This window comes from Hoeflea marina (assembly GCF_003182275.1).
Taxonomy (GTDB): domain Bacteria; phylum Pseudomonadota; class Alphaproteobacteria; order Rhizobiales; family Rhizobiaceae; genus Hoeflea; species Hoeflea marina.
This window is the reverse complement of sequence record NZ_QGTR01000001.1, coordinates 681870-912118: the sequence shown is the minus strand read 5'-3', so window position 1 is coordinate 912118 and position 230249 is coordinate 681870. Positions and strand designations below refer to the sequence as shown.

General features: G+C 64.6%; 196 protein-coding genes and 2 tRNA genes (1 of these 198 only partly in view). 122 read left to right on the top strand and 76 right to left on the bottom strand.

What is annotated here, in order from left to right:
- The first annotated feature begins 54 nt into the window (after window positions 1-54).
- From DFR52_RS04070 to DFR52_RS04060, 3 genes are all read left to right on the top strand, one after another.
- Complete coding sequence (locus DFR52_RS04070) at window positions 55-10251, top strand: VCBS domain-containing protein (RefSeq protein WP_210205755.1); 10197 nt, start codon at window positions 55-57, stop codon at window positions 10249-10251.
- 43 nt (window positions 10252-10294) lie between these two features.
- Window positions 10295-11455, top strand: coding sequence for a type 1 periplasmic-binding domain-containing protein (locus DFR52_RS04065; RefSeq protein ID WP_110030601.1), 1161 nt, complete (start codon window positions 10295-10297; stop codon window positions 11453-11455).
- A 61-nt stretch (window positions 11456-11516) separates the two neighbouring features.
- Complete coding sequence (locus DFR52_RS04060; protein WP_245415179.1) at window positions 11517-11918, top strand: DUF1294 domain-containing protein; 402 nt, start codon at window positions 11517-11519, stop codon at window positions 11916-11918.
- Window positions 11919-11963: 45 nt separating this feature from the next.
- On the opposite strand, the gene DFR52_RS04055 is transcribed toward DFR52_RS04060, so the two are convergent.
- Window positions 11964-13022: an AI-2E family transporter gene (locus tag DFR52_RS04055; protein ID WP_110030600.1), complete on the bottom strand. Its 1059-nt coding sequence runs from the start codon at window positions 13020-13022 to the stop codon at window positions 11964-11966.
- Between the two features lie 304 nt (window positions 13023-13326).
- Between DFR52_RS04055 and DFR52_RS04050 the strand changes: the two genes are divergently transcribed.
- From DFR52_RS04050 to DFR52_RS04035, 4 genes are all read left to right on the top strand, one after another.
- Entirely contained in the window at window positions 13327-14094 is a 768-nt protein-coding gene (locus DFR52_RS04050) for an SDR family oxidoreductase (RefSeq protein ID WP_110030599.1), read from the top strand.
- A gap of 105 nt (window positions 14095-14199) precedes the next feature.
- Window positions 14200-14445: a DUF6429 family protein gene (locus tag DFR52_RS04045; RefSeq protein WP_110031119.1), complete on the top strand. Its 246-nt coding sequence runs from the start codon at window positions 14200-14202 to the stop codon at window positions 14443-14445.
- 977 nt (window positions 14446-15422) lie between these two features.
- On the top strand, window positions 15423-16223 hold the full coding sequence (locus tag DFR52_RS04040) for an ion transporter (RefSeq protein WP_110031118.1): 801 nt from the start codon (window positions 15423-15425) through the stop codon (window positions 16221-16223).
- A 232-nt stretch (window positions 16224-16455) separates the two neighbouring features.
- Window positions 16456-17508, top strand: coding sequence for a type I restriction endonuclease (locus DFR52_RS04035; protein WP_170132210.1), 1053 nt, complete (start codon window positions 16456-16458; stop codon window positions 17506-17508).
- 233 nt (window positions 17509-17741) lie between these two features.
- On the opposite strand, the gene DFR52_RS04030 is transcribed toward DFR52_RS04035, so the two are convergent.
- Together DFR52_RS04030 and DFR52_RS04025 are read right to left on the bottom strand one after the other, a co-directional pair.
- Window positions 17742-18146, bottom strand: coding sequence for a hypothetical protein (locus DFR52_RS04030; protein ID WP_110030598.1), 405 nt, complete (start codon window positions 18144-18146; stop codon window positions 17742-17744).
- A 111-nt stretch (window positions 18147-18257) separates the two neighbouring features.
- Window positions 18258-18333, bottom strand: a tRNA-Lys gene (locus DFR52_RS04025).
- 428 nt (window positions 18334-18761) lie between these two features.
- On the opposite strand from DFR52_RS04025, the gene DFR52_RS04020 reads away from it, so the two are divergent.
- On the top strand, window positions 18762-19562 hold the full coding sequence (locus tag DFR52_RS04020; protein ID WP_110030597.1) for a cytochrome c biogenesis CcdA family protein: 801 nt from the start codon (window positions 18762-18764) through the stop codon (window positions 19560-19562).
- Between the two features lie 133 nt (window positions 19563-19695).
- Here the strand turns inward: DFR52_RS04020 and DFR52_RS04015 are convergent, their stop codons facing one another.
- On the bottom strand, window positions 19696-20637 hold the full coding sequence (locus DFR52_RS04015) for a DMT family transporter (RefSeq protein ID WP_110030596.1): 942 nt from the start codon (window positions 20635-20637) through the stop codon (window positions 19696-19698).
- A gap of 191 nt (window positions 20638-20828) precedes the next feature.
- Here DFR52_RS04015 and glmU point away from each other — a divergent pair, with 191 nt between their 5' ends.
- The 3 genes from glmU (at window position 20829) to DFR52_RS04000 (ending at window position 24923) form a co-directional block, all read left to right on the top strand.
- Window positions 20829-22202, top strand: coding sequence for a bifunctional UDP-N-acetylglucosamine diphosphorylase/glucosamine-1-phosphate N-acetyltransferase GlmU (glmU, locus tag DFR52_RS04010; RefSeq protein WP_110030595.1), 1374 nt, complete (start codon window positions 20829-20831; stop codon window positions 22200-22202).
- Window positions 22203-22314: 112 nt separating this feature from the next.
- On the top strand, window positions 22315-24141 hold the full coding sequence (gene glmS / locus DFR52_RS04005) for a glutamine--fructose-6-phosphate transaminase (isomerizing) (RefSeq protein ID WP_110030594.1): 1827 nt from the start codon (window positions 22315-22317) through the stop codon (window positions 24139-24141).
- Between the two features lie 89 nt (window positions 24142-24230).
- Window positions 24231-24923, top strand: a complete 693-nt coding sequence (locus tag DFR52_RS04000; protein WP_110030593.1) for a DUF502 domain-containing protein — start codon at window positions 24231-24233, stop codon at window positions 24921-24923.
- 165 nt (window positions 24924-25088) lie between these two features.
- Here DFR52_RS04000 and recG read toward each other — a convergent pair whose 3' ends face one another.
- Window positions 25089-27206, bottom strand: a complete 2118-nt coding sequence (recG, locus tag DFR52_RS03995; RefSeq protein ID WP_110030592.1) for an ATP-dependent DNA helicase RecG — start codon at window positions 27204-27206, stop codon at window positions 25089-25091.
- An 89-nt stretch (window positions 27207-27295) separates the two neighbouring features.
- Between recG and DFR52_RS03990 the strand changes: the two genes are divergently transcribed.
- The 5 genes from DFR52_RS03990 to DFR52_RS03970 all read left to right on the top strand — a co-directional run bounded on the left by DFR52_RS03990 (window position 27296) and on the right by DFR52_RS03970 (window position 34045).
- Window positions 27296-27619, top strand: a complete 324-nt coding sequence (locus DFR52_RS03990; RefSeq protein ID WP_110030591.1) for an FAD assembly factor SdhE — start codon at window positions 27296-27298, stop codon at window positions 27617-27619.
- Window positions 27616-31125, top strand: a complete 3510-nt coding sequence (gene mfd, locus DFR52_RS03985; RefSeq protein ID WP_110030590.1) for a transcription-repair coupling factor — start codon at window positions 27616-27618, stop codon at window positions 31123-31125. The genes DFR52_RS03990 and mfd overlap by 4 nt, the downstream gene beginning before the upstream one ends.
- A 51-nt stretch (window positions 31126-31176) precedes the next feature.
- Window positions 31177-31530, top strand: coding sequence for an ADP-ribosylation/crystallin J1 (locus DFR52_RS03980; protein WP_110030589.1), 354 nt, complete (start codon window positions 31177-31179; stop codon window positions 31528-31530).
- A gap of 508 nt (window positions 31531-32038) precedes the next feature.
- Entirely contained in the window at window positions 32039-32710 is a 672-nt protein-coding gene (locus tag DFR52_RS03975) for a permease (RefSeq protein ID WP_245415215.1), read from the top strand.
- Window positions 32711-32926: 216 nt separating this feature from the next.
- A complete protein-coding gene (locus tag DFR52_RS03970; protein WP_110030587.1) occupies window positions 32927-34045 on the top strand; it encodes a metallophosphoesterase in 1119 nt (372 codons plus the stop codon).
- Window positions 34046-34312: 267 nt separating this feature from the next.
- Here the strand turns inward: DFR52_RS03970 and DFR52_RS03965 are convergent, their stop codons facing one another.
- A complete protein-coding gene (locus tag DFR52_RS03965; protein WP_110030586.1) occupies window positions 34313-35308 on the bottom strand; it encodes a LysR family transcriptional regulator in 996 nt (331 codons plus the stop codon).
- 190 nt (window positions 35309-35498) lie between these two features.
- Here DFR52_RS03965 and DFR52_RS03960 point away from each other — a divergent pair, with 190 nt between their 5' ends.
- On the top strand, window positions 35499-36797 hold the full coding sequence (locus DFR52_RS03960) for an MFS transporter (RefSeq protein ID WP_110031116.1): 1299 nt from the start codon (window positions 35499-35501) through the stop codon (window positions 36795-36797).
- 46 nt (window positions 36798-36843) lie between these two features.
- Here DFR52_RS03960 and DFR52_RS03955 read toward each other — a convergent pair whose 3' ends face one another.
- Window positions 36844-37533: a DsbA family oxidoreductase gene (locus tag DFR52_RS03955; protein ID WP_110030585.1), complete on the bottom strand. Its 690-nt coding sequence runs from the start codon at window positions 37531-37533 to the stop codon at window positions 36844-36846.
- A gap of 40 nt (window positions 37534-37573) precedes the next feature.
- Window positions 37574-39391: an extracellular solute-binding protein gene (locus tag DFR52_RS03950; RefSeq protein ID WP_110030584.1), complete on the bottom strand. Its 1818-nt coding sequence runs from the start codon at window positions 39389-39391 to the stop codon at window positions 37574-37576.
- A gap of 338 nt (window positions 39392-39729) precedes the next feature.
- Between DFR52_RS03950 and DFR52_RS03945 the strand changes: the two genes are divergently transcribed.
- Window positions 39730-40344 carry an invasion associated locus B family protein gene (locus tag DFR52_RS03945; RefSeq protein WP_110030583.1) on the top strand — a complete coding sequence of 205 codons (615 nt, stop codon included), beginning with the start codon at window positions 39730-39732 and terminating at the stop codon, window positions 40342-40344.
- 110 nt (window positions 40345-40454) lie between these two features.
- Here DFR52_RS03945 and hspQ read toward each other — a convergent pair whose 3' ends face one another.
- Window positions 40455-40784, bottom strand: coding sequence for a heat shock protein HspQ (hspQ, locus tag DFR52_RS03940; RefSeq protein WP_110030582.1), 330 nt, complete (start codon window positions 40782-40784; stop codon window positions 40455-40457).
- A 162-nt stretch (window positions 40785-40946) separates the two neighbouring features.
- Here hspQ and DFR52_RS03935 point away from each other — a divergent pair, with 162 nt between their 5' ends.
- On the top strand, window positions 40947-41912 hold the full coding sequence (locus DFR52_RS03935; RefSeq protein ID WP_110030581.1) for an AEC family transporter: 966 nt from the start codon (window positions 40947-40949) through the stop codon (window positions 41910-41912).
- Here DFR52_RS03935 and DFR52_RS03930 read toward each other — a convergent pair.
- Window positions 41862-43097, bottom strand: coding sequence for a UbiH/UbiF family hydroxylase (locus DFR52_RS03930; protein ID WP_110030580.1), 1236 nt, complete (start codon window positions 43095-43097; stop codon window positions 41862-41864). The genes DFR52_RS03935 and DFR52_RS03930 overlap by 51 nt on opposite strands.
- Window positions 43098-43244: 147 nt before the next feature.
- Between DFR52_RS03930 and DFR52_RS03925 the strand changes: the two genes are divergently transcribed.
- From DFR52_RS03925 to DFR52_RS03895, 7 genes are all read left to right on the top strand, one after another.
- Window positions 43245-44171, top strand: a complete 927-nt coding sequence (locus DFR52_RS03925; RefSeq protein ID WP_158284847.1) for a copper chaperone — start codon at window positions 43245-43247, stop codon at window positions 44169-44171.
- A 254-nt stretch (window positions 44172-44425) separates the two neighbouring features.
- Window positions 44426-45163, top strand: coding sequence for a phosphatidylcholine synthase (pcsA, locus tag DFR52_RS03920; protein WP_110030578.1), 738 nt, complete (start codon window positions 44426-44428; stop codon window positions 45161-45163).
- A gap of 42 nt (window positions 45164-45205) precedes the next feature.
- Entirely contained in the window at window positions 45206-46183 is a 978-nt protein-coding gene (locus tag DFR52_RS03915) for a quinone oxidoreductase family protein (protein ID WP_110030577.1), read from the top strand.
- A 275-nt stretch (window positions 46184-46458) separates the two neighbouring features.
- Window positions 46459-48018: an ABC transporter ATP-binding protein gene (locus tag DFR52_RS03910; protein WP_110030576.1), complete on the top strand. Its 1560-nt coding sequence runs from the start codon at window positions 46459-46461 to the stop codon at window positions 48016-48018.
- Window positions 48008-49102, top strand: coding sequence for an ABC transporter permease (locus DFR52_RS03905; RefSeq protein WP_110030575.1), 1095 nt, complete (start codon window positions 48008-48010; stop codon window positions 49100-49102). The genes DFR52_RS03910 and DFR52_RS03905 overlap by 11 nt, the downstream gene beginning before the upstream one ends.
- Entirely contained in the window at window positions 49102-50022 is a 921-nt protein-coding gene (locus tag DFR52_RS03900; protein WP_110030574.1) for an ABC transporter permease, read from the top strand. Before DFR52_RS03905 ends, DFR52_RS03900 begins: the two co-directional genes overlap by 1 nt.
- Before the next feature lie 179 nt (window positions 50023-50201).
- Window positions 50202-51272 carry a BMP family ABC transporter substrate-binding protein gene (locus DFR52_RS03895; RefSeq protein ID WP_110030573.1) on the top strand — a complete coding sequence of 357 codons (1071 nt, stop codon included), beginning with the start codon at window positions 50202-50204 and terminating at the stop codon, window positions 51270-51272.
- Between the two features lie 179 nt (window positions 51273-51451).
- Here the strand turns inward: DFR52_RS03895 and DFR52_RS03890 are convergent, their stop codons facing one another.
- The gene (locus DFR52_RS03890; RefSeq protein WP_110030572.1) at window positions 51452-52558 is read right to left on the bottom strand and encodes an acyltransferase family protein; all 1107 of its coding nucleotides are present in this window, start codon (window positions 52556-52558) and stop codon (window positions 51452-51454) included.
- A 93-nt stretch (window positions 52559-52651) separates the two neighbouring features.
- Window positions 52652-54040: an aspartate aminotransferase family protein gene (locus tag DFR52_RS03885; RefSeq protein WP_110030571.1), complete on the bottom strand. Its 1389-nt coding sequence runs from the start codon at window positions 54038-54040 to the stop codon at window positions 52652-52654.
- A gap of 150 nt (window positions 54041-54190) precedes the next feature.
- Between DFR52_RS03885 and DFR52_RS03880 the strand changes: the two genes are divergently transcribed.
- From DFR52_RS03880 to hemA, 3 genes are all read left to right on the top strand, one after another.
- Window positions 54191-55570: a glutamine synthetase family protein gene (locus tag DFR52_RS03880; protein ID WP_110030570.1), complete on the top strand. Its 1380-nt coding sequence runs from the start codon at window positions 54191-54193 to the stop codon at window positions 55568-55570.
- Between the two features lie 313 nt (window positions 55571-55883).
- The gene (locus tag DFR52_RS03875; protein WP_110030569.1) at window positions 55884-57374 is read left to right on the top strand and encodes a nucleotidyltransferase family protein; all 1491 of its coding nucleotides are present in this window, start codon (window positions 55884-55886) and stop codon (window positions 57372-57374) included.
- A gap of 196 nt (window positions 57375-57570) precedes the next feature.
- Entirely contained in the window at window positions 57571-58788 is a 1218-nt protein-coding gene (hemA, locus tag DFR52_RS03870) for a 5-aminolevulinate synthase (RefSeq protein WP_110030568.1), read from the top strand.
- An 81-nt stretch (window positions 58789-58869) separates the two neighbouring features.
- On the opposite strand, the gene DFR52_RS03865 is transcribed toward hemA, so the two are convergent.
- The gene (locus DFR52_RS03865) at window positions 58870-59958 is read right to left on the bottom strand and encodes a YeeE/YedE family protein (protein WP_110030567.1); all 1089 of its coding nucleotides are present in this window, start codon (window positions 59956-59958) and stop codon (window positions 58870-58872) included.
- A gap of 108 nt (window positions 59959-60066) precedes the next feature.
- Here DFR52_RS03865 and DFR52_RS03860 point away from each other — a divergent pair, with 108 nt between their 5' ends.
- The gene (locus DFR52_RS03860; protein WP_110030566.1) at window positions 60067-60993 is read left to right on the top strand and encodes an MBL fold metallo-hydrolase; all 927 of its coding nucleotides are present in this window, start codon (window positions 60067-60069) and stop codon (window positions 60991-60993) included.
- Between the two features lie 24 nt (window positions 60994-61017).
- On the opposite strand, the gene DFR52_RS03855 is transcribed toward DFR52_RS03860, so the two are convergent.
- The 3 genes from DFR52_RS03855 to DFR52_RS03845 all read right to left on the bottom strand — a co-directional run bounded on the left by DFR52_RS03855 (window position 61018) and on the right by DFR52_RS03845 (window position 63262).
- A complete protein-coding gene (locus DFR52_RS03855; RefSeq protein ID WP_110030565.1) occupies window positions 61018-62112 on the bottom strand; it encodes a YeeE/YedE family protein in 1095 nt (364 codons plus the stop codon).
- A gap of 224 nt (window positions 62113-62336) precedes the next feature.
- Entirely contained in the window at window positions 62337-62699 is a 363-nt protein-coding gene (locus tag DFR52_RS03850; protein WP_110030564.1) for an ArsR/SmtB family transcription factor, read from the bottom strand.
- 65 nt (window positions 62700-62764) lie between these two features.
- Window positions 62765-63262 carry a thioredoxin domain-containing protein gene (locus DFR52_RS03845; RefSeq protein WP_425351128.1) on the bottom strand — a complete coding sequence of 166 codons (498 nt, stop codon included), beginning with the start codon at window positions 63260-63262 and terminating at the stop codon, window positions 62765-62767.
- A 3-nt stretch (window positions 63263-63265) separates the two neighbouring features.
- Between DFR52_RS03845 and DFR52_RS03840 the strand changes: the two genes are divergently transcribed.
- The 12 genes from DFR52_RS03840 to DFR52_RS03785 all read left to right on the top strand — a co-directional run bounded on the left by DFR52_RS03840 (window position 63266) and on the right by DFR52_RS03785 (window position 79472).
- The gene (locus DFR52_RS03840; RefSeq protein ID WP_110030563.1) at window positions 63266-64000 is read left to right on the top strand and encodes a cytochrome c biogenesis CcdA family protein; all 735 of its coding nucleotides are present in this window, start codon (window positions 63266-63268) and stop codon (window positions 63998-64000) included.
- A gap of 13 nt (window positions 64001-64013) precedes the next feature.
- Window positions 64014-64598, top strand: a complete 585-nt coding sequence (locus tag DFR52_RS03835; RefSeq protein WP_110031114.1) for a thioredoxin family protein — start codon at window positions 64014-64016, stop codon at window positions 64596-64598.
- A gap of 154 nt (window positions 64599-64752) precedes the next feature.
- On the top strand, window positions 64753-65211 hold the full coding sequence (soxX, locus tag DFR52_RS03830; protein ID WP_110030562.1) for a sulfur oxidation c-type cytochrome SoxX: 459 nt from the start codon (window positions 64753-64755) through the stop codon (window positions 65209-65211).
- A gap of 23 nt (window positions 65212-65234) precedes the next feature.
- The gene (gene soxY / locus DFR52_RS03825; RefSeq protein ID WP_110030561.1) at window positions 65235-65690 is read left to right on the top strand and encodes a thiosulfate oxidation carrier protein SoxY; all 456 of its coding nucleotides are present in this window, start codon (window positions 65235-65237) and stop codon (window positions 65688-65690) included.
- A gap of 21 nt (window positions 65691-65711) precedes the next feature.
- Entirely contained in the window at window positions 65712-66038 is a 327-nt protein-coding gene (gene soxZ / locus DFR52_RS03820) for a thiosulfate oxidation carrier complex protein SoxZ (protein ID WP_110030560.1), read from the top strand.
- 92 nt (window positions 66039-66130) lie between these two features.
- Window positions 66131-66943 (top strand): sulfur oxidation c-type cytochrome SoxA, encoded by an 813-nt coding sequence (gene soxA, locus DFR52_RS03815; protein ID WP_245415214.1) that lies wholly within the window; start codon window positions 66131-66133, stop codon window positions 66941-66943.
- A gap of 111 nt (window positions 66944-67054) precedes the next feature.
- The gene (gene soxB / locus DFR52_RS03810; protein ID WP_110030559.1) at window positions 67055-68749 is read left to right on the top strand and encodes a thiosulfohydrolase SoxB; all 1695 of its coding nucleotides are present in this window, start codon (window positions 67055-67057) and stop codon (window positions 68747-68749) included.
- A gap of 64 nt (window positions 68750-68813) precedes the next feature.
- Complete coding sequence (gene soxC, locus DFR52_RS03805) at window positions 68814-70094, top strand: sulfite dehydrogenase (protein WP_110030558.1); 1281 nt, start codon at window positions 68814-68816, stop codon at window positions 70092-70094.
- On the top strand, window positions 70078-71199 hold the full coding sequence (locus DFR52_RS03800) for a c-type cytochrome (RefSeq protein WP_110030557.1): 1122 nt from the start codon (window positions 70078-70080) through the stop codon (window positions 71197-71199). The genes soxC and DFR52_RS03800 overlap by 17 nt, the downstream gene beginning before the upstream one ends.
- 405 nt (window positions 71200-71604) lie before the next feature.
- The gene (locus DFR52_RS03795; protein WP_110030556.1) at window positions 71605-77055 is read left to right on the top strand and encodes an alpha-2-macroglobulin family protein; all 5451 of its coding nucleotides are present in this window, start codon (window positions 71605-71607) and stop codon (window positions 77053-77055) included.
- Window positions 77055-79145: a penicillin-binding protein 1C gene (pbpC, locus tag DFR52_RS03790; RefSeq protein WP_110030555.1), complete on the top strand. Its 2091-nt coding sequence runs from the start codon at window positions 77055-77057 to the stop codon at window positions 79143-79145. Before DFR52_RS03795 ends, pbpC begins: the two co-directional genes overlap by 1 nt.
- A gap of 123 nt (window positions 79146-79268) precedes the next feature.
- Window positions 79269-79472, top strand: coding sequence for a hypothetical protein (locus DFR52_RS03785; RefSeq protein ID WP_110030554.1), 204 nt, complete (start codon window positions 79269-79271; stop codon window positions 79470-79472).
- A gap of 352 nt (window positions 79473-79824) precedes the next feature.
- Here the strand turns inward: DFR52_RS03785 and DFR52_RS03780 are convergent, their stop codons facing one another.
- Together DFR52_RS03780 and DFR52_RS24150 are read right to left on the bottom strand one after the other, a co-directional pair.
- Window positions 79825-88341, bottom strand: coding sequence for a glycoside hydrolase family 94 protein (locus DFR52_RS03780; RefSeq protein ID WP_110030553.1), 8517 nt, complete (start codon window positions 88339-88341; stop codon window positions 79825-79827).
- A gap of 228 nt (window positions 88342-88569) precedes the next feature.
- A complete protein-coding gene (locus DFR52_RS24150) occupies window positions 88570-88773 on the bottom strand; it encodes a hypothetical protein (protein ID WP_146215532.1) in 204 nt (67 codons plus the stop codon).
- Between the two features lie 176 nt (window positions 88774-88949).
- On the opposite strand from DFR52_RS24150, the gene DFR52_RS03770 reads away from it, so the two are divergent.
- The gene (locus tag DFR52_RS03770) at window positions 88950-90497 is read left to right on the top strand and encodes a sensor histidine kinase (protein ID WP_110030551.1); all 1548 of its coding nucleotides are present in this window, start codon (window positions 88950-88952) and stop codon (window positions 90495-90497) included.
- Between the two features lie 263 nt (window positions 90498-90760).
- Here the strand turns inward: DFR52_RS03770 and DFR52_RS03765 are convergent, their stop codons facing one another.
- Together DFR52_RS03765 and DFR52_RS03760 are read right to left on the bottom strand one after the other, a co-directional pair.
- The gene (locus DFR52_RS03765) at window positions 90761-90913 is read right to left on the bottom strand and encodes a DUF3309 family protein (protein ID WP_110030550.1); all 153 of its coding nucleotides are present in this window, start codon (window positions 90911-90913) and stop codon (window positions 90761-90763) included.
- 180 nt (window positions 90914-91093) lie between these two features.
- Window positions 91094-91456 (bottom strand): PRC-barrel domain-containing protein, encoded by a 363-nt coding sequence (locus DFR52_RS03760; RefSeq protein WP_110030549.1) that lies wholly within the window; start codon window positions 91454-91456, stop codon window positions 91094-91096.
- A gap of 48 nt (window positions 91457-91504) precedes the next feature.
- Between DFR52_RS03760 and DFR52_RS03755 the strand changes: the two genes are divergently transcribed.
- Window positions 91505-91849, top strand: a complete 345-nt coding sequence (locus DFR52_RS03755) for a hypothetical protein (protein ID WP_110030548.1) — start codon at window positions 91505-91507, stop codon at window positions 91847-91849.
- Window positions 91850-91882: 33 nt separating this feature from the next.
- Window positions 91883-92077: a DUF3008 family protein gene (locus DFR52_RS03750; RefSeq protein WP_110030547.1), complete on the top strand. Its 195-nt coding sequence runs from the start codon at window positions 91883-91885 to the stop codon at window positions 92075-92077.
- Here the strand turns inward: DFR52_RS03750 and DFR52_RS03745 are convergent.
- The 9 genes from DFR52_RS03745 to bcoG all read right to left on the bottom strand — a co-directional run bounded on the left by DFR52_RS03745 (window position 92066) and on the right by bcoG (window position 101352).
- Window positions 92066-92848 (bottom strand): hypothetical protein, encoded by a 783-nt coding sequence (locus DFR52_RS03745; RefSeq protein ID WP_210205753.1) that lies wholly within the window; start codon window positions 92846-92848, stop codon window positions 92066-92068. The genes DFR52_RS03750 and DFR52_RS03745 overlap by 12 nt on opposite strands.
- Window positions 92849-92943: 95 nt before the next feature.
- Window positions 92944-94335 carry a class II fumarate hydratase gene (fumC, locus tag DFR52_RS03740; protein WP_110030546.1) on the bottom strand — a complete coding sequence of 464 codons (1392 nt, stop codon included), beginning with the start codon at window positions 94333-94335 and terminating at the stop codon, window positions 92944-92946.
- Between the two features lie 43 nt (window positions 94336-94378).
- Window positions 94379-94534 (bottom strand): hypothetical protein, encoded by a 156-nt coding sequence (locus DFR52_RS24415; RefSeq protein WP_158284846.1) that lies wholly within the window; start codon window positions 94532-94534, stop codon window positions 94379-94381.
- Between the two features lie 112 nt (window positions 94535-94646).
- Window positions 94647-95429 carry a carnitinyl-CoA dehydratase gene (locus tag DFR52_RS03735; RefSeq protein WP_110030545.1) on the bottom strand — a complete coding sequence of 261 codons (783 nt, stop codon included), beginning with the start codon at window positions 95427-95429 and terminating at the stop codon, window positions 94647-94649.
- 8 nt (window positions 95430-95437) lie between these two features.
- Window positions 95438-97483 carry an acetate--CoA ligase family protein gene (locus DFR52_RS03730; protein WP_110030544.1) on the bottom strand — a complete coding sequence of 682 codons (2046 nt, stop codon included), beginning with the start codon at window positions 97481-97483 and terminating at the stop codon, window positions 95438-95440.
- A complete protein-coding gene (locus DFR52_RS03725; RefSeq protein ID WP_110030543.1) occupies window positions 97480-97767 on the bottom strand; it encodes an Rdx family protein in 288 nt (95 codons plus the stop codon). The genes DFR52_RS03730 and DFR52_RS03725 overlap by 4 nt, the downstream gene beginning before the upstream one ends.
- A gap of 33 nt (window positions 97768-97800) precedes the next feature.
- Window positions 97801-98964, bottom strand: a complete 1164-nt coding sequence (locus tag DFR52_RS03720) for an acyl-CoA dehydrogenase family protein (protein ID WP_110030542.1) — start codon at window positions 98962-98964, stop codon at window positions 97801-97803.
- A gap of 10 nt (window positions 98965-98974) precedes the next feature.
- Window positions 98975-100444 (bottom strand): carnitine 3-dehydrogenase, encoded by a 1470-nt coding sequence (locus DFR52_RS03715; RefSeq protein ID WP_110030541.1) that lies wholly within the window; start codon window positions 100442-100444, stop codon window positions 98975-98977.
- Window positions 100441-101352: a 3-dehydrocarnitine:acetyl-CoA trimethylamine transferase BcoG gene (gene bcoG, locus DFR52_RS03710; RefSeq protein WP_110030540.1), complete on the bottom strand. Its 912-nt coding sequence runs from the start codon at window positions 101350-101352 to the stop codon at window positions 100441-100443. The genes DFR52_RS03715 and bcoG overlap by 4 nt, the downstream gene beginning before the upstream one ends.
- Before the next feature lie 76 nt (window positions 101353-101428).
- On the opposite strand from bcoG, the gene DFR52_RS03705 reads away from it, so the two are divergent.
- Window positions 101429-102415 carry a GlxA family transcriptional regulator gene (locus tag DFR52_RS03705; RefSeq protein ID WP_110030539.1) on the top strand — a complete coding sequence of 329 codons (987 nt, stop codon included), beginning with the start codon at window positions 101429-101431 and terminating at the stop codon, window positions 102413-102415.
- Window positions 102416-102429: 14 nt separating this feature from the next.
- Here the strand turns inward: DFR52_RS03705 and DFR52_RS03700 are convergent, their stop codons facing one another.
- Genes DFR52_RS03700 through DFR52_RS03685 form a run of 4 tightly spaced genes read right to left on the bottom strand, consistent with a single transcriptional unit; the run spans window position 102430 to window position 107079 of the window.
- A complete protein-coding gene (locus DFR52_RS03700) occupies window positions 102430-102699 on the bottom strand; it encodes a hypothetical protein (RefSeq protein ID WP_110030538.1) in 270 nt (89 codons plus the stop codon).
- Window positions 102700-102702: 3 nt separating this feature from the next.
- A complete protein-coding gene (locus DFR52_RS03695; protein ID WP_110030537.1) occupies window positions 102703-103920 on the bottom strand; it encodes an aminomethyl transferase family protein in 1218 nt (405 codons plus the stop codon).
- Window positions 103917-105470, bottom strand: a complete 1554-nt coding sequence (locus DFR52_RS03690) for a phytoene desaturase family protein (protein ID WP_110030536.1) — start codon at window positions 105468-105470, stop codon at window positions 103917-103919. Before DFR52_RS03690 ends, DFR52_RS03695 begins: the two co-directional genes overlap by 4 nt.
- Complete coding sequence (locus DFR52_RS03685) at window positions 105460-107079, bottom strand: phytoene desaturase family protein (protein ID WP_110030535.1); 1620 nt, start codon at window positions 107077-107079, stop codon at window positions 105460-105462. Before DFR52_RS03685 ends, DFR52_RS03690 begins: the two co-directional genes overlap by 11 nt.
- Before the next feature lie 154 nt (window positions 107080-107233).
- On the opposite strand from DFR52_RS03685, the gene DFR52_RS03680 reads away from it, so the two are divergent.
- From DFR52_RS03680 to DFR52_RS03670, 3 genes are read left to right on the top strand one after another with little or no spacing between them, the layout of a single operon-like run.
- Window positions 107234-108040, top strand: coding sequence for a class I SAM-dependent methyltransferase (locus DFR52_RS03680; RefSeq protein ID WP_110030534.1), 807 nt, complete (start codon window positions 107234-107236; stop codon window positions 108038-108040).
- 29 nt (window positions 108041-108069) lie between these two features.
- Complete coding sequence (locus DFR52_RS03675; protein WP_110031112.1) at window positions 108070-108747, top strand: TetR family transcriptional regulator C-terminal domain-containing protein; 678 nt, start codon at window positions 108070-108072, stop codon at window positions 108745-108747.
- Window positions 108748-108762: 15 nt separating this feature from the next.
- Window positions 108763-109827 (top strand): ABC transporter substrate-binding protein, encoded by a 1065-nt coding sequence (locus DFR52_RS03670; RefSeq protein WP_110030533.1) that lies wholly within the window; start codon window positions 108763-108765, stop codon window positions 109825-109827.
- A gap of 99 nt (window positions 109828-109926) precedes the next feature.
- On the opposite strand, the gene DFR52_RS03665 is transcribed toward DFR52_RS03670, so the two are convergent.
- From DFR52_RS03665 to DFR52_RS03650, 4 genes are all read right to left on the bottom strand, one after another.
- Window positions 109927-110514, bottom strand: a complete 588-nt coding sequence (locus DFR52_RS03665) for a chloramphenicol phosphotransferase CPT family protein (RefSeq protein WP_110030532.1) — start codon at window positions 110512-110514, stop codon at window positions 109927-109929.
- A gap of 160 nt (window positions 110515-110674) precedes the next feature.
- Window positions 110675-111754, bottom strand: a complete 1080-nt coding sequence (locus DFR52_RS03660) for an ABC transporter ATP-binding protein (protein ID WP_110031111.1) — start codon at window positions 111752-111754, stop codon at window positions 110675-110677.
- An 11-nt stretch (window positions 111755-111765) separates the two neighbouring features.
- Window positions 111766-112581 carry an ABC transporter permease gene (locus DFR52_RS03655; protein WP_110030531.1) on the bottom strand — a complete coding sequence of 272 codons (816 nt, stop codon included), beginning with the start codon at window positions 112579-112581 and terminating at the stop codon, window positions 111766-111768.
- The gene (locus tag DFR52_RS03650) at window positions 112578-113477 is read right to left on the bottom strand and encodes an ABC transporter permease (RefSeq protein WP_110030530.1); all 900 of its coding nucleotides are present in this window, start codon (window positions 113475-113477) and stop codon (window positions 112578-112580) included. Before DFR52_RS03650 ends, DFR52_RS03655 begins: the two co-directional genes overlap by 4 nt.
- Window positions 113478-113708: 231 nt before the next feature.
- Between DFR52_RS03650 and DFR52_RS03645 the strand changes: the two genes are divergently transcribed.
- Complete coding sequence (locus DFR52_RS03645; RefSeq protein WP_110030529.1) at window positions 113709-115133, top strand: aminotransferase; 1425 nt, start codon at window positions 113709-113711, stop codon at window positions 115131-115133.
- Window positions 115134-115215: 82 nt separating this feature from the next.
- Here the strand turns inward: DFR52_RS03645 and DFR52_RS03640 are convergent, their stop codons facing one another.
- Complete coding sequence (locus DFR52_RS03640) at window positions 115216-116421, bottom strand: aromatic ring-hydroxylating oxygenase subunit alpha (protein WP_245415177.1); 1206 nt, start codon at window positions 116419-116421, stop codon at window positions 115216-115218.
- Window positions 116422-116760: 339 nt separating this feature from the next.
- Between DFR52_RS03640 and DFR52_RS03635 the strand changes: the two genes are divergently transcribed.
- Genes DFR52_RS03635 through DFR52_RS03620 form a run of 4 tightly spaced genes read left to right on the top strand, consistent with a single transcriptional unit; the run spans window position 116761 to window position 120052 of the window.
- A complete protein-coding gene (locus DFR52_RS03635; RefSeq protein WP_110030527.1) occupies window positions 116761-117876 on the top strand; it encodes a DUF3734 domain-containing protein in 1116 nt (371 codons plus the stop codon).
- 21 nt (window positions 117877-117897) lie between these two features.
- Window positions 117898-118641: an acetoacetate decarboxylase gene (locus DFR52_RS03630; protein WP_110030526.1), complete on the top strand. Its 744-nt coding sequence runs from the start codon at window positions 117898-117900 to the stop codon at window positions 118639-118641.
- A 5-nt stretch (window positions 118642-118646) separates the two neighbouring features.
- Window positions 118647-119264, top strand: coding sequence for a cytochrome b/b6 domain-containing protein (locus tag DFR52_RS03625; protein WP_110030525.1), 618 nt, complete (start codon window positions 118647-118649; stop codon window positions 119262-119264).
- A gap of 5 nt (window positions 119265-119269) precedes the next feature.
- Window positions 119270-120052 (top strand): 3-hydroxybutyrate dehydrogenase, encoded by a 783-nt coding sequence (locus tag DFR52_RS03620; RefSeq protein WP_110030524.1) that lies wholly within the window; start codon window positions 119270-119272, stop codon window positions 120050-120052.
- A gap of 78 nt (window positions 120053-120130) precedes the next feature.
- Here the strand turns inward: DFR52_RS03620 and DFR52_RS03615 are convergent, their stop codons facing one another.
- Entirely contained in the window at window positions 120131-122044 is a 1914-nt protein-coding gene (locus DFR52_RS03615) for a potassium transporter Kup (RefSeq protein ID WP_110030523.1), read from the bottom strand.
- Window positions 122045-122259: 215 nt separating this feature from the next.
- Here DFR52_RS03615 and DFR52_RS03610 point away from each other — a divergent pair, with 215 nt between their 5' ends.
- Window positions 122260-123495 carry a T6SS phospholipase effector Tle1-like catalytic domain-containing protein gene (locus DFR52_RS03610; RefSeq protein ID WP_110030522.1) on the top strand — a complete coding sequence of 412 codons (1236 nt, stop codon included), beginning with the start codon at window positions 122260-122262 and terminating at the stop codon, window positions 123493-123495.
- A gap of 208 nt (window positions 123496-123703) precedes the next feature.
- Here DFR52_RS03610 and DFR52_RS03605 read toward each other — a convergent pair whose 3' ends face one another.
- The 6 genes from DFR52_RS03605 to DFR52_RS03580 form a co-directional block, all read right to left on the bottom strand.
- Entirely contained in the window at window positions 123704-124603 is a 900-nt protein-coding gene (locus tag DFR52_RS03605; protein ID WP_146215531.1) for a hypothetical protein, read from the bottom strand.
- Entirely contained in the window at window positions 124581-125276 is a 696-nt protein-coding gene (locus tag DFR52_RS03600) for a hypothetical protein (protein WP_110030520.1), read from the bottom strand. Before DFR52_RS03600 ends, DFR52_RS03605 begins: the two co-directional genes overlap by 23 nt.
- 179 nt (window positions 125277-125455) lie before the next feature.
- A complete protein-coding gene (locus tag DFR52_RS03595; RefSeq protein ID WP_110030519.1) occupies window positions 125456-126319 on the bottom strand; it encodes an HTD2 family dehydratase in 864 nt (287 codons plus the stop codon).
- A gap of 16 nt (window positions 126320-126335) precedes the next feature.
- Window positions 126336-127496, bottom strand: a complete 1161-nt coding sequence (locus DFR52_RS03590) for an acyl-CoA dehydrogenase family protein (RefSeq protein WP_110030518.1) — start codon at window positions 127494-127496, stop codon at window positions 126336-126338.
- A gap of 98 nt (window positions 127497-127594) precedes the next feature.
- On the bottom strand, window positions 127595-128959 hold the full coding sequence (locus DFR52_RS03585; RefSeq protein WP_110030517.1) for an MmgE/PrpD family protein: 1365 nt from the start codon (window positions 128957-128959) through the stop codon (window positions 127595-127597).
- On the bottom strand, window positions 128959-129804 hold the full coding sequence (locus DFR52_RS03580; RefSeq protein ID WP_110030516.1) for an HpcH/HpaI aldolase/citrate lyase family protein: 846 nt from the start codon (window positions 129802-129804) through the stop codon (window positions 128959-128961). The genes DFR52_RS03585 and DFR52_RS03580 overlap by 1 nt, the downstream gene beginning before the upstream one ends.
- 264 nt (window positions 129805-130068) lie before the next feature.
- Between DFR52_RS03580 and DFR52_RS03575 the strand changes: the two genes are divergently transcribed.
- From DFR52_RS03575 to DFR52_RS03535, 9 genes are all read left to right on the top strand, one after another.
- Entirely contained in the window at window positions 130069-131208 is a 1140-nt protein-coding gene (locus DFR52_RS03575; protein ID WP_110030515.1) for a CaiB/BaiF CoA transferase family protein, read from the top strand.
- Between the two features lie 99 nt (window positions 131209-131307).
- Window positions 131308-132294 carry a LysR substrate-binding domain-containing protein gene (locus tag DFR52_RS03570; protein WP_245415176.1) on the top strand — a complete coding sequence of 329 codons (987 nt, stop codon included), beginning with the start codon at window positions 131308-131310 and terminating at the stop codon, window positions 132292-132294.
- A 360-nt stretch (window positions 132295-132654) separates the two neighbouring features.
- On the top strand, window positions 132655-133641 hold the full coding sequence (locus tag DFR52_RS03565; RefSeq protein WP_110030514.1) for an ABC transporter permease: 987 nt from the start codon (window positions 132655-132657) through the stop codon (window positions 133639-133641).
- Window positions 133642-133687: 46 nt separating this feature from the next.
- Window positions 133688-134716 (top strand): sugar ABC transporter substrate-binding protein, encoded by a 1029-nt coding sequence (locus DFR52_RS03560; protein WP_110030513.1) that lies wholly within the window; start codon window positions 133688-133690, stop codon window positions 134714-134716.
- A 98-nt stretch (window positions 134717-134814) separates the two neighbouring features.
- Window positions 134815-136938 (top strand): ABC transporter permease, encoded by a 2124-nt coding sequence (locus tag DFR52_RS03555; protein ID WP_110030512.1) that lies wholly within the window; start codon window positions 134815-134817, stop codon window positions 136936-136938.
- Entirely contained in the window at window positions 136935-138020 is a 1086-nt protein-coding gene (locus tag DFR52_RS03550) for an SMP-30/gluconolactonase/LRE family protein (RefSeq protein WP_110030511.1), read from the top strand. Before DFR52_RS03555 ends, DFR52_RS03550 begins: the two co-directional genes overlap by 4 nt.
- Window positions 138017-139513, top strand: coding sequence for a sugar ABC transporter ATP-binding protein (locus DFR52_RS03545; protein WP_110030510.1), 1497 nt, complete (start codon window positions 138017-138019; stop codon window positions 139511-139513). The genes DFR52_RS03550 and DFR52_RS03545 overlap by 4 nt, the downstream gene beginning before the upstream one ends.
- A 37-nt stretch (window positions 139514-139550) precedes the next feature.
- On the top strand, window positions 139551-140678 hold the full coding sequence (locus DFR52_RS03540) for a zinc-dependent alcohol dehydrogenase family protein (RefSeq protein WP_110030509.1): 1128 nt from the start codon (window positions 139551-139553) through the stop codon (window positions 140676-140678).
- A gap of 93 nt (window positions 140679-140771) precedes the next feature.
- Window positions 140772-142250: an aldehyde dehydrogenase gene (locus DFR52_RS03535; RefSeq protein WP_110031109.1), complete on the top strand. Its 1479-nt coding sequence runs from the start codon at window positions 140772-140774 to the stop codon at window positions 142248-142250.
- A gap of 36 nt (window positions 142251-142286) precedes the next feature.
- Here the strand turns inward: DFR52_RS03535 and DFR52_RS03530 are convergent, their stop codons facing one another.
- Window positions 142287-143186: a LysR family transcriptional regulator gene (locus DFR52_RS03530; protein WP_110030508.1), complete on the bottom strand. Its 900-nt coding sequence runs from the start codon at window positions 143184-143186 to the stop codon at window positions 142287-142289.
- Window positions 143187-143311: 125 nt separating this feature from the next.
- Here DFR52_RS03530 and DFR52_RS03525 point away from each other — a divergent pair, with 125 nt between their 5' ends.
- The 3 genes from DFR52_RS03525 to DFR52_RS03515 are packed head-to-tail and all read left to right on the top strand — an operon-like array spanning window position 143312 to window position 145680.
- Entirely contained in the window at window positions 143312-144244 is a 933-nt protein-coding gene (locus tag DFR52_RS03525) for a VOC family protein (protein ID WP_110031108.1), read from the top strand.
- A 49-nt stretch (window positions 144245-144293) separates the two neighbouring features.
- A complete protein-coding gene (locus DFR52_RS03520) occupies window positions 144294-144899 on the top strand; it encodes an alpha/beta hydrolase (protein WP_110030507.1) in 606 nt (201 codons plus the stop codon).
- 22 nt (window positions 144900-144921) lie between these two features.
- Entirely contained in the window at window positions 144922-145680 is a 759-nt protein-coding gene (locus DFR52_RS03515) for a pirin family protein (RefSeq protein WP_110030506.1), read from the top strand.
- A 65-nt stretch (window positions 145681-145745) separates the two neighbouring features.
- On the opposite strand, the gene DFR52_RS03510 is transcribed toward DFR52_RS03515, so the two are convergent.
- Entirely contained in the window at window positions 145746-146435 is a 690-nt protein-coding gene (locus tag DFR52_RS03510; RefSeq protein ID WP_110030505.1) for a GntR family transcriptional regulator, read from the bottom strand.
- On the bottom strand, window positions 146432-149416 hold the full coding sequence (locus DFR52_RS03505) for an FAD-binding and (Fe-S)-binding domain-containing protein (protein ID WP_110030504.1): 2985 nt from the start codon (window positions 149414-149416) through the stop codon (window positions 146432-146434). The genes DFR52_RS03510 and DFR52_RS03505 overlap by 4 nt, the downstream gene beginning before the upstream one ends.
- Window positions 149417-149528: 112 nt before the next feature.
- Here DFR52_RS03505 and DFR52_RS03500 point away from each other — a divergent pair, with 112 nt between their 5' ends.
- The 12 genes from DFR52_RS03500 (at window position 149529) to DFR52_RS03445 (ending at window position 161012) form a co-directional block, all read left to right on the top strand.
- Window positions 149529-150731 carry a pyridoxal-phosphate-dependent aminotransferase family protein gene (locus DFR52_RS03500; protein ID WP_110030503.1) on the top strand — a complete coding sequence of 401 codons (1203 nt, stop codon included), beginning with the start codon at window positions 149529-149531 and terminating at the stop codon, window positions 150729-150731.
- A gap of 61 nt (window positions 150732-150792) precedes the next feature.
- Window positions 150793-151764, top strand: a complete 972-nt coding sequence (locus DFR52_RS03495; RefSeq protein WP_110030502.1) for a TRAP transporter substrate-binding protein — start codon at window positions 150793-150795, stop codon at window positions 151762-151764.
- Window positions 151765-151874: 110 nt separating this feature from the next.
- Entirely contained in the window at window positions 151875-152402 is a 528-nt protein-coding gene (locus tag DFR52_RS03490) for a TRAP transporter small permease (protein ID WP_110030501.1), read from the top strand.
- A complete protein-coding gene (locus DFR52_RS03485; protein WP_110030500.1) occupies window positions 152402-153682 on the top strand; it encodes a TRAP transporter large permease in 1281 nt (426 codons plus the stop codon). Before DFR52_RS03490 ends, DFR52_RS03485 begins: the two co-directional genes overlap by 1 nt.
- 4 nt (window positions 153683-153686) lie before the next feature.
- A complete protein-coding gene (locus tag DFR52_RS03480) occupies window positions 153687-154469 on the top strand; it encodes an enoyl-CoA hydratase/isomerase family protein (RefSeq protein WP_110030499.1) in 783 nt (260 codons plus the stop codon).
- A 2-nt stretch (window positions 154470-154471) separates the two neighbouring features.
- Complete coding sequence (locus DFR52_RS03475) at window positions 154472-155695, top strand: CaiB/BaiF CoA transferase family protein (protein WP_110030498.1); 1224 nt, start codon at window positions 154472-154474, stop codon at window positions 155693-155695.
- Window positions 155696-155708: 13 nt separating this feature from the next.
- Entirely contained in the window at window positions 155709-156137 is a 429-nt protein-coding gene (locus DFR52_RS03470; RefSeq protein WP_110030497.1) for a GlcG/HbpS family heme-binding protein, read from the top strand.
- 292 nt (window positions 156138-156429) lie between these two features.
- Window positions 156430-156735, top strand: a complete 306-nt coding sequence (locus tag DFR52_RS03465) for an ETC complex I subunit (RefSeq protein WP_110030496.1) — start codon at window positions 156430-156432, stop codon at window positions 156733-156735.
- Window positions 156736-156782: 47 nt separating this feature from the next.
- Window positions 156783-156859: transfer RNA gene (locus DFR52_RS03460), tRNA-Arg, on the top strand.
- A gap of 374 nt (window positions 156860-157233) precedes the next feature.
- Window positions 157234-157926: a helix-turn-helix transcriptional regulator gene (locus DFR52_RS03455; protein WP_110030495.1), complete on the top strand. Its 693-nt coding sequence runs from the start codon at window positions 157234-157236 to the stop codon at window positions 157924-157926.
- A gap of 12 nt (window positions 157927-157938) precedes the next feature.
- The gene (locus DFR52_RS03450) at window positions 157939-158370 is read left to right on the top strand and encodes a response regulator (RefSeq protein WP_110030494.1); all 432 of its coding nucleotides are present in this window, start codon (window positions 157939-157941) and stop codon (window positions 158368-158370) included.
- A gap of 44 nt (window positions 158371-158414) precedes the next feature.
- Window positions 158415-161012 (top strand): PAS domain S-box protein, encoded by a 2598-nt coding sequence (locus DFR52_RS03445; RefSeq protein ID WP_110030493.1) that lies wholly within the window; start codon window positions 158415-158417, stop codon window positions 161010-161012.
- Between the two features lie 13 nt (window positions 161013-161025).
- Here DFR52_RS03445 and DFR52_RS03440 read toward each other — a convergent pair whose 3' ends face one another.
- Window positions 161026-162213, bottom strand: a complete 1188-nt coding sequence (locus DFR52_RS03440; protein ID WP_110030492.1) for a cystathionine beta-lyase — start codon at window positions 162211-162213, stop codon at window positions 161026-161028.
- A gap of 297 nt (window positions 162214-162510) precedes the next feature.
- On the opposite strand from DFR52_RS03440, the gene DFR52_RS03435 reads away from it, so the two are divergent.
- From DFR52_RS03435 to DFR52_RS03415, 5 genes are all read left to right on the top strand, one after another.
- Entirely contained in the window at window positions 162511-163533 is a 1023-nt protein-coding gene (locus tag DFR52_RS03435; protein WP_110030491.1) for an amino acid ABC transporter substrate-binding protein, read from the top strand.
- A gap of 127 nt (window positions 163534-163660) precedes the next feature.
- The gene (locus DFR52_RS03430) at window positions 163661-164863 is read left to right on the top strand and encodes an amino acid ABC transporter permease (protein WP_110030490.1); all 1203 of its coding nucleotides are present in this window, start codon (window positions 163661-163663) and stop codon (window positions 164861-164863) included.
- Between the two features lie 2 nt (window positions 164864-164865).
- Window positions 164866-165999 (top strand): amino acid ABC transporter permease, encoded by a 1134-nt coding sequence (locus DFR52_RS03425; RefSeq protein ID WP_110030489.1) that lies wholly within the window; start codon window positions 164866-164868, stop codon window positions 165997-165999.
- A 15-nt stretch (window positions 166000-166014) separates the two neighbouring features.
- Window positions 166015-166815, top strand: a complete 801-nt coding sequence (locus tag DFR52_RS03420) for an amino acid ABC transporter ATP-binding protein (RefSeq protein ID WP_110030488.1) — start codon at window positions 166015-166017, stop codon at window positions 166813-166815.
- A 35-nt stretch (window positions 166816-166850) separates the two neighbouring features.
- Window positions 166851-167585: a TIGR02117 family protein gene (locus tag DFR52_RS03415; RefSeq protein ID WP_110030487.1), complete on the top strand. Its 735-nt coding sequence runs from the start codon at window positions 166851-166853 to the stop codon at window positions 167583-167585.
- Here DFR52_RS03415 and DFR52_RS03410 read toward each other — a convergent pair.
- Window positions 167558-168742: an FAD-dependent monooxygenase gene (locus DFR52_RS03410; RefSeq protein WP_110030486.1), complete on the bottom strand. Its 1185-nt coding sequence runs from the start codon at window positions 168740-168742 to the stop codon at window positions 167558-167560. The two genes, DFR52_RS03415 and DFR52_RS03410, sit on opposite strands and share 28 nt — an antisense overlap.
- 72 nt (window positions 168743-168814) lie before the next feature.
- Entirely contained in the window at window positions 168815-169060 is a 246-nt protein-coding gene (locus DFR52_RS03405) for a zinc-finger domain-containing protein (RefSeq protein ID WP_110030485.1), read from the bottom strand.
- A 186-nt stretch (window positions 169061-169246) separates the two neighbouring features.
- Here DFR52_RS03405 and DFR52_RS03400 point away from each other — a divergent pair, with 186 nt between their 5' ends.
- Together DFR52_RS03400 and DFR52_RS03395 are read left to right on the top strand one after the other, a co-directional pair.
- Complete coding sequence (locus tag DFR52_RS03400; RefSeq protein WP_110030484.1) at window positions 169247-170041, top strand: alpha/beta fold hydrolase; 795 nt, start codon at window positions 169247-169249, stop codon at window positions 170039-170041.
- Entirely contained in the window at window positions 170038-170931 is an 894-nt protein-coding gene (locus DFR52_RS03395; RefSeq protein WP_110030483.1) for an alpha/beta fold hydrolase, read from the top strand. Before DFR52_RS03400 ends, DFR52_RS03395 begins: the two co-directional genes overlap by 4 nt.
- A 6-nt stretch (window positions 170932-170937) precedes the next feature.
- Here DFR52_RS03395 and DFR52_RS03390 read toward each other — a convergent pair whose 3' ends face one another.
- A complete protein-coding gene (locus DFR52_RS03390) occupies window positions 170938-171741 on the bottom strand; it encodes an enoyl-CoA hydratase-related protein (RefSeq protein WP_110030482.1) in 804 nt (267 codons plus the stop codon).
- Window positions 171742-171814: 73 nt separating this feature from the next.
- Between DFR52_RS03390 and cysE the strand changes: the two genes are divergently transcribed.
- Together cysE and DFR52_RS03380 are read left to right on the top strand one after the other, a co-directional pair.
- A complete protein-coding gene (cysE, locus tag DFR52_RS03385) occupies window positions 171815-172645 on the top strand; it encodes a serine O-acetyltransferase (RefSeq protein WP_110030481.1) in 831 nt (276 codons plus the stop codon).
- A 94-nt stretch (window positions 172646-172739) separates the two neighbouring features.
- Window positions 172740-172943 carry a DUF3126 family protein gene (locus DFR52_RS03380; protein ID WP_110031107.1) on the top strand — a complete coding sequence of 68 codons (204 nt, stop codon included), beginning with the start codon at window positions 172740-172742 and terminating at the stop codon, window positions 172941-172943.
- 69 nt (window positions 172944-173012) lie between these two features.
- Here the strand turns inward: DFR52_RS03380 and DFR52_RS03375 are convergent, their stop codons facing one another.
- The gene (locus DFR52_RS03375) at window positions 173013-173768 is read right to left on the bottom strand and encodes a hypothetical protein (RefSeq protein ID WP_146215530.1); all 756 of its coding nucleotides are present in this window, start codon (window positions 173766-173768) and stop codon (window positions 173013-173015) included.
- Between the two features lie 103 nt (window positions 173769-173871).
- Here DFR52_RS03375 and DFR52_RS03370 point away from each other — a divergent pair, with 103 nt between their 5' ends.
- Both DFR52_RS03370 and DFR52_RS03365 read left to right on the top strand, forming a co-directional pair.
- Window positions 173872-174201, top strand: a complete 330-nt coding sequence (locus DFR52_RS03370) for a DUF6949 family protein (RefSeq protein ID WP_110030479.1) — start codon at window positions 173872-173874, stop codon at window positions 174199-174201.
- 54 nt (window positions 174202-174255) lie between these two features.
- Complete coding sequence (locus tag DFR52_RS03365) at window positions 174256-174783, top strand: gamma carbonic anhydrase family protein (protein WP_110030478.1); 528 nt, start codon at window positions 174256-174258, stop codon at window positions 174781-174783.
- A 275-nt stretch (window positions 174784-175058) separates the two neighbouring features.
- On the opposite strand, the gene DFR52_RS03360 is transcribed toward DFR52_RS03365, so the two are convergent.
- The 3 genes from DFR52_RS03360 to DFR52_RS03350 all read right to left on the bottom strand — a co-directional run bounded on the left by DFR52_RS03360 (window position 175059) and on the right by DFR52_RS03350 (window position 177400).
- On the bottom strand, window positions 175059-175667 hold the full coding sequence (locus tag DFR52_RS03360) for a transglutaminase-like cysteine peptidase (protein WP_110030477.1): 609 nt from the start codon (window positions 175665-175667) through the stop codon (window positions 175059-175061).
- Window positions 175668-176076: 409 nt separating this feature from the next.
- Entirely contained in the window at window positions 176077-176685 is a 609-nt protein-coding gene (locus DFR52_RS03355; RefSeq protein ID WP_342587881.1) for a PilZ domain-containing protein, read from the bottom strand.
- An 88-nt stretch (window positions 176686-176773) separates the two neighbouring features.
- Window positions 176774-177400: a PAS domain-containing protein gene (locus DFR52_RS03350; protein WP_158284845.1), complete on the bottom strand. Its 627-nt coding sequence runs from the start codon at window positions 177398-177400 to the stop codon at window positions 176774-176776.
- Between the two features lie 421 nt (window positions 177401-177821).
- Between DFR52_RS03350 and DFR52_RS03345 the strand changes: the two genes are divergently transcribed.
- Window positions 177822-178484, top strand: a complete 663-nt coding sequence (locus DFR52_RS03345; protein WP_245415175.1) for a rhomboid family intramembrane serine protease — start codon at window positions 177822-177824, stop codon at window positions 178482-178484.
- Between the two features lie 123 nt (window positions 178485-178607).
- Window positions 178608-179036: a CBS domain-containing protein gene (locus DFR52_RS03340; protein WP_110030473.1), complete on the top strand. Its 429-nt coding sequence runs from the start codon at window positions 178608-178610 to the stop codon at window positions 179034-179036.
- Between the two features lie 69 nt (window positions 179037-179105).
- Here DFR52_RS03340 and DFR52_RS03335 read toward each other — a convergent pair whose 3' ends face one another.
- The 3 genes from DFR52_RS03335 to folE form a co-directional block, all read right to left on the bottom strand.
- Window positions 179106-180074 carry a patatin family protein gene (locus tag DFR52_RS03335; RefSeq protein WP_110030472.1) on the bottom strand — a complete coding sequence of 323 codons (969 nt, stop codon included), beginning with the start codon at window positions 180072-180074 and terminating at the stop codon, window positions 179106-179108.
- Between the two features lie 104 nt (window positions 180075-180178).
- Window positions 180179-180634, bottom strand: a complete 456-nt coding sequence (hisI, locus tag DFR52_RS03330; RefSeq protein WP_110030471.1) for a phosphoribosyl-AMP cyclohydrolase — start codon at window positions 180632-180634, stop codon at window positions 180179-180181.
- Window positions 180635-180665: 31 nt separating this feature from the next.
- Window positions 180666-181280, bottom strand: coding sequence for a GTP cyclohydrolase I FolE (gene folE, locus DFR52_RS03325; protein WP_110030470.1), 615 nt, complete (start codon window positions 181278-181280; stop codon window positions 180666-180668).
- Window positions 181281-181547: 267 nt separating this feature from the next.
- Between folE and DFR52_RS03320 the strand changes: the two genes are divergently transcribed.
- The 5 genes from DFR52_RS03320 (at window position 181548) to DFR52_RS03295 (ending at window position 186114) form a co-directional block, all read left to right on the top strand.
- Window positions 181548-181997, top strand: a complete 450-nt coding sequence (locus tag DFR52_RS03320) for an iron-sulfur cluster assembly scaffold protein (RefSeq protein WP_110030469.1) — start codon at window positions 181548-181550, stop codon at window positions 181995-181997.
- Between the two features lie 230 nt (window positions 181998-182227).
- Complete coding sequence (yidD, locus tag DFR52_RS03310; protein ID WP_245415174.1) at window positions 182228-182545, top strand: membrane protein insertion efficiency factor YidD; 318 nt, start codon at window positions 182228-182230, stop codon at window positions 182543-182545.
- 3 nt (window positions 182546-182548) lie between these two features.
- Window positions 182549-182965 (top strand): DUF2267 domain-containing protein, encoded by a 417-nt coding sequence (locus tag DFR52_RS03305; RefSeq protein WP_146215529.1) that lies wholly within the window; start codon window positions 182549-182551, stop codon window positions 182963-182965.
- A gap of 196 nt (window positions 182966-183161) precedes the next feature.
- On the top strand, window positions 183162-185159 hold the full coding sequence (gene thrS / locus DFR52_RS03300; protein WP_110030466.1) for a threonine--tRNA ligase: 1998 nt from the start codon (window positions 183162-183164) through the stop codon (window positions 185157-185159).
- 118 nt (window positions 185160-185277) lie between these two features.
- On the top strand, window positions 185278-186114 hold the full coding sequence (locus DFR52_RS03295) for a lysophospholipid acyltransferase family protein (protein WP_110030465.1): 837 nt from the start codon (window positions 185278-185280) through the stop codon (window positions 186112-186114).
- Window positions 186115-186129: 15 nt separating this feature from the next.
- Here the strand turns inward: DFR52_RS03295 and DFR52_RS03290 are convergent, their stop codons facing one another.
- The gene (locus tag DFR52_RS03290; RefSeq protein ID WP_245415173.1) at window positions 186130-187089 is read right to left on the bottom strand and encodes a hypothetical protein; all 960 of its coding nucleotides are present in this window, start codon (window positions 187087-187089) and stop codon (window positions 186130-186132) included.
- A gap of 184 nt (window positions 187090-187273) precedes the next feature.
- Between DFR52_RS03290 and DFR52_RS03285 the strand changes: the two genes are divergently transcribed.
- Together DFR52_RS03285 and DFR52_RS03280 are read left to right on the top strand one after the other, a co-directional pair.
- Window positions 187274-187855, top strand: coding sequence for a nitroreductase family protein (locus tag DFR52_RS03285; protein WP_110030464.1), 582 nt, complete (start codon window positions 187274-187276; stop codon window positions 187853-187855).
- Complete coding sequence (locus DFR52_RS03280) at window positions 187855-188466, top strand: flavin reductase family protein (protein ID WP_110030463.1); 612 nt, start codon at window positions 187855-187857, stop codon at window positions 188464-188466. Before DFR52_RS03285 ends, DFR52_RS03280 begins: the two co-directional genes overlap by 1 nt.
- Before the next feature lie 128 nt (window positions 188467-188594).
- On the opposite strand, the gene DFR52_RS03275 is transcribed toward DFR52_RS03280, so the two are convergent.
- Together DFR52_RS03275 and DFR52_RS03270 are read right to left on the bottom strand one after the other, a co-directional pair.
- Entirely contained in the window at window positions 188595-189491 is an 897-nt protein-coding gene (locus DFR52_RS03275) for an HpcH/HpaI aldolase/citrate lyase family protein (protein WP_110031105.1), read from the bottom strand.
- Complete coding sequence (locus tag DFR52_RS03270) at window positions 189491-189946, bottom strand: MaoC family dehydratase (protein WP_110030462.1); 456 nt, start codon at window positions 189944-189946, stop codon at window positions 189491-189493. Before DFR52_RS03270 ends, DFR52_RS03275 begins: the two co-directional genes overlap by 1 nt.
- A gap of 175 nt (window positions 189947-190121) precedes the next feature.
- Between DFR52_RS03270 and DFR52_RS03265 the strand changes: the two genes are divergently transcribed.
- The gene (locus DFR52_RS03265) at window positions 190122-191261 is read left to right on the top strand and encodes a DUF2336 domain-containing protein (protein WP_110030461.1); all 1140 of its coding nucleotides are present in this window, start codon (window positions 190122-190124) and stop codon (window positions 191259-191261) included.
- A gap of 37 nt (window positions 191262-191298) precedes the next feature.
- On the opposite strand, the gene DFR52_RS03260 is transcribed toward DFR52_RS03265, so the two are convergent.
- Both DFR52_RS03260 and parE read right to left on the bottom strand, forming a co-directional pair.
- The gene (locus DFR52_RS03260) at window positions 191299-191649 is read right to left on the bottom strand and encodes a DUF4189 domain-containing protein (protein WP_158284844.1); all 351 of its coding nucleotides are present in this window, start codon (window positions 191647-191649) and stop codon (window positions 191299-191301) included.
- 168 nt (window positions 191650-191817) lie between these two features.
- Complete coding sequence (gene parE, locus DFR52_RS03255) at window positions 191818-193911, bottom strand: DNA topoisomerase IV subunit B (RefSeq protein ID WP_110030459.1); 2094 nt, start codon at window positions 193909-193911, stop codon at window positions 191818-191820.
- Between the two features lie 126 nt (window positions 193912-194037).
- Here parE and DFR52_RS03250 point away from each other — a divergent pair, with 126 nt between their 5' ends.
- The 5 genes from DFR52_RS03250 (at window position 194038) to DFR52_RS03230 (ending at window position 200045) form a co-directional block, all read left to right on the top strand.
- Window positions 194038-194892: an alpha/beta fold hydrolase gene (locus DFR52_RS03250; protein ID WP_425351145.1), complete on the top strand. Its 855-nt coding sequence runs from the start codon at window positions 194038-194040 to the stop codon at window positions 194890-194892.
- Window positions 194893-195112: 220 nt separating this feature from the next.
- Window positions 195113-196552, top strand: coding sequence for a UbiA family prenyltransferase (locus tag DFR52_RS03245; RefSeq protein ID WP_110030458.1), 1440 nt, complete (start codon window positions 195113-195115; stop codon window positions 196550-196552).
- Window positions 196549-197952, top strand: coding sequence for an FAD-binding oxidoreductase (locus tag DFR52_RS03240; RefSeq protein WP_110030457.1), 1404 nt, complete (start codon window positions 196549-196551; stop codon window positions 197950-197952). Before DFR52_RS03245 ends, DFR52_RS03240 begins: the two co-directional genes overlap by 4 nt.
- Window positions 197953-198005: 53 nt before the next feature.
- A complete protein-coding gene (locus DFR52_RS03235; protein ID WP_110030456.1) occupies window positions 198006-198443 on the top strand; it encodes a DMT family transporter in 438 nt (145 codons plus the stop codon).
- A 156-nt stretch (window positions 198444-198599) separates the two neighbouring features.
- Entirely contained in the window at window positions 198600-200045 is a 1446-nt protein-coding gene (locus DFR52_RS03230; protein ID WP_245415212.1) for an aspartate aminotransferase family protein, read from the top strand.
- A gap of 155 nt (window positions 200046-200200) precedes the next feature.
- On the opposite strand, the gene DFR52_RS03225 is transcribed toward DFR52_RS03230, so the two are convergent.
- From DFR52_RS03225 to DFR52_RS03215, 3 genes are all read right to left on the bottom strand, one after another.
- Window positions 200201-201916: a hypothetical protein gene (locus tag DFR52_RS03225; protein ID WP_110030454.1), complete on the bottom strand. Its 1716-nt coding sequence runs from the start codon at window positions 201914-201916 to the stop codon at window positions 200201-200203.
- Window positions 201917-202121: 205 nt separating this feature from the next.
- On the bottom strand, window positions 202122-203531 hold the full coding sequence (glnA, locus tag DFR52_RS03220) for a type I glutamate--ammonia ligase (protein ID WP_110030453.1): 1410 nt from the start codon (window positions 203529-203531) through the stop codon (window positions 202122-202124).
- A 52-nt stretch (window positions 203532-203583) separates the two neighbouring features.
- Window positions 203584-203922: a P-II family nitrogen regulator gene (locus tag DFR52_RS03215; protein WP_110030452.1), complete on the bottom strand. Its 339-nt coding sequence runs from the start codon at window positions 203920-203922 to the stop codon at window positions 203584-203586.
- Between the two features lie 378 nt (window positions 203923-204300).
- Between DFR52_RS03215 and DFR52_RS03210 the strand changes: the two genes are divergently transcribed.
- A complete protein-coding gene (locus tag DFR52_RS03210) occupies window positions 204301-205797 on the top strand; it encodes an NAD(P)H-hydrate dehydratase (RefSeq protein WP_425351144.1) in 1497 nt (498 codons plus the stop codon).
- A 22-nt stretch (window positions 205798-205819) separates the two neighbouring features.
- Here the strand turns inward: DFR52_RS03210 and DFR52_RS03205 are convergent, their stop codons facing one another.
- On the bottom strand, window positions 205820-206320 hold the full coding sequence (locus DFR52_RS03205) for an Hsp20/alpha crystallin family protein (RefSeq protein WP_158284843.1): 501 nt from the start codon (window positions 206318-206320) through the stop codon (window positions 205820-205822).
- 161 nt (window positions 206321-206481) lie between these two features.
- On the bottom strand, window positions 206482-207315 hold the full coding sequence (locus tag DFR52_RS03200) for an AraC family transcriptional regulator (protein WP_110031102.1): 834 nt from the start codon (window positions 207313-207315) through the stop codon (window positions 206482-206484).
- A gap of 179 nt (window positions 207316-207494) precedes the next feature.
- On the opposite strand from DFR52_RS03200, the gene DFR52_RS03195 reads away from it, so the two are divergent.
- Window positions 207495-208718, top strand: a complete 1224-nt coding sequence (locus DFR52_RS03195; protein ID WP_110031101.1) for an MFS transporter — start codon at window positions 207495-207497, stop codon at window positions 208716-208718.
- Window positions 208719-208749: 31 nt separating this feature from the next.
- Here the strand turns inward: DFR52_RS03195 and DFR52_RS03190 are convergent, their stop codons facing one another.
- The 3 genes from DFR52_RS03190 to DFR52_RS03180 all read right to left on the bottom strand — a co-directional run bounded on the left by DFR52_RS03190 (window position 208750) and on the right by DFR52_RS03180 (window position 211376).
- Window positions 208750-209520, bottom strand: coding sequence for a glucose 1-dehydrogenase (locus DFR52_RS03190; RefSeq protein WP_110030450.1), 771 nt, complete (start codon window positions 209518-209520; stop codon window positions 208750-208752).
- Window positions 209521-209649: 129 nt separating this feature from the next.
- Window positions 209650-210555, bottom strand: a complete 906-nt coding sequence (locus tag DFR52_RS03185) for a PfkB family carbohydrate kinase (protein ID WP_110031100.1) — start codon at window positions 210553-210555, stop codon at window positions 209650-209652.
- 20 nt (window positions 210556-210575) lie between these two features.
- Window positions 210576-211376: a DUF72 domain-containing protein gene (locus DFR52_RS03180; protein WP_110030449.1), complete on the bottom strand. Its 801-nt coding sequence runs from the start codon at window positions 211374-211376 to the stop codon at window positions 210576-210578.
- 153 nt (window positions 211377-211529) lie between these two features.
- Here DFR52_RS03180 and DFR52_RS24410 point away from each other — a divergent pair, with 153 nt between their 5' ends.
- The 5 genes from DFR52_RS24410 (at window position 211530) to DFR52_RS03155 (ending at window position 215132) form a co-directional block, all read left to right on the top strand.
- Window positions 211530-211679 (top strand): hypothetical protein, encoded by a 150-nt coding sequence (locus DFR52_RS24410; RefSeq protein ID WP_158284842.1) that lies wholly within the window; start codon window positions 211530-211532, stop codon window positions 211677-211679.
- A 277-nt stretch (window positions 211680-211956) separates the two neighbouring features.
- A complete protein-coding gene (locus tag DFR52_RS03170; RefSeq protein ID WP_110030447.1) occupies window positions 211957-213117 on the top strand; it encodes a hypothetical protein in 1161 nt (386 codons plus the stop codon).
- A 1-nt stretch (window position 213118) separates the two neighbouring features.
- Window positions 213119-214075, top strand: a complete 957-nt coding sequence (locus tag DFR52_RS03165) for a hypothetical protein (RefSeq protein WP_110030446.1) — start codon at window positions 213119-213121, stop codon at window positions 214073-214075.
- Between the two features lie 94 nt (window positions 214076-214169).
- Complete coding sequence (locus DFR52_RS03160) at window positions 214170-214745, top strand: type II toxin-antitoxin system Phd/YefM family antitoxin (RefSeq protein WP_245415170.1); 576 nt, start codon at window positions 214170-214172, stop codon at window positions 214743-214745.
- 15 nt (window positions 214746-214760) lie between these two features.
- Window positions 214761-215132 carry a type II toxin-antitoxin system VapC family toxin gene (locus DFR52_RS03155; RefSeq protein ID WP_342587890.1) on the top strand — a complete coding sequence of 124 codons (372 nt, stop codon included), beginning with the start codon at window positions 214761-214763 and terminating at the stop codon, window positions 215130-215132.
- Window positions 215133-215147: 15 nt separating this feature from the next.
- Here DFR52_RS03155 and DFR52_RS03150 read toward each other — a convergent pair whose 3' ends face one another.
- Both DFR52_RS03150 and uvrA read right to left on the bottom strand, forming a co-directional pair.
- On the bottom strand, window positions 215148-215651 hold the full coding sequence (locus DFR52_RS03150; RefSeq protein WP_110030444.1) for a hypothetical protein: 504 nt from the start codon (window positions 215649-215651) through the stop codon (window positions 215148-215150).
- Window positions 215648-218569 carry an excinuclease ABC subunit UvrA gene (uvrA, locus tag DFR52_RS03145; protein ID WP_110030443.1) on the bottom strand — a complete coding sequence of 974 codons (2922 nt, stop codon included), beginning with the start codon at window positions 218567-218569 and terminating at the stop codon, window positions 215648-215650. Before uvrA ends, DFR52_RS03150 begins: the two co-directional genes overlap by 4 nt.
- 326 nt (window positions 218570-218895) lie before the next feature.
- On the opposite strand from uvrA, the gene DFR52_RS03140 reads away from it, so the two are divergent.
- The 3 genes from DFR52_RS03140 (at window position 218896) to DFR52_RS03130 (ending at window position 220400) form a co-directional block, all read left to right on the top strand.
- Entirely contained in the window at window positions 218896-219414 is a 519-nt protein-coding gene (locus tag DFR52_RS03140) for a single-stranded DNA-binding protein (RefSeq protein ID WP_110030442.1), read from the top strand.
- 101 nt (window positions 219415-219515) lie between these two features.
- Window positions 219516-219773, top strand: a complete 258-nt coding sequence (locus DFR52_RS03135) for a hypothetical protein (protein ID WP_110030441.1) — start codon at window positions 219516-219518, stop codon at window positions 219771-219773.
- A gap of 186 nt (window positions 219774-219959) precedes the next feature.
- Window positions 219960-220400 (top strand): VOC family protein, encoded by a 441-nt coding sequence (locus tag DFR52_RS03130; RefSeq protein ID WP_110030440.1) that lies wholly within the window; start codon window positions 219960-219962, stop codon window positions 220398-220400.
- Between the two features lie 368 nt (window positions 220401-220768).
- On the opposite strand, the gene DFR52_RS03125 is transcribed toward DFR52_RS03130, so the two are convergent.
- A complete protein-coding gene (locus tag DFR52_RS03125) occupies window positions 220769-221398 on the bottom strand; it encodes a MarC family protein (RefSeq protein ID WP_110030439.1) in 630 nt (209 codons plus the stop codon).
- 204 nt (window positions 221399-221602) lie between these two features.
- On the opposite strand from DFR52_RS03125, the gene gyrA reads away from it, so the two are divergent.
- The 4 genes from gyrA to DFR52_RS03105 all read left to right on the top strand — a co-directional run bounded on the left by gyrA (window position 221603) and on the right by DFR52_RS03105 (window position 228188).
- On the top strand, window positions 221603-224476 hold the full coding sequence (gene gyrA / locus DFR52_RS03120) for a DNA gyrase subunit A (RefSeq protein WP_110030438.1): 2874 nt from the start codon (window positions 221603-221605) through the stop codon (window positions 224474-224476).
- A 360-nt stretch (window positions 224477-224836) separates the two neighbouring features.
- Window positions 224837-226933: a putative bifunctional diguanylate cyclase/phosphodiesterase gene (locus DFR52_RS03115; protein ID WP_110030437.1), complete on the top strand. Its 2097-nt coding sequence runs from the start codon at window positions 224837-224839 to the stop codon at window positions 226931-226933.
- A 113-nt stretch (window positions 226934-227046) separates the two neighbouring features.
- Window positions 227047-227760, top strand: coding sequence for a helix-turn-helix transcriptional regulator (locus tag DFR52_RS03110; RefSeq protein ID WP_110030436.1), 714 nt, complete (start codon window positions 227047-227049; stop codon window positions 227758-227760).
- Window positions 227761-227816: 56 nt separating this feature from the next.
- Window positions 227817-228188: a VOC family protein gene (locus tag DFR52_RS03105; RefSeq protein ID WP_110030435.1), complete on the top strand. Its 372-nt coding sequence runs from the start codon at window positions 227817-227819 to the stop codon at window positions 228186-228188.
- Between the two features lie 98 nt (window positions 228189-228286).
- Here DFR52_RS03105 and DFR52_RS24940 read toward each other — a convergent pair whose 3' ends face one another.
- Window positions 228287-228415 carry a hypothetical protein gene (locus DFR52_RS24940; RefSeq protein ID WP_280954175.1) on the bottom strand — a complete coding sequence of 43 codons (129 nt, stop codon included), beginning with the start codon at window positions 228413-228415 and terminating at the stop codon, window positions 228287-228289.
- Between the two features lie 183 nt (window positions 228416-228598).
- Between DFR52_RS24940 and coaD the strand changes: the two genes are divergently transcribed.
- The 3 genes from coaD to DFR52_RS03090 all read left to right on the top strand — a co-directional run.
- Window positions 228599-229096: a pantetheine-phosphate adenylyltransferase gene (gene coaD / locus DFR52_RS03100; protein ID WP_110030434.1), complete on the top strand. Its 498-nt coding sequence runs from the start codon at window positions 228599-228601 to the stop codon at window positions 229094-229096.
- 95 nt (window positions 229097-229191) lie between these two features.
- Entirely contained in the window at window positions 229192-229755 is a 564-nt protein-coding gene (locus DFR52_RS03095; RefSeq protein WP_110030433.1) for a peptidylprolyl isomerase, read from the top strand.
- Window positions 229756-229788: 33 nt separating this feature from the next.
- Window positions 229789-230249 carry the 5' portion of a peptidylprolyl isomerase gene (locus tag DFR52_RS03090; RefSeq protein WP_110030432.1) on the top strand. It continues 49 nt past the right edge of the window, so only the first 461 of its 510 coding nucleotides appear in the window; it begins with the start codon at window positions 229789-229791; its stop codon lies beyond the right edge, outside the window.

The window sequence follows — 230249 nt, the reverse complement described above, 5'->3', positions numbered from 1 at the left end:
CCGGTCGTCGACACGGCCGACGTCACCGGGGCGGTCACCGAACCGGTGACGCCTGTGGGCGACCTCACCGACAGCGGCACGATCGGCTTCTCCGATGTCGATCTCAGCGACACGCATTCCGTCGATCCGCTCATCGTGGCCTCCGAGGGCGCGCTCGGCGCGCTGACGGCGAGCGTGACGACGGACACTTCGAACGGTCTCGGCGGCGTGATCTCCTGGGACTATTCGGTGGCGGCGTCTGCGGTCGAGTATCTGGCCGAAGGCGAGACCAGGGTCGAGAGCTTCACGCTGACGCTCGACGACGGTCATGGTGGCACGGTCGAGCGCACGGTGAATGTCACCATCACTGGCACCAACGATGCGCCGGTCGTCGACACGGCCGACGTCACCGGGGCGGTCACCGAACCGGTGACGCCTGTGGGCGACCTCACCGACAGCGGCACGATCGGCTTCTCCGATGTCGATCTCAGCGACACGCATTCCGTCGATCCGCTGATTGTCGCCTCCGAAGATGCGCTCGGCGCGCTGACGGCGAGCGTGACGACGGACACTTCGAACGGTCTCGGCGGCGTGATTTCCTGGGACTATTCGGTGGCGGCGTCGGCGGTCGAGTATCTGGCCAAGGACGAGACCAGGGTCGAGAGCTTCACGCTGACGCTCGACGACGGTCATGGTGGCACCATCGAGCGCACGGTGACAGTCACCATCACAGGCACCAACGATGCCCCGGTTGTCGACACGGCCGACGTCACCGGCGCGGTCACCGAACTGGTGACGCCGGCGGGTGATCTGACCGACAGCGGCACGATCGGCTTCTCCGATGTCGATCTCAGCGACACGCATTCCGTCGATCCGCTGATCGTGGCCTCCGAGGGCGCGCTGGGGACGCTGACGGCGAGCGTGACGACGGACACTTCGAACGGTCTCGGCGGCGTGATTTCCTGGGACTATTCGGTGGCGGCGTCTGCGGTCGAGTATCTGGCCAAGGGCGAGACCAAGGTCGAGAGCTTCACGCTGACGCTCGACGACGGCCATGGCGGCACGGTCGAGCGCACGGTGAATGTCACCATCACCGGCACCAACGATGCACCGGTGATCGAGGCTGGCAGCGGCACGATCACCGAGTTCAGCGACCGGACGCTGTCGCTTGCGGCCAACAGCCTCACCGGCACGCTGCAGTTCACCGATGCCGACCTCGGCGATGTCGGCCATTCGGCCACCGTGGTTTTGGTCAGCCGATCGGGCGAGACCGACGGCCTGCCGGACTCGAGCACGCTCAAGTCGTGGCTGTCGATCCAGGGCGTCGACAAGGCGGCCGGCAGTGACTCGGGCACGATCGACTGGCGCTTCAGCGCCGCGGATGCGCGCTTCGACTATCTCGCCAAGGGCGAGACAGTGACGCTGAGCTACACGGTGCGGCTCAATGACGGCGATGGCGGCGTCACCGACCAGGTGGTCGACATCACCGTGGTCGGCACCAACGACGCGCCGGTGTTTGTGGCGGGTGCGCTCAGGCTCGACATCGAGGCCTTCAACACCTCCGGTTCCGAGGCGCCGCACACCCATTCGGGCAGTCTGCTGTTTGCCGACGCCGATCGCGACGATGTCGGCCACACGGCGAGCGTCGCCTACAGCGGCGCAACGGGCACCGTCTCCGGGCTCGATGCGAGCCTGGTGGTCGATGCGCTTTCGCTTGGCACGGTGAGCAAGGCGCTCAACGCGCAGTCGGGCAGCGTGGGGTGGAGCTATGCGGCGGCCGACAAGGCATTCGACTATCTGGCTGCGGGCGAGCAGGTGACGCTTACCTACACCGTCACGCTCAACGACAATGAGGGCGAGGCCAACTCCACCGACACCACCACCATCACCGTGGTGGTCGTCGGCACCAATGACCGGCCGGACATCTTCGTCGGCTCAGGCGACAGCGCGACAGCCAGCCTTGCCGAGGATACGGATTCCGTCGGCGGCACGGTGGCGAGCGGCGCGCTTGCGGGGGTTGCCTCCGGCACGCTGTCGGTGCTCGATCTCGATCTCTCCAACACGGTCAGCGCGTCGGTCGCGGGCGTCTCGGTCAGCGGTGTGACGGCCGGTCTCGGCGGCGTCGATGTCGGCTCGCTCATGACCTTGTCGGCAGGTCCTGCAGTGGCGGCGGGGTCAGCCACGGGCAGCGTCGGCTGGAGCTTCACCGGCAGCGAGCCGCAGTTCGACTATCTGGCCGAAGGCGAGACGGTCACGCTCGCCTACGCCATAAAGGTCACCGACAACACAGGCGCCAGCGACACCCAGATCGTGACGGTCACCATCACCGGTCAAAACGACACGCCGCTGGTGGAGACCGGCGACGTGACAGGCGCGGTCACCGAACCAGGGACGCCGTCGGGCGATCTTACGGACAGCGGCACGATCGGTTTCTCCGATGTCGATCTCAGCGACAGGCATTCGATCGACCCCTTCATCGTCGCCTCGGACGGCACGCTCGGCATGCTGACTGCCAGCGTGACGACCGACACGTCGGGCGGCACCGGCGGTGTCATCACCTGGGACTACATCGTCGCGGCCTCCGCGGTGGACTATCTGGCCGAGGGCGAGACGAAGGTGGAGAAGTTCACCCTGACGCTCGACGACGGCCATGGCGGCACGGTGGAGCGCGTGGTCGAAGTCACCATCACCGGCACCAACGACGCGCCGGTGATCGGCGGCGAGCCGGGTGAGGCCAGCTTCACGGAAGGCGGTCCGGCGCAGGCCGTGTTCGCCGACATCACCGTCGCCGACGTGGACGACACCATGCTCGAGGGCGCAAGCGTCGTCATCAGCGGGCATTTTGTCGCCGGCCAGGATCTGCTCGGCTTCACGGTCGTCGGCAACATCACCGGCAGCTACGACGCATCGACCGGTATCCTGACACTGAGCGGCACCGACACGCTTGCCCATTACCAGGAAGTCCTGGGCTCGATCACCTATTCCAACAGCTCCGGCAATCCCGACACCATGCCGCGGATCATCAGCTTCAGCGTCAACGACGGTGACAGCGACAGCGCGCCGGTCTTAAGCACGGTGCAGGTCGTGGGCCTCGCCGCGACGCTCGATCTCGATGCCAACGACAGCTCGGGCCAGACCGGCGCTGACCATCAGGCCAGTTACGGGATCGGCACCGCCGGTGTTGCGATCGCCGACAGCGATACGGTCATCAGCCAGACAGAAACGATTACGTCCGCCAAGGTGACGCTGACCAATGCGCAGGCCGGCGACCATCTGAGCGTCGGCACGCTGCCGGCGACGGTCTTCGCCAGCATCGTCACCGCCGCGGGGCAGATCACGGTCACGTTGAGCGGCACGGCTTCTGCTGCCGATTACCAGGCAGCCATCGAAGCTGTGAAGTTCTACAACAGCTCGGCCACTCCGGACGGCGCCGACCGCATCGTCACTGTGGTGCTCGACGACGGACAGGCGAGCTCCAACGTCGCCACATCGACCATCCACATGGTCGACGTGACGCCGCCTCCGGCCCCAGTGATCACCAGCATCGAGAACGATGCCGGCAGACCGGTGCAGCAAACCAACGACACCACTCCGCATGTCAAAGGCCAGGCGGAGGCGTATTCGACCGTCACGATCTATGCCAACGGCAACGAGATCGGTCATACATCGGCCGATGGAGACGGAAACTGGTCCTTCGACGTGACCAGCCCGCTGGGTGACGCCACATATCTGTTTACCGCAAAGGCCACCGATGGCTCGGGCAACAACGGCGCCAGCTCCCCGACCCGGGTGCTCATCGTTGATACCGTTGCCCCCGGGGCCCCCAGCATTCTCAGCGTTGCCGACAATGTCGGTTCGATCCAGGGCGCCTTGGCCGACGGGGCATCGAGCGACGACACCCAGCTCGTCGTGCGTGTCAGCCTGACGGGCACCGGCGTGCATGCGGGCGAGATCGTGCAGCTTTACAACGGCACCACCGCGTTGGGCTCGTCGGTGGTGGTGCAGGTGTCGCACATCATGGCCGGCTATATCGACGTGACCACGCCGACCTTGAGCAATGGCGCCGCCTATGATCTGCGCGCAGGCCTGATGGACGTTGCCGGAAACGCCAGCGCGCTGTCGTCCGCCGGCGCCCACGATGTCAGCATCGACACTGTCGCTCCGACGGTGACGATTGCCAGCGACGATGTCTCGCTGACCGCCGGCGAGGTGGCGCATCTGACTTTCACGCTGAGCGAGGCGTCGTCCAACTTCACCGCAGGCAACGTTGCGGTGAGCGGCGGCGTGCTGAGCAATTTCACGGTGGTGGATTCGACACACTACACTGCCGACTTCACGCCGGCGGCAAACAGCACCGCAGGCGCCACGGTCAATGTGGCCGCGGGGGCTTTCACCGATGCGGCCGGCAACGCCAGCACGCCGGCGACGCAGTTGCAGATGAGCGTCGATACCGTGCCCCAGAACCAGGCGCCGGTGGTCATCTCCGGCCCGAGTTCGGGTGCCGTGACCGAAGACATGTCGCTCACGACGCCCTATGGCGAGCTGATCGTGAATGGCAGCTTCGAAGGTGCTGATCCTGCCGTGAGGCTTTCCGGGTGGACGAGCAGCAACATCATCCTGATCGGGACGCCGCACAGCGGGGGCAATGCCGCCGCCGTCTATCAGGGCTCGGGCACGCTGGCGCAGACGCTGCAGACCGTGGCAGGCGCCACCTACCGGATCCAGTTCTGGGCCAGCAACCCCTTTGACGCGGGCGGCGAAGTGGAGCGGCTCGCCGTCAACTGGGGCGGCCAGACGGTCTTTGCACAGGGCAATGTGCCGGCTTCGGGGGGCTATGCCAATTACAGCCTCTACAGCTTCGAAGTGGTTGCGACGTCGACCAGCACCCAGTTCAGCATCGACCTGCAGGATTCGGCCGGGTACTACGTACTCGACGATGTCTCGGTGGCGGCGACCGTCATGCCGGGACTTGAGCGGGCCGCCGGATCGATCACCTTCACCGACGCCAATCTCGGCGACAGTCACGTGGTGACCACGGAAGCGGTGGGCAGCGGCTATCTCGGGACCTTCACCGCCTCGCTGGTCGACCTCGCGACAGGCGACGGCACGGGCAAGGTCAACTGGACATTCCTGGTCAACGATGACCAGTTGCAGCATCTGGGCGCCGGCGAGAGCCTGACGCAGACCTACACGGTGAGCATCGATGACGGCCATGGCGGCGTGACGACACAGGATGTCGACATCGTCATCAACGGCATCAACGACGCGCCGGTGCTGCATGTCGATGCCGCCACGGGAGATCTCACCAAGAGCCACGACCTCGACATCGGCTCGCGCGCCAAGGCCATGGTTCTCGATGGGCAGTTCGTGCTCCATGCCGATCCAGAAGTCACAAATTCCGGCACCACACCGCATGTTTCCATACAGGCCGTCGGCAACGGCACGATGGACTACTACAAGTTTACGGTGACGCAGGCGGGCGCTACTGCAACCTTCGACATCGACCATACCAGCAGCGGGTTCGACAGCCATATCCATCTCTACAACTCGGCAGGCGTGTGGATTGCGGACAACGATGACAGCCTGACTCCGGAGACCTCCGCAGAAGGAGGCGGCAATGGTCTCGATTCCTACCTGACCTACACGTTCAGCCAGGCGGGCACCTATTATATTGCGGTTCGCTCATACAGCAGCGCCTATGTTCCGGACGGCGCAAGCTACGAGCTGCAGGTTACATTGCAGAATGCGGTGTCCGCAGTCACCGGCATTCCGCTTGATGCAGTCAACGAGGACGCAGGCGCGCCGGTTGGCGCTGTGGGCACGCTAGTGTCCAAGCTTGTCGACCTTGATGGCAATGGCGGCCATGACAATGTCAGCGATGCCGATCAGGGCGCGATAACCGGAATTGCCGTTACGGCCACAAATTCCGCCCACGGCACGTGGTGGTACTCGGTTGACGACGGCGCGCACTGGCAGGCAGTGGGCAGCGTTTCCAACAGCCAGGCGCTGCTGCTGGGGGATGACGCGCGGCTCTATTTCGAGGCCGAGGCCAACTGGAACGGCACCATGCCTGACGCAATAAGCTACCGTGCATGGGACCAGTCGAGCGGCATTGAGGGCAGCAAGGCCGATACGTCCGTCAATGGTGGAAGCACTGCTTTTTCCACGAGTTCGGCGACGTCGCCCATCACTGTCACCGACGTGCCGGAGATCCCGCTGCCGCCGGTGGCAAACGACGATGTGCTCTCCTTCGGTGCGCCGGCGGGGTCGGGGTGGGTTCTGAACGCGGCCAACGGCCATTACTACAAGATCGTGGCCGGCAACTTCTCCTGGGCGCAGGCCGATGCGGCTGCGCAGTCAGAGGGCGGATATCTCGCCACCATCACCGCGCAGCAGGAGGACAACTTCATCCAGCAGACTGCAGAGGGACCGGACGGTTTCCTTGCACAATATCTCTGGCTTGGCGGATCCGACAGCACCGCGGAAGGACAGTGGCGCTGGGTCGCCGGTCCCGAAGCCAATACCGGTTTCTGGAGCGGATCGATCAATGGCACCGCCACGGGCTATGCCAACTGGGGCACGGGCGAACCCAACGACTGGGGCACCGGGGAAGACTACCTGATGAAGGCTGTCGTTTTCGGGGGGCAATGGAACGATGCGACAGGCGACGCGGCCGCCAATGGCGAAGTCGCGGATTATGTCGGCTATGTCATAGAGCATAATGGCGGGAGCGGCGACGGCAGCGTGTCCGAGGACGCCGTGACGACGTTCAGCACCGCCCTGCTGCTTGCCAACGACACCGACGGCAATGACGACACCCTCGTCGTGACCTCGGTCGGCACCGCCGGCAACAGCGCCAGCGGCGCCACGGTTACGCTCAACAATGACGGCACGATCAGCTACGATCCGACCTCGGTGGCTGCGATCCAGGCCCTGGGCAACGGCCAGACGCTGACGGACACATTCCAGTACACGGTCAGCGACGGAAATGGCGGCGTCGACACCGCGACAGTCAGCATCGTCATCCGGGGCGCCGACGAGCCGGTCAACCAGGCTCCGGTGGCACGCGCCGAACCCTATGCGGTGGGACGCGGCTATTCGTTCACCAATGCGGATGCCAGCTACGGCAACCAGATTATCGCGCTGCCGTCCGATCTGTTCTCCGATCCCGACGGCAACCCGCTGGTGTGGTCGGCAAACCTGCCTTCCGTCAACTGGTCGTTCGACAGCTCAACGCGGCAGCTGACATTCCAGAACAATGTGCCGACGGGCATCTATGACATCACCATCAGCGCGTCCGACGGACATGCGACCGCCTCGCAGGTGATCAAGGTCTGGGTCGCCGGCTCCACGGGAACGTCCTCGACCGCCAACGGCAACGCCAACCACCTGATCGGGGCCAACAATGGCGCTGACACGATCAATGCCGGCGGCGGTGACGACTTCGTCAATAGCCGCGGCGGCAACGACACCGTCAACGGCGGCGCCGGCAACGACGTCATCTACGGCGGCGACGGCAACGACACGTTGCACGGCGACGGCGACAACGACTACGTAAACGGCGAGGGCGGCAATGATTTCCTCTATGGCGATGCCGGAAATGACTGGCTCGATGGCGGCACCGGCAACGATCAGCTGGACGGCGGCACCGGCAACGACACGCTCATCGGCGGCGCGGGGGTCGACATTCTGATCGGCGGCGAGGGCAACGACACTCTCTTCGGCGGAGCCGGCGCGGACACGTTCCGCTTTGCCGAGTTCGGCGCAGCCAATGTCGACCGCATCGGTGATTTCACGGTCGGCGAGGACAGGATAGACTTGTCGTCGCTGCTCGACCCGGCGCTCGGAGCGGGGGCCATACCGGCGGGCCAACTGCCGAGCTATGTGCGAATTCTCGACAAGGGTGCAGACGCGCTGCTGCAGGTCGACACGACGGGCACCGGCAATTTCAAGGATGTAGCGGTGCTCACCGGCCACGGCACGGTCGGCGAGCAGATCGACGTGTATTTCGACGGGGTCAGCCATTCGATCGGGATCATCGACGGCACCAGCGAACTGGTGGCCAATCCCGACCGGCTTTATTCGCCGATGGCGCCCGGGGGTCTCGGCTGGGTGTTCAACTCCGCCAACGGACACTATTACAAGTTCGTCGCCGGCGACTACAGTTTCGACCAGGCGGTCAGCGGCGCGGCATCCCAGGCGAGCGGCGCGTATCTGGCCACCATCACCGATGCCGCGGAAGCCGATTTCATTGCCGGCATGAACCGGCAGGGGACCGTGACGCTGTGGGGCGGGGCAAGCGATGCGACGACCGAGGGCGTCTGGCGCTGGGTGACGGGACCGGAAGCAGGCCAGCTTGTCGGCAGCTACCAGCCATGGCTTGCCGGCGAGCCGAACAACTACAACAATGAAGAGAACTACGTTGAGGTCTATATGCCCGGTTCGGCTGCTCCGGGTTGGAACGACCTGGCCGCCTACGAAACCTCGCCCTATGTCGCCGAGTGGACACCCGCCGGGCCGAATGAAGACAGCGTGAAAATTTTTGTCAGCGAAATGCTGACGTCGAACGATTACCAGGCCGAATGGGGGACGCTGCCGGACATCACCGGCGTCGGCGGCATCAGCGCCAAGGGAGCGACGGTTTCGCTCGCCTATGACAACTCCTACCATCTCTGGATGGTGAGCTATGATCCGACGCAGGCGGCTGCATTGCAGGCGCTGAACGCGGGTGAAGTCTCGACCGACACATTCACCTACACCATCACCGACGGGGCGGGCGGGACAGCGATGTCGACCGCGACAATCACGGTGATCGGCGTCAACGACGCGGCCAGCATCACCGGACCCTATACCGGCTCGGTGACGGAAGACGGAACCCTGACCACGGGCGGCACGCTGACCGTCAACGACGTCGATAGTGGTCAGAACGTCTTCCAGGCGCCGGCGTCATTGGCCGGCACCTACGGCACCTTCAGCTTCAATTCCACAACCGGCGTCTGGGGCTATACGCTGTCGAATGCCGCGGGCAATGTCCAGGCGCTCAACACGGGCGAGACCCGGCACGATCAGCTGACCGTCACCAGCTTTGACGGTACTGCCAGCAGGGTGATCGACGTGACCATCAACGGCTCGAACGAGGTGAATGCGCCGATCACAGTCAGCGACACGGCCAGCGCTTCTGGCCGCTATGCGATTTCGAAGAACTCGTCCTCGCCCTCGACCGTCAACTTCAATGCCGCCTCGCTTTTCGGCGGCGGCAGCGGCCCGTTGACCTACAGCTACCAGCTGCTGAGCGCTCCGGCGAATGCCGGATGGCTCGGCATCAACAACGGCACCATCTCCGGCAACCCCAACAACAGCCAGGCTGGGAACTATTTCTACCGGGTGACGGCGACCGACGGCATCTCGACCATGGCCACATTGATCGCGCTGACTGTGCTGCCCGATGATGGGTACAATCAGGAGACGGTGAGCGGCAACGGCAGCGCCGGAACGCTTTTTTCCCGAAGCGACAATTACCATGACGTGGTGACCTTCACCGGTGCCAATCCCAGCACCTTGGCCAATGCAGGTAGCGGCATCGACGTGCTGATCGGCCAGTCCGGCGTAAATCTAATGAATGGCGGCAGCGGCGACGATGCCCTGTACGGCATGGGCGGAGGCGATACGCTTGCCGGCGGCGCGGGCAACGATTTCATCGACGGCGGCGCTGGCAACGACATTCTCTATGGCGGCGCCAGCACGGAAAATTCCACATCGAGCGGCGACGACGCGCTGGTGGGCGGCAGCGGCATCGACATGCTCTTTGGCGGCGACGGGTTCGACATCCTTTCGGGCGGCACCGGCGATGATACTCTCTATGGCGAAGCTGATGCCGACATCCTCTACGGCGATGCGGGCAACGACTTTCTTTATGGCGGCTCCGGCAATGACATCCTCTACGGCGGGGCGGGCTTCGACACGCTGAACGGAGGCGCCGGCGCCGACCGCTTCGTCTTCGATGCAACAGCGCTCGCCGATGCCAGCCTGTCGATCAAGGACCTGATCACCGACTACAATGGCGGACAGGGCGATGTGATCGACCTTTCGGCGCTGCTGCCCGCCAATGCCTTCGAGAGTTCCGCCGACTTTGTGCGCCTGAGCGGCTCCACGCTGCAGGTGGACATCGACGGCGGCGGCGACAGCTTCGTCGACATCGCCAGTTTCCAGACCGCGCCGCCGGTCAACACCCTGACAATCGTGCTCGATGACACCCACAATGTCGTGCTGTGACCCAGTGCGAGCGATGGAGTGGACCGCCGGAGGAACATCGGTCATGGGCCGGCTGAGACCGATCCTCATCGCCATGGCCTGCGCCGCGCTCGCGGCCTGCCAGGCGGCGGGCCCCGGGGATGTCCTCGCCGTGCAGGACGCGGGCAATGCGGCGCGGAGCACGCCCAGTGTGCAATCCATCGGCTCAGGACCGATCCGCATCGCGCTGATCCTCTCGCGCCCTGCCTCCGAGGATCCGGCGGTCAACGTCAGCGACGTGCGCGACGGCGCGGCGCTGGCGCTCGATGATCTGGGCGGCGGCAAGTTCTCGCTCACCGTGTTCGAGGGGGCGGACAGCGCGACGCAGGTGGAGGCCCAGGCCCGGGCCGCGCAGGCCGCAGGCGCGCGTCTGATCGTCGGCCCGGTGGGCAGCGACCACGGTCGGGCCGTGGCGGCGCTCGACGCCGCGCAGCGGCCGCCCGTGCTCGCGCTCGCCCGCAATGGCGCCATCGCCGCCGCCGGCGTCTGGACGCTTTATTCCGATGCCGTCGACAGCGCGCTTGAGGGCGCGCGGGCGGCCATTGCCGCGCGGCAGACGGACTTTGTCATCATCCACCCCCGGAGCCAGCCGGCCGGGGATCTGGCGCGGCTGCAGCGTGGCATCGCCGCCCTTTCGGGCAAGGTGCTGGCGCTTGCGCCCTATCCTGACGGCGCCGCGGCCGGCGTTCTGGAGGCGCTCCTCAGCCACAAGCCCGCCTTCGCGGTGGCGCAGGCGGCGATCGTGCTCGGGCGAACCGAGGCCGCCGGATCCGTCATCGACACGCTGGCCGCCGGCCGGCTCGGCAATGCGGTGGCCACGGCAATTGCCACGACGGACCTCCCGCAGGCAATGTATGCGCGGCCGTCGGCGCAGGGCCTGATCGTGGCGCGGCCGGCGCCGATGGCGGCGGGCGTGATCGACAGCCGCTTTGCGGCGCGCTTCCACCGTTCCCCAAGCCGGGATGCCGGCATCGGCTATGACACCGTGGCGATTGCCGCGGCGTTGCTCGGGGCAGGCGGCGACGGGGCGATCACGGCGGCCGCGCTGCAATCGCCCAGGGGCTTCCGCGCGCTCACCGGGCTGTTCCGGTTCCGTGCCGACGGCAGCATCGAGCGGCGGCACATCGTTTACCGGATCGAGAACGGCAGCCTGCAGCCGCTGCAGGAGGAAGGCGCCGGCTTCTGAGCCGACCTCGGGGGCCGCTGCGGGCAGGGCGCGGCAACGGCCTTTCTTCGGTTGCGACCCCATGACATCGGACCGCTCGCATGCGACAGCTGAGCCCGGCGCGGGCATCCGCGCGAATGGCGCGTACGCCTGTTGCAGACGCCGTGATATGAAGGAATGGTGCGGCATGCTTTTCGGTGTTGTGGCTTATGGCCTGGCGGTCAACCTGACGGGGCTGGGCCTCTTCGGCTGGGACAAGCGTTGCGCCCGGCGCGGTGAACGGCGGGTGCCGGAGCGGCGGCTGTTGACGGTTGCCGCACTCGGCGGCTCGCCGGCCATGCTGCTCGGCCGCTCGCTTTTCCGTCACAAGACGCGCAAGCAGCCGTTCAGTACCCGGCTCCATGTCATCGTCGGGCTGCAGCTCGTGGCCGCCCTCGGCGCGATCCTGCTCGCCGTCAGATCTGGGGCGCCGCTTCTGTCGTGAGGCCGGGCGGGGTCACGGCCGCAAGCGCGGCACGGGCGAGTGGGCTCAGCCAAGCCCCTCCGGCGGGTCGCCCTCCAGATAGGCCTTGACGTAGAGGTCGTCGGTGAGCCGGATCGCCAGCGCCGCCAGTGGCGTGGCGAGCGCCAGGCCGATGAGCCCGAAAAGCGAACCGAACACGAGCTGCGCGGAGATGACCAGCAGCGGCGGCAGCGACACGCGTTGTTGCTGGATGATGGGCGTGATCACATAGCTTTCGAGCGTCTGCACTGCGAGATACACGCCGAGCACCAGAAGCAGGGTGTGAGAGCCCTGCGGCAGGGCGAGCAGCAGCCCCGGCACCGCGGCGATCACCGGGCCGAGATTGGGGATGAAGGCAAGCAGGCCCGCGATCAGGCCGAGCACCAGGGCGAGAGGAATGCCGACGAACCAGAGCCCGACCCCGGTTAGAACGCCGACCACCGTCATGGCGATGAGTTTGGCCATAAGCCACTGCTGCAGCGTCGCGACCGAGCGCGACAGCACCTCGCCGACCCGGGGCCGAAGGGAGGGAGCGAACAGCGCCAGACATCCGCGGCGGTAGGTTCCCGGGTCGAGCGCCCCGTAGATGGCAATGAAGATGACAATGACGGTGTTGCCGACATAGCCGAAGGCAGACGTCACCGCCGAGGTGGCGGCGCCTCGCGATGCGAACTGCTCCAGGTCCTGCGAGCCGATCCGGTCGATGAGGGTTTCGGCCCAGGCATAGTCTTCGGCGCGCTTGCGGATGACGTCCAAGGAACTCGGGATCTGCCGCCACAATGCGTCGATCTGGGTCGAGATCGAGGGCGCGAGCGCCATGCCGGCGAGAGTGACGGCGGCGATCGCCGCCACCAGGAACAGCGCTACGCCCCAGACCGGCGGAATCCGCAGCGCGTGGGCGACGCCGCCGCCGCAGGTCCGCAGCAGCACCGCCAGCAGCAGCCCCGCGAAGATCAGCAACAGCGTGCCGGGCAACAGGATCAGCAAGAGAGCCAGCGTGACGACGACGACGCCGACGGAAATCCGGCGGCGGTTGGTCGGGCTTCCGGGGTCCCAGCGCTGCGTTCTTTCGGGTGCTTCAGTCATGGTCAACCTTGCTCAATCGCGCAGAGCAGTGCGGCATTCCCTGCCGGCCAGCTTCCGGCCGCATGCCCGCATGGGCCACCTGGAGCATTTCCAGACCAAGTGAATTTCACTTCGTCGCAGGAAATGCGCCAGATCAAGAACGATTGCGGTGAATCTGGTCTCCATACCCCAACCGCCTCGGCCGCGGATCGTTCCAGTCAATCGGCTCCGGCCGCCGCGCGCCGCACCGGGGCTTGCCTTGGGCCGCGGCCTCTGCTCTGGCTTGAGGGCGGCAATGAAGCCGCGTCCGCAGGGAGGACAGTCGATGAGCACGGATCTTTTCAGTCTAGCCGGCAGGCGGGCGCTGGTGACTGGGTCGTCGCAGGGCATCGGCCTGGCGCTGGCGCGCGGCCTGATGCAGGCGGGCGCCGAAATCGTGCTCAACGGCCGCGACGGGGGCAAGCTCGAGGTCGCCGCAGCCCAGTTGCGCGACGAGGGCGGCCGGGTCGACCGGCTGGTGTTCGACGTTACCGACCACGACGCGGTGCGCGCGGCGGTGGACGGGCTCGAGGCCGGCACCGGGCCGATCGACATCCTGGTCAACAATGCGGGCATGCAGCACCGCGCCCCGCTCGAGGATTTTCCCGCCGACGCCTTCGAGAGGCTCATGCAGACCAATGTGGCGAGCGTGTTTCATGTCGGCCAGGCGGTGGCGCGCCACATGATCGGCCGCGGCGCCGGCAAGATCGTCAACATCTGCTCGGTGCAGACGGCGCTGGCGCGGCCGGGAATCGCGGCCTACACCGCGACCAAGGGCGCGGTGGCGAACCTGACCAAGGGCATGGCGACCGACTGGGCCCGGCACGGCCTGCAGTGCAACGGACTGGCGCCGGGCTATTTCGACACGCCGCTCAACGCCGCGCTGGTCAAGGATCCGGACTTCAGCGCCTGGCTGGCGAAACGAACCCCCGCCGGCCGCTGGGGCCGGGTCGAGGAACTGGTCGGCGCCTGCATCTTCCTCTCCTCGGAGGCCTCGTCCTTCGTCAACGGCACCGTGCTCTATGTCGACGGCGGCATCACCGCGTCGCTGTGACGTGTCGGTCGGGAGCACCCAGTCGGTCTTTCCGAGCGATTGCACGTTGCGTTGATTTGGGTGATTATCCCGTGCGATTTGCTGTTGAACAGGTGGGCCGCAACGATGGAGATCGATGAGGACAAGGTTGACGACGCGGTGCTGGCGCTCCTGTGGCTGACGCTGCACGACGGGTATTGGGCCTGGAAGGGGTTTGACTGGGGGACGACGGATCGGCTGCATCGGAAAGGCCTGATCGACGACCCGGCGAACAGGTCGAAGTCCCTTCTGCTGACCGACGAGGGGCTGCGCCGGTCGGAGGAGCTGTTCCGCAAACTGTTCGCGCGGCAGCCGGTATCGCCCCGGTCTTGATCGTCTTCCGCTCCGGACAGTGATCGGCCGAGCCGCCTTCAGCGTCGGGATCTTGATGCAGTTGCGCGGCAGGAATTGAAGGTGAGGGGGGCGCGCCGCCTGGCCCCTCGCCCTTTGACGGCGGCTCCAGCCGCACGCCGACGCCTGATGTCTGGCGACACCCTCTCCTCCGTCATGCCGGGCTCGACCCGGCATCCAGCGGCTCGCGTCCGCGAGCCGGGAGACTCTTTCGGACCGTCCGCAAGCAGGGAGTCTCTCACCGCGCGGACGCGTGGGTCTCTGGACCCCGCCCTTCGAGGCTCGCTGCGCGAGCACCTCAGGAGGGGCCGGGGTGACGGTGTGGAGGAGGCGGCATATGCAATCCTGCTCCGAATCTTCACTCAGCCCCTCACTGTCAACATTTCGGATAGGCTCGCCCGTGTTGGCGGCGGGAACCTAAGTGAAGGCGCGGAGCCCGAAGACCATGCGGCGCGCGGACGACCTCCTCACCTGCAATTTCTAGCGCTTAACTGCGTTAAGACGCTGAAATTGCTTCCTCTCCCACCAAGGGAGAGGATACAAAATCACAGTCTTGGACCGCAGGGCCAAGCTGTAGATTTTGTTGGTGAGGGGGGCCGGACGCATCCGGAATATGCCTAACCCAAAATTTCTGCCGCGCGATTGCACCAAAGCGCTGAAACCGCGTCCTCTCATCTCCACGGCTGGGCGGCGTCAACGATGCGTGAATGCCGTAGCCTCAAGGGGAAGCGGGCGGCCGCGGTTTCCATGGTTCACCTCTGGCCCTGTGGGGGCGGATCGGGGCGTCTCCCACCGGGCAGGTTTTCATCGCGGTCCCGATTGAACCTGCCGTCGCCCGCGCCCATATCGCCGTCACCCGGCGATGGAGCCGGATTTTCTGTATCCGGCGCTGTCGGGCGCTTGACGGCCGACCCCGACCGCGACACAGCTGCCGCCACCAACCACGAGTTTCAGCAATGATGGACAGTCTTCGCAAATTCCTCCAGTCGCGCCGCTTCGAGGCGTTCATCACGGTGCTGATCGTCATCAACGCGGTGACGCTCGGGCTCGAAACCGTGCCGTCGGTGACCGCGCTGATGGGACCGGCGCTCATCGTCATCGACCGCGCCATCCTCGGCGTGTTCGTGGTCGAGATCCTGCTCCGGCTGATGGCCTGGCGGCTCGATTTCTTCCGCGATCCCTGGCGGCTGTTCGACCTGGCCATCGTCTCGATCGCGCTGCTGCCGGCCGCCGGCAGCCTGTCGGTGCTGCGCGCGCTCAGGATCCTGCGGGTGCTGAGAATCGTCGGAATGGTGCCGTCGCTGCGCCGGGTGGTCGGCGGGCTGGTCGCGGCGCTTCCCGGCATGGGATCGATCATGCTCCTGATGGCGCTGGTGTTCTATGTCTCCTCGGTGATGGCGACCAAGCTGTTTGCCGACTCCTTTCCGGAGTGGTTCGGCTCGATTCCCGCCTCGGCCTATTCGCTTTTCCAGATCATGACGCTGGAGAGCTGGTCGATGGGCATCGTCCGGCCGGTCATGGTGGAGTTCCCCTATGCCTGGGCCTTCTTCGTGCCCTTCATCGTCTCGACCACCTTTACCGTGCTCAACCTGTTCATCGGCATCATCGTCTCGGCCATGCAGGCCGAGCACGAGGCCGAGGCCACCGCCGACCGCCAGGCGCTGCAGAGCGAGCAGGGCCTGATCCTCGAGGAACTCAAGTCCATCCGCATCGAAATCGCCAGCCTGCGCGCGGAGGGGGCGGGGACTCGGCAGGGGTGAAGGGCAGGCGCCACCCTCGCCCTTCGAGGGCCGCCAGGGCGGCCTCGTCAGGATGAGGGTGCAAAGGCAGCCGTTTCCCTCCTGGCATTGTGCTTCCGGACGGCGAACGGTTGATCCAGTTCAGAAATCATAGTCACTGCCAAGCCTCATGCCTCGGAAGCCGTGTTCGACTTCCCGCTTGACGTCCATCACAGCATCAGCAACTCTGCGCGGAGAACGGGTGGGGGACATGATGAGTACAATCGAAGAAAATTTGCGTTCGATTTCCGATCGCGTGAGGTCTCATTCCAGTACGATGGCCACTGAAGAAGCGGTAAAGACCGCGGTCGTACTGCCTTTTCTCCGCGCATTGGGATATGATGTATTTGATCCGACGGAGGTGGTTCCGGAATTCACAGCGGATGCTGTCGGAAAGAAGGGCGAAAAAGTGGATTACGCTATCAATATTGATGGCGACATCCGAATCTTGATTGAATGCAAACCAATTTCGATGACGCTCGAAAAGAAGCACCTTGATCAGCTTTTCCGTTACTTCACGGTCACAAAAGCGCGATTTGCAATCCTGACCAATGGTCGGACATTCAATTTCTACACGGATTTGGACGAGACGAACAAGCTGGATACCCGCCCATTCCTCGTGTTTGACATCACCGATTTTAACAGCGGAATTCTGTCCGAACTGCGTAAGTTCGAGAAAGCTGCTTTCGATGTCGACGCTATTCTCGCAACCGCCGAGCGCCTGAAATACACCTCCGGCGTGAAGCAGGAAATATCCAAATTGATCGAAGAGCCGAGTGAGGATTTCGTGCGGCTGGTCTCACGGAATGTCTATGAAGGTCAAATGCGGGCTCAGGCCAAGGAGATGCTGACCGGAGTGGTGCGAGCTGCCTTTCGCGAGGTCATCATGGATCAGGTAAAGAATCGTCTGTCGAGTGCGCTGGCCGATACTCAGGAAGTGATCGAGACAATTGATGATCCGGCACATGAAGAACCTGATGTGGTCACTACCGAGGAGGAACGGGAGGGCTATATGATCGTCAAGGCCATTGCCCGCGAAATCCTCAGTTCCAAGCGGATTCTGATGCGCGATGCGAAGTCCTATTGCGCAGTTCTTGTCGACAACAACCGCAAGCCGTTGGCACGCCTGCATTTCAACAGATCAGTCAAATATATTGGTCTGTTCGACGGCGAGACCGAAGATCGGGTGATTATTGAATCTCTGGATCAAATATATGAGTTCAGTGATCGCATCAGGCAGACAGCAAGGAAATATGCGTCTGAATGAGGCGATGAGAGGTGGAGGGGGCGGTGGAGCAGCACAATATCTACCGTTTTGGCTCCCCGTACCATAGGTCGCTTTCTTGACAAACACTCTTCTGTTCCCCATATTCGGGTTGCAGTTTCGAGGTGGGAACGGCCTCCCCACGCACCCGAGAGGGTTAGTAGCCGCAAGGTGAAGAGATCCAGGACTTGGCGCCCTGGCGAAAATAGAAAACCCCGCACATGCTGCGGGGTTTTTTATTCTGTTGCGATCATATGTCCCTTGCGAAGCCGGTTCTCGAGTTTGCCGCTGCCGATCGGATAGGTGGATTTCACCATATAGACACCTCTGCCGGTGGGTTTGATCAGCACCGCGACCAACACAATGAGGCCCGCCTCGTTGACCTCCCTGACGAGTTCGAAACCTTTCCCTGCGTGCCTTGGGGATTGGCCCACATGAGTTGGATCGGTGACGGTCTGAGCCAAATACGGCACGCAGCTCATGAAGCTGTCCGGGTGCGATCTGAGCGCATGCCGTTGTGCCGGAATCGTGAACGCAACGTGGCCTTCCGCAAGATCCAGCCCGAACGCCCTCAAGTGATGAACAGGCAGCCTTCCAAGCAGCAACGGCTTGAAACGAGGATAGATCGTGATTTCGGACATTGGCAGGCCCCAGAAAACGGGGCGAAGCTTGGCATTTGCTGGATAAGTTGTCTATCGACCGGTTCAAGGCACCGGGTTGTTCCGGCCCAACTGAATTGGCCAGTTTGTTCTTGGTGAGAGCGCCGGGGCTCGAACCCGGGACCAACTGATTAAAAGTCAGTTGCTCTACCAACTGAGCTACGCTCTCCCACGGCCCGCCGGGGCGGTCCGAATGGCGCGGAACATAGGGAGGCGCATTCCGATGGTCAACCGGAAATATCAGCGTTTCCGGCGTTTGCGCCGAGGCCGTTGCTGCGGTGCGGCAGCAGTTGCTTCCGGCGCCGAAGTTGCCCAGCGACAGCGGCGGACCGGGACGTTTCAGCGCAGGGGCGGCCGCGCCCGAAAACGTGACTGGCGTGTGGGCGGCGCACTGGCTAGAACCCCGGGGCGGCATCCGTGCCCCGCAGCCATCCGGCAGGGCGCAACGGCCGGCAGCGAAGGCGGCAGGCCTGAACGGGCGGCAGGGTCCGGATCCGCCGGGCCGGGTCTTGCGACCGGCCTGGCCGCCGCGGACCTGGCAAACCGCAGTGGCGGCCGCACCGAAATCCGGGTTTCCCGGCGTATGGAGTCTCGATCTTGACCATTGCCGACATCTCGCTGCTGACCGCCATCCTCGCCGGCGCCCTGTCGTTCCTGTCGCCCTGCGTGCTCCCGCTGGTGCCGCCCTATCTGTGCTACATGGCGGGCGTCTCGGTCGAGGATTTTCGCGGCGCCGCCCGGTTCCCGGATCATCCGGCGCCCGAGGGCGCGTCAGCCGCTTTGGCCGCAACCCGTCCGTCGCGCGACGAGACCCGCCGCGCGGTGATGCTGGCGGCGCTGTTCTTCACGCTCGGCTTTGCCACCGTCTTCGTCGCGCTGGGCGCCGGTGCCTCGTCGATCGGCACGGCGCTGAGGCAGAATCTCGACATCCTGGCCAAGATCGGCGGCGTCGCCATCATCATCATGGGACTGCATTTCCTCGGGTTGTTCCGCATCGGGCTCTTGGCGCGCGAAGCGCGGTTCGCCGGCGGCGGCAAGCCGGCGACGCTGTCGGGCGCCTATGTGATGGGGCTCGCCTTCGCCTTCGGCTGGACGCCCTGCATCGGCCCGGTGCTCGGCGCCATCCTCGGGGTGGCGGCATCGGGCGACACCGTCTCCTCGGGTGCGATCCTGCTGGCCGCCTATTCGCTGGGGCTTGCCGTGCCGTTCTGGATCGCGGCGCTGTTCTCCGAAAGCTTCATGCGCTTCGTGCAGACATTCCGCCGCCATCTGGGCCTGGTCGAAAAGATCACCGGCGGGCTGCTGGTGCTCACCGGGGTGATGTTCCTCACCGGCGGCATGGCGGCGATGGCCTACTGGCTGCTCGAGACCTTCCCGGCGCTCGGCGCCATCGGCTGACGCGCGGGCGCCGTGCCGCCCCCGGGCCTGTCGCGCGTGCCTCCGCTTTTCAAACAATCGGAGAGGCGGTCAAGGCTCGCGGCCTGTGGCATTGTCCTGCGACGGCGCGGGTTTGACGTCGTCTGGAAAGGAGTCAGACCGGCCGCATGCGCCGCGGCCAGCGGAAGGTGGCGAGCACCAGGCCGCCAAGCACGGTGGCGATGCCGATGGCATGATGGCGCTCGAACGGCTCGCCAAGCACCAGCACCGCCATGCCGACGCCGAAGGGCGGTAGCAGATACATGAACACGCCGGCCGTCGAGGCGCCGAGCCGTGCGACGCCGTACTGGAAGCCCGAAAAGGCGAGCAGCGAAGCGAAGACGACGATGCCGGCGATTCCGCTCCAGGCCGACCAGGTGACCGGCATGCGCGCGCCCGTCAGATACTCCCAGGCCGCGAACGGCGCCAGCAGCAGGGTGCCGGAGATCGCCGCCAGCCCGAACAGCGCCAGCACCGGCAGGCCGGCGGTGCGCGGCCCGCGCAGCAGCACCGAATAGACCGCCCAGGCAAGTGCTGCGCCGACAAACATGAGGTCACCGAGATTGAAGGCATTGCCCGCCAGCGCCGAGGGATCGCCGCGCATGACGATGATGGCCACGCCGGAAAATCCGAGCACGATGCCGACGAGCTCGCGCCAGCTGGTGGCGCGGCCGTAGAAGAGCCGCTCGATGGCGAGAATCATCAGCGGCGCGGTGGTGTAGATCAGCGTGCCGTTGGTGGCGGTGGTGTATTGCAGCGCCACATAGACGCCGGCACCGCAGACGACCATGCCGAGCAGTCCCATCAGCAACCAGTGCGACGTTTCTCCGGTGACATAGGCGCGGGCGCGCGGTCCGGCGGAGATCACGACCGGCAGCAGCACCAGCGCCGACAGGCCCCAGCGCAGGAAAGCCAGCGTGAAGGGCGCAACCTCGGAGATGGCGTAGCGGCCGAAGATCAGATTTGACGAGAAGAACAGCGGCGTCACCAGCATCACCAGCCAGGGCAAGAGGCGGGAGAGGGGTTCGGGGAGGGGCAGCTGCGGAGAATCGGTCATCTCTCCGGCATATCAGCCCCGAGGCGGGCGCAGAATGCCAATTCCGCCCGTGACGCCGGCGCGGAGGCGATTCTGTCGGATCGGGCGGGGCGCGCGACATTTTACGGAGACGGCGATGTCAATGGGATGACAAAATAGTCGAGTTCGGTTCTAACGGTCGCAGACCTGCAATCCGATGATGGAGTGAGACAATGGCGCGAACCTGCCTGGCCGTGATTCTGGCCGCCGGCGATGCCACCCGCATGAATTCGGCCATCTCGAAGGTGCTGCATCCCGTCGGCAACCTGCCGATCATCAGCCATGTGACCGGGGCCGCCGCTCGCGCCGGTGTCAGCCATGCGGCGCTGGTGGTGGGCCGTGACGCCGAAGCGGTGACCGCGGCGGCCGGGCGCGCCGAAATCGCGGTCACGGCCGTGGTGCAGGCAGAACGGCTCGGCACCGGGCACGCGGTGCGGGCGGCGCGGGACGTGATTTCCCGGGGCTTCGATGACGTCATCGTGCTCTACGGCGATGCGCCGTTGATCAATCCCGAGAGCCTCAAGGCGGCGCAGGCGGCGCGCCAGGCCGGCGCCGATGTGGTGGTGCTCGGCTTCCGCGCCGCCGACCCGACCGGCTACGGCCGCATGATCATCGAGAACGGCGAACTCGTCGCCATCCGCGAGCATCGCGACGCCAGCGAGGCGGAGCGCCGCATCGATTTCTGCAATGGCGGCATCATCACCATGGACGGGGCGCAGGCCCTGTCGCTCATCGACGCGATCGGCAATGCCAACGCCAAGGGCGAATACTATCTCACCGACGTGGTCGAGATCGCACGCGCCCGCGGCGGCAAGGTGGTCGCGCTCGAGGCGCCCGAGGAAGACCTGATGGGCTGCAACACGCGCGCCGAACTCAGCGAAATCGAGGCTGTCTGGCAGCGGCGCCGGCGCACCGCGCTGATGCTGTCGGGCGTGTCGATGATCGATCCCTCGACCGTCTACCTCTCCCATGACACCGAAATCGCGCCCGATGTCACGATCGAGCCGGGTGTCTGGTTCGGCGAGGGCGTGCGCGTCGGCCGCAATGCCGTCATTCACGGCTTCTCGCACATCGAGGGTGCCACCATCGGGGAGGGCGCCCAGGTCGGGCCCTTCGCGCGTCTGCGGCCCGGCGCCGATCTCGGTGAGGACTCGAAGGTGGGCAATTTCTGCGAGGTCAAGAAGGCCGAGATCGGTCCGGGCGCCAAGGTCAACCATCTCACCTATGTCGGCGACGCCCGCATCGGCGCCGGGGCCAATATCGGCGCCGGCACCATCACCTGCAATTATGACGGCGTGAACAAGCATCTGACCGAGATCGGCGCCGGCGCCTTCATCGGCTCCAATTCTTCGCTGGTCGCCCCGGTGCGCATCGGCGACATGGCCTATGTCGCCTCGGGCAGCGTGGTGACCGTAGACGTGCCCGCCGATGCGGTCGCCTTCGGTCGCGCACGGCAGGAGAATCGCGAGGGCATGGCGAAGGTGCTGCGCGAGAAGGCCCGGGCGCTCAAGGCCGCCCTGACGGCGGCAAGGAAGCCGGTTGAATGAGCCGGAAATTACACCGCGTCACCAAACGTGAGCAGGCAGGGCCGGCGGTGGAACTGGCGTGACGGAGTGCAACCGCCTATAGGCGGTTGCAGGTGAATTAAAGGAGATGCGCATGTGTGGAATCGTTGGCATAGTCGGCAATCGTGAAGTGGCGCCGCTGCTTGTCGATGCGCTCAAGCGGCTCGAATATCGCGGCTATGATTCGGCCGGCGTCGCCACCATCGCCGACGGCAGGCTCGACCGCCGCCGCGCGGAGGGCAAGCTCGTCAATCTCGAGCAGCTGCTCGCCGCAAACCCGCTGCCCGGCCATGTGGGCGTCGGCCACACCCGTTGGGCGACCCACGGCGCGCCGACCACCAACAACGCGCATCCGCATTTCACCGACGGCGTTGCCGTCGTCCACAACGGCATCATCGAGAATTTTGCACCGTTGCGCGCGGAGTTGACCGCGGCGGGCGCCGACTTCGTGACCCAGACCGACACCGAGGTGGTGGCGCAGATGATTGCCGCCCACATCCGCACCGGCATGGACCCGCGCGCGGCGACGCTTGCGACGCTGCAGCGGCTCGAGGGCGCCTATGCGCTGGCGGTGATGTTCGACAGCGACGACGGCATGATCATCGGCGCCCGCAACGGTCCGCCGCTCGCCGTCGGCCACGGCAAGGGCGAGATGTTCCTCGGTTCCGACGCCATCGCGCTGGCGCCGTTCACCGACGAGATCACCTATCTCGAGGACGGCGACTGGGCCGTCGTCACCCGCGCCGGTGCCGAGATCTACGATCACAACGGCAACCGGGTCACGCGCGCCAGCCAGATCTCCAAGGGCACGGCCTATGTCGTCGACAAGGGCAATCATCGCCACTTCATGGAGAAGGAAATCTATGAACAGGGCGAGGTGGTGTCGCACACGCTCGCCAACTACCTGGATTTTGCCGGTGGCAGGGTCAAGCCGGACACGTCGGGGATCGATTTCGCAGCGCTCGACCGGCTGGCGATCTCCGCCTGCGGCACGGCCTATTATGCCGGGCTGATCGGCAAGTACTGGTTCGAGCGCTTTGCGCGGCTGCCGGTGGAGATCGACGTCGCCTCCGAATTCCGCTACCGCGAGATGCCGCTCACCGGCACCATGGCGGCACTGTTCATCACCCAGTCGGGCGAAACCGCCGACACGCTGGCGTCGCTGCGCTACTGCAAGGCGCAGGGCGTGCGCATCGGGTCGGTCGTCAATGTGGTGGAATCGACCATCGCGCGCGAATCCGATGCGGTCTTCCCGACGCTGGCCGGCCCCGAAATCGGCGTCGCCTCCACCAAGGCCTTCACCTGCCAGCTTTCCGTGCTGGCGTCGCTGGCGATGATCGCCGGACGCGCCCGCGGCACGCTGTCGGACGCGGACGAAAAGGCCATGGTGCAGGCGCTGGTCGAGGCGCCGCGGCTGTTCAACCAGATCCTCAACACCATCCAGCCGCAGATCGAGGCGCTGTCGCGCGAGCTGTCGCGCTTCAAGGACGTGCTCTATCTCGGCCGCGGCACCAGCTATCCGCTGGCGCTGGAAGGGGCGCTCAAGCTCAAGGAAATCTCCTATATCCACGCAGAGGGCTACGCGGCGGGCGAGCTCAAGCACGGGCCGATCGCGCTGATCGACGAGACCATGCCGGTCATCGTCATTGCGCCGCACGACCGCCTGTTCGAAAAGACCGTATCGAACATGCAGGAAGTGGCCGCGCGCGGCGGGCAGATCATCCTCATCACCGATGCCGCGGGCGCGAAGGCCTCGACGCTGAAGACCATGGCGACGATCGTGCTGCCGGAAGTCTCCGAAATCGTGGCGCCGATCCTCTATGCGCTGCCGGTGCAACTGATTGCGTATCACACTGCCGTTTTCATGGGCACGGATGTCGACCAGCCGCGGAATCTCGCAAAATCCGTGACGGTTGAATAGCTTCCGTCTTGTTCTGAGCTTGCCGCAGACCCTATATGTTGCACTGGCGCCCGCTCGGGCGCCGGATCCCGGATCGGCAGGCTGAACCCATGACAGACAAACCCAAGAAGCAGTCCGCCAGCCTTAGGCTGAGGCGCTATTTCCTGACCGGCCTGATCATCTGCGCGCCGCTGGCGATCACCGCCTACCTCACCTGGTCGTTCATTCTCTGGGTCGACGGCTGGGTCAAGCCCTACATGCCGGCAATGTACAATCCCGACACCTATCTGCCGTTTCCGGTGCCGGGCTTCGGCCTGCTCACCGCGCTGTTCCTGATCACCATGATCGGCTTCCTCACCGCCAACCTGGTCGGCCGCTCGATCCTCGCCTTCGGCGAGTCGCTGCTCGACCGGATGCCGCTGGTGCGCACCGTCTACAAGGGGCTCAAGCAGATCTTCGAGACGGTGCTGGCCGAGCAGAGCAACACGTTCAAGCAGGCGGGCCTTATCGAGTATCCGCGCAAGGGCCTCTGGTCCATCGTCTTCATCGCCACGGCGACAAAGGGCGAGGTCAACCACCGGCTGCCCGGCGACGACGACACGATTTCGGTGTTCCTGCCGACGACGCCGAATCCGACCTCGGGCTTCCTGCTGTTCGTGCCGCGATCGGACGTGGTCTATCTCGACATGAGCGTCGAGGAGGCCGCCAAGATGGTGATTTCGGCAGGTCTGGTGTCGCCGGAGTTCCCGCCCAGGCAGATCGAGTCGCCGAAGGGCAGGGGCAGACTCACCGTCGAGACCTGACCGACGGCTGACAATCCGAATCATGAGACGGCGGCAAGCCGCTGGGCGGGTTTGGTTTTCGCCTGTGGCTATCGCCTGCTGGATGCCGCGTCGAGCCCGGAATGACGGAGGTGAGAGTGGCGCGGGCGTCGGACATCGGGCGCGTCGGCTTCCTGCGTGGCGGTCTCAGCCGGCGCGCAGGAAGCGGATCGCCTCGTCGCGGCGCATCAGGTAGAGCAGCATCCGCAATGCCGCGCCGCGCGGGGTGGCGAGGTCGGGGTCGCTTTCAAGCACATTGCGGGCGTCGTCGCGGGCGATCTCGATCAGGTCGCCGTGCACGGCCGGGTTGGCGAGCCGGAATCCGGGCAGGCCGGACTGGCGGGTGCCGAGCAATTCGCCTTCGCCCCTGAGCTTGAGATCCTCCTCGGCGATGCGGAAGCCGTCTTCCGTCTCGCGCAGCACGGCCAGGCGCGCATGCGCCGTTTCCCCCAGCGGCGAATGATAGAGCAGGATGCAGCTCGAGGCGTCGTCGCCGCGGCCGACGCGGCCGCGCAGCTGGTGGAGTTGCGCAAGGCCGAAGCGCTCGGCATGCTCGATCACCATGATGGTGGCGTCGGGCACGTCGACGCCCACTTCGATCACAGTGGTCGCCACGAGGAGCCGCGTCTCGCCGCGCTTGAAGGCGAGCATGGCGTTGTCCTTTTCCTCGGCCGACATGCGGCCGTGGACGAGCGCCACCAGCGGCGCCAGCCCAGGGCCGAAAGCCTTGCAAAGGCTCGCGTGGCGAGACTCGACGCTCATCAGGTCGCTGTCCTCGGAATCCTCGACCAGCGGGCAGATCCAGTAGGCCTTCCTGCCGTCCTCGAGCGCCGCCTTCAGCCGGGCGACGATGTCGGAGATGCGGTCGTCGGGGATGGTGACGGTGGCGATCGGCTTGCGGCCGGCGGGCTTCTCGGTGAGTTTGGAGACGTCCATGTCACCGAAGGCCGAGAGCACCAGAGTGCGTGGGATCGGCGTCGCGGTCATCACCAGCATGTGGGGCGCCGTGCCCTTGGCGGTCAGGCGCAGGCGCTGGTGGACGCCGAAGCGGTGTTGCTCGTCGACCACGGCGAGCACCAGATCGTGATAGACGACACTTTCCTGGAACAGGGCGTGGGTGCCGATGATGATGCGCGCCTCGCCCGAGGCGATGCGCGCCAGGATCGCCGCGCGCTCCTTGCCCTTGGCGCGCGCGCTCAGCACGGCGACCTCGATTCCCGCGGCCTCGGCCATCCTCGACAGGCTGGCATGGTGCTGGCGGGCGAGAATCTCTGTCGGCGCCATCAGCACCGCCTGTCCGCCCGATTCCACCGCGTCGGCCATAGCCATCAGCGCCACCGCGGTCTTGCCGGAGCCGACATCGCCTTGCAGCAGGCGGAGCATGCGCTCGTCCCGGGCCATGTCGGAGAGGATGTCGGCCACCGCCAGCCGCTGGCTTTCGGTGAGCGAGAACGGCAGCGCGTCGACAATCCGCTGCCTGAGCAGGCCCGGGGCCCGCACCGCCTTGCCCGGCAGCTTGCGCAGGCTTGCGCGGACCAGCGCCAGCGACAGCTGGCCGGCGAGCAGCTCGTCATAGGCGAGCCGGCGGCGGGCAAGGGCCTGCGGGTCGATGTCATGGCGGTCGCGCGGATCATGCAGGGCGCGGACCGCATCGGCAAAGGCGGGGAACCCCAGACGCCGGACCAGATGCGGGTCGGCCCATTCCGGCAAGTCCGGGAGCAGCGCCAGGGCCGCCTCGATCGCCTTGCGCAGCACTTTCGGCGACAGGCCGGCGGTCAGCGGATAGACTGGCTCGAAGGCGGGCAGCGTGTCGGCCTCGGCGAGCGCCACGATGTGATCGGGATGCACCATCGCCGGGCGGCCGTAGAACCATTCGGCCTTGCCCGAGATCATCACCATCTCGCCCACCGGGAGCTGCTTTTCGAGCCAGGCCGGCTGGGCGTGGAAGAAGGTGAGCGCCATCTCGCCGGTGTCATCGTGGACATACACGCGGTAGGGGATGCGACGGTTGCCCTTCGGCGCAGGCTGGTGGCGGTCGACGCGAACCTCGAGCGTCACGACGACCCCTTCGGGGGCGTGGGCGATCCCGGGATTGAAGCTGCGGTCGATGAGCCCGTGCGGCGGCAGCAGCACCAGGTCCAGCGCCCTTGTGTCCTCTGCCGATTCGCGTCCCGCCAGCTTGCTCAACAGCTTGGCGAGCCTCGGCCCGATGCCGGGCAGGCTTTCGACGGTGCGGAAAAGCGGATCGAGTTCGAGTGGTCGCATCGGCGCACAAGAATGGGAAAAACCCCGAAACGCAAGCTGACAATTGGGCAAGCCTGCGCTAAGGAGGCGCTTGATTTGAAAGGGCAGCCATGACCGGCACCAGACGCAGCAGCGCCGACCTCGATCCACGCCGCCGCCGAATCCTCATCCGATCCTGGCGCCGCGGCATCCGCGAGATGGACCTGATGTTCGGCGGCTTTGCCGACAACGAGCTGGCGGGGCTCAGCGAGCAGGAACTCGACGAGCTGGAAGTGCTGATGATCGAGGACGATGCGGACATTCTCAACTGGATTACCGGCGAGAAACCGGTGCCCGCGCATTTCGACACCGGCCTGTTCCGCCGCGTCGCCGCCTACCGTCCGGATTTCCATGCCGATGGCGGGCTGATATCCGATCCGGCCGAGCGTTCATGACCGAGGCCTTCTCCGCACGCGCCGTGGCCGCCGCCCGCTCGCCGGTGACGCTCTCCGGCGTCCCGCAGGGCATGGAGGCGTTCGCGCTGGCCGATCTCGCCCGCGCCGGCGCCCCGGTCGCCTATGTCCTCTCCGACGGCCAGCGCGCCTCCGACCTCGAGCAGAACCTGGCCTTCGTGGCGCCCGATATCCCGGTGCTCATCCTGCCGGGATGGGACTGCCTGCCCTATGACAGGGTGTCGCCGGGCGCCGATGTTTCGGCGCAGCGGCTCAACGCGCTCTCCGGACTGGTCGGAATCGCGGAGAAGCCGCATGGCGCCATCGTGCTGATCACGGTCAACGCGATCCTGCAGAAGGTGCCGCCGAAGGCCGCGATCCGCGAGCTGGGCTTTACGGCGCGCGCGGGACACGTGCTCGCCATGAACGATCTCGTCGCGCGCCTCGAGAGGCAGGGATTCGAGCGCACCGACACCGTGCGGGAAATCGGCGAGTATGCGGTGCGCGGCGGCATTCTTGACGTCTTCGTACCTGGTGGCGAGGAGCCGGTGCGGCTCGACTTCTTCGGCGACACGCTGGAAAGCGTGCGCAGTTTCGATCCGGCGACCCAGCGGACCACGGCCAAGGCGGCGTCGCTCGAACTGCAGGCGATGAGCGAGGTGACGCTCGACAAGCAGACCATCAGCCGCTTCCGCACCAACTATCTCGCCCGCTTCGGCGCCGCCACCCGCGACGATGCGCTCTATGTGGCCATCAGCGAGGGACGCCGCTTCGCCGGCATGGAGCACTGGCTGCCGCTGTTTCACGAAGGGCTCGAGACCGTCTTCGACTATCTCGACGGCTTCCGGATCGTCACCGATCACATGGTGGCCGAGGCGGCCACGGAGCGCCGGGCACAGATCGTCGACCACTACCAGGCGCGCGAGCATGCGCTGAGCCAGCACAAGGCGTCGGGCATGCAGGCCGCCCCCTACAAGCCGGTGCCGCCGGACCTGCTCTATCTCGACGAGCATGAGCTGGCGCGCGAACTCGAGCAGCGCGCCGCCATTCGCATCTCGCCGTTCCAGGAGCCGGAGACCTCGGTCAGGCATGTGGTTGCCGTCGATGCCCGTGTCGGGCCGCGCTGGGCGGCGGAGGCGGAAAACCGCAAGGACGAGGGCCGGGTCAACCTGTTCGACAAGGTGGTCGCCCATGTCGGCGAACGCCGGGCGGCAGGTTCCAAGGTGCTGATCACCGCCTGGAGCGAGGGCTCGCTCGACCGGCTGCTGCAGGTGCTCGGTGAGCACGGGCTCGAGCGCATCGTGCCGGTGGCCGACCTCGCCGCCGCCCGCGCCATGAAGCCGGGGCAGGCGGCGTCCGCGGTGCTTGCCATCGAGGGCGGCTTCGAGACCGGCGACCTGGTGGTCATCGGCGAGCAGGACATTCTCGGCGACCGGCTGGTGCGGCGTTCGCGGCGCAAGAAGCGTGGCGCCGATTTCATCAACGAGGTCTCCGGCCTCGACGAGGGCAGCCTGGTGGTGCACGCCGAGCACGGCATCGGCCGGTTCGTCGGGCTCAGGACCATCGAGGCGGCCGGCGCGCCGCATGCCTGCCTGGAACTGCACTATGCCGGCGACGCCAAGCTGTTCCTGCCGGTCGAGAACATCGACCTGTTGTCGCGCTACGGCTCGGACAGCGCCGAGGCGCAGCTCGACAAGCTTGGCGGGGTCGCCTGGCAGTCGCGCAAGGCGAAGCTCAAGAAGCGTCTTCTCGACATGGCCGGAGATCTCATCCGCATAGCCGCGGCGCGTCACATGCGCACGGCGCCGGCGCTGATGGCACCCGATGGTCTCTACGACGAGTTTTCCGCCCGCTTCCCCTATGACGAGACCGAGGACCAGCAGGCGGCGATCGATTCGGTGCGCTCCGATCTCGGCCTCGGCCGGCCGATGGACCGTCTGATCTGCGGCGATGTCGGCTTCGGCAAGACCGAAGTGGCGCTGCGCGCGGCATTCATCGCGGCGATGAACGGCGTGCAGGTGGCGGTCGTGGTGCCGACGACGCTGCTCGCCCGTCAGCATTTCAAGACCTTCACCGAGCGCCTGCGCGGCTATCCGCTCAGGGTGCAGCAGGCCTCCCGGCTGGTCGGTTCGAAGGAACTGGCGCTGACCAAGGCGGAGCTCAAGTCGGGCAAGACCGACATCGTCGTCGGTACCCACGCGCTGCTCGGCGCCTCGATCGACTTCGCCAATCTCGGCCTGCTGATCATCGACGAGGAGCAGCATTTCGGCGTCAAGCACAAGGAGCGGCTGAAGGAGCTGAAGTCCGACGTGCATGTGCTCACGCTGTCGGCGACGCCAATCCCGCGCACTCTGCAACTGGCGATGACCGGGGTGCGCGAGCTCTCGCTCATCACCACCGCGCCGGTCGACCGCATGGCGGTGAGGACCTTCATCTCGCCGTTCGATTCGCTCACGGTGCGGGAATCGCTCTTGCGCGAGCACTATCGCGGCGGCCAGAGCTTCTATGTCTGCCCGCGCGTCGCCGATCTCGACGATGTCGCCGCCTGGCTCCGTTCGGATGTGCCGGAGCTGAAATTCGCCATCGCGCACGGCCAGATGGCGCCGGGCGAACTCGACGACATCATGAACGCCTTCTATGACGGCCAGTACGACGTTCTGCTGTCGACCACCATCGTCGAATCCGGCCTCGATGTGCCAACCGCCAACACGCTGATCGTGCACCGCGCCGACATGTTCGGCCTGGCGCAGCTCTACCAGCTGCGCGGCCGCGTCGGTCGCTCCAAGGCGCGAGCGTTCGCGCTGTTCACGCTGCCGGTCAACAGGACGCTGACCGCCACCGCCGACCGCCGCCTCAAGGTGCTGCAGTCGCTCGACACGCTCGGCGCCGGCTTCCAGCTCGCCAGCCACGACCTCGACATCCGCGGCGCCGGCAATCTGCTGGGCGAGGAACAGTCCGGCCACATCAAGGAAGTGGGCTTCGAACTCTACCAGCACATGCTCGAGGAGGCTGTGGCCGAGATCAAGGGCGACGATGACATCGTCGACACCGGCTGGTCGCCGCAGATCACGGTGGGCACGCCGGTGATGATCCCGGAAAACTACGTCCCCGACCTGCATCTGCGGCTGGGCCTCTACCGCCGGCTTGGCGAGGTCACCGAGGTGGAGGACATCGACGGCTTCGGCGCCGAACTCATCGACCGCTTCGGTCCGATGCCGGTCGAGGTGCAGCATCTTTTGAAGATCGTCTTCATCAAGGCGCTGTGCCGCAAGTCCAATGTCGAGAAGCTCGACGCCGGTCCGAAGGGCGTCGTGGTGCAGTTCCGCAACAAGGAATTCCCCAACCCGGCGGGCCTGGTGCAGCTGATCTCGCGGCAGGGACAGCTCGCCAAGATCCGCCCCGACCAGAGCGTGGTCTTCATCCGCGACCTGCCGACGCCGGAAAAGCGTCTGACTGGCGCGGCCGTGGTGATGACGCAGCTGGCGGAGCTGGCGGTCAAGGGCGGGTGAGGGCGGTGGGCCGGCCCTTGCCACGTCGCTGGAATCTTGCTTATTGGCTGCATGACAGACAACCCTGCAACCGTCGTTCTCTGGCGCCCGGTGGGCCCGAAAGAGCTTGAGTTGATCCGGCAATCGGGAATGCGGGCCTTTCCGCCACGCCTGCCGGAACAGCCTATTTTCTATCCGGTGCTGACCGAGGATTATGCCGTCAGGATCGCCCGCGACTGGAATGTCCCGGCGAGCGGTTCTGGCTATGTGACGCGCTTTCGTGTGCGAAAGGACTTTCTCGGTGGCTACGATGTGCAGGAGGCCGGCGGGCGAGCCCATCGCGAATACTGGATCCCGGCCGAAGGGCTCGCCGCGTTCAATGCCACTATCGTCGGCGAGATAGAGGTCGTGCAGGAGTTCCGCTGAGGCTGACACAGGGGCAGCATGCAGCACCGAAACGATTCTGGGGAAGAGGCTGCCGTTGGCTCGGTTGCGAGCGCCCATACCGTGATCAAGGGACTTTGACACAGAGGCGATAAGCCTATCGGCAGTTTCCGCCTGACCGAAATCCGACTTGCGGCTGTCCTGTTCACAGCCGCAAGGGACTTGCCAGCGGCTCGGCCCACCTCTAACCTCGATAGTCGTTGGTCCCGGGAATTTCCCTGATCCCAAGAGGTATGGCGCGATGAAACGCAGTTATGAAAAGCCGGCACTGGTCAAATCGCACCTGAAGCTGCAGACGGTGACGGCCCAGTCCATACCCTCGGGTTCTTCCAAGCAGTAGTCGAATGATGCGGAGTCGCCGACGCGGCCCACACCGGTCCGGTCGCGCTCAGGGCGCTTGCTACGCAAGGCAGGAGACGGCCGGTCCGTTGGTGCGGTCCGTCTCCAGGCGTCACCATGCACGCTTGTGGGAGCGCGTCCATTGGATCTGATGAGGCTGCTGAAGTCGCTCGAGGAACTGCTCTACGAGCTGGTGTCCTGGCTGATCTTCTATCCGGTGACGATGTGGCGCGCGGTCTCAAATCCGTTGCAGATGATGCGCTATGCCGATGTCGAACTCTCCGACAGGCCGGAGCAACAGTACGAGGACACGCTCAGTCCGCCGCTGTTCCTGCTCATCACCCTGATGATCGCGCAGGCGCTGTCATCGGCGCTGCCGTCGATCTACGAGCACGCGGCAATTCCCAAGGCGCTTTCCACCGGCTCCAATCTGCTCATCGTCCGCGGCGTGATCTTCAGCGCTTTCCCGCTCGTGATGGCGACAAGCCTGCTCCGGCGCAAGGGCGTCCGGCTGACCCGGGATACGCTCAGGCCGCCCTTCTACAGCCAGTGCTACGTGGCTGCCCCCTTTGTCCTGCTGCTCGGTCTTGGACTCGACCTGATGCTGATCCCGCAACAGCGCGGACTGGCGACCGGCCTTGCCGCCGTGCTCGCAGCGGTGCTCTGGTACGGGCAGGCGGAGACCCGCTGGTTCATGCGCGACCTGCGCATCGGCGCGGTCCGGGCCGCGGCGCTGGTGGCGGGCGGCATGGCGCTGGCTGCGGCGGTCACGCTGCTGCTGGCGTTGGCGATCGGACTGGCGCTCAAGGATTCGACGGGATAGGGATGGCGGCAGCAACAAAATCCCCTGTCACTCTGGGCAACACTGGTTCAGCAACCCATATGCCGTATCCCGGAGCGCCCGCGCGTTCGAATCCCGGCACCGGATCGCCGGGACCCCTTTCACCCGAGCAGGGAGCCGGCGGCTCCTCGCTTCCCATCGCCGATCCCGCGTCTGTTCCCGCCGGATTTCTCCGCTCAGACCAGAGGCGCCCCGCTGATGTTTCATTTCGTGTTCGGACTTCCCTGGCTGATTGTCGTTGTCCGCTTCATCCTGCCGCTGCCCTGGCCCTGGATGTTCAAGCTGATGCTCGCGCTCGTGCTGCTGATCGGCTCGCAATACCATCTGGTCTCCCGGCTGTCGTCGGGGTCGGTGTTTGCGCCGGAGTTCCCGAGATCGCTGGTGATCGGCTTCAACATCGTGTTCGCGGCCGTGGCGATGCTGGCCGTGTTCCAACTCGTCCTCGATGCAACGACGATCGGCATCGCGCTGATGCAATGGACGTTCCCCACCATCGCTCCCGGCGTTCGCTACGCACTCGGAATTTCCGCCCTTGCCCTGTCGGTGCTGGGCGTGAGCCAGGCCGTCGTGGTGCCGCCGCTCAAGGACATGGAGATCGCCATTGCCGATCTTCCGCCGGAATTCGACGGATACCGTCTGGTGCAGCTCACCGACATGCACATCAGCCGGCTGTTTCCAGCGGCCTGGACGGAGGCGGTGGTGTCGGCGACGAATGCACTCGATGCCGATATGATCGTCATCACCGGGGACTTCATCGACGGCACGCTTGACAGGCGGCGCGGTGACGTCGAGCCGCTGCGCAAGCTCGTCGCCCGCGACGGCATCTACGCGATTACGGGAAACCATGAGTATTTCTTCGACGCGGGCGCCTATATGCGGCACTTCGCGGCCATGAACATGCAGGTGCTGGCCAACCGTCATGCGGTGATCGAGCGCGGGGAGGCCAGGCTGGTGATCGCGGGGCTCAACGATCTTTCAGCCGCCCGGGCCGGCTCGCCCGCATCCGATCTCCGGGTGGCGCTCAGGGGCGCCCCGCAGGGGGCTCCAGTCATCCTGCTCGACCATCATCCGGGCCAGGCGAGACAGGCCGCCGAGGCCGGCGTGGCGCTGCAGCTGTCGGGACATACCCATGGCGGCATGATCGTCGGCATGGACCGGCTCTTGGCGCGCGCCAACAATGGCTTCGTCTCGGGCCTCTACAGGATCGGAGCCATGCAGCTCTATGTCAACAACGGCACTGCGCTCTGGCCGGGCTTTGCCTTGCGGCTGGGGCGGCCTGCGGAGCTGACCCGCATCACGCTGCGGCGCGGGACGTGAGGCCATGCCGGCCCGAGGCCGGGGTGAGGGGCAGAGGGATCCGGTGCGCGCCGCTTGTCCGGAGTGCGAGGTGAGCCTCGGAAGCGAAGCCTGATGTCTGACGCCGGCGACGCTCTCTCATGCCGGTCCAGAAGCGACCCCAGCCGTGTGGCGTGATGTCTGACGCCGCTCTCTCCTCCGTCATGCCGGCTCGACCCGGCAGCCAGTGGCTCGCGTCCGCCAGCCGGGAGGCTCGTCGCGGAGGTGGCGGCGGTCTACACATGGCGCTCAGCCCTGAGGCCTGGTCCCCTCAAAATCATACTGTCCCCTGGATGCCGGCCGACTCCCATCCCTCCGCTCGGAGGCGGGATCACCGGTCCTCGACGTGCTCCAGGACCGGAACTCCTCGAAGATCAGCGCCCTGAGCCAGCGGTGCACCGGGTCGGCGTCCATGCGCGGGTGCCAGGTCTGGGTGATGACCACGCGGGGCGTGGGCACCGGCAGCGCGAACTGCTCGACGCCGGCCATCGTGCCCGGCTGGCAGCAGGACCGCGGCACCAGGCCGATGAGATCGGACGCCGCAGCCACCGCGATCACGGCCGGATAGCTTGGCACCACCAGATGCACCTTGCGCGTGAGCCCGAGTTCGGCGAGCGCGTCGTCGACCGGGCCGTTGAACTCGCCGCGCCGGGAGCCCACGACGTGGCCGCAGGCGGCATAGCGCCCGGCGTCCACGGGCGGCGCAGACAGGATCGGGTGGCCGGTCCGGGCAACGCCGACGAAGGAATCCTCGAACAGGGTCTGGCCGCGCAGTTCGGCGCCGTCGCCGGACACGACGCCGATGTCGAGGTCGATGGTGGCGTCGCGCAGCAGTTCGATGTCCTTGTCGGGCTTGGGGGCAAAGCGCAGCCGCACGCCGGGTGCGGCGTTGGTGACGTTGGCGCTCAGCCGGGCGGCGTAGAGCAGCACGAAGGAATCGTTGGCCCGGATGGTGAAATCGCGCCTGAGATCGCGGATCTCTACCGGCGGGGAAGGGCTGAGCACCGTCTGCACCGCCGCCGTCAGCGTGCGAACCTCGCCGGCGATCGCCTCGGCATGCGGCGTGGCGACCATGGCGCGTCCGGCCGGCACCAGAATCGGGTCGCCGAGCGCAACCCGCAGCCGCGCCAGGGTGCGGCTCATGGCCGAGGTGCTCAGGCCGAGCCTGCGCGCGGCGCCCGAAACGCTCTTCTCGCGCAGCAGCGCGTCAAGGGCCACGAGCAGGTTTAGGTCGATATCGGGCATGGGGCTACTGTATCGATGCATGGCGTTCGGTGCAACGGTGGTTTTCCTCTGTTGCGTATGGTGCAATCGGGAGCTCGCGGATATCTCTGTGCGGATGCCAGATGATGAGGTGTGCCCGATGACCTATGCAAGACCACTCGACCTCGCCGATGACGGACTGCCCGCGCCGCGGCGGCACCTTGCCGTCGCCGTGCTTTTGATGGCGCTGATTCTTGTCGTTCTGGACGCCGCCATCGCCAATGTGGCGCTGCCATCCATCGCCGCCTCGCTCGGCGCCCATCCGGGCGACACGGTGTGGGTCGTCTCCAGCTACCAGCTCGCGGTGCTGGTGGCGCTGCTGCCCTGCGGCGCGCTGGGCGAGATCTACGGGCCGCGGCGGGTGTTCCTGATCGGTGTCACCGTCTTCACGCTGGCCTCGGCCGCCTGCGCGATAGCGACCAGCCTGCCGATGCTGGTGGGGGCGCGCTTCGTCCAGGGCCTGGGGGCGGGGGCGATCATGGCGCTGGCGGCGATGAACCTGCGTTTCGCGGTGCCGGAGCGGATGCTCGGCAGCATCATCGGCTTCAACACGATGGCGGTGGCGATCTCTTCGGCGGCCGGCCCCGGCGTGGCGGGCGCGATCCTGTCGCTGGCGAGCTGGCCCTGGCTGTTCGCGGTCAATATCCCGATCGGCATCGTGGTGCTCGCCTGCGGCGGTTTTCTCGGCCACCTCGGGGGCGTCAGGCGGCGGTTCAACCTTGCGGCGCTGGCGGCCAACACGCTGATGTTCCTCCTGTTCTTCGCCGGCGCCGACCGGATTGCCGAGGCTCCCGTCGGCGGGGCGGCGCTGATTGCCGGCTCCGCCCTCTGCCTCTTCGCGCTGCTCCGGCTGGAACGAGATACGAGCACGCCGATCGTGCCGACGGACCTGCTGGCCGAGCCCGGCTTCCGGATCGCGGCCATCGGGTCGGTTGTCTGCTTCACCGGCCAGATGCTGGGATTCGTGGCGATACCCTTCTACCTGCAGCATACAATGGGCATGTCGCCTGCGCTGGCCGGCCTCCACATGATGGCTTGGCCGGCCGCGACGATCATCATCGCTCCGGTCTCCGGCCGGCTGGCCGACCGGATCAAGACCGCCTGGCTGTGCGCCATCGGCGGCGGCCTGATGGCGGCCGGGCTGCTGATTGCCGGGCTGGCACCCGCCGATCCGAAGGCGATCCTGTTTGTTCTGGGAATGGTGCTGGCCGGCGGCGGCTTCGGCCTGTTCCAGACGCCGAACAACCGGATCCTGCTCCTGTCGGCGCCCAAGGCCCGCAGTGGCGCTGCGGGAGCCATGCAGGGCACGGCGCGGCTGACCGGGCAGACCATGGGCTCCATCGCCATGTCGGTCATCTTCGCGCTTGCGCCGTTGTCAATCGCCCCCAACCTGGCGCTGGTGCTTGCCGGGGTTTGCGCCGCGGTAGCGGCGGTGATCAGCCTCAGTCGGGCCCGTTACGAGGCGAGCTAGCCCGGGGACCCGCGTGGGCGAGTGCCGAACCGCGCTCCCACGCCGATCAGCCGCGACCGGTGGCACTCTCCCCGGCTTCCGTGTGCCGGTTGGCGAAAATCTCCCGCAGCGCGTCTTCCAGCGTGTCGGCAGGCTGGGCGCCCATCACGGCGTATTTGTTGTCGATTATGAAGCACGGTACGCCGGTCACTCCCATCTCCCGGGCCATGTCGATTTCGGCCCGGACCTCGGCGCGGTCGGCGTCGCCCTTGAGCAGGGTGGCGATCACCGCGCGATCCATGCCGGCATCGGCGGCGGCCTCGATGAGCACGGCGTCATCGCCGATGTTGCGTCCGTCCTCGAAATACATCCGGAACAGCGCGTCGACGACCTTGCCCTGGGTCTCTGATCCTTCCGAGCCGGCCCAGCGGATCAGCCGATGGGCGTCGAGCGTGTTGGCGGACACCTCTATGGCATCGAAATCGAAATCGATGCCGTCATCCTGGGCTGCCTGTCGCACCGCCCGATAGGCCTGCGTGGCGCCATCGGGGCCGCCGAACTTGTCCTCGAGATAGCGCCGACGGTCCTTGCCGGCCTTCGGCAATGTCGGGTCGAGCTGGTAGGGGCGCCAGCGAATGTCGACCTCGAAGGCGCCGCCAATGCCGGCGAGCGCCTGCTCCAGGCGGCGCTTGCCGATATAGCACCATGGGCACATGACATCGGAGACGATGTCCACGGAGAGGGGCTTGTTGCTCATGATCTTCTCCTTTTCTGCAGCCCTGAACCTAGGGCGGCGGTCAGGGCTTTTCCACCCGGCCGTCCCACCAGGCGGGCAGATAATAGCCGTAGAGCGGCGGCTTGCCGGCCGGGCCGGTGATGTAGCTGCGGTGCGCCATCCAGGTTTCGGCCAGGTGATAGGTCGGCACCACATAGTAGCCGGCAAGCAGCACCCGGTCATAGGCGCGGACGGCGGACTGGAAGTCCTCCAGGCTGACCGCGTTCAGAAGAGCATCGATCATGGCGTCCACCGCCGGATCGGCGACGCCCGCGAAATTGAAGCTGCCGGGCTGGTCTCGCGAGGCGGAGCCCCAGCGACCGATCTGCTCGAATCCCGGCGACAGCGAGGACGGATAGGACTTGACGATCATATCGTAATCGAAGGTCTGGCTGCGCTGCTGATACTGGGCGTCGTCGACGGTGCGGATCGCCATGTTGATGCCGAGCGCTGCCAGAGAGCGCTGGTAGGCGATGGCGAGCTTTTCCTGGCCCTCGTTCTGGGTCATCATCTCGAAGGAAAGCTGCTTGCCGTTTGCATCGACCAGCTTGCCGCCCCTGATGGCGTAGCCGGCGGCCTGCAGTTCGTCCAGCGCGGCGCGCTGCACCTTGCGGTCGCGGCCGGAGCCATCGGTGGCCGGCAGACGCCAGGTCCCGTCCATGATCCCGGCGGGCACCGCGTCGGAGAAGGGTGCGATAAGGCCGCGTTCGCGCTGGTCGGCGGGCCGGCCAAGGCTGGAAAGGTCGGAGCCCTGCCAGAACGACTGGGTGCGGGTGTAGACGTTGTCGTAGAGGTTGCGGTTGACCCATTCGAAATCGAACAGCCAGGTCAGGCCCTTGCGGACGTGAATGTCCTTGAACAGGTCGCGGCGGGTGTTGAAGACGAAGCCGAACACGCCCGACGGGGTCTGCGACGCATAGGTCTCCTTGACGATCTCGCCTGAATGGACGGCGGGAAAGTCGTAGCCTCGCTGCCAGTTGCTGGCGCTGCCGTCCGGATAGACGTCGAACAGCCCCTTCTTGAAGGCTTCGAACTGGGCCGATGCGGAGAGGAAATACTCGATCGAGATCTCGTCGAAATTGTCGAGGCCGCGCTTGATCGGCAGATCCCTGGCCCAGTAGTCGGGATTGCGCTTGAAGCGGATGCGTTCGCCGGGCCTGATCTCGTCAATGAGATAGGGACCGGACCCGACCATCGGTTCCAGCGACGACTGGTCATAGGTGGCGGGATCGATGGCGTGTTTTGGCAGCACGGGCGACATCGACAGGATCATCGGAAATTCGCGGCTGGCCTTTTCGTTGAATGTGAAGCGGACACTGAGGTCCGAGATCTTCTTCATCGAGGCGACGGCGTCGAGGCGGCCGGCATAGGGCGGACGGCCCTTGTCGCGCAGCAGCTCGAAGGTGAAGATGACGTCGTCGGCGGTCACCGGCTCGCCATCGGACCAGCGCGCCCTGGGATTGATGTTGTACTGGATGAAACTGCGCTCCGGGTCCCATTCGACGCTCTCGGCCAGCAGGCCGTAGAGTGTGAAAGGTTCGTCGACAGAGCGCTGCATCAGTGTCTCGTAGACAAGGTTGCCGTATTCGAGATCGACCACGCCGCGGGCGAATGTGCGCATGCTCTTGAGGATGAAGGGACGGACGCTGTCGAAGGTGCCGACGACGCCATAACCCACCTTGCCGCCCTTGGGCGCATGCGGATTGGCGTAGGGCAGGTGGTCGAAGTCCATCGGCAACGCCGGTTCGCCGTGCATGGCTATGCCGTGGACGGGTTCCGCCGAGGTCGCGGCCGGCGCCGCCAGCAACGCCAGGCCGAGGGCAAGGGCAAGTCGCCACATGCGGGTGCGCCCTGGCAGATTTGGGTAGGTCATGTCTCACCGATCCGGGTTGGCCGCGGGATGGGCGGCGGGCGAGGGCCGCAGGCCGCCGATTCCCTCCAAAACCTACACGGGAAGGCCGCGCGGCACCAGAACAGGCCCGCGGGGTGCTGCACTATTTGCAGGGATTTTCCGCGCGCGGGCTGGAATTGTCCATGCACACGCGCTAACAGGGAGACCACGAACGGTCATGCTGTCGCCTCAATTTACGAACAGAAGCGCGACACTGGACGACCACGCGGGAAACGCGCATCAGGCGCGCGGTGCCTCCGGGCGCTTTGCAGGAGAGATTGAAGCATATGAACGCCACGACAAAGACCCTTTTCGCCTCCGTCATCTCGGCCGGCATCGCTGCCGTCGCTTTCACCGCCGCTCCGGCCACGGCGCAGCAGGCCCCGCAGCAGGGCTGGTACAAGGTCTGCACCAAGCAGGAAGACAACGATGTCTGCATCGTGCAGAACATCATCGCCGCTCCGTCGGGCCAGCTGCTGACCGCCATCGGCCTCATCAACGTCACCGGCAAGGTTAACCGCAAGGTGCTGCAGGTTTCGGTTCCCTCCGCCCGCCTGATCCCTCCGGGCATCGGCATCCAGGTGGACGGCGGCCAGCCGCAGAAGATCGATTATTCGATCTGCATGCCCGACAAGTGCGTGGCCGAAGTGGTGCTCACGGACGCGATGATTGCCGCCTACAAGAAGGGTGGGGAACTGGTGCTGACCTCGGTCAATTTCCAGCGCTCGCCCAACCCGATCAAGATCTCGCTGGCCGGTTTCACCCAGGCCTATGACGGCGACCCGATCGCCCAGTCCGAGCTGCAGGAGCGTCAGCGCCTGCTGCAGGAAGAAATGTCGAAGAAGGCCGAAGAGGCCCGCAAGAAGCTCGAGGAAGCCCAGGCTGCTGCCAAGAAGCAGTAGGCCTGACAGCACTTCAGATGTGCAAAAGCCCGGATGACCTGAAAGGCCGTCCGGGCTTTTTGCTGTCCGCTGTCTGTCCGTCCCGCCACTGAATGCGGGCGGACGAGGCGTCAGTGGCTCAACCGTTCCTTCGGCATGTAGAAGCCGTCGACGCGGCCGCCGAAGATCTCGCGCAACTGCGGATGCCGCAGCGGCGCGGCGTTGTCGTCGGCAAGCAGATTCTGCTCGGAAACATAGGCGCAGTATTCGGTCTCGTCGTTTTCGGCAAGCAGATGATAGAAGGGCTGGTCCTTGCTGGGGCGCACGTTGACCGGGATGGCGTTCCACCATTCCTCCGTGTTGGCAAAGACCGGATCGACATCGTAGATGACGCCGCGGAAGGGGAAGATCCGGTGCTTGACCACCTGACCGATACGAAACCTGGCTAATCTTGCTTGCATGGGCAAATTCCTTTTCCGTCGAAGATGGGCATTGGCACGCGGGAAATCAACGGTTTTCCTTGACTGAGCCAGCCGTGATCCTTAGCGCATGACGGGTCTCTGCTGCGCGGCCGGTCCGTATCGGTCCGGGACACGCGGCCGGGAAACGGAGCAGGAAGCATCATGGCGGAAATCACCGGGCTCGTATTACCCTTCTTCGGACTCATCCTGCTCGGCTTTGTAGCAGCCAAGATCACCCGGCAGCCGCAGGAGGCGATGGGATGGCTCAACACCTTCATCATCTATGTGTCGCTGCCCGCGCTGTTCTTCAAGCTTCTCTCGCGCACGCCGATCGAGCAACTGGCGCGGTGGGATTTTGTGCTGACCAGCATGTTCGTCACCTACACGATCTTCGCGCTCGTCTTCGCCATGGCGATCCTGTTGCGCCGGGCGCCGATCGCCGACGCCACCGTGCAGGGGCTTGCGGGCGCCTACGGCAATATCGGCTATATGGGCCCGGGCATCGCCATCCTGGCTTTCGGCGAGCCGGCCGCGGTGCCTGTGGCACTGATCTTCTGCTTCGAGAACATCATGCATTTCACCATCGCGCCGATGATGATGGCGCTGTCGGGCGACGAGGACCGCACGCCGGCCGAGCTCGCGGTGGTCGTGGTGCGCAAGATCGCGTTCCATCCCTTCATCATCGCCACCGCGGTCGGCGTCGGAGCGGCCTGGCTGCAATTCGTGCCGCCGCTGCCCGTGAGCCGGATGATCGACTATCTCGCCCAGGCCGCCGCACCTTGCGCGCTGTTTGCCATGGGCGTGACGCTGGCGCTCAGGCCGCTCAAGCGGGTGCCGGTCGAACTCGGCTTCATCGTGCCGATCAAGCTGATCCTGCATCCGTTGCTGATGTATCTGGCAATGAGCTGGATCGGCGACTTCGAACCGGTCTGGGTGTTCACCGCGGTGCTGCTGGCATCGCTGCCGACGGCGACCAATGTGTTCGTCATCGCCCAGCAGTACTCCGTCTGGGTCGAACGCGCCTCGGCCACCGTGCTGCTCACCACGGTCTCATCGGTGGCGACGGTTTCGGCCCTGTTATGGCTGATCACCTCGGGGACCTTGCCCGCCGATCTGTTTCCGGGCTGAGGACGGTTCCGCGGGCCGGGCGCTGCGCCAGCCCGGGGTCATGCCTTCGCGCATGGCAAGGAGCCGCAGCGGCCCGACGGCGCCCAGGACCGCCAGGCCGCCGGACCTGAGCATCTGGACAGGCAGGAAGGATGTCAGCAGCACGCGGTTGAGCATGTCGACGCCGGCGGTACGGCTGCCGACATCGAGACGGCGCGCCCGATCGAAGGCCGAGACTGCTTCCGTGGCACGGCTCGGCCCCCCGGCGTCCACGACCGCGGCGATCGCCTGTGTGATGTCGCGCAGTCCGAGATTGAGACCCTGCGCCCCGATCGGCGGGAAGGCATGTCCTGTCTCGCCCACCAGCATGGTGCGGCCGGAGCCGAAGGCGCGGGCGATCTGCCCGGACATCGGATAGCTCTGCAGCGGACTGTCGACAGTGACGGCGCCCAGGATGGAGGCCATGCGCGCCTCGATGCGGCGGTTGAGCTCGTCGGCCGGCAGCGCCATGATCCCGTCCACATGGCCTGGAGCCACCGCCCAGACGAGGCTGGATCTGTTGCCGGGCAGCGGAACCTGGGTGAAAGGGCCGGTTTCAGTGTGGAATTCGGTGGAGATGTCGTTGTGCGGCAGCCTGTGGGCGAAGGTCAGCACGATGGCGGTCTGGTCATAGGTCCAGGCGCGCACGGAGATGCCGGCGGCCTCGCGGGTCGTTGAATTGCGTCCATCGGCCGCCAGTACCATCTCGGCCGAGAGCGGCGTCCCGTCGGCCAGCGTCACGTCGATCCCATCGGCTGTCGTCAGCGCCGAGGCAAGCGGGCTGCCGAAGCGGGTGATGTGCACGGTATCGGCGATCCGTGCCTGCAGCGTGTCATGCAGTGGCTGGTTGGGAATGTTGTAGCCGAAGCAGTCAAGGCCGATCTCTTCGCAGCGGAAGGCAACCGGGGGAGCGCGAAACAGCCGTCCAGTGCCATCGAGAATGCGCATGGTCCGCAGCGGCGCCGATCGGGCGGCAATGCCGTTCCAGACGCCCAGCTCGTCAAGCAGCGCGATGGATTCCGAGAGAAGCGCCGTGGTGCGACCGTCGTGAGCCGGGGGCGGCGGCGCCACGAAGGCCACGGTCCACCCCCTGGCCGCGGCGGCGAGGGCCGCGACGGAACCGGCCAGGCCGCCGCCTGTGACGGCGATGTCGAAACGCTTGCTCATGACCTGGTCCGATCCTGAATATGCGCCCCGGGGGGCGCGCCTTGCATTTGCCAAAAGGAAGCCGCCATCGGCCTTTCGGTCGATAGCCCCTGTTCCTCACCCCCCTTACATGGCTAGACTGATGAATTCCATGGGATGAATTGGCGCATGGCCTGTCAAGACGGCATCCAGGACCCGGGCGATGGCCGGCTCGACCCATCCGGGCCGGGCGTATGGCGGGCCGCGGGGGTTGGAGCCCATTCCTCCTGGCCGGCACTTGGAGTGCTGGCGGCTGCGGTTCTTATGGCGTGGTGGTTCCTTGCCGCGATGGCAGGAGCCGTGGCAGAGGCCGGTGGATCGGCGGCGGCGCTGGGTCCGGGGATGGAGGTGATTGCACTCTATCTTCCGGCCGAGCCTGGGTCGGTGGCTGCCCGGCTCGCCAATCTGTGCCTCTCGGCGGGCGATCCCCAGTTCATCGCTGCCTGGCCGCGTCCGGTGCGCTTTCTGGCGCTGTGCGTGATGTGGATGGCGATGGCAATGGCGATGATGCTGCCGATGGCCGCGCCCATGGCAGGCCGTCCCGCGGCCGCGGCGGGCGGACGGGACGATGCCGGGCTCGGCGCGCTCTTCGCTGTCGCCGGCTACCTGGCGGTGTGGCTGCTGGCCGCTCCGGCCTTCGCCGCCGTTCAGTACGGCGTGGAGCTCGCCTCGGGGCAGGATGCCGTCGTCCCTCTGCAGGGCGTGGCGGCGGGCTCGATCCTGCTTGGCGCCGGGCTCTACCAGTTCAGCCGACCCCGGCGTATCTGCCTCGATAGGTGCCGCGGCTCCATGCCGGCGAGGTTGGCGGCGGCCGGCGCAGCGCCATGGCACCTTTTCCGGACCGGCACGAGGGAGGCGATGTGGTCGCTCGGCTGCTACTGGTCCCTGATGCTCGTGGTGCTGGTGACCGGCTCGATGAACGTGCTCTGGATGCTGGCGCTGACCGTGTTCGCTTTTCTGGAGATAACCGGCCGTGGCCGGGTGACAAGCGCGCTTGGCGGCACCATAGTGGCACTGTGGGGGGCGGCGCTGGTCGCTGGCGCCCTGGTCGCGTGAGCGCGGGGAGGCGCTGGGTCGCGGCGGAGATCATCATACCGAGTTCGCGGCGCCCAGGCGATGCGCCTTCGATTCCGATCGGACGTGACTGTCTTTTGATTCGGAACCGTGGCAGTGACGGGTGTGGTCTCAGCCGGAGACGCGGGCGGGCAGAGCGGAGATCACTCACACCCGGCACAACGCGGAAGACGAGGACCGGGCGCGCTTGTGAGCACAGACGAGCAGGCAGCCGGGAGGCATGGAGAGTTGGGGCGATGAAACTTCCATTCAAATACCGCCGCGTGCCATACGCGGAGATCAGGGCTTTTTCCGTCCATATCCTGACGGCGAGCGGTTCTTTCCTGGCTTTCCTGGCGCTGGTGGCCGCCGCAGAGGGCCGCTTCATCGATCTCTGGTGGTGGCTCGGCCTGGCGATGCTGGTCGACGGCATCGACGGCCCGATTGCCCGCCGGCTCAAGGTCAAGGAAGTGCTGCCGAACTGGTCGGGCACGATGCTCGACAATGTCATCGATTATGTCACCTACGTGCTGATTCCCGCCTTTGCGCTCTACCAGAGCGGGATGATCGGCGAGCCCCTGTCCTTCGTCGCCGCAGGTCTGATCGTCATGTCGAGCGCCATCTACTACGCCGACATGGGGATGAAGACGGACGAGAATTTCTTCTCGGGCTTTCCGGTCGTCTGGAACATGCTGGTGTTCACGCTTTTTGTCATAAAACCTGCCGAACCGACGGCTTTCATTGTTGTTCTTGCCGCAGTCTTCATGACTTTTCTGCCCATTAATTTCCTGCATCCGGTCCGGGTGGTTCGGCTGCGCGTGGTCAACCTGACGGTGTTTGCTGTGTGGTCGGCGCTCAGCGCCTACGCGCTGCTGCTGCATTTCGACAGCCCGCCGTGGCTGATGTGGGCCGTGACCCTGACCGGGGCCTACCTGTTCTGCATCGGCGCGGTCCTGCAGATCTTCCCGAAACTCGGCGCCCGCGCCGATTCCTGATCCAACTCCCGATCCAATCCTGTAGGCAATGCGGAGACTTCCATGAGCAAGGCAATCGTGATTTCCAAGACCGGCGGCACCGAGGTGCTGGAATGGCGCGAGCACCCGGTCGGCAATCCCGGGCCCGGCGAGGTGCGCATCCGCCATGAGGCTGTCGGTCTCAACTACATCGATGTCTATTTCCGCAGCGGCGTCTACCCGGCGCCCAACGGCCTGCCGCTGGTCCCGGGCAACGAAGGCGCCGGAACAGTGCTGGCGCTGGGCGAAGGCGTCAGCGGTCTCGCGATAGGCGACCGGGTGGCCTATGTCGGCCCGCTCGGCGCCTATGCCGAGGAGCGTGTGGTGCCCGCGGCAGTGCTGGTCAAGGTTCCCGACGACGTCGGGCTCGACACGGCGGCGGCGATGATGCTCAAGGGCATGACGGCCGAGTATCTGTTGTGCCGCACCTATGCGGTCAAGGCTGGCGACACCATCCTGTTCCATGCCGCCGCCGGCGGCGTCGGCCTGATTGCCGGGCAATGGGCGAAGTCGCTCGGGGCCACGGTGATCGGAACGGTCGGCTCCGAGGAGAAGGCGGAACTGGCCCGCGGCCATGGCTATGACCACGTGATCAACTACCGCAGCGAGGATTTCGTCGCCCGGGTCAAGGACCTGACCGGCGGCCGCGGCGTGGACGTGGTCTATGATTCCGTCGGCAAGGACACCTATCCCGGGTCGCTCGACTGCCTGCGCCCGCGCGGCCTTTGGGCGGCGTTCGGCCAGTCTTCGGGCGCCATCGAGTCCTTCGATCTCAGCCTGCTGGCCAAGAAGGGCTCGCTCTATGCGACGCGTCCTTCGATCTTCGTCTACAACGCAGCCCGGGCGGATCTCGAAAAATCCGCAGCGGCGCTGTTTGCGGCGGTGGCAAGCGGGGCGGTGCGCATCGAGATCAAGCAGCGATACGCGCTGGCCGATGCCGCCAAGGCCCATGCCGATCTCGAGGGCAGGGCGACCACCGGAGCCACCGTCCTGGTGCCGTGACCAGATCCCGGCCCCCGGTCCCTGGCATAACGAATGCCCGGAACCGGGGGCTGCTTCGCCTGGGACGGCGCCGGAATTTCAGGATCTGCCAAGCAGAACGCACAATCCCTCCCGCCTGGCCTGCCAGCCACGGGATCGCCATTTGGGAAAACTCGTGCGGGGCTCCCTCTGGTCCCTTGAATTTGGCCGAGAATTGGTGAACCTTGGCGTTGCGCAGCATTTGTGCGTGCCTGTTTTTTGTTCACGGGGGATGTGTGACAGGACTTGCGAAAGATATGCCGCTGCTGGAGATCCGCGGGCTGACCAAGGTATTCGGCAGTCTCCGGGCCTGTGACGGCATTGACCTGACAATCGCGCCGGGCGAGATCCACGCGCTGCTGGGTGAAAACGGAGCCGGCAAGTCGACGCTGGTCAAGATGCTGTTCGGGGTGCTCGAGCCGACCGCCGGCACGATTGACTGGAAGGGCCAGCCGGTGCGGATCGGTAGCCCCAGGGAGGCGCGCGCCACCGGCATCGGCATGGTCTTCCAGCATTTCTCGCTGTTCGAGGCGCTGACGGTGGCCGAGAACATCGCTCTGGCGCTCGACGGCAACGTCGCCATCGACCGAATCGCCGAGGAGGCGCGCCGGCTCTCGGACCAGTACGGGCTGCCGCTCGATCCCCATGCCCACGTGGCCGATCTGTCGGTCGGCGAGCGGCAGCGCATCGAGATCGTGCGCACGCTGCTGCAGAATCCCGAACTCATCATCCTCGACGAGCCGACCTCGGTCCTGACACCGCAGGAAGCCGACAAGCTGTTCGAGACGCTCGAAAAGCTGAGGGGCGAGGGCCGTTCGGTGCTCTATATCAGCCATCGGCTGGAGGAGGTGCAGCGCATCTGCGATCGGGCCACGGTGTTGCGCCACGGCAAGGTGACCGGGGCCTGCAATCCGCGCGCGGAAACGCCCTCATCGCTTGCCCGCATGATGGTCGGCAGCGAGGTGGCCTCGGTGTCCTATGGCGGCGCGCAGGCGCCCGGCGAGGTGCTGGTCGAGGTGCGCAAACTCAATGCCCCGGCGCGGACACCCTTCGCGGTGGCGCTGCGCGACATCGACCTGACGGTGCGGGCGGGCGAGGTGATCGCCATCGCCGGGGTCGCCGGCAACGGGCAGAGCGAGCTCTTCGACGTCCTGTCGGGCGAAGTGCCGGTATCCGATGCGGAGTCGGTCCGGATCGCCGGCGTGGCCGCGGGCAGCAAGGGCATCACCGCGCGCCGGCTGATGGGATGCAGCTTCGTGCCGGAGGAGCGCCACGGCCATGCGGCGGTCCCGGACATGAACCTCAGCGGCAACCTGGTGCTGTCGCGCTATGCATCCGACCGAAAGACGTTTCTTTCGGGGGGCTGGCTGGACCTTATCAACATGGGACCGGTGGCCGCCGCCACCAAGCGGATATCGGCGGCGATGGACGTGCGGAAATCGCAGGAAGACCCCCCGGCCGGGTCGCTGTCGGGCGGAAATCTACAGAAATTCATCGTCGGGCGCGAACTCGACCGGCAGCCGCGGGTGATGGTCGTCAACCAGCCGACCTGGGGCGTGGATGCGGGGGCTGCGAGCCGGATCCGGCAGGCCCTGGTGGATCTCGCCAAGAGCGGCTCGGCGGTCATCGTCATCAGCCAGGATCTCGACGAGGTGTTCGAGATTTCCAGCCGGATCTGCGTCATCAACGAGGGCAGGCTGTCCGCGCCCGAACCCGTTGCCAGCATGACGCGCGAGCGCATCGGCCTGCTGATGGGCGGGTTTCATGACGGGACTGCCCGCGGCAGCGCGATGCCGGAGGCAAGCCATGCGCATTGAACTGCAGAAGCGACCGGTGCCCTCGAAGCTGTTTGCGGTGCTGTCGCCCTTCATCGCGCTGGGCCTCACGCTCGTTGCCGGCGCCATCCTGTTCATGGCGCTGGGCAAGAATCCGTTCGACGCGCTCTACAGTTTCTTCATCGAACCGCTGACCGAGGTCTGGTCGCTGCACGAACTGACGATCAAGGCGGCGCCGCTGATCCTGATCGCCGTCGGCCTGTCGGTCTGCTACCGCTCTAACAACTGGAACATCGGCGCCGAGGGCCAGTTCATCATGGGCGGCATTGTCGGCTCGCTGGTCCCCATCCTCATGCCGGACTTCCAGAACTGGCTGACGCTGCCACTGATGCTGGTGCTGGGCATGGCCGGCGGCGCCGCATGGGGAGTGATCCCCGCCTTTCTCAAGACCCGCTTCAACACCAACGAGATCCTCGTGAGCCTGATGTTGGTCTACACCGCGCAACTGTTTCTCGACTGGCTGGCCCGCGGCGTGCTTCGGGACCCTAACGGCAACAATTTTCCGGGCTCCATACGCTTGACGGAGGCGGCGCGGCTGCCGGAGATCATGCCCTCGGCGGGAAGCGCCCATTACGGCATCCTGCTCGCCGTCATTGCCGCCTTCGCCGCCTGGTTCATGCTGCGCTACACGCTCAACGGCTTCGAGGTCCGGGTGCTCGGCGCCAATCCGCGGGCAGGGCGCTTTGCCGGCTTCTCACAGTCGCGGATGGTCTATTTCGCCTTCCTGCTTTCCGGCGGGCTTGCGGGCCTTGCCGGCATTTGCGAGGTTTCCGGCGCCATCGGCCAGCTCCGGGAGACGATCTCGCCCGGCTACGGCTTCACCGCCATCATCGTCGCTTTCCTCGGGCGCCTCAATCCGCTGGGGGCCATTGCGGCCGGCTTCATGCTGGCGCTGACCTATCTCGGCGGCGAGGCGGCGCAGATGACACTCGGCATCTCCGACAAGGTCGGCCGCGTCTTCCAGGGACTGCTGCTGTTTTTCGTGCTCGGCTGCGACACGCTCATTCACTACCAGGTGCGGCTGGTCTGGCGCAAAGCAATCGCGGCGGTGGGAGGCCAGGCCTGATGGACATCGCCCAGAACATATTGCTGACCATCATGACGGCGGCAACGCCGCTCCTGATCGCCGCCATCGGTGAACTGGTGGTCGAGCGCTCGGGCGTGCTCAATCTTGGCGTCGAGGGCATGATGGTGATCGGCGCGGTCTGCGGCTTCGCCGCCACGGCGCTGACCGGCTCTCCCTGGGTCGGCATGCTGGCGGCGATTGCCGCAGGCGCCTTCTTCTCGCTGCTGTTCGGCGTGCTGACCTTGTCGCTGGCCGCCAACCAGGTCGCCACCGGCCTGTCGCTGACGCTTCTCGGCCTCGGCCTGTCCGGCATGATCGGCGAGAGCTTCGTCGGCACCGCCGGCGTCAAGCTCGGCAGCATCCACATCCCGGTCCTCACGGAGATCCCGCTGGTCGGCCGGCTGGTCTTTGGTCAGGACCCGATCTTCTACATCTCGCTCATGCTGACCGGCGGCGTGGCCTGGTTCCTGTTCAGGACACGCGCCGGCCTCACTCTAAGGGCAATCGGCGACAACCACGCCTCGGCCCATGCGCTCGGCATCAACGTGCTCAAGGTCCGCTATCTGGCAGTGATGTTCGGGGGCGCCTGCGCAGGACTTGCGGGCGCGCATCTGTCGCTGGTCTACACGCCGCAATGGGTGGAAAACATGACGGCCGGGCGTGGCTGGATCGCGCTGGCACTGGTCGTGTTCGCCTCCTGGCGCCCCTGGCGCGTGCTCGGCGGCGCCTATCTCTTCGGTGCGGTCTCGATCGGCCAGCTGCACGCCCAGGCGCTTGGCTTCGGCATCCCCTCGCAGTTCCTGTCCGCGCTGCCTTATGTCGCCACCATCGTCGTTCTGGTGATCATTTCGCGTGACCGCCGCTTGACACTGATGAACACTCCGGCTTCGCTGGGCCAAGCCTTCGTGCCGGACCGCTAGAGCATGTCCAGACGAAGTGAATTTCACTTCGTCGCGGTACAATGCGACAGACCAACAAGCTGGAGCGCTTTGGCGGTTCAATGAAAAGCAGGAGCGCTCCAGCGGTCGCCGCGCCCGCGCCAGACCCGATTTCCGAATCCATCCGGCAAAGCCGGAGGAGCAACAGAGAGGTGAACGAAATGAAGAAGATTGTTTTTGCACTGGCGGCAACGCTGGCGGTGACGGCGGTGACGAGCGCACTGGCCGAGGACAAGTACAAGGCCTGCTTCATCTATGTCGGTTCGAAGACCGATGGCGGCTGGACCCAGGCGCACGAAGCCGGCCGCGAATATGCCCAGGAAAAGCTCGGCGACAAGGTCGAAACCGTTGCGCTCGAGAACGTGCCTGAAGGTCCGGACGCCGAACGCGCCATCGAACGCTTCGCCCGGTCAGGCTGCGGCATCATCTTCACCACTTCCTTCGGCTTCATGGACCCGACGATTGCGGTCGCCGCCAAGTTTCCCGACGTGAAGTTCGAGCACGCCACCGGCTACAAGACCGCGCCAAACGTGACGACCTACAATTCGCGCTTCTATGAAGGCCGCTACATCATCGGCCAGATCGCCGGAAAGATGTCGAAGACCGGCGTCGCCGGTTACATCGCCTCGTTCCCGATTCCGGAAGTGGTCATGGGCATCAACGGCTTCCTGACCGGCGCGCGCTCGGTCAATCCGGACTTCAAGCTCAAGGTCGTCTGGGTCAACAGCTGGTTCGACGCCGGCAAGGAAGCCGACGCGGCCAAGGCGCTGATCGACCAGGGCGTCGACATCATCACCCAGCACACCGACTCCACCGGCCCGATGCAGGTCGCCGAAGAGCGCGGCATCAAGGCATTTGGTCAGGCCTTCGACCAGATCAAGGCCGGGCCGACCGCGCAGCTCACCGCCATCGAAGACACCTGGGGTCCCTATTACGAGAAGCAGATCGCCGCAGCGATGGACGGCAGCTGGAAGGGCGGCGAATCCACCTGGGACGGTCTCAAGGACGGCATTCTCTCGATGGCGCCCTACACCAACATGCCCGACGACGTGAAGGCAATGGCCGAGGAGACCCAGAAGAAGATCGAATCGGGCGAGCTGCATCCCTTCACCGGCCCGATCAACAAGCAGGACGGCACCGTCTGGCTCAAGGACGGCGAGGTCTCCGACGACGGCACGCTGCTCGGCATGAACTTCTATGTCGAAGGCGTCGACGACAAGCTGCCGCAGTAAGCGGCGGTCAGCAATACTGGAAGGGGGCGCCCACCGGGCGCCCCTTTCACGTCATGGCCCCGGCGGGCCGGGCGACCGGCGGCGACTCGCCTCCACGTCGACGCGGGAGACGGGGAGCAATGATCCATGGCGTCTTTGCGGTCTCGTCCGGCAGCAGCGCCCGACTCTGTCCGCCGCGATCAACGTGCGCGCGGGCGGCCTTGTTCGCGGCAGAAACGGCCAAGCGGCGTCAGCAGCGCGCGCACCAGTCGCTGGCCAGGAGGTTCGCACCAGCGCCAGATGAACCAGGCGACCCCAAGCGCAACAAGACCCGCGAGCAGCGCTGCGGGCCATCTGCCGATCACCGGCGCCGCGGCGTTGATGATCACATATCCGGCGTTCTGGTGGATGAGATAGAGCGGGTAGCTTATGCCGCCCAGCGACAGCATCCAGCCGGCCGGCCGCAGCCGGCGCGCGGAAAACACCGTTGCGAGAAACACAGCCGTCACCACGGCATTGGCCAGCACCGCCGCGAGGATGGGGATCGTCTCGCCGTAATCGTGGATCATATCCAGTCTCTGTCTCTCGGCGGTCAGGAACGTCGATCCGAGCGCGGCGAGAATCAGCAATGTTCTGAACGGTGACACGCCGTCCGCAGTCACCCGCCACGCCATGATGCCGAGGCAGAAGCAGGCGGCGTAGGGCGTGATGAACAGCACCGCCAGGGCGTGCGAGTCGATGAGCAGCGTGTTGACCAGGAGGACGGTGATCCAGCCAGCGACGAAGACGTCGGTGCGGCGCGGCAGCAGGCCCGTCACGAGACCGACGGCGACCCAGCCGTAGAAGATGATCTCGACGACAATCGACCAGTAGGCGCCGCCCATGAAGGGCTGGCCGAACACGGGTGCGAGCATGGTGAGATTGGCGAGCCACTGGTCGCCGGATGCCGACAGCGGCGGCGTCGCCCACAGCGCCAGGAGAACGGCGGTGAGCGTCATGGCCACCAGATGCGCCGGATAGAGTCGTGTTACCCGGCCGATCGCGAAACTGTACCAGTCGCGGCCCGACGCCGACCAGATGATGACGAAGCCTGAGATCATGAAGAACAGATTGACGCCTAGATAGCCGAAGCGGGCAAACTCGCCTGCCTGGCCGTAGGACCTGTCGAGCAACCCGGCCTCCGCGGCGCCGCGGAAGAGATAGTGAAACCCGACAACGCCGAGCGCGGCGGCAAAACGCAGGAGGTCGAGCGCTGCCATGCGGTCGCCCGCGCGCGCGATGGCGCTCTCAACGGATGTTTCGACCATTCTGTGCCTCCGAACAGGAGGCCGCAGACTAGCGGCGCCGGCCCCGACACGGGTTAACCGGCGTCGTTATTCTTTCGTTAAGCTTAATCCGGCTCAGACGAGGCCGGCCGTGCGCAGCGAGCCCCAGGCGTCGTCAAGCGTCTTCCTTGCGGTGGCGACGAGATGGTCGACCTCGTCCTCGGTGATGGTGAGCGGCGGCGAGATGATCAGCGAATCCCGCACCGCGCGCATCACCAGTCCGTTGGCGAAGGAGTGATCGCGGGTGATGGTGCCGACCTTGCCGACATTGTCGAAGCGCTTCATCAGGTCGTTTTCGTCGGGGACCAGCTCCAGCGAGCCGAACAGGCCGACCATGCGGGCTTCGCCGACCAGCGGATGCTCCTGCAGCGACTTCCAGCGCGTCTGGAAATACGGGCCGATGTGGTCGCGGACGCGCTCGACCAGGCCTTCGCGCTTGATGATGGTCAGGTTGGCGATGGCCGCCGCGCAGCAGGCCGGGTGCCCCGAATAGGTGTAGCCATGGTAGAATTCGACACCCTCGCGGTGAAGCACCTCGGCGATCTCGTCGGACACCAGCACGCCGCCCATCGGCAGATAGCCCGACGTCAGGCCCTTGGCGATCGCCATCAGGTCCGGCTTCATGTCGTAGTAGCCGGAGCCGAACCACTCGCCGGTGCGGCCGAAACCGCAGATGACCTCGTCGGAGATGAACAGGATGTCGCGGCTCTCGAGGATGCGCCTGACCTCCGGCCAGTAGGTGGCCGGCGGGACGATGACGCCGCCGGCGCCCTGGATCGGCTCGGCGATGAAGGCTGCGACATTCTCCTCGCCGATCTTCTCGATGGCGCGGTCGAGTTCTCGCGCCGCCCAAAGCCCGAACTCGTCCTCGCTCATGCCCGTCATCATGCCCTCGCCGAACCAGTAGGGCTGGTCGATGTGATGGATGTCCGGGATCGGCAGGCCGCCCTGGCTGTGCATCGCTCCCATGCCGCCGAGCGAGGCGCCGGCCACGGTGGAGCCGTGATAGGCGTTCTTGCGGCTGATCACCGTCTTCTTCGACGGCTGGCCCTTCAAGGCCCAGTAGGTGCGCACCAGCCGCAGTATCGTGTCGTTGGCCTCCGAGCCCGAGCCTGCATAGAAGACCATGTTCATGTTGTCGGGCGCAATGCCGGCGAGCATTTCCGACAGCTCGATCACCGGCGGATGGGTGGTCTTGAAGAAGGTGTTGTAATAGGACAGCTCGCTCATCTGCGCGCGCACCGCCTCGACAATCTCCTGGCGGCCGTGACCGACATTGACGCACCACAGGCCCGCCATGCCGTCCATGATGCGGTTGCCGTCGGTGTCCCACAACCAGACGCCGTCGGCCTTGGAAATCACGCGCCGGTCATCTACACCCAACGAACCGTGCTCCGTGAAAGGGTGCAGATGGTGCTTCTGATCCGCGATCTTGAGATCATGAGACGAGGTGTTGACGCGCATTTGACAGTTCCTGTTGCCGGGATTTTGGCCCGCACCAGCGGATTTGGTGTTTGACCTTTGCGCGGACTGTGTGCACAGAATCCGCCTGCGGACAAGCGCCGATGCCCCCAGCGGGCGAGACAAACCGCCCGGAAGGGCAAAGGTGATCCCATGCGCATCAGCGCTGACAATATGAGCGAGACCGGCGCCGCCGGCTCTCTGAACGCCGAAGCCGAGAAGTTCCTGGCCGACAATCCCGACATCGAATCGGTGGATTTCCTCATCGCCGACATCAACGGCGTGATGCGTGGAAAGTGGGGTCCGACCGAGGCCATTTCCAAGGTCTGCAATCCGGGCATCAACATGCCGCTGTCGATCTTCGGCCTGGATATCTGGGGCCGCGAAGTCGAATCCACCGGCATCCACATCGAGACCGGCGACATCGACGGCTACTGCCGGGCCGTGCCTGGGCGCATCAACCGGGCGCCCTGGGCGCCGCGACCCTCGGCACAGGTGCTGATGTCGATGCACATGGAGAACGGCGAGCCCTACGACATCGATCCGCGCAATGCGCTGCAGAAGGTGGTCGATCGCTTCACCGCCAAGGGCCTTCGGCCGGTGGTGGCTTTCGAACTGGAATTCTACCTCGTCGACCCGGCGGTGTTCCAGCGCTCGGGCAGGATGGGCAAGGATGACGGCCCCGGTCCTGACCGCCAGCACATGTATTCGCTGTCGGAACTGCGCGGCCAGAGCGAGCTGTTCGCCGAAATCCGTGCCGCGGCCATCGCCCAGGGCCTGCCGATCGACACCATCATCAAGGAGGCGGCACCCGGCCAGTTCGAGGTCAATCTCAAGCATCGCTCCGACGCCATGGCCGCGGCCGATGACACCGTGCTCCTGCGCCGGGTGATCACGGAATGCGCCCACAAGCACAATCTGCGCGCCACCTTCATGGCCAAGCCGTTCCTGGAATGGCCAGGCAACGGCATGCATGTGCATGCCAGCATCATCGACGACACCGACGGCAACATCTTTTCCGGCGAAGGCGGCGACACGCGGCTGCAGCACGCCGCCGCCGGCATGCTGTCGACGCTCAAGGACACGCTGCTGCTCTACATTCCCGGCTTCAACGGTTACCGCCGGCTGCAATCGGGCTCCTATGCGCCGACCCGAATCGCCTGGGGCCGCAACAACCGCTCGGTCGTGGTCAGGGTTCCTGCCTCCGACGACCGGGCGCGGCGGCTCGAGCACCGGATGTCGGGTGCCGACGCCAATCCCTATTTCGTGCTTGCCGGCGTGCTGGGCGGTATGATCGAGGGACTGGAGGCGGGCATCATGCCGCCGCCTGCGGTCGAGGGCAACGCCTACAATGTGCCGCTGCCGCAGTTGTCGGACGACATGGACGACGCCATCGAGGATTTCGAGCGGTCGGATTTCATCCGCAGGCTGTTCGGCGCCGATCTGAGGCGGATCTTTGCCGAGATCAAGCGCGAGGAGCTCAAGGCTTTCGACAACGAGATCACCCCGCTGGAACGCTCCACCTACCTGTGACGAGCGACCTCGGGCGGCTTGCGCGCCCGGGCACCCGGAGAGAAGGTAAGCGCATGTAATTGCAGGCTTGACTTGTCCATCCAATCTGCAATGAAGCGAGCGGAACCGGGTGTCGGGGCGAACTGGTCGACTGGCTGGCGCGGGCCAGGGAAGCGGGCCTTGAACTGGTCGTCGTTCCGGACGTGCTGGCGCTGCGGCGCATTCATCCCGGCAGCCTGTCGCACGGACGCGATGCCAAGAAGGATCGCGGCTACCTGCATGTCGTCCGCCAGGCCATGTTGCGCAAGCGGCGGACCGAAAGCGGAGAAGACAGATGATCTCCGCCGTCGCCGCTGGGATTCTGCCCGGGCCGCAATGGGCGCAGCCCGTCGGCTGGCACCACCGGCTGATCATCGCCGCCATTCATCCGGACGATGCGGTGGCGATGTGGCACGCGCGCGCCTGGCTCGGCGGCCATGACATCGATGTCGTCACCTTTCGCGAGCACCGGCTGCTGGCGGCGATCATCGTCCGCTTCGGCCGCAGGCTCGCCGATCTCGACAGCTATCCGCGTCTTGTCGGGCTGCAGCGAATGCTGTGGACCCGGACGATGATGTCGCTGCGCGAGGCCGCTCCGGCGCTGTCGGCGATGGTGGCAGCCGGTGTGCCGGTGATGGTGATCAAGGGGGCCGCGCGCATGGCCGACGGCGGCGATTCGGCGCGCGGGCGGGTGGCGCACGACATCGACATCGTCGTCAGGCCTTCGCATATGGCAGGGGCCTTCGCCATTCTCGTCGAGGGTGGATGGACTCCCGCCTCCGGCGCGAGCGTGCTGTCGCTTGCCGCCGGCATCGGACAGGTGCGGGGCATGAACCTGTTTCGCGGCTCCTTCGGCGACATCGACCTGCACAGCCTTGCATTCCATCCCGTTCACGGGTCGGCGATCGATGACGACGGGCTCTGGTCGCGCGCGCAGAAGCGGGTGCTTTCCGGCGTGGACGTGCTGGTGCCGTCAGCGGAGGACCGGCTGGCGATTTCGGTCGGACACGGCGGGCTTGATGCCCATGCCCACGCCGACTGGCTGGTCGACATGGCGGTGACGCTGACCTCGATGCCGGTGGATTACGGCGTGCTTGCCGGACTCATCGAACGGCGGCGGCTGTCCTGTCCGGCGCTGGTGGCCTTTGACTATCTCAAGAGCAATGGCGATTTCGGCATCGCCGACGGCTTCCTCGACCAGTTGCGCACTTGGAGCCTCAGTCGACCGTTCCGCTCGCTGGGCGAATTGCTCGAGGCCAGGCCGCGGGACAGGTCCGGTCCCGTGCTGCATGGCCTGCGCTGGCTGGCCAAGCAGATGCGAAAGGCGCGTGGGGGTCCGTCGACGACCGAAAAGGCGCCGCAGCCGCGGCTCGCAGTCCATCGCAGTCACCGCACGGCCGCGGCGTCCGCGGCGGACGCGGCGCAAAGGCTGAACTGGGACATCGAGATTCCGCCGGACCTGTCCGGCGCCGCCTGGCTGCGGATCAGGCTGCAGGTGCGGCTGGCCACGCCGGCCGTGCGGCGGCGAATCGAGTTCGAAGTCAACACGCCAACGGCGCATCTGGCGCGGGGCCGGTTCCGCAATCTGTGGCGGTTCGAAAAACTCGATCTGCGGATATCGGCCGACTTCGGCATCCAGCCGGGCACGGAGAAGCTGATTCTGTCGTCGCGGCCGGGCAGGCATCTGCGACCCTGCGCCGGCTCCGACGACGTGGCCGCCTACGGGGCGCTGCCGTTTACGTTGATCTCGGCGGCGGTCACGGCGGTCCAGCCGGGCAGGGAGTGACCACAAGCCGCAGCAACCGGCCGTGAATCCGGCTTGATCAGGGCGAACCCGGATTGTATTGACCCCGGCATGCGGCAAACCTGACAAAAGCGTTTGAATTGTGGGCCGTATGCTTCAAAATGCCGATGCGGCACTTTTCGGGTTGACGGCGGGATGGATGTTTCGCATCTTCGTTGAGACATATAGGGTTTTTGCTATGAATTTTGATGCATTTTTCGAGCAGCGTCTGTCAGGCCTGCGGGAAGCGGGAAACTACCGGGTCTTCGCCGATCTGGAGCGTCACGCCGGTGGATTTCCGCGTGCGACCCGGCATCTGCCTGACGGCTCCACCCAGGAGGTCACCGTCTGGTGCTCGAACGATTATCTCGGCATGGGACAGAATCCGCTCGTCACATCGGCGATGAAGGACACCATCGATCTCTGCGGCGCCGGTGCCGGCGGAACCCGCAACATTTCCGGCACCAATCACTATCACGTGCTGCTCGAGCGCGAACTGGCCGATCTGCACGGCAAGGAATCGGCGCTGATCTTCACCTCGGGATATGTCTCCAACTGGGCGGCCCTCGGCACGCTTCTGGGCAACATTCCCGGCATCATCGTCTATTCCGACGCGCTCAACCACGCCTCGATGATCGAAGGCATCCGCCATTCGCGCTGCATCAAGCGCGTCTTCCGGCACAATGACGCCGCCGACCTGCGCCGGCTGATGGCGATGGACGATCCGGCCGCGCCGAAGCTGGTGGCGTTCGAAAGCGTCTATTCCATGGATGGCGACATCTCGCCGATCTCCGACATCTGCGACGTCGCCGACGAATTCGGGGCGATGACCTATCTCGATGAAGTGCATGCGGTCGGCATGTACGGCCCGCGCGGCGGCGGCATCGCCGAGCGCGAGGGCATCATGCACAGGCTGTCGGTGATCGAGGGCACTCTGGGCAAGGCCTTTGGCGTGATGGGCGGTTACATCACCGGATCGGCCGTGCTGTGCGATTTCATCCGCAGCTTCGCCTCCGGCTTCATCTTCACGACCGCGCTGCCGCCGGCGCTGGCCGCCGGCGCCACGGCGTCGATCAAGCACCTGAAGGCGAGCCAGCTCGAGCGCCGGCGCCACCAGGACGTGGTCGCCAAGGTGCGCAAGGCGCTCGACGCGCACGGCATTCCGCATATGCCCAATCCGAGCCACATCGTGCCGGTGATGGTCGGCAATGCCGCCAAGTGCAAGTGGATCTCCGATGTGATGATGGAGCGGCACGGCATCTATGTGCAGCCGATCAACTATCCGACCGTGCCGGTGAAGACCGAGCGGCTGCGGATCACGCCGACGCCGCTGCACACGGAGGCCGACATCGCCAAGCTGTCGATGGCGCTGAGCGAACTCTGGTCGCAATGCGCGCTGGCGCGCGCGGTGGCCTGAGGCGGCCCGCTTCCGATCACCACGACAGTCGAGGCAGATGGCCCCGTTCGGGGCCATTTGCTTGCGGACAATCCGATGCGGTCAGTCGCGCGGCACAGGTGTTGCAGCCGGCAATGCCGGTGCGGCGCCGCGGTCGACCAACCAGTCGGTCAGGCCCGCCGAGAGCCAGATGGCAAACAGCGTGATCCAGGCGGTCAGCGCAAAGACGCTTGCCCCGGTGACGCCCGCGCCGACCGCGCAGCCGCCCGCCAGCATGCCGCCGAACCCCATCAGGGCCGCGCCGACCAGGTAGCGTCGCATCGGCGCTCCGCCCTCAAAGCCCTGCAGCCTGAGTTCGCCCGTGAGCGCGGCGGCGATGAAGGCGCCGAGGAAGACACCCGGCACCAGGCCGGTGTCGAAATCAAGTCCGGTGCCCGGTCGGTTCAGCACCCGCATCAGGGCATCGGCGGACGGACCGGTGAAACTGATCGCTTCCAGCCGAACCGCCTCGAAGGCGATCCCGGACATGGTGTAGGTAAACCACCAGGCGGCGGGAATGCAGGCCCCGACCAGGCAGGCGAACACAAGCCGCCTCAGCGGAAGGCGGCGGTAGAGCGCCAGCCCGATCGCCGCCACTGCCGCCATGCAGGCGATGGCGACGGCGGCGCCAGTTCCGATCCCCGACATCCGCACCAGATCATTGCCGCCGCCCGCTGCGGTGATGGCCAGCGCCGCAATCCGGTCGCGGACCGGCGACAACATGCCATGCAGGCTGGCCTGGGCGACGACGGCGAACACCAGGCCGGACACCAGCGCGCGCAGATTGCCGGTGGCCGACAGCACCAGCAGCCGGCTGGCGCAGCCGCGCGCCAGCACCATGCCGGCGCCGAACATCAGACCACCGACGGCCGCGCCCGACAGGCTCTGCGGCGAGGCGAGCTGCCGGGCCTCGGTCACGGCGATCACGCCGGACAGGTCGAGCAGTCCGGTCCCGGCAACGGCAATGGTGAAGACCAGCAGCCAGACCGCGGTCTTTTCGCCGATGTCGCCATGGGCGAACTCGATCACCGCCGAGCGCAGGCAGAAACGGCTTTGCTGGGCAAAGGCGCCGAAGAGGAGGCCGATCGCTCCGCCTCCGATCATCAATGTCCAGTCGTCTCCGACCGTGTTGGCAAGTGCTGCAAGATCCATATGACCGTCCCCCTAACGTAGAGAATTTCATCTCCCGGTCGTTTGCCGCATTGACCTTGATCAACCGGGCTGCAATCATATGCATTAAATTCTATGTGAGGAGCCTTCATGCGCCGTCCGATCAAGTCCAGCCGCCGCGATTTCCTGTCCCTCGGGCTTGCCGCCGCCGGCATGGCAGGTTTGCCGCTGATGCCCGTGCGGCGCAGCTTTGCCGCCGGCGCGGCCGAGTTCACCGTGCTCAGCGACGGACATCTGATGCTGCCGCTCGGCTTTTCCTATCCGGACGTGCCGCAGGATGAGCTCAAGGCGATGCTGGCTGCGGCCGGCCAGCCGGTGGATTCGCTGGCGCCCGACTGCAACGTGACGATGCTGCGCAGCGGCGACCGTCTGATCCTGTTCGATGTCGGGGCGGGCGGGAACTTCATGCCGACCGCTGGAAAGCTCGCCGACAGTCTCGCCGCCGCGGGGGTCGAGCCGGATGAGGTCACCGACGTCATCTTCACCCATGGACATCCCGACCATCTCTGGGGCCTGATCGACGATTTCGACGAGCCGGTCTTTGCTAATGCCGGCTTCCACATGAGTGCCGTGGAATGGCAGTTCTGGACCGATCCGGAGACGGTCAATGTCATGGAGGAGGCGCGCAAGACCTTTGCCGTCGGCGCCGCCTCGCGGCTGGCGCTGATTGCCGACCGGATCAATCTGTTCGCGCCGGGCGACGAGGTGGTCGCGGGCGTGGAGGCGGTCGACACCGCCGGCCACACGCCCGGTCACACCTCGTTCATGGTGCATGGCGGCGGCGATCCGGTTCTGGTGGCGGGGGACGCTATCTCGCATCCGTTGATCTCGTTCGAGCATCCGGAGTGGCCCAGCGGGGCCGACCAGGACACCGGCATGGGCATCAGGACCCGGATGGCGCTGCTTGACCGGCTGGCGGCGGACAAGGCCGCAATCATCGGCTACCACCTGCCGATGCCGGGCCAGGGCCGGGTGGAGCGCACGGATTCCGCCTACAGATTCGCGCCGGACGCGTGATCCCGGCAGCGCCGCTCGGGCCGGTCAGTGGCCCTGCGGCACACTCGGCGCGCGCAGGAAGCCGAAGGCGGAGCCCTCGACGAGAAGGCCAAGCCCGATCCGGGCGCCGAGAATGATCGACAGCATGGCAAGCGGCACCGAGACCGCCATCAGCGAGGCGGCGCTGACGCCCTGGCCGATGGTGCAGCCGAGGGCAAAGACGCCGCCGGTGCCCATCAGGAACGCGCCGAGCAGGTGCCGTCCGAGTTCGCGGGCATCGTCGCAGGCTTCCCAGCGCATGTCGTCGGCGCGCCAGGCGGCAAGGGCCGCGCCGAGAAAGATCCCGACCACCAGACCGACGCCGTAATCGGGCACCGCGCCGGTCACGGTGATGATCTGCAGGATGGTGTCGCCGACCGGCGTGACGAAGGAGCCCGCCTCGATCTGCACCGGGTCGAACAGGTGCTGGCTGAAGAACGAGGTCGCGGCCCAGCCCGCGGCAATGCCGAGGCCGATCACCAGACCGGCGGCGATCTTGCCGCGGTCCTTGCGGAAGCCGACATCGCGGAAGACCCACCATCCGCCCGCAACCACGAGCAGTAGGGCGACGGCGAGGGACATGTCGAGACCGGAGACATGGCTGGCGAGCGCACCAAGCGACTGGCCGCCGAGAGCCGACAGATCAACGCGCATCGGGTCGAAAAGCGCCACGCGCAGGTGGCCGGTGATGCCGCGCTGGGCGGCGATGGCGGCAAGGCCGATGCCGGTGAGCACCACCAGCGCCCGCAAGTTGCCGCCGCCAAGCCAGATGATGGCGCCGAAGCCGCAGGTGCCGACCAGCGCCATGCCGAAGCCGAACATCAGCCCGCCGATGATGCTGCCGGCCACGGGCAGCGGTTCCGTGAGATAGAAGCTCGACGAGACCTCGATGGCGCCGGCGGCTGTCAGCAGCTGGGTTGCCGCAAGCGCGGTGATGGCGGCCAGTGCCCAGGAGCGGATGCCGTTGGAATCGCCCGCGTACCAGTGCCGCTCGAGCGCGGAGAGGGTGCAGAAATGATGCCGGCGCGCAACAAAGCCCATGCAGGTGCCGATCATGACGGCACACAGGGCCAGGCCCCAGGGGCTTTCAAGGACTATCATCTGCTCTCCTCCCGCGCCCATCCTGCCGGCGGGCGCCTCCGCCGCCACTGTGAAGCTTCCACGATGCGCAATCAACCCGCAACAGTCTCACCGATCGCCAGCTTGCCGCAGGTGCGGCAACCGAAGTCAGCGGCAGTGAGGGCAGCGGAGAGATTGCAGCGGGGAAGCCGGGGGCAGGGGCTCCCCCGGATGATCCCGCAACGGGGCCGCCGCCACTCTGCCGGTCAGAACTTTTCCGCTGCCGGATCGGGCCGCACGCTGCGGCAGAACAGCTCGTAGAGCGTGCCCACGACGGACGAGACCTCGTGGTTGACGATCGAGTAGTGGATCATCCGGCCGTCACGGCGGGTCTCGACCAGGCCATCCATCCTGAGCCGCGCCAGCTGCTGCGACACCGCTGCCTGCGGCATCGACAGGATGCCTTCGAGCTCGGAGACCGATTTCTCGCCTTCCGAAAGAAGGCACAGGATCAACAGCCGAGTCTCATGGCTCAAGGCCTTGAGCAGCTCGCTGGCCTTGCGGGCCTGGGCGACAAGTTCATTGAATTCTTCGGCATCCATGTTCGCATTGAGACGGGGCAGTGTCATCTTCGGTCTCTCGATGGGTCCACGAACGGTGGCATTGGCCAGCCGGTGAGATTGTATAGGTTGAATCAGCTTCTGGAAACAGAGGGCCTAACCGATTTAGGCAGTGCCGAAAGCAGTTCGTCGAGCCTGAACCAGAAGAATTCGTCACCGGGGTAACCGCGGATGCGTCCGTACTCCTTTCCGTCCTCGACCAGCACGAAACTCGGCGTGAATCGCTCGATGGGAATGGCGGCCAGATCTGCGGGAATCGGCGCATGGATATCGACGCGCCTGAGAGGTGCGCGTTGTCCTTCGTCGGTCCTGGCATAGGCCGGCGCGATCTCGGCGTTGAAGCGCGCGCACCAGACGCAGCCCGCCTGCTCGAACATCACCAGTTCGGCCGCCCGCGCCGGTGCGGACATCAGCGTCCAGGCCATCACTGCGGCCATCAAGGTCAGCCTGGTCATCCGAATCGTGTATCCCTCCTGCGGGTTGCCAAAATAGTCATTGCAATACATATCATGTTTTGCATATTTTACCAACGGGATTGCGTCGCCGAGGATCGGGCGCTTCAGGGAGATCATATAGTGCTCGATATCGGATTTGGCGCCGCATTCCTTGCCGGCGTCCTGAGCTTTTTCTCCCCTTGCGTGCTGCCGATCGTGCCTCCCTACCTGGCCTGGCTGGCGGGGATGAGCTTTGCCGAGATATCAGACGACGAGATCAAGCCCGAGGCGTCGCGCCGGATCTTTCGCGCCGCGTTCTTCTTCGTGCTGGGCTTTGCCACCGTGTTCGTGGCGCTTGGCGCCACCGCCAGCATCATCGGCCAGACCGTGGCGCGCTATTTCGACACCTTGTCGATCATCGCCGGCGCCATCATCTTCCTCATGGGCCTGCATTTTCTTGGTGTCTTCCGCATCGGGCTGCTCTATCGCGAGGCGCGAGTCTCTGTCGACCGCAAGCCGGCCGGCCCGATCGGCGCCTATGTGATGGGGCTCGCCTTCGCCTTCGGTTGGACGCCCTGCGTCGGGCCGATCCTGGCGACGATCCTGTTTGTTGCCGCCGGGCGCGACACGGCCTTGCAGGGCGCCGGCCTGCTTGCCACTTATGCCGTGGGGATCGGCCTGCCTTTCCTCGCCGCCGGACTGTTCGCCGGACGCTTCATCCGCTTCGCGGCGCGCTTCAGGCGGCACATGCACAAGATTGAAATGGCCATGGGCGGCCTGCTGGTGATCACCGGCGTGCTCTTCATGACCGGCCAGATGTCCCGGATCGCGCAGTGGCTGCTCGAGACATTCCCGGCATTTACCTCGATCGGATAGGAGAATGGTGATGATGAGACGCACGGTTCTGATACTTGCCGCGCTGACGGCCCTGTCGGGTCTCGCAGGTGCGGCGACCATGGGCGACGACGGACTTCACAAGGAAGACTGGTTTTCCCTCACCTTCAAGGACGTCGCCGAGGACATCCAGTCCGCCAATGACGAGGGCAAGCGGCTGGTGCTGATCATCGAGCAGCGGGGCTGCATCTATTGCGCCAAGATGCACGAGGAACTGCTCGCCGACCCGGAGGTGGCCGACTACATCAAGGCCAACTTCAAGGTCGTGCAGTTCAACATGTTCGGCGACGAGGAGGTGACCGATCTCGATGGCGAAGTGCTCACCGAGAAGACCGCCGCGCGCAAGTGGGGCTATGTCTTCACGCCGACGATGATCTTCCTGCCGGACGTGATTCCCGAGGGAAAGACGACGGCGGAAGCTGCGGTCGTCGCCATGCCGGGCGCCTTCGGCAAGCACACGTTTCTCAACATGTTCCGCTGGGTGCGCGAGAAGGGATACGAGGGAGACGAGCATTTCCAGCAGTATCATGCGCGTATAATCAATGAGTTGCGCGCGCAGGGCAAATTGACTGGCGAGTAGGATCCGTGGCAAGGGCATAGCGCGGAACATGGTTTTTGACATATTCAAAAAACCATATTATTTCGTTGAAACTCGTGATGAGGCCCGGTACATTGAACCCGGGAGCCGAGAGCGGCCATCGCCGTTCCGGCATAGTGGAGGAGGAATGCGCCCGATGAATTGGCGGACAACAATTACAGCACTGGTCTTCGTGCCCTGTCTGGTGGCCGGCGCCGCGGCGGCGGAAGTGGCCCCGAACGACGTGGCGTTCGGCGATGACGGCGTCAGCGTATCGCTGACCGGCGTCCAAGGAGACGTGGAGGCGGGGGCTGCCGCGTTCAAGGATCGCGGGCTGGGCAACTGCCTTGCCTGCCATGCCAACAAGGACATGAGCAAGGATCTCTTTCACGGCAATGTCGGACCCTCGCTCGACGGCGTCGCGGAGCGCTACGACGAGGCCATGCTGCGCGAGATCGTCATCAATGCCAAGCAGGTGTTCACATCCGAAACGGTGATGCCCGGCTTTTATTCGCTTGATGTCGGCAAGGATGTCGTCAAGGCGCGCGAGGGCCAGACCATTCTCTCCGCCCAGCAAGTGGAAGATGTGGTCGCCTATCTCGGCACACTAAAATAACAAGCCACAAGGAGCTTGCAGACATGCAACTGACACGACGACAGATGCTAACCCTGACCGCGGGCGTCGCGGGCATGGCGGTGATCGGCCTTCCTTTCGACCTTGCCCTGGCGGCAGTCGAGGACACCGAAAAGGCGATAATGGACTTCACCGGCGGCAAGAAGCCGGAGACGGGCAAGATCACGCTGACAGCACCGGAAATCGCCGAGAACGGCAACACCGTTCCGGTGTCGATTTCGGTCGACAGCGCCATGAGCGGCGACGACATGGTCGATTCGGTGATCATCTTCGCCGAGGGCAACCCCAATCCGCAGGTGGCGACGTTCCGCTTCTCCGAGCTCAGCGGTTCGGCTGAGGCCACGACCCGCATGCGGCTGGCCAAGACCCAGAACGTCATCGCAGTCGCCAAGATGAAGGACGGATCGGTCTTCATCGACAAGAAACAAGTCAAGGTGACCATCGGCGGCTGCGGCGGCTGATTTCAGGACAGGACAACGGCAATGGCAAATCCAAAACCACGCATCAAGATCCCCAAGACCGCTTCGGCTGGCGAGGTGATCACCATCAAGACGCTGATCAGCCACGAAATGGAATCGGGGCAGCGCAAGGACAAGGATGGCAATCCCATCCCGCGCCAGATCATCAACAAGTTCACCTGTGCCTTCAACGGCACGACGGTGTTTGAGTGCGACCTCGATCCGGCGATCTCCGCCAACCCCTATTTCGAGTTCAACGCCAAGGTGCCGGAAAGCGGCAGCTTCAAGTTCACCTGGGTCGATGATGACGGCTCGGTCTATGAGAGCGAGCAGGCAATCGAGGTGAAATAGAGAAGATGCAACGGGTTGGGGCCCTTTGTTGTTCTTCGGTGGGAGGAATTGAAGTGACTAAGCGATTGATGACATCGGGACTGGCGCTGGCGATGCTGCTGGCCGGCATGGTGGGCTCGAGGGCCGATCCGGTCGACGACACGCTGGTGATCGACGGACAGGAAATGATTTCCCGCGCCAAGGCACCGGAAGGGCATCCCTTCGACGAGGTCCTGTCCGGCTGGCTCTTCCGGGAAGGCGAGACTCGCGCGCTTGAGGTTGATTCGTTCGAAAATCCCGGCATGCTTGCTGTCGAGGAGGGCGAAGCGATCTGGAACACGGTCGAGGGCACGGCCGGCAAGTCCTGCGCCAGCTGCCACGACGACGCTTCGGTCAGCATGAAGGGCATTGCGGCCAATTATCCCAAGTGGGACGCCGACTCGAAGAAGCCGATCAACATCGAACTGCAGATCAACAAGTGCCGGACCGAGAACATGGGCGCCGAGGCCTATGAATTCGACAAGGGCGGGCAGCGGGAACTGACAGCCTTCATCAAGAACCAGTCGCTGGGCGTGCCGGTGCAGCTGGATCTGACCCAGGGCGACCTGCAGTCGTGGTGGGAAAAGGGCAAGGATGTCTATTACACCCGCACCGGCCAGCTCAACCTGTCCTGCGCCTCCTGCCACGAGGCTTCGATGGGCAAGTACATCCGCGCCGACCATCTCAGCCAGGGTCAGGTCAACGGCTTTCCGACCTATCGCCTCAATTCCGGCCTGACATCGCTGCACAACCGCTTCCGCGGCTGCATCCGCGACACCCGGGCCGAATTTCCGAAGGCATTCTCGGACGAGTTGATGGCGCTTGAGACCTATGTCACCTGGCGGGGAACCGGCCTGTCGGTCGAAACGCCCTCGGTTCGCCAGTAGGCGCCATATGCCGGGCGGCAGCGCGCCGCCCGGATCGACTATTGAAATCCAACGCATGCCCCGACGCTGGCCACGAGCCGGCCGGAGCGGAATATTGTCCGGAGTTGAGACATGATCAATCGGCGCGAATTCCTGATGGCAACGGTGGCGCTCTCCGCCATCGCCGGCCCGGACTTTCGGGGCGGCTGGAGCAAAGCGTCCGCCCAGCAGATGCTCAGCGAGGACGATCTCCTGTCGATGGACGGAGTCGGCACAGTCACGCTGATCCACATCACTGACATCCATGCCCAGGTCAAACCGCTGTATTTCCGCGAGCCGTCGATCAATCTCGGCGTCGGCGAGGTCAAGGGCCTGCCGCCGCATGTCACCGGCGCCGACTTCCTCAAGCTCTACAACATCGAGCCGGGCAGCCCTCAGGCCTATGCGCTGACATCGGAGGATTTCGTCTCGCTGGCCAAGAGCTACGGTCGGATGGGCGGTCTCGACCGGGTGGCGACGATCGTCAAGCGGATCCGCGCCGACCGCGGCGAGGACAATGTGCTGCTGCTGGACGGCGGCGACACCTGGCAGGGCTCCTACACCGCCAACCAGACCGCCGGCGCCGACATGGTCGAGCTGATGAACGCACTCTCGCCCGACGCCATGACCGGGCACTGGGAATTCACCTATGGCGCGGAGCGCGTCAAGGAGCTTGTCGATGGTCTGCCGTTCTCGTTCCTCGGCGGTAACATCTACGACGCCGAGTGGAACGAGCCGGCCTTCGAGGCCTGGAAGATGTTCGAGAAGGGCGGCGTCAAGGTCGCCGTCATCGGCCAGGCGTTCCCCTACACGCCGATTGCCAATCCGCGCTGGATGTTCCCGGACTGGTCCTTCGGCATCCGCGAGGAGGACGTGATCAAGAACGTGGCGGACGCCCGCGCCGCCGGCGCGGACGTGGTGGTGCTCCTGTCGCACAACGGCTTTGACGTAGATCGCAAGATGGCGAGCCGCGTCGAGGGCATCGACGTCATTCTCACCGGCCACACCCATGATGCGCTGCCCGAGCCGGTCATTGTCAACCAGACGCTGGTCATTGCCTCGGGCTCGAACGGCAAGTTCGTCTCGCGGGTTGATCTCGACGTGCGCGGCGGCAAGGTGCAGGGCTACGGCCACAGGCTGATCCCGGTGTTTTCCGACGTGATCGCGCCGGATGCGGAGATGACCGCGCTGATCGACAAGGTGCGCGCGCCCTACGAGGCGGAACTCGCCCGCGAGCTCGGCCGGACGGACTCGCTGCTTTACCGCCGCGGCAATTTCAACGGCACCTTCGACGACCTGTTCTGCGATGCGCTGCTGTCGGAGCGCGAGGCCGACATCTCGCTGTCGCCGGGCTTCCGATGGGGCGCGAGCCTGTTGCCAGGGCAGGCGATCACGGTGGAGGATCTGCACAGCGCCTGCGCCATGACCTATCCGGCCGCCTACCGATCGATGATGACCGGCACCACGATCAAGGACATCCTAGAGGACGTGGCGGACAACCTGTTCAACACCGACCCCTATTACCAGCAGGGCGGCGACATGGTCCGGCTCGGCGGGATGGGCTACACGATCGACATCAACCAGCCGATCGGCTCGCGCATTTCCGGCATGACGCTGCTCAAGTCCGGCGAGGCGATCGAGGCCGGCCGCGACTACGCGGTCGCCGGCTGGGCATCGGTCAACGAGGCGACTGAAGGCCCGCCGATCTGGGACGTGGTCGAGGCGCATCTGGCGAAGAATCCCGTCGTCACGGTCAACGAAAACCATTCGGTCAAGGTCATCGCCTGACCGCAGCACAGGCGCCCGACGGCGCTGACGAATTCACAGCACGAGTACCTACCTGGAGATGCGCATGACATCCACGAGCATCATCGACTCCGCGTTGCAGCGGTCGCGACGATCCTTTCTGAAGTCGGGACTTGCCGGCGGCGCCGCGCTGATGGCGGGATCCGCCGCTGCGCGGGCGGCGGGCGATCCGCTGATCACCGAGATTCAGGACTGGAACCGCTATCCCGGCGATGGCGTCGACGCGGCACCCTATGGCCAGCCGTCGCAATTCGAGGCCGAAGTGGTGCGCCGCGATGTCCCCTGGCTGACGGCCGACCCGATCTCGTCGATCAACTTCACGCCGCTGCACGAGCTCGACGGCATCATCACGCCCAACGGACTGTGCTTCGAGCGCCATCACGGCGGCAAGGCGGTGATCGCCCCCGCCGACCACCGGATCATAATCAACGGCATGGTCGATACGCCCCTGGTCTTCACGATGGAGGACCTTAAGCGGTTCCCGCGCGAGAACCGCATCTACTTCCTCGAATGCGCGGCCAATTCCGGCATGGAGTGGCGCGGCGCCCAGCTCAACGGCTGTCAGTTCACCCACGGCATGGTCCATTGCGTGATGTACACCGGCGTGCCGCTCAGATACCTGCTGGCCGAAGCCGGGGTGAAGCCGGGCGGCTCGTGGCTGCTTGCCGAGGGCGCCGATGCGTCCGCCATGACCCGCTCGATTCCGATGGACAAGGCGCTCGACGATTGCCTGGTCGCCTTCAAGATGAACGGCGAGGCGCTTCGCCCCGAACAGGGTTATCCGGTCCGGCTGGTGGTGCCCGGCTGGGAGGGCAACATGTGGGTCAAGTGGCTCCGGCGCCTGGAAGTGGGCGATGCGCCCTGGGCGCAGCGCGAGGAGACGTCGAAATACACTGACCTCATGCCCGACGGCAAGGCGCGCCGGCATACCTTCCTGATGGACGTCAAGTCGGTGATCACCAGCCCCAGCCCGCAGGCGCCGGTCACCCACGGCAAGGGGCCGCTGGTGATCACCGGGCTTGCCTGGTCGGGCGGCGGTCGGATCTCCCGCGTCGATGTCACCATCGACGGCGGCCGCAACTGGCGCACGGCGCGGATCGACGGACCGAGCCTGCCCAAGGCGCTGCACCGGTTCTATCTGGAAATCGACTGGGACGGATCGGAGATGTTCCTGCAGTCGCGCGCCATCGACGAGGACGGCTATGTGCAGCCGACGAAGGACGCGCTTCGCGCCGTTCGCGGTGTCAATTCGATCTATCACAACAATGGCATACAGACCTGGCAGGTCAGGACAGACGGGATGGTTGAAAATGTCGAGATTTCTTGAGATGTTCACCGTCGGTGCATTCGTGGGCGGCGTGCTGTTGCTCGCACCCGGCCCGGCGCACGCCGATGGCGACCCGGCACTTGGGGAAAAGGTGTTCAAGAAGTGCAGCGCCTGCCATGCGGTGGGCGAAGGAGCCAAGAACCGGGTCGGACCGGAACTGAACGCTGTGGTCGGCAGGGCCGCTGCCACGGTCGAAGGCTACCGGTATTCCAAGCCCATCGTGGCTGCCGGCGCGGACGGTCTCGTCTGGTCGGAGGACACGCTGTCGCAGTTCCTTGCCGACCCCAAGGGTTTCCTCAAGGGCACCAAGATGGCCTTCGCGGGACTCAAGAAGGACGACGACATCGCCGATGTCATCGCCTATCTGAAGACGTTCGGCGGGCCCGACAAGGCGGCCGACGCCGCCCCGGCAGAACCAGCCGCCGAACCGGCCGAAACGGCTGCCGGGACGCCGGCAGCGCCGGAAATGGAAACCGGCAGCGCCGAAGCCGCGGCCGCACACGGCGTGCTGCACCTCGGCAGGCCGGCAACCGCCGACGAGGTCGCCGCCTGGGACATCGACGTCCGGCCGGACGGGCTTGGGCTCCCGGCGGGCCAGGGGACGGTGGCGCAAGGCGAAACCATTTTTGCCGAACAGTGCGCGAGCTGCCATGGTGATTTCGGCGAGGGCGCCGGTCGCTGGCCGGTGCTGGCGGGCGGGCAGGACACACTGACGCGCGAGCGCCCGGTCAAGACCATCGGCTCCTACTGGCCCTATCTCTCGACGGTCTACGACTATGTCCGCCGCGCCATGCCGTTCGGCAATGCCAGGTCGCTCAGCGATGACGATGTCTATGCGCTGACCGCCTATGTGCTCTATCTCAACGACATCGTCACCGACGAGGATTTCGAGCTCAGCAAGGACAATTTCTCGCAGGCGCGCCTGCCCAACGAGGACAACTTCATCGAGGACGACCGCAAGTCGGAACCCGGCATGGCCGACAAGACCGAGCCCTGCATGAGCAACTGCATGGCCGAGCCGGCCGGGGTCTCCATGCGGGCGGCGGTGCTGGACGTGACGCCGGACGCGGACAACGAGGACCAGGGCGCGGGGTCCGTCGACTGACAGGTGTCGGCAATAGTGCATGCCGCCCGAAAGTGTGCAGCGGTTTCGGGATCACGACATGCATAATTACAAAGAGCTAAAGCACATCGCGTGAATGCGAATTCACGCGATGTGCTTTAGCTGAACGTCGCGATGGGGCGCGAGGCGGTGCTGACCGGCGGCGTTCCCTGCCGAGCCGCCGCGGCCCGATGCATCGCCGACCCGGCACGCGGCGACCGCGCCGGGTCGGCGCGGGCGTGCCGCCGGGTCTGCATGGTGCGGTTTCACGAGGGAAGTAGAAGCGGCAAGTATTTCCGCAGCGGGCGCTTCCGAATGTCACGCTTCAGGTCTATCGTGAGCGCGGTTCCGCAAGGTTGAATCCTGCCGGGCCGGCCGAGGGGCAAGTTGTTGACGTGGGAGTGTGTCATGCTGAAGGTGTCGCGTTTTGCCGCTCTGTTGCTCCTGATCTTTGCCGCGCTTCCGGCGCTTGCCGCCGACGGGCGGACGATCGAGACCACGCCCGATTCAGACTATTTCGGCTTCGACCTGCGCACGGTGCAGAACATCGGTCTCGACGACTGCAAGGCAATCTGCCTCGGCGACAGCCAGTGCAAGGCGTTCACCTACAACACCAGGGCAGCCTGGTGTTTCCTGAAGTCCGACTACAACCAGATCAACAGCTTTCCCGGCGCCGTTGCCGGACGCGTGGTCGCCGACACGGGTGAACCCGACATCGGTGCCGCGCCGGATCTGGGCTTCCTGCCGGCCACGAGCAGCGACGAGGCGCGCAATTACCGCGACCGCAACATGGCCAATCATGACGGCGCTTCGCTGAGTGCCGATGCGCTGATGCGCAACGCCACCGCCGCCATGGGCGCGTCCGACTATGCCGCCGCCATCCGCGGCTTCGCTGCCGGCGTCGCCGCCGATCCGGAGCGCGGCGACATCTGGCTCGAGCTGTCGCGTGCCGCAAATGCCTACAAGCCGGTCGACGACACGGTGGCCCGCGGCCTGCGCTCGGTGGCGATATCCTCCGCCATCAATGCCTATCGGACATCCCGGACGGCAACGCTGCGTGCCGATGCGCTGGCCGCGCTCGGCACGGCCTTCGTCGCCACAGAAGACTGGCGGCCGGCTCTCGATTCCTGGCGGGCAAGCCTCGCCATCAGGGAAACGCCCGGGCTTCGGGCCAGCTATGCCGAGTTGCGCAGCCGCAAGGGGTTTCGCGTCGTTGACAATGCGGTCGACTCCGACGCCACCACGCCGCGCATCTGCGTGCAGTTTTCCGAGGCGCTGCGGGGCGACCTCGACTATGCCGGCTATGTCAGCGTGCCGGAGGCGCCCAGCGCGGCCATCGAGGTGGAGGGCCAGCAGATCTGCGTGGACGGGCTCGAACACGGCCAGCGCTATCACGTGACCCTGCGGGAAGGACTGCCGGCGGCCATCGACGAGGCGCTGGAGGCGCCGGTCGAGCTGACCGTCTATGTGCGCGACCGGGCGCCGACGGTGCGCTTTACCGGCAGCAACTTCGTCCTGCCCTCCAAGGGGCGGCACGGCATCCCGATGGTGTCGATCAACGCCACCGTGGCCCATCTCAATCTCTACCGCGTGGGCGAGCGGGCACTGACCACCGTGCTGGCGGGGTCCGACTTCCTCAACCAGCTCGACTCGTACAGCACCGGGCGCCTGGCCGACGAGACCGGGGAGCCGGTGTGGAAAGGCGACATCGAGGTGACGCCCGCGGCGAACAAGGAGGTGGTAACCTCCATCCCGCTCGACGAGGTTCTGCCCGAGCGCAGGCCCGGCGTCTATGTGCTCACCGCCGTGGCGGAGGGGGACAAGAGCGATGACTGGGCGCCCAGGGCCACGCAGTGGTTCGTCGTCTCCGATCTCGGACTGTCGACCTTTGCCGGAACCGACGGCCTGTCGGTCTTCATCCGTTCGCTGGAGTCCGCCAGGCCGGTCGGCGACGTCACGCTGACGCTGCTTGCCCGCAACAACGAGGTGCTGGGCACCGCCAGCACCAATGCCGACGGCAAGGCGGTGTTCACCGCAGGGCTGATGCGCGGCACGGCCGGGCTTGCGCCGGCGGCGCTTCTTGCGCGCAGCGGCGAGGATGATTTCGTCTTTCTAGACCTCACGCGCGGTGGCTTCGATCTTTCCGACCGCGGCGTTTCCGGGCGCGTCGCCCCGGGCGCCATCGACGTGATGGCCTGGACCGAGCGCGGCATCTACCGCCCCGGCGAGACCGTTCATCTCTCGGCGCTTGTGCGCGACGACAAGGCGGAGGCGCTGACCGGCATTCCGCTCACCGTGGTGCTGCAGCGGCCCGACGGTGTCGAGGACCGGCGTCTGGTCAGCGACGGCGCGGCGCTCGGCGGCCATGCGCTGGCGCTGGCGCTCGCCGACAACTCGATGACCGGCACCTGGCGGGCGCGGATCTTCACCGATCCGGACCGGGACGTGCTGATCGAGAAGACATTCCTGGTGGAGGATTTCCAGCCCGACCGGATCGAATTCGACCTGACGGCTCCGGCTGTGCCGTTGACCACGGGGGAGCCGGCCACGGTTGCCATCGACGGCCGCTATCTCTACGGCGCGCCGGCGGCGGGCCTGTCCGCCGAGGGCGAGGTGGTGCTGCGCCGCTCGCGCGGTCGCGAAGCTTTTCCCGGCTACGAGTTCGGTCTCGCCGACGAGGAAATCAGCGACGCCCGCATCGCGCTCGACAGCATCGAGCCGCTCGACGAGAACGGGCACGGCGAAGTCGAGGTCGCCGTCGACGAGGTGATGGCAACGACGCAGTTCGTCACCGCCGAGGTCACCATCCGCCTGAAGGAAGCGGGGGGCAGGGCGGTGGAGCGGCAGACGACGCTGGAGGTGGAGGCCGACGGCGATCGCATCGGCATCCGCCCGCTGTTCGAGGGCGGCCAGGCCAAGGAAGGCGGCGAGGCGGGGTTCGCGGTGATTGCGGTGGCGCCCGACGGCTCGCGCGTCGCCATGGATGGCGCCGAATGGACCCTGGTCCGGGTGGAGCGCCAGTACCAGTGGTACCGCAGCGGCGACAGCTGGAGCTATGAGCCGGTCGATCTTTCCACCAAAGTCGATGACGGGACGGTCGATATCGGCACCGACGGGGTGGCCACGATTTCGGTGCCCGTGGGCTGGGGTCGCTACAGGCTGGAGATCGCCGGCGGCGAGGGGGCCGAATCAAGCGTTCTGTTCGACGCCGGCTGGTATGTCGCCGCCGCCTCGACCGAGACGCCCGACGGGCTGGAAATCGCGCTCGACAAGGACAGCTACCAGACGGGAGATACGGCAAGGCTCAGGATCTCGCCGCGCTTTGCCGGCGAGGTGCTGGTCACGGTCGGCGCCGAGCGGCTGATCACGGTCGATACCGCGTCCGCGGGTGTGGACGGCGTCACCATCGACCTGCCGGTGACGGAGGACTGGGGCAGCGGCGCCTATGTGACGGCGACGCTGTTCCGGCCTGCGGGTGAAGCGGAATCGCGCATGCCGGCCCGCGCCATCGGGGTCAAGTGGCTGACCGTCGAGCCCGGCGGGCGCAAGCTCGACGTGGCGATCGACCTGCCGGCGCAGCTGCCGCCGCGCGAGCCGCTGCGGGTGCCTGTGCGTCTTGCGGGGCTGGCGGGACAGCAGGCCTATGTGTCGATTGCCGCCGTCGATGTCGGCATCCTCAACCTGACGCGCTACGAAACACCGGATCCCGAATCCTGGTATTTCGGTCAGCGCATGCTGGGGCTCGAGATCCGCGACATCTACGGAAATCTCATCGACGGGTCGGCCGGGGTTGCCGGTCGCATCCGCACGGGCGGCGACGGCGCCGAGATGCGCGCCGATGGCAGCCCGCCCAAGGAAAAGCTGGTGGCCTTCTTCGAGGGGCCGATCGAGGTCGATGCCAATGGCATGGCCGAGGTCAGCTTCGACCTGCCGCAGTTCAACGGCACGGTCCGGGTCTCGGTGGCGGCGTGGAGCGCGAAGGGCGTGGGTCACGCCGAGAAGGACATCATCGTGCGCGATCCGGTGGTGATGACGGCGAGCCTGCCGCAATTCCTGACACCCGGAGACGAATCCCGGCTCCGCGTCGACTTCGCCAACACCGATGCTCCCGCCGGCACCTATCAGGTGGCGCTTGCCTCCGGCAACGGCCGGGTGGAGATCGGCGGAGAGACGAGCCAGTCACTCACCCTTGCCGAAGGCGGCAGGGCGACGCTGTCGCTGCCGCTGACCGGCATGGCGATCGGGACCGACACCATCACAGTCAGTCTCGAGGGTCCCTCGGGACTGGCGGTCAGCCATGTGGAGCAGATCGAGGTGCGGCCATCGGCGATGCCGGTGACCACCCGGCGGGTGGTTGCGCTGGCCGGCAATGGCGGCACCCTGCGGATCGACCGCGAACTCATGGAGGGCAACGTGCACGAAGGCGCCGCGGTCACCGTCGGTGTCACCCGCAACGCCGCCTTCGATGTCGGCTCCCTGCTGATGGCGCTCGACCGCTACCCCTATGGCTGCGCCGAGCAGACGACCAGCCGGGCGCTGCCGCTGCTCTATCTGAGCGAACTCGAGGAGGGTGGCAGCTTCGACAGCGATCAGGCTGTCGCCAAGCGGATCAACGACGCCATCACCAGGCTGGTGTCCTACCAGTCGTCATCGGGCAGTTTCGGCCTGTGGGGTCCGGGGTCGGGAGACCTCTGGCTTGATGCCTATGTGACCGACTTCCTGACGCGTGCGGCCGAAAAGGGGTTTGCGGTGCCGCCCGAGGCCAGCCGTCTGGCGATCGACAGCCTGCAGAACACTCTGGCCTACACGACCGACGTGGCGGCGGACGGCTCCGGCATGGCCTATGCGCTCTATGTGCTGGCGCGCAATCGCAAGGCATCGGCGAGCGACCTGCGCTACTATTCCGACACGCGCCTCCAGTCCTTTTCCGAGCCGCTGGCGCGGGCCCAGATCGGGGCGGCGCTGTCGCTCTACGGCGATGCGCCGAGGGCGGTCGAAAGCTTCCGTTCGGCCTTCGTCCAGGTCAAGTCGTCGGCGGGGCTGGTGAGTTCGCGCAGCGACTATGGCTCCACGCTCCGCGACGGCGCCGGCATCCTGGCGCTTGCCAGCGAATCGAGCCCGAGTGCGGAATTCCTCGGCGAACTGGTGGGCTTCGTCAGCGGCCAGCTGGAGCAGCGGCGGCAGACCAGCACTCAGGAGAATGTCTGGATGGTGCTTGCCGCCCGCGCGCTCTCCGAGGCCAACAGGGGGATTGCACTCAATGTCAACGGCGAGGAGCAGACGGGCGCCTATTCGCGGCGGATGAGCGGCGACGAGTTGCTGGCCGAACCGCTGACGCTGGTCAATCGCGGTCCCGAGCCGGTCGATGCGGTGGTGACGACGATTGCCGCTCCGTTGCAGCCGTTGACGGCGGGCGGCGACGGCTTCACCATCGACAAGGGCTATTACACGCTGGAGGGCGAGCCGGTCTCGATCTCCGAGGTCGAGCAGAACCAGCGTTTCGTCGTGGTGCTGCAGATGAGCGAGGCGGCGTCCTGGACGTCGCGGGTCATCGTCACCGACCTGCTGCCCGCCGGCTTCGTCATCGACAATCCGCGGCTGGTCGGCAGCGCCGAACTCTCCAACATGGACTGGCTCGGGGCGGCGGACGCCAACCACGCGGAATTCCGCGCCGACCGGTTCGTGGCGGCCTTTGACCGCACCGCGTCGTCGAGCCGGGATTTCAAGGCGGCCTATGTGGTGCGCGCGGTCTCCCCCGGCACCTACACGTTGCCGGCGGCCGTGGTCGAGAACATGTACCGGCCGGAACTGGCGGCGCGAACGGCCACCGGCATCCTGGAAATCACGGCGGCGCCCTGATGCGCCGTCGATTCCGGGTCTTTCTGGCCACAGCCGCCGCCGTGGCGTCCGTCGTGTGCATCAGCGCTGCGGGCCTGGCCTGGGCCGACCGGGCCTTCCCGCCGCCGCTCGACCACTCCGCCGGCCTGTCGCGGCAGGTGACGGGCGAGGGCGGGGCGCTGCTCAGGGCCTATGCGGCGCCGGACGGACGCTGGCGGCTGCCGGTCGAGCTGTCCGCCGTCGATCCGGATTTCATCGCCATGCTGATCGCTTACGAGGACCGGCGCTTCCGCCGGCACCACGGCGTGGACCCGCTGGCGGTGCTGCGTGCCGGCTGGCAGTTCGTGAGCCATGGCGGGCGCATCGTCTCGGGCGGCTCGACGCTGACCATGCAGCTGGCGCGGCTGATCGAGCCGCGCGACGAGCGGTCGGTGACAGCAAAGCTCCGCCAGATGGCGCGCGCGCTGCAGATCGAACGACGGCTGACCAAGGACGAGATCCTCGCTCGCTATCTCTCTTATGCGCCCTATGGCGGAAACATCGAGGGAGTGCGCGCGGCGAGCCTGTCCTGGTTCGGTCGGGAGCCGCGGAAGCTCACCCTGTCGCAGTCGGCGCTGCTGGTGGCGCTGCCGCAGCTGCCGGAGGCGCGACGGCCGGACCGGCATCCCGGCGAGGCGCGGATTGCCCGGGACCGGGTGCTGCGGCGGATGCACGAGGCGGGTCTGCTGCCTCAATCCGAAGTCGGGCGCGCGGCGCTGGCGGCGGTTCCGCATCGCCGCCAGACCATGCCGGACCTTGCCGCACATCTGGCCGACGAGGCGGTGCGAACCCGGCCGATGGACCAGGAGATCCGGCTTACCATCCATGCCGAGGTGCAGCGAAATCTGGAAAAGGTTGCCGCCGAGGCGGCGGGTTGGCTCGGTCCGCGCCAGTCCGTCGCCCTGGTGATGGCGGATGCGCACAGCGGCGAGATCATCGCCTCGGTGGGGTCGACCGGTTTTCTTGATGATCAGCGCTTCGGCGCCATCGACATGACGCGGGCAATCCGTTCGCCCGGCTCGGCGCTCAAGCCGTTCATCTACGGTCTTGCGCTCGAGGATGCGGTGGTGGCGCCCGAGACGCTGATCGATGACACGCCTGCCAATTTTTCCGGCTACCGGCCGCGGAATTTCGATCTGAGCTATCAGGGCGAGGTGACGGTGCGCGACGCCCTCCAGCGTTCGCTCAACGTACCGGCGGTAAGGCTGCTGCAGGCGGTAGCGCCCGAGCGGCTGCTGGCGCGGCTCAGGCGCGGCGGCGTCAGGCTTGACCTGCCCGATGGCGGCGCGCCCGGGCTGGCGATCGGACTCGGTGGCGCGGGGCTGACGCTGAGGCAGTTGGTGCAGCTCTACACGATCTTTCCCAACAATGGAGCGGCAACGGTACTCAGCGACGGCATCGACCCGCGGCCTCCGGCGCCGCTCGATGCGCCGGTGCTCAGTCCCGTGGCCAATTGGGAGACGCTCGACATTCTCGCCGGCGTGCCGGCGCCGCAGGAGGCGGCGCGGCTCGCCATCGCCTACAAGACCGGCACCAGCTACGGCTACCGCGACGCCTGGGCGATCGGCTTTGACGGCCGGCACGTGCTCGGTGTCTGGGTCGGGCGCGCCGACGCCACGCCGGTTCCGGGCATGGCCGGGGTGTCGACCGCGGCGCCGCTGCTGTTTGATGCCTTCGCGCGTTCGGGCGTGGAACTGGCGGCGCTGCCGAGACGGCTTGCCGGCATCCGGGCCCGGTCGCGCGCCGACCTGCCGTTCGCGCTGCGGAAGTTCCGGCCGGACGGGGCGATGGGCGAGGGACCGCTGATGGCCAGTGCTCCCGAAATCGTCTTTCCCCCCGATGGCGCGAGGGTGGATCTGGGGGCCGCCGCTGGGGCAGGGACAGCGCAGCCGCTGGCGCTGAAGCTGCAGGGCGGAACCGCGCCCTATCGCTGGATCGTCAACGGACGTCCATTGCCGGATACCACCCGGCGGCGCAACATCTCGTGGTCGCCCGACGGCGCGGGTACGTCGAACCTCACGGTGATCGACGCCCGTGGACGCGCCGCGAGCGTCAGCGTGGTCATCGAATAACGCGGCCATGACGGCCGTTCCCCGCCGTGGCTGTCGTCTCGGCGCCTGCCGATGCCGGGGCCGGCAGGAACCATCGCCGTCAGGGGGCGTTGGTCAAGGTGTGAAGTCCAACAGGAGATGCTCATGCCCAACCCGAACACCGAATCCGAGATTCTGAAAGAAGAAGGCGTCACGCCTCTCCAGGCGCGGTCGAACAGGTCGCGGAACACTCTCGTCGTTTTTCTGGCGGTGGTGTTCGCGCTCGCGGCGGTGACTTGGCTTGCGACAGGCTTCGACACCAACGAGACCAATCCAGTCCCGGCAGCCGTGCCCGGGGAATCGAACTGATACATTCCCCATTGGTGCGTGTCGGAACTGCCTTCGCAGATTTCGAAGCAGCGTGGTTCGGCAGGGTGACACCGGCCGCCGTCATTGGAGCATTTCCAGAGGAAGTTGCATTCACTTCGTCGTAGGATAAGGCGAAATATCAAAAGCTTGGAGCGTCAGCGGTTCACGGAAAAACAGACGGGCTCCACCCCCTTGATCGGCATGACGGATCGCGCCGGCTGAAATGGGATGCTCCGGCTGCCCCTGTCAGGGATCCGACCACGGGCTCCGGCCCGGCGGTATGGAACAAAAGACACCCGCGGTGCCGATGGCGCCGCGGGTGTTTTTGTCTGGGGTCCGAATGGCCCGCCGCTCAGCCGACGCGCGCGGGCGGAAGGGCGCCTTCGGTCGACAGATCGAAGACGCCGTCCTGAGACGCCACGCCGTCCAGCGTGACAGCATATCCGCCGGCTGGGCTGCGCACGACCTTCAGGTCGCGCGGCCGGCCCAGCAGGGTAATGCGCGCCGAAAAGCCCGGCCACTCATCGGGCACTGCCGGCCGGACGGTCAGGATTTCCCCGTCGCGGACGCTGATGCCGAGAATGCCTTCGACGGCGGCGCGGTAGAGCCAGCCTGCCGACCCTGTATACCAGGTCCAGCCGCCGCGACCGGCGCGGTCTCCCTCGCCGTAGATGTCGGCTGCCACCACATAGGGTTCGGTGCGGTAGGTCTCGGCCTCCTCGCGCGTCAGCGAATGGGTGATCGGGTTGATCAGGTCGAAGCAGGCATGGGCATCGTTGCCGCGGCCGAGGCGCGCCAGCGCCATCACCACCCAGGTGGCGGCATGGGTGTACTGCCCGCCGTTCTCCCGGACGCCGGGCGGATAGCCCTTGATGTAGCCGGGGTTTCGCTCGGTTTTCTCGAAAGCCGGGGTGAACAGGCGGATGATGCGGTTATCACGATCGACCAGACGGGCCAGCACCTGGTTCATGGCCGTCTCCGTGCGCTCGCTGTCGCCGACGCCGGAGAGCGCCGCCCAGGATTGTCCGAGAGAGTCGATGCGGCATTCGTCACTCGTCGCCGACCCGAGAGGGGTACCGTCGTCGTAATAGGCCCGTCGATACCAGTCGCCGTCCCATCCGGCGCTTTCCAGCGCCTCGGCGAGGTGGGTGCGATGGGCGGTCCAGGCATCGACCCGGCCGGTATCGTCACGCCGGCGTGCGTGCGGCAGGAACGCCTCCAGGGTATCGGCCAGGAACCAGCCCAGCCAGACGCTTTCGCCGCGGCCGCCTTCACCCACCTGGTTCATGCCGTCGTTCCAGTCGCCGCCCAGCATCAGCGGCAATCCGTTGCTGCCGGTGCGCTTGATGGCGAGATCCAGGGCGCGTGCACAATGTTCGTAGAGCGGTGCTTGGTTCCCGCTGCGTTCGGGAACAAAGAAGGCGTCATGCTGTCCCGGGGCGAGTGGGTCGCCCTTGATGAAGGCGATCTGCTCGTCGAGGATCGCGCTGTCGCCCGTGGCGTCCACATATCCGGCCGTGCAGTGGCCGAGCCAGACGACATCATCGGAGATCATGGTGCGCACGCCGGCGCCGGTGGCGGGAAGCCACCAGTGCTGCACGTCACCTTCCTCGAACTGGCGAGAGGCGGCATTGATGATCTGGAATCGCGCCAGTGAAGGGTCATGCAGCAGCAGCGCCGCCGTGTCCTGCAACTGGTCGCGGAAACCGAAGGCGCCCGAAGCCTGGTAGAAGGCGGAGCGCGCATTGATCCGGCAGGCAAGGCTTTGATAGGGCAGCCACGTGTTGACCATCAGGTCCAGCTTGGAGTCGGGAGTCTCGACCTGCAGGGTCTGAAGGAAGTTCTCCCAGGTTGCACTGGATTTGGCCTGGAAGCCTTCGACATCAGCGGCGGTGAGTTCCGGCGCGGCAACGGCCGCGGCGTCGTCATGACGGCGCTGGCGGTCCTCCAGGGCAAAGCACAGCGTGGCGGTGGCGCCGGGTTCTATGGTGATGTCGGTCGCCAGCGCCGCGCAGGGGTCGCCCCCGGTGCCGTGCCTGCCCGGCAGGTCCGAGACATGCGCCACCGCCCTCGGCCGCTGCAGAGAGCCGCCGTGACCGAGGAATTCCTCGCGTGACACGGTCCACCAGGAAAGCGGCCTGTCCACGGAGAAGCTCATCTCACGGTCGGCAAAATCGACGCTGTAGGGATTGCTGGCGGCAATCGCGTCACGATCCCCGTCGCGGCCGGCCGAGATCTGGGTGACGGTGCGCGAGCGGTTGTTGCCCAGCACCAGCTCCACATAACCAAAGACGCGCAGCTTCAACGTCCGCTCGCCCGGATTGGTCAACGTGATCCGGGTCAGTTTGGCCGGGCGGTCCCCAGCCAGCGTCTGCGTCACGTCCATGCTCAGCCAGTCCTGCCAGGAGCGGAAGCGGGAATAGCCCATGCCATGGCGCGCCTCGAATATGGCGCCGGGATCGTCGGAAAGACAGGCGAAAGGCGCGGCGATGCGGCCGGTCGGCAGGTCGACGACGTGAAAGGCTTCGCCAGGGCGATTGATGACCGGGTCGTTGGACCAGGGCGAAATCTGGTAGTCGCGCGAGTTCCGCGCCCAGGTGAAGCCGGCGCCGCCGGCGGACACATGGAATCCGAACTGCTTGCCGGAAATGACATTGATCCACGGATGCGGGGTGCGGTCACCCTGCCGCAGACGGACCACATATTCGCGCTTGTCGGCTGAAAAGCCGCCGATGCCGTTGAAGAAGGCCAGCTCCTCATCGGGGAAGCCGTGGACGGGGACCACCGGCAGATAGCTCGAATGCGGCGGCGCCAGCAGCGGCGTTGCCGGCCGCGCCTCGTAATCGGGCTCCGCAGCCATGGCGGCGCTCTGGTCAAAGCGCTTGAGCTGCTCGGAGAGCTTGCCGTTGCGGGCGTGGAGCACAATCCGCGCGATGGCGAGCAGGTTCGACCATGCGGTGTCACCCATCAGGTCCTTGCGCAGCGCGAACATGTGGCGCTTGTCGGCACCCGGACCGCGGCGTACGGCGACATCGACGATGGCCGCGATCTGGTTCTGCAGATCCTGGGTGTAGGAGGAAGAGCGCTCGTTGATCACGGCGACATCGATTTCCACGCCGTGGATCCGAAGATATTCCTGCATGGCCACCGCCTTGCGCACGATCGGCAGGTCGGCCTCGTTGTCGATGCGGATCACCATGATCGGCGCATCGCCGGAGATCCCCAGGGCCCAAAGGGCGCTCTGCGGCAGCATCTGCGCCCGCTGCTCGCTGTCCTGATGCCGGAGCGACGTGTCAGGATAGACGATGAAGCTGGCGTAGCGGCGGAACAGCTCGGCATCCACCATGGTGGTGGAGACGTGCCGCAGCTGGATCTGCGAATGGGTCCAGGCAAGCCGGCTTTCGTGGTCGAAGGTTTCCGCCCGGCGGTAATGGGCGACCGCCGCGTCTCGGGCCGGCAGATCCTCGGTGACGATGTTCCACATCACCAGACTGACCTTCTGCCCGGCGGGAATCCGCAGAACCCTGCGCAGCGAGAAGACCGGGTCGAGCGTGAAGCCGTCCGAGCCGCCCAGCCGGGCGCCGGCGTCGAAGGCGGCCGGGTTGCGCAGGCTGCGGCCGCGGCCGATGAAGGCGCGGCGGTCGGTCTCGGCCTGCAGGTCGTTGACGCCGACGCTCTCGCTGAACAGATGGGCGAAATAGATCTTGCGGTCGTGTTCAGTGCGCTTGTTGCGGGAGGCCAGGATGACGCCGTCAGCGGTCAGGATCTCCGTCTTGATGAACATCTTGGAGAAGGCCGGGTGGGCGAGGTCGGCGTCGTCCCTTTCCAGCACGATTTCGCCGTAGGAGGTGATCTCGATCATCCGCTCCCGATCGCTGCGGTTGCGGATGGTCAGCCGGCGTCCTTCGGCGTTGGCCTCCGAGGCCACGATGCATTCGACACGGCTCTCCAGCTGGTTGGCGATCTTGTGGAACTCCGCCCTGTCGTCGGTGAAGCTGGCATGGGCGGTCTCGACCGCCGCCGGGCACGGGCCGGGAGTTGCAGACCACCAGTTGCCGGTTTCCATGTCGCGGATGAACAGATGCACGCCGTAGTCGTCAAGCGTGGGATCGGGGCGCCAGCGAGTCACCGCCAGGCCATCGAACCGCGAATAGCCGGAGCCGGTCGCGGTGATCATCGTCGAATAGCGGCCATTGGAAAGGATGGCGATCTGGCGCGGGGCATGCAGCGGATTGGAGATGATCTGCTGACCGGCGCCGGGCAGTTCGGCTGCGCCGTCGGACCTCGATGCGGATTCCGGCGCCTGGGTCACCGGCACGATCTCGCGCGGCGCCTTTTCCTGCAGCAGCAGCGCGGCGGCCTGGACCACCTGGTCGGCATGGAAGCGGCTGCGATGAATGCCCTCCATCACAGCGTTGGTGATGGCCACGAGCGCCATTCCCTGGTGATGGGCCATGTAGTTGCGCACGATGGCGGATTTCTCGCCTTCGGGCACGCGCGACGGGGTGTAGTCGACTGCATCGTAAAAGCCGTAGATGCCCTTGGCGCCGAGCGCCTCGAGCGCCCGGAGGTTCCGCAGTGCCTGCCTGGGGCGGTACTGGGTGGCCATGGCCGAGGCGTAGGGCGCGATCACCACATCTTCGGCCAGGTCGCGCTTAAGGCCGAGCGCCGGGACGCCGAAGGAATGATACTGGTAGTTCATCTCGCGGTCACGCGCATTGAAGGCGGATTCGGAGACGCCCCACGGGATGCCGCGATTGTCGCCATAGGTGATCTGGCGGTTGATGGCGGCGATGTTGGACTGGCTCAGCAGCCCGCCGACCGGTTCGTGCATAATCAGCGGCGGCATCAGATATTCGAACATCGATCCCGACCAGGACACGAGCGCACCGCTCATGCCGACAGGCGTCACCGGCCGGCCAAGGCGGAACCAGTGCTCGTTGGGCAAGTCGCCCTTGGCGATGGCAAAGAAGCTCGCCAGCCGCGCTTCTGACGCCAGCAAGTCATAGCAGGAATTGTCGAGTTCCTGCTCGCCGGGACGGAAGCCGATCGAGAGCAGGTTGCGCTCCTGGTTCATCAGGAAGCGGAAATCCATCTTGAAGGCGAGCGCCCTTGCCCGCTCGGCCAGATCGGACAGATGGGCGCGCAGGGAACTGAGCTCGTCCATGTCGATGACGGCATCCTGGATCGAGGCCTCGCAATTGGCCTTCAGCGCGCCCGCCCACCAAGCCATGTCGCGCGAAGCGGGCGTGTTGATCTCGGCACTGAAGTCGCGGGCCAGCTTGCGGATGTCCTCGGAGACAACTGACAGGCTGATCGAGCGCATGGGCGCCAGCTCGGGGCTGGACTTGAACCCCATATAGGTGTCGTTGAACCCCTCGATGTGACTGATCAGGCGCGAGCGCAGCGGCCGCAGGGCCTTGCGGGGGGCCGGCACCTGGTCGAGCTTCTCGCGCAGGATCTGAAGCGTGTCGCCGATACCGTCCAGGTTGCTGAACATGTAGACGCTCGGGCTGCCCGACCACTCGCGCAGCGCGGAGGCGATGGCGATGAGGTATCCCGCGAGGTTGCCGCTGTCGACCGACGAGACATAGCGCGGCTCGAGAACGGCGAGCGATCGCGTGTCGTACCAGTTGAACAGGTGGCCCTTGTGCTTGTCCATCTTCTCGATGGTGGCCAGGGTCTGGCCGAGACGGAGGATGGCGTCCTTGAAGCTGATCCAGCCCAGATCCCGGGCCGACAGAACCGACATCATATAGAGCCCGATGTTTGTCGGCGAGGTGCGCTCCGCCACCTTTGGCTGCGGGATCTCCTGGAAATTGTCCGGCGGGAGGAAGTTGTTGTCGGCATCGACGAAGGCCTCGAAATACCGCCAGGTCTCGCGCGCGAATTTGCGCAGTTCGGCGGCATCCTCGGGCCGGATCTGGAGCCGGTCCTCGGTCTCCAGCGTGCGGCTGACATAGAGTGCGGCCAGCGGCGCCAGGATCCAGATCAGGCAGAAGGGCGCGGCAAGCAGAAGGTTCTGGGGATTGAACGCGGCAACCAGCGCCAGGAAGACAAGCGCAGCCAGCGAGGGCACCGCCATCATGCGCGCGTAATAGACAGCACCGGATTTGGCTTCCTGATGGACCTGCTGGGCGCTGCGCCATTCGAGCAGGTGCTTGCGCGACACATGGAGCCGGTGCTGCGTACGGATGATCGCATCGATCATGCTGGCGGCCTGATCCATCAGGAAGGTGAGGCGCAGCGCAATCTCGGCGATGTGGGCGGCGGCGTCGATGGCCAGCGAACGCAAGTGTCGGGCGATCGACACGCCGGGCTGGCTCGGCATCAGCGTGGCGTTGAAATTCATTGCCGGCGTGACGATCATGCTCATCATCAGCGAGAACTGCCAGAGCGCCGCGGAGGGGTAATCGAGCAGCAGCCAGCCGGCAAGCGATGCCGCAACCCACGTCACCGGCACGACAGAGCGGCGCAGATTGTCGACCATCTTCATGCGCGAGGTGGCGCCGATGCCGTTGCCGAGATCGAAGATGAAGGGGAGCAACTGCCAGTCGCCGCGCACCCAGCGGTGCTGGCGGGAGCGGTCGACCTCGTAGCGGATCGGGAAGTCCTCGACGAACTGCACATCGGTGACCAGCGCGGCGCGGGCAAAGGCGCCTTCCAGCAGATCGTGGCTGAGGACCGTGTTCTCATCGATCTTGCCGCCGACAGCCGCCTCGAAACTGTCTACATCGTAAAGGCCCTTGCCGGTGAAGCTGCCTTCGTCGAGCAGGTCCTGGTACACGTCGGAGACCGTGAACACATAGGGGTCCATGCCGCGGTTGACCGAGAAGGTGCGCTGATAAAGCGAGGCTTCCTCGCCGGTGGTCAGCGAGGGGGTGACGCGGGGCTGCAGGATGGAGTAGCCCGAGGTGACCGCACCGGTCTCGGGATCGCAGATTGCGTGGTTGATCGGATGGGCCATCTTGGCCACCAGCTCCGGAACCGAATCGCGGGGCAGGCGGGTGTCGGAATCGAGCGTCAGTACATAGCGGATGTCGGCAGGCGGAAACGCTTCGGACGGCAGGAAGGTGGTGTCCATGTCGCCGCGCAGAAGCTGGTTGAGCTCGCTCAGCTTGCCGCGCTTGCGTTCCCAGCCCATCCACACTTCTTCCTGCGGATTGAACAGGCGGCGGCGATGCAGCAGGAAGAAGCGCCGGGCGCCGGTGTGAGCGTAGCGCTCCGCGAGTTCGGCGATCCGCTTGCGGGCATGGTCAAGCAGCGCATCGTCTTCCGGCGTCGTTTCCTTGCCGCTGTCGCGCCAGTCCGACAAGAGCGCGAAATACACTTCTCCGCGTGAATTTGCGAGGTAATGCAGTTCCAGGTTGCGAGCCAGTTCGTCGATCGTATCGATGTTGGTGATCATGCACGGGATGACCACCAGGGTGCGGCTCTCGCGCGGAATACCGGCGGAATAGTCATAGCCGGGCAGGCGCGACGGCCGGATGAGCCGCGAGGCGAAGAAGTTCACCAGACCCGATGCAGCCTCAGACGCCGGGAAGAAGAACAGCACCAGCAACAGCACTTCGAATCCGGGGTTGAGCCGGGCCAGCGGCAGCATGTAGGCGGCCAGGGCGACCATGGCGAGCGAGAGAGTTACCCCCGGGATCAGGATCCCGAGCCAGCCCGCCTTGCGATAGGTCCGGAAGAGCCTTTCCGTCCATGTCGGTCGGTAGGAGCAGGCTTCCTCGAGTTCGTGGATGCGCTTGCCGGCCAGAAAATGGCCTGACATGGCCCTGCATTCGCCCTCCAGCCCACCGGCCAGCCGGATGGCAATCCTGGCCACTTCGATTTCCTCGATCGGGGAGCGGCGCGCGATGCGTTCGATCGCGTTCCGGTAATCGTTGCGCGTGGCCTTGTCGAGCCGGTCGTAATCGGTGCCGTCGCGCAGCACCTCGTCGATTCGGCTGACGGATTCGAACCATTTGAGCCAGTCGATGTCATCGACGAGCTTGAGGCTACGAATGATGTTGCCGGTGGTGACGTTGCCGGACGACTGGCGGTTGTGCTCGGTCTGCACGGCAAGATCGGGGCTGCTGCCGCGGCGGGCAAGCTGGCCCTCAAGCCAGGTGAGCGCCATCGTCGCTTCCCCGGGCCCGTCGCGAAACCGGTACAGCAATTGCGCAGCGAATGTGTCGTCGTCGACATCGCCATTGTGGCCGATGAGCACCGCCTCGTGCTCATCGGAGCTCGCCAGCCGGTCGGCAAGACGGTTGGCCGCCGAGCGGCGCTGGCGCGCAAGCTCGACCCGGTCCGACAGCCGCCGCAGGTTCTCAAGCAGCACGAAGCGCAGCAGTGACGGTATGGCCCAGATTTCTCCGATCGTGAGCGTGTCCGAGGCCTGGAAGCCGTTGACGATCTCGGTCAGCGTCTTGAGGGAAACCTCGGAGTTGCAGCAGGCGATATAGGTCCAGACGATGCCCAGCGCCCGCGGCACCGGGGGGCCGTCGAGCGCGGGGACCGCAGGCAGTTGACGATAGAATTTCAGCGACAGATCCCGCTTGAGGTGGCGGAAATTCTCGTCGACAACGTGATGGTTGTCGAGCAGCCACTCGGCCGCGGGCGTCAGGATCATCTGTTCGCGGGTGGCCTTGAGGATCGAGACGTAATTGGCGCGGATGGCCTGCTGGTTGGAGCGCAGCCGTTCGGCGTATGGGACGGGTACGTAGGCGGGCAGATCGAAAGCGGACGCTTCGGCCAGGTCCCGACCGGTCTTGAAGAGGCTTTCGCCATCCCAAAATTCGTAGCGTATCGGCAGTGCCGGTCTGGAAGCAGCGGAGATTGAGGTCACAGGCTCCTCTGCTGGGTTGGCACTTCTGTCCGCCATGGGTCGTCCTCGATCTGATAGGGTGCCCAGGTTCGGGAGGACCGGAGCGGGTCACACGGATGCATGAGATGAAAAGGTTTCCACCGGAGCAGGTGGCGAATCAGAACGGTTTCACTTGCATGCAGGTCTGGTTGATCCGTTTAGCTCTGGACGCGCATGATGGCCATGGCCTCTCGCCGCAGCGTCGGGCAATTGTGAGGCGGAAATGAGTTTTTGTTGGGTTGAGATTCATGCCGTCGGACATTCCCAACGCTCACTGTGCCGAGACAACCGGTCCCGAACGTCCCGCAGCGCCGATCCCGGTTTTCGCCGGCCCATCAGGTCCAAGATCGCCCCGACCCGGGCGAGTCCGCTGACCCGGTCGGTGCCGGATGACAGGCTTTCTTCTAGGAAATGATCGAATGCCTGGTCCAGGCGTGCGAAACGGTTCATGGCGTGGATCCTGCCGGAACGAAGCGGAGTTGCTTCGGTCATGCCATGGAGAACGCCGCGGGCATGGGTGAGGTTCCATCGATGGGTTCCCGCCCCGTGTGGCGCTTGATTTTGGCCATCATTCGGAGATACCTGCACGGCTGAGTGGCGCAGGCGCGCACGGGGAGACTCTCATCATGGATCAGGCCATCAAAGGCACAAGGCTGTCGACCACGGTGGTGCGCAATCTCGGCCTCCTCATGCTGGTTCTGATCACGGTGCTCGGCGCGCTGCTGGTCGCCAAGGAGTACCGGTCCGAGCAATCCAATGCCCGCGTGCGGGTGCAGACTTCGGCGCAGGTGGTGGCCACACAGTTCGGCTGGATCTTTGCAGCCAGTTCGCAGGCACTGTGGCGCATCGAGGACGTGGTTCCGCGCGAGGAGGCCGAGCGCGGCTCCATTTCCATTGCCGATCTCGATGATGCGGTGCGCGATCTGCCGTCGGGCTTCCAGTATGCCGTCTATGACGCGTCGGGGCGACTGACCTATACGAGCGCTCCCGACAGTGCCGAACGGGATGTCAGCCAGTCTGATTATTTCAAGCAGCTGGTCAGCGGCATGGAGATCTACCTGTCGCCGATGCTGACCGAGACGGTCAACGGCGAACAGATCTTCGTCATGGCGCGCCGGCTTGACACGGACGGCGTCCTGACTGGCGTGGCGACGATCGCCATTCCGGTTTCGACTTTGGCGCGGCTCAAGGAATCGCTGGAATTCATCGATCGCTCCTCCATCACCCTCATCCGGATGGACGGCACATTGATTGCCCGTTCGCCCCCCATCGAATCCATGGACCTTTCGAAATCCCCGGTCTTCGAGGCGATGAAGACGGCGCCTTCGGGCGTTTACGACAGCCGCGCCTCGCCAGCCGACGGGGTGGCGCGGATCGTTGGATACTGGAAGCTGGATGCATGGCCGGTCGTCGCCATCGCCGCGCTGGACCAGCACAGCGTCATGGCGAATTTCTGGCGGACGATCTCGATCTGGCTGGCGATCGCAGTGCCGGCGGCTGCTGCCTTGGGATATCTGGTCTACAAGATGATCGCGCTGTTGCGGACCGACGAGGCGCGCCAGACGGAATTGGCCAAGGCAAACGATCGCAACACGTTCCTGCTCCGGGAGATCCATCACCGGGTCAAGAACAATCTCCAGACCGTCATGTCGCTGGTGCGGTTGCAGAAGATGGCGCCTGAAGACAAGAAGAGCCTGCTCGGGCGCATTGCCGCGATGGTGGCAGTGCACGAGGAAATGTACAGTTCCGACAAGTTCGAATCCGTCGAGGTAGCTCCGTATCTGCAAAAGTTGACCCGGGAAATCGCGCAGGGCTACGGTCAGGCTGTTGTGATCACATACGACATCAATCCCATCAGTCTTTCCGGCGATCGGGCGATGCAGCTTGGCCTGCTAATCAACGAGCTGGTGTCGAATGCCTTCAAGCATGCCTATCACGGCAGGCAGGACGGAACTCTGCGGGTAAGCCTGAAGCAGAGAGACGACGACATGATCGCGTTGACCGTGGCCGACGACGGGCCAGGGATAGCCATTGACGGCAAGCAGAACATGGGCAGCAGGCTGGTGGAGGCATTCGCCCGTCAGCTCGGCGGATCGAGCACCATCAGCAACGAGAATGGCGCTCTGGTGGAAGTCACGTTTCCGCTCGAATATGGAACCGCCGCAGCGGCATAGACGGTGTTGGCATCAATCGGCAAGCCTGTCGATCACCGACCGGCACTCGCCGGATGCTGGCCGCGCCGAGTGCGTGGACGGGTACTTTAGAATTGCTCCGGGATGGGGCGCTGGGCGGTGTTGAGACTGCTCCGGTCCGGGGAGGTGGCAGGTCGACGGGCCGTAGAACGTCTCATCCCCCGAACCCGGGAGCTCGCGGGTCGGGGGATGGTTGCTTATGGCACCGCGGTCCGCTTCAGCGGAATGGCGCGCCGGGGCCGGGATCAGATGCGCCCGAGAAGAGCCAGGATAATGATGACCAGGAGAATGGCGCCCAGGATGCCGGACGGGCCGTAGCCCCAGCTGCGGGCGTGCGGCCAGGCAGGGAAGGCGCCGAGCAGCAGGAGAACCAGAATGACGATGAGTACGGTGGACATGAGAGAAATCCCTATTTGATGTTGCGCTGATTGAACGCTGCTTGGCGGGTTTGGTTCCCTCAGTTCCTTGATCTAGCCACAATTGCCGGCGGCTTCGGCGGAGACCTGCCGCGCTGACAGCAAGAGGCCCGGAACGCCTCGGCGTGCCGGGCCTGTGACCATGGCGGACAACAGTTTCTGTCAGCGCCAGTAGGGCGCTTCGCCGTAATGCTCATAGACGCTGCGCCCGACGTCCGGGGTCCAGTCATAGGCCTCGTTGCGATCATATTTCGGGGCGCCGGTGACCTGTTCCTTGCTGATATCGACGCGATAGCCCTCAAGGCTTTCGTCGTAGTCGAGCTTGGCCCAGGGCAGGGGATAGTGATCGTCGCCGATGCCGAAGAAGCCGCCGAAACTCAGCACCGCGTAGGAGACTCTGCCGCCACGCTTCTCCAGCATGAGCTTCTCGATCCTGCCGATGTGGTTGCCTTCGCGATCATAGACCTTGGTGCCTTCGACCCGGTCGCTGGCAATCAGGTCGTGTCTTTCTCCATCGTAAGCCATTGTCTCAACTCCTCTTCCTCGTTGACTCTTTGAACGCTTGTTTGCGCCATGATCAAACGTCGGTCCCTGGAAGTGGTTCCAGACGCCGTTGACCACGGGACCGGCGAGGACGGCGGGCCGCAAGACGTCGACCCGCGCGACGGTCGCTCGATCGGAGTGGATGAAGGGCTGGGAGAGCGGGATCCGCAGATGGGACAGGAACTCGACTGCCGTTGCGTTGGCCGCCGGAAGAAATCGGAAAAATCCCGGCGTTTTCCATACCATCGGGTCCGATTGACATGCGGAACCCGCTTCCCGGAAATCAATGCCGAAATGCGGGAAGAGTTCCACGTCCGGGGCATCATCGACGCAGACGCGTCCCGCCGGAACCGCCAGGAGTACAATCGCGTTTGACGGGACTGGCATCATTCGCGAAAGGAATTGACCATGCCTGCCAAATCCAAGGCTCAGCAGAAGGCGGCCGGCGCGGCCCTGTCCGCCAAGCGTGGCGACACCAAGGTGTCCGAACTGCAAGGTGCGTCGAAGGACATGTATGACAGCATGTCGGAAAAGGAACTCGACGACTTCGCCTCGACCAAACGCAACAACCTGCCGTCCAAAAAGAAGACGTCAAAATCCTAGGCGACCTTCGTCCCCGGGTAGCGCTGGCACCGTCGCGGGTTGAGCCGCCACCGGCGTCCAGCACAGCAATTGCAGCCACATGGTGTCGATCCGCGCCAGTGCGTCTGCATCGAACCGCTCGGCCTCAGTCCAATACCGGCCGCTTTCGACCATGTAGCCGAGGCGGGATTCGGCGTCGAGGATCGCATCGATGCCGCCGATGTCCAATGGCAGTACCGGCGATGGATTGGTCAGCGCCGTTGTGTCGGCGCGGGGAAAGAGCAGCCGGCTTGTTGGCGCGTCGGACAGGTTCACACAGGAGCAGCCCTGCCGGGCCGCAATCGCCAGCAGCCTGCCGGATTTGGCTTCGAGCGAGCGCAGGGTGATGTCATCGCGCAGCGGATCGGCTGTGCCCTGACCGTAGAAATGCGACACCGGGCCATCATAAATCATGTCGCAGCCGTAATAGGCCAGCGTGGACGGCCTGAGCGCGTCAAGCGCCCAGTATCCGGCGGTGAATGCCATGGTGCCGCCAGCAAACACGAAGCCGCCGAGACGGTTCTGGGCCGGAACATAGTCGGTGTGGGTGCACAGGCGCTGCGGCGGCGATACGCCGGTCGGCCTTCGCTCTACGGGAAAGTCCTCCGGATGGATCAGCACGTCCCAGTCCGGGCGCACCCTCCATGCGTTGTTGATGGCGACGATCCTTAGATCGGACGTCTTTGGCCACATCGCCGCCTTCGGCGCGGCGGGACTGCTGCCGAGGATGAGAACTATCGGGCCGGTCGCCATGGGTCCTCGCGTCTGGAGAACTGGATCGGCCAAGGATACGGACGCAGCCGCTCCCGGGTCAAGCACAAGGTCACCCGCCATGTCAGCCATCCTCGTCAATCGCCGGGGCGGGTCATGTCGAGCGGGATAACCCAGCGATCGTAATCGGCGGGCTCAATCCCATGGGAGAGCGCAGTGTCGCGCAGGCTGCCTCCGCTCTCGTGCGCAGCCTTGGCGATCTTGGAGGCCTTGTCGTAGCCGATATGTGGCGCAAGGGCGGTGACCAGCATCAGTGAGCGCTGCATCAGCTCGGCGATGCGCTGCCGGTCCGGCTCGATGCCCGAGACACAATGGTCGGCGAAGGAGCGGCTGGCGTCGGCGAGAAGCCGGATCGACTGCAGCACATTGTAGATGATCACCGGCTTGAACACGTTGAGTTCGAAATTGCCCTGGCTGCCGGCCATCGTCACGGTGACGTGGTTGCCAATCACCTGGGTGCAGACCATGGTCACGGCCTCGCACTGGGTCGGGTTGACCTTGCCAGGCATGATCGAGGAACCGGGTTCGTTCTGCGGCAGGACGAGCTCGTAGAGACCCGAGCGCGGGCCGGAGCCGAGGAAGCGGATGTCCTGCGCGATCTTGAACAGGCTGACGGCCACCGTATTGAGTGCGCCGGAGAGCTCGACCAGAGCGTCGTGGGCGGCGATGGCCTCGAACTTGTTGGCGGCACTGGTATAGGGCAGGCCGCTGAGGTCGGCGACATGGGCGGCGAAGCTTTCCGCAAATCCGGCCCGTGTATTGAGTCCGGTGCCGACGGCCGTGGCGCCCTGGGCCAGCGGATAGAGCCGCGGCAGGCAGGCCTCGACACGCTCTATGCCGAGTTCCACCTGCCGGGCGTAGCCGGAGAATTCCTGGCCGAGCGTCAGCGGGGTGGCGTCCTGCAGATGGGTGCGCCCGAGCTTGACGATGTCCTGCCAGGCCTCCGATTTCATCTTCAGATGACCGAGCAGATGGGCAAGCGCGGGAACGAGCCCGCCGCGGATCTCGCCCACTGCCGCGATGTGCATGGCGGTCGGAAAGGTGTCATTGGAGGATTGCGACCTGTTGACGTGGTCGTTGGGGTGGATGAGCGAGCTCTTGCCGAGCTGGCCGCCAAGCATTTCACTGCCGCGGTTGGCGATCACCTCGTTGGCATTCATGTTGGTCTGGGTTCCCGACCCCGTCTGCCAGACCTTGAGCGGGAAATGATCATCGAGCTTGCCGGAGGTCACTTCACGCGCCGCGGCGACGATGGCGTTGCCAATCCTCGCGTCGAGCAGACCCTGCTCCATGTTCGTGAGCGCCGCTGACTGCTTGATCAGGCCGAGCGCATGCACCAGCGGCAACGGCATGGTCTCGGTGCCGATGCGGAAATTGCCGATGCTGCGCTGGGTCTGCGCACCCCAATAGCGGTCGGCGGGCACTTCGATGTCGCCAAAACTGTCGGTTTCGGTGCGGGTGTCGCTCATGGTGTCAGGCTTCCGTACTGGTCTGGGCTGGATCGGGTTCAGGTCATATGAACGGGATCAGGAACCAGATGGCAACCACCATGACCGCAAACACGATCATCGCCTCGCGCCACCACCAGAACGGTCCGCGCACATTGAGCGGCACGTCGCTGCCGGCTTCATCGACGTCGGGATCATCGTGGTTGTGCGGTTCGGTCATCGTGGCGTCCTCTCATGCATCATGTCGTCCACCATAGATGGGGCGCTCCACGCGGAATGCGAGATGCGGTTGCCCACTCGTCCATCATAACACAGTTCGCAGAGCGACCGGCCTAGCGACCCTTCCAGACCGGATCGCGTTTCTCGGCAAAGGCTCGAAACCCTTCCATGTTGTCCTCGGAGCCGTACAGCTCGTCGACAGTCCTGAGCTGGCGCCGGGTGATGCGGTTCATCATGTCCCGGAAATTGCTGTCCTCGGCCTCGCGGACGACCTCCTTGATGGCGGCAAAGACCAGCGGCGGGCCGGATTCGAGCAGGCGGGCCATCTCCCAGGCCTTTTCCATCAAGTCTTCGGCCTTGTGGATGTGGTTGACGAAGCCCCAGCGGTGCGCCTCCTCGGCGTCGAGCCAGCGGCCGGTAAACAGCATCTCCATGGCGACATGGTAGGGAATGCGCTTTGGGAGCTTGATGGACGCCGCGTCGGCCACCGTGCCGGAGCGGATCTCGGGCAGGGCGAAGGTGGCGTGCTCGGCTGCCAGGATGATGTCGCAGGAGAGCGCGATCTCCAGACCGCCGCCGCAGCAGATGCCGTTGACGGCGCAGATCACCGGCTTGTTGAGATGCGGCAGCTCCTGCAGGCCACCGAATCCGCCGACGCCGTAGTCGCCGTCGACGGCGTCGCCGCCGGCCGCCGCCTTCAGGTCCCAGCCGGGGCAGAAGAATTTCTCGCCCGATGCGGTCAGGATGGCGACGCGCAGCTCGGGATTGTCGCGGAAGTCGCGGAAGATTTCGCCCATGATGCGACTGGTGGCCAGATCGATGGCATTGGCCTTGGGTCGGTCGATCATGACTTCGAGGATCTGTCCCTCGATGCGGGTCTTGACGGGTCCTGTCATGGCATTCCTCATTCGCTCAGTCGTATCAGGGCATCGACCGCCACGGCATCGGCCGCCCTGGCGATCAGCGGATTGACGTCAAGCTCGATGAGCCTGTCGGCGTTGGCTTCGGCATAGCGGCATATGGCGTTGACCGCGTCAACGACTGCGCCGATATCGGCGGCAGGCCGTCCGCGATAGCCGGCCAGGACGCGACTGATCTTCAGGCGGGCAAGAGCGGCGCGGATGGCGTCCGGGCTGGCCGGCAGCAGCAGGCTGGCGGTATCGGCGAACAGCTCCGCCATGACGCCGCCGGCCCCCATGGTCAGCTGCAGCATGCCGCTTGATTCCCGGCTGACGCCGACGATGAGTTCCGCGACCGTGCCGGTGATCATCTCCTCGGCGAGATAGCCTGTGGCGACGGCTTCCATGGCAAGCGCCGCAGCCCGCAAGGTCTCTGTGTCGGTGATGTCGAGCACCACGGCGCCGGCTTCGCTCTTGTGGGCGATGCCCAGCCCCTTGAGCACGATGGGGAAGGCCAGCACCTCGGATGCCTCGAGAATGCCTTCGGCAGTGGGCGCGGTGGCCGATTCGGGCATGCGCAGGCCGAAGGGGCCGAGCGCGGCCTTCGAGTCCGCCTCGCTCAACAGAACCGTGCCGGGCAGGGCCGGCGGCGCCAGCAGCACCGGTGCTTGAGCGGCACTGCCGCGCCGGCCCGCGGCAATGGCGGCATCGATTGCGGCCAGGCCTTCTTCCATGCCGTGAATCGTTGCAATGCCGGCGGCCTGAAACGTGGCGGCGAGGTCTTCGGAGAGGTTCTCCGGCAGGCTCGCCAGCACCGCGACCCGCGCCCCTGTCTGGCCTCTGGCGGCGATGATGGCGTCGACGGCACACCGGTAGCCGGAGGGGTCGCAGCGGTCGCCGCGCGGCAGATCCAGCACGAAGACCGCGAGATCGAAAGCGTCAGCCATCACGGCGGCGAAGACCGCAGTCATCTTCGGCACGTCGCCCCAGATGAAGGTGTGGTAGTCAAGCGGATTGGCGATGGTGACGATGGCGCCGAGTTCTGCCCTGAGCGCGCTGCGGCTGGCCGTGGTGAAGTCTCGGAACTCGATGTTCGTGGCCGATGCCATGTCAGCCATCAGGCTGGCTTCGCCGCCCGAGCAACTGACCGAGACCACCGACGGGCCGGGCAGGGGACCGAAGGCATGCATCAGCTTGAGCGTTTCCAGGAACACAGCGATGGAGTGCACCTCGATGATTCCGAGGCGGGCCAGCAGTGCCGAGGACGCCGAGGCGTTGCCGGCCAGCGACGCCGTGTGCGTCATGGTCGCGGCCTGCGCCTTCTCCGACCTGCCGATCTTCAATGCGACCACAGGCTTGCCGAGTGCACGCGCCCTGGCCGCGAAGGCTTCAAGTGCGCGGATGTCGCCAAACCCCTCGAGATAAAGGCCGATGGCGGTGATGCGCGGATCGGCGAGCAGGAAGGAGGCAATGTCGCTGGTGCCGGTCTGGGCCTGGTTGCCGGCGGCGACCACGCAGGCGATCGGCAGGCCGCGCTTCTGCATCGTCATGTTGATGGCGATGTTGGATGATTGCGCGATGATCGCCACGCCGCTGTCGACCGCCGTGCCGCCATGCTGGTCGGGCCACAGCGTGACATTGTCGAGATAATTCAGGAGCCCGTAGCAGTTGGGGCCGAGGATCGGCATGTCGCCGGCGGCCTCGACGAGCCTTTGCTGCAGGTCGCCGCCGCCGGTGCCCTCGGCTTCGCTCTCCAGAAATCCGGAGGCAAAACAGGTGGCGCCGCCCGCACCCATGCGGCTCAGCGCTCGAACCACATCCACCGTGGCGTCGCGGTTGACGCCGATGAAGCTCGCGTCGGGCACGCCGGGCAGGTCATCGACGCTGGCGAAGCACGCGACGCCGAGCACGTCGCGGCGCTTCGGATTGACCGGCCAGATTTCGCCCTGATAACCGGATTTCTGCAGTTGCGCGATGACATTGACGGCCCAGCCACCACCGAAGAGGGCGATCGATTTTGGCTTCATCAGGCGGGAAAGATCGCGGCTCATTCGTCTGCCTTTGTGCGGTCGAGATGTCCGAGATCGCGGTCCGGATCGATGCGGTCACGCACCTTGCCTTTCAGCGTCTTGACGTCGGGAAAGCCGCCGTCGCGCTTGCGGTCCCAGATCCGCTCGCCATCGACGTCGATGGTGAAGATGCCGCCGGTGTCCGGCACCAGCGTCACCGAGCCAAGTTCCTCGGAGAAGGTTGAGAGCAGTTCCTGCGCCATCCAGGCGGCGCGCAGCATCCAGTTGCACTGGCGGCAATAGGTGATCGCGATGGCCGGTTTCATGGGCGTGGTGATCCTTGGTGCATGGGTGGTCGCCTAGGCGCCGAACGATCTGAGCAGCGAGCGGCTGATGATATGGCGCTGGATCTCCGACGTTCCCTCCCAGATCCGCTCGATGCGGGCGTCGCGCCAGATCCGCTCCAGCGGCAGTTCGCTCATTAGCCCCATGCCGCCATGGATCTGGATCGCCTCGTCGGCGACCATGGCCAGCATCTCGGTGGCCTTGAGCTTGGCCATCGCCATGTCGGCGTCGGACGCCGTGCCCTGGTCGAATTTCCAGCCAGCCTCGAGGATCATCAGTTCGGCCGCCTTCATTTCGGTCGCCATGTCGGCAAGCTTGAAGGAGACGCCCTGGAACTTGCCGATCGGCTGGCCGAACTGCTCCCGCGTCGCCGCCCATTCGACAGAATGGGCGAATGCGCGCTCGGCGCGGCCGAGGCATGTGGCGCCGACCTGCAGGCGTGTCGCGCCAAGCCAGGTGTTTGCCACTTCGAAACCCTTGTGCACCTCGCCGAGCACGTTTTCGGCCGGGATCCGGCAGTTGTCGAACTCCAGGATGGCGTTGGTGTAGCCGCGATGCGAGACATTGGAGTAGCCGTCCCGGACCGCGAATCCCGGGGTGCCCTTGTCGACGAAGAAAGCGGTGATCAGCTTCTTCTTTCCGCGCGGCGTGTCTTCCTCCCCGGTGGCCATGAAGCAGATGGCAAAGCCGGCGATGTCGGCATGGGAGATGAAGTGCTTGGTGCCGTTGAGCACCCAGTCGCTGCCGTCCTGTTTCGCCGTGGCCTTCATGCCGCGCAGGTCCGAGCCCGCCCCGGGTTCGGTCATCGCCAGGCAATCCCAGGTCTCGCCGCGCACGCAGGGGTCGAGATAGCGGGAGCGCTGCTCCGGCGTGCCGGCGCAGAGGATGTTGGAGGGCCGCGCCACGGCAGTCCAGTGCAGCGCGTAGTTGGCCTTGCCCAGTTCCTTCTCGTAGAGCAGCCAGGTCGGCGTATCGAGGCCGCCACCGCCGAACTCCTCAGGGATGTTGGCGGCATACAGGCCGGCGGCGATCGCCTTCTTCTGGATTTCTCGCACCAGCTCGATGTCGAGGTGACCGGTGCGCTCGACCTCGGCCTCGTACGGGTAGAGCTCCTTCTCGACAAAGGCCCGGGTGGTCTCGACGATCATAGCCTGTTCTTCGCTCAGTCCGAACTGCATGGCGGGCTCCTCAGCGTTTCTGGCCGACGGCGCGGCCGAGACCTTCCGGCGCGGCTAGGGCGGCGTGGGCGGCGGCGATCGGTTCCAGCTTCGCCAGGATCTCGGCGGCCGGATCGCAGGCGGCGCGGGATTTGAGCGAGACATGCAGCAGCATGTGCTCCCCGGTGGCGAGCAGCGTGCCGTCGCGGTGGAACAGTTCGTGGAACAGATGCAGCTTCTTGCCCTTGCCCTCGATCACCCGGGTCTTTACCTCGACCGGCTCGTTGGCCTTGACCTCGGCCAGATGGCGGATATGGGTCTCGACGGTGAAATAGGAGCCGCCCTCGGCGATGTAGGCGGCGTCGACGCCGATCATGCGCATGAAGGCGTCGCTGGCGTCGGCGAAGCACTGCAGGTAGCGGGCCTCGTTCATGTGGTTGTTGTAGTCGGTCCAGTCGACCGGGATCGTGCGTTCCATGGTCCTGATCGGTCTGGAGACATCGATGTCGCCTGTCGATTTCGCGCCGGCGTCGAAGAGCTTCTTCTCGTAGGCGGCGAGCACCTGGCCCGCTCCCCAGTCATTGACCTTCAGCGCCTGCTGGATGGCGACCAGATTGTCGTCGCGGATGCGTTCGAGTTCGCGGATCGAATGGTGGCCGGACTGGGCGTCGGACTGCTCGGTGATCAGGTCGACCAGTTCGTCGTTGAATTCGGGCACATCCATCAGATGCGTCCAGGGCCATGTCAGGCAGGGGCCGAACTGGGCCATGAAATGGCGCATGCCGGCCTCGCCACCGGCGACGCGGTAGGTCTCGAACACGCCCATCTGGGCGTAGCGCAGGCCGAAGCCGTAGCGGACGATGTCGTCGAGCTCCTGCGTCGTGCAGATGCCGTCCTTGATCAGCCACAGCGATTCCCGCCAGATCGATTCCAGCAGCCGGTCGGCGACGAAGGCCTCGATTTCCTTCTTCACATGGATCGGCTTCATGCCGATGCCGGCATAGAACTCCATGGCGCGCGCGATCATCGCTGCGTCGGTCGCCCTGCCGCCGACGATCTCGACCACCGGCAGGAGGTAGACCGGGTTGAACGGGTGGGCGACGATCAGCCGGCCTGGCGTTTCCATCTTCGCCTGCAGGTCGGTGGGCATGATGCCGGACGTGGAGGAGGCGATCAGCGCGTCCTTCGATGCCGACTTCTCGATCTCGGCATAGACCGACTGCTTGATGTCCAGTCGTTCCGGAACAGATTCGACGATCAGCTGCGCACCGTCGACCGCCTCGGCGATCGAACCGGTGAAGCGCACCGAGCCCTTCCTCAGCCGGGCGGCCATGGTGAGCCTGGCATAGGCGCGGTCGGCATTGTCGAGCACCGCCTGCATCTTGGCCTCGGCGTCCTTCGCCGGGTCGAAGATGGTGATGTCGATGCCGTTCTCGATCAGGCGCGCGGCCCAGCCGGCGCCGATGACGCCGCCGCCGATAATGGCTGCATGAGAGATCATTTCGGCATCCTCTTGGTGAGATTGAGCTTTTCGCGGACTTCGGCCGGTCCCATGACGCGGGCGCCGAGGCCCTCGATGATCTTGACGGCGTGGGAGACGAGTTCAGCGTTGGTGGCGAGGTTGCCCTTGCCGAGCCAGAGATTGTCCTCAAGCCCGACGCGGACATTGCCGCCGGCGAGCACGGAGGCCGCGACATAGGGCATCTGGTGACGGCCGAGCGCGAAGGCCGACCAGTTCCAGTCGGCCGGCACATTGTTGACCATGGCCATGAAGGTGTTGAGATCGTCCGGTGCGCCCCAGGGCACGCCCATGCAGAGCTGCACCAGCGCGTCGGGCTTGAGCACGCCTTCGCTGACCAGCTGCTTGGCAAACCAGAGATGGCCGGTGTCGAAGGCCTCGATCTCGGGCTTGACGCCGAGTTCGGTCATCATGCCGCCCATGGCGCGGAGCATGCCCGGCGTGTTGGTCATGACATAGTCGGCCTCGGCGAAGTTCATCGTGCCGCAATCGAGCGTGCAGATTTCCGGCAGACACTCGGCGACATGGGCGACACGTTCGGTGGCGCCCGCCATGTCGGTGCCCTTGGCGTTGAGCGGCAGCGGAGATTCGGTCGAGCCGAAGATCATGTCGCCGCCCATGCCGGCGGTCAGGTTGAGAACGACGTCGACATCTGCGGCGCGAATGCGGTCGGTGACCTCGCGGTAGAGCGAGACGTCGCGGCGCGGCGCGCCGGTCTCGGGATCGCGCACGTGGCAGTGGACGATTGCCGCGCCTGCCTTGGCGGCGGCAATGGCGCTTTCCGCGATCTGCTCGGGCGAGCGCGGCACGTGCGGCGAGCGGTCCTGGGTGCCGCCGGAGCCGGTGACGGCGCAGGTGATGAAGACATCGCGGTTCATGGTCAGTGGCATATCGTCATTTCTCCTCGTTCTTGGCCGGGATGATGCGCCACTTGCAGGCGATTGTTTTTCGATTTACGCAAGGGGGATGACAGATTACGCAGTACCCATGGAGGACGGATCCCGGCCGCTGAGCGTCGACATCCTGGTCCTGTCGGGATCGTCGCTGATGACGGCCGCCTGCGCGGGCGATCCGCTCAGGGCGGCGAACCGGGTCAGCGGCCGAAAGCTGTTCGACTGGCGCTATGTCTCGCTGGACGGGCGCAACCCGGTCACCACTGCCGGGGGGGAATGGCCGGTGTCGGGACGCTTCGACCCGGGCCTGAAACGCGACGTGCTCGCCATCGTCTCGGGATTTCACACCGCCGAGATGCAGGACCGGCGGGTGATCTCGCGCATCTTCCAGGCCGCCAAGAATGCGCGGTCCACCATCGGGGTGGAATCGGGTGCCTGGATGATGGCGCGCGCCGGCCTGCTCGACGGCCGCAACGCCACCACCCACTGGGAGGATTTCGAGGAGTTCGCCGCGGCGTTTCCGCTCGTCAATCTCAGGCCCGACCGCTACGTCACCGATGGCCGCTATGTCACCACCTCCGGCGCCTCGCCGACCTTCGACATGATGATCGATCTCGTGCGCCGCCATGCCGGCCTGTCGACCGCGCTCGATGTCGCCAGCGTCTTCGTCTACGAGGCGGCGCGCGGCGCCTCCGACGTGCAGTCGGTCATCTCCTTCGGCCCGGGCAACAGCCACGATCCGCGCGTGGTCAAGGCCATCCGCGCCATGGAGATGTGCATCGACGCGCCCGTGACCATCGCGGCGATCGCCAAACGGATATCGCTGTCGGTGCGCGGACTGGAGCAATTGTTCACGCGCGAGGTCGGCAGCACGCCGGGGGCGTATTTCCTTGTCCTGCGGCTGAATGCGGCACGGCGGCTGGTGCTCGACACGTCGCTCAGGATGACCGACATCGCCCTGCGGACAGGGTTTTCATCCGAGGCGGCGTTCTCCCGCGCCTTCAAGCGGGAGTTCGGCGCAGCACCTGCGCATTACCGGGCGCAGCCGCCGAACCGTTGAGCCTCAACGGAAGGTTAGGTCGAATGAGCCGCCCGCCAGGCCTCGATCCGGGCGATCCAATCGGTGCCGATCTGCCAGAGTCTGAGCACGTCGACGGCGTCCTCGGCGTCAAGCCTGGAGGAGATGCGGTAGACCTCCAGCACCTCGGCCGGCATCTCGCCGCGCTGGTAGAAATACATCGCCGCAGCATAGCGGGCGCGGCCGGACCATTCTCCGCCGGGCGGTGTCGCCACCAGATCCATCTGCCGTCGTGTCTCCGCGTCCATTTCCGGATCGGCTGCCATGGCTCAGAAGCGCGCCGGCGGATTGGCCGAGCGCCGCGCCAGCTTGACGAAGGGGCGCTCGACGACGCGGGCGCGCTTCATCATCTTGTGGTATTTGAGCTCGCGAAGCGCGTAGATCTCGACCCAGAGATCGTCGAGGATTTCCGATCCGTAGGGCCGCTCGAGGCTGGCGATGGCGATGTTGCGCTTGGCCGTCGGCGACCAGATGGCCGCCGAGATCAGCCCCACCTCGCGCTTGTTGCCGTGATAGACGATTGCCGCCTCGGCCGGCGTATTGTCGTCGATCTCCAGCCCCACGAGCACGTGCTTCAGCGTCCCGTTCTTGCGGGCGGCGAGAATGGCGCTGCGGCCGTTGAACTGGACCTTGTCGACATCGACCAGCCAGTCGAGGCCGATCTCGTCGGGCATGCGCACCCGGTCGGCGCGCAGGGCCGTCTCGGCAGTGACGAAATCGCCGTTGGCGACGATGAAGCCGGCCTCGATGCGCGCCCGGTTGAGGGCATTGTAGCCGATGGCGTTGAGCCCGTGCAGCCGGCCTGCCTCCCAGAGCCTGTCCCAGAGGCTCAGCGCCGCCGTCGCCGGGACGAACAGCTCGTAGCCGAGATCGCCGGTGAAGCCGGTGCGCGAGATCATCACCTTGCCGCCATCATGGTCGAATTCCGCCAGCTGGAACGGGCGCAGCGCCTCGACGCCATCAAAACCCGCCTTGGACAGCACGGCGAAGCTGGTCGGCCCCTGCAGCGCCAGTCCGGCGATCTCCTGGGTTTCCTCGCGGATCGCGACGTCCATGCCGCGGGCGGTGTCGAGAAGCCAGGGCAGGTGCCTCTCCTGGCAGCAGAGCCGGAAGTCTGCCGCGCCAAGCCGGAACAGTGTGCCGTCGTCGAGCACATGGCCCTCGTCGTCGCACCAGGCGGTGTATTGCACCCGGCCGACCTTCTGCTTGCTCACGTCGCGGACGGTGAGCCGGTTGAGGCATCGCTCGGCATCCGGGCCGGTGATGCGGTATTTGATCATCGGCGAGATGTCGAACAGCGCCGCCGTCGAGCGGATGGCGAAATATTCGAGCTCCTCGTCGAACACCGAATGCGCCACGAGCATGCCTGCCCACCCGTACCAGGACTGGGTCTCGACCAGCGGCGCCAGGCGGGGGTGGAACGGCGTCGGCATCAGCAGCGTGCGAAAATGCTCCTGCTCGGCCTTGCGGATCGGATCGAGGGTCATCGGCTGCCTCCTGCGAGGATGTGGCGGGCGGACAGCAGGCCCGGCAGGCCGGAAATGCCGCCGCCGGGATGCGAACCGGCGCTGGCGAGATACAGGCCTTCGAGCGGTGTCGAATAGCCCGCGGCGGCATGCACCGGACGGTTGAACAGCAACTGGTCGGGCTGCATTTCGCCGTGGCTCCAATGGCCGCCGGGCATGCGGTAGCGGGTCTCGATGTCGGCGGGCGTCAGCAGTTCGGCATGCTCGACGCTTGCACGCAGGCCGGGGGCGTGGCGCTCAAGGCCATCGAGCACGATCTCGAGGAATTTCGGCTTGCCGGATTCCCAGCCTTCGCGCAGGGCATAGGGCGCAAACTGCACCATGGCAGAGAGCGTGCAGCCGGTGTCGGCGAGCTTCGGGTCCGACAGCGAGGGCAGGGTGATCTCCATCACCGGGTCCGGCGAATATTCGCCGTATTTCGATGGGTTGAACGCCGTTTCGACATGGTTCATCGAGCGCGCGATCACCAGCCGGCCCTTGTGGTCGGCCTCCGAAAGGCCCTGGAACTGCGGCACTTTGTCGAGCGCCAGGTTGAGTTTGGCGACGTCGCCGTTCGATCGGATATGGCCGATCGCGCGGGAGAGACCGGTCTGCGTATCGGCGGGATCGACGAGATGGTGGAAGGTCGTGCGCGGATGGATGGCAGAGAGGATGGTCGATGCCATCAGGATTTCGCCATCTTCCAGCTCCACGCCGCCGGCAAGGCCGCGATTGGCGATGATGCGACGAACGGGAGAGGCAGTGCGGATGGTGGCGCCGGCGGCCGTGGCCGCCTCGGCGAAGGCTTGCGCCACGGCACCCATGCCGCCCCGGGGCAGGAACTGGCCGCCGCTGGCACCTAAGGCCTCGCCAGTGAGACGATAATAAAGCCCCATCAGCGATGTCGGCGAACGCGGTCCCAGATGCAGGCCGAGCGTCGCGTCGAAGGCGAGGAGGCCCTTGAGCCGGTCGTCGGTCAGGAACTCGTCGGATATGTCGGCGACATTCATCAGCAACATGCGCAGCACGTCGCGGGCTTCCTCGCGACCCTGGCTCAGCAGCTTCAACCCGGTGGCGGCATGTGCCGCCAGATCCTTGAGGCTGGTGTTGCCGAGCTCGGGCGGCGGCTTCTTCATGAAGCGCCTGAGCAGACCTGCGTGGAAGAGGAGCTTCTTGCGCAGCGCGGCGAAGGCGGCTGCCTCCTCCTTGCCGACACCGTCAATGCTCTCGCCATAGGCGCCGCGCAGCACGATGGCTTCGGATGTCTCCGACAGGATCGCCGTCGGCATGGCGGTGGCCTCAAAGCCCGAGGTGTCAAGGCCGATTGCCTTGACCACGTCCGGATCGAGCCGGTTGATGATATGGGCGAGGCCGCTGGTGCGGAAGCCGGGAGCGAATTCGACCGTGCTTGCGCCGCCGCCGACCGTGTCGGCGGCTTCGAGCAGCAGAACCTTGCGGCCGGCCTTTGCAAGCGTTGCCGCCGCGGTGAGGCCGTTGTGGCCGCCGCCGATGATGATGGCATCAAAGGACATCGTGGGCCTCCCGCATCTGCGCCGGTTTCATCTTCGCGTCGCGCAAAATTTCGGCCGCGGCGTTGCGCCCCGGTGCCCCCATGACGCCGCCGCCGGGATGGGTCGAGGAGCCGCAGATATAGAGCCCGTCGATCGGGCTTCGGTATTGCGCGTAGCCGGGCACAGGACGGTTGAACAGCAGCTGGTCGAAGGTCAGTTCGCCCTGGAAGATGTTGCCTTCGGTGAGGCCGACTTCGGCTTCGAGTTCGCGCGGCGTGCGCACCTCCATGTGGCGGATGCGGTCGCGGAAACCCGGCGAGTAGTCCGAGATCTGGCTCACCACCGTCTCGGCGAATGCGTCGCGGTCGGCGTCGGTCCAGTCGCGGCCCTCCACCTGCGGCGGGCAATATTGCACGAAGCAGCTCATGAAGTGCTTGCCGGGCGGCGCCATGGTCGGGTCGAGCGTGGTGGGGATCATCATGTCGATGAACGGGTCGGCCGACCAACGCCCGGCCTTCCAATCGTCGTAGCCGCGCTCCATGCGCTCGAGATCGTCGGTGAAATGCATGTCGCCGCGCAGGCAGCGGGAATCCTTCGGCAGGGCAGGGAACTCCGGCAGGCTGTCGAGCGCGATGTTGAGCTTGCCCGAGGAGCCGCGCATCTTGAAATGCCTGACCCGGTGGACGAAGCGATCGGGCAGGTCCTTCTCGTCGACGAGCTTGAGGAAGGTGCGCTTGACGTCGGCATTGGAGACCACACGATCGGCATGCACCTCGTCGCCATTGGCGAGCGCCACGCCGATGGCACGTCCGTTGCGGGTGATGACCTTGTCGACCTCGGAACCGGTGAGGATCGTGCCGCCCACCGACTGGAACGAGGCCGCCAGCGCCTTGGTGACGGCACCCATGCCGCCTCTTGCATAGCCCCAGGCGCCGACCGAGCCGTCCACCTCGCCCATGTAGTGGTGCAGCAGCACATAGGCGGTGCCCGGCGATTTCGGGCCCAGCGCGGTGCCGATGATGCCGGAGATCGCCAGCGACGCCTTGATGACCGGGCTTTCGAAATACTCGTCGAGATAGTCCGAGATCGACATGGTCCAGAAGCGCATCATCGCCGCCATGTCGGCAGCCCCCATGTCGCCGAACTTGCGGGCGAGATAGACGAGTTCGGAAATGTCGCGCGGCCTGAAGCTGAACGGATCGGGTGCGGTGCGCATCAACAGCGGCTGGATGAAGCGGCACTGGCGGGTGACGTCGCGCGAATAGCGGTCATAGGCCTCGGCGTCGCGGGGCGAGAAGCGGGCGAACTCGCGCCGGTGCGATTCGTGATCGCGGTAGGTGCCGAGGTAATCGCCATTGCGGGCGAACACCGCGCCGCCGTCATAGGAGATGATCTGCAGGCCGTGTCTGGGCAGTTCCAGGTCGCGCATGATCTCGGGTCGGAACAGCGAACAGACATAGGAGCAGTTGGAATAGAGAAAGCCTTCGGTGAGTTCCCGGCTGGTGGCCGCGCCGCCGACCCAGTCGTTCTTTTCCAGCACCACGACTTTCAGCCCGGCTCGCTGCAGATATCCCGCCGCGACGAGGCCATTGTGGCCGCCGCCGATCATGATCACGTCATATTTTTGCATCTCACGTCCTTCGGTTCTCCGAAAAAATGACATGGAATGCAGCCACTTGTCCATCCATATTGAATGATTGTTCAGCAAGTATGTTGCAATGGGCTGATACTTCTGTAGGATTTTGGCTGTCGCCGCCATGGTGCGGCAATGGAGCGGAGCAGGCATGCAGCCGGCAGAGTCGGGACCAGAACCGGAATATGACGACACGGCGATCCGCTTCCTGGAAGTGCTGTGGGGCGAGGGCTATCTGTCGCCGGGCGGACCGGATGAAGTCGACCGGGTTCTGGCCGGGCTGAACCTCTCCGGACTGGATGTGCTCGACATCGGCTGCGGCACCGGGGGGATCACTCTGCATATCGCCCGCAAGCACCAACCGCGGCACGTCACCGGCTTCGACGTCGAGGTGCCTGTCATCGAGGCGGCGCGGCGGCGGGCGGATGCCGATGGATTGTCCGACCGGGTCGGCTTCGTGCAGTCGGCCCCGGGACCGCTGCCCTTTGCCGACGCTTCGTTGGATCTGGTGTTTTCCAAGGATGCCCTGATCCATGTCGCCGACAAGGAGGCGGTGTTCGCCGACATCTTCCGGGTTCTGCGTCCCGGCGGCATCTTTGCAGCGTCGGACTGGCTTCGCTCAGACGACGGGCCGCTGTCGGCGGAGATGGTATCCTATATCAAGGCGGAAGGGCTGAGCTTCGGTATGGCTTCTCCGGCCCGCTACCAGTCGGCCATGCGGCGGGCAGGATTTGTCGGCGTGACCACGGTCAATCGCAATCTTTGGTACCGCGACGTGGCGCGCGGTGAACTCGAACGGCTCAAGGGGCCGTTGCGCCAGACGGCGGTCGACGCCGTCGGCGAGGCCTATGTGGCCAAGAACATTGCCACATGGACGGCCATGCAGAAAGTGCTAGACAGCGGTGAGCACTGCCCGACGCATCTGCGCGGGCATAAACCGCAGGCGGTGGCGTCATGATCGCCGCGGCCTTTCCCAGGGACGAATTGATGAGCGATACAGCACGACCACGCGCCACGCAGGCCGACGGCAGCCAGAAGGGCCGCAAGGCATCGAAGGAAACCCGCCGCCAGCAGCTGATCGAGGCGACGATCGACAGCCTTGCCAAGCGCGGCTACTCGGAAACCACGCTGGCAGACATCGCCGATGGCGCAGAGATGTCGCGCGGCATCGTCAACTTCCATTTCGAGAGCAAGGAAAAGCTGCTCGTTGCCACGCTGCAATTCATGACCGAGGAATATGCCGGGCATTGGGAGGCGACACTTGAGAAAGCGGGTGTCCGCCCGTCCGACCAGCTGCAAGCGCTGGTGGCGGCCGACTTCGACCGCAAGATCTGCACGCGACGCAAGCTCGCCGCCTGGTGCGCCTTCTGGGGCGAGGCGAAGTCACGCCCGACCTACAAGGCGCTCTGCGGCGCCCAGGACAGAACCTACCAGGTTACCATGCAGTCCATCGTCGAGATCTTGAAGCAGGAAGGCGGCTACAGCTACGATTCGGCCGCACTGACGCTGGCGATGTGCGCCATGCTCGAGGGCCTGTGGTTCCGTCTGATGATGGACGACGGCCTGACCCGCGAAGCGGCGCATCAGAGCGCCGGCAGTTTTCTCGCTTCGGTTTTCCCGAAGCATTTCGCCGAAACGGCGCCCACTCAGGAGCGTCCGACCTAATCAAGGAGAACAGTCATGATGAAACGATCCCATGTCCGATATGCAGCAGCCCTGGCGCTTTTGGCCAGCACAGCGGTGGCCCGCGCCGATGGATTGACGGTGTTCGACTGGGCCGGATACGAGGACCCGGCGTTTCATCCGGCCTATGTCGAGAAACATGGCGGTTCGCCCGACTTCTCCTTCTTCGGCGATGAGGACGAGGCTTTCCAGAAGCTGACTTCGGGCTACAAGGCGGATGTGGCGCATCCGTGTTCGCAATCGGTGACCAAGTGGCGCGACGCAGGCCTGCTGAAGCCGCTCGACACGGCCAAACTCACCAACTGGAACGACACCATGCCGGGGTTCCAGGCCATGAAGGACCTGATGACGTCGGCCGACGGCACCGCCTGGTTCATCCCCTTCGAGTGGGGCAACACGGTGCTCACCTACCGCGCCGACAAGATCAAGCCGGAAGAGGTGACATCGCTCAAGGCCTTTGCCGATCCGAAGTTCAAGGATCGTGTTTCCATCGGTGACAATGTCGATGACGCCTATGCGCTGGCAAGCCTGGTGATGGGGCTCAAGGACTGGTCGGCGATGACCGACGAACAGTTCAAGGCGGCCTCCGCCTTCCTGCGCGAGGTGCACAAGAACGTCCGGATGTACTGGACCGACAACACGGACATCAGCGGCGCCATGGCGAGCGGCGAAGTCGATCTGGCCTGGGCCTGGAACGAGACGGTGACCACGCTCAAGGGCGACAATGTGGATGCCGCCATCAACCGCGACACCAGCGAAGGCCTGTCGACCTGGGTCTGCGGCTATGTTGCGCTCAAGTCAGGCACCGGCGACGAAGCCAAGATGTATGACTATCTCAACGCGGTGACCGATCCGGCGGTTTCGCCATACCTGGTGGATTCCTGGGGCTACGGCCACGGCAACGGCAAGGGCATGGCCTCGGTGGCGCCAGATGTGCTGGCGGCGGCCGGCTATGACAATCTGGACAAGTTCACCGCCAACACCCTGTTCCAGTCACCGGTTCCGGTCGAATTGAAGCAGAAGATGATCGCCGAATTCGAGAAGATCAAGGCCGGCTACTAAGCGGCCGTACGTGGCGGCAGAACATAATTCTGTCGGACAACGAAAGGGCGCCTGGCGGGGCGCCCTTTTTTTGCTGAGAGGCCGTCCGAGAATTCGCCCTCAGGCAGCCGACAAGAGGCCAAAGGCTTGCAGGATGCGCGTTGCATTCTCCTCCGGGGTGGCAGCATCGATTTCCAGATCGTAAGTTCTGCCGACATGAACACGCTCGAACTGCCATCGGGCAAGGCCAATCTCTCTGTCGCCGCGCATTCTTTCGCGCTCCTCGAGAATGGACAGAGGAGCAAATATACCAACTATTTTTACGTTGTAGCCCGACAACAGCTTGCGATACTCCGCCTCGATACCGCGCCCGATCATGACTTCATCGACGATGAGGTGATTGCCTTGGGCAGCCATGGCAGCAACGGCATGACGCATGCCTGCCAGTGTTCGCTTCAGTACATGGCCTACGCGAAGGGCAATGGCGGGCTCTCGTCCGCCTACATTTTCGGAAACGAGGCCGTCGGGGTGGCCGAACAGATGCTCCGGCATCATTTCTACAAAGGTGTCCATCGATACATGGAGCATGGGCACGCGAGCAATTGCCTGCATGGCGCGTGCCGTTGAACTTTTGCCGACGCTGCCTGCCCCGTTGAGTATGATTACGTGAGAGAGCCCGGGAGGATTTTCGTCGTGTCCGCCTATCATGGACGGAAGCTAACGCAGCAGATGTTCATTGTCACGGATGGTCGGGTTGCAAATAGCGCTTCCATTCAGGCCTCGGATGCCTTTTTTTGAATCATCGTCGACCCAATCGATCAACTTAATCTCGAAAGCTCCGAGGTTTTCTGCTGCATGGAGGGTGGGTTCAGCGAAGGTCGGACATCAGCACCAGGGCATCCGGATCGTAGGCAAGGCGGATTTCGGCTCCGACCAGCAGGCCGTCGGCGCCGAAATTGTTGGTCTCGACAATGGACAGCGGCGCATCGAGGCCTTCGACCCTGACCGCGAGGCTGGTGGTCTCTCCGAAGTAGGCGCGGCTGGCCACCGTGCCGGTGATCTCGTGCTCGGCGCGCTCGTCGTCCCAGAGGACGCGCAGCCGTTCGGGGCGGATGCCGACGGTGGCGCGGCCGCCGGCCGCCGCAAACCCGGCAGGCTTGGCCAGCGTCAACCGGCCGAAGCGCTCGGTTTCGACGGTGAGACGTTCGCCAGTCTCGTCGAGAATGCGGCTGTCGAGGAAATTCATTCCGCCGAGAAAATCTGCGACCTGCCGGGTGACCGGGTGCTGGTAGAGCTGCATCGGCGTGTCCATCTGCGCGATGCGGCCGTTGAACATGACGGCGACCCGGTCAGACAGCGCCAGCGCCTCGTACTGGTCATGGGTGACGAGCACGAAGGTGATTCCGACCTGCTGCTGGAGGGCGCGCAGTTCGGCCTGCATCTCCTCGCGCAGCTTCTTGTCGAGCGCCGAGAGCGGCTCGTCCAGCAGCAGCACCTTGGGGCGCATGACCAGGGCGCGGGCGAGCGCCACCCGCTGGCGCTGACCTCCGGAGAGCTCATTGGCCCTGCGGCGGCCGAGATCGGGCAGTTGCACCATGTCCAGCGCCTCCTGCACCAGCCGTGCCTCCTCGGCGCGGCTGAGCCTGAGCCGCTTGAGGCCGTAGCCGACATTTTCCGCGACATCGAGATGCGGAAAGATGGCGTAGTTCTGGAACACCATGTTGGTCGGACGCTGATTGGCCTTCAGCCCCGTGCTAGCCTTGCCGTCAATGGCGATGGTTCCGGCGGTCGGGGCATTGAAGCCGGCGATGAGCCTGAGCAGCGTGGTCTTGCCGCAGCCGGAGGGGCCGAGCAGCGAGAAGAATTCGCCTTCCCGGATGGTCAGCGACACATCGTCGAGCGCCAGGAACTCGCCATAGGCCTTCGACAGGCCCTCGATCCGGATCATCGGCTCATCGGTCATGACTTGGATTCCCTGGCTTGGAGGCGGCGTTCGGCATTGCGGCGGAACAGTTCGGCGGCGGAGAGCAGAAGCACCGAGGCGACCATCATGATCGATCCCAGTGCCAGAACCTCGGGCAGCTTGGCGGCGAAGCGCAACTGGCCCCAGATATAGACCGGCAGGGTCGGCGACGTGCCGGAGAGGAAGAAGGCGAGGATGAACTCGTCAAGCGAGACGGTGAAGCTGACCAGCAGGCTGGCGAGAATTGCCGGCGCGACCACCGGAAGCGTCACCCTGCGGAACGTGCCGAAGGCGGTCTCGCCAAGATCCAGCGATGCCTCCTCGAGGCTGCGGTCGAAGCCATCGAAACCCGCCATCAGCACCGACATCGAATAGGGCAGGCAGAAGACGATCTGGCCGAGAACGATGGTCAGGAGTGACAGCTGCAGACCCAGTTGCAGCACCACGATGAGCAGCGAGACGGCGACGATGATCTCGGGCAGGAACAGCGGCGCCATGATCAGCCCGGTGGCCGGGCGCTGGCCGCGGAAGCGGTAGCGGGTGACCGCGCGGGCGGCGCAGATGGCAAGCAGCGTGGTGATGATCGAGACCGTGAGCCCGACGACGAGACTGTTCCAGGCGGCCCCCAGCATGACGTCATTGCCGGCGAGCGCGGTGTACCATCGGGTTGTGAAGCCCGTGAGGGGGAAGCTGGCGGTGGCCGCGTCGTTGAAGGAGAACAGCGGCAAGAGCAGGATGGGGAAATACAGGAACACCATGAACAGCGTCAGATAGACCGGCAGCCAGCGGACTCGGGAGAGGATGGCCGTCATCGCACCGACCTGACAAGCGCGCGGAAGCCGAGCACGATCATGCCGGCTGCGGCGGAGACCAGCACCATGGTGGTGACCGACAGCGCCGCACCGAGCGGCCAGTTGGCGGCGCGGCCGAAATTGACCTGGATGGCGGTGGCGATCATCACCCCGTCCTTGCCGCCGACGAGCTTCGGCGTGACATAGTCGCCGACCGTCGGAATCATGACGATGAGGAAGGCCGAGATCACGCCAGGGAGTGACAACGGCAGCACCACCCGGATCAGACTCTGCAGCGCGGTGTCACCGAGATCGCGGCCGGCCTCGATCAGCGAGCGGTCTATCTTTTCCAGCGACACATAGATCGGCAGGATGGCGAAGGCCACCCAGCTGTGCACCAGGGTGATCACCACGGCATTGGAATTGTAGAGCAGCGAGGTGATCGGTTCGTGGATCAGCCCGGAAGCCATCAGGCCGGTGTTCAGCACGCCCTCATAGCCGAGGATCACCTTCCAGGACAGAACCCGGAGCAGGTAGCTGGTGAGAAATGGGATCGTGACCAGGAACAGCCAGAGGTTCTTGTTCCGGCCGCCATGGAAGGAGATGTACCAGGCGATCGGATAGGCCATCAGCACGGTCGTGACGCTGACCACCAGCGAGATCGACAGCGAGCGCAGGAAGAGGTCGCGATAGATCGGCTGGAACAGCGCCTCCTGGTAGTTCTTCAGCGTGAAGGTGCGGTCGATCGTCAGGTAATCCTGGGACCAGAAGCTGTAGAGAATGACGATCATCACCGGCAGCAGCAACAGCGCTATTGCATAGAGGAGAGTGGGGGAGATGAGCGCCAGTCCGCGGGCCTCGTCGCTCTCGCGCCAGCGCCGGGACTGCGCCGCCGGGACCGTGGCGCCGGCCGTCATGGCCGGGCACCCGTCGAATCGGCCCAAGTCTGAAGATGCGGCATGCGCAAAGGCGGTGCTCCGTCGGCAATGAGGCATCAGCGTTGTCCAATGATGACAACAGTTTGACGATCAAATCAAGCGAAACTTCCAGATTTTGATTGAACGGATATTCAATACGGATATATTTAGATATGAAAAAACATCGGGTTGTTTCGAGACCCGATCCAGAAAAACACACGGAGATACGGCATGACAGCCCATTCGCCCAAGCCGGCCGACCACCAGACTTCCGCCAGACCGAAGCTTGACGCAGCGCGCGTCGATCGGCAACGGCCGCTGGTGCAGCCATGGCCGCAGGCCGGCAGCATCGGCACCACGCTCCTCGGCCCGATCGGCTCCGGCGACGGCATCTACGTCACCGACGAGGCGGGCCGCAAGCTGATGGACGGGCCGGCGGGCATGTGGTGCGTCAATGTCGGTCACCGCCGCGCCGAACTCGCCGACGCGATGCGCGACCAGGCGATGGCACTGTCCTACAGTTCGCCCTGGTACACCACCAGTGCGCCGTCGCTGCAGCTGGCGGAACGGCTGGCGGCGCACGCGCCCGGCGATCTCGATCATGTCTTTTTCACCACCGGCGGCTCGTCGGCAGTGGAAACGGCCCTGCGCTTCATGCAGTTTTCCAACAATGTCCGGGGCCGGCCGGAGAAGAAGATCATCGTCTCGCGCCAGGGCGCCTATCACGGCTCGACCTACCTGTCGGCGTCTCTCAACGGACGGCCACGCGACCTCAACTGGATGGACAGTCTGTCCGACAAGGTGGTGATGCTGTCGTGCCCCAATCCGTTCCAGCGTCCCTCCGGCATGGACGAGGCGCAGTTCGCCGATTTCCTGGTCGATGAGTTCCGCCAGGTGATCGAGCGGGTCGGCGCCGAGAACATCGGCGCCCATGTGGCCGAGCCGATCATGGCCTCGGGCGGCGTCATCGTGCCGCCGGCCGGCTATGTCAAACGCATGTTCGAGCTCTGCCGCGCCAACGACATTCTCTACATCGCCGACGAGGTGGTGACAGCCTTCGGACGGCTCGGTCATGTGTTCGCCTCGAAGGACGTCTTCGGCATCGAGCCGGACATGATCACCTTCGCCAAAGGGGTTACCTCGGGCTATTTTCCGCTCGGCGGTGTGATGATCTCGGCGCGTCTGCTGGAGGAACTCCGCCGCTCCAACCATCCCGAGGCGATGTTTGCCCACGGGCTGACCTATTCCAGTCATCCGATCGGCTGCGCGGTGGCATTGAAGAATCTCGACATTCTGGAGGACGGTCTGCTGGAGCATGCACGGGCGATTTCGCCCTATTTCCAGAAGAGCCTGAAGACGCTGGAGGAACTGCCGCTGGTCGGCGAAGTGCGCGGCATGGGTCTGATGGCCTGCGTCGACTGCGTCGCCGACAAGGTCAACCGCAATCCGCTGGCGCTCGATGTTGAAGTCGGCAAGCGCATCGACGCGCATTGCCAGGAGCGGGGCCTTCTGGTGCGGCCGCTGATCAACATGTGCGTGATCTCGCCGCCGCTGATTATCACCGAACCGGAAATCGACCGCATGACGGAAATCCTCTCCGCCAGCATCAGGCAGACGATGGACGATCTCACGCGCGACGGGCTGTGGAACGGCTGAGGGTCCGCCTCGATCATCAAACAGAAAGGCCGGGAGTGATCCCGGCCTTTTCTTGGATTGCCTCGGAGCCGGGTGGTCCGGCTCAGCCGCGCTCGGCGAGCATCCGCGCATTGGTGGTGGCGATATTGCCTTCGCCGGGGCTGTCGGCGAGGGTGATGACCGGCAGCAGCGCGCGCAGATGGTCGTGGTGGCTGCGCACCCCGTATTCGAGGTCCGAGAGGTAGAAACCCGAGAAGGCGTCCGAGCGCATCGCCTCGTTCGACCAGACGGTGAGCTGGACGTCCTCGGCCTGGGTCTCGCGATCGATGCGGGCGGCCAGATAGCGCGCGGCCTTCGCCCGCCGGGTCTCGTCGCGGTAGCGGTAGATGCCGCCGCGCAACAGCGACTTCGACACCGAGATCGGGAATTCCTGATAGAACTGGACGCATTCCGGGGTCACGCCGATGACGACATTCGGAAAGATGCCGAAATAGGCCCAGGCCTTGCGGTGGCTTTCGGGGAGGCGGGCATTTTCCTCGGCGATGCCGACATAATTGCGCACGCTCCAGCGCCGCGCGCGCCTGGAGTTCCAGGTGGCGAAGGATCGCGACAGGCCGTTGACGAAAGGCTCGTCGTAATAGGTCTGGCCGTAGAGATCCTGCAGCGCAGGGTGGGCCATGGCGACGTGGTAGCCCTCGTTGTCGACGTCGCGCACCGACTTCCAGTTGACGTCTGAGATCTGCGACCAGATGCCATCTTCCGTCGGCACCATGTCCGCGATGCCGTAGTGGCCGAGTTCGTCGGCAAACGGCGCCATCAGGGACGCCACGTCGGGCTGCGGGCCCGGCCGGAAGCGAATGAAGACCAGGCCGTTCCAGATCTCGCTCTCGATGCGCTTGAGCGCGAATTCGTCCTTGTCGAGCGGCGGAAAGCTCTTCGGCCGGGCAGGGCCGCGCAAGGTGCCGTCGAGATTGTAGACCCAGCCGTGGAACGGACAGACCAGCGCGTTCCTGCAGGTTCCGGTCTCGTCGGCGACGAGGCGCGAGCCGCGATGCCGGCAGATGTTGTGGAAGGCGTTCACCACGCCGTCCTGGTCGCGCAGGATCAGTGCCCGCTCGCCCATGACGTCGAGCGCCAGGTAATTGCCCGGCTCGGGCACATCGGAGACGTGGCAGGCGATCTGCCAGTGGCTGCGGAAGACAAGTGTCTTTTCCAGCAGCAGCAATTCCTCGCTGTGATAGCACCAGCCCGGAAGACCCCGGCGATCCCACTGTTCCGGAACGGAGGTATTTCGAGCAATTGCGGTCACATCGCTTGTCCTTGTTTGCTGAACATTCATTCAATAAGAACACAATTTTCGCATTTTTGGAAGGGTGCGGGAGCGCGGAACAGGATTAATTCCGGCCGGCGCCGGAGGGACTTGGCGGATTTCAAACATTGCGGCCAAGGCCGGAGAGTGGCCGACACAGCGGGCGCGCGACGAGGCACCGGCGCAGACTCCCAAATTGCCGCACCCCTTCTTCGCACCTGCAATATGCGCATGTCATAACTATATGCATGACTGGGGCGAGGTTGAAGCAAATCGGTGGCCGCAGGTCTTGTGGCCCGGGCCGACGCCCGCAAGGCCGACACCGGAAAGGCAGTCTGAATGGCGCGCAACGACCAAAAAGAGCTCAACACGCTTGTGCTTCAAGGCGGTGGAGCGCTCGGTTCCTTCCAGGCCGGCGCCTACGAGGTGTTGAGCGGCCGTGGCTACGAACCGGAGTGGCTCGCGGGCATTTCCATCGGCGCCATCAATGCCGGCATCATCGCCGGCAACGAACCGGCCAACAGGCTCAGGCGATTGCGTGGCTTCTGGGAAGAGATCACCAACGATGTTCTCGGCCATCCGCTCTTCGGCGATGTCCGTTCGCGCACGGCGTTCAACGAGATCTCGGCCAATCTCTCGCTGGTCAACGGCGTGTCCGGGTTCTTTCGTCCCTGGTGGCCTTTCGCCTGGCCGGGGACGGGTCCGGCCGCGCGAGGGGTCAGCTTCTACGACACCTCGCCGCTGCTCAAGACGCTGACGGACATCATCGATTTCGATTATCTCAACGAGCGCGGCCCACGGCTCAGCCTCGGGGCGGTCAACATAAAGACCGGCAACTTCGCCTATTTCGATTCCACCACGACCCGCTTAGGGCCGGAGCACATCATGGCCAGCGGCGCGCTGCCCCCGGGTTTCCCGCCGGTCGAGATCGACGGCCACTGGTACTGGGACGGTGGCCTCGTTTCCAACACGCCGCTGCAGCACGTGCTGGAAAATTCCGGCGAGAGGCCCTTGTGCATCTTCCAGATCGACCTGTTCAGCGCCCGCGGGGCGCTGCCCGAGAGCCTGATCGAAGTGGCGCAGCGCGAGAAGGACATCCGATACTCCAGCCGGACGCGACTGACCACCGACCGGTTCCTGCAGCTCCACGACATCAGCGCCGCCGCGCAGCGGCTGCAGGAGAAGTTGCCGGATGAATTCAAGGACGACCCCGATCTCAAGCGCCTGCTCGAGATCGACGCAAAATGCGCTGTGACCCTCGTGCACCTCATCCACCGGATGGCGGAATATGAAGGCAGCGCCAAGGATTACGAATTTTCCCGGCTGTCGATGAACGACCACTGGAATGCCGGCAAGGCCGACGTGGTGAAGACGCTGGGTCACACGGCGTGGAAAAACCGCACGATCTCGGCCGACAGCCTGCAGATCTTCGACCTCAACAAGGGAGACGACTGACCGTCGCCCAAGGATCTTCCGATGAACATCTCCGACGTCAAGAAATCCGCCTTCGCCATGCCGCTGACCAATCCGTCCTTTCCAGTCGGCCCCTACCGGTTCATCAACCGCGAATATCTGGTCATCACCTATGAAACCGACATGGATGCGCTCAGGGCCGTGGTGCCCGAGCCGCTGCAGGTCACCGAGCCGATCGTCAAATACGAGTTCATCCGGATGCCCGATTCCACCGGTTTCGGCGATTACACCGAATCCGGGCAGGTAATTCCCGTCAGCTTCAACGGCCAGAAGGGCGGATATGTCCATTCGATGTATCTCAACGACGATGCCCCGATCGCCGGCGGCCGCGAGATCTGGGGCTTCCCGAAGAAACTCGCCGATCCGGCGCTCAGGGTGGAAAAGGACACGCTGGTCGGCACGCTAGATGTCGGTTCCGTTCGGGTCGCCACCGGCACGATGGGATACAAGCACAGGGCGCTGGATCTGGCGGCGGTAAAAGCCCGCCTGGAAACGCCCTCGTTCCTGCTCAAGATCATTCCGCACGTGGATTGCACGCCGCGCATCTGCGAACTGGTGCGCTACCATCTCATCGACCTGACGGTGAAGGGCGCCTGGGAAGGTCCGGCCGGATTGCAACTGGGCGATCACGCGCTGGCGCCGGTGGCGGAATTGCCGGTGAAAAAAGTGATTTCCGCGGTACACCTGGTTGCCGACCTCACACTGGGGCTCGGCGAGGTGATTCACGACTATCTCGCGGAAGGCTGACAGCAATGGCAACTCAATCCATCTCTCCCAAACACACGCTGGCGACACGCCTCGCGCATGCGTCGCTGGCGACGGCGATCATCCTGCAACTGGCGAGCAGCCAGTTCATGCGGCATCCAAGAGGAGCGACGCCCGGCGACTGGCTGTTCAGCGTGCATGAATATGTCGGCCTGTTCGCGCTGCTGGCGGCGTTCGGCTTCTGGCTGGCGATGGCCGCACGCCGCCGGGGCATAAGTGCCGGTCTGTTGTTCCCGTGGCTTTCCGGCAGCCGCATCGGCGCGGTCTGGACCGACATCAAGATCCATCTTCGGTCGCTGATGAAGCTCCGGCTGCCGCCGTATGAGGATGACGCGCCGCTCGCCTCCGCCGTGCATGGCCTCGGCCTGCTGCTGATGACATTCATGGCGCTGACGGGGACGATCTACTTCATTGGCGAACTGAACGACGCCACGCAGAGCGCATTCGTCCGTCTCGACAAGGAAGCCCACGAACTGTTCGCAAATCTGGTCTGGGCCTATCTGATCGGCCATGCCGCGCTCGCCGTTCTGCATCATTACCTCTCCAACCTCAGCCTCGGCGAAATGTGGTCATTGCGCCGCGGCCAAAATCAAGAAAGTGAGTGATAGTCATGAGTCTTAACGGAAAAGTCTGCCTGATCACGGGTGCCGCAAGCGGCATCGGCTACGGCATCGCGACACGCTTCATCGCCGACGGCGGCAGGGTGGTGATCGCCGACCTGAAGCTTGACGTGGCGCAGGAGGCCGCCGACACGCTGAGCAAGCAGGGTCCCGGCACGGCCATGGCGGTGGCGATGGATGTGTCCGACGAGGACCAGGTCAATGCCGGCGTCGCCGCGGTCGTGGAGAAATGGGGCACTGTCGACGTGCTGGTCTCCAACGCCGGGATCCAGATCGTCCACCCGGTCGAGGACTTTCCCTTCGCTCAATGGAAGAAACTGCTCGCCATCCATCTCGACGGCGCGTTCCTGACGTCGAAAGCCTGCCTGCCGCACATGTACAAGCAGGGCAGCGGCTCGATCATCTTCATGGGATCGGTGCATTCGAAGGAAGCCTCGAAGCTCAAATCGGCCTATGTGACCGCCAAGCACGGGCTGCTGGGGTTCGCGCGGGTGCTGTCGAAGGAAGGCGCCGCCCATGGCGTTCGCGCCAATGTGATCTGCCCCGGCTTCGTCAAGACGCCGCTGGTGGAAAAGCAGATCCCCGAACAGGCCAGGACGCTCGGCATCTCCGAACAGGAAGTGATCGAGACCGTGATGCTCGGCGAGACGGTGGACAAGGAGTTCACCACCATCGAGGACGTGGCGGCGGTGGCCCATCTTTTCGCCGATTTCCCCACCAATGCGCTCACCGGCCAGTCGCTGGTGGTCAGCCATGGCTGGTACATGAACTGACCGGATTCGGGATCACCGTGGATGGACCGGGTCCCCGATGTCACGGTCGGGGCCGCCGCCGCCATCCGGTCAGGCGCTTCAGATGATGAACTGGGCGCCGATCTCCACGACACGGCTGGTGGGGAGCGCGAAGTAGCTTGAGGCATCGGTGGCGCTGCGTGCCATGGCGATGAAGATGCGGTCCTGCCACATGGGCAGGCCCGAGTGCCGGCTCGGCACCAGCGAGCGGCGCGACAGGAAGAACGATGTGGTCATGACGTCGAACGCCAGGCCCTTCTTCCGGCACTGGGCGAGCGCCATCGGGACGTTGGGCGTCTCCATGAAACCGTAGCGAAGGGTGACAAGGGTGAACAGGTCAGACAGTTCGCTGATCTCGGCGCGGTCGGCGCGTGTCACCCTGGGCTGCGGCATGGTGACGACTGTCAGGATGATGTTCTTCTCGTGCAGCACCTTGTAGTGCTTGAGGCTGTGCAGGAGCGCGGTAGGCGCGCTGTCGGGATCGCCAGTCAGGAAGACCGCGGTGCCGGGCACGATGTGCGGCGGGTTGCCGGCGAGGGAGCGCAGCAATGCCGGCAACGGCATTTCCGCCCGCCGCGTCTTCTGGAACAGATAGGCGCTGCCGCGGGTCCAGGTCCACATCAGCACGAGCACGGTACCCGCGATCAGGATCGACACCCAGCCGCCATCCAGGAACTTGAGCGAATTGGCCGCGAGGAAGGTGATGTCGATGATCAGGAACGGCACGGCCGCCGCCAGCACCGCCAGCGGCGACCATTTCCACAGTTTGCGCATGACGATCAGCAGCAGGATCGTGGTGACCAGCATTTCGCCGGAGACGGAAATGCCATAGGCGGAGGCAATCGCTTCCGAGGAGCCGAATCCCACCACCAGCAGCAGCACACAGATGAGCAGGATGGTGTTGATCTGCGCAAGATAGATCTGGCCCGATTGCGACGACGAGGTGTGGACTATGCCCATGCGCGGCAGGAAATGCAGTTGGATGGCCTGACGGGTGAGTGAGAACGCGCCCGAGATCACTGCCTGGCTGGCAATCACGGTGGCCACCGTCGCCAGCAGCACAAGCGGCAGATGGGCCCAGTCCGGAGCCATCTGGAAAAACGGCTGGTCGACGGGCGCGTTTGCAGCAATGAGATAGGCGCCCTGGCCGAAATAGTTAAGCAGGAGGCATGGGAACACCAGGCCGAACCAGGCATAGAGGATCGGTCGGCGGCCGAAATGGCCGAGATCCACATACAGCGCTTCGGCACCGGTCACGGCGAGAAAGGCGGCGCCGATGACCACCGAGGCAACACCGATATTCTCGATGATGAAGCGGATGGCCTCCAGCGGATTGATGGCGCGGAGAATGGAGGGGGCGTCGATGATGTGCACCGCGCCGCTGGCGCCAAGCACGAGGAACCAGAGCAGCGTGATCGGGCCGAAGATGCGCGACACGCTTCCCGTGCCGAAGCGCTGGACGGCAAACAGCATGATCAGGATCACCACGGCGATGGGAACGGTGAAGTGGGCGACCTGAGGTGCCGCAACCTGCAGGCCCTCCACGGCGGAGAGCACCGAAATGGCGGGCGTGATCACCGCGTCACCCAGGAAGAGAGAGGCGCCGATCATGCCCAGCGCCGCCACGACCGTGGCATGGCGGCCCGCCACGGATTTGGCCACCGACATGATGGCCAGCGTGCCGCCTTCGCCCTTGTTGTCGGCGCGCAGCACGAAGATGGCGTATTTGACAGTGACGATCAGCGTCAGCGCCCAGAAGATGATCGACAGCGCCCCGGTGATCTCCTGGTCCATCGGCACGCCGGGACCCGCAGACGCACGCACCGCCTCGCGGAGCGCATAGAGAGGGCTGGTGCCGATGTCGCCGTAGACAACCCCCAGAGCGCCGAGCGCCAGCGCCGAATTGCGCTTGAGGCCGGGTGGATTGCCATCTGTTGGGAGTTCGGAGGCGGCAGACATACTTCCGACGGACATGCATGGCCCTTCCGTGTCGCTGATGTCAAAGACCTAGGGCGATTGGACGGGAATTGGAACCGGCATGACACGGAAATCTTTCGAGCGGCCCGCAGCAGTCCATCGGAGCCGGCAGCCCGACCTGGTTCCGCCACGCGGCCAATGGCATCCTGACAGGTTCGGCAAGACATTCTGCGCGTTTCAAAGTACAGTTCTGCTGAACGGGGAAATATCGGATGGAAGCGCCAGAGCCGAAGAACATCGTGATCTGCCTCGATGGCACGGGAAACCAGATCGAGGAAAACCTCTCCAATGTGCTCAAGCTTTACCGGACGCTGGAAAAGAATGACGAGCAGCTTGTCTTCTACGACCAGGGTGTCGGCACGCTCGGGCAGGTTCGGGCCTGGGGCCGGCGCTGGCAGGAATTCAGGAATATTCTCGGCCTGGCCTTCGGCCTGGGCCTCGATGGCAACGTGCTCAAGGCCTACGAGTTCATCGTCGCCCATTATGCCGAGTCCGGAAGCGGCAAAGCGACGATCCGCGACAGGATCTTCATCTTCGGGTTCAGCCGCGGCGCCCACACGGCGCGGGTGCTTGCGGGGCTGATCTACGAGATCGGCATCCTGCGACCTGAACAGATCCATCTGGCGGGCGCGGCCCTGACGGCCTACAAGCAGTCCCGATCGACGTCGAGCGGAGCCGGCACCTCGGGCGGCGATGGCTACGAGGGCGAGGGCGCCAATTTCCGCCGGGTTGCCGGGACCCGCACAGGGTCTGTGACGTTTCTGGGTGTGTTCGACACCGTCTCTTCGGTGCTTGTGCCCAATGCCGGAGGCCTCTGGCCTCCGCTTGTTTCGGAAAAACTGCCGCACACGCTCAGCAATCCCGCGGTGCGGACGTTCCGGCATGCGATATCCATCGATGAACGACGACGCATGTTCCGTCCGGACGACTGGGAGCAGGGGCAGCGGTTTCAGCCCAACATCCATTCCCGGGGGACGCCTGATCCCCAGGATGCGGTGGAGATGTGGTTCAGCGGCTATCACAGCGACGTCGGCGGCGGCCATGCCCGCAAGGACAGCGGCATCTCGCAGTTCCCGCTGATCTGGATGATCCAGGAGGCCAAGTCCTGCGGCCTGGCGGTCTTCGATCGCATGGCGGACTATGTCACCGGCATCAGGGCTTTCAGTTCAAGCACGGAATACCTCTATCCGGCCCCGGACGCGGCGGCGAAGCTTCACGATTCGATGAGCGTCTGGTGGCGACTTCTCGAATATGTTCCAAAGTCTGTCCACCTGCGGCAGTGGCCCGGGAGGCGGTCATTCCTGGGTTGGTACCTGCCGTTGTCGGAGCCACGGCACATCCCGGCGAACGCGAGGATTCATCCGTCCGTCCGCGACCGGACGACGTCCGTCGCCGGCTACAGGCCGGGGAATCTGCGCGGTGAAGGAGCAGAACGGCGAACGCCATGACGGCAGCGTGCCCGATCGTGGCGGCTGCGCCAACGAGGGGGAAACGGTGCCACCCGCATAAGAGCCGAATTGTGGCCCCCGCCGCGGGATATTCTCGGACCCTCCCATCCATATCGATCTGGCTTTAGCCTTGCCGACTCGCGCATTGGCTTCAACAAGACAGCTGACAGATCGGAGGAGCACGTGCGAGGCGCGGCTGCGGTGCTGTCTACATGACAGGCTTGCGATTGATGAATACATCGGGATCGAAATTCGCAATGGCCCCGTCGGGTACCTTGTAGAGTTCGACATTGGCGCTGTCCCCACCCTGCAGGGACCGCATGGTCTTCCAGTCGAGCTTGCCGAGATTTTGGGCTCCAGCGCTTACCCCAAGATCTTTGATCTGGTAGTCTCCGAGCCAGCCCTTGGCCTCAGTGGTGAGCTCCGGCCGGTCGTCAAAATAGGCGAACGTTTCAAGCGTCTCGTCGCTGATCGGCAGGTCGAGCTTGGCCACGGCGCCGCGCGCGCCTGCATCGATGGCGATGCCATAAAAGAAACCTGCCTCTTCGACCTTGCCTGCCGTCCTGAACTGTTCCTTGAGTTCGGTGCTGATGATGGCAACCCGGCCGTACTCTTTGTTCGCAAAGGCTTCGGCCAGTTGATCGGGCAGGGTGCTGTCGGTCACGACACCACCGAAGGCCTTCTGCCACGTCGCCGGATCGGAGAAGCGCTTGTCGCGATAAAGGATGGTCGCCGTCATCAGCTCGAAATCACTGAAGGTGACCTCGGGTTGGGCGCAAGGCAACCAGCGTTCGCCTTCGGGATTGTTGACCCCCAGCTTGGTGGTATAGGCGTTGAAATACAGGGTTGCGTCGCACGACGGAGCGTAGATCTCCGCTAGGCCTTTTACATGGCGAATGTAGGAGACGTCGGACACTTCGCCGTCGAGCCGCTTCTGCTTTACTTCTGCCCAAACCTCCGCGCCGCCTGATGTCCTGGTCACGATGCGAACGGTTTTGCCCGACGCGGCGGTGGCGGCCGTCGCCTGGCCCTCGGCGACGGCCGGCATCCAGCCGAAGGCCAAGAAAGCAACAGCCACTCTGAATTCAAGTGAAGCTGATATGGACATCATGTTTCTCCGCTTGCTTGGCAGGGGGTGGAGACGGCCGAAGCCGGGCGCCGACGGCGGCCAGGAACGCGGTCGCAAACCACAGCGCCAGTATGACGGACACGATGATGAACCCCGTCAGCAGAATGGTGAGGTAATTGCGCACCACCCAGCCTTCAAGCGACGAGCCCTCTCTGAATTGCAGGGCGGACGCATCAACGGCAGTGGCGGGATAATCGAGGAGGACGAGGAACTCCTGATCCGGTCTGGTGACCATGACCCGGTATCGCACTGCCGACTGGGGCATGATCCGGGCATCCCCAGAAAGCTGCGATACGCCTCCATCCACTCGTGTCCTGGATTTCATTCCTACCCCTTCAAGCGGCTGGAACGTGATCAGGTCAGTGTCCAGTGGCTTGTCAGCCGAGCCGCCGGAATGGCCGAAACAACTGTCGCGGTCGGCCTCAACGCATATGAATGTGAAAGCGCCACTCAGCAGCGCCTTCGAATAGGAGCGGTTGGAGATGTCGATGTTGACGTAGGCTTGGCGGCTTCCCTTGTAGTCAGCCTCGACCCGGGTCAACTCATACTCGATGAGATTGAGCGCCTTGAACTCCGCAACCGACGAATTGATGAGCCACCCCAGACCTGCCACAAGCAAAGACAAGATGTAAGGTGCCGAACTGTCGGACACAGTATGTCTCCTCGCCCAAATTTCCCGCAATTTGCAATGGTTTTCGCATCTCTACAGTATCACAATCAGGATATTCAGCAACACAGACATGCGGGCACTGGGCGGTTTCGGCGAAGTGAACGGACGGGATCCGCTTGACTCGGTCGCCCCGGGGCTGTCGCTGCGGGACGCGGCTTGCTTCATCCAGCGCAAAGAACCGCCGTGGCCTTCATCGTGACATTGTGCGAGGCGTCGGCGACCCACAGGTCGAGCCCAGCTTGACTCTCCGCCGCATGGAGCGAGATTTCGCCACCCGCATACAACGGCGCCACCGAGCGGTAGTCGAAACTTGCAAGCGGGGTACCGGCGATCTCCGCCGCCAGGCGCATGAGACAGGTCGCCTGCAGCGGACCATGGAAGACCAGGCCCGGATACTGCTCCACATCCATGGCATAGGGCAGGTCGTAGTGAATGCGGTGGCCGTTGAACGTCAGTGCCGAATAGCGGAAGAGCAAGGTCGGCGAGGCCTTGATCTGGCGCGAATGCTCGGCCCGGATCGGCTCTGGACCGGGACCGGTCGTGGGGGCGGTCCGGCCGGTGCCGCCGGTCTCCCGGTCGCGGTAGACGATATCCTGCCGCTCGCCGAGCGCCACGCCGCGCGGCGTCACATAATCATGACGGACGGTCACGAACACAAGCGGGCCGGAGCGGCCGGACTTCTCGGTCACGTCCTCGATCCGCGAGCGCCTGGTGACGATGTCGCCCACCCGTATGTCGCCGGGAGACTGCATCCGTCCGCCCGCCCACATGCGTCGCTGCAGCGGCACCGGCGGCAGGAAGCCGCCGCGAGCCGGATGGCCGTCCGGGCCCAGCACATGCATCGGGGCGATGTCTGGCGCCAGGCACCAGTGAATGCCGAGCGGCGCGATGTCGCCGGCCGCGATGCCGGATTCGGCGTCGAAGAGGGCATTGAAGCTCTCGACCAGCCGCGGCGAGACCGTGTCGCTTTTCTCCTGGGTGCGGCCGATCCAGCCGCGAAGGTGTTCGATGTCGAGTGCACTCATGCCTGATCTCCCAGGGTCAATAGGATCGCGGCATGCCGAGCACATGCTCGGCGATGTAGCTCAGGATCAGATTGGTCGAGATCGGTGCCACCTGGTAGAGCCGGGTCTCTCGGAACTTGCGTTCGACATCGTATTCCTCGGCGAAGGCAAAGCCGCCATGGGTCTGAACGCAGGCTTCCGCGGCGGCCCAGGAGGCGTCCGCAGCCAGGAGCTTGGCGATATTGGCTTCCTCGCCGCAATTCTCGCCCTCTTCATAGCGCCGGCAGGCATCCCGGACCATCAGATCGGCGGCCTTCATCTGCGCGTAGGCGCGCGCTATGGGAAACTGGATGCCCTGGTTCTGGCCGATCGGCCGGCCGAAGACGACCCGCTCCCTGGCATAGGCACTCGACTTCTCTATGAACCATTTGGCGTCGCCGACGCATTCGGCGGCAATCAGAATTCGCTCGGCATTCATGCCAGAGAGGATGTAGCGAAAGCCCTTTCCCTCTTCGCCGATCAGATTGGCGGCGGGAATGCGGACATTGTCGAAGAACACCTCCGTGGTCGAATGGTTCATCATGGTCCGGATCGGGCGAATGCTCATGCCGGCCTTCTGCGCCTCGCGCATGTCGACGATGAAGACGGAGAGCCCCTCGGTGCGCTTTGCCACCGCGTCGCGCGGCGTGGTGCGGGCGAGCAGCAGCATCAGGTCGGAGTATTCGGCCCGCGAGGTCCAGATCTTCTGGCCATTGACGACATAGTCGTCGCCGTCCCGCGCGGCGAAGGTCTTGATCGACGTCGTGTCGGTGCCGCTTGTCGGCTCGGTGACGCCGAAGGCCTGCAGCCTGAGGCGCCCGGCGGCGATCTCCGGCAGGTATTGCTGCTTCTGCGCCTCGCTGCCATGCCTGAGGATGGCGCCCATGATGTACATCTGCGCATGGCAGGCGCCGCCGTTGCCGCCGGAACGCTGGATTTCCTCGAGAATTGCTGCGGCCGCCGAGAGCGGCAGCCCGGAGCCGCCATATTCCTCCGGAATCAGCGCGGCCAGGTAGCCCGCATCCGTCAGGGCTGCGACGAACTCCGCCGGATAGGTGTTGTCGCGCTCGAGACGCTGCCAGTAGTCACCCGCAAAACCGGCGCACAACTTGGCCACTTCCGCGCGAATCTCGGCGTATTCCTCACCAGTCCCGGACATGGTCGATCCTCAATTGCAGTCCACCGGACGTTAGGGTGGCGCCGCCATAACTTCAAATAGGATAAGGTGAGATCATCCATACTTCCTAGATATGGCCATCATGCCTGGTCGAGGAGTTCGCGGATGTCCTCGACAGCCTCGATGCCGGCGAGACGCGCATAGAGGTCGGAGGCGCGGTTGCCGAGCACCGGTCGGACGAGCGCCATGAATTTATCTTCCATGTGCGCGGGCGGCGGGAAGCTGTCCGGTTCTCCCGACGGATCAGGCATCATGCGCGTGTGAATGCCGGTGGCGGTGCGCACGGCGACATGGGCGCCGAAAGGATGCCGCTTGCCTTCGAGCCGGTCGTCCCGGCAGACATCGACCCGGGCGGCGATGGCTTCCACCGCGGGATCTCCGAGCAGGGCGTAGTCGTCCCAGCCGAAACGGCCCTGGTGCAGCGCGATCGCGGCGGTGAACGGCATGGAGAACTGGCCGTCGACGACGTTTTGCGGCCGCCGCTTCTCGGCCAGCGGCGCGCCGGTGAGCACGATGCCGTTGCGGTGCAGGCCGATGGTCACGCCGAGGATATCATCGCCGGACCAGCCCTGTTCGCCGCGCAGGGCCAGCAGCCCGTCAATGGCGGCATGGGTGTAGCGGCAGCTCGGATAAGGCTTCATGCCGATCTTCATGGTTTCGTAGACAGACCCAAGACCGGCGATCGCCATGTCTGGCCGGGGATTGTCGGTGTAGCCGTGCAGGAATCCGTGCCCACCTTCGATCGCGTCGGCGGCGCCGATGAAGCCTTCGGCCGCCAGCGTCGCTGCAATCAGCCCGTTCATCGCTGCCGCGCCCACCTGGTAGCGCTTGTTCCAGGCGCCGTTGACCAGGAACTGCAGCGATCCGGCTGCCTGGCTTGCCGCCACACCGAAGGCTGATTCAAGCCCAATCGCATCAAGGCCGAGCAGTTTGCCGGCGGCAGCGGCGGCCCCGAATGTGCCGGCGGTGGCGGTCGGGTGAAAGCCGCGTGCGTAATGCGAGGTGGGGTCCAGCGCGTTGCCGAGACGGCAGCAGACCTCGTAGCCGGCGACAATGGCGGTGAGCAGATCGCGGCCGGATGCGCCGGTCATCTCGGCGGCGGCCAGCGCCGCCGGGACCACAGGGGCGCTCGGATGCAGCGAACTGTCCGAGTGGGTGTCATCGAAATCGAGCGAATGGCCGAGCACGCCGTTGAGCAGGGCGGCGCTGGCCGGTCCGTAGTGTTGGGACTGTCCGAACACCCGCGCACCGCCCGGCGCGCCCAGCCCAAGCCGATCGATCATGCGCATCACCGATGGCGTCGAGTCTGATTCATGACCGGCGCGGACGATGCTGGCCACCAGGTCGATCATCAGGTTCCTCGCCCGTTCGAGCACGTCGGCCGGCAGGTCTTCATGGGTGAGGCCGGCGACATAGTCGGCCAGGATCGCGGTCGTCTTCGTCATCATGGGTGTCCGTTCGAGGTTCGGTCGTGATTGTTGCGAATCTGGCGGGCGCGGGCAATCACCGGCGCATCAACCATCTGTCCATCAAGGGATACGGCGGCGCCATTGCCCATGGCCGCCAGAACCCGGTCCGACCACGCCACTTCGGCTTCGGTGGGTGCGAATCCTCTGCGCGCGGGCGCGATCTGGGCGGGGTGGATCAGCAGCTTGCCCTTCAGGCCAAGCCCGGCGCCATGACGCGCGTCGCTCTCGATGGCCTCCTCGTCGCGGATCGCGCGGGTGACGCCGTCGATGGGGGCCGGCATTCCCGCCGCGCGCGCGGCGATGACCAGGCGGGAGCGGGCATGCAGGAGGGCCTCGCGGCTATGGTCGCAGCCGATGTCGGCGGCAAAATCGACCGAGCCGAAGGCAATCCTGTCCGCCGTGCCGGCAATCTCGTCGGCGAGGGCTAGCCCGGCCGCTGTCTCCACGAGGGCGACAATCGCGGCTGGCAGAGCAAGTCCGGCGCGAATCGCGCGGATATGCCCGGCCGACTCCGCCTTCGGCAGCATCACCCCCGCCATCCGGCCAGCCTGCAGCAGGCAGGAAACCGCCGCCAGATCATCCGCGTGAAACGACGTCCCGGCGCCGTTGACGCGCACCAGCACCGGTACCGTCGCCACCGGCACGGACAAAAGCCGGTCGACAAGCATTGATCTGGCAATCGATTTGGTCTCGGCCGCCACCGCGTCCTCGAGATCGATGACCACGGCGTCGGCTCCGGACTCCAACGCGCCGGCATATCGGTCTGGACGGTCCGCCGGCACGAAAAGGAATAGCGATGGGGTCTCGATCAACAAGGGCATTTGGGTGTCGCGATACGGAAGAAGCGGGAGATAGGACGTTAGGCGGTCCAAGCCTCCGCCTGCCAATAGCATTTTGATAAGGCAACCATCGCGTTCCACTATGCCGGCCGGATTGCAGAGGGAGAGGCTCGTCTATAGCGTGTTGTTATCGCCTACCCATTTCAGTGTTATTTGTGGTGATAGCAATAATGGGCAATGATCCGCCCGGGAGACAGCCGTCGCGGAGGGGGCTGGACGCACATATCACAAGCATGGGCATTGGCGATGAACAAGGATCTCGACGGCTTGCTGGTCGTTTCAGTCGAACAGGCAGTGGCCGCGCCCTACCTTTCCAGCAAGCTTGCCGATGCCGGTGCCCGCGTCATCAAGGTGGAACGGCCGGAAGGTGATTTCGCCCGGGAATATGATCATCTCGTGCATGGCGAAAGCGCTTACTTCGTCTGGCTCAACCGCGGCAAGGAATCGCTCTGCCTTGATCTGAAGCTGGACGCGGACAAGCAAGTGCTTTCGGCCATCATCGCCGAGGCCGACATATTCATCCAGAATCTGGCGCCGGGCGTCATCGACCGGCTGGGATTTGGAACAGAAGAGCTGAGAAAGCGCTATCCGCGGCTGATCACCTGCTCCATTTCCGGCTATGGCGACGAGGGTCCGTTTCGCGATCTCAAGGCGTATGACCTCCTGGTGCAGGCCGAAAGCGGTCTATCGGCCATCACCGGCAACGAACATGGATCGGCGAGGGTGGGGGTCTCGGTCTGCGATATCGCCGCCGGCATGACGGCGACGCAATCGGTGATGCAGGCGCTCTATGCCCGCTCGGTCACCGGCGAGGGCCGTCACATCGCCGTCTCGCTCTACCATGCGCTTTCGGACTGGATGAACGTGCCCTATCTGCAATATGTCTATGGTGGCAAGGTGCCCGAACGCAGCGGCCTCAATCATCCGACGATCGCGCCCTATGGCGCCTATGCATGCGGCGACGGCAAGTCGATCCTGTTCTCGATCCAGAACGAGCGCGAGTGGCAAGTGCTGTGCAAGGAAGCACTCGGACGCCCGGATCTTGCCACCGACGACAGGTTCAAGAGCAACAGCCGGCGGGTCGCCAATCGGGCGGCACTCGATGCGGAAATGGCCCCGATCGTGGCAGCCTTGTCGCGCGATGAAATGGCAAACCGTCTTGAGGGTGCCCGCATTGCCTATGGCCGGATCAGCACGCTCGAAGACGTCGCCTCACACCCCCAGAACCGCTATTCGACCATCGATACACCATCCGGTCCGGTCAGGATCCTGGCGCCGGGCGTCCTCGTTAATGGACATCAGCCGGCGCTCGGCAAGGTCCCCGGGCTCGGCGAGGACACCGATCGGCTGCGCGCCGAGTTTCAGCGTGGTCCTGTAGCCGAATGATCCGGTCGCAGCGCGAGCAAATCTGCCCGGCTTGACAAATCGAGTTCTGACCCCGGTATAATAAAAATGGTTGCCAATCCGGCGAGCCATATAAAAATCATGGGTGCGCCTTTGGATCTCCGCCAGCTTCGCTATTTCGTGGCGATCGTCGAACAGGGCTCGTTTTCGAAAGCGGCGCTGACGCTGAACGTAGCCCAGCCGGCATTGAGCCTGCATGTCCGCAACATGGAGGCCGATCTTGGCACGCAGCTGCTTTTCCGCAGTCCGAATGGCGTCCTGCCCACCGAGGCAGGTGAAATCCTGCTGCGCAATGCCCGTGTCATCATTGATCAGTTCGCATTCGCCGCGGAGGAAATCCGCGGCCACGAGGTCGAACCCAGTGGCGAAGTGCGGCTGGGCCTGCCGGGAACCATAAGCCAAATCCTCTCGGTGCCGCTGATCATCGCCGCCAAGAAGCGCTATCCGCGCATCAAGCTGAGGATTGCCGAGGCCATGAGCGGATTCATCACCGAATGGATCCGCGAGAACAAGATCGATCTGGCAGTCCTTTACATCCCGGTCCAGGACCGCAGTCTGGCGTCGCACTCGGTGCTGACGGAAGAGCTGTGCCTGCTCGGCCCTGTCTCTGCGATGCAGGACATCAAGCAGCCGTCGGACGGTCCCATCACCTACCGGCAGGTATCGCAATTGCCGTTGATCCTGCCCAGCGAGAACCACGGACTGCGGGAACTGCTTGAGGGTGTGGCCGGCGCAAGCAGCCTGCCGCTCAACACCATCATCGACGTCGACTCCTACGGCAACATCAAGGAATTGGTGGAGGAGGGGATGGGTTATTCGATCCTGCCTTTCAACGCGATCGCCCGCGAAGTGCAGGACGGACGGCTCAAGCACTGGCCTATCCGCAAGCCGGAGCTGCAGCGCGACGTCTATCTGGTGCACGCTTCCGACCGGCCGATGCCGAACGCCGTGGCGGTGATCGAAGCACTGTGCCGGGAAACGCTTCTCGGTCTCGTCGAGACCGGCCGCTGGCGTGGCGCACGGGCCTTGCCGGAGAGCTTGCCCGATACATTCGGGCACCAGGCTTAAACCCGACCCGGTATCCTTCTCGCAAGCGTTGAAGCCGCGCTGGCCAGATCGCGCCCGCTTCATCGACGGCGTTTCCGATCGAACGGTCACACGCCCACCGACGAGCCATGGCGATGACAATTGGCGCCATAACAATCCCATATGGTGCTTAACGCAATTCGATAGTTTGAATTATGTGCCGGGCTGATATGGTTTCCTTCAATCCGGTCGGGTTTCCAATGTTTTGAACCATTTGGGAGGGAAATCGGGGAGTTGCACCGGATCGGTGTCGCCCTCCGATTTTGGGAACAGCGATCCGCTGACATTGCTGTTCCGTTAGGGGCAGAGCGGTTGGCGGATGAAGTGGGGGAGGACAGCTGCATGGATATCGGCAAGGCGTTTCGCTTGCTCAACCAGGAGAGAATCGTCTTTCTCTTGACGGTGCTGCTGTTTGTGGTGTTCTCGCTCACCCTCAACAATTTTCTGGCTGCCGGCAACCTTCTGTCCCTGGTTCGCAGCGTCGCCGTGCTCGGCATTCTGGGGCTTGGCATGCTCATCGTCGTGCTCGGCCGCGGCATTGACCTGTCGCTGGTGGCAACCATGGCCATCTCGGTCGCCTGGGCCATGCAACTGGTCTCGCAGGGCATGCCGGTCTACGCCGCGATGACCTCCGGACTGCTGTTCGCCCTCGGCATCGCACTTATCACCGGCATCCTCGTCGCCTATGCGGAGATTCCGCCGCTGTTTGCCACTCTGGCCATGGCCACCTTCATCTATGGCTTCGGCCGTGCCCACATGATCACCGGTACCGATGTGGTCTACATGCCCAAGGATATGGGCTGGATCGTCGAGCTGGGGCAGGGGCATTTCCTCGGCCTGCCGATGCCGATCGTGGTGGCGGCAGCCATGGCGCTGGTGGTGTTCCTGTTCCTGAAATACACCAAGCTCGGCGCCTTCATCTATGCCATCGGCGATAATCTTCCGGCCTCGCGCATCGGCGGCATTTCGGTACGCCCGATGCTGGCGCTGCAATATGTCATTTCAGGCGGCATCGCCTTTGTCGCGGGCATCATTACCGCCACTTCGGTCGAAGCGATGAACACCCGCGTGGTCAATTCCAACATGATCTACGACGTCATCCTGGTGGTCGTCCTGGGCGGCGTAGGCCTGTCCGGCGGCCGCGGCAATGTGCGCAACGTGATCGTCGGGACATTGCTGATCGGCGTGCTGATGAACGGCATGACCATCATGGACGTCCAGTACACAATTCAGAACGTCATCAAGAGCCTCATCCTGCTGCTTGCGATCGTCGTCGACAGTATCGTCAACCCCCGCGATGAACAGACCGGCCAGCAGGGGGACATCTGAATTCGCATCTGAATCTCTACACATCTGGACAAGGAGGAGTGAACAAATGGGTAAGACTGGTTTCATGAAATTGACGGCTGCGGCGCTTGCCGCTCTCGCCATCGGCGCAACGGCGGTCCATGCCGCCGACGATCTCAACGATCCCTATCGCGGTCCGGCTCTGGAATCGCTGAAAGGCAAGACGATTGCCTATCTGCCAATCTCAATCGGCTTTGACCTGGCGCAGGCCTGGGGCGGCGTCGTCAAGACCGAGTCCGAACGCTACGGAATGAAGTTCACCTCGCAGGATCCGAACTGGAACACCGATGCCATGGCGCAGGGCATGACTGCGCTGATCGCCGAACATCCCGACGTCATCGTCACCCAGAACCCGGACATGCAGTCGCTCGCCCGCCTGATGAAGCAGGCGACTGCTGCCGGCATCGTGGTGGTCCAGCTCAACATGCAGGGTGCGGTCCAGACCGATGCATTTGTCGGCCCCGACTTCATTGCCATGGGCGAGCAGGCGGCGAACATGATGCTGGAGAAATGCGGCTCCGGGACCGACACGTCCCACAAGGTGGCAATCGTGCAGGGCGTGCTTACCGGCGGCGTCAGCTACTATCAGGTGCAAGGGATGATGAAGGTGTTCAACGAGCATCCGGAAATCCAGATCGTTTCCAGCCAGGCTGCCGACTGGGATGCATCCAAGGCGCGTGCGATCACCGAGACCGCGCTGCAGCAGAACCCCGACATGTGCGGCATCATCGACGTCTGGGATGGCCAGGGAATCGGAACCGGCGCGGCAATCAAGCAGGCCGGCAAGCAGGGCCAGGTGTACTTCATCACCTCGGGTGGCGGCGCACAGAGCATGTGCAACGGCCTTGAAGACGGCACCTATTCGGCGGCCATCAACTACAACGCCCCCGGCATGGGCCGTGATGCCTGGACGGCGATCATGATGGCGCTGCAGAACGGGCAGGGCGCGGGAGCCATCAAGACCCAGATCTATTCGCCGACACGGGTGATGACCAAGGACGACGTTCAGGCCGGCACCTGCTGGGATCCCGAACAATACGCGAAGATCCTTCGCTGATTTCCTCTGACTGTCTGTGGCCGGATCATCTCCGGCCACAGTCTCCCATTCCGCTGCCGCAGGTCTTGCGTTGAAATTATCGAATAAGGGGACGTGTTTTGGCGTCGGCGAGTAACCTAACCAAGCTCAGATACCGCTTCATTCCCGACCATGTGATCGGCGAGATCCTCTCCAAGAAGTGGATCGACAATGCAATTCCCTTCCTGGTGCTGGTCTGCGTGGTGCTGGTCTTCGGGTCGCTGATACCCAATTTCTACTCGAGCTCCAACCTGTCGATCACCGCGCGCCAGTTCGGCGAATTCGGACTGGTCGGCATCGCCATGATGGTGGTGATCGTCGTTGGCGGCATCGATCTGTCGGTCGGCTCCAACTTTGCGCTTGGCAATTTCATGATGCTGGCTCTGCTCAATCTGGGCGGCTGGCCGGTGGAATTGGCGGCACCCGTGGTGGTGCTGATATGCGGCAGCGTCGGCCTTCTGAACGGATTTCTCATCGGCTACATGCGGCTACGGGCATTCCTGACCACGCTTGTGACGCTGATCATCGTCCGCGCGGTGGTCGACATGCTGCTGCTGCAATATGCGCAGGCAATGTCGGTCAGCTTCTATGAATCGCCTGCCTGGGACCTGATGGGGCTCGGCGGCTTCTTCGGCATCCCGTTTTCCTTTGTCATGCTAGTCATCGTTGCCGTGATCGGCCATATCCTGTTGACGCGCTCGCGCCCAGGTTGGCGGCTGATGGCCATCGGCGGCTCGCGCCGCTCAGCCCACAATATCGGCCTGCCGGTTCGCCGCACCGTCTGCGCCGCCTACACGATCTCCGGCATGCTGTGCGGTCTTTCGGGGGTGCTTTACGCAGCGCGCCTGTCGGGCGCCGGCACCGACACAGGAATGGGTCTGGAAATTGCGGCACTGACGGCCGCCGTGCTCGGCGGCAACAGCCTCGGCGGCGGGCGCGGCTCGATCGTCAAGGCACTGATCGGCGCGCTCATCGTTCTGCTCTTGACCAACGGCGTCCTGCGCCTCGGCCTCAACAGCGGCTCCGGCCCCATGGTCCTTGGCCTGACCCTGATTTTCGCCGTCTTCGTTGACGTCAAATGGCTCAAGAACCGCGACAAGCTCCTGTCCAAGGTCTACGTCTCGCCGACCATCATAGAGTTGCCGAAGCCGGTTTCGACCGATCCGAGGGACAACACAGCCTTTGCCATCAACGACCGGCTCAACGATGTCGAGATCATCGGGCTTGGCGAAGTGGAGTCGCCCGAGGACGTGATCCTTGATGAAGACGACCATCTCTATTGCGGCACGCGCCACGGCGACATCGTCCGCTTCCTGGCGCCGGACTACCAGCAGTCCGAGGTCTTTGCCCATATCGGCGGCTCGCCGCTGGGCATGTCATGGGACCGGGAGCGCAACCTGCTGGTCTGCGTCGGTGGCATGGGGCTCTACAAGATTGCTCCCGACCGCACAGTCACCAAGGTGACGGATGAAACCAACCGGTCGACCTTCTCTGTGGTTGATGATTCCCGGCTGAGGCTCGCCGACGATCTCGACATCGCGCCCGATGGCCGGGTGTTCTTTTCCGAAGCCACCGTGCGCTACGAGATGCACGACTGGCCGGTGGATGCGCTCGAAAGCCGCGGCAATGGCCGTATCATCTGCTACGACCCGAAGACCGGCAAGACCCATACTGCAGTACGCAACCTGATCTTCCCCAATGGCATCTGCACATCCCAGGACGGTCAGTCGATCCTGTTTGCCGAAAGCTGGGCCTGCCGCATCAGCCGCTACTATTTCGACGGCCCGAAGGCAGGCCGGGTCGAACCGGTTCTAGACCGTTTGCCGGGCTATCCCGACAACATCAACCGCGCTTCCGACGGTACCTACTGGGCCGCCATCATGGGCATGCGCTCGCCCGCGCTCGACGTGGCGCTCCGGATGCCGGCCTTCCGCAAGCGGATGGCGCGCCGCATTGCGCCGGACCAGTGGCTCTACCCCAACCTCAATGTCGGTTGCGTCATCCGCTTCAACGACAAGGGCGAGGTGCTTGAATCGCTGTGGGACCAGCATTCGGCAAACCACCCGATGATCACCTCGATGCGAGAGCACAAGGGCTATCTCTATCTCGGCGGCATCACCAACAACCGCATCGGCCGGATCCGCCTTCCCGGCAGGGATACGAGCTGGAGCGGCTACAGGAACTATTGGGGGCAGAGCTCATGATCGGCGCATTGCGAGACTGGGCCGACCGCTTCGTCGGCCGTGGCACAGCCGCCGTCACCGTGCCGCCGCTTGACGGCGCGCTCAAGCCCAACAACAGGCTCGATGAGGCTCCCCGAGGCATTCAAGCTGATCAGCCTGACGATATCATCGTCGCCAATGGAACAATTTTCTACTCGGCAGCGAGCCGGCTGTTCCAGGTCGATGAGAATGGCATCGGTGTTGTGGCATTCGAAGCTACGGGCACAATTACCGCGCTCGCAGTGTCACCGGCGGGATTGATCGCCATTGCCAGCGAGCCCGGCGGCATCAGCTTTGTGGACGGCGGTGTCGCAACGGTTGGCCAGCAGGCCTGGACCTGCGTTACGGCGATGGCATTTGCCAACGACAGGACGCTGCTGGTCTGCATCGGATCGACCAGGAACACGATTGGCGATTGGCAGCGCGACCTTCTAAATGCCGGCAAATCGGGCGAGATCTGGACGCTCGATATTTCCACCGGCGCCGCCGAGCGGCTTGCCCGTGATCTCGCCTTTCCCAACGGCATTGTCGTCGAGGCGGACGGCAACATCGTCATCAGCGAGAGCTGGCGCAAGCATCTGATGAGGCTGTCTCCCGCGGGCAAACGGGTCGGTCAGGTCATGGAGGATCTTCCGGGATATCCGGCGCGCATCTCGCGCAATTCCCGTGGCGGCTACTGGCTTTCGCTGTTTGCGCCGCGCAGCCAGTTGATCGAATTCGTGCTGCGCGAGCCGGGATACCGCAAGGCGATGATGGCGGAGGTCGCGCCGGAATTCTGGATCGCGCCGGCATTGCGCAGTGGCGCATCCTTCAACGAGCCGATGCAGGGCGGAGCGCTCAAGCAGATGGGGATCCTCAAGCCCTGGGCACCGACGCGCTCCTACGGTCTTGTCGTCGAACTCACTCCTGATTTCGAACCGGTCCGCAGCTTTCACAGCCGAGCCGGCGGCCGGCGTCACGGCATCATGGCCGCCGTCGAGAACGGCAATCATCTCTGGCTGGCAAGCAAGGGCGGAAACGAAGTCGTCGCCATCGAACTCACGCATCCGGGGGGCTTGAGATGACGCCTGTGCTCGAACTCAAGACTGTCTTCAAGGAATTTCATGGCGTTGCAGCCATCCGCGGCGTCGATTTCACGCTGATGCCGGGCGAGGTGCATTCGCTGCTCGGCGAAAACGGCGCCGGCAAGTCGACCCTGACCAAGATCATGGCCGGCGTCTATGAGGCGAGCTCCGGCGAAGTGCTGTTCGACGGCAAGCCGCGCGTCTTCGGCAGTCCGGCCGAAGCGCTGCACAACGGCATTGCCATGGTCTTTCAAGAGACTAGCCTGATCCCGTCGCTCACGGTGGCGCAGAACATCTATCTCGGCAACGAGAAGTTTCTCAACCGGCTGCGCGGCATCTACATCGCCGCCCAGCAGTTTCTGCAGTCGCTGAATTTCGGCGTTGATCCGACCATGTATGTCTCTCAGCTGGGTGCAGCCCAGAAGCAGATGGTGGAGATCGCCCGCGCCGTTCACCACAAGGCCCGGGTCATCATATTTGACGAGCCGACGGCGACATTGACGCCGGAGGAAAAGCACCATTTCTTTTCGCTTATCAAGCGGCTGAAGAGGGACGGGGTATCAATTATCTTCATCAGTCACGCGCTGGAGGAAGCACTGGAGATATCCGACCGGATCACCATCCTGCGCGACGGGCAACATGTCGTCACCGACGAGGCCTCCAATTTCGATCGCGACACGATCATTTCCGCCATGGTTGGCCGCACGCTGTCGGAAGAGCTCTACAGTCGCGACAGGAAGCGGACGGTACGTCCCTATGGCCGCAAGGTGCTGTCGGTGCAGAACCTGTCGATGGGCAAGATGGTGCGCAACACCTCGTTCTCGGTCTATGGCGGACAGATCACCGGCATTTTCGGGCTGATCGGCTCGGGCCGGACGGAAACGGCGAAGATCATCTCGGGCGTCATCAAGCGCGACTTCTTCCATGGTGGCGAGGTGCGGCTCGAAGGCAGGTCTGTGCGCTACCGGGTGCCGCGTCCGGCGGTCAAGGACGGGGTGGTCTATGTCACCGAGGACCGCAAGATCGAGGGCTTCTTCGAGACCAAGTCGATCGCCGAGAACATCTACATGAACCTGCTTTCGGCAGACCTGAACAAGCGCTCCGTGATCAGCCATTCCGAGATGATGCAGCTTGCCGATGAATGGACAGCCAAGCTCAACGTCAAGGCCATCGACGCCAATGCGCGGGTCATTGAACTGTCGGGAGGCAACCAGCAGAAGGTGGTCATCGCCCGGTCGCTGGTCCAATTGCCGAAGTTGATCATCTTCGACGAACCCACCCGCGGCGTCGATGTCGGCGCCATTGCAGAGTTGCATCGCGTTATCAACGAGCTCGCCGATGCCGGCTTGGCGGTGGTGGTGATCTCGTCCTATCTTCCGGAAATCCTGAATCTGGCCGACCGCATCCTGGTTTCGCGTCAGGGCCGGATCGTCGAGGAATTCTCGGTGGACGAGGCGACGGAAGAAAAGATCATGTACGCCGCGGTGCATTGATGCGACCGAGGGCAGACAATTACAGGCAGGAACCAGCATGAAGATCAGGGCGGCAGTACTTGAGGAAATCGGACGCGAAGGACCCTATGCGGTCTCGCTTCCATTGCGGGTGCAGGAAATCGATCTCGAAGGCCCGGGGCCCGGCGAAGTGCTGATCAAGATGGTGGCCGCCGGTCTTTGCCACTCGGATCTGTCGGTCATCAACGGCGACCGCCCCAGGCCGGTGCCGATGGCGCTCGGCCACGAAGCATCGGGCATCGTCGAGGAGGTCGGCGCCCATGTGCATGATCTCGTGCCCGGCGATCACGTGGTCTGCGTGTTCGTCCCCAGTTGCGGCCATTGCGCACCCTGCGCCCAGGGTCGGCCCGCGCTTTGCGAGCCCGGAGCCCAGCACAACGGCGCGGGCGACCTGATGAGCGGAGCCTTCCGACTGCGGCGTCATGGGGAACCGGTGCACCATCACTGCGGCGTCTCATCGTTTGCCGAATATGCCACCGTGTCGCGCAATTCGCTGATCAAGATCGACCCAGATGTGCCGCTGCACATTGCAGCTCTGATGGGTTGTGCCGTGCTTACAGGTGCCGGCGCCGTCTTCAATGGCGGCGACGTCAAACCCGGCGGGACCACCGCGGTAATCGGCCTTGGCGGCGTCGGCCTGGCGGCAGTGCTTGGCGCGGTTGCCGCAGGCGCCGAGACCGTGGTCGCCGTTGATATGTTCCAGCAGAAGCTCGAGCTTGCGCTTGAACTCGGCGCCACCCACATCTTCCGGGCCGACGACCCCGATGTCGTCGCCAAGGTGCGGGAAGCGACCAATGGCGGGGTTGAGACAGCGCTCGAATTCGCCGGTTCGGTCAAGGCGCTGGAATTCAGCTATGCGATCACCCGGCGGGGCGGAACCACGGTGACCGCAGGCCTGCCCAATCCCAAGGCAATGTTGTCGATTCCGGCGGTCTCGCTGGTCGCCGAAGAGCGGACGCTGAAAGGCAGCTATCTCGGCTCAGGCGTGCCCTCGCGCGACATCCCGCGCTTCCTCGGGCTCTACAAGCGCGGCAAGCTGCCGGTCGACAAGCTGCTCACCCACCGCATCGTGCTCGACGACATCAACGAGGGGTTCGACAGGCTGGCGAGCGGCGAGGCGATCCGCCAGATTATCGACTTCATCTAGTCTGGACGGACGTCGAATGCAGGAACGGTCGCCAGGCGCCGGCGCTTCACGCTGTCAATTTCAAGGGGAATGGCCATGGGCAGAATTGAAGGCATCAAGGATTACCGCTGCTTTATCGATGGCAACTGGGTCGCCGCGGAATCCGGCGACGTGTTTGAAACAACCGATCCCTTCACCGCCAAACACTGGGCCAACATGCCCAGATGCGATGCCCGTGACGTCGACAAGGCGGTGGCTGCGGCGCGTGCGGCGTTCGACACCGGCGAATGGTCGAAAATCAATGCGACCCAGCGCGGACACCTGCTGCGGCGGTTGGGAGACCTGATCGCGCGTGACGCCGATCATCTCGCCTCCGTCGAAGTGCAGGACAACGGCAAGCTCTATGCCGAGATGCGCGGTCAGGTCGGCTACATCCCGCAGTGGTTCTATTATTTCGGCGGTATGGCCGACAAGGTCGAGGGCGCGGTGATGCCGATCGACAAGCCCGACATGTTCACCTACACGCGGCATGAGCCGATCGGCGTGGTCGCGGCGATCACGCCATGGAATTCGCCGCTGCTGCTGCTTGCCTGGAAGATGGCGCCGGCGCTGGCAGCCGGTTGCACCATGGTCGTCAAGCCGTCGGAATTCACCTCGGCTTCGACGCTGGAACTGATGCGGCTGATCGAGGAGGCCGGATTCCCCAAAGGCGTGGTCAATGTCGTCACCGGCTTCGGCCAGGATGTCGGCGAAGCGCTGTCCACCCATCCCGGCATCGACAAGATTGCGTTTACCGGCGGCGAATTCTCCGGCCGCAAGATCATGGAAAAGTCGGCCGGAAACTTCAAGCGGCTGACGCTGGAACTGGGCGGCAAGTCCGCACAACTGGTCTTTGCCGATGCGGATCTCGACAACGCGGTCAAGGGCGTCGTGTCTGGCATCTTCGCCGCGACCGGCCAGACCTGCATCGCCGGCTCGCGGCTGCTGGTGCATGACAGCATCCATGACGAGTTTCTGGAGAAGTTCCTCGCCCTTGCCGCCACCGCGCGGATGGGCGACCCGATGGACCTCTCGACCCAGGTCGGGCCCGTGACCACGCAGCCGCAGTACAACCGCATCCTGTCGATGATCGAGATGGCCAAGGGCGAGGGCGCCTCCTGCATGATGGGCGGCAAGCCCGCGGACAGGCCCGAATGCGGCGACGGCTGGTTCATCGAGCCGACGGTGTTTGCCGGCGTCCGCAACGACATGCAGATCGCCCAGCAGGAGGTGTTCGGCCCGGTCTTGTCGGTGATCCGCTTCTCGGATGATGACGAGGCCTATTCAATCGCCAACGACACGCCTTACGGGCTTGCCGCGGGCGTATGGACCTCCGACATGGCACGCGCCTTCACCGCTGCCCGACGGCTGCGCGCGGGCACCATATGGACCAACACCTATCGCGCTGTGAGCTACATGATGCCGTTTGGCGGTTTCAAGAATTCGGGTCAGGGCAGGGAGAGCGGCCAGGACGCGATCTACGACTATATGGAGACCAAGAGCGTCTGGATGGCCTTCAACAAGGATGTGCCCAATCCGTTCGTCATGCGCTGAACTGGCCTTGTATGGCCAGAGCGCCGGGGACGCAGCTTACAACGGCTGGACTTCGGTGACATAGGATTCGAAGAAGTCGGAGAACTTGGCAACCCGGATCGGCAATTTGTCATAGGGCGGATAATAGAGCGTCAGCCAGAGCTGCGGCGGTTTCCAGTCCGGGAGGATCTGCTGGAGCTTGCCGTCGGAGAGGCTGGCATCGACGATGAAATGCGGCAGCAGCGCGATGCCTTCCCCGTTTTCGGCAAGGCGTGCGATGAGGTCGCCGTTGTTGCCTGCCATGCGGTGGCCGGCCCTGATCTTGCGGGTGCTTGAGCCGTTGCTAAGCTCCCAGGTCTCGCCGACCGAATCCTCGTCATAGGCAAGGCAGCGCTCCGGATCGAGATCGTCGGCGGATTTCGGCGTTCCGAAAGCCGCGAGATAGCCAGGCGAGGCCACCAGAATCCGCCGCACCGGGCAGATCTTGCGCCAGATGGTGGATTTGTCCTTCGGCTGCTCGGAGATGCGGATGGCCAGATCGAAACTGTCGGCGACGATGTCGATGAACCGGTCGGTCAGCGATATCGACACCGCTGTGTTGGGATACTCGACACGAAAGCCGGACGCGATATCGGGCAGGATGCGCTGGCCGAGTGACAGCGGCGCATTGATGCGGATCAGGCCGGCGGCATCGCCCTGTTGCTCGCGCACCTCTTCGCTGGCCTCATCGAACTGCTTCAGGAGCGGTCCGATGCGCGCCGCATAGACCGCGCCTGCCGAGGTCAGCGACACCTGCCGTGTGGTGCGCAACAACAATTGCACGCCGAGTTCCGCCTCCAGCGCGCCGACCGCGCGGGTGACCGTCGGCGCGGTCATCGACAGCTGGCGCGCGGCGGCGACGAAGCTGCGCTGCTCGGCCACGGCCAGAAAGACGCGAATGTCGTTGAGATCGCTCATTGGCGATTATTGCGCTTATTGCAACAATATTGTCAATATTATTTCTATTCACTTTCCACGCGCCCGGCATCATCTTCACCGCATGCACTTGACGCCAAGGCGTCTCAACGCAAGGGATCATGACCATGATTACTCAGATCAAAGGGCTGCACCATGTGACTTCCATGGCTGCCAACGCCCAGCAGAACAGCGATTTCTTCACCAAGACGCTTAGCCTTCGCCGCGTCAAGAAGACCGTCAACTTCGATGCCCCGGAAGTCTACCATCTCTATTACGGCGATGAAGTCGGCACCCCCGGTTCGGTGATGACCTATTTTCCATTCCCGAACATCGTGGCCGGACGGCCCGGCGCCGGCGAAGTCGGCGAAACCTATTTCGCCATTCCGAAAGGATCGGCTGGTTACTGGAAGCAGCGGCTTGAAGGCCTTGATGTCACGGGGCTTTCGGAAACCGAAGTGTTCGGCGAGAAGCGCCTTCGTTTTCAGGGACCCGATCATGACGCCTTTTCGCTCATCGAAGCCGATGGCGATGGCCGCGATGGCTGGGGCCACGGCGATGTCGGCGTGGCGGAAGCCATCAAGGGCTTTCACGGCGCAAGCCTCAGACTGAAGGATGACGGCGCAACCGCCGAGCTTCTCGGCTTCATGGGTTACCAGAAGGTCGACAGCAAGGACGGCTGGACACGGTTCGGAATGGAAGGCGGCAATGGCGCCGATTTCATCGACATCGAAGCGGTGCCGCAAGCCAATGCCGCCCGGCAGGGCGCGGGGTCGGTGCATCACATCGCCTTTGCTGTCGAAAACCGTGCGGCACAGCTCGAAGTTCGCAAGGCGCTGATGGACACCGGATATCAGGTCACGCCGGTCATCGACCGTGACTATTTCTGGGCGATCTATTTCCGTACACCCGGCGGCGTGCTGTTCGAAGTCGCCACCAACGAACCGGGTTTCGACCGGGACGAGGACACCGCGCATCTGGGCGAAGCGCTGAAACTGCCGAGCCGCTACGAGCAGCACCGCGACGAGATCGTCAAACTGCTAGAGCCTATCAAGGACTGACCGCTTTCATCGGGGCGGGGCCGAAGCGCCTCGCCCAAGGAGACCAACCATGAGCATTTCATCCTATCATGCCCTGACCAAACCGGCCGACGCCGGTGCGCCACTGGTATTCGCCTTTCACGGCACCGGTGGCAACGAGCATCAGTTTTCAGAGCTTGTCAGCCAGATCCTGCCGGGCGCCGGGTTGGTGTCGCCACGCGGCGATGTCTCCGAGCATGGCGCCCTGCGGTTCTTCCGGCGCACCGGCGAAGGCGTCTATGACATGGACGACCTCGCCCAGCGCACCGAGAAGATGGCGGGCTTCATCGCCGCCCACAAGGCCGCCAATCCCGGCCGTCCGGTCTATGGGTTGGGCTATTCCAACGGCGCCAACATCCTGGCGTCGGTCATGTTCAAGCATGCCGATCTGTTTGACCGCGCCGCATTGCTGCATCCGCTGATTCCGTTCACACCGGAGCCGAATGCGGAGCTAACCGGCAAGCGGATCCTGATCACCGCCGGCGAGCGTGACCCGATCTGCCCGTTGCCGATGACCCAGGCTCTGATCGACTATTTCTCCGGGCAGGGCGCGGACGTGAAGACGGCCTTTCATGCCGGCGGCCACGACATCCGCCAGGAGGAACTTGCAGCCTTGCGCGCGTTCCTGACCGACTGACACCGAGCTACCCCAGGCCATCATGTGGCGGGCGGGGCGCGCGGGTTGCTTTCCACCGCCCGCCACAGGAGTTCGGATCATGATACTCATCCACGAAGCGATGAATCGCGGCCATACCGATATGGGATGGCTCAACAGTTTCCACACCTTCTCTTTCGGCGGCTTCCAGGATCCGACCCGCATGGGCTACGCCGCCCTGCGGGTTATCAACGAAGACCGCATCGTTCCGGGCTCAGGCTTCGGCGAGCACGCCCATTCCAACATGGACATTCTGACGATCGTGCTGTCGGGCAGGCTCCGCCACCAGGATACGCTCGGCAATGTGACCACCATGGCTCCCGGCGAAATCCAGCTGATGTCGGCTGGCAGCGGCATCCGGCATTCGGAAATGAATGCATCGGATAAAGACCCCGCGCATTTCCTGCAGATCTGGCTGATCCCGGACAGCAGCGGCGGTGCGCCGGGCTACCAGCAGGCGCCCTTGCCGGAGTCCGAAACCGCACAGCACTGGACGCTTATCGCCGGGGGGCCCGCCGCCGGTGCGCCGCTGCGACTCAACTCCGACAGCCGCGTCCTGATCGCCGCTGCGCGCGAGGGAACGCGCACCGATGTGCCGGTCAGGCCCGGCCGCAAGACCTTCCTGCAGGTCATCGAAGGGCTGGCCGAAGTGGACGGCGAGCGCCTGGGCGCCGGCGATGGCGTGCAGATCGGCGATGAGGCGATGGGGGATCTTGCCTGGATCACGCAGGGGCGGGCGCTGTTGTTCGACATGCGCGGCTGATCCTTGATCTTGGGCCGGACGCTGGCACTGCCAAGCCGCCTGCGGCCTTCGATGCTCGGGATATCTCAGTCGGCGGGGGGTGAAGCCGCGACCATCGGCGCCAACGACCGCAGCTTGTGCTGCATGTGTTCCTTCATCAGCGTGCCCAGCTTGCGGCTGTCCCTGGCCTCCAGCGCCTCGAGGATGGCGTCATGTTCGCGCATGGCCTCGCCCCAGCGCTCGAGGGTGAGATTGGCCTGGTAGCGGGCGCGACTGGCGCGGCGGGCGACCATCTGGTGCTGCTGCGCCAGTGTCTGGTTGCGCGCAGCAGCGAGCATGGCGGCATGGATCTTCTGGTTGATGTCGAAATAGGTCGGGCGGTCACCGCGATCGAAGGCCGCGTGCATGTCGTCATTGAGGCGATGAATGGCGGCGATCTCCTGGCCGGTGGCGTGCAGCGCGGCCAATTCTCCAACCAGCCCTTCAAGAGCGGCAAGAACCGGAAACACCTCTTCAAGCTCGGCCACCGTCAGCGTCGAAACCACCGCGCCGCGGTTCTGCACCAGCATGACAAGACCTTCGGCGGCGAGGATCTTGACCGCTTCGCGCACCGGCGTGCGCGACACGCCGAAGCGCTCGGTCAACAGACGCTCGGGAATCTTCTCACCGGGCTTGAGTTCGCCCTCCATGATCAGCGTGCGCAGCTTGTCGGTCAGTTCGACCGCAAGTGCAGGCCGGTTCAGTGTCTCGCTTGGTGCTGGATCGGCAAATGTCATGATTCGTCCTCAACGCGCCCGGGTCTGTCCGCATTCGCGGGCCTGTGGCGGATATTCCGGGCCGTGTCGAGTGCGTTGGCAAGAACCTCGACCACATGCAAGGCCTTTCTTCCGGTCCCATCGGCGATCTGGTGGCGGCATGAGGTTCCGTCGGCAACGACGAGGGTGTCGCTTTCGGCCGCCCTGACGGTCGGCAACAGCGATATCTCGCCCATGGCGAGCGACACGTCGATGGTGTCTGCGGCATAGCCGAAGGCGCCCGCCATGCCGCAACAGCTTGATTCGATTGTCTCAACCTGCATGCCCGGGATCAATCCCAGTGTCCGCTCGACGGCGCCCATCGTCGCGAACGCCTTCTGGTGGCAATGCCCGTGCAGGAGCGCCCGGGCAGCAGGGGGAGCAAGATCCAGCTCGAGGCTGCCGCTTTCTGCCTCTGCGGCCAGAAACTCCTCGACCAGTTGCGCCCGTTCGGCGAGCTGCCTGGAATCGTCCCCCGGAATCAGCGTCAGGAACTCGTCGCGCAGGGTGAGAAGGCAGGACGGCTCGAGCCCGACGATCGCCGCTCCGCTCCTGAGCGCCGGACCGAGCGCGTCGAGCGTTCGCGCCGCTTCCGCCCGTGCCTTGTCGATCATGCCGGCGGCCAGATAGGTGCGGCCGCAACACAGCGGCCGGTCATGTCCGTCGGCGGGCCTCGCCACCGAGACGGCATAATTGCCGGCCTTCAACACCGACACCGCGGCACGAAGCACTGCCGGCTCGAACCAGCGGCCGAAAGTGTCGGCAAACAGCACCACTTGGCGCTTTCCGGACGACATCCCGATCTCGTCGTCGCGGAACGGCGATTTCGCGAAGCGGGGCAGGGTGCGCCTGCGGGAAAAACCGGTCAGCCGTTCGGCCAGGCGGGCAAGCGGTTTCCAGCGCTCGCGCAGATCCATCAGTCCGCCGAGTGACGCACCCCATCGCGCATAGCGTGGCAGTTCGGCGATCAACCGCTGCTGCAGGCTGATGCCGTTTTTCAGTGTTCTCTGGTATAGAACCTCGGTCTTCATCCTGGCCATGTCGACGCCGGTGGGGCATTCGCGGCGGCAGGCCTTGCAGGACACGCACAGCTTCAGCGTCTCGGCCATTTCGTCGGACTGCAGCGCATCCGGGCCGAGCTGGCCGGAGAGCGCCAGCCGCAGGGAGTTGGCCCGGCCGCGGGTGACGTCGCGTTCGTTGCGTGTGACGCGGTAGCTGGGACACATGGCGCCGCCCACCTGCTTGCGGCAGGCGCCGTTGTTGTTGCACATCTCGACGGCGCCCTGCAGTCCGCCGGCCTTGCCGGGCCACGCCGACCAGTCGTGGCCGGTTTTCAGGTCTTCGAACCGGTAGTCGGGACGATAGCGGAAAAGGCTGCGGTCGTTCATTCGCGGAGCGCGAACGATCCTGCCGGGATTGAGGACGCCGCCCGGGTCGAACCTGTCCTTGACCTGCTCGAAGGCGTCGACAATCCGCCGGCCGAACATTGCCTCGTGGAACTCGGAGCGGGCTATGCCGTCGCCGTGCTCGCCCGAGTGGGAGCCCTTGTACTCGCGCACCACGGCGAAGGCCTCCTCGGCGATCTGCCGCATCGTCACGGCGTCCTTTTCAAGTTTCATGTTGAGCACGGGACGGACATGCAGGCAGCCGACCGAGGCGTGCGCATACCAGGTGCCGCGTGTGCCGTGGCGGTCGAAGATGGCGGTAAGACGATCGGTGTAGTCGGCGAGATGGGCGAGCGGCACGGCACAATCCTCGACGAAGGAGACCGGCTTGCCCTCATCCCTCATCGACATCATGATGTTGAGGCCGCCGGCGCGCAGGTCGGCGATTGCCGCCTGCAGGCCGGGCTCGTCGATGCGGACGCTCCCGCCTTCATGGTCGCCGCCGCGGCCGAAGCCGAAGCCGAGATCGCTCATGACATCATCGAGGGCCGCGGCCTTGCGGTCGTTGTCGCCCGGATCGTCGGCGAACTCGACCAGCAGCAGCGCCGCCGGATTGCCGCGGACGAAGGCTTCCAGGGTCGGCCGGTACATCGGGATATCGCGCGCCAGCTCGATCATGGTGGCATCGACGAGTTCCACCGATGTCGGGGACAGCGGCACGATGTATTGGGCGGCGTCCATGGCGGCGCGGAAGCTGGGGAAATGGCAGGCGCCGAGGATCTTCCGTTTCGGCGGCAGCGGCCAGAGGCGGATCTCGATGGCCGTCGAAATGCCGAGCGTTCCCTCGGAGCCGACCAGGATATGAGCGAGATTGACCGGATCGGCATCGGGCAGAAGCGCGTCGAGATTGTAGCCGCCGACGCGGCGCTGCACCTTCGGGAAGCGGCGCAGGATCTCGTCCGCCTCGGCGCGGCCGAGCGCTAGCAGGCTCTCTGCGAGATCGGCGATGCCTGCGTCGGCGCCGGTTTGTGCGAGCGGGCCGAAATGCGCCCTGGCGCCGCCGGCGAGCAGGGCATCGATCGACAGGGTGTTGTCGCGCATCGTGCCGTAGCGCAGCGAGCGCGAGCCGCAGGAATTGTTGGCCGCCATGCCGCCGATGGTGGCGCGCGATGCCGTGGAGACGTCGACGGGAAACCACAGGCCATGCGGTTTCAGGCGGCGGTTGAGGTCATCGAGCACGATCCCGGGCTCCACCACAGCCCGGCGGCCGGCGACATCGAGCTCGATGATGGCGTCGAGATGCCGCGAGGTGTCGACGATCAGTCCCGAATTGACGGTCTGGCCGCATTGCGATGTCCCGCCGCCGCGCATGGTCAGGGCCACCCCGTCCTCCCGTGCCGCCGCGAGCGCGCATTCGATGTCCTCGATGCAGGAGGGGATAACCACGCCCGTCGGCATCACCTGGTAGATCGACGCGTCGGTGGCATAGCGGCCACGCGAAAACCGGTCGAAAAGAACGGTGCCGCGAACCTGATTTTTCAGGCGTCTCTCGAGGCCCGGACGCAGTCTCTCGTGCACGGTGCCTCCGCCTATTTTCGCCGTTCGCGCATTATGCGCCTTGACAGAATTAATGAATTCATAATTCAATTAGAGACCAAAATAAGAAGAGTGACAAGTGGGAGGAGGGCCGATGAACACGATGCCCGGACGCCATTTTCTGCAGATACCCGGCCCGACCAACGTGCCCGACCGGGTGCTGCGCGCGATGGACATGCCGACAATGGACCACCGCGGCCCGGAGTTCCAGGCGCTGGGAAAGCGCGTGCTTTCGGGCATCCGGTCGATCTTCCAGACGGAAAACCCGGTCATCATCTACCCGGCCTCCGGGACCGGCGCCTGGGAAGCGGCGCTTGCCAACACGCTCTCTCCGGGCGACCTGGTGCTGATGTACGAGAGCGGCCAGTTCGCCGCGCTGTGGAAGAAGCTTGCGGAAAAGCTCGGCCTGCGCACCGAGTTCATCTCCGGCGACTGGCGCCGCGCCGCCGACCCCGAGGCCATCGCCCAACGGCTGAACGCCGACAAATCCCACGAGATCAAGGCGGTCTGCGTCGTTCACAACGAGACATCGACCGGCTGCGTCGCGCCCATACCCGCCATCCGCCGAGCGATAAACGAGGCCGGTCATCCGGCGCTCTTTCTGGTCGACACCATTTCGTCGCTCGGCTCCATCGATTTCAGGCACGATGAATGGGGCGTAGACGTCACCGTCGGCGGATCCCAGAAGGGGCTCATGCTTCCGCCCGGGCTCTCTTTCAATGCGCTGTCCGACAAGGCGCTCGAGGCCAGCAAGTCGGCCCGGCTCGCCAGGTCCTATTGGGACTGGGAGGAGATGCTGGTGATGAACAAGAACGGCTTCTTTCCCTACACGCCGGCGACGAACCTGCTCTATGGCCTCGATACTGCAATCGAGATGCTGCTCGATGAAGGGCTTTCCCGCGTGTTCGCGCGCCATGCCCGCCACTCCGAGGCCACGCGGCGCGCGGTGGAGGCCTGGGGGCTGGAGGTGCTCTGCCGGGATCCGGCGCAGCATTCGGGCTCGCTGACCGCCGTGCTGCTGCCCGATGGCCAGGACGCCGACCAATTCCGCAAGGTGGTGCTCGACCATTTCAACATGTCGCTGGGCGCCGGTCTCGGCAAGGTGGCGGGAAAGGTGTTCCGCATAGGACATCTGGGCGACTTCAATGACCTGATGCTGCTGGGCACCCTCGGCGGCGTGGAAATGGGACTCGATATCGCCGGCGTGCCGCACCGGCCCGCCGGGGTTCGTGCGGCAATGGATTTTCTCTCCGGTCACAGGCAGTCCGAAGGGAATGGAAAGGTGGTGGCCGGGTAGCCGTCACGCAATCTGATCGGACCGGCTGTGCCGTGACGATCGCTCTGGGAGGAGAACAGCGATGAAAGCGAAAACATTCCTGACTGGGGTGGCGCTCGCCGCCCTGATGGCAACCGGCGCTCAGGCGCAGACAGTCCTCAAGCTCGGCCATGTCGGCGATCCGGGCTCGCTCTACGAGGAAACCACCAACGCGTTCGCCGACTGCGTCAAAGATAAATCCGCCGGCGCGGCCACGGTCGAGGTGTACGGCTCGTCGCAGTTGGGCAACGACCAGGAGATGCTGCAGAAACTGAAGCTTGGGCAGATCGCCTTCTCGATGCCGTCGTCGATCATGAGCTCGGTCCACCCAACCTTCGGCGTTTTCGAGATGCCCTATCTCATCAAGGACAGGGACCATATGCGCAAGGTTCGCGATAGCATGGGCAAGGTCTTCGTCGATGCGGCCGGGGAGAAGGGCTATGCCCTGATCGGATTTTGGGAAAACGGCTTTCGCCACATCACCAACAATGTGCGTCCGATCAACAAGCCGGAAGATCTCAAGGGCATCAAGCTGCGCACCCCGAAGGGCGAATGGCGGGTGAAGATGTTCCAGAGCTACGGCGCCAACCCGACCCCGATGGCCTTCTCCGAGGTCTTCACTGCGCTCAAGACCGGCGTCATCGACGGCCAGGAGAACCCGCTGGCGCAGATCACCTCCGGCAAGTTCCAGGAAGTGCAGAAATACCTCTCGATGACCGGGCACGTCTACTCGCCGGCCTATCTGGCATCCTCTTCGAAGCAGTGGGACAACTGGCCCGAGGACATCAGGTCGGCTGTTTCGGATTGCGCGCTCGTCGCCAGCAACTTCGCGTATGACCGTTCGGCGGAGATGGACGACAGCCTCGTCGACGTGGTCAAGGCCGCCGGCGTCGAGATCAACGACGCAGACAAACAATCCTTCATCGATGCGTCAAAGGCGATCTACGCGGATTTCGGCAGCCAGGTCGAGGGCGGCGAAAAGCTTGTCAGCGACATTCAGGCGCTCGCGCAGTGATCCGGATGCGGGCGCTCCGGCGCCCGCGTCCCGTCCGGCGGCCGCGGCGACATCGCGCGGCCGACGTGGTCCCGATTGCAGCAAGTGCCTGACGGCACGGGGGAGGAGTCTTGCGAAAGGCAGCGCATATATTCGGCGAGATCCTGACCTGGATCGTCATCGCTCTCATGGTGACGCTGACGACCGTCGTCATCGTCGCCGTCGTCTACCGCAAGCTGGGCGCCTCGCTCTCCTGGTATGACGAGATCGCCTCGGTCCTGCTGGCCTGGATCACCTATTACGGCGCGGCGCTTGCGGCGCTGAAACGCTCCCATATCGGCTTCGACGATGTGCTGCTGGCGCTGCCCGGCCGGGCGCGCGCGGTCGCCGTGATCGTTTCCGAGATCCTCGTCATCTTCTTTTTCGTGCTGCTGGCGTGGTCCGGCATCGCGGTGCTGCAGATCCTGGAAGGCGAGACCCTGGTCAGCCTGACATGGGTGCCGGTTTCCGTCACCCAGTCGATCATCCCGATCGGCGCAATCCTGTTCATCGCCGCCGAACTGATGAGCCTGCCGGATTACTGGCGCGACGTGATGGCCGGACGGTCGGTCGAGCACCAGGTCATGTCGCATGGGGCGACCCCGGGGGAGACATCCTGATGCTGCTGCTGATCATTTTCCTGGCGCTCGTCGCCATGGTCTGTATCAATATCCCCATCGCCGTGGCGTTGGCGCTGTCGGGTGTTCTCGCCATTGCCGTCCATGACGGCCCCGCCGCAGTGGTGACCATCGCCCTCGACATGTATGGCGGCGCCAAGTCCTTCTCGCTCATCGCCATTCCGATGTTCGTGCTGGCGGGCGCTATCATGAACGCCACCGGCATCACGCGACGGCTGATTGCCTTCGTCTCGGCGCTGATCGGATTCGTCCGAGGGGGGCTGTCGATGGTGACCATCGGCGTGTCGCTGTTCTTTGCGGAAATTTCAGGTTCCGCCGTGGCCGATGTCGCCGCCATCGGCTCCATCCTCATTCCCGAAATGAAAAAGCGGAAGTATCCCGCGCCCTTCGCCGCCGCCGTCACCTCTTCCTCGGCGTCGCTCGCTATCATCATTCCGCCGTCGATTCCGATGATCCTCTATGCGGTGTCGGCGGGCACCAGCGTCGAGCAGATCTTCGTCGCCGGTTTCATCCCGGGCCTGCTCGGTGCGATCGGGCTCGCGGTCGTGGCCTATTTCTACGCCCGCAAGCACAATCTCCCCACCGAAGCGGCCTTCGACGGCAAGGTGCTGCGTGCCACCATGCTCGACGCGCTCCCGGCCTTCGCCCTGCCGGTGATCATCCTCGGCGGCATCTTCGGCGGCCTCGTCACCGCCACGGAAGGCGGCGGGCTGGCGGTCGTCGCGGCCATGCTCGTCGGCCTGTGGTACCGGGAAATCGACTGGAAGCAGCTCAAGCAGGCGATGCTGGAGGGCGGAATGCAGACAGCGGTGGTGATGCTGCTGGTCGCAGCCTCGATCCTGATGGGCAGTTTCCTCACCACCTCGCGGGTGCCGCAGAACCTGGCGGCGGGCATTCTCGACCTGACCACCAACAAATACATGATTCTGTTGATCCTCAATGTCTTCTTCCTGGTGATCGGTTTCTTTCTGCATTCCTCCGCCGCCATCATCCTGGTGGTGCCGATCGTCATCCCGCTGATCCAGCAGGTGGGCATCGACCCGATCCATTTCGGGCTGGTCGTCACCCTCAACCTGGCGATCGGACAGCAGACCCCGCCCGTGGCGTCGGTGCTGATCACCGCCTGCTCGATCGCCAAGGCGAACATCTGGGAGGTGTCGAAGGTCAATCTGCCGTTCATCGGCGTTCTGCTGGCGGTGCTGGTGCTGTGCACCTATGTGCCGGCTGTGCCGATGTTCCTCGTCCACTATTTCTATGGATAATCCAATGCCGGACAATGAAATTCGCCAGGACCTCCGCGGCTCCACCCTTTGGGTCACACTCAACCGGCCCGAGGCCCGCAATGCGCTGACCTTCGCCATGTACGACGAACTGGCGCGGATCTGCTCCGGCGTGACGCTCGGCGGCGCAGTCAAGGCGATTGTCGTCACCGGCGCCGGCGACAAGGCATTTGCGGCCGGCACGGACATGAGGCAGTTCCGTGCCTTTGCCACCGACCAGGACGCGCTCGATTACGAGCATCGGATCGACATGGTCCTCGAAGCGGTGGAGAGATGCCCGGTGCCGACCATCGCGGCGATGTCGGGAGCCTGCACCGGCGGCGGCGCGGGAATTGCGGCCGCCTGCGACATCCGCATCGCCACGGCTGACCTGAAGATCGGCTTCCCGATCGCGCGCACGCTGGGCAACTGCCTGTCGATCTCCAACCTCGCGCGGCTGTCGGGGCTGATGGGAGCGGGCCGGGTCAGGGAGATGATCTTCACCGCGCGGCTGCTCGGGGCCGAGGAGGCAAAGTCGGCAGGCCTGGTCTCCGAGATCGTGGCGGACCATGAGGCATTGCTGGGCCGAGCGGCGGAGCTGGCGGACACACTGGCCGGCCATGCGCCGCTGACGCTCAGGACCACCAAGGAGGGCCTGCGCCGGCTCCGCGTCGAGGGGCCCCGGGCCGATGACCGTGACCTGGTCGTCGAGGCCTACAGAAGCGCGGATTTCCAGGAAGGGCTCGAAGCCTTCCTCGGCAAGCGCAAACCTGTCTGGAAGGGGCGCTGAGCATGGCTGAACGGATATCGGCCGGCCGGGGGCCGCTCGCTGGCATGAAGGTGATCGAGCTGGCGCACATCATGGCCGGCCCGGTCTGCGGACTGATGCTCGCCGACATGGGCGCCGACGTCATCAAGGTGGAGAAACCCGACGGCGACGACACGCGCAGGTTTCTGCCGCCCGCAATCGGCGGCGTCTCGGCCGCCTATCTGATGATGAACCGCAACAAGCGCGGAATTGCCCTCAATCTGAAGGACCCCAAAGCCGTCGAAGTGCTCAAGACCCTGCTCAGGGACGCCGACGTGGTGATCGAGAACTACCGCATGGGCACGATGGAGAAGCTCGGTCTCGGCTACGAAACCCTGCGCGAGATCAATCCGGGCCTGATCTACTGCGAGATCTCCGGTTTCGGTCGCACGGGACCCTACGCGAATCGCGGCGGCTTCGACCTCATCGCTCAGGGCATGAGCGGGTTGATGTCGATCACGGGCGAGGGGCCGGGCCGGCCGCCGGTCAAGTCCGGCGCGCCTGTCTCCGACATCACCGCCGGCATTCTCGGGGCTCTCGGGGTCGCCGCTGCGTATGCGCGCAAGCTGGTCACGGGAGAGGGGCAGCGGGTCGACACCTCGCTGTTCGAAGCGGCGATCTCGCACACCTACTGGCAGTCGGCGATCACCTTCGCCACCGGCTCTGCCCCCGGACCGATGGGATCCGCCCATCCGCTGAATGCGCCCTACCAGGCGTTCCGCACCGCCGATGGCTGGCTCAATGTCGGGGCAGCCAACCAGAAGAACTGGGAACGGATGCTGAGCGTCATCGAGGCGCCGGAATTGGCGACCGATGACCGCTTTGCCAGCAACAGCGCGCGCATGGGTAACCTGCAGGCCCTGACAGAGGTCCTGAATGCCCGGTTCTGCCTGCGCAGCACCGGCGAATGGATGACGCTGCTGGAGGCGGCAGGGGTTCCGGCCGGTCCCGTGCTGGATATCGCCGAGATGCACCGGGACGAACAGGCCATCGCCCGGGAAATGGTTGTCGAGACCGAGCACCCGACCGCCGGCACGGTGAAGGCGATTGGACTGCCGATCAAATTCTCCGAGACCCCCGGGGCAATTGTCCGTCCCGCACCCATGCTTGGCGAGCACAACCGCGAAGTGCTATCGGACTATGGCTATTCGAGCGAATCCATCGATGATCTGTGCGCGTCCGGTGCGCTGGTGTCGAGAACAGACTGAACAGGAACATACGATGCAACTGACACTTCAACAGGCTCGCGACATCATCAAGGTGGCGCTGGCCAAGGCAGCGGACATGGGGCTCAAGCCGCTGACGGTAGCGGTCCTGGACGGCGGCGGGGCGCTTGTCGCGCTCGAACGCACCGACGGCTCCAGCCGCATGCGTCCCGACATCGCCATCGGCAAGGCCAATGGCGCGATCGCGCTCGGCATGGGATCGCGGGCGATTTTCAACCGCGCCCAGGAACAGCCCTATTTCATCCAGTCGATGAACGCGCTGGCGGGTGGCGTGCTGGTGCCGGTGCCCGGCGGCGTGCTCATTCGAGGCGAAGACGGCCGCATCGTGGGCGCGGTTGGCATCACCGGCGACAGTTCCGACAATGACGAGACCTGTGCCGTTGCCGGCATCCAGTCGATCGGCCTGGTCGCCGACGGCGGCTGATCCGAAGCCAGGCGTCCGGGCTCAGCCGACGCCTCGGGGACGGGGCTGGGAGCCTACAAATCGTCTTGACTTTGGGTGGGGGTGCGGGCATTGCTCTGCCGGTCAGGTCGCCGCTCCGGCAGCGGTGCGACGACCTGTTCCGATCGCGTGCCCGGCTCGGGCAGGCGGAAAATCGCCCCGCGGGCGGTGGAACTGAGCGGGTCGACTGCCGTCTGCAAGGATGAGGTCGGGCCGGCACGAATGGCCGTCGGTTTCACGCCGAGCCAGGGCAACGTACAGGAAGAGGTCGCTCATGTCGGCAAGGATCTATCGGCCCGCAAAGACGGTCATGCAGTCGGGCAAGGCCCAATGCCGCGAATGGGTTCTCGAGTTCGATCCGGAACTGCCGCGGACGATCGACCCGATCATGGGATATACCTCCTCGACGGACATGAAGCAGCAGATTCGCATGCATTTCGACAGCGTCGAGGATGCCGTTGCCTATGCTACAAAGAATCAGATCGACTACCGGGTCATCGAACCCAAGGAAGCCAAGCGGCGCAGGGTTGTCTATTCCGACAATTTCCGCTCTGATCGAAAACAGCCTTGGACCCACTGAAGGCCGTTCACATCCGCGGCGTTGGATTGCCGTACCAGTCTCAATGAGGCCCCTTAGCTCAGCTGGATAGAGCACCGGCCTTCTAAGCCGACGGTCGCTGGTTCGAATCCAGCAGGGGTCGCCATTTTTATCCCAAGAACTTACTGGTCAGTCACTAAGCCCTTGTCTGCGTTTTGCTATCGGCGTTCTAGGATCTCCGTGCCAAAGCTTGGACATTCTTCGCTCGACGCGGACGAGGGATCTTGTTTTTACAACTGCTTACGAACGCAGCAGCGGATCTTCCGCCCTATGGCCGCGATGGTTGCCACACACCAAACAAGCACATCCCGCATGCTGCGGGGACAGGGTTAAGTTGCAGCCTGTCGAGCCGAATTACTTTTCGTTGGACATTCAATATATGCAGCCTAATGTGAGGCCGTGTGCATTGAACAGCCAAAATTGCTGCGTCGCCGAATGATCGCCGCTGCCCGGAGCGGATAGGACTGGAACCGACTTGTCATGATGGATGCGACATTGCCGATGGGAGAGGAACTCCAGCGCGCGTTGAACAGGATGGATTTCTTCCGGCTGTTCCGCGGTCTGAGCGTGGAGCACGAATTCGATTCCTACGGCCTGGTCGAGGTGTCCGGCGAGGTCGGCGACTTCAGCTATGCGGTCGCGGCTCATCTGCAAAGCTGGACCGATGCGCGCCTCAATGAGTTTGATGCACGCAATGCCGCTCGCGAGGATCCCCTCATCGTTCATCTTCACACCTCGATCGTGCCGAAGACGTTTCGCCACGAGGAGATGCAAGGCCATCCATCCGGACTGATGGATGGGGGCGACAACCGCTGCGCCGTGGTGATTCCGCTTCACACGCCAGCCGTCAAGCGCTTCGGCCTGATCCTGCTCGGCAATCGGCCGGCCCCGAACGCACCGGTTCTCGCCGGCATCGCGCTCGAAGCGGCGCTGATCTTCCAGCGCTACTACGACGTGATCCTGTCGCTGGAGACGATCACCGGGCTGACAGACAGCGAGATCCAGATCGTGCGCTGGACAGCCGAGGGCAAAACGGCGAACGAGATTGCCACCAACATGGGACGCTCGGCGCACACGATCAATTCCTACATGGCGGCAGTTCTGCGCAAGCTTCAGGTTGCCAACCGGGCGCAGATGGTGGCGACCGCCATCCGCAGCGGCCTGATCAACTGAAGGGAAGCGTAGATGAACACAGAATCCGCCCGCGACAACATCCATGTCCTGCTCGTCGACGATGATCCCAACGAAAATCTGATCCTGCAGCGCCTGTTTCGCAATCTGACGACGCCGACGATCTCGCTGGAATATGTCGGCGATATCGCCAAGGCAGTCGAATGCGTGACGCAGAGCCCGATCGACATCGTGTTGCTCGACAACCGCCTGGTGCCAAACAATGATTTTCGCGAGACAGCGCCGCAGTTGCGCAATGCAGGCTTCACCGGACCCATCGGCATCATCTCGTCGGATATCACTGGGCAGTATTTTCAGAAGTTCCCGGAATACGGGGCGGATTTTCGTCTGGGGAAGGACGAGATCGACGCCAAGACAATTGCCTTCATTCTGGAGGAATACACCCGCAACCCGCTGCCCGATGATTGCGTCGAGGATTATTTGTAGCCGGTCGGAACAGGCGATCGAAAGCTACGGCTGGATGGTGCGCGATGTTCGATGAGGCCGACCGTCTGCTCAAGGCGCTCTACCACACACTGCCGGATCCGGTTGTCGTGGCCGGCAAGGATCGTATCATTATCAGGGTCAATCCTGCCGCCGAACGCGTCTTCGGTTATTCGCAGGAGGAGTTCGCGGGCATGTCCTCGCGGCAACTCTACGCCGTCGGCCGCGACTGGGAACGGATCGGGCAGGAGATCTTTCCCCTCGACAGCGCCGATCGCATCTATCGCGGACAGTCAGTGTTCCGGCGCAAGGACGGAACCACCTTCGAGGGTGCGCTGACGCTGAGCCACATCACCGATGAGCACGACGCGACCGTCGGACTGCTGGCGATCACGCACGACCTTACGGATGTCCTTGCCGTGCAGGCCGAGCGACTGCGGATGGAAACGATCCTGCAGGAGGCGCTGGCATCGATTCCGGAAGGCTTTGTGATCTTCGACGAGCACGATCGGCTGCTGTTGTGCAATGCCGCCTACCGCGACATCTACCCCAATTCCGCCGAGATCATGGTGCCGGGCGTGCAGTTCGAGGCGATCCTGCGCCACAGCCTCAGGACAGGCCTGTATCCGGAGGCCGATCGGATGGAAGGCGGCACGGAAGCTTGGATCGCAGCGCGCATGACGCAGCACCGGAACCCCGAGGGCAGCATCATTCAACAGGTCGGCACCGACAGATGGGTGCAGATCGCCGAAAGGGTGACGCCCGACAATCTGCGCGTCGCCGTGCGCACAGACATCACGGCGCTGCTGCAGATCAAGTCGGAAACCGAGGCGCTGGGGCGCATTCTTGAAGATGCGCAGCAGGAAATCTATGCCTTCGATGCCGTCAGCCTGCGCTACACACTGGTCAATCGCGGCGCCCGGCACAATCTCCAATACGATCTCGCCGAGCTCAGGGCGATGTCGCCGCTCGAGATCATGCCTGATGTCAGTCGCGAACGGCTGGCCGAACTGCTCGCGCCCCTGGTAGACGGCTCGAAAACCTTCGTCGAGGTGCGGACCACCCATCGCCGCAAGGACGGAAGCATCTATGCCTGCGCAGTGCGGCTGGAACTGCTCGACCTCAACAGAGGCCGCTCCTACGTCGCCTTCGTCGAGGACATCACCGAAAAGGTCGAATTTCAGTCGGCGTCGGAACGACTGGGACGGCTTGTCAATGGCGTCACCCAGGAGATCTATGTCTTCGACAGCCGGACATTGCTGTTCTCGCTGGTCAATCACGGCGCTCGCAACAATCTGCAGTATTCCACCGAGCAGTTGCGCCAGATGACACCGCTCGACATCAAGCCGGAATTCGATCACGCGAGATTCACGGCGCTGCTGGCGCCGCTTCTCAACGGAGACAAGCCGTTTCTCGAATTCCGCACTGTGCACAGGCGCAGGGACGGATCGACCTATCCATGCTCGATCCGCATCGAGATGCTGGTGACAGGGTCCGGCAGTTCCTTCGTCGCCTTCGTCGAGGACATCACCGAGAAACTCCAATCCGAGGCGCGGCTGGCAATCAAGCGGCGCAACTTCGAGACGCTCGTCAGCAGCCTTCCTGACGCCATCGCGCGGGCCCATCCGGACACCACGCTGACCTATGTCAACGAGGTCTATGCGCAGCTGGTAGGATTGAGCTCCGAGGAGATGATAGGGCGCAGATATGTCGAGTTCGTGCCGGCCGAGCGCAGGCAACTGGCGCTGGACAATATCGCAGTGCTGACCCCGGAATCGCCGATGAGCGACTTCGAACAGGTGATGCTGGACCCGGAGGGGGACGAGCATGTCATCCTCTGGTCGGATCTGATGATCTACGAGAAGGGCCGGGCCGTCGAGATCGTTTCGGTGGGGCGCGACATCACCGAACGCCATGCCGCCCGCAGCCACATCGCCCAGCAGGCACAGGAACTGGCTTTGCGCAACGAGGCACTGGAGCAGTTCACGGGCATTGTCTCCCATGATCTGAAGGCGCCGCTGAGGCATGTGCGACAGTTCGCCGACATGATCCGCGAGGATGCAGCCACCGGCCGGCTCGACGACCTGCCGATGCTGACGACGCAGATGCAGGCCAGCGTCGTGCGAATGGAGCGGATGATCGGAGGCCTCCTCGAATATTCGCGCGTGGCCTATAAGTTTATTCGACCGGAGAACTTCCGGATCTCCGAAGCGATCGCCGAAGCAAGGAACAATCTTGCGCCGATGATCGAGGAGACAGGGGCCACGGTGGAAGTGGCCGCGGGGGCAAGCCTGACGGGCGACTTCGAACTGATTGTGCAGATGTTCCAGAACCTGATGGCGAATTCGCTGAAATACAGGCAGGCCGATCATCCGCCCCATATCCGCATCTCCGAGAGTGCGGGGGAAAATCACCTTGAAATCCGGATCGAAGACAACGGCATCGGCATCCCCGCCGCCGAGGCGGAGAACATATTCGGCGTCTTCCACCGCCTGCATCGCGATGAATCGATCTATGCCGGCGCCGGCATCGGGCTGGCGCTGTGCCGCAAGGTGTCGGAAAGCCACGGCGGATCGATCCGGCTCGACCCCGGCTTCGCTGGTGGCTCGCGATTTGTCGTGAGCCTGCCGACCCCGGCGGCCTGAGCCGCAAAGCGCCTCAGGCAGCCAGCGACGCGGCCAGTGCCCGATTGATGTCCTCCATCAGGTCGCTGACGTCCTCAAGGCCGATCTGCAGCCGTATCACCGGCCCTTCGGAAGGCGCCTTGGCGACGGTCCGGTCGGAAAGATTGGCAATCACGGCCAGACTCTCATAGCCACCCCAGGAATAGCCGAGGCCGAAAATTTCCAGCGCATCGAGGAATGCGTGCGACTTGGCCTTCCAGCGGTCCTGATCGGCCACATCGAGCACGATCGAGAAGATGCCGCTGGACCCACAGAAGTCGCGTTTCCAGATTCCGTGGCCTGGAAAGCTCTCGAGCGCCGGATGCAACACCCGGGCTATGCCCGCCGAACTCTCGAGTTCGCGCGCGATGGCCAGAGCGCTCTGCTGGTGGCGCTCCAGCCGAACGCCCATGGTGCGCAGGCCGCGCAGCGTCATGTAGCTGTCGTCCGGACCGGCGCAGACACCGAGATTGGTGAAGGTGTCGAGCAGGGCGGGCCACGCCTTCTCGTTGGCGGAGACCGAGCCGATGAGAATGTCGGAGTGGCCGGCGGGATACTTGGTGGCGGCATGGATGGAGATGTCGACGCCATGGTCAAGCGGCTTGAAGAACAGCGGTGTGGCCCAGGTGTTGTCCATGCTGACCAGCGCGCCTCGGGCATGAGCCACTTCCGCAATCGCGGGAATGTCCTGCATCTCGAAGGTGTTGGATCCGGGAGCCTCGGTGTGCACCAGCCGGGTGTTGGGACGCATCAGCGCGTCGATGCCGGCGCCGATCATCGGATCGTAATAGGTGGTCTCGACACCGAAGCGCCGCAGCGTGGTGTTGCAGAAGCGCCGGGTTGGCCCGTAGACGGAATCGACGATGAGGATGTGATCGCCGGCCTGGAGATAGGCCAGCAGCGGCACGGTGACGGCCGCCAGTCCCGAGGGCACCACGATGGTGCCGGCCGAGCCTTCCAGCGCATTGATGGCTTCGCACAGCGCGTCGGTCGTCGGTGTTCCGTGGGTGCCATAGGTGTATTTCTGATCGCGGCTGGCAAGAGTTGCGGCATCGGGAAACAGAACCGTGGAGGCGTGGACGACAGGCGGATTGACAAAGCCGTGGAAGGACCGGGGCTCATAGCCAAGATGGGCGAGGCGGGTGTTGATCCCCTTGGTCGTAGATTTCGACTTTTCGGTCATGTCTGCGTGATCCTGTCAGTGAATTGGTTTCCGCCGGAGCAACCGGGCGACGTACCCGGCAATCTCCGCTCTATATCAATTCGCGCTGCCATCAAACGGCGGCGCCGGGATTTCAGTCTCATTACCTGGAGGTTTTTTGCCCAGCGAACGATTTTCCGCTCGGTAAGGCTTGACCCAACCCGCGTTTCGGCATCGTATGGTGGCTGTACAAGGTGCGGGAGAGCGAGTGTGGATAAACCGCACCGTCATTCACCTTGGACCCCAATACACAGGGCAACAGAAAAAAGGTTGTATCAAATGAACAAGTCAATCTTGACAGCAGTAGTCGGCGCGGCCGCGTTTGCAGGCCTCGGCGCCGCGGCTGCGTCCGCAGCGACACTGGATGACGTGAAGGCAAAGGGCTTCGTCCAGTGTGGCGTTTCCACGGGTCTGGCCGGCTTCTCGGCACCCAACGATGCTGGCGACTGGACCGGCCTCGACGTCGACCTCTGCCGCGGCGTGGCCGCCGCCATCTTCGGCGATCCGAAGGCCGTGAAGTTCAGCCCGCTGTCGGCCAAGGAGCGCTTCACCGCTCTGCAGTCCGGTGAAATCGATGTGCTTTCGCGCAACACAACCTGGACGATGAGCCGCGACACGGAACTCGGCCTCAACTTCGCCGGCGTCAACTATTACGATGGCCAGGGCTTCATGGTGCGCAAGTCGCTCGGCGTCAATTCGGCCCTGCAGCTCTCCGGCGCTTCCGTCTGCGTGCAGACCGGAACCACCACCGAGCTCAACCTGACCGACTACTTCAAGGCCAACAACATGACCTACAACCCGGTCGTGTTCGAAAAGCTGGAAGAAGTGAACTCGGCCTACGACGCCAACCGTTGCGACGTCTACACAACCGACCAGTCGGGCCTGTATTCGATCCGCCTCGGCCTGTCGGCCCCCGATGACCACATGGTCCTGCCGGAAATCATCTCCAAGGAGCCGCTTGGACCCGCCGTCCGCCAGGGCGACGACCAGTGGTTCTCCATCGTCAAGTGGGTTCACTACGCGATGCTGAACGCCGAGGAAATGGGCATCACCAAGGCAAATGTCGACGAGATGGTCACTTCCACCGACCCCAACGTCATGCGTCTTCTGGGCAAGGAAGGCACCTTCGGCGAAGCCATCGGCATCGGCAATGACTGGGCCTACAACGTGATCAAGCAGGTCGGTAACTACGGCGAGATCTTCGAAGCCAATGTCGGCGCATCAACACCGCTGGGCATCGCCCGCGGCGTGAACGCGCTGTGGTCGAAGGGCGGCCTGCAGTACGCGCCGCCGATCCGCTAACATCCTGACTGCCGGCGCGGGGCCTTGGCCCCGCGCCGTTGACTTGCCGAGACCAGGTGCACGGCAACGACCATGCATCTTATAAGCCGGTGTCCTTTGGCCCGGAATAACAGAGTTGGGGACAGACATGGCTAATTCTTCAGACGCCGCCGCGGGCGTCGCTGATTCCGGTCGCGTATCGCTGATTTACGACCCGAAGGTCCGCAGTTATTTTTTCCAGGCGCTGACCGTCATCGTCGTCGTCTACATCCTCTACACCGGCGTGACCAATGCGGTCGACAATCTGGCGCGTGCCGGCATTGCCTCCGGCTTCGGATTCTTCGGGGACCGCGCCGGTTTCGACATCGGCCAGACGCTGATCCACTACACCAACGATTCCACCTATTTCACGGCATTCATGGTCGGCCTGACCAACACGCTGCTGGTGGCCGCCATCGGCATCTTCTTTGCCACCATCATCGGCTTTGTCGTCGGCCTGGCGCGTCTTTCGAAGAACTACCTCGTGCAGAAGCTCGCCACAGTCTATGTCGAAACCCTGCGCAACATCCCGCTGCTCCTGCAGTTGCTGTTCTGGTACAAGGCGGTGCTCGCCGTGCTGCCGTCGCCGCGAGGTGCGCATGCGCTGTTCGGTGATTCCGTGTTTCTCAACAACCGCGGCCTGTATCTGCCGCGCGCCATCGGCGAGGAGGGGTCGGGCCTGGTCTGGATCGCGCTGCTGGTCGGGCTCGCCATGTGGGTGGTCATCGGCATGTGGTCGCGGAAGCGCCAGATGGAAACCGGCCAGCAGTTCCCGGTCTTCCTTACCGGTCTCGGCCTCACCATCGCCCTGCCGCTGATTGCCTTTATCATCACCGGCGCGCCCTTCGTGGTCGACTATGCCCGCCTCGAAGGCTTCAACATGGTCGGCGGTCGGGTGATCCAGCCTGAATTCATGGCGCTGATACTCGGCATCTCGCTCTACACCGCCTCGTTCATTGCCGAAATCGTCCGCGCCGGCATTCTCGCCGTCTCGCATGGCCAGACCGAGGCGGCCTTCGCCCTGGGGCTCAGGCCGAATCACACCAGCCGTCTCGTGATCGTTCCGCAGGCCATGCGGGTGATCATCCCGCCGCTGACGAGCCAGTATCTCAACCTGACCAAGAATTCGTCGCTGGCCGTCGCCATCGGCTATCCGGACCTCGTGGCGGTGTTCGGCGGCACAGTCCTCAACCAGACGGGCCAGGCGGTGGAAGTCATTTCCATCACCATGCTGGTCTATCTTACGATTTCACTCCTGACGTCCAGCTTCATGAACTGGTTTAATTCCAGGGTCGCACTGGTGGAGCGCTGAGCATGGACAATCAAAAAGAATCGATCGCTTTCCTCCGTGCAGCCAACGCGCCGACCATGCCGCCGCCGGTCTCCGATAGGGGCGTCATAGGCTGGCTGAGGGCCAATCTGTTCGCCTCGCCGCGGGATTCCGTGCTGTCGATCCTGGTGCTGCTGCTGCTTGTGTGGGTGGTGCCGCCGATCTTCAAATGGGCGGTCACCAACGCGGTGTGGAACGGCACCAGCCGCGATGACTGCATCGGGCCGGAAGTCGGCGCCTGCTGGGCCTTCGTCAAGGCCAAGTTCGGCCAGTTCATCTACGGCCGCTATCCGATCGAGGAACGCTGGCGCGTCAACCTCACCGGCTTGCTGCTGATCATCGGCCTCGTTCCGATCGCCATGCCGACCGTGCCCTACAAGCGCGAAAATGCGGTTTATCTGCTGATCGTCTTTCCGATCCTGGCCTTCATCCTGCTCACCGGCCAGCTCGGCCTTGAGCCGGTGGAAACATCGCGCTGGGGCGGCCTGCTGGTGACACTGGTGGTGGCCATCGTCGGCATCGTCGTATCGTTCCCGCTCGGTATCCTGCTCGCGCTGGGCCGACGATCCGAGATGCCGGTCATCAAGATGTTCTCGATCATCTTCATCGAGTTCTGGCGCGGCGTTCCGCTGATCACGGTGTTGTTCATGTCATCGGTGATGCTGCCGCTGTTCCTGCCCGCCGATGTCAGCTTCGACAAGCTGCTCAGGGCGCTGATCGGCGTGGCGCTGTTCTCGTCAGCCTACATGGCCGAAGTGATCCGCGGTGGTCTGCAGGCCATACCCAAGGGTCAGTACGAGGCGGCGAACGCCATGGGCCTGACCTTCTGGCAGGGAACCCGGCTGGTGACCATGCCGCAGGCATTGACGCTCGTCATCCCCGGCATCGTCAACACCTTCATCGGCCTGTTCAAGGACACCAGCCTCGTGCTCATCATCGGCCTGTTCGACCTCCTGGGAATCGTGCAGCAGAACATGACCGACCCCAACTGGATCTCGCCTGTGACGCCGGCAACAGGCTTCGTCTTCGCCGCGTTCGTCTTCTTCATCTTCTGCTTCGGCATGTCACGCTATTCCGCCTATATGGAACGGCGTCTCGATACCGGCCACAAACGATAACAAGGGAACAGCACAATGGCTGACAACAAGGCTCAGAAAGCCGACGCTGCCGTCAAACCGTCCAAAATGACCGTCTCCGATACCGATGTAGCCATCGAGCTGATCGGGATGAACAAGTGGTATGGCGACTTCCATGTCCTTCGCGACATCAATCTCAAGGTCATGCGCGGCGAGCGCATCGTCATCGCCGGACCTTCCGGTTCGGGCAAGTCGACCATGATCCGCTGCATCAACCGTCTGGAAGAACACCAGAAGGGCAAGATCATCGTCGACGGCATCGAGCTGACCAACGATCTCAAGAAGATCGACGAGGTTCGGCGCGAAGTCGGGATGGTGTTCCAGCACTTCAACCTGTTTCCGCACCTGACGATCCTCGAGAACTGCACGCTGGCGCCGATCTGGGTGCGCAAGATGCCGAAGAAGAAGGCCGAGGAAGTGGCCATGCACTTTCTCACGCGGGTCAAGATCCCCGAGCAGGCCAACAAATATCCGGGCCAGCTCTCGGGGGGGCAGCAGCAGCGCGTGGCCATCGCTCGCTCGCTGTGCATGAATCCGCGCATCATGCTGTTTGACGAACCGACCTCGGCGCTCGATCCGGAAATGATCAAGGAAGTGCTCGACACCATGGTGGGTCTGGCCGAGGAAGGGATGACCATGCTGTGCGTGACGCACGAAATGGGCTTCGCGCGCCAGGTCGCCAACCGCGTCATCTTCATGGACCAGGGCCAGATCGTCGAGCAGAACGCGCCCGACGAGTTCTTCGACAATCCGCAGCATGAGCGCACCAAGCTGTTCCTGAGCCAGATCCTGCACTAGACGCACGTCGCGGGGGCGCGAAAGGGATCTGCCGGATGCGCCTGAAGCGGCTTCTGTGCGGCCTCGGCATTGTGCCGGCCGCTATCCTGTTCATCCTCGGCCTCGGAACGTTGCTTCCGAGGCCGGCGTGGACTGCGGGCGGACCCGCGTCCGCCGCTGCCGCCCATGCGGGCGGGCGCATGATCCTTATCCTGTCCTCGGACATCCATTCCGACATCGCGCTGCCTGCCGATCCCGACGTGCTGTCGCGTTTCGGCTTCATGGCGGAGGCAGGCCTCGATCCGGCGCAGCCGGGCGTCGCGTGGATCGTCGCCGGCTGGGGCAGCCGCAGCTTCTACATCGCCACGCCGACCTGGTCAGACCTCAAGCCCGGACCTCTGGCGCGCGCGCTGACGCTCGACCGGTCGGTGATGCACATGGAGCTTGCCGGCGACATCGATCCCGTCCATCCCTCGGTGCAGCCGGTCTTGCTCAGCGGGGCCGGCTTCGAGACGTTGATTGCGGGGATCGAGGCTAGCTTCGCGCGCGATGGCGCCGGCCGGCCGGTTCCGATTGCCGGCGCGTCCTATGGCGAGTTCGACGCCTTCTACGAGGGCATCGGCCATTTCAACGCACTGGCCGGCTGTAATGTCTGGACCTCGCGCATGCTGCGCATGGCGGGCGTATCGACCGGATGGTGGACACCATTGCCGCAGTTGCTGGAGTTCAGCCTGCGGCTGCACAACGGTGACGACGTCGTGCTTCAACTGCCCGGCGAGCGGTGGCCGTAGAGCCAGTCGAGATCGGCGCCAAGGCTTTCGGGTGACTTCAGCGCCAGCACAAGGTTGCGGCCGAGGCGGATCGGACCCCGGGCATGGTAGGCGAAGCGGTTGAAGGCCGCGCGGCTGCGGGCGCGAGCGAGGCGGATCCGGCGCCGGGATTCGAAAGCCGTCAGGATCGGGCCGAGCGGAAGGTCGCCGGCGCCGACCGCCTCGGCGAGCTCGAAGCCGTCCTCGATGGCCATGGCGGCGCCCTGGGCGGCAAACGGCGTCATGGCGTGGGCGGCGTCGCCGATCAGAACAAGTCTGTCGCCATCGCTCCAGCGACCGTCGGGAACCGCGTAGAGCGGCCAGCAGGTCATCTGGGGTGCGGCGCGCAGCAGGGCGGATATTGCCGGGTGCCAGCGACGAAAGGCGTCGAGCAGCGCGGCCCTGTCATTGCTCCGCTCCCGCCCATCCCAGATCCGTCCGGGATCGCTGCCCTCGGCGATGGCCACCATGTTGATTCGCCGCCCGTGATCGAGCGGATAGGCAACCAGATGGGTGGACGGCCCAAGAAAGGCAGTGACATTGGCCGCGTCGAGCACGGGCGCGGCGCAGGACGCGTCGACGACGAAGCGCCATGCAACCTGGCCGGCAAACACCGGGGGCAGGGCACCCGGCACCCTGTGGCGCACCGCCGACCAGACGCCATCGGCGCCCACCACCAGTTGCGGCCTGCCGCCGGTGATGACCGCAAGCGCGTCAGTCACGGATTCGTCCGGGCCGGATGAAAAGCGCCGGCCAATGTGCAGCCGACACTTCGGATGCCTGATGACGGCATCGGTGAGAACCTTGTGCAGGTCGGCCCGGTGCATCACGCCATAGGGCGCGCCCCAGCGGTTCCGGGCCCAGTCGCCGGCGGGCACATGGGCGATGGGTGAGAGCGTTCGCCCGTCGCGCAGGTCAATGCGTCCGGGGCAATGCATCGCGCCGGCCAACGCTTCAGATAGTCCGAGGGCGCCGAGAACACGGCTGGCATTGGGCGAGACCTGCAGCCCGGCGCCGACCTCGCTGAGCTCCGCCGCCTGCTCGACGATCTCCACCCCGTGACCCTTGCGGGCAAAGGCCAGCGCGGCCGTCAGACCGCCAATTCCCGCGCCAATGATGGTGATCGGCAAAGTCGCCATGGATCAACTCCGATCGCGCTGGTGATCAGCCGGACGATCGCGGCGCCGGCGCGGATTGCCGGAGCGGATCTGTCAGGCGACGAGGTCGTGGAAGACGCAGCCTTCGGGATTGGTTTCCGCGGCGGCGAGGACCGGATTGTAGCGGTACAGCGTCGAGCAGTAGGGGCAGACCTTTTCCCTGTCGGCCCCCATGTCAAGATAGACATGCGGATGGTCGAAAGGCGAATTGGCGCCCACGCACATGAATTCCCTCACGCCGATCTCGATTGCCCGATGTCCCTGATCGTTCTGGAAGTGCGGAATGTGGTGGCCGGCCATGCTCGTCTCCGTCTGTGTCGCGCTGTTGCGGCGGACCTTATACGCTGGAACCGCAAAAGTGTAGCTCGATTCTGTCGCTGATGCTGGCGAAGGCAAGCCTCCCTGGCGGGAAAAGCGCGGCCCCGGTCTCAAACGGTTTTGCGTCGGGCGGCATTGGCGGTATGCAGGGCGGGCAAAGGAGCCGACATGAATCTCGACAAGCTGCAGGCCAACCGCTTCACCTCCGGATCCACGGAACTCACCTGGTACGAGGGCGGCCACGCCGATGGTGTGCCGGTGCTGCTCATTCACGGATTTGCCTCCACGGCGCATGTCAACTGGGTGTATCCGGGCTGGTTCAAGAGCCTCGGCGATGCGGGCTATCGGGTGCTTGCCCTCGACAACCGCGGCCACGGCCAGTCCGACAAGCCGCATGATGCGGCGGCCTACACGCCGGAGATCATGGCTGCGGATGCCGCGGGCCTCCTCGACGAGCTCGGCATCGATCATGCGCATGTGATGGGATACTCCATGGGCGCGCGGATCACGGCCTTCCTGGCCCTGGCGCGACCCGACCTCGTCCGCTCCGCGGTGTTCGGCGGGCTCGGTCTCGGAATGATCGACGGGGTCGGCGACTGGGACCCGATTGCCGCCGCGCTCATGGCCGATTCGATCGACGATGTCATTGACGAGCGCGGCCGCATGTTCCGCGCCTTCGCCGACCAGACGAAGAGTGACAGACAGGCGCTTGCCGCCTGCATTTCCACGTCCCGCACCCTGATCGACCGCGCAGACCTTGCACGGTTGACCATGCCGATCCTGGTGGCGGTCGGCACGAGGGACGAGATCGCCGGCGCGGCGACCGACCTTGCCGAGATGCTGCCCAATGGTCGCGGATTCGACATCGCCAATCGCGACCACATGCTGGCCGTCGGCGACCGCAGCTTCAAGGCCGAGGTGCTGCGCTTCTTCACGGACGTCGAAGCCGGGACGGTCGGATGAGTCGGCAGTCATCCAGGATCGAGTTCCACGGCGCCGCAGGCAACAGGCTGGCAGGCGACCTCTACATGCCGGATGCCGCCGCAGACGGCGTACCGGTGTTGCTGCTGCATGGCGGCGGCCAGACCCGCCACGCCTGGGGAAAGGCGGCCCATATGATCGCCGAGGCCGGCCATGCGGCCGTCACGATGGACCAGCGCGGGCATGGCGACAGCGACTGGGTGCCGTCGGGCGCTTATGCGATCGAGGATTTCGCCGAAGACGCCATTGCGGTGGCGGGCCTCATGACAGAGCGCTTGGGAGCGGCACCCGTGCTCGTCGGCGCCTCGCTCGGTGGGCTTGCCGGGCTGATGGCCGACTATCTCGGCGGCAACACGCTCTTGTCGGGGCTGGTGTTGGTCGATGTGACGCCAAACATGGATCCCGACGGGGTAAGCCGCGTCCAGGGGTTCATGGGCGAGCGCATGCGCGAGGGATTTGCCTCGCTCGAGGAAGCATCCGACGCCATTGCCGCCTATCTGCCGCACCGCAAGCGGCCCAGTTCACTGGCGGGCCTGGCCAAGAATCTGCGGCACGGTGGAGACGGCCGTTATCGCTGGCACTGGGATCCAGCCTTCATCGACGGGCCACGGACGGTCAACACCGGTTCCGGCGGCGGCGAACAGACCCTGGTGGCGGCGGCGCGCGGGCTGACATTGCCGACGCTGCTGGTGCGCGGCCAGCAGTCGGAACTGGTGACCGAGGACGCCGTCGCCGGGTTCCTGGCCATGGCGCCGCATGCAACCTTTGTCGACGTTACCGGCGCGGGCCACATGGTGGCGGGCGATCGCAACGATGCCTTCAATGCCGCGGTGCTGGGTTTCCTTGACTCATTGCCGCGACGGTCGCGCTGAAGCCCGCTAACGACCGGTAAAGACAGGCTTGCGGCGCTCGCGGAACGCGGAGCGGCCTTCGGCATAATCGGCGCTCTCGAACGTGGCGTCGCCCAGCATCGCCGCCTGTGCCGCCAGGCCGCCATCGCCCTGAAGCGCCGCGGCAATCGCCATCCGCGACGCCCTGACCGAAAGCGGCGCCGCGCCGACGATGCTGCGGGCAATTTCCAGCACCGCCCCATCGAGATGGCCCGGAGGGTGAAGTTCGAGCAAGAATCCTGCAGCCAGAGCCGCTCGCGAATCAATTTCGCGCGCCGTCAGCAGCAGGTGCCGCGCCTGCTGCGCCCCGAGGCCGGCAACGATGTCGGGCACCGCATCGATCGGGTAGGCGAGCCCGAGCCGCGCGGCCGGAATGGCGAAACGCGCCGTGGAATCGGCAAGACGCAGGTCGCAGGCCGCCGCCAGCCCGAGGCCGCCGCCAAAGCAAATGCCGCGAATGAGAGCCAGAACCGGCACCGGCGCCTCGCGCAGCGCGCGGAAGGCCTCCGAGTTCATGGTCTCATAGGCGCGGGCGGTCGCCGCGTCGGCACGGACCGTGTCGAATTCCAGAATGTCAGCCCCGGAACAGAAATCCTGTCCGCCGGCCCCCTCCAGAATGATCACGGCAGCATGGCCGTCGGCTGCCAACCATGTGATCGCCGGACCTATCGCCGCCCACATCGCCTGATCGAGCGCGTTGCGCCGCTCCGGGCGGTTGAGCGTCAGGCGGCCGATGCCGTCGATGGCCCTGCAAGCAATGCGACCATCGGCGAAGTCCTGCTGGAGAGACATTCTGTGCACCCATTTGTTTTTTTCCCGTTGTGTCTTATCTTGTCAGGGAAATCAAACAGCCCCGGAGGCGGTAATGTCAGTCAAGAGCAGCCTGCGCGTCGGAGATGCCGTCAAGGCGATGGATCCAATCTGGGACAGCATCAAGAACGAGGCGGAGCTGGCGGCCGGTCGGGACCCCGTGCTGGCGGCCTTCCTCTATTCGACCATCCTCAACCAGCGCTCGCTCGAGGAGGCGGTCATTCACCGTGTCTGCGAGCGCCTTGATCACAATGACGTTCCCTCCAACCTGCTCAGGCAGACCTTCTACGAGATGATGGAGGACTGGCCTGAATGGGGCGGGATTCTGCGCGTCGATATCCAGGCTGTCTATGACCGCGACCCGGCCTGCGACCGGTTCATCCAGCCCGTGCTCTACTTCAAGGGCTTTCACGCCATCCAGACGCACCGTCTTGCTCACTGGCTGTGGAACCGCGGACGCATCGATTTCGCGCTCTACCTGCAGAGCCGTTCCTCCGAGATCTTCCAGACCGACATCAATCCGGCGGCACGGATGGGCAAGGGGATCTTCCTCGATCATGCCACAGGCCTCGTGGTCGGGATGACCGCGACGATCGGCGACAATGTCTCCATCCTGCAGAATGTGACGCTTGGCGGCACCGGCAAGGAAGGCGGCGACCGGCACCCGAAGATCCGCGACGGCGTGCTCATCGGCGCCGGCGCCAAGGTGCTTGGCAATATCGAGATCGGCAAGTGCAGCCGCATCGCCGCAGGCTCGGTGGTGCTCAAGCCGGTGCCGGCCAATACCACGGTCGCCGGCGTGCCGGCACGCGTCGTCGGCGTGGCCGGATGCATGGAACCGTCGCGCTCGATGGATCAGCTGCTCGCCGAACCGGATTGCGGCTGAGGCCGATCGGGAGCGGGCAAAAGTCGCTCTCCGGGTTTGCATTGACGGCATCACCATGCCAAAAGCGGCTGAATTCAACGAATGGAGAATGCCCGTGAAGCCTGAGGAAATCCGGAAGATCGAAGCGTATATGAAGCGCACCCTCAACCCGGCGCTGGTCATCAAGGCCCGTCCGCGCAAGGACGATTCCGCCGAGGTCTACATCGCGGAGGAGTTTCTCGGCATCATCTACCGCGACGACGAGGACGGTGACCTGTCCTACAATTTCTCGATGGCCATCCTCGAAGTCGATCTCTGAGCAGCCCGACATCCGACCCGCCGGCCCGATCTTCGGGCCGGTTTTCATTCGAATCCCGGCCGGCGGTCTTCAGGGCCTGGTTGCCGGGGAGGGTGAGATCAGCGCCGCGTCGAAGGTGGCGCGCACGTCACTCTCGATCTCACGCCAGTGCGGCAGCAGCTCGACGGCAAATCGGTAGCTGACCGACAGGTCGGCTCCCAGAGCGATGTCGCGCTGGCATCCGGTGCGGGTGATGAAATCGTGATCGACCGTCGTGTCGTCGATCAGGCATCTGACCACATAGGGCTCCGCGCCGCCGGTGCGGTCGGCGTACAACAGTTCGTTGGTGTAGCCGGCGCCGGGTTTGAGTCGCCAGGAGTCCAGCCCGGCCGGACCGGGCACAGGCGCGCCGGTGACCAGCCGCCGATAGATCGGCGTAAAGCGGCCCGACATGTCCTTTGCCATGGTGCTCAGGCTGACGGAGGCGAAGATCAGCCCATCCGCAGATTCGGTCTGATTGAAGACCTGCTGGCGGTCCTGGCTGTAGCCGTTCATTCCAGGCCAGACGAAATAGGTATCAACCGACTTCTGCACGCCGGAGACACGCTGCGATTCAAACCGGATGACATTGGCCGGCAGCATCAGCACGTCATTGCCGATGACGATCTCGCGCAGCGAGGTGTCGGTGGTGTGGCCTGCCATGACGATGGACCTGCCGATGATCCGGCCGGCCACGCTGATTGCCACGATGAGCGCGCAGACCAGGGCAATTGCCGCGGTGAGTTTCCAGATGAAGCGCGACGAGATCAGCGGTGCGTGATCATAATTGAGAGTCTGTTGCGTCATCGAGGCATCCGGAGCGGTGAATGTGCCATTTCGGGGCAGGGAGCGCGGCATGGCCCTTGCATGCCGGTGCCTGTGAGCAATCCTGTCCCATCATGGTTAAGCAATGGTTTACATCCTCGATCTCGCCTTCGGCCTGCTGGTGGTCATGACCGGCTTCTCCGCCTCCTGGATCGGCCTGGAACTGGCGCGGATGTCAGGCTGGAGGCTGGCGCTGGACGGTACCGGCTTCGGTCCCCGTCCACTGCTGGCCCTGTTGGTGACCGCACTCGTCGGTCCGCGATTGCTGCTCGCCGGCGGGTTCGAAAAATGGCGTGGCGGGGCGATATCGCTCGCGCTTTACGGGCTGATGGTGCTGACGGCCGCGGGCTGGTCGGCCATGTCGGGAGTCCTCGTGCTGCAACTGGCATTTGCGAGCGGCTTCTTTCTGGCCTAGAACACGGGCCTGCCGCCGGAGGGTCCGGCGCGCGCGAGAGCGGGAAGTCTGACCATGGCATTGTATCGTCTCGACCGGCACAGTCCGGTTCTCCCCGATGGGTTTTACTGGGTCGCCGATTCGGCCCGGGTGATAGGGCAGGTGGTGCTGGAGGCCGAATCGAGCGTCTGGTTCGGTGCCGTGCTGCGCGGCGACAACGAACCGATCAGGGTCGGCGCCGGCTCCAATATCCAGGAAAACTCGGTGCTGCATACCGACATGGGGTTTCCGCTGACGATCGGCTCCGGCTGCACCATCGGCCACAATGCGATCCTGCATGGCTGCACCATCGGCGACAACAGTCTCATCGGCATGGGCGCCATCGTCCTCAACGGCGCCGTCATCGGCAGGAACTGCCTGATTGGCGCCGGCGCGCTGATCACCGAGGGCAAGCAGATCCCGGACAATTCACTGGTGATGGGCTCGCCGGGCAAGGTGGTGCGGGAACTCGACGCCGCTGCGGCGGACGGGCTGAAGCTGTCGGCCAGCCACTATGTCGCCAATGCGAGACGGTTTGCAGCCGGGTTTGAAAAGCTCGACTGACCGCAGCGAATCACGCAATCGCCCAAGCATCGCAGCTGTCGCGCGGGAGGCAGCGGGGCGCATGGCCGCCAAAGGGGTGGAGCCGATCTTCGGGGACTGAAGATCGGCTCCGGGCCTGGTCTGGACGGGGAAGTCGGGGCTTGACCAGGGCCAATCCACCACGTCGGCCGAAACCCCGTGGTGGTCCAGGCGGCAACGGGGACGTGTTGCCTGACCTGTTGCTGTCCGCCGCGGCAGGCGCCCGTCGCGCCATCCTCCGCGGGGGAATCCGGTGTCTACTTGACGGTACCGACCGCCGTGGCGCTGCCGGCGCCGAGTTTGGTCCATTGCGCCGAGTTCTCCGACGACTGACGCTTGATGAAGGTGTAGCCGGTGTCCGCCCACAGCCGCACGTCGCCCCGCATGTTGTCGAGAACATAGTCGCCGTAATCCGTGCGCACGGTCAGCACGGCGTGACCTTCGCCCGACTGCTGCAGGACGACGGTGATCAGCAGGTTGGCGGGATCAAAGCCCTTCTGCTGCAAGATCTGGCGCTTGAGCAGCACGTAATCTTCGCAGTCTCCCACTGACCGGGGATAGGTCCAGAGTTCCTCGACACCGTAGATGTCCATGTCGGTGTCCGGGCGGATGGCCTGATTGACCTGGGTGTTGACCGCCAACAGATCGGCCCATGCCTGGCGCGTCAGTTTCATCGGCCCCCTGTCGGGTCCGAGAGCACGGCATTCGCCCGGATAGGACCTGCAGAACTCGAAATGGCCGATCGGCGGATTCGTCTTGCCGACCGCAATGAGATTGTTGGCGGATGCCTGGGCGCCGGTCGAGAGAGTGATGAGCAGTCCCAGTGTTGCTGCCGTTGTCCCCAGTATTGAATTTGTTTTTTTCATGTCTTGCTTCCCCGTTATGGGAAGAACATGACAGCATCAATTTTAGATCGCGCAAATATATACAGTCACATTTGCGCCAATGTTTCGGCGTATTCGTACTATATTCGATTTGTATTTGTATAGAATAAGTATAAAATTGCAGAGTGTCCGGTCATGGTTTGGAAACCATGCCGGGCGCGGCGCCCGGAACTGCAGGGTTTGGCCGCAGCGCGGACTGCTTTGGAGCCCGGGATTCGCCTCTTCTGCCAGTTGCGGCAGGATTACCCGCCATGTGCGGGGATGGGGCAGTCGCCAGATACGTAAACAGGTTGGAAACCATGCGCGAAGACAGGCGGGCGGGCAATAAAAAACCGGCCTCTAAGGCCGGTTGGGTGGGGGTGGAAGGAATGGCTTGTCGGAGTTGGCCCGATCACACCATCTGCTGGACGCGGTCGGTCGGCTGTACGCTCATGAACTCCATGGCAATGCCCTCCTGAAAATGGCGGACGACCCTGCCGCGCATGTTTCCGAGGACAACCATGGTGCCGAAGGCTGGACGGACATCGATTTCGATGGCCGCGCCGGACATGGACAGATCGATGATGCGGCACGGGTAGCGGCGGCCATCATCGAGAAGGATCTCTGACATCGGGCTGTCGGGCGCCGTGCGATCGTGGCGGCGGTCCTCGGGCAGCCCGAGTTCGTGCTTGTTGGCCAGCCATGTGAGCTGTGCCGCGAGCTTGTCGCGCTTGCGTTCGGTGGCATTGAGGGCGATCGTGAAGCTGCGCGCGGTGGCGGAGGTGACCTTGCCTTCAATACGTCCGATGTGATCGAGATAGGCGACAATCCGCTCGCCTTCTTCGGCGCGGCTGGCGCAACTGATGAGCGCATCGCCGGGAGACATGGATTCGACGATGCAATCATGCTCGCTGTGGTCGGCGCGCATAAGCCTTCCCTGAAGGGAAATCGTGACACTGCTGTATCTGTCAGGCGAGGTGCCCGGCGCGCCAGTGTGCGATGTGGCTTGATTGTTCAGCATTGGGAACCTGTCAACGTATTGGCGGCTGTGCTTTCAGTTTACCGGTCTGAACGTTAACAAGCCGTATTCAAATCAGTCGCAGTCGCCCTCAATCACTCCTGCCGCCCTCGACCACGAACAGATGGGCGCCCTTGCGGCGCCCGAACAGAGGTTCGGACGGGTTCTGCCGCACTGCCGGCGGCAACGGCACTTCCGGCCGGTTGGACAGAAAGACGGATTCGCGCTCCGGATCGAGGAAGCGAATGCCGGTCGTGGAAAAGCCCGCGACCGGATCATGACCGATCCAGTAGGGCGACTCGATGACCGAGAGGGAACCGATCAGCCGGTCATTGCCGCCGCTCGGGCCGCTCACGGGCAACAGCAGCAATTCGGCTGCGAGCATTCGTCCGCCACAGGAGAGGGCATCCACCGACAGCACCGCCGGCTTCGCGTCATCGACTACCGCCCGCGCGGTTCGCTCCATGTTGCGCTGGCCGTCGCGAAACCACAATTCGGAGAAATGGCTGGCCTTGAGCTCCTTGCCCTTGAGCAGGCAGATCGCCGTGCCCGCAAGGCGGAAGGTCAGTCGGTCGCTGGCTGCAATCTCGCAGATGAACACATGCGGCAGCAGTGTCCTGATATCGGACGGCTCGATGTCGGAGCGGGCCGGCGCCGGTCGTTTGCCGCGTTTTGCGTTCCAATAGGTAAACAGGGACAGGCTGTTGGTGTGTCTCACAGGCGACTCCATGCTCCGGTTCCGTGCCATGACGGGACAGATCGGCCGAAAAAGCGGCGTTCACCGCTACCTAGCGAAAACCGTGCCACCACGGCGGCGTTAAGGTTAACCGATGGTAGCAATTGCCCCCCGACTGGGACCGTGGCACGTTGACCTCACTGCTTCACGGAGGGCTTTGCCTTTCAGCACTTGAAAATTTGGACGAGGGGAAGACGCACTCGACCAGGCCGTTCACTCTTGTGGGCGGCCTTTTTTTCTTTCCACTGGCCTCGGCGCCACCCGCAATGTATGGCCTGCGCCAGGCCCGAAGCGCCGCCCCGACCACCCGCAGTCGGGTTGGTGCCATGACGAGGATCCGCCAATGAGTGACCAGCCGCAGCCCGTGCCCAGCGAGACACGCAGAGACCGCCCGAGAGAGCCGATGTTCAATATTCCTGGCGTCGTGCTGGCCATGATCGCGCTGATGGGGCTGATTCAGGTTGCCATGTCCCATGTGTTCGATGCCGACGCGCAACGCTGGATGATCATCGAGTTCGCCTTCATTCCCGCACGTTATGCGTTCGATGCTGTTGGCGGGGACGGGCCTTGGTTCTGGACTCCGGTCAGCTATTCGCTGCTGCACGGCGGCTGGGCCCATTTCGGCCTGAACTCGTTCTGGCTGGCGGCTTTCGGGGGGCTTGTGGCGCGACGCATCGGTGTGGGCCGGTTTGTGATGTTTTGGGTGCTGGCGGCGATTGCCTCTGCAATGCTGTTTCTTGCCATGCACTGGGCCGACAGCAGCGTCATGGTCGGCGCCTCCGGCGTGGTCTCGGCGCTGATGGCGGCAGCCGCGCGCTTCGCGTTTTCAGGCGGCGGCTTCAGCCGGCAGCATGCACATCTGAGTCGGCGGCTGTCGATCCTGGAAGCGCTGACCAACCGCACGGTGATCGCCTTCCTGGCGGTCTGGTTCGGCATCAACCTGCTTGCCGCCGGCGGCTTCTCACTCGGCGCAACAGATGCGGCCATCGCCTGGGAAGCTCATGTCGGCGGATTTCTGTTCGGATTCCTGACGTTCTCGCTTTTCGATCCCATCCGCCGCCGCTGAATGACACCCTCACATTCGCCGGATCTATGGGGTTGCCAAGCCGCAGGCTCGGGCGCACCATGACTTCCCGTCGCAATCGTCAATATTGCGGCGAGGGGTTGGTTCCTGCGGGAGGAGGATGGCATGAGCATCAAGCAGATTCTCGATGAGAAGGGCCGCGACGTTGTCACCGTCAAGCCGACGATGAGCACCATGGAGGCCGCCCGCCTGCTGGCCGAATACAAGATCGGCGCAGTTATCGTCACCGGCACCGGCGGGAAAATCGGCGGGATTCTTTCGGAACGCGACATCGTCAGGGCCGTGGCCCGCGACGGCGGCGGGGCGCTCGACAAACCAATCTCCTCCATCATGACCGCCAAGGTGATCACCTGCACCCAGGACCACACCATCAACCAGGTCATGGAATTGATGACCAACGGCCGGTTCCGGCACTTGCCCGTGGAAGAGGACGGAAAACTCGTCGGCGTTATATCCATCGGAGACGTGGTGCGCCGGCGCATTGAGGACGTGGAGCGCGAGGCTGCCGACATCAAGGCCTATATCGCCGGCTGACGCAGCCGGGCAGCTTGGGCACGATCGCGCGGAGGGTGCAGTGGTTGACACCGCCTGCTTCTTCCCGCTTCAGGCCGACAGAACCACCTGCATGCGCTTGATCTCGACCAGCTTTGCCTTGGCCTCCTGGTAGCCGCGATCGATGGCTTCGCCGGCGCGATGAAACTCCGACAGGCCGATGTCGCCGAGTTTCGGCTGCAGCGACAGGTCCGGCGGATCGCCCGCCAGGCGGGCGCGCGAAATGCGGTCCTGGATGATGTTGAACGCCTGCACCATCACGGTGGTCATGCCGATGCGGCTTTCGCGCGGCTGCATGCGACGATCCGCGCTCGGCATTTCGACCGCCTGCTCGCTGGCTGTGTGCTTGACCACCGCGGAACGGCCGTAGAGGTCATAATGCAGATTGACCGCCACGACGAGCGGCTGCTCGTAGGCGCGACAGACAGATACCGGCACGGGATTGACCAGGGCGCCGTCCATCAGCGTGCGCCCGTTGCAGCGGACCGGCTCGAAAATGCCGGGCAGCGCATAGGATGCGCGGATGCCGGTCATCAGCGAACCGGAGTGGATCCAGACTTCATGGCCGGTGTTGATCTCCGTCGCCACGGCGACAAAGGGCCGGCTCATGTCCTCGATGTTGATGCCGACGAGATGCTCGCGCATCCGGTTGTTGAGGCGCATGCCGCCGAACAGGCCGCCGCTGCCGATGGCGAAATCGAGCAGGCCGGCGATGCGGCGCATGGTCAGGCTGCGGGCGAACTCTTCGAGTTCGTCGAGTTTTCCGGCAAGGTAGCATCCGCCGACCAGGGCGCCGATGGAGGTGCCGGCGATCATCGATATCTCGACGCCGGCCTCATCGAGCGCTCTGAGCACGCCGATATGGGCCCATCCGCGGGCCGCGCCGCCGCCGAGGGCGAGAGCGATGCGCGGCTTGGGCTGCGTGGGCTTGTTGAGGTCGAAGGCCTGCGGAGGCACAACGCTGCCGATCTCCGCCGCATCGGCCGGCTCGGAATTTCGATTGGTGCTCCAGTTCAGCATTTTCATTCCCTTTCGCTGAACACTCCCCCGAAGGGCCATTCAACCAATATATGGTTTAGAAAGCCTGAATGCCGATTAGGTTGCACGGATTTTATTCGCCCGAGCTAATTCTTTCCGTAGACCTGGTCCGGATCGAATTTCGGCGGCTCCGCATCCGAAACCAGATGCACACCGCCCCCCGCCGTCTTTTCCACCCGGCGGTAGAAGCAGGATCGCCGGCCGGTGTGGCAGGTGGCGTCGTGGCCGGTGACACGAACCTTCAGCAGCACTGCGTCCTGGTCGCAGTCGAGCCTGATTTCCTCGACCCTTTGCATGTTGCCGGAGGTCTCGCCCTTCTTCCACAGCCGGTCACGCGAGCGGCTCCAGTAGTGGGCGAGGCCGGTCTCGATGGTCAGTTGCAGGGCCTCCGCGTTCATGTGGGCGAGCATCAGGACTGCGCCGTCGCCCGCATCGGTGACCACGGCGGTGACGAGACCCGCTGCATCGAAGCGCGGCGTCAGTTCGGATCCTTCCTCAAGGCGGGCCTTGTCGGATGGCGGTGCGGAGAAGGTGTCGGTCATGGGTCCTGCAGCAATGGGCCGGTGTCGGCGTTCAGCCGCGCCCGCGGATCAGCGTCATGAAGCGCACCTGCTCATGCGGATCGGACTTGAACGCGCCGGTGAAGGTGGTGGTGATGGTCGTCGAGCCCTGCTTCTGGATGCCGCGCATGGCCATGCAGAGATGCTCCGCCTCGATCATCACGGCGACGCCGCGGGGCTGCAGGGTTCCGTCGATGGCACTGGCCACCTGAGCGGTCATGGCTTCCTGGGTCTGCAGGCGGCGGCCGAAAATCTCGACAACGCGGGCGATCTTGGACAAGCCCAGCACCTTGCCGCCCGGCAGATAGGCGATGTGCGCCTTGCCGATGATCGGCACCATGTGATGCTCGCAGTGGGAGAAGAACGGAATGTCCTTGACCAGCACGATGTCGTCATAGCCCGCAACCTCCTCGAAGGTGCGGCCGAGCACCTCCTCGGGGTCCTGATCATATCCGGAGAAGAGCTCTCGGTAGGAGGCGGCGACGCGCTTGGGCGTGTCGGCCAGGCCCTCGCGGCTGACATCGTCTCCCGCCCAGCGCAGCAGCGTGCGCACGGCCTCCTCTGCCTCGGCCAGGGTCGGCCGAGTGTCGACGGCATCGCTGGGGAAATTCTTGATGATCGCGTCCATGGTCTGTCTCCTGCGGGAATTTCACCCAATACGTCAATGGCGTTGTTCGGACCACACGCACAAGACCTCCGAGACGACCTCGTTCACCGGTTCTGGCGGGCTCCGGGGCTTTCGGGCTCGACACCCTCCGGCACGGTTTCCCATCGGACCCGGCCAAACAGATTTTGCCGAACCCGATTTCGTTATTATATAGTCATTCGAACGAGGACGTCGAGATGCGCCACCGCCATCCAACGTCGCAGGAATTCCAGCAACCGGACGAGCAGCATGATTGATGATATCTACAATGCCAGAATTCTCGATTTTGCCGGCAATATCCAACGGATCGGTACGCTCGAGGACGCCGATGCCACCGCGTCGGCGCATTCCAAGCTGTGCGGATCAAAAGTTCGTGTCTGGCTGAAAATGGATGGACAGACTGTCACCGATTTCGCCCACGACGTCAAAGCCTGCGCGCTGGGCCAGGCGTCGTCATCAATCATGGCGCGTCACATCATCGGCGCCACGGCGGCCGAACTGCGCGCGGTGCGCGAGGAGATGCGCGCCATGCTGAAGGAAAACGGGCCTGCGCCCGAGGGGCGCTTTGCCGACCTGAAATTCCTCGAGCCAGTGCGCGACTACAAGGCGCGCCATGCCTCGACCATGCTGACCTTCGATGCCGTGGTCGACTGCCTCGACCAGATCGACGCCCGCCGCGCCGCCGAGGCGGCCGCCTGAGGAGGAATGCGATGAGGCCGTCGGAAGCGCTTGTCCAACATCGAGATGACGCACGGGCGATCATCGCGCGGTATCCGCTCGAGAATCCCCGGATATTCGGATCGACAGCGCGCGCGAGTTGGGTGCGCTCATGGGCGTGAAGGTCGATGTGCGGACCGAGGGAGAATTTTCCAAGGTTTCTCTCTTTCGGCTTTCGGTCGACCTCGTCGGCTTGTGATGAACGCTTTGCCATGACCAGCCGTAACTATTCCGGTCCCTGGCCGAAGACGCCGGGTCGGTTGTTGGGCACCGGCCTCGTGCGGCTTTACCAGCTGACGCTTTCCGGCTTCATCGGCAATTCCTGCCGGCATCTGCCGACCTGTTCCGAGTATGGCTACGAAGCCATCGCGCGGCACGGGCTGTGGCGCGGCGGCTGGATGGCGCTGTTCCGGGTCGGCCGCTGCGGGCCGGGCGGCACGCATGGCATCGACAACGTGCCCGAAACCCTTGCGCCGCGTTATGCCTGGTGGGCGCCCTGGCGGCTTGCGGCTCTGGGCAGGAAGGGCTGAGCGGTGACCGTGCCTCAGGACTACATGCTGGCGCAGCAGAGGTTCGACGCGCTGCTGGTCAACCTGATGGAGCGGCTGGACCTGACCACCCGGCACCAGGTCTATGCGGTGCTGTTCGCCTTCCTGCGGGTTTTCCGCCGCAGGCTCGATGCCGACCAGACGCTGGTGTTCGCGGGCGTTTTGCCGGCCATCGTCTCGGCGATTTTCATCTCGGACTGGATGTCCGAGGAGGCGAGACGCCCGTTTGCCGACGTCGCCGACATCGACGAGGAGATCCGCGGCGTTCGACGCGATCACAATCTCGCGCCGCGCGATGCGCGACGGATCGTGGCGGCGAGCATCCGGTCCGGCTGCGACCCTGAAAGCTTCGAGGCCGTGCTGGCAAAGCTTCCGGATCCTGCAAGGGCATTTTGGGATTAGCCGGGACGTCCTCCCTCCGCCCTCATGCCGGAGTGGAGAGGCTAATCCTGGCATTGTGCCCGATACGTGCGTTCCGTGGTAAAGGCAAACCATCCCCGGGTTGCCCAGTTCGTGCAAATCCCTTATGAGCGGCGCGCACACCATATCCACTCAACCACCCGCATTCGTTGGCGGGACTGGATCAGGAGAGACTGCCATGGCTACAGCCATTTCCCTCACATTTCCCGACGGCTCGGTTCGCGAATATCCTGCGGGCACGACCGGCCTTGCGGTTGCCGAATCGATTTCCAAGTCGCTGTCCAAGAAGGCCGTCGCCATCGCGCTCGACGGCGAGCTTGTCGATCTGAGCGACCCGGTGCGCGACGGCCGCATCGAAATCGTCACCCGCACCGACCCGCGCGCGCTGGAACTGATCCGGCATGACGCAGCGCACGTGATGGCCGAGGCCGTGCAGGAGCTGTTTCCCGGCACCCAGGTGACCATCGGCCCGGTGATCGAGAACGGCTTCTACTACGATTTCGCCCGCAACGAGCCGTTCACGCCGGAAGACCTGCCCGTGATCGAGAAGAAGATGAAGGAGATCATCAACCGCAACAAGCCCTTCACCAAGGAGGTCTGGACGCGGGACGAGGCGCGGCGCGTCTTCAAGGACAAGGGCGAGGCCTACAAGGTCGAGCTGGTCGATTCGATCAAGTCCGCCGAGGATCTCAAGATCTACCGCCAGGGCGACTGGTTCGACATGTGCCGCGGGCCGCATATGGCCTCGACCGGCCAGATCGGCACCGCCTTCAAGCTGATGAAGGTGGCAGGCGCCTACTGGCGCGGCGATTCCAACAACCCGATGCTGACGCGCATCTACGGCACCGCCTGGGCCGACCAGGCCGAGCTTGACGCCTATCTGCACATGCTGGCCGAAGCCGAGAAGCGCGATCACCGCCGGCTCGGCCGCGAGATGGACCTGTTCCATTTCCAGGAAGAGGGCCCGGGCGTGGTCTTCTGGCATTCCAAGGGCTGGCGCATCTTCCAGACGCTGGTGAGCTACATGCGCCGCCGGCTGGCCGGTACCTATGAAGAGGTCAACGCGCCGCAGATGCTCGACAAGAGCCTGTGGGAGACATCGGGCCACTGGCAGTGGTACCGCGAGAACATGTTCGCGGCGACCTCGGCGGGCGACGACACCGAGGACGAGCGCGTCTTCGCCATCAAGCCGATGAACTGTCCGGGCCACATCCAGATCTTCAAGCACGGCCTCAAGTCCTACCGCGAGCTGCCGATCCGGCTGGCCGAGTTCGGTCTGGTGCACCGCTACGAGCCATCGGGCGCCATGCACGGGCTGATGCGCGTGCGCGGCTTCACCCAGGACGACGCGCATGTCTTCTGCACCGACGAGCAGCTGGCGGCGGAATGCCTGCGCATCAACGACCTGATTCTTTCGACCTACGCCGATTTCGGCTTCAACGAGATCATGGTGAAACTGTCGACGCGGCCCGAGAAGCGGGTCGGCGACGATGCGCTGTGGGATCGCGCCGAGAGCGTCATGGGCGAGGTGCTGAAAACCATCGAGGCACAATCCGAAGGCCGGATCACGACGGGCATTCTCGAAGGCGAGGGCGCGTTCTACGGGCCGAAGTTCGAGTACACGCTGAAGGACGCCATCGGCCGCGAATGGCAGTGCGGCACGACCCAGGTCGACTTCAACCTGCCGGAGCGCTTCGGCGCCTTCTACATCGACCAGAACTCGGACAAGACCCAGCCGGTGATGATCCATCGCGCCATCTGCGGCTCGATGGAGCGCTTCCTCGGCATTCTGCTCGAAAACTTCGCCGGCCACCTGCCGCTGTGGATCGCGCCGCTGCAGGTCGTCGTCGCCACCATCACCTCGGATGCCGATGCCTACGGCGCCGAAGTGGCCGAGCGGTTGCGCGACGCGGGTCTGCAGGTGGAGACCGACTTCCGCAACGAGAAGATCAACTACAAGGTCCGCGAGCACTCGGTGGTCAAGGTCCCGGTGATCATCGTGCTCGGCAAGCGCGAGGCCGAGGAGGGCACCGTCAACATGCGCCGGCTCGGCAGTCGCGACCAGGTGGAGATGACGCTCGACGAGGCGGTCGCCACGCTGGAACTGGAAGCGACGCCGCCGGATGTGCTGCGCAGGCAGGCGGCGCGGGCGGCGCGTCAGGCGAAGATCGCCTGACGCTTCTCGACTGGATGGCGCAGGGCGGGAGCGGAAGCTCCCGTTTTGCTGTCATCAAACTGTCGCGGCGCGATGGCAATGCAGGTGTCATAAACGGAACCTGCCGGCGGAGTCACGGATGCGGTTTGAAGAACTCAGCTATGCCAACGCCAACCAGACGCGCTTCAAACGCTGGCTGATCCGTTCCATCGAGGGCCTTTCCGGCCGCGACCGCTACGCCAGGCTCTACGAGGTCTGGCGCCGCGACCTCGTGCCCGGTGAGACGCGCGTGTTCGGCAGGCTGCTCGATCTCATCCATGTCGGGCTAGACCTCAAGGGCGCCTGGCCTCCCGCCAACCTGCCCGACGGTCCGCTGGTGATGGTCGCCAACCACCCCTTCGGCATCGGCGACGGCATCGCCATCCTGGCGATGGCCGAATCGCTCGGTCGGCCGTTCCGGGTGATGATCAACAACGACCTGATGAAAATCCCGGAAATGGAGCCCTACGCGCTGCCGATCTCGTTTGACGAAACGCGTGAGGCGCTGGCAATGAACATGGCTACCAGGCATGAGGCGGTCCGGCTGCTCAAGCAGGGCGTCACGGTGGTGGTGTTTCCCGCCGGCGGCGTCGCCACCGCGCCGAAGGGTTTCGGCGATGCGGTCGACCTGCCGTGGAAGATGTTTCCGGCCCGGCTGGTGCAGCTCGCGCGCGCCTCGGTGATACCGGTGCACTTCGAGGGCCAGAACGGCCGGCTGTTCCATCTCGCCAGCCGGGTGTCGATGACGCTCCGGATCTCGCTGCTGATCCGTGAGTTCCAGAAGCTCTCCGGCTCGACCATTTCCGCCCGCGTCGGCCCGGTGCTCGATGCCGACCACCTCGCAGCCATCGCCGATCGCAAGGTGCTGCTGGCAACTCTGCACGGCGCGGTGTTCTCGCTGCAATGGGGCGGCGGCAGGATTGCCAGGGCGGGCTGAGCTGTCGGGGATGCGTTATCCCTGTGTGCCCGCGTCTTCCTTGAGCAGCACTTCGACATCCGCATTCTGTCCGGAAACCACCTCGAAATCGCGCTGGTAGACCCTGTCCTTGTTGCGGGCGACGGCGGTGTAGCGCCCTTCGGCAAGCACGATGGTCGGGAAGGCGCCCACGGATTCCGAGACGATGTCGCCGCCCGAGGTCAGAATCGACCAGGCGGTGTCGGCAATGGCCTCGCCGCCCGGTTCGGCGACGAGCTTGAGCGTCAGCTGCGCTGCACGATGCTGGATCACCGCTTCGGTCAGCTTTCCGGCTTCCACGCGGATGTCGGAGCGGATCGAGGCATTGACCGTGCCGTAGTCGGAGACGATGTGATAGGTGCCGGTGTTGAGCCGGACGATGGTGCCGGGCCTGACATCCTCGACCACCAGTTGCCGGTCGTCGTCGACCGTGTCCTCTGCCTTGTAGATGTTGAAGCGCAGCTGCGAGGGAGGAATGCGCATGTCATTGCCGGAGACGGCGTTGAGTACCAACCCGCCGGCGTCCAGCACCAGCACCTGCTTCTCCACCGGACCGCTGGCGGGCACCGTGAGCTTCTTGGTGACGCCGGCGCGGCCGAAGGCCACATGGATGAAATAGTCGCCCGGCAGCATCTGGAAATGCGCAACGCCGCCCTCGGCGCTGGCGAGCAGCGGCAGCTTGCCGTCCGGCCCGGCGATCGGCTGGAACACCCGCCAGGTCAGACCTTGCCGCAATGGCTCCTCGCCGGCCTTGAACACCGCCTCCATGGTCACATCGTGCAGCTTGGTGGGCTGTGCCGCCTCCGGCGAATTGGTCGGCGCGTACTGGCTGAGGCCGGGAAGGGCGACGCCGTCGGAAGGTTGCTCGCCGAAGGCCGTCTGCGCCTGCGCCACCGGATGGCACGCCAACAGCGCCATGACGGTCAGGCAGGGCAGGGACGGCGTGGTGAATCTCATGCAATGATGCCCGGTTGACTTCCAATCTTCGAGGGGCCACTTGAACCCCATTGCCGTGGCAATTTCAAGACTGCTACTGGACACCGACGGGCCTGGGCGGGAAAAGTCTGCCGCAGGCGACACACGACATCATCATTTGACAGTTTGCCGAGGCTGGCGACCTGGAAGCGAGCAAGAGGACGCTATGGCGGTCAATCCGGAACTCAAGGCCTATCTTCAAACGCGGCGGTCGATCCCCGCCTTCCAGATGGGGGAACCCGGCCCTTCCCATGACGAGATCATGGAAATGCTGAAACTCGCGACCCGCGTTCCCGATCACGGCAAGCTGGCGCCATGGCGATTTGCCGTCTATCGCGGAGCAGAGCGCGAGCGGCTGTCGTTGGCGCTGGCCGACGTGGCCATGGCGCGCAATCCCGAGCTTTCCGAGGAGATGGTCAAGGTCGAGAAGAGCCGGCTGACCCGCGCGCCGGTGGTGATCGCCGTGCTGTCGCGCGCCGCGCCGCACGTCAAGATTCCGGAATGGGAGCAGGTGATGAGCGCCGGCGCCGTCTGCCTCAACCTGCTGATGGCCGCCAATGCGCTTGGCTATTGCTCGAACTGGCTCACCGAATGGTATGCCTTCGACGAAAGCGTGCATCCGCTGCTTGGCATCAAGCCGGACGAGAAGGTCGCGGGCTTCATCCATATCGGCACTCCGACCGTGCCGCCGTTCGAGCGACCGCGCCCCGACGTCGACAGCCTGGTCACATTCTATGGGGACGCGTGATGTTCTATGGCACTGCCGGCAATGCCCACGGGCTGCCCCATGATCCCTTCAAGGCGATCGTCTCGCCGCGCCCGATCGGCTGGATCGGCACCCGCGGCCGCGACGGTTCGGTCAATCTCGGCCCCTATTCGTTCTTCAACGCCATCTCCGACAGCCCGAAGATGGTCATGTTCTCCTCGGCCGGCCGCAAGGACAGCCTGCGCAATTGCGAGGAGACCGGCGTTTTCACCGCCAGTCTCGTCGGCCGCGCGCTGGCCGAGCAGATGAATGCCTCCTCGGTCAACGCACCCTACGGAACGAGCGAATTCACCTTCGCCGGGCTCGGCATGTCCGAGGGGCAGCTGATTGACGCGCCATTCGTGGCCGAGGCCTATGCGGCGCTCGAATGCCGGGTGACAGACATCGTGCCGCTGAAGGGATTGCAGGGCGTCGCCTCGGAATCGACCATGGTCATCGCGCAGGTGGTCGGCATCCACATCGACGAGACGGTGCTGAAGGACGGCATGATCGACATGGCCCTGGCTGCTCCCGTGGCGCGGCTCGGCTACCGCGACTATGCGGATGCCGCCGACGTGTTCCGCATGACCCGGCCGCTCTGGCCGAAGGACTGAAGCGCTTGGCACCGCGGCCGGCGGTCTGATGCTTGTCGCCCGCAGGCTGCAGCGGTCTCCGGGTCTTGCCATGCATCGCTGCCGGAAGCTGGGGCGAATCCCGCACACCGAATCGACACAGACGGATTTCAGGCCGGCGGCAGGTTCGACGGTTCGAGACCGGCGCGGCGGGCAATGCGTTCGGCCTGCCTGAGATGCGGGCGATCCAGCATCCGGCCGTCGAGCGACAGCACGCCGGCATCGGGGCCGGCGGCGGCAAACAGCGCCAGGATGCGGACGGCGCGGGCGACATCGTCGGGATGCGGCGTGAACGCCCGGTTGATGATCTCGACCTGACCCGGGTGGATCGCCATCTTGCCGGAGAAGCCGTCGCGAGCGGCGGCACGGCATTCCCGCTCAAGACCTTCGGGATCCTGGAAATCGGTGAACACCGTGTCGATGGCGTCGACCGCGGCATTGGCCGCAGCAAGAATGGTCAGCGCCCGCACCATTCGGAAGACGTCGGTGTAGCGCCCGTCCTCGTCGCGATTGGCAGAGGCGCCGATATCGGCGGCCAGATCTTCGGCACCCCAGGTCAGCGCCGTCAGCCGTGCGGTCTTGGCGGCAAAGCTCGCCGCATGGAGCGCGCCATGGGCCGTCTCGGTCATCAGCGCATGAATCCGGACGCTGCCCTCGGGAAGTCCGGCAAGAGCCTCACGCACGGCGATGCGGGCGCCGAGATCCTGCAGGGCGGCGCCATTGGCTGCTTTGGGGAAAAGGATCGCGTCGGGGCGGGCGGCAATCACAGCGTCAAGATCGTCATCGGTGAGTCCGGTGTCGAGCGCATTGACGCGCACCACAAGAACCGGGTGGCCGGCGCCGCGTTGGGCCGATCGGAGGTAGCGCGACACCTGCTCGCGGGCTTCCTGCTTGCGCGCCGTGGAAACCGAATCCTCGAGATCGAGAATGAGCCCATCGGCGCCGGAGTCCGCCGCCTTCTGCTGTTTGCGCTCGGAATCGCCGGGAACGAAAAGCAGCGAGCGCATCATGCGACCGGTCGCTTCATCATCATCGCCTGGCGCACGCAGCGCGCGACGAGCAGACCGTTCTGATTGAAGGCCTGGTGCTCGAATTCGACGATGCCGCGGTCCGGCCTGGATTGCGAGGCACGCACGGTGAGCACCTTCGTCTCGACCCGCACGGTATCGCCGTGAAACAGCGGATGCGGAAAGGTGACGTCGGTCATGCCGAGATTGCCGATGGTCGTGCCGATGGTCGTGTCGTTGACCGAGATGCCGATCATGAGCCCGAGGGTGAACAGCGAATTGACCAGCGGCTTGCCCCATTCCGACTTGGCTGCGAAATCGTGATCGATGTGAAGCGGCTGCGGATTGAGCGTCATGTTGGAGAACATCATGTTGTCAGCCTCGGTCACCGTGCGGCGCAGCGAGTGCTCGAATACGAGACCGGGTTCAAACTCCTCGAGATACAAACCGCCCATGCCGCTTCTCCATCCAGCAGATCCATGCGCCAGTCTTGACCGTTGACGGGCGAGGGCGCAAGCACCCCAGTCCCCGTCCTGGATCGTTTTGACGGACTTAACAAACATGGTGAACCGATCGTAAACCATTTGGCTCTAGCGTGAGGCCCAAGAGTTTTGTGATCCGGGTACCCTCATGATCGTGCAGTCCTTCCTCAAATGGTCCGAAACCGCCAAGACCGGCGACAGGGCGCGCGCGGCCTTCGCTCTGGCGCAGGCCTATTCCGACGGACGGATGCAGGGCAACGAGGCGATGGCGGCGGCGGCGGCTCTCGCTTTCCTGCTTGAGGATCCCTCGCCGAAGGTTAGAATTGCCCTTGCCGAGGGGTTGGCACACAGCGACAGGGCGCCGAGAAGTGTCATCCTGGCCCTGGCCAGCGACCAGATCGAGGTTGCAAGCCGCGTGATCGCACTGTCGCCGGTGCTGACAGAGAGCGATCTCGTCGACCTGGTCGCGGGCGGGCGCTCCCTGCTGCAGCAGATCGTCGCCTTCCGTCGTCCGCTCGGCGTGTCGATCTGCGCGGCGCTTGCCGAGGTCGGCTCGGCTGCGGCCGTCGCCGATCTTCTGGAGAACGCCGAGGCGAGCATCGCCAGGATTTCGCTGCGCCGAATCGCCGAACGCTTCGGTGACAATGCCGAGATCCGCAGCCTTTTGTTTGAACGCCCGGATCTGCCATGTGCCGTCCGCCAGGGCCTGGTGGAAAAGGTCGGGGCGGCACTTGCGGGTTTCGGTCTGGTGCGCACGGCCATCGGCAGCGACCGGGTGCTGATGGTCACGGACGAGGCCTGCGTGAACGCGACGCTGAGGCTCGCTGAAACCGTCGATCTCGCCGAACTGCCTGCGTTGGTGGAACACCTCAGAATCACCGGGCGGCTGACGCCGGCCTTCCTGATGCACGGCCTGTGCGCGGGCAATGTCGACTTCTTTGCTGCCGCCGTCGTGGCACTGTCGGGGCTCGGCGAGAACCGGGTTAGGGGCATTCTGGTCGACGGACGCGAGACAGGAATGCGGGCGCTGTACCGCGCGATCGGTCTCGATGGCGATCTGGCGACGGTGTTCGTGTCGGCGACGCTGATGTGGCGCGAAGCCTCGAGAAGGGGCGGCCCGGCAGACGCCGGCGCCATCGCCGCACGGCTCATCGCGCGCCACGGCGACTTTGCGCGAGACCGGCCGGCGATCCGGGATCTGCTGCGCCTCGTCGAATCCATGCAGCACGCCTGGACCCGGCAGGGCTCGCGCGACTACGCTACCGCGCTGGCTGCCCAGGCGGCATGAGCGAGGTGACTCCGTTGGAGGCGCGGGCCATCGCGGGTCAGCGCGTGGTGCAGCTCCAGACCAGCACCCCGCAGCTGTAGGAATAGGTTGAACATTTCGCCAGTGCCTTGTTCTCTGCCGCCCGCCGGGAACTGGACCAGGAGGCGCCCCAGCCATCCGGCCCGGAGGCAAGCGCGCCGCAGGCATTCCTGTACCATGTGACGATCTTGCAGCCCCGGCCTCGGGCGCGGCATTCGCCAAGCGCACGGGTTTCGGCGCCGGCACGGGTCGAATAATCGTGCGAATAGGCGCGGGCGCCCGAGGTTCGTGAATAGGCAATGGCGCCGTAATTGTCAGCCGCTGCAGCGCCGGAGGCCGGCATCAGCAATCCAACCGCGATCATGGCCATACCGAAAAATCGCCCGCCTGTCGTCATGCTGCCCCCGTTGCTGCCCGGCGCGCGGCCACCCGGTGCGGGCGTTGCGGCGGCGAACGGTTCACTCTGACAGAGCGGAGCGAAAATCATAGGGGCGGGCGCGTCCCGCCGAAGATATTTTCGGAGGCGCTGTGGCACACCTCAGATGTCAAGATTCTCCGCGAATTCGGCATGTTCCTGGATGAAGCGGAAGCGCGCATCGGCCCGCGTCCCCATCAGGGCATCAACGGCATCGCGAGTGGATTCCGGATCGGATATGTCGATGGCGACCTTGAGCAGGGTCCGCTTCTTCGGATCCATGGTGGTTTCCTTGAGCTGCGCCGGCAGCATCTCGCCAAGTCCCTTGAATCGGTTGATTTCCACCTTGCCACGGCCGGAAAACTCCGTCTCCAGCAGTTCGACGCGATGGGCGTCGTCGCGGGCGTAAAAGGTCTTGGCTCCCTGGCTGAGCTTGTAGAGCGGCGGCACGGCCAGATAGAGATGGCCCTGGCGGACGAGCTCGGGCATTTCCTGGTAGAAGAAGGTAATCAGCAGCGAGGCGATATGGGCGCCGTCGACATCGGCATCGGTCATGATGACGATGCGTTCGTAACGTAGATCTTCCTCGCGGTATTTGGATCGCGTCCCGCAGCCCAGAGCCTGGACCAGATCGGCGATCTGCTGGTTGGCGCCAAGCTTTTCCCTGCCCGCGCTGGCGACGTTGAGGATCTTGCCACGCAACGGCAGGATCGCCTGGTTGGCGCGGTTGCGCGCCTGCTTGGCCGAGCCGCCGGCCGAATCGCCTTCCACGATGAACAATTCGGCGCCGCCGGCGGTGTTCTGCGAACAGTCGGCCAGCTTGCCCGGCAGGCGCAACTTGCGCACGGCGGTCTTGCGGTTGACCTCCTTCTCCTTCCGGCGGGCGACACGCTCGTCGGCCCGGTCGATCACCCATTCGAGAAGCTTGTCGGCTTCGGCAGGCGAATCGGCGAGGAAATGGTCGAAGGGATCGCGCAGCGCGTTCTCGACCAGCCGCTGGGCCTCGGCGGACGCCAGCTTGTCCTTGGTCTGGCCGACGAATTCAGGCTCGCGGATGAACACCGAGAGCATGCCGATGGCCGAGATCATCACGTCGTCGGTGGTGATCGCGGCGGCGCGCTTGTTGCCGGTGAGCTCCGCATAGGCCTTGAGCCCCTTGGTCAGCGCAATGCGCAGTCCCGCCTCGTGGGTGCCGCCTTCGGGCGTCGGAATGGTGTTGCAATAGGAGTGCACCGACGTGTCGCCGCCATACCAGGTCACCGCCCATTCCATGGCGCCATGTCCGCCCGTCTTCTCGGTCTTGCCGGCGAAGATGTCACGGTTGACGCGGTGATCCTTGCCGAGCGTCGCTTCGAGATAATCCTTGAGACCTCCAGGGAAGTGGAAGACCGCCTTGTCCGGCGTTTCCGTGCCCTCGACCAGAGATGGCGCGCAGGACCAGCGGATCTCGACGCCGCCGAACAGATAGGCCTTGGAACGCGCCATGCGGCAGAGCCGGCCCGGATCAAAACGAGCACCGGCACCAAAGATCTGCGGATCGGGGTGGAAGCGCACCCTGGTGCCGCGGCGGTTGTGGACGTCTCCCAGTTCTTGCAGACCGCCCTGGGGAATGCCGCGGGAAAAGCGCTGGCGGTAGAGCTTGCGGTTTCGAGCCACTTCCACTTCAAGATCGTCGGACAGCGCATTGACCACCGAAACGCCCACGCCGTGCAGGCCGCCCGAAGTCTCGTAGACCTTGGAGTCGAACTTGCCGCCGGCATGCAGCACCGTCATGATCACTTCCAGCGTCGACTTGTCGGGATATTTGGGATGGTTCTCGACCGGGATGCCGCGGCCGTTGTCGGTCACCGACAGATATCCGTGCTCGTCGAGTTCGACCTCGATGAAATTGGCATGGCCGGCCACGGCCTCGTCCATCGAGTTGTCGATCACCTCGGCGAAGAGGTGGTGAAGGGCGCGCTCGTCGGTGCCGCCGATATACATGCCGGGGCGGCGTCGCACCGGCTCGAGGCCTTCGAGGACTTCGATGGTCGAGGCATTGTAGTCGCCGGAATCGGTCTTCAGGACGGTGCTCTTCGTCGCGCGGGGCTCGGCAGCCGATTCGGCGGGCCTTGCCAGCGGCGGCTGCAGCTTGGCCGGCGCTTTCGGCGCCGCGGCGGCAACGGTTTTGGCGGCAGGGCTGCCCACGGTTGAAAACAGATCGTTGGAATCGTCCATGCTCAGGTCAATCTCGGTGTAATCTGGTTTGCGAATCAGCGGGAGTTTGCCAGAATCAGACCGTTCAGGCGACCGCTGCACGGAGGTATACACCGCTTGCGCCCATTCTTTGCAGCCATTTTGGCAGTGTGCGTGGCATTTGCGGCGACGCCCGCCGAGGCGCTGCGGATCGAAGGCAGCAAGGATGCGCTGTTCGCATGGCCGAAGGTGCTTTCCATCGGACCCGACCGCGCCTTCTTCGTCGTCGACTATGATGAGATGCGCGACATCAACGGCCGAGACGACGAGCCCGAGCGGCGCGTCAACAGCCGCTATGTCACCGCCCTGCCTGGCACGGCCAGCCGGATGCGGGTGCTTGAAGCCGCGGGCCGCAGGGTCGAGATCGGCGAGGCCGGCACGCCGGCCAATGCGCGGTTTGCCGTCATCTTCGTGCATGGCCGTGCCGGCGACCGGAGGCTGGGCATGGACGATCGTCGGTTCGGCGGCAATTTCAACCGGCTGAAAAATCTGGCAGTCCGCAATGGCGGCGTCTATGTGGCGCCGACGGTCAAGACCTTCGACGCCGAAGGCAGGGCCGATGTGGCGGCGATCATCGCCAGCCTGCGGGCGGCGTCTCCCGGCGCTCCGATCGTGCTGGCCTGCGGATCGATGGGAGCGATGGTGTGCTCGGCGGTGGCGCGGGACAGCGAGAGCGTCGCGCGCCTAGCGGGCATGGTGCTGCTGGGCGGGGCGCCGGATGGCGACCTGGCCGACACCGCGCTCGTGAAAGCGCGCGTGCCCGTGGTCTTCACCCATGGCAGCGCCGACGAAACCTATTCCTGGGAGACCCAGAAACGTGTGTTCGACCGGGTTCGGGCCGGAGGCGGCACCTATCCGACCCGTTTCGTGCTGTTTCAATCAGGCAGCCACGGCACGCCGATCCGGATGACAGACTGGAAGGACGTGCTCAACTGGATCTTCGCCAACACGCCCCGGCGATGAGCCGCAGCGGCCGGCGCGGGAACCAGACTGTCGCGCGCAAGCACCGGCGCACCACGCCATCTTAAGCATTCCCTAACCAACAGGCCCAAAAGCAGGCATCCGGGTTGCCCGCTTTGCATTTTTTCAAGGTCTTTCCGGCAGGTTTTGCCAACGGGACATCGGTTCCGTGTGAATCGATGCGGCCCGAAGTCGCTGAGGTCAGGCAATCAGGGAGCCGGCAATGGATGCTCGCAGCGATAAGCAGCATTTTCCGCTGTGTGTGGATCTCGACGGCACCCTCATTGCCGCCGACAGCCTGTGGGAGGGCCTCGCGGTGCTGCTCATCAGGCAGCCATGGCTGATCTGCGCAGCCGTGCTGTGGGCCATGCGCGGCAAGCATGTTCTCAAGCGTGAAGTGGCCGCGCGCTGCGGCCGCACCGCCGAGCAATGGCCGTACCGCCCCGAGGTGCTCGAGCGCATTGCCGCCGAACGGACCGCCGGCCGCCAGGTCTGGCTTGTCACCGGCGCCGCCGCCAGCACGGCTCAGGATATCGCGGCTCATCTCGGCCTGTTCGACAGGGTGCTGCATTCGACCGACGAGATCAACCTGACGTCCGATCGCAAGCGCGACCTGCTGATCCGCGAATGCGGGGAGGGCGGTTTCGACTATGCCGGCAACAGCCGCGACGACATTCCGCTCTTCGACGCCGCCAGGCGGACCATCATGGTGGCACCGGACCGATCGGCCCGGCGCTGGCCGGGGCGCGGATCGGCCGAATTGCTGGCAGTGCGGGCAGTCTCGCTGCTGGCGCCATTCAAGGCGATCCGTGTCCACCAGTGGCTCAAGAACCTGCTGCTGGGCGTTCCGCTGGTGCTCAACCACGAACTTGACAACCTGCCGCACATGCTGGCGGTGGTGGTGGCATTCTTCTCCTTCAGTTTCCTCGCCTCGGCCGTGTATGTCATCAATGACATCGCCGATCTGAGCAACGACAGGATGCATCCGCGCAAGCGCCTGCGGCCGCTGGCCAGCGGTGATGTGTCAATCCTGCTGGCGGCAGCGATGACCGTGGCGCTGATTCTCGCATCGCTGGGCTTGGCCAGCCTGCTGCCGCCGGCGTTCTGGGGCGTGATGGTGGTCTACGGTCTGGTAACGACCACCTACACGCTGCTGCTCAAGCGCAAGCTGCTTGTCGATGTCTTCACGCTTGCCGGTCTCTACACACTGCGCATTCTTGCGGGTGCAGCCGCAACCGGCGTGGCGCTGTCGTTCTGGTTGCTGGCCTTTTCGATCTTCTTCTTTCTCAGCCTGGCGCTGGTCAAGCGCTATGTCGAGCTGTCCGAGCAGATCGTCGAGGAGGGGTCCAAGCTGGTCGGCCGCGGCTATCTCTCATCCGACCGGGACATGATCGGGCAGGCCGGCATCGCTTCGGCCTTCTCCGCGGCACTGGTTCTGGCGCTCTATCTCGACAGCGCCCAGATCAGCTCGATGTACACCCATCCCTGGCTGTTGTGGCCGCTGTGCCCGCTGATCCTGTACATGCAGATCCGCATCTGGGTGCTCGCCAGCCGTTCGCTGATGCATGATGATCCGGTGGTGTTCATCATGCGCGACTGGCGCAGCCAGCTTGTGATGATGGCCGGCGTGGCACTGGTGATGGCCGCGGCGGTGCAGCCGTGAGCGTCAAGCCTGACCACGAAAGCTGGGGCAGGGTGCGCCGGGTCCGCCGACGCACCGGCAGCACCGGGGAGTTCCTCGCCAGCGGTCCCGGCGCCGGGTTCCTGCCCTTCGGCAATGGCCGATCCTACGGCGATTCCTGCCACAACGACCGTGGCCGCATCGTGCCGATGCAGCCGGGGGCCCGGATCCGCTCCTTCGACGCGGACACCGGCGTGCTTGAGGCCGATGCCGGCGTGCTGCTGTCGGAGATCCTGATGCGGGTGATCCCGGAGGGGTATTTTCTAGAGGTCACGCCGGGGACCGCACAGGTAACCCTCGGCGGGGCCATCGCCAACGATGTGCACGGCAAGAACCACCATCTGCGCGGCAGTTTCGGCCGCTCGGTGCGCTCCTTTGTGCTGCTCACGGGGGACGGGGTACCGCGCACTTGCTCGCCGATGGAAAACCCGCGTCTGTTTGCCGCCACCATCGGCGGCATGGGGCTGACCGGCTTCATCCTGACCGCGCGCATCCAGCTGATGCGGGTGCCTTCGGCCAATATCCGCCAGATGACACAACGGTTCTCCCATATCGACGGCTATTTCGACGCGATCGAGGCCATAGACGCCAGCCACGAATATTCGGTTGCCTGGATTGACCAGTTGGCCACCGGCGCCAGGACCGGCCGAGGCGTGCTGATGGCCGGCGATCATGCCGAGGACGGCGGACCCGCACGGCTGCCGCGGCCGCCGCGCCTCTCCGTTCCTTTCGTGCTGCCGGTCAATGTGCTCAACGGCCTGACGCTGTCGGCATTCAACGGGCTGTACTACGGGTGGGCGCCGAGCCGGCCGACGGTTTCGATCGTGCCCTGGCAGGGCTTCTTTCATCCCCTCGACGCGATCGGCAACTGGAACCGTCTCTATGGCCCGCGGGGGCTCTACCAGCACCAGAGCGTCTATCCTGAGGCCGATGCCCGCGACACGACGCTCAGGCTGCTCGAGTGCGCCCGCCGCCATGGCCACGCCTCGTTCCTGACCGTGCTCAAGCGTTTCGGGGCGGTGGTGTCTCCGGGCATGATGTCGTTTCCGCGGCCGGGTTTCACACTGACGCTCGATTTCGCCAATCTCGGCAGGCGCACGGTGGCCATGCTGGATGCGCTTGACGACATCGTGCTTGCGGCCGGCGGGGCGCTCAACCCGTACAAGGACCAGCGCATGCGGCCATCGATGTTCGAGGCTTCGTTTCCGAACTGGCGCGATCTCGAAGCCTGCCGCGACCCGAACATCCAGTCCGACTTCTGGCGCCGCACCGCGATGCTGCTGCCCGACACCCGCGGCGGAGTCGCTGCCCGGTCAGAGCTGGCCGATCCGGATCAAAGCGGGACTGCAGACAATTTGAACCAAATGCACATGCCTGTCTGAACCGGATGTTGGCGTCCTTTCGCTAGAACGGCAGATGTGCCGCGGAGTCTTCGATGAAATACATTGTCTTTATCCTGTTCACGGTCCTGACCAACGCCATCGCCCAGCTGATGCTCAAGCAGGGGATGATGACCATGGGACCGCTGACCTTCACGCTGGAGACCGCGGTCGCCCGGATCTTCCAGGTGGTGTTCAACCCCTGGATCTTCGCCGGCATCGTGCTGTTCGTGGCTTCGCTTGCCTCGCACCTGTTCGTGCTCTCGAAGGTCGAACTCTCGTTTGCCTATCCGTTCCTGAGCCTGGCCTATGTGGTGGTCGTCGTCTTCGGCTACTTCATCTTCGCCGAGGATCTAAATGCCTGGCGCATCGCCGGCATCGGCTTCATCTGCCTTGGCACCATCCTCGTGGCACGGTCCGGCACTGACACGAAGGACGTCAGACCGCAGAACACGGCCCAGTTGTCGGCGCTGCATGAAGGCGCCGGCGAATGACACGCTGAACCAACGCTGCGCCGTCCCCGCCGGGGCCGACGCAACCAGATCAATTGTACCGGCTACGCCGGCGGCGCAATGAGCGGACGACACAACCGCCGCGTCGAAGGCAGACTGAAAATGGGGAGTACAGACATGCTTGACACGCCAACCCGCATGACGACGGAAGCACCGCCCTTGTCGGACGAGAAGCTGGCCGTCCGACCACGACTGCTGTCGGTGGCCGACGCGAAAGCGATGAGCCTGGCCGAAATGACGGAGCTGTTCAAGGATCACATCAATCCGGGTCAGCTGCATTTCATGAAGCTGTTGGGTTTCCACAAGGTCAAGATCGAGCGCGCCGAGGGGATGTACTATACGGACCAGAACGGCCGCAAGATCCTAGATTTCTTTGGCGGATTCGGCTCGCTCGCATTCGGTCACAATCATCCGCGCATCATCGCCGCCCGCCAGCAGTTCCAGGACGAGGACAGGCATGAAATCGCCATCGCTTTCATGAGCCAGTACGCCTCCGCCCTGGCCAGGAACCTTGCGGCAATTTCGCCGGGCGATCTGGACATGGTATTCCTCGGCTCGTCCGGCTCGGAAGCCATGGAAGCGGCAATCAAGGTGGCCGAACGGGCCGCCGGTCCGGCGCGGCCGAAGATCGTCTATGCCGAGAATTCGTTCCACGGCAAGACCAAGGGCGTGCTGTCGCTCACAGACTCTCCGCTTTACCGCGGCGAATTCAGGCTCGTTGACAACACCGTCAAGGTGCCGTTCGGCGACATCGACGCCATTCGCAACGCCTTCGAGGCCGATCCGGCCATCGGCGTGATCGTGCTCGAGACCATCCAGGGCGGCGGCGGCATCGTCCAGGCCCCGGTGGCGTTCTGGCAGCAGCTGCGCGCGCTGTGCGACAAGCATGGGGTGCTCTGGATCGCCGACGAGGTGCAGTGCGGCATGGGCCGTTCGGGCCGCTTCTACGCCTTCGAGCATGCCGGCGTCGTCCCCGACGTCACGGCGCTCGCCAAATCACTCGGCGGCGGCAAATGCGCCATGGCGGCCATGGTGGCGTCGCGCAAGGTCTACATGAAGGCCTACGGCACGCCGAAGACCGCCATGATCCACGCCCAGGCCACGTTCGGCGGCATCGGCGAAGCCTGCATCACCGCCATCGAGGGCCTCAACGTCCTGTATGACGAGGACCTGATCGGCAATGCCGAACGCACGGGCGGGTACCTTCTGGAGCAGCTCGAGGGACTGAAGGCAAAATATCCGCAGATCATCAAGGAGGTGCGCGGCCAGGGCTTCATGGTCGGGCTGGAGTTCCAGGATTTCAGCCAGACCCTGCCGGCGCTGCTGAGGCCGATGGTCGGCATGCTGGACGAAAAGCTGAAGGGGTCGCTGTCGGGCTTTGTCGGCGCCGAACTGCTGCGCGATCACGACGTGCTGGTCGCCTTCACCGAGTACAACCGAAACGTCATCCGGCTGGAGCCGCCGCTGATCTGCGGCCGCGAACATGTCGACCGGTTCATCGCGGCGCTCGACGCCGTGCTCGGTCGCGGCATCGCCCGCATCGTTCGCGACTTCATCGGCAGCCAGGTGGCTTCGAAGGCCTGAGCCGCCGCATCATGACGGAATTGGGCCCGGCGCGACAGCGTCGGGCTTCTTGCTGTCTCAGCGCAGGGGCGCATGTCACGCAAGCAATGGATCCGGACAATCGCACCCGTCGCATGGCACCGGGGCGGAAACCGCGCGCGCCGAACATGCGGGCACTATTTCAGGAATGCATCGTAACATTGTGTGAGGCGAATGCGCTCGTGACCGCGCAGAGCCGGTGCGTATATATCGTAAAGGCGGCGGCGCGCGATCATGTCGGGGCAGGTCGGCAGCAGGACCAGGCCGGGTCCGGAGAGCGCTGTCCTGGCCAGATCACCCATATCGGGGACCGTGCGCGACGGATCGGCGCCGATCGCCACGCCCCTGGGGCCATGCCGGTCGAGCAGGAAGGGAAACGGATTGGTGAAATCCAGCGTGAAGATGGTGTCGAAGCGACGGCCGCGCTGGTCTTCAAGGGAGCGGATGGCATCGATGGCCTCGTCGGCGGTCTTGAGCCAGAGCAGCTGGAAATCCGGCTCCGACGGCGTCAGCGCGGACAGCCATTCGCCGCGGTCCGCCATCATGTGGGGCAGTTCGGCCGTCGGGTAGAACTCGCGCAACAGGTCGGCGCGGCGGAGGAACTGCTCCCGGGCCGTTACCCGGCCCAGCGTGCCCAGATTGCGCGTCTGCAACTGGTCATAGCCCACTCCGCTGATTGCGGCCCGGGCGGCCCGGTGGCCGGTCTTGGTGAGCGTCGGCAGCGTCGCCAGCGCGACGAGCACCAGGATGGCCGTGCGATGGGCGACCGTCGCGCCGCGCAGCCGCAGCAGCATCCGGAGCATCGGTGGCCAGACCAGCAGATAGGCATGCGATCCCGTGTTCTGGGTCTCGAAGACGAGACCGGCGAGAAGACAGATGCCGATGGCCAGCCAGTCATTGTCGGCCGTCCGCTGCAGCGTGCGCGACAGCACGCGACCGTTCACATGCAGCGGCGCGGGCCAGCGGGAGCGGAACTGGGAGGCGGCCAGCACGACAACCAGCAGGCCGCCTGCAACCGCCACGTCGAAGCGCAGCGACAAGGCGGTGAGGAAGCGCGGCAGCAGACCACCCTGGTTCTCCGCCACCAGGAAGAGGATGTCGTGAAGATAGGCACTGACAATGCCGGTGGACCATTCGGCGAGCCCCAGCGCCGCGACGAAGACCGAGGCCACCGTCAACGCCGTGATCGGTGCGATCAGGCCGGCGAGCAGGCCGAAAGCCAGCACCAGCCCGATCGAAAAGAAGGCGGTCACCTTGGAGAAGAACAGGGCAAGCATGATGACGGCCAGCACGGCCGACTGCACCCGCCGCTTCGGAATGAAGAAGACCGAAGCGCTGGCCAGATACATCAGCGCTGCGGCGTGGCGGTTGTAGTAGCCGAAACCGTCGACGCCGGGAAACGGGTAGACGTCGATCGTATCGAAGGGCAGGGCGGCAAAGAACAGGAACGGCAGCACCACTCCCCAGGCCGCCATGGCCGACTGCCTGGCTGCCTGCAGGCCGATGACGGCCACGAGCGGCACCGACACGACGAGGAACGAAAAATGGATCAGCAGCAGCGGCTGGCCATGCGGGAAGACCAGGTGCATGAGGGCTGCGAGATAATAATTCAGCGCACCCACCGGGGCCTCGAAATCAATGGCCGGGATCTGCCCGTCAAGCACGCGGTTGATGCCGTCGTAATAGATGAAGGTGTCCCAGTACATCGGCCCGATCGGGACGCTGATCGGCAGGATCAACAGCAGCACGCAGAAGGCGCAGAAGCCGAAGAGGGCAAGCAGGATCGCGGTGGCCGTGCGGAGGCGGTGGGGGGCCGCATGGCCCGGTGCAATGGAGAAGGACTTGCTTGTCATGACTTGGATGTAGCTCATACTTTTGGCAAAAGTGCTAAGCAGCATGGTTAAACTCGGCAAATGGTTAAACGGCCAAGGCGCCCGAAGCAATCGGGGCGGGAGGAGGGTGGCAATCCCCCCATATTGAAAAACCCCGGTGTCGCCACCGGGGTTCTGGTTCATCGGGCCTTCATGCGCCTCGCGGGCGGACGCAGATCGGCCAGGATCAGGCCGAATAGTACATGTCGTACTCGACCGGATGCGGCGTCATGTCGTAGCGCATGACTTCGATCATCTTGAGTTCCAGATAGGCGTCGATCTGGTCGTCGTCGAAAACGCCGCCGGCGGTCAGGAACTTGCGATCCTTGTCGAGGCTTTCCAGCGCTTCGCGCAGGGAACCGCAGACGGTCGGGATCTTTTTTAGTTCCTTCGGCGGCAGGTCGTAGAGATCCTTGTCCATGGCCTTGCCGGGATGGATCTTGTTCTTGATGCCGTCGAGGCCGGCCATCAGCATGGCGGCAAAGCAGAGATAGGGGTTGGCCATCGGATCCGGGAAGCGGACTTCGACGCGCTTGGCCTTCGGCGAGGTGCCGAACGGAATGCGGCACGAGGCCGAGCGGTTGCGGGCGGAATAGGCCAGCAGCACGGGGGCTTCATAACCCGGGACCAGACGCTTGTAGGAATTGGTCGACGGGTTGGTGAAGGCGTTCAGCGCCTTGGCGTGCTTGATGATGCCGCCGATGTAGAACAGGCAGCTTTCCGACAGGCCCGCATATTCGTCGCCCGCGAAGGTCGGCTTTCCGCCCTTCCAGATCGACTGGTGCACATGCATGCCCGAGCCGTTGTCGCCGAAGATCGGCTTCGGCATGAAGGTGGCCGTCTTGCCATAGGCATTGGCGACCTGATGGACGACGTATTTGTAGATCTGCATCTTGTCGGCGTTGCGGGTCAGCGTGTCGAACTTGATGCCGAGCTCGTGCTGGGCTGCCGCCACCTCGTGGTGGTGCTTTTCCACCGTGACGCCCATTTCCGTGAGCACGGTGAGCATTTCCGAGCGCATGTCCTGGGCCGAATCGATCGGCGGCACCGGAAAGTAACCGCCCTTGACGCGCGGACGATGGCCCATGTTGCCGGTCTCGTAGTCGGTGTCGTCGTTGGACGGCAGTTCGGTGGAGTCAAGCTTGAAGCCGGTGTTGTAAGGGTCGGCCTTGTACTTGACGTCGTCGAAGACGAAGAATTCTGCTTCCGGACCGACAAAGACGGTGTCGCCGATTCCCGAGGCCTGCAGATAGGCTTCGGCCTTCTTGGCCGTGGTGCGCGGGTCGCGGTTGTAGGCCTCGCCGGAGACCGGATCGAGAACGTCGCAGATGAGGACCATGGTCGACTGGGCGAAGAAAGGGTCGATATGGGCGGTCGCCGTATCGGGCATCAGCACCATGTCGGATTCGTTGATGGCCTTCCAGCCGGCGATCGAGGAGCCGTCGAACATCACGCCATCGGCGAACATGTCCTCGTCGACGCAGCAGATGTCCATGGTGACATGCTGCATCTTGCCCTTGGGATCGGTGAATCGCAGATCGACGAACTTTACGTCGTTATCCTTGATTTGCTTCAGAATTTCATTGGCAGTCGTCATCGCGAACTTCCCTGTCCTAGTTGATTTGCGCCTTTGAGTCCGGCGCTTGAGGCTAGATGGCGTCGTTGCCGGTTTCACCGGTGCGGATGCGGATCACTTCTTCAACGTTTGAAACGAAAATCTTCCCGTCTCCGATGCGCCCGGTCATGGCGGCATTGCGAATGGCTTCGATTGCAGCATCTGCCGTCTCGTCCGAGAGAACGATTTCGACTTTCACCTTGGGCAGGAAATCGACCACATATTCCGCGCCGCGATAGAGCTCGGTATGGCCCTTCTGGCGGCCAAATCCCTTGGCTTCGGTCACGGTGATGCCCTGCAAGCCGACTTCCTGAAGAGCTTCCTTCACTTCGTCCAGCTTGAACGGCTTAATGATCGCTTCGATCTTTTTCATGAGACACCAATTCTCCGCTCTTCCGATGAAAACAGCCACCGACTCATGCCGGTCACTGCCTGATGCTGCGTATGCATACGCCATGCCAATCTGACAAAAGCGAGCGGGCAAGTCGATCTCTTTGTCCCGGAATGGCAGAATATTCCGCGGTTTCGGCAGGATTGGCCGTCAACTGCACCGGAATGGAGCAGATCTCGCCCGGATTGCGCCGCCTGGTCGCCGATTGTTGGCGCCGGTGATGATTGTTTGGGCAGGCAAGGTTGATTAAAACATAGGCAAAAGGCTTAATACTGCGCCATCCTATGTGAGGGAGGCGCGGCGTTCGCTTGAACGCGCAGACGCTTCGGCTGGAGCCGGACCGCCGGCAGCTTGACCCGCATGCCGCAGCCATGGCACGCCATGGCGATGGCGATCAACACAACCCTGCTGTTCACTCCGGAGGCCATGGCGAAGGTGGACGCCCGCGTCATTGCATCCGGCATACCGGGGCCGGAGCTGATGCGCGCCGCCGGCGCCTCGGTCGTGGCCTGCCTCCTTTCCAGCTGGCCCAACGTGGCGCGCGCGGTGGTGCTGTGCGGGCCGGGCAACAATGGCGGCGACGGCCACATCGCCGCATCGTTGCTTGCAGCATTCGGGGTGCCGGTCCTCCGGCACGGCTATGCGCCGAGGTCAGGAACCGACGCGGCGGCGGCCAGCGCTACCTGCGAGCACGCCATCCTGCCGCTTGGCGACTACAGGCCGCTGGCCGGCGATGTGGTCATCGATGCGCTCTTCGGCGCCGGTCTCGACCGCGCGGTGGGTGCCGAAGTGGCGGCGGTCATCGGCCGGATTGCCGAAGCCGGCACGCCCGTGCTGGCCATCGATCTCCCTTCCGGCCTCTCGGGCCGCACCGGACGGCCGACCGGCCCGGTTATCTCGGCCGAGCGGACGGTGACCTTCGCGGGCCTCAAGCCCGGCCATGTGCTGATGCCAGGGCGCGAACTCTGCGGCGTGACGACGCTCGCGGATATCGGCATGCCGGCACGGCTGGTCGCAAGCGACGATCCGCTCTGGATCAACGGGCCGCATCTCTACGGACCGACCTTGCCGCGGCGAGAGGCGGCCGACCACAAATACAGCCGCGGCCATCTGGCGGTGATGTCCGGACCGTTGATTTCGGGGGGTGCCGCCCGGTTGAGCGCCATGGCGGGACTCCGCATCGGCGCGGGCCTGGTGACGCTCGGCACGCCGCCAGGCGCGGTGATGGCGCAATCGGCGCATCTGACGGCCATCATGCAGCACAGGGTCGGGAGCAGCGCGGACCTGGCGGCGTGGTTGTCGGACCCGCGGCTGTCGGCCCTGGTCCTCGGGCCCGGCTTCGGCGATCTCGAAAAGGCACGGGACTATGCGAAGGTTCTGGCCAATGCGCGGCGATACCTGGTGCTTGACGCCGACGGGCTGACAGCCTTCGCGGGTCGCACCGGTGAACTGGGTGACATGTTCGCCGGTGAGACAAGGCTGGTGATCACCCCGCATGAGGGCGAGTTCAGGCGGCTATTTCCGGCGATTGCCGAGGACGAGACCCTGTCCAAGGTGGATCGTGCCCGCCAGGCGGCGGCCTTGCTCAACGCCGTCGTGGTCTACAAGGGCGCCGACACGGTGATTGCCGCGTCCGATGGCCGCGCCGCCATCAACGCCGACGCCCCGCCATGGCTGGCGACGGCGGGGTCTGGTGATGTTCTGTCGGGGGTGATCGGCGGCCTGCTGGCGCAATCAATGCCGATATTCGAGGCTGCCTGCGCCGGCGTCGCCCTGCATGGCGCGGCTGCCAGCCAGGCGGGACCGGGAATGACGGCGGAGGATCTGGCCGGGCTCGTGCGACCGCCAGCCGTTTGAGCCCGACCGATTTCCTGCTGGCCTAGCCGCCGATGGCGATCTTGCGCCGTGACTGCGCCGCGCCGGGCTTCTTCGGCATCGTCACCACCAGAACGCCGCGGTCGAACTTGGCCGAGATCGCATCGACATCGACCCGCTCGGGTACCGGGAACTGGCGCAGGAAGCTGCCATAGCTGCGCTCCACCAGATGCCGGTCGTCCTGTTTCGATTCGTGGTCGACCTGCTTCTCGCCCCTGAGCGTCAGCATGCCCTCCGAGATGCTGAGATCCACCTGGTCTTCCGTCAGGCCCGGGAGTTCAGCGGTGACAGTGATGGCCCTGTCGCTCTCGGTGACGTCGATGGCCGGCCTGAGCGCGCCGCTCATGTCCAGCGAGGGCAGTCCGCTGCGGGCAGCCAGTGTGCCGCTGTCGCCGAAGAAGCGCTCCAGCATCGTGTCCATTTCCTTGCGAAACTCACCGAAAAGGCCACTCGACCAGATCGATGGCGCGGCGGGTGATGACTTGGTCACTGATTTGTCGGTCATGGGTTTCTCCTTTCCTTCCCGAACTGCGGGGATGAATGAATGTCCCTCCGGCGCGCAAAGGCCGCCTTGATTCTGATGAACAATTGCGCGGCCTGAAATCGTGATTGCCCCGGGCAGTTTCAAGACCGTCGGGCGGCAGGCCCAAGCTGGTCTGGGGCCGCTCATGCGCCTTTCTGGCTGCGCAGATAGGTCTTCGGCGGCGTGCCCAGCATGCGGCAGAACATGGTGGTGAAGGCGGGCACGCTGTCATAGCCGAGATCGAGCGCCACCGCGGTCACCGATTCACCTGCCGACAGCCGTGGAATTGCCGCCATCAGGCAAGCCTGCTGGCGCCAGGTCGAAAGGCTCAGTCCGGTCTCGCGCCGGAAGACGCGGGTAAAGCTGCGCCGGCTCAGGCCCGCGGCATCGGCCCAATGGTCAATCTCCAGATGCGCCGAGGGCATGGCGACGAATTCGCGGCACAATTGCGCCAGCCGCCGGTGGGCCGGAAACGGCAGGCCGAGCGGTCGTTTCTGCAGCAGCGGGATTTCATGCAGCATGGCGCCGAGGATGAATTTGGCGCGCGCGCCGCCCGTATCGGTGCCGATCTGCACCGCCTCGCTGATCAGCCCGCGCATCAGCGGCGTCATGCCGGTCACCTGCAACTGGTCGGGCAGGCCGGCAATGGCGCCGGAGCGCACATAGACCGATTGCATGTCGACGCGGCCCACCGTATCGACGGCATGGCGGACCCCGGCCGGAATCCACAGCGCGTGGTCGCGCGGCATGATCCAGCGTCCGGCGCGCGTGGTCACCGAAAGCACGCCGCTTAGCAGATGCAGCAGCTGCGCCCGCTTGTGCTCGTGTTCTGCGATGTGCCGGACGGCATCGTAGCAAAAGGCAAAGGCCACCGCCGGTTCATCGGCGGAGTCAATGGCGGCATGACGCAGCGCGCGCTCGTCTTCGGTTTCAAGGTGGGTGTCCAAGAAGCCTTCGGGCGGTGAGAAATCTGTCATGGCTTTGGCCCATTCGCGTAAGAAATAGACCACACCACGAAAGCGGGCTGAAAACAAGCGATGTATCACTCATTCAACACAGCGGTAAGCGGCGCGGGATCTTCCGTGCAGCCCGGCCAAGGATATAAGTGATGGACATGACGCCCGAAAATTCCGCCAAACTGCCTCCAGCCGGCACTATGCCTGCGGCGCCGGCCGCGCTGTCAACCGGTGCGCCGGCGGCGAGTGCCGCAGCCACCTCGGCGGCCTTCTCTGTGGTGGTGGCGCTCAGCCTGTGTCACTTCCTCAACGACACCATGCAGTCGATGCTCTCGGCGATCTATCCGATGCTGAAGGAAAACTACGCACTGACCTTCGGCCAGATCGGGCTGCTGACCTTCACCTTCCAGTTCACAGCCTCGCTGCTTCAGCCTGCGATCGGCGCCTATACGGACAAGCGCCCGATCGGCTATGCGCTGCCCGTGGGCATGGGGTTCACCATGGTCGGACTGATGCTGCTGGCCGTGGCGGGCCACTACTGGCTGCTGCTCGCTGCCGCCTCGCTGGTTGGGCTCGGCTCCGCCGTGTTTCACCCGGAATCCTCGCGCATCGCCCGGCTTGCCTCCGGGGGGAAGCACGGTACGGCGCAGTCGATCTTCCAGCTCGGCGGCAATTTCGGCACCGCGTCGGGTCCGCTGCTGGCCGCCTTCATCGTGGTGCCGGGCGGGCAGGGCAGTGTCGCCTGGTTCTGCCTTGCCGCTCTCGCCGGGATGGTGATCCTGACCTGGGTCAGCCGCTGGTATGGCAACTGGCGTCGCGCCGCCGCCAGCCGGCCGGCGGTCTCGACGGTGCTCAGGCACACGCGCGGCCGGGTGGTGTTCACGCTCGGCGTGCTGGCGCTGCTGGTCTTCACCAAGAACATCTATATGGCCAGCTTTTCAAGCTATTACACCTTCTACGTGATCGAGAGGTTCAACGTTTCGGTGCAGGACGCGCAGCTGTTGCTGTTCCTGTTTCTGGGCGCCGCCGCCGTGGGTACCATTGCGGGCGGGCCGATCGGCGACCGCATCGGCACCAAGGCGGTGATCTGGGTGTCGATCCTCGGCGTGTTGCCGTTCACGCTGATGCTGCCCTATGCCGACCTGTTCTGGACCGCGGTGCTGACCGTGATCATCGGCATGGTGCTGTCCTCGGCATTCCCGGCCATCGTCGTTTTCGCCCAGGAGATGCTTCCGGGCCGGGTCGGTCTGGTCGCCGGCATGTTCTTCGGTTTCGCCTTCGGCATGGGCGGCATCGCCGCCGCCGTGCTGGGCCAGGTGGCGGACATCAAGGGCATCGAATATGTCTACGCCATCTGCTCCTATCTGCCGTTCCTCGGGCTGCTGACGATCTTCCTGCCGCAGGAGCCGAAGAACCCGGCCTAGTCCGCACGCGACACCTCTTGGGGGCACCGCATCATTGGGCGACGAAGCCGCCGTCCACGGGAATGACTGCGCCGAGCATGAAGGACGCTTCCGGCGAACACAGCCAGACGATCAGGTTGGCCACTTCCTCGGGCGTGCCGATATGACCGATGGGATGCAACGGGTCCATCATCTGCTGGCTGCTCCGCGAGCCGCCGGTCGCCTGATCGGCCAGCGAATCGAGCATGCGCGTGTCGATGCCGCCGGGGCAGACGGCGTTGACGCGGATCCCGGCCTTGCCATATTCGAGCGCGGCGTTCCTGGTCATTCCGATGACTGCGTGTTTGGAGGCGACATAGGGCGACAGGCCGGGAAAGCCGATCAGTCCCGCCACTGATGAGAGGTTGACGATGGCGCCGCCGCCTTCGGCCAGCATGTGGCGGATCTCTTCCCGCAGGCACAGGAACGTGCCCTTGGCGTTGATCGCCATGATGGCATCGTAATTGGCCTCGGTCTGGTCGCCCAACGGGGCGATCCTGCCCTCGATACCGGCATTGTTGACGGCGCAGTCGAGCCGACCATATTCATCGACGGCTCCCGCCACGAGGGCCGCCACATCGGCAGAATCGGACACATCGGCGAGCTGGAACATTGCCCGGCCGCCGGCCTTGTGGATCATTGCCACCGTTTCCTCGCCGCCGGCGGCATGAATGTCGGAGACGACGACGTTGGCGCCTTCGGCTGCGAATTTCAGCGCGGTGGCCCGCCCGATACCGGCACCCGAGCCGGTGATCAATGCGGTCTTTCCTGAGAACATTGCCATTATGCACTCCCGTGACTGGTTGATCATGGTGGCTCATTCTAGCTCCGGCGGGAGGGCCCGCCTTGATGCCGATCAATCAGGGGGGGATGGCGCGGCGGCGCGGAAGTCGCGGGGAGGGCGGAAGCCGCGCTAGATGCCGGTCGCCGCCAGGAAGGCGTCAAGTTCGGCGCGGCTGGGCGCACCGAGCCTGCCGCCGAAGCGGGTGCATTTGATGGCCGCCGCAGCCGAGGCCCGGCGGATCAGTTCAGCAGTTTCCAGACCCTCGGCGAGCCCCAGAGCGAAGGCGCCGTGAAACACATCGCCGGCCGCCAGCGTGTCGATTGCCGTGATCATCGGCGCCGGCTGATGGCGGACGGTCCGCTCGCGGCGGTCATGCCAGAAGCAGCCCCTTTCTCCGGCGGTGACGGCGACAAAACCCGGATGGCGGGATGCGAGGTTCTTCAAGCCATCCGCAGGATCGTCCGCACCGGTGAGGAGCCGGCACGCGGGTTCCGATGCGACGATGTGCGAGGCCAGCGGGCAGAGACGGTCGAGCACGGCCACCGCCGCGACGTCCGCATCGAGCACACCGGGGATGCCGCGCGCGGAGGCCTCGCGCAGCGCCATTTCGGCGGCCTCCGGCCAGCGGGCATCGACGCTGACAACATCGACACCGTCGAGATCGGGCAGGGCGTCCGGCGCCGCCCGCAGCGCAGGGTCATAATGCGGCACGATGATGCGCTCGCCCGCCATGTCCACGAAGATCGATGAAAAGGCCGAGCGGGTGCCGGCGACGCGTCGCACCGAGCGGCAGTCGACGCCCTCCGCGGAGAGTTCCGCGACCAGCCGGTCGCCGATGACATCGTCGCCCGCCGAGGCCCACAGCCGTGCCGATCCGCCGAGCCGGACAATGCTCGCCGCCTGCGCGCTGGCCATGCCCTCGGCCACCTCGACGGCGTCAAGCGGGATGAATTTTCCGGCCGTCAGCGGCAGGGTTTCCAGCCGGAAAATGGTGTCCATGGTGAGCGCGCCGACGCAGAGGATTGTTCGGGGCACGGGAGATGTCTTGGACGCGCTCACACCCGTTCCTGCAGGGCTATGGCGCCCTGTGGCGCGCGGATCTTGCCTTCGTGGATGATGTAGAGGAAGACGTCGCGCGGCTCGGCCTTCGGCTTGTGGTCCGGCTCGGCGAGCGGCAGGTCGTCCGGCTGGCCGCCCTCGGCCCAGAGCTTCGCCCGCCTGGCCCAGGCATCGAGATCGGACTCGGAATAGGCGGTGGCGATGTCGTCATCGCCCTTCTGCAGGCGGCCATAGACGAAGTCGGCGGTCACGTCGGCGATCTCGGGATAGTCGTGATGGTGCGCGTAGCAGATGGCGGCGTTGTATTTGCGCGCCAGCGGCGGAAACTCCGGGGTGAAAAAACTGTCGTTGCGGACCTCCAGCACGTGGCGCAGTTTCAGCCCGGCATGGGTTTCCGGCAGAAGCTTGAGAAAGCCCTCGAAATCCTCGGGCTCGAACTTCTTGGTCGGCGCGAACTGCCAGACGATCGGCCCGAGTTTCGGACCCAGTTCCTCTATGCCTTGCGCAAAGAACTTGCCCATGGATTCGCCGGCCTCGGCCAGCACCTTCTTGTTGGTGACGAAGCGGTTGCCCTTGATGGCGAAGACGAAGCCGTCGGGGCTCTCCTCGGCCCATTTGGCAAACGTCGCCGGCGTCTGGCCGCGGTAGTAGGTGCCGTTGACCTCGATGGTGGCGAGCTTTGACGAGGCGTATTCGAGCTGCCGCTTCTTTGGCAGATCATCGGGATAGAACGTGCCCTCCCAGGCATCGAAGGTCCAGCCGCCAATGCCGGCGCGGATGGTGGCGGATTTGATCATTCCAATCTCTCCATTGTTTTCACGTGTATTTTTCAGTGATTTGCCTGCAATGAATTGAAGTGTCCATCCATGCGCGTTGTTCATATTGAAAAGCAAGTAAAACTATTGTATATTTTCATCGATACTTGGTGTTTCTTGTGCGCGGAGGGTCCCGTGGATTTCATCGAGCGAATTTTCGGCATTTCTCCAGATGGCGGCAGCGGCGCGACCGAGGCTCTCTATATCCTGCTTCTGGTCGTGGTGGTTGTGGCATTTCTTGCACGGCGTCGGCTTGCAAGGGTTTTCCGGCGGAGACGTTTCTAATGCATGTCGCCCGAAAGTGTGCAGCGGTTTCGGCATCACGACATGCATATTTGTAAAAAGCTAAAGCACATCGCGTGAATCCGAATTCCCGCGATGTGATTTAGCAATCGCCGGACGGAGGCGAATCCGCCACCCGCTTTGCGCAGACTGATGCCGGACGATGTCAGGATCAAGGCCCGTCGAACGATTGGCGGCCGCAAATGGCATTCGGCTTTCTCATCCCCCGGCGCGGAGGTCGATCATGGGATGTTGTGGCGGAAGGAAGGACTCCGGCGCGGTGGCGGCAAAGCGCCGCTGGCCCGGCTGCGTCCTATGCAGGATCTGGGAGATCCTCGAGCGCGAAAAGACGCCGGAGGGCGATCCCTGCGTCGTCATCCCTGGGCACATCGCCCGCAAGCCTGATCCCTGCATCTATGACCAGTTCCTGCTGATGCAGCTCGGCAAGCCGGTCACCTGGGACAATCCGGATGTGCGGATCTTTCTCAACGGCGTCGAGCAGTACACCTACAATCTGACAGTCGGCACGACCTACGATGTCGAGGTGACGGTGCACAATTCCTCCCGCGACAAGCCAGCCAACGGCACGGCGGTCGACATCCGCTGGATCGAGTTCGGCGCCGGCGGCCAGGTCAGGCACCTCATCGCCGTGGCCGCCGCAAACGTGCCGGTCTGGCCGGGGACGGATGTGGTGACGACGAAATGGACCACGCCGGACACGCCCGGCCACTACTGCATCGAGGTCGAGCTCAGCCATCCCGACGATGGCAATCCCTCCAACAACCGCGGCTGGAACAACACCCAGGTCTACGCCGCGCAGTCGCCGGTGGCGCGCGACGTCCGCATCTTCAACCGCTATCCCGGTGACTGTCCGAAGGTGGAGGAGGGCGGCGGCCCCTGGCTCAGGCCGCACCGGGTGTTTCTCGGCTGGGCGGTGATCGGCGCGGTGGCGGCCCTGCTGGCGACCCATGCCGGCGGGAGCCACGCCGACATGGCCCAGCCCACGACCGCACTGGCGGTGCCGCTGCGGGGCCTGGCGATGATGGCGGTGGGCTATGCGGCGGGCGCAGTGCTCGGACTGCTGGTGGAATCGGTCTACGCCTGGATCCGCCGGCGCTCCAATGCCCGCCGCGCCCGCGACCCGCGCACCGACCGGACCGACTGCCACCTCGTGCGCATCGAGGTCGATTCCTACCGGTTCGAGGACAAGACCGGCAAGGATTTCGATCCCATGACCGCGTTCACCGGCGTGGGCCCGCTGTGGAACGCCCGGGTGACGCCGTCAAGCTTCGTTTTCCAGCCGGGAGAGGCCTATCGCGACGTTCTGCTCGAGGTCGATGCGCCGGACGACGCCGGGCCGGACGGACATTTCAACGTCAATGTCTGGCAGGGTGGAGTGCCCAGCGGCGGTGTCACCCTGACCGTCACCACGGGAGGCTGAGATGGCTGGCTGCGACACCGAGCATGACGGCGCCGGCGACAACGATGCCGCCGTCGGACGGGTTCTGGGCTGGGTCTTCGGCGGCGCCGGAGCCTTCGGGTTGGCCGCCTTTCTCGAAGCTGCCGGCCTTGCCGGCCTGGTCGGCGGCGCGCTCGCCGTGGCCTTTGCCGCCATCCTGATCGCGGCCCTTGCCGGCGCGGTGGTGGGATTTTTCGTCGGCTGGGCGGTCAACTGGTTCGACCGGCTGCATGTGCAGGACCCGAGCACCATCACCATGAGCGGCTGCATCCTCTGCGCCGGCAAGAACAGCGGGGTGCCGCCCTTCCATGACAACGACTGGACCTTCAATCTCGGCGGGTCGATGCTGGCGCTGCTCAGCCCGATCATCGCCGGCCTCGACGTGCAGGAGATCCGCACCCGCGACGCGCCCGGCGCCGGACCGGCCGAGACCACCGTCGATCCTGCCACCAAGCAGCCCTGCCTGCATTGCGAGATCGGCTCGCACATCGGCGATTATGCCGCCGTCGGCGGCGCCGCCGGGTCGGTGGCCGGCGCGGTGGCGGGGGCCGCGATCGGCGCCGCCATCTGCGTGGCGCTGGGTCTCGCGACCTTCGGCATCGGCGCCGCCCTGTGCCTGCTGGCGGTGGCGATCGCCATCCTCGTCGGCGCGGCGGTGGGCGGCGTGGCCGGCACCGCAGTCGGCGGCGTCATCGGCTGGATCGCCGACGAACTGAGCGATTTCGACGAGCAGGGCGAGGCCATCACCAAGGGCTGCATCATGACCCTGACCGGCCGATGGGTCACTGATTCCAGCCACCAGCACAACGAGATCCACGACATCGCCAGCGTGCAATTGATCGAATGCAACGACTGCCAGGACGACAAGACCGGTTCGGCATCCTCCGGCCTGATCGCCGCCGTCGGCATCGGCCGCCATCCGACGGGACGCGATCCGTAGGGCCGGCTCAGGGGCAGGCGGGGACGCTGCGGCTCCTGAACGGGACTTCCGCTGTCTGCTTGATGCCGGCTTCGAAACTGGCTAAATTTCGATCATGGTTACTGTCACAATCAAACAGGCCAAGGCCGATCTCGACCAGCTCGTCGCCCGGGCGGAAGCCGGTGAGGAGGTGGTGATTTCGCGTGGCAGGGGGCCCACAGCCAAACTTGTTTCTGCCGGCTCCCCACAAGGCAAGTCCCGCAATCCGCGCCGACCGGGCGAGCTCGGGCGTTTGCTTAAGGGTCTGAAAGGTGGCGATCGGCTGACGCATTCTCCTGGGCGCAATCTGAATGAAGACGACCTTGGACGCAGTCATCGGATCAATCGGCAATCCTGGTCCGGCGGTGGCTTCGCGGAAGACGGTCCACTCGAACTCGACGGATTGCCGGAATCGATCCGTGCGAACAGGGAATTCATCATTACGCGGGACGGAATGCCGGTCGCCCGGGTCGTGCCAATGACCAGCCAGTCCAAACGACCGCGCATTCCCGGTGCGCTCAAAGGCCAGTTCACCTTGCCCGAAAGCTTTTTCCATCCCTTGCCCGAAGCGGAACTGCTGGCGTGGGAGGGCTCCTGTTCCTTCGATGCCGAGAAAGGGCAGGGTGAGACATCCGACTTTAAGAAGTCCTGATGAGGCTGTTGCTCGATACCCCATGCGCTTGCAGGGTGGCTTCTCGACGATCCGCATCTTCCCAGTCGCGCCCGTGACCTGATCGCCGATCCTGACAATGACGTGTTTGCAAGTGCGGTCTCCGCCTTTGAGGCGGCAACCAAATATCGGATTGGTAAGTGGAACGATATCGGTCCTTTCGCAACTTCATTTGAGGCGACCCTCACGTCACTCGGCTATCCGGTTGTGGACATCTCAGCGGCGCATGCCGTTCTTGCTGGCCTCATGCCAGGTAAACACCGCGATCCCTTCGATCGGCTGCTTGCGGCACAAGCGGAAATCGAGGGCATGGTGCTGGTTAGCAATGATCCGGCATTCGCGGCGTTCTCGGTTCAGGCAGTGTGGTAATGTAAGCCTTCCGTGCTACCCGGTTTCGAATTCGCTGATGAAGACGGCGACCTGTTCGTGTGAAATTGCGCTGTCGAACAATGCAACGTCTTCCGAGCACGCTTGGAAGAGACGAGCCGGAGCCAGTAGAATGGTGGTGGCTTCACGATGCGGCAGGCGGGTGTCGAACGCGGCCACATGCAGTGACCTTGGCTTATAACTTGCCGCTTGGCCGGGCCTCAACTTGCTATTCAGCTTGTTCTCGATGTGCAGAGCAAAGTATTCGCCGGAATCGGTATTCTTCAAGACAAGGAAAATATCGGTTTCATGTTCCTTTTCCAGTTCGGGAATTTGCCAGTACCAATGCCGCCACCAATTCTCCGGTTTGACTTTCGGACGGGCCAGAATTTGCGCGTCTTTCAAGACGCGGGACGCAAAGCGGTGCTGGCCAAACGTCGTCTGACTGAGCACCCAGTTCTTGAAATCCTCTGAAGCTGCCATTTTCTCTGCGAAAAGCCGACAAAGGTCGTCTTCATTCACTCCGCAGCCTCCACCCGCTTCCCGGGCCGACGCTCCAGCAGTTCCTTGAGGAACTGGCCCGTATAGCTCCGCGGCTCGGCGGCCACCTGTTCGGGCGTGCCTTCGGCGACGATCTCGCCGCCGCCGTCGCCGCCCTCGGGGCCGAGGTCGATGACCCAGTCGGCGGTCTTGATGACCTCGAGATTGTGTTCGATCACCACCACCGAATTGCCCTGGTCGACCAGTTCGTGCAGCACTTCCAAAAGCTTGGCGACATCGTGGAAATGCAGGCCCGTCGTCGGCTCGTCGAGGATGTAGAGCGTGCGCCCGGTCGAGCGCTTCGACAGCTCCTTGGCGAGCTTGACGCGCTGCGCCTCGCCGCCCGAAAGCGTGTTCGCCTGCTGGCCGACCTTGATGTAGCCGAGGCCCACGCCCTCGAGCGATTTGAGCTTGTCGCGCACCGCGGGCACGGCGGCGAAGAATTCGACGCCTTCCTCGACCGTCATGTCGAGCACGTCGGCGATCGACTTGTGCTTGAAGGTGACGTCGAGCGTCTCGCGGTTGTAGCGCTTGCCGTGGCAGACGTCGCAGGTGACGTAGACGTCAGGGAGAAAGTGCATCTCGATCTTGATGACGCCGTCGCCCTGGCAGGCCTCGCAGCGGCCGCCCTTGACGTTGAAGGAGAAGCGGCCCGGCTGGTAGCCGCGCGCCTTGGCCTCCGGCAGGCCGGCGAACCAGTCGCGGATCGGGGTGAAGGCCCCGGTATAGGTGGCCGGGTTCGAGCGCGGCGTCCGCCCGATCGGCGACTGGTCGATATCGATGACCTTGTCGATGTGCTCGAAGCCGTCGATGCGGTCGTGCTCGGCGGGGTGTTCGCGCGAGCCCATGATGCGGCGCGAGGCAGACTTGTAGAGCGTCTCGATGAGGAAGGTGGACTTGCCGCCGCCGGACACGCCGGTCACCGCGGTGAAGACGCCGAGCGGAATCGAGGCCGAGACGTTCTTGAGATTGTTGCCGCGGGCGCCGATGACGCGCAATTCCTTCTTTTTCTTGGGCTTCCGCCGCTCTGCCGGCACGGCCACCTCCAGCGCGCCGGAGAGATACTGGCCGGTCAGCGACTTCGGATTGGCCATGATGTCGGCGGCGGTGCCCTTGGCAACCACCTCGCCGCCGTGGATGCCGGCGGCGGGGCCGATGTCGACAATGTAGTCCGCCGTCATGATCGCGTCCTCGTCATGCTCGACGACGATGACGGTGTTGCCGATGTCGCGCAGATGCTTGAGCGTCACCAGCAGCCGCGCATTGTCGCGCTGGTGCAGGCCGATGGAGGGCTCGTCGAGCACATAGAGCACGCCGGTGAGCCCCGAGCCGATCTGCGAGGCAAGCCGGATGCGCTGGCTCTCGCCGCCCGACAGCGAGCCGGAATTGCGCGACAGGGTGAGATAGTCGAGCCCGACATCGTTGAGAAATCTCAGCCGGTCGCGGATTTCCTTGAGGATGCGCACGGCGATCTCGTTCTGCTTGTCGCTGAGATGCGTCGGCAGTTCGTCGAACCAGGCGCCCGCCTTGCGGATCGACAGCTGGGTGACCTCGGAGATGTGCTGGCCGTGGATTTTGACCGCCAGCGCCTCGGGCTTGAGCCGGAAGCCGTTGCAGACCGGGCAGGGGGCGGCCGACATGTAACGCTCGATCTCCTCGCGCGCCCAGGCGCTGTCGGTTTCCTTCCAGCGGCGCTCGAGATTGGGGATGATGCCCTCGAAGGTCTTCGCCGTGTTGTAGGCGCGCAACCCGTCGTCGTAGCGGAAGTCGACCTTGTCTTCCGTGCCGTGCAGGATGGCGAGCTGCGCCTCGAAGGGCAGGTCGACCCAGCGGTCGCCCATCTTGAAGCCGAAATGCTTGCCGAGCGCCTCGAGAGTCTGGGTGTAATAGGGCGAACTCGATTTTGACCAGGGCGCGATGGCGCCGTCGCGCAGCGTGCGGTGCGGCTCGGGCACGATCAGCGCCTCGTCGATGCGCTGCTGGCTGCCGAGCCCGTCGCAGGTCGGGCAGGCGCCGTGCGGGCTGTTGAACGAGAACAGCCGCGGTTCGATCTCGGAAATGGTGAAGCCGGAGACCGGGCAGGCGAATTTCTCCGAAAACAGCATCCGCTCATGGGTCTCGTTGAGCGACTTGTTGGCCGAGCCGCCGGCCGAGGTCTCGCCTTCCGGCAGCGGCTTGTCGGCGAATTCGGCGATCGCCAGGCCGTCGGACAGCTTCAGGCAGGTCTCGAGGCTGTCGGCGAGCCGCGAGGCGATGTCGGGGCGGACGACGACGCGGTCGACGACGATGTCGATGTCGTGCTTGTATTTCTTGTCGAGCGCCGGCACGTCGGCGATCTCGTAGAAGGCGCCGTCGACCTTGACGCGCTGAAATCCCTTCTTCATCAGGTCGGCCATTTCCTTGCGGTACTCGCCCTTCCGGCCGCGCACGATCGGGGCCAGGATATAGAGTCGCGAGCCCTCCTCGAGATCAAGCACCCGGTCGACCATCTGGCTGATGGTCTGACTCTCGATCGGCAGGCCGGTGGCGGGCGAATACGGCACGCCGACGCGGGCGAACAGCAGCCGCATGTAGTCGTAGATCTCGGTGACCGTGCCGACAGTGGAGCGCGGGTTCTTCGACGTCGTCTTCTGCTCGATGGAGATCGCTGGCGAAAGGCCGTCGATCTGGTCGACATCGGGCTTCTGCATCATTTCCAGGAACTGGCGCGCATAGGCCGACAGGCTCTCGACATAGCGTCGCTGTCCCTCGGCATAGATCGTGTCGAAGGCGAGCGAGGACTTGCCCGATCCCGACAGGCCGGTCATGACGATCAGGCTGTTGCGCGGCAGGTCGAGATCGATGCCCTTGAGATTGTGCTCGCGGGCGCCACGGATGGAGATGGTTTTCAGTTCGCTCATAGCTCTGCCGATTGGATGGAAATTGCGTCATGACGATGCCGCGCGCAGGTGGGAGCGAGCGCGGGCACGGCCATTAGATAATGGTCCGGTGCTCAATGTCGAGTGTCGGCCCACACTGATCACGGCCATCGGGAGCGAGGGTCCGCCTTGACGAGCGAATCTCTTGACAAGAGCTTAGCAACAAACTAGAACAAATAAAGAACAAAAAACACCTGTGGATTGGCATGGACCCATCGCATGCGATGGAACCGATCCTGTAGTGTGGCGACAGCTCTGGACGGGGCGCGGCAACTCTCGCGCCTGAATTGTTATGGAAGGTGAACATCATGGCGGGAAGCGTCAACAAAGTCATTCTGATCGGCAACCTCGGGGCCGATCCCGATATCAAGCGCACCCAGGACGGTCGCCCGATCGCCAATCTGTCGATTGCGACATCGGAAAGCTGGCGCGACAAGAATTCCGGTGAGCGGCGCGAGAAGACCGAGTGGCACCGGGTGGTGATCTTCAACGAAGGCCTCTGCAAAATCGCCGAGAACTACCTGAAGAAGGGCGCCAAGGTTTACATCGAGGGCCAGTTGCAGACCCGGAAATGGACCGACCAGTCGGGCGTGGACAAGTATTCCACCGAAGTGGTGCTGCAGGGCTTCAACGGGAACCTGACCATGCTCGACGGCCGCGGTGAAGGCGGCGGCGGTGGTGGCGGCGGCGGCGGTGGCCGCGTCTCCGGCGGCGGCTCATCGGGTCCCGACTACGGCGGCGACTATGGCGGCTCATCGGGTGGCGGTGGACGCCCGTCCGGCGGCGGCGGTTCGTCCCGCGATCTCGACGACGATATTCCGTTCTGATCATCAGGCCCGCAGGCGCAAAGCTTGCGGGCCATTTCGCGTTCGGCGGGTTGCGCGCAAAGCCGACTGGCTCACAATCTGTGTGATTTGGGGGATGGCGAATGGACGACACTTCAGCGACGCCGGCGGCACGACCATCGAACTGGCGCATTGTGCTGGCCGCGATTCTCGACTTCCTCACCGCGTTCTTCATGCTTGGCTATATCGTCGGCGCGCTTTTCGGCGGCCTTACCGACAACGGCTTCAGCCTGAGCGGAGCACCGGCACTGCTGTGTTTTGCGCTGATCGTCGCCTATTTCTGGATTGGCGGAAAATATCTCGGCGGCACCATCTGGCAGCGGATTCTCAAGGCGCGCTAGATGTGAGCCCACCAGATGTGAGCATATGCGGGCGAAGCGAAATTTGCCCGTCGCGGGACAGCGCGCGAAGCCGGACGGTTCGGCGCGTGTGCCGATCACCGAAAAGCGGAGGCGCGGTGATCCGGGAATTCGGCGGCGGGTTGATGCAGATCCGGTTCTTTCCATGATCAGGGGAAACTCGGTGCGATGCGACAGACGATAAGCCACATGGCGCTGGTGGTGCGCGATTATGACGAGGCGATTGCCTGGTACACCGGCGTGCTCGGCTTCACGCTGGTCGAGGACACCGCGCAACCGGCCCAGAACAAGCGCTGGGTGGTGGTTGCGCCGCCCGGATCTGCCGGCACCGCGATCCTGCTGGCGCGTGCGTCAAAGCCGGAGCAGGAGGCTTTCATCGGCCACCAGTCCGGCGGCCGGGTGTTCCTGTTTCTCTCCACCGACGATTTCTGGCGCGACCATGCGGCGATGACGGAAAAGGGCGTCGAGTTCATCCGCCCTCCCGCCACCTATGATTACGGCACTGTTGCGGTGTTTTCCGATCTCTATGGCAATCTGTGGGACCTGGTGCAGTTTGCCGCCGATCACCCGATGGCATTCGCGCCGCTGGAGCCGGTGACCCGGGCCTGACCAGGGCGATCAGCGCCGCCGCCTCGCCCTCAGGGCGTGGGGGCGGGCAGGCATCATTGTGCCCGGCCCCGCCTGGTGGCTTCACCCTCGCCCTTCGAGGGCCGCCGGCGCGGCCGCCACGGGATGCGGGTGGAGGGGGACGCTGCCCTCTCCGCCGTCATGCCGGACTTGATCAGGCATCCAGCGGGCGAGCGTCCGCGAGCCGGGAGGCTCTATCGGACCGTCCGCAGGAAGGGAGCCTCTCACCGCGCGGACGCGCGGTGGCTGGACCGCAGCTCGGGGGCCAGGGTGACGGTGTGGAGAGTGCTCTGCGGGACGCCTCGAAAGGCGAGAGAAGGCCACAGGGCGTTGTTTGTGACGGCGCCGCCTCAACCGGCGATGAAGACATGCTTGATGCCGTCGACAACGAACTGCACCGAGAGCGCGGCCAGCACCACGCCGAGCAGCCGGGTGAGGATGACACGGCCGGTGGCGCCCAGATAGCGGTCGAGCCAGTCGGCGAGGACCAGGGTGCCGAACAGGACGACGGATGCCCCGATGATGACGCCGATCAGTCCCGCCCGATCGACCGGCGAGGCGAACGAGCCGGCGAGCAGGATGATGGCGGAAATGGCGCCCGGACCGGCAATCAGCGGGATGGCCAGCGGAAACACCGCGATGTTGGAAATGTGGTCCTTGGTGATGGCCACCTCGGCGCTCTTCTCCTGGCGCTCGTGGCGTTTTTCAAAGATCATCTCGAAGGCGATCCAGAACAAGAGAATGCCGCCCGCGATGCGGAAGGCGCCGAGTGTGATCCCGAGCACGCTCAGGATGGCGGCTCCCGCCAGCGCCACCACGATCAGGATCGCCGCTGCCGTCACCGTGCCGCGAAACGCCACCTGGATGCGTTGGCCCCGGGTCATGCCCACCGTCAGGCCGAGAAAGATCGCCGCAAGGCCGGGCGGGTCGAACATGACGATGATGGTCACGAAGGCGTTGATGATCAGGTCGAGGGTCATCGGGCGGCTCCCCGGCGGCCAAGCGCGCCGAATTGTCTCAATTCGAGGCATAGACGAGGCGGGAGGAAAGAGAAACCCCCGCCGGGGCACGGAAATGCGGGAAAACCTGCCGCGGAGCGGGTAAAACCAGCTCGAAAATTGGCAGTTGCGCAGTGTTTCCGCTATACAGGCGGCAGTGATTCCCGGCATTGATTGTGAGCCAAGTTGACAGACCAGAAAACACCCGGCAGCGGACCGCTGACCCCCGGCATCGAGCCGGTGAACATCATCACCGAGATGCAGCGGTCCTATCTCGATTATGCCATGAGCGTGATCGTCAGTCGCGCGCTTCCCGATGTCCGCGACGGATTGAAGCCCGTCCACCGCCGCATCCTGCATGCCATGCACGAGGGCGGCTACCACTGGAACCGGCGTTACGTGAAATCGTCGCGCATCGTCGGCGACACGATGGGCAAATATCACCCGCACGGCGACCAGTCGATCTACGACGCCATGGTGCGGCTGGCGCAGCACTGGTCGATGAGCCTGATGCTGGTCGACGGCCAGGGCAATTTCGGCTCCATCGACGGCGATCCTCCGGCTGCCATGCGATACACGGAATCGCGCATGGCCAAGGTCGCGCATGCGATGATCGAGGACATCGACAAGGAGACGGTCGACTTCCAGGATACCTACGATGCCTCGGGCAGCGAGCCGAAGGTCCTGCCGACCCGCTTTCCCAACCTGCTGGTCAACGGCGCCGGCGGCATCGCGGTCGGCATGGCCACCAACATCCCGCCGCACAATCTCATCGAGATCGCCGACGGCTGCATGGCGCTGATGGACAATCCGGCGATGGACCTCATCGACCTGATGCAGATCATCAAGGGTCCGGACTTCCCGACCAACGGCCTCATTCTCGGCCGCGCCGGCATCCGCCAGGCCTTCGAGACCGGCCGCGGCTCGGTGGTCATGCGCGGCCGCGTCCATGTCGAGCCAATGCGCAATGACCGCGAAGCCATCATCATCACCGAAGTTCCCTATCAGGTGAACAAGGCGTCGATGATCGAGAAAATGGCCGAACTGGTGCGCGAAAAGCGCATCGAGGGCATTTCCGACCTGCGCGACGAATCCGATCGCCAGGGCTACCGGGTGGTCATCGAGCTCAAGCGCGACGCCAACACCGACGTCATCATCAATCAGCTCTACCGCTACACGCCGCTGCAGACCTCGTTCGGGGTCAACATGGTGGCGCTCAACGGCGGCAAGCCGGAGCTGATGACGCTCATCGACATGCTCAAGGCCTTCATCGCCTTCCGCGAGGAAGTGGTGACCAAGCGCACCAAGTTCCTGCTGCGCAAGGTGCGCGACCGCGCCCATGTCTTGGTTGGTCTCGCCATTGCGGTTGCCAATATCGACGAGATCATCGCGCTCATCCGCAAGGCGCCGGATCCGGCGACCGCGCGCGAGGAACTGATGACGCGCCGCTGGCCGGCGATGGACGTGGAATCGCTGATCCTGCTGATCGACGATCCGCGCCACCGCATCAACGAGGACGGCACCTACAACCTCTCCGAGGAGCAGGCGCGCGCCATTCTCGAACTGCGCCTTGCCCGCCTGACCGCGCTGGGTCGCGACGAGATCGGCGACGAGCTCAACACGATCGGCGCGGAGATCCGCGACTATCTGGAAATCCTCGGTTCGCGCATTCGCGTGCAGCAGATCGTCAAGGACGAGCTGATCGCCGTGCGCGACGAATTCGGCGTGCCGCGGCGCACCGAGATCGTCGAGGGCGGTCCGGAGATGGAAGACGAGGACCTGATCGCCCGCGAGGACATGGTGGTCACCGTCTCCCACGCCGGCTACATCAAGCGCGTGCCGCTTCACACCTACCGGGCTCAGCGCCGCGGCGGCAAGGGCCGCTCCGGCATGCAGACGCGCGACGAGGATTTCGTCACCCGCCTGTTCGTCGCCAACACCCACACGCCGGTGCTGTTCTTCTCCTCGCGCGGCATCGTCTACAAGGAAAAGGTCTGGCGGCTGCCGATCGGCACGCCAACCTCGAAGGGCAAGGCGCTCATCAACATGCTGCCGCTTGAAAAGGGTGAGCGCATCACCTCGATCATGCCGCTGCCCGAGGACGAGGACAGCTGGGCCAATCTCGACGTGATGTTCGCCACCACGCGCGGCACCGTGCGGCGCAACAAGCTGTCGGATTTCATCCAGGTCAACCGCAACGGCAAGATCGCCATGAAGCTCGACGAGGAAGGCGACGCCATCCTCAATGTCGAGACCTGCAACGAGTTCGACGACGTGCTGCTCACGACCGCGCTCGGCCAGTGCATCCGCTTCCGGGTCGATGACGTGCGCGTCTTCGCCGGCCGCAACTCGATCGGCGTGCGGGGCATGACGCTCGGCCGCGACGACTCGATCATCTCCATGACCATCGTCCACCATGTCGACGCGGAGGCCGCCGAACGCGCCGCCTATCTCAAGCGCGCCATGGCCGAGCGCAGGGCGGTCACCGGCGAGGAGATCGAGGAGGTGGCGCTGGTCGGCGAGGACGCTCCGACAGAGGTCGCCGATCTTGACGACGGCCGCTACGAGGAGATGAAGGCGCGCGAGCAATTCATCCTCACCGTCAGTGAAAAAGGTTACGGCAAGCGCTCGTCGAGCTACGAGTTCCGCATCTCGGGACGCGGCGGCAAGGGCATCCGCGCCACCGATACCTCGAAGACCGGCGAGATCGGCCCGCTGATCGCCGCCTTCCCGGTCGACCAGGGAGACCAGATCATGCTGGTGTCGGATCGCGGCACGCTGATCCGGGTTCCGGTCGGCGGCATCCGCATGGCCGGACGTGCCACCAAGGGCGTGACCATCTTCAACACCGCCGCCGACGAGCGCGTGGTCTCGGTCGACCGCATCAGCGAGCCGGAGACGGAAGAGGACTTGGAAAGCGCCGTCGAGGAAGCGGTCGAGGCGGGAGCTGCGGCACCCGACGCGGCGATTACCGAAGGCGATGACACGGGTGCCGGCGACCATGCTTCACCGTCCGCGGATCTGCCGGATGACGGCATCGAGGAAGACCCGCAGGGCTGATTGTCAAACAGCGTGCACAGGATGAAAGCCGGGGAGAGATCCCCGGTTTTTTGCTGCTCGCGCTCCATGCGTTGGCCTCTCCGCGCCACCGACTCCCCCTCGGGCGAGTGCCGTGCATACAGTGCTAAGTCCCTCTGTTCCATCCGGCCGGCATGGGTGGGTATGTTGCCGCGACTTGGAGGCGTGCGACAGTCAGGATCTCGCTTTTTCCAGTGCCGTGCGGTTGCAGGACCGGCGTCAATCAACGCTTGAGCGCAACCTCTATCTATCTGCTGAATTTCAGCTTTTCGTCCGTTCATCTTAAGCACTCTGTAAATGTTGACGGCTATCTGCTGTGCAGCATTTAGATGGAAGCATGGCATGTTCACGGTTCTCGGTTGCATTGAAAATGACCACAATATCTGGTTGGTTCTGGTGGCGGCGCTGGTCTGCGCGCTAGGCTCCTGGAACGTGCTCGGCCTGTTCGACCGGGCCAGCGGCACCTCGGGTCTGCAGCGCGCCGGATGGCTGTTTCTGACCGCGCTGGCCTCGGGCGCGGCAATCTGGTGCACCCATTTCATCGCCATGCTGGCCTATGAGCCCGGCGTACCCGTCGGCTTCGACCCGGTACTCACCATCATTTCACTGCTGATCGCCGTTGGCGGCGCGGGCTTCGGCTTCTTCGTGGCGACCAGCGGATCGGGCCGGTCCGCGCCGGGCATCGGCGGCGGTGTCGTCGGGCTGTCTGTCGCCGTGATGCATTATGCAGGCATGGCCGCCTACCGTCCGCAGGGGATCATCTCCTGGAATCCGACGTTCCTGACCGCCTCCGTCCTGCTCTGCGTCATGCTGGCGGCGGCTGCGATCCACATTGCCTTGCGCGCCGTGCATCCGAGCAGGAAAATGCTCGCAGCCAGTGTGCTGGTGCTGGCGATCGTCACCCTGCATTTCACCGGCATGGCCGCCTTCTCGGTGGTGCCGATGACGATCGACGGCTCCTATTCCAACCCGGCCGCGATGCAGGCGCTGGCGGTGGTGGTTGCCGGCGTGGCGCTGCTGGTCGTCGGCGCGGGCTTTGCCAGCTGGGTCATCGACAAGAGCGCGCGCGGCGAATCCGTCGAACGCCTGCGTTACATGGCCATGAACGACAACCTGACCGGACTTCCCAACCGGGCCAGCTTCAATGACCGCCTCGCCAGTAGCCTCACCGAGGCCGATGCTGCCGGAAGCAGGGTGGCGCTGGTGGGGATCGACCTCAACCGCTTCAAGGAAATCAACGATGTGCGCGGCCATGCCGCCGGCGACAAGGTGCTGGAGGCGCTGGCCGCGCGGATGCAGGGCCTGCTTCAGGATGGCGAGTTCGTTGCACGGCTGGGTGGCGACGAGTTCGCCGCCATCCAGCCGATGCGGGATCAGGCCGGACTGCTGGACTTTCTCGATCGGATCGAAAGTGCCCTGTCCACGCCGATCCAAATCGATGACTTCGAAATCATTCCCGGCGCGAGCCTGGGCGTCGCTGTCTACCCCGAGAACGCCGATGACCTGCAAAGCCTGATCGGCAATGCCGACCTCGCCATGTACCGGGCAAAGGCCGACATCACGTCGGCGGTGTGCTTCTATGATCAGGTCATGGACGAGACGGTGAGGGCGCGGCGTCATCTCGCAAGCGACCTGCGAGAAGCGCTGGAGAACAGGGAACTCGACATCCATTACCAGGTGCAGACTTCGATCTCGACAGGGCAGATCACCGGCTACGAGGCACTGCTGCGGTGGCGGCATCCGCGGCTCGGTAATATCTCCCCCGCCGAATTCATTCCGCTGGCCGAGGAAAGCGGACTGATCCTCAAGCTTGGCGCCTGGGTGTTGACGGAGGCCTGCCTTCGCGCGGCGAGCTGGGAGCCGCCCTACAAGGTGGCGATCAATCTCTCGCCGGTACAGTTCGCCCATTCGGACCTGCCCAAACTCGTGGTGGAAGCGCTGCTCGCTTCCGGGCTGTCGCCGTCGCAGCTGGAGCTGGAGCTGACGGAAACGACGATTTTCGCCGACCGGGACCGCTCTCTGCACATGCTGCGCCAGATCCGGGCGCTGGGCGTGAGCATCGCGCTCGACGATTTCGGCACCGGATACTCCTCTCTCGACACGCTGCGGTCATTTCCGTTCGACAAGATCAAGCTCGACCGCTCCTTCATGAGCGAAGTGGAATCCAGTCCGCAAGCCAAGGCGATCATCCGCGCCGTGCTGGCGCTCGGCAAGAGCCTGTCAATCCCGGTGCTGGCTGAGGGCATCGAGACCGCAGGGCAATTGGAACTGCTGCGGCTGGAAGGCTGTGACGAGGCGCAGGGCTTTCTGCTCGGCCGCCCGGCGCCCCTGCAGCAGCTGCTGGATGAAGGCCACATCGTCGCCAAGCCCGGCGGAAATCTGTCCGGCGGTGAACCGAAGGCGTTCAAGTCCGGTCCGCGAGCACGCCGCCTGGGATGAAGGGCGGATGGCGCGCCTGCTCGCAACAGGAACCTCGACCTCAACCATACCTGACAGATTCTGGCAGGATTGTCTGCTATGCTGCGGGGACGCCATCCGATCCGGAGCCTGCCTTGTCCCGTGCCCAGCGCCTGCTTGACCTGATCCAGGTGTTTCGCCGCCACCGCCATCCGGTCAGCGGTGCGTCGCTTGCCGCCGAACTCGGCGTGGCGCTTCGCACGATCTACCGCGACATCGACACGTTGCGCGGGCAGGGCGCGTCGATCGACGGCGAAGCCGGCGTCGGCTATGTCCTGCGTCCCGGCTTCATGCTGCCGCCGCTGATGTTCACCGAGGACGAGATCGAGGCGCTGGTGCTCGGCTCGCGCTGGGTGTCGGAACGCGCCGACCAGCCCCTCGGCCAGGCTGCGCGCAATGCGCTGGCCAAGATCGCCGCGGTGCTGCCGCCCGATCTCCGCGAGGGTCTTGACGCCTCCTCGCTGATGATCGGTCCCGGCGACCGGATTTCGGCGGGCGATGCCGATCTGCCGTCGATCCGCGAGTCGATCCGGCGCGAGCGCAAGCTCTGCATTTCCTATGCCGACCAGGCCGGCAACACCACCGAGCGCATCATCTGGCCGATCGCGCTGGCCTTCTTCGACCGCGTTCGCATCGTCGTGGCCTGGTGTGAGCTGAGGCAGGATTTCCGCAATTTCCGCACTGACCGGATCATCGGTCTGGAAGTCCAGGCGGCCCGCTACCCCGAGCGCCGCGCCGTGCTGCAGAAGGCGTGGCGGGAACAGCGCGGCAGGGATCGGCATGAGAATACTGACAAAAAATGTCAGTAGCTGCCTCTATTCTCCACTCGTGCCCGAACGGGGCCTGGTCATCAAGGAGAATGAAAATGTCCGACTTCAATTTCGTCCTGCAATATGTCGCCGATCCTGCGGCGAGCGCCGTGTTCTACTCCGGGTTCCTCGACAGTCCGGTGATCGAGTCGAGCGACAGCTTCTGCATGCTGCCGCTGGGCGGAGGGGTGATGCTCGGCCTGTGGAAGCAGGACACCGTCGAGCCCGCTCCCGAATCTGCACCCGGCGGCAACGAGATCGGTTTCGGGGTGAGCGATGCGGCAGCGGTCGATGCCATGTACACGGACTGGCTGCAGCGCGGGGTGAAGATGGCCCAGGTGCCGACCACCATGGATTTCGGCCGCACTTTCGTCGCGCTCGATCCCGATGGTCACCGGCTGCGGGTGTTTTCGCGTCCGGCGAAGTGAGCGTACCGAGCGCCGTCTCTTTTAACTTGAAAATGTCGGAACCGGGGCCGCGTGTCCCGGTCGCAGCGCCGACGATGTGCGGCAGCGCGGGAACCCCGTCAGCGGCGGACCGCCGGGCGCGCGTCGACTTGGCCGGCCTCGCGGTCGGAGGCGCGCAGCGCGCCCACAGTCAGGCCGCCGAACAGCAGGACGAAAAGGGCGACAAACAAGGCAAGCGCTTCAATCATGACGTTCTCCGATACCGAAAACTTGATCGCGAGGTCAGTATGCGGATGGAAGCTGAACGGCGACTGAACGGATTTGCTTAACGACCTCAACATTTGGGGGAGAAATTGCTTAACGGGGTGACGATCCCGCGCTTGATGCGGCTGCCGTGGCGTGAGACAAAGGCGGCTCAATCGGGGCCGCACATGAAAATTGCCTATTATGCCGGGTCGTTCGACCCGATGACCAATGGTCACCTGGACGTGCTGTTGCAGGCGCTCGGTCTCTGTGACCGGCTCGTGGTGGGAATCGGGGTGCAGGCCTCCAAGACGCCGATGTTCTCGTTTGACGAGCGCGCGTCTCTCATCGGCGCGGCGCTGCGCGAAGTGATGCCGGACAGGGCAGGCGATGTCATCGTGCAATCCTTCTCGGGCCTGGTGGTCGATGTGGCGCGCGAGGCCGGCGCCACGATCATGGTGCGCGGCCTGCGTGACGGCACCGATTTCGATTATGAAATGCAGATGGCCGGCATGAACGGCGTCATGGCGCCGGGGCTGCAGACCGTGTTCGTGCCCGCATCGCCCGCCAACCGCCACATCACCGCCACGCTTGTCAGGCAGATCGCCGGCATGGGCGGCAATGTCGGGTCATTCGTACCCAAGGTGGTTCTCGACGCGCTCGCCGCCCGGTCCAGGGCGCATTGACCGCCGGTTTGGCGTTGCCAATCCGGTGTCAGTATGCCAAACGCAAGCGCCCGCGCGGCCCGAAACGGTCGACGCGCCCAGAATATGGAGCTCCCATGCGCCTTAGAACCCTGATCGTCTCGGCTCTGTTTGCCGCCGGACTGATGACCGCCAGCGCCGCCTCGGCCGCCGACACCGTCACCATCGAACTCAAGTCCGGCCCGGTGGTGATCGAACTGGCAACCGACAGCGCGCCAAAGCACGCCGCGCGGCTCAAGGAACTGGCCGATGCCGGCGCCTATGACGGCGTCGTCTTCCACCGCGTCATCGACGGCTTCATGGCCCAGACAGGCGATGTCCAGTTCGGCAACAGCAAGAGCGGCTATGACCAGCGCCGCGCCGGCACCGGCGGCTCGGACAAGCCCGACCTTCCGGCCGAGTTCACCGATGAACCCTTCGTCCGCGGCACCGTGGGCATGGCACGGTCCAGCGACCCGAATTCTGCCAACTCGCAGTTCTTCATCATGTTCACCGAGTATCCTTCTCTCAACGGCCAGTACACGATCGTCGGCCACGTGGTCTCGGGCATGGAGAATGTCGACGCCATCAAGCGCGGCGAGGGCGGAAACGGCGAAGTGAGCGAACCCGACGAAATGATTTCGGTGAAAAGCGGCAGCTGATCCCGAAGACCAACCCTCAATAAGGAGACGACCATGGCGGAGATCAAGGATCCCGAAAACACCCTCATCATGCAGACCTCGAAGGGCCAGGTGACCATCGAACTGTTCCCCGACCTGGCGCCGGGCCATGTGTCGCGCATCAAGGAACTGGCGCGCGAAGGTGCCTATGACGGCGTGGTCTTCCACCGCGTCATCGACGGCTTCATGGCCCAGACCGGCGATGTCAAGTTCGGCAAGTCCGGCGGCAAGGACTTCAATCCGTCGCGCGCCGGAATGGGCGGCTCCGACAAGCCGGACCTGAAGGCCGAGTTCTCCAACATGAACCACGGTCGCGGCACCTGCTCGATGGCGCGCTCGCAGAGCCCGAATTCGGCCAATTCGCAGTTCTTCATCTGCTTCGACGACGCCGCCTTCCTCAACCGCCAGTACACGGTCTGGGGCCAGGTCATCGAAGGCATGGACAATGTCGACAAGATCAAGCGCGGCGAGCCGGT

Excerpts from the sequence above, each read along its gene's own strand:
- DFR52_RS03095 (WP_110030433.1), top strand. The coding sequence starts at position 229,192 with ATGCGCCTTAGAACCCTGATCGTCTCGGCTCTGTTTGCCGCCGGACTG.
- DFR52_RS03430 (WP_110030490.1), top strand. The coding sequence starts at position 163,661 with ATGGCTAATTCTTCAGACGCCGCCGCGGGCGTCGCTGATTCCGGTCGC.
- hisI (WP_110030471.1), bottom strand. The coding sequence starts at position 180,634 with ATGACCGACACCTTCTCCGCACCGCCATCCGACAAGGCCCGCCTTGAG.
- DFR52_RS03135 (WP_110030441.1), top strand. The coding sequence starts at position 219,516 with ATGGACGACACTTCAGCGACGCCGGCGGCACGACCATCGAACTGGCGC.
- DFR52_RS03680 (WP_110030534.1), top strand. The coding sequence starts at position 107,234 with ATGCAGCCGGCAGAGTCGGGACCAGAACCGGAATATGACGACACGGCG.
- DFR52_RS03485 (WP_110030500.1), top strand. The coding sequence starts at position 152,402 with ATGCTGCTGCTGATCATTTTCCTGGCGCTCGTCGCCATGGTCTGTATC.
- thrS (WP_110030466.1), top strand. The coding sequence starts at position 183,162 with ATGGCTACAGCCATTTCCCTCACATTTCCCGACGGCTCGGTTCGCGAA.
- DFR52_RS03365 (WP_110030478.1), top strand. The coding sequence starts at position 174,256 with ATGGCATTGTATCGTCTCGACCGGCACAGTCCGGTTCTCCCCGATGGG.
- glnA (WP_110030453.1), bottom strand. The coding sequence starts at position 203,531 with ATGACGACTGCCAATGAAATTCTGAAGCAAATCAAGGATAACGACGTA.
- glmS (WP_110030594.1), top strand. The coding sequence starts at position 22,315 with ATGTGTGGAATCGTTGGCATAGTCGGCAATCGTGAAGTGGCGCCGCTG.
- parE (WP_110030459.1), bottom strand. The coding sequence starts at position 193,911 with ATGGACGATTCCAACGATCTGTTTTCAACCGTGGGCAGCCCTGCCGCC.
- DFR52_RS03585 (WP_110030517.1), bottom strand. The coding sequence starts at position 128,959 with ATGACGAAGACGACCGCGATCCTGGCCGACTATGTCGCCGGCCTCACC.
- DFR52_RS03500 (WP_110030503.1), top strand. The coding sequence starts at position 149,529 with ATGAACACGATGCCCGGACGCCATTTTCTGCAGATACCCGGCCCGACC.
- DFR52_RS03700 (WP_110030538.1), bottom strand. The coding sequence starts at position 102,699 with ATGGCAGCCGATCCGGAAATGGACGCGGAGACACGACGGCAGATGGAT.
- DFR52_RS03450 (WP_110030494.1), top strand. The coding sequence starts at position 157,939 with ATGAACACAGAATCCGCCCGCGACAACATCCATGTCCTGCTCGTCGAC.
- DFR52_RS03685 (WP_110030535.1), bottom strand. The coding sequence starts at position 107,079 with ATGCAAAAATATGACGTGATCATGATCGGCGGCGGCCACAATGGCCTC.
- soxZ (WP_110030560.1), top strand. The coding sequence starts at position 65,712 with ATGGCAAATCCAAAACCACGCATCAAGATCCCCAAGACCGCTTCGGCT.
- DFR52_RS03850 (WP_110030564.1), bottom strand. The coding sequence starts at position 62,699 with ATGACACTGCCCCGTCTCAATGCGAACATGGATGCCGAAGAATTCAAT.
- DFR52_RS03355 (WP_342587881.1), bottom strand. The coding sequence starts at position 176,685 with ATGCTGAACAATCAAGCCACATCGCACACTGGCGCGCCGGGCACCTCG.
- DFR52_RS03570 (WP_245415176.1), top strand. The coding sequence starts at position 131,308 with ATGGGTGCGCCTTTGGATCTCCGCCAGCTTCGCTATTTCGTGGCGATC.
- DFR52_RS03925 (WP_158284847.1), top strand. The coding sequence starts at position 43,245 with ATGGCCTGTCAAGACGGCATCCAGGACCCGGGCGATGGCCGGCTCGAC.
- DFR52_RS03670 (WP_110030533.1), top strand. The coding sequence starts at position 108,763 with ATGATGAAACGATCCCATGTCCGATATGCAGCAGCCCTGGCGCTTTTG.
- DFR52_RS03215 (WP_110030452.1), bottom strand. The coding sequence starts at position 203,922 with ATGAAAAAGATCGAAGCGATCATTAAGCCGTTCAAGCTGGACGAAGTG.
- DFR52_RS03955 (WP_110030585.1), bottom strand. The coding sequence starts at position 37,533 with ATGAGCAACAAGCCCCTCTCCGTGGACATCGTCTCCGATGTCATGTGC.
- DFR52_RS03180 (WP_110030449.1), bottom strand. The coding sequence starts at position 211,376 with ATGATCAAATCCGCCACCATCCGCGCCGGCATTGGCGGCTGGACCTTC.
- pbpC (WP_110030555.1), top strand. The coding sequence starts at position 77,055 with ATGCGCCGTCGATTCCGGGTCTTTCTGGCCACAGCCGCCGCCGTGGCG.
- glmU (WP_110030595.1), top strand. The coding sequence starts at position 20,829 with ATGGCGCGAACCTGCCTGGCCGTGATTCTGGCCGCCGGCGATGCCACC.
- DFR52_RS03845 (WP_425351128.1), bottom strand. The coding sequence starts at position 63,262 with ATGATCTCCCTGAAGCGCCCGATCCTCGGCGACGCAATCCCGTTGGTA.
- DFR52_RS03320 (WP_110030469.1), top strand. The coding sequence starts at position 181,548 with ATGATTGATGATATCTACAATGCCAGAATTCTCGATTTTGCCGGCAAT.
- DFR52_RS24940 (WP_280954175.1), bottom strand. The coding sequence starts at position 228,415 with ATGATTGAAGCGCTTGCCTTGTTTGTCGCCCTTTTCGTCCTGCTGTTC.
- DFR52_RS03980 (WP_110030589.1), top strand. The coding sequence starts at position 31,177 with ATGACAGACAACCCTGCAACCGTCGTTCTCTGGCGCCCGGTGGGCCCG.
- DFR52_RS03540 (WP_110030509.1), top strand. The coding sequence starts at position 139,551 with ATGAAGATCAGGGCGGCAGTACTTGAGGAAATCGGACGCGAAGGACCC.
- DFR52_RS03280 (WP_110030463.1), top strand. The coding sequence starts at position 187,855 with ATGTTCTATGGCACTGCCGGCAATGCCCACGGGCTGCCCCATGATCCC.
- DFR52_RS03295 (WP_110030465.1), top strand. The coding sequence starts at position 185,278 with ATGCGGTTTGAAGAACTCAGCTATGCCAACGCCAACCAGACGCGCTTC.
- DFR52_RS03565 (WP_110030514.1), top strand. The coding sequence starts at position 132,655 with ATGGATATCGGCAAGGCGTTTCGCTTGCTCAACCAGGAGAGAATCGTC.
- DFR52_RS03765 (WP_110030550.1), bottom strand. The coding sequence starts at position 90,913 with ATGTCCACCGTACTCATCGTCATTCTGGTTCTCCTGCTGCTCGGCGCC.
- DFR52_RS03800 (WP_110030557.1), top strand. The coding sequence starts at position 70,078 with ATGTCGAGATTTCTTGAGATGTTCACCGTCGGTGCATTCGTGGGCGGC.
- DFR52_RS03195 (WP_110031101.1), top strand. The coding sequence starts at position 207,495 with ATGCCTGCGGCGCCGGCCGCGCTGTCAACCGGTGCGCCGGCGGCGAGT.
- DFR52_RS03910 (WP_110030576.1), top strand. The coding sequence starts at position 46,459 with ATGCCGCTGCTGGAGATCCGCGGGCTGACCAAGGTATTCGGCAGTCTC.
- DFR52_RS03835 (WP_110031114.1), top strand. The coding sequence starts at position 64,014 with ATGAGACGCACGGTTCTGATACTTGCCGCGCTGACGGCCCTGTCGGGT.
- DFR52_RS03260 (WP_158284844.1), bottom strand. The coding sequence starts at position 191,649 with ATGGCCATGATCGCGGTTGGATTGCTGATGCCGGCCTCCGGCGCTGCA.
- DFR52_RS03930 (WP_110030580.1), bottom strand. The coding sequence starts at position 43,097 with ATGAGCAAGCGTTTCGACATCGCCGTCACAGGCGGCGGCCTGGCCGGT.
- DFR52_RS03725 (WP_110030543.1), bottom strand. The coding sequence starts at position 97,767 with ATGAAACCGGCCATCGCGATCACCTATTGCCGCCAGTGCAACTGGATG.
- DFR52_RS03625 (WP_110030525.1), top strand. The coding sequence starts at position 118,647 with ATGGCAACTCAATCCATCTCTCCCAAACACACGCTGGCGACACGCCTC.
- DFR52_RS03200 (WP_110031102.1), bottom strand. The coding sequence starts at position 207,315 with ATGACAGATTTCTCACCGCCCGAAGGCTTCTTGGACACCCACCTTGAA.
- DFR52_RS03715 (WP_110030541.1), bottom strand. The coding sequence starts at position 100,444 with ATGATCTCTCATGCAGCCATTATCGGCGGCGGCGTCATCGGCGCCGGC.
- DFR52_RS03865 (WP_110030567.1), bottom strand. The coding sequence starts at position 59,958 with ATGGATCTTGCAGCACTTGCCAACACGGTCGGAGACGACTGGACATTG.
- DFR52_RS03360 (WP_110030477.1), bottom strand. The coding sequence starts at position 175,667 with ATGAAAAAAACAAATTCAATACTGGGGACAACGGCAGCAACACTGGGA.
- DFR52_RS03880 (WP_110030570.1), top strand. The coding sequence starts at position 54,191 with ATGCGCATCAGCGCTGACAATATGAGCGAGACCGGCGCCGCCGGCTCT.
- DFR52_RS03405 (WP_110030485.1), bottom strand. The coding sequence starts at position 169,060 with ATGGCCGGCCACCACATTCCGCACTTCCAGAACGATCAGGGACATCGG.
- DFR52_RS04015 (WP_110030596.1), bottom strand. The coding sequence starts at position 20,637 with ATGACCGATTCTCCGCAGCTGCCCCTCCCCGAACCCCTCTCCCGCCTC.
- DFR52_RS03735 (WP_110030545.1), bottom strand. The coding sequence starts at position 95,429 with ATGACAGGACCCGTCAAGACCCGCATCGAGGGACAGATCCTCGAAGTC.
- DFR52_RS03675 (WP_110031112.1), top strand. The coding sequence starts at position 108,070 with ATGAGCGATACAGCACGACCACGCGCCACGCAGGCCGACGGCAGCCAG.
- yidD (WP_245415174.1), top strand. The coding sequence starts at position 182,228 with ATGACCAGCCGTAACTATTCCGGTCCCTGGCCGAAGACGCCGGGTCGG.
- DFR52_RS03345 (WP_245415175.1), top strand. The coding sequence starts at position 177,822 with ATGTTCAATATTCCTGGCGTCGTGCTGGCCATGATCGCGCTGATGGGG.
- DFR52_RS03630 (WP_110030526.1), top strand. The coding sequence starts at position 117,898 with ATGAACATCTCCGACGTCAAGAAATCCGCCTTCGCCATGCCGCTGACC.
- DFR52_RS03105 (WP_110030435.1), top strand. The coding sequence starts at position 227,817 with ATGTCCGACTTCAATTTCGTCCTGCAATATGTCGCCGATCCTGCGGCG.
- DFR52_RS04030 (WP_110030598.1), bottom strand. The coding sequence starts at position 18,146 with ATGTCCGAAATCACGATCTATCCTCGTTTCAAGCCGTTGCTGCTTGGA.
- DFR52_RS03650 (WP_110030530.1), bottom strand. The coding sequence starts at position 113,477 with ATGACGGCCGGCGCCACGGTCCCGGCGGCGCAGTCCCGGCGCTGGCGC.
- soxX (WP_110030562.1), top strand. The coding sequence starts at position 64,753 with ATGAATTGGCGGACAACAATTACAGCACTGGTCTTCGTGCCCTGTCTG.
- DFR52_RS03545 (WP_110030510.1), top strand. The coding sequence starts at position 138,017 with ATGACGCCTGTGCTCGAACTCAAGACTGTCTTCAAGGAATTTCATGGC.
- DFR52_RS03875 (WP_110030569.1), top strand. The coding sequence starts at position 55,884 with ATGATCTCCGCCGTCGCCGCTGGGATTCTGCCCGGGCCGCAATGGGCG.
- DFR52_RS03780 (WP_110030553.1), bottom strand. The coding sequence starts at position 88,341 with ATGGCGGACAGAAGTGCCAACCCAGCAGAGGAGCCTGTGACCTCAATC.
- DFR52_RS03655 (WP_110030531.1), bottom strand. The coding sequence starts at position 112,581 with ATGACGGCCATCCTCTCCCGAGTCCGCTGGCTGCCGGTCTATCTGACG.
- DFR52_RS03440 (WP_110030492.1), bottom strand. The coding sequence starts at position 162,213 with ATGACCGAAAAGTCGAAATCTACGACCAAGGGGATCAACACCCGCCTC.
- DFR52_RS03495 (WP_110030502.1), top strand. The coding sequence starts at position 150,793 with ATGAAAGCGAAAACATTCCTGACTGGGGTGGCGCTCGCCGCCCTGATG.
- DFR52_RS03760 (WP_110030549.1), bottom strand. The coding sequence starts at position 91,456 with ATGGCTTACGATGGAGAAAGACACGACCTGATTGCCAGCGACCGGGTC.
- DFR52_RS03140 (WP_110030442.1), top strand. The coding sequence starts at position 218,896 with ATGGCGGGAAGCGTCAACAAAGTCATTCTGATCGGCAACCTCGGGGCC.
- DFR52_RS03620 (WP_110030524.1), top strand. The coding sequence starts at position 119,270 with ATGAGTCTTAACGGAAAAGTCTGCCTGATCACGGGTGCCGCAAGCGGC.
- DFR52_RS03915 (WP_110030577.1), top strand. The coding sequence starts at position 45,206 with ATGAGCAAGGCAATCGTGATTTCCAAGACCGGCGGCACCGAGGTGCTG.
- DFR52_RS03705 (WP_110030539.1), top strand. The coding sequence starts at position 101,429 with ATGACAGATTACGCAGTACCCATGGAGGACGGATCCCGGCCGCTGAGC.
- DFR52_RS03770 (WP_110030551.1), top strand. The coding sequence starts at position 88,950 with ATGGATCAGGCCATCAAAGGCACAAGGCTGTCGACCACGGTGGTGCGC.
- DFR52_RS03990 (WP_110030591.1), top strand. The coding sequence starts at position 27,296 with ATGACCGGCACCAGACGCAGCAGCGCCGACCTCGATCCACGCCGCCGC.
- DFR52_RS03935 (WP_110030581.1), top strand. The coding sequence starts at position 40,947 with ATGGCGGAAATCACCGGGCTCGTATTACCCTTCTTCGGACTCATCCTG.
- DFR52_RS03645 (WP_110030529.1), top strand. The coding sequence starts at position 113,709 with ATGACAGCCCATTCGCCCAAGCCGGCCGACCACCAGACTTCCGCCAGA.
- DFR52_RS03970 (WP_110030587.1), top strand. The coding sequence starts at position 32,927 with ATGTTTCATTTCGTGTTCGGACTTCCCTGGCTGATTGTCGTTGTCCGC.
- DFR52_RS03750 (WP_110030547.1), top strand. The coding sequence starts at position 91,883 with ATGCCTGCCAAATCCAAGGCTCAGCAGAAGGCGGCCGGCGCGGCCCTG.
- DFR52_RS04065 (WP_110030601.1), top strand. The coding sequence starts at position 10,295 with ATGGGCCGGCTGAGACCGATCCTCATCGCCATGGCCTGCGCCGCGCTC.
- DFR52_RS03615 (WP_110030523.1), bottom strand. The coding sequence starts at position 122,044 with ATGTCCGTCGGAAGTATGTCTGCCGCCTCCGAACTCCCAACAGATGGC.
- DFR52_RS03575 (WP_110030515.1), top strand. The coding sequence starts at position 130,069 with ATGAACAAGGATCTCGACGGCTTGCTGGTCGTTTCAGTCGAACAGGCA.
- recG (WP_110030592.1), bottom strand. The coding sequence starts at position 27,206 with ATGCGACCACTCGAACTCGATCCGCTTTTCCGCACCGTCGAAAGCCTG.
- DFR52_RS03660 (WP_110031111.1), bottom strand. The coding sequence starts at position 111,754 with ATGATCCGGATCGAGGGCCTGTCGAAGGCCTATGGCGAGTTCCTGGCG.
- DFR52_RS03400 (WP_110030484.1), top strand. The coding sequence starts at position 169,247 with ATGAATCTCGACAAGCTGCAGGCCAACCGCTTCACCTCCGGATCCACG.
- DFR52_RS03950 (WP_110030584.1), bottom strand. The coding sequence starts at position 39,391 with ATGTGGCGACTTGCCCTTGCCCTCGGCCTGGCGTTGCTGGCGGCGCCG.
- DFR52_RS03580 (WP_110030516.1), bottom strand. The coding sequence starts at position 129,804 with ATGCCCTTGTTGATCGAGACCCCATCGCTATTCCTTTTCGTGCCGGCG.
- DFR52_RS03290 (WP_245415173.1), bottom strand. The coding sequence starts at position 187,089 with ATGAGATTCACCACGCCGTCCCTGCCCTGCCTGACCGTCATGGCGCTG.
- DFR52_RS03475 (WP_110030498.1), top strand. The coding sequence starts at position 154,472 with ATGGCTGAACGGATATCGGCCGGCCGGGGGCCGCTCGCTGGCATGAAG.
- soxY (WP_110030561.1), top strand. The coding sequence starts at position 65,235 with ATGCAACTGACACGACGACAGATGCTAACCCTGACCGCGGGCGTCGCG.
- DFR52_RS03375 (WP_146215530.1), bottom strand. The coding sequence starts at position 173,768 with ATGACGCAACAGACTCTCAATTATGATCACGCACCGCTGATCTCGTCG.
- DFR52_RS03455 (WP_110030495.1), top strand. The coding sequence starts at position 157,234 with ATGATGGATGCGACATTGCCGATGGGAGAGGAACTCCAGCGCGCGTTG.
- DFR52_RS03695 (WP_110030537.1), bottom strand. The coding sequence starts at position 103,920 with ATGACCCTCGATCCGATCCGCAAGGCCGAGCAGGAGCATTTTCGCACG.
- DFR52_RS03905 (WP_110030575.1), top strand. The coding sequence starts at position 48,008 with ATGCGCATTGAACTGCAGAAGCGACCGGTGCCCTCGAAGCTGTTTGCG.
- DFR52_RS03125 (WP_110030439.1), bottom strand. The coding sequence starts at position 221,398 with ATGACCCTCGACCTGATCATCAACGCCTTCGTGACCATCATCGTCATG.
- DFR52_RS03245 (WP_110030458.1), top strand. The coding sequence starts at position 195,113 with ATGGATGCTCGCAGCGATAAGCAGCATTTTCCGCTGTGTGTGGATCTC.
- DFR52_RS03945 (WP_110030583.1), top strand. The coding sequence starts at position 39,730 with ATGAACGCCACGACAAAGACCCTTTTCGCCTCCGTCATCTCGGCCGGC.
- DFR52_RS03885 (WP_110030571.1), bottom strand. The coding sequence starts at position 54,040 with ATGCGCGTCAACACCTCGTCTCATGATCTCAAGATCGCGGATCAGAAG.
- DFR52_RS03595 (WP_110030519.1), bottom strand. The coding sequence starts at position 126,319 with ATGAGTGCACTCGACATCGAACACCTTCGCGGCTGGATCGGCCGCACC.
- DFR52_RS03720 (WP_110030542.1), bottom strand. The coding sequence starts at position 98,964 with ATGCAGTTCGGACTGAGCGAAGAACAGGCTATGATCGTCGAGACCACC.
- DFR52_RS03225 (WP_110030454.1), bottom strand. The coding sequence starts at position 201,916 with ATGACAAGCAAGTCCTTCTCCATTGCACCGGGCCATGCGGCCCCCCAC.
- DFR52_RS03975 (WP_245415215.1), top strand. The coding sequence starts at position 32,039 with ATGAGGCTGCTGAAGTCGCTCGAGGAACTGCTCTACGAGCTGGTGTCC.
- DFR52_RS03610 (WP_110030522.1), top strand. The coding sequence starts at position 122,260 with ATGGAAGCGCCAGAGCCGAAGAACATCGTGATCTGCCTCGATGGCACG.
- DFR52_RS03445 (WP_110030493.1), top strand. The coding sequence starts at position 158,415 with ATGTTCGATGAGGCCGACCGTCTGCTCAAGGCGCTCTACCACACACTG.
- bcoG (WP_110030540.1), bottom strand. The coding sequence starts at position 101,352 with ATGCCACTGACCATGAACCGCGATGTCTTCATCACCTGCGCCGTCACC.
- DFR52_RS03420 (WP_110030488.1), top strand. The coding sequence starts at position 166,015 with ATGGCTGACAACAAGGCTCAGAAAGCCGACGCTGCCGTCAAACCGTCC.
- DFR52_RS03900 (WP_110030574.1), top strand. The coding sequence starts at position 49,102 with ATGGACATCGCCCAGAACATATTGCTGACCATCATGACGGCGGCAACG.
- soxC (WP_110030558.1), top strand. The coding sequence starts at position 68,814 with ATGACATCCACGAGCATCATCGACTCCGCGTTGCAGCGGTCGCGACGA.
- DFR52_RS03605 (WP_146215531.1), bottom strand. The coding sequence starts at position 124,603 with ATGTCCATATCAGCTTCACTTGAATTCAGAGTGGCTGTTGCTTTCTTG.
- DFR52_RS03520 (WP_110030507.1), top strand. The coding sequence starts at position 144,294 with ATGAGCATTTCATCCTATCATGCCCTGACCAAACCGGCCGACGCCGGT.
- pcsA (WP_110030578.1), top strand. The coding sequence starts at position 44,426 with ATGAAACTTCCATTCAAATACCGCCGCGTGCCATACGCGGAGATCAGG.
- DFR52_RS03425 (WP_110030489.1), top strand. The coding sequence starts at position 164,866 with ATGGACAATCAAAAAGAATCGATCGCTTTCCTCCGTGCAGCCAACGCG.
- DFR52_RS03370 (WP_110030479.1), top strand. The coding sequence starts at position 173,872 with ATGGTTTACATCCTCGATCTCGCCTTCGGCCTGCTGGTGGTCATGACC.
- DFR52_RS03525 (WP_110031108.1), top strand. The coding sequence starts at position 143,312 with ATGATTACTCAGATCAAAGGGCTGCACCATGTGACTTCCATGGCTGCC.
- DFR52_RS03690 (WP_110030536.1), bottom strand. The coding sequence starts at position 105,470 with ATGTCCTTTGATGCCATCATCATCGGCGGCGGCCACAACGGCCTCACC.
- DFR52_RS03265 (WP_110030461.1), top strand. The coding sequence starts at position 190,122 with ATGATCGTGCAGTCCTTCCTCAAATGGTCCGAAACCGCCAAGACCGGC.
- DFR52_RS24150 (WP_146215532.1), bottom strand. The coding sequence starts at position 88,773 with ATGAACCGTTTCGCACGCCTGGACCAGGCATTCGATCATTTCCTAGAA.
- DFR52_RS03515 (WP_110030506.1), top strand. The coding sequence starts at position 144,922 with ATGTGGCGGGCGGGGCGCGCGGGTTGCTTTCCACCGCCCGCCACAGGA.
- mfd (WP_110030590.1), top strand. The coding sequence starts at position 27,616 with ATGACCGAGGCCTTCTCCGCACGCGCCGTGGCCGCCGCCCGCTCGCCG.
- DFR52_RS03415 (WP_110030487.1), top strand. The coding sequence starts at position 166,851 with ATGCGCCTGAAGCGGCTTCTGTGCGGCCTCGGCATTGTGCCGGCCGCT.
- DFR52_RS03190 (WP_110030450.1), bottom strand. The coding sequence starts at position 209,520 with ATGGCAATGTTCTCAGGAAAGACCGCATTGATCACCGGCTCGGGTGCC.
- DFR52_RS03230 (WP_245415212.1), top strand. The coding sequence starts at position 198,600 with ATGACGACGGAAGCACCGCCCTTGTCGGACGAGAAGCTGGCCGTCCGA.
- DFR52_RS03275 (WP_110031105.1), bottom strand. The coding sequence starts at position 189,491 with ATGCGCTCGCTGCTTTTCGTTCCCGGCGATTCCGAGCGCAAACAGCAG.
- DFR52_RS03890 (WP_110030572.1), bottom strand. The coding sequence starts at position 52,558 with ATGGTCGAAACATCCGTTGAGAGCGCCATCGCGCGCGCGGGCGACCGC.
- DFR52_RS03270 (WP_110030462.1), bottom strand. The coding sequence starts at position 189,946 with ATGGGCGGTTTGTATCTCGAGGAGTTTGAACCCGGTCTCGTATTCGAG.
- DFR52_RS04055 (WP_110030600.1), bottom strand. The coding sequence starts at position 13,022 with ATGACTGAAGCACCCGAAAGAACGCAGCGCTGGGACCCCGGAAGCCCG.
- coaD (WP_110030434.1), top strand. The coding sequence starts at position 228,599 with ATGAAAATTGCCTATTATGCCGGGTCGTTCGACCCGATGACCAATGGT.
- DFR52_RS04050 (WP_110030599.1), top strand. The coding sequence starts at position 13,327 with ATGAGCACGGATCTTTTCAGTCTAGCCGGCAGGCGGGCGCTGGTGACT.
- folE (WP_110030470.1), bottom strand. The coding sequence starts at position 181,280 with ATGGACGCGATCATCAAGAATTTCCCCAGCGATGCCGTCGACACTCGG.
- uvrA (WP_110030443.1), bottom strand. The coding sequence starts at position 218,569 with ATGAGCGAACTGAAAACCATCTCCATCCGTGGCGCCCGCGAGCACAAT.
- DFR52_RS03335 (WP_110030472.1), bottom strand. The coding sequence starts at position 180,074 with ATGCTGAACTGGAGCACCAATCGAAATTCCGAGCCGGCCGATGCGGCG.
- cysE (WP_110030481.1), top strand. The coding sequence starts at position 171,815 with ATGTCAGTCAAGAGCAGCCTGCGCGTCGGAGATGCCGTCAAGGCGATG.
- DFR52_RS03340 (WP_110030473.1), top strand. The coding sequence starts at position 178,608 with ATGAGCATCAAGCAGATTCTCGATGAGAAGGGCCGCGACGTTGTCACC.
- DFR52_RS03210 (WP_425351144.1), top strand. The coding sequence starts at position 204,301 with ATGCCGCAGCCATGGCACGCCATGGCGATGGCGATCAACACAACCCTG.
- soxA (WP_245415214.1), top strand. The coding sequence starts at position 66,131 with ATGCTGCTGGCCGGCATGGTGGGCTCGAGGGCCGATCCGGTCGACGAC.
- DFR52_RS03755 (WP_110030548.1), top strand. The coding sequence starts at position 91,505 with ATGATCAAACGTCGGTCCCTGGAAGTGGTTCCAGACGCCGTTGACCAC.
- DFR52_RS03965 (WP_110030586.1), bottom strand. The coding sequence starts at position 35,308 with ATGCCCGATATCGACCTAAACCTGCTCGTGGCCCTTGACGCGCTGCTG.
- DFR52_RS03205 (WP_158284843.1), bottom strand. The coding sequence starts at position 206,320 with ATGACCGACAAATCAGTGACCAAGTCATCACCCGCCGCGCCATCGATC.
- DFR52_RS03165 (WP_110030446.1), top strand. The coding sequence starts at position 213,119 with ATGGCTGGCTGCGACACCGAGCATGACGGCGCCGGCGACAACGATGCC.
- DFR52_RS03730 (WP_110030544.1), bottom strand. The coding sequence starts at position 97,483 with ATGAGCCGCGATCTTTCCCGCCTGATGAAGCCAAAATCGATCGCCCTC.
- DFR52_RS03665 (WP_110030532.1), bottom strand. The coding sequence starts at position 110,514 with ATGATAGGCGGACACGACGAAAATCCTCCCGGGCTCTCTCACGTAATC.
- DFR52_RS03390 (WP_110030482.1), bottom strand. The coding sequence starts at position 171,741 with ATGTCTCTCCAGCAGGACTTCGCCGATGGTCGCATTGCTTGCAGGGCC.
- DFR52_RS03285 (WP_110030464.1), top strand. The coding sequence starts at position 187,274 with ATGGCGGTCAATCCGGAACTCAAGGCCTATCTTCAAACGCGGCGGTCG.
- DFR52_RS03160 (WP_245415170.1), top strand. The coding sequence starts at position 214,170 with ATGGTTACTGTCACAATCAAACAGGCCAAGGCCGATCTCGACCAGCTC.
- DFR52_RS04045 (WP_110031119.1), top strand. The coding sequence starts at position 14,200 with ATGGAGATCGATGAGGACAAGGTTGACGACGCGGTGCTGGCGCTCCTG.
- fumC (WP_110030546.1), bottom strand. The coding sequence starts at position 94,335 with ATGAGCGACACCCGCACCGAAACCGACAGTTTTGGCGACATCGAAGTG.
- DFR52_RS03410 (WP_110030486.1), bottom strand. The coding sequence starts at position 168,742 with ATGGCGACTTTGCCGATCACCATCATTGGCGCGGGAATTGGCGGTCTG.
- DFR52_RS03895 (WP_110030573.1), top strand. The coding sequence starts at position 50,202 with ATGAAGAAGATTGTTTTTGCACTGGCGGCAACGCTGGCGGTGACGGCG.
- DFR52_RS24415 (WP_158284846.1), bottom strand. The coding sequence starts at position 94,534 with ATGACCGAACCGCACAACCACGATGATCCCGACGTCGATGAAGCCGGC.
- DFR52_RS03395 (WP_110030483.1), top strand. The coding sequence starts at position 170,038 with ATGAGTCGGCAGTCATCCAGGATCGAGTTCCACGGCGCCGCAGGCAAC.
- DFR52_RS04035 (WP_170132210.1), top strand. The coding sequence starts at position 16,456 with ATGAGTACAATCGAAGAAAATTTGCGTTCGATTTCCGATCGCGTGAGG.
- DFR52_RS03745 (WP_210205753.1), bottom strand. The coding sequence starts at position 92,848 with ATGGCGACCGGCCCGATAGTTCTCATCCTCGGCAGCAGTCCCGCCGCG.
- DFR52_RS04060 (WP_245415179.1), top strand. The coding sequence starts at position 11,517 with ATGACATCGGACCGCTCGCATGCGACAGCTGAGCCCGGCGCGGGCATC.
- DFR52_RS04000 (WP_110030593.1), top strand. The coding sequence starts at position 24,231 with ATGACAGACAAACCCAAGAAGCAGTCCGCCAGCCTTAGGCTGAGGCGC.
- DFR52_RS03480 (WP_110030499.1), top strand. The coding sequence starts at position 153,687 with ATGCCGGACAATGAAATTCGCCAGGACCTCCGCGGCTCCACCCTTTGG.
- DFR52_RS03510 (WP_110030505.1), bottom strand. The coding sequence starts at position 146,435 with ATGACATTTGCCGATCCAGCACCAAGCGAGACACTGAACCGGCCTGCA.
- DFR52_RS03130 (WP_110030440.1), top strand. The coding sequence starts at position 219,960 with ATGCGACAGACGATAAGCCACATGGCGCTGGTGGTGCGCGATTATGAC.
- DFR52_RS04040 (WP_110031118.1), top strand. The coding sequence starts at position 15,423 with ATGGACAGTCTTCGCAAATTCCTCCAGTCGCGCCGCTTCGAGGCGTTC.
- DFR52_RS03465 (WP_110030496.1), top strand. The coding sequence starts at position 156,430 with ATGTCGGCAAGGATCTATCGGCCCGCAAAGACGGTCATGCAGTCGGGC.
- DFR52_RS03785 (WP_110030554.1), top strand. The coding sequence starts at position 79,269 with ATGCCCAACCCGAACACCGAATCCGAGATTCTGAAAGAAGAAGGCGTC.
- soxB (WP_110030559.1), top strand. The coding sequence starts at position 67,055 with ATGATCAATCGGCGCGAATTCCTGATGGCAACGGTGGCGCTCTCCGCC.
- DFR52_RS03235 (WP_110030456.1), top strand. The coding sequence starts at position 198,006 with ATGAAATACATTGTCTTTATCCTGTTCACGGTCCTGACCAACGCCATC.
- DFR52_RS03860 (WP_110030566.1), top strand. The coding sequence starts at position 60,067 with ATGCGCCGTCCGATCAAGTCCAGCCGCCGCGATTTCCTGTCCCTCGGG.
- DFR52_RS03115 (WP_110030437.1), top strand. The coding sequence starts at position 224,837 with ATGTTCACGGTTCTCGGTTGCATTGAAAATGACCACAATATCTGGTTG.
- DFR52_RS03855 (WP_110030565.1), bottom strand. The coding sequence starts at position 62,112 with ATGATAGTCCTTGAAAGCCCCTGGGGCCTGGCCCTGTGTGCCGTCATG.
- DFR52_RS03550 (WP_110030511.1), top strand. The coding sequence starts at position 136,935 with ATGATCGGCGCATTGCGAGACTGGGCCGACCGCTTCGTCGGCCGTGGC.
- DFR52_RS03635 (WP_110030527.1), top strand. The coding sequence starts at position 116,761 with ATGGCGCGCAACGACCAAAAAGAGCTCAACACGCTTGTGCTTCAAGGC.
- DFR52_RS03470 (WP_110030497.1), top strand. The coding sequence starts at position 155,709 with ATGCAACTGACACTTCAACAGGCTCGCGACATCATCAAGGTGGCGCTG.
- DFR52_RS03795 (WP_110030556.1), top strand. The coding sequence starts at position 71,605 with ATGCTGAAGGTGTCGCGTTTTGCCGCTCTGTTGCTCCTGATCTTTGCC.
- hspQ (WP_110030582.1), bottom strand. The coding sequence starts at position 40,784 with ATGCAAGCAAGATTAGCCAGGTTTCGTATCGGTCAGGTGGTCAAGCAC.
- DFR52_RS03590 (WP_110030518.1), bottom strand. The coding sequence starts at position 127,496 with ATGTCCGGGACTGGTGAGGAATACGCCGAGATTCGCGCGGAAGTGGCC.
- DFR52_RS03530 (WP_110030508.1), bottom strand. The coding sequence starts at position 143,186 with ATGAGCGATCTCAACGACATTCGCGTCTTTCTGGCCGTGGCCGAGCAG.
- DFR52_RS03560 (WP_110030513.1), top strand. The coding sequence starts at position 133,688 with ATGGGTAAGACTGGTTTCATGAAATTGACGGCTGCGGCGCTTGCCGCT.
- hemA (WP_110030568.1), top strand. The coding sequence starts at position 57,571 with ATGAATTTTGATGCATTTTTCGAGCAGCGTCTGTCAGGCCTGCGGGAA.
- DFR52_RS03435 (WP_110030491.1), top strand. The coding sequence starts at position 162,511 with ATGAACAAGTCAATCTTGACAGCAGTAGTCGGCGCGGCCGCGTTTGCA.